Genomic DNA, 227,518 nt, shown 5'->3' with positions numbered 1-227,518 from the left:
CCCGCCTTCCGTCGCTGTGGCCTGATGAGCGCTGACCTGGACAGAATTCATCTTGCAGCCTGCTTCGCACCAACGCCGGCCGCCGGCTCGACGGAGGAAATCTCATGCGTAAGCGTGTTGCGGGCGACCTTGAGCCAGGCCCGGCAGCCGCCGCCATGGTACCAGTATTCGCTCATCGGCCCGGCGATGTTGTCGCGCAGATAGACGTAGTCGAACACCTCGTCTTCGGAGGCGCCGGCTGCCGGGCGCGCCGGCTTGGCGTCGCCGAGATAGGTGAACTCGCCGAGTTCGCGTTCGCCGCAGAAGGGACAGACAATGCGCATGCTTCTTCAGCCAGCCTTCAATGCAGGTTCGGTTGGGCGCCCTGGCCCTTTTCGTCGATCATGGCACCTCGCCGAAAGCGGTCGAGGCGGAAGCGGGCAGCCTCCTTGTGCGGCTCGTCGCGCGCCAGCAGATGGGCAAAAACCAGGCCGGAGCCGGGCGTCGCCTTGAATCCGCCATAGCACCAGCCGGCGTTGAGATAGAGCCCGTCGACCGGTGTCTTGTCGATGATCGGCGAGCCATCCATCGACATGTCCATGATGCCGCCCCACTGACGCAGAAGCCGTATCCGGCCGATCATCGGCATCAGCGCCATGCCGCCTTCGCAGACATCTTCCATGACAGGCAGATTGCCGCGCTGGGCGTAGGAATTGTAGCCGTCTATATCGCCGCCGAAGACCAGCCCGCCCTTGTCGGATTGGCTGACGTAGAAATGGCCGGCGCCGAAGGTCATGACATTGGGGATCAGCGGCTTGATCGCCTCGGAGACGAAGGCCTGCAGCACATGGCTTTCGATCGGCAGCCGCATGCCGGCCATCGCCGCGACGCGCGACGAGGAGCCGGCGACCGCCATGCCGACCTTGGCGGCACCGATCCTGCCGCGCGATGTCTCGACGCCGGTCACCTTGCCGCTGCCGTCGCGAACAAAGCCGATCACCTCGCAATTCTGGATGATGTCGACGCCGAGCGCGCTCGCCGCATGCGCATAGCCCCAGACCACGGCGTCGTGCCGTGCCGTGCCGCCGCGTCGCTGCAAAAGCCCGCCCTGCACCGGAAAGCGCGCATTGTCGAAGTTCAGGAACGGCATCATCTTCCTGACCGCGGCGAGGTCGAGCAGTTCGGCATCGATGCCGTTGATGCGCATGGTGTTGCCGCGCCGCGCATAGGCGTCGCGCTGCGCGTCGGAGTGGTAGAGGTTGATGACGCCGCGCTGGCTGACCATGGTGTTGTAATTGAGGTCCTGCTCCATGCGCTCCCAGAGCTTCATCGAAAGCTCGTAGAAGCCTGTATTGCCGGGCAGCCCGTAGTTGGAGCGGATGATGGTGGTGTTGCGGCCGGCATTGCCGGAGCCGATCCAGCCTTTTTCCAGCACGGCGACATTTCTGATGCCGTATTCGCTGGCGAGGAACCATGCCGTCGCCAGGCCATGGCCGCCGCCGCCGATGACCACCACGTCGTAGTGGCTCTTCGGGGTGGCGTCGCGCCAGGTGCGCTGCCAGTTCTTATGGCCGGAAAATGCCGCCCGGGCGAGGGAGAAGATCGAGTATTTCATGAACCTGTTTCGCGCCGGGCGTGCAACAATCCGGATCAGATGTCGAGCGTGTGGTCGCGCTCCCACTGGGTGAAGTGGGAAGCATAGGAATTCCATTCCTGCTGCTTGAGCTTTAGATAGGCCGACGAGAATTCCTCACCCAGCGCCGCCTTGAGCGATTTGTCGTTGTCGAACTCGCGCAACGCGTCGAGCAGGTTGAGCGGCAGCTTCGGCGCGCCCTCCACCGTATGGCCGAACTGGTACATGTCGATATCGTAGCGCCTGCCGGGGTCGGCCTTCGAGCGGACACCGTCAAGGCCGGCGGCGATGATGACGGCCTGCAGCAGATAGGGGTTTGCCGCGCCGTCCGGCAGGCGCAGCTCGAACCGGCCTGGCCCAGGCACGCGCACCATGTGGGTGCGGTTGTTGCCGGTCCAGGTCACGGTGTTCGGCGCCCAGGTGGCGCCGGAGATGGTGCGCGGTGCGTTGATGCGCTTGTAGGAATTGACCGTCGGGTTGGTGATCGCGGCAAGGGCGGAAGCATGTTTCATGATGCCGCCGAGGAAGTTCCGGCCCTTTGCCGACAGGCCGAGCTCCATCGCATTGTCGGCAAAGACATTGGTCTTGCCGTCCCTGTCCCACACCGAGATATGGGCATGGCAGCCATTGCCGGTCAGGCCCTGGAAGGGTTTAGGCATGAAGGTTGCGCGCAGGCCGTGCTTTTCGGCGACCGATTTCACCATGAATTTGAAGAAGGAATGCTTGTCGGCGGTCGCCAGCGCATCGTCGAAGGCCCAGTTCATCTCGAACTGGCCGTTGGCGTCCTCGTGGTCGTTCTGGTAGGCGCCCCAGCCGAGCGCCAGCATGTGGTCGCAGATCTCGGCGATCACGTCGTAGCGGCGCATCACCGCCTGCTGGTCGTAGCAGGGCTTCGACGCCGTGTCATATTCGTCGGAAATCGTCTTGCCATCCGGCGAGATCAGGAAGAATTCGGCCTCGACGCCGGTCTTGATGTGCATGCCGTCGCCAGCGGCCTCGGCGATCAACCGCTTCAGCGTGTTGCGCGGCGCCTGCTCGACCGATTTGTCGTCCATGATGCAGTTGGCGGCGACCCAGGCGACCTCCGGCTTCCAAGGCAACTGGATCACCGAGGCCGGATCTGGCACCGCCAGCATGTCGGGATGCGCCGGCGTCAGGTCGAGCCAGGTGGCAAAGCCGGCAAAGCCGGCACCGTCCCGCTGCATGTCGGCGATCGCCTGCGCCGGCACCAGCTTGGCGCGTTGCCCACCGAACAGGTCGGTGTAGGATATCATGAAATATTTGACGCCCTTTTCCTTGGCGAAGGCGGCGAGATCGTTCCCCATTATAGTTCCTCGCTTACTGGCATTTGGTTGTTTTAGAAGCCGTTCTTGCCCGGTATCCAATTGGTGCCGGCCAGCGGCACGCCGGCCATGGCTGCGGCTTCGATCGTCAAGGCCACAAGATCCTCGGGCTCGAGATTGTGCAGGCTGTTCTTGCCGCAGGCGCGGGCGATCGTCTGAGCCTCAAGTGTCATCACCTTAAGATAATTCGCCAGCCGTCGTCCGGCCGCAATCGGATCGACCCGTTTCATTAGCTCGGGATCCTGCGTGGTGATGCCGGCCGGGTCGCGTCCCTCATGCCAGTCGTCATAGGCGCCGGCGGTGGTGCCGAGCTCGTTGTATTCCGCCTCCCAGCGCGGATCATTGTCACCGAGCGCGACAAGCGCTGCCGTGCCGATCGACACCGCGTCGACGCCGAGCGCCAGCGCCTTGGCGACGTCGGCGCCGTTGCGTATGCCGCCCGAGACGATCAGCTGCACCTTGCGGTGCATGCCGAGGTCCTGCAGCGCCTGCACCGCCGGCCTGATGCAGGCAAGCGTCGGCTGGCCGACGTTCTCGATGAACACTTCCTGGGTTGCCGCGGTGCCGCCCTGCATGCCGTCGACGACGACGACGTCGGCGCCTGCCTTCACCGCAAGCGCGGTGTCGTAATAGGGCCGGGCGCCGCCGACCTTGACGTAGATCGGCTTTTCCCAGTCGGTGATTTCGCGCAGTTCCAGGATCTTGATCTCGAGATCGTCCGGCCCGGTCCAGTCGGGGTGGCGCGAGGCCGAGCGCTGGTCGATGCCTATCGGCAGCGTGCGCATTTCCGCGACGCGGTCGGAGATCTTCTGGCCGAGCAGCATGCCGCCGCCGCCTGGCTTGGCGCCCTGGCCGACGACAACCTCGATCGCGTCGGCACGGCGCAGATCGCGCGGGTTCATGCCGTAGCGCGACGGCAGATACTGGTAGACCAGCGTCTTCGAATGGCCGCGCTCTTCCTCGGTCATGCCGCCGTCGCCGGTGGTCGTCGAGGTGCCGGACAGCGTCGCGCCACGGCCGAGCGCTTCCTTGGCCGGGCCGGACAGCGAGCCGAAGCTCATGCCGGCAATAGTGATCGGGATTTTCAATTCGATCGGTTTTTTCGCGTAGCGCGAGCCGAGCACGACGCTGGTGTCGCAGCGCTCGCGATAGCCTTCGAGCGGATAGCGCGAGATCGAAGCACCGAGGAACAGAAGGTCGTCGAAATGCGGCAGCTTGCGCTTGGCGCCGGCGCCGCGGATGTCATAGATGCCGGTCGCCGCGGCGCGGCGGATCTCGGAAAGCGTGTAGTCGTCGAAGGTCGCGGATTTGCGCGGCGTCGTCGGCGGGTTGCGATAGGTCATTGAGCCTCAATACGCGTCGGCGTTGTCGATATTGAAATTGTAGAGGGTACGAGCCGAGCCATAACGCTTGAACTCCGCCGCCTTGACGCCGGTCACGCCGGCGCGGTCGAGTAAGCCTTGCAGCAATTCGAGATGCTCGGGCCGCATCTCCTTGGCGATACAGTCGGCGCCGAGGCTTTCGACCTTGCCGCGCACGAAAAGCCGCGCCTCGTAGATGGAATCGCCGAGCGCATCGCCGGCATCGCCCAGCACCACCAGATTGCCGGACTGCGCCATGAAGGCCGACATGTGGCCGATATTGCCATGGACGACGATGTCGATGCCTTTCATCGAAATGCCGCAACGCGATGACGCGTTGCCTTCGATGACCAGCAGCCCGCCGCGGCCGGTGGCGCCGGCATACTGGCTGGCATCGCCTTTGACGACGATCTGGCCGGACATCATGTTTTCGCCGACGCCGGGCCCGGCCGAGCCATGCACGGTGATGGTGCCGCCGTCGTTCATGCCGCCGCAATAATAGCCGACGCTGCCGCGCACATCGATGGCGACCGGCTGGTCGAGGCCGACGGCGACCGAATGGCTGCCTCGCGGGTGGAGCACCTCCCAGGCGGTCTCGTTCGAACCGGGCGCCAGATCGTGCAGCGCCTGGTTGAGCTCGCGCAGCGACATTTCGGCCAGGTCGAAGACCCGCGATGCCTGGCCCGGCTCACGCGCCGCCTTGGAGAGGTTGATTGCCGGCATCAGCTCAATGCTCCCAGAAATAGACGGTTGCGGGCTCGGGTTCCCAGACTTTCGCACTGTCTATGCCGGGCAGTTTGGTGAGCGCACGATATTCCGAGCCGAAGGCGACATACTGGTCGGTTTCGGCCATCACGGCGGGCTTGCAGGCGATGGGGTCGCGCACCACGCCGAAACCGTTCTTGGTGCCGACGACGAAGGTGAAAAAGCCGTCGAGATCGCTCAGCGTGCCTTCCAGCGCCTCGCCGAGGTTCTTGCCATGCGCCATCTGCGAGGAGAGATAGGCGGCGGCGACCTCGGTGTCGTTCTCGGTCTCGAATGTCATGCCTTCACGGATCAGCTCGCGGCGGACATTGTTGTGGTTGGACAGTGAGCCATTATGCACCAGGCACTGGTCGGCGCCGGTCGAGAACGGATGCGCGCCCATCGTCGTCACCGCCGATTCGGTCGCCATGCGGGTATGGCCGATGCCGTGCGTGCCGGTCATCTCGCGGACGCCGAAACGGTCGACGACCGCTTCCGGCAAGCCGACTTCCTTGTAGATCTCGACGACGTCGCCGGCGCCCATGATGCGGATGTCGGGGCGCAGCGTCTGGATCGCCTCGCGGGCTTCTTCGATCTTGGCAGGCATCGTCCGGACCACGGCATGCGTCGACTTCGCAGCAATGCTCACCGGCGCGCCGATTGCCTTGGCGAGTTCGGCGTCGAGGCCGCGGAAATCGCGCTCCGGCTTGGCCGACTGGATGGTGATCTTGGCTTCACTGGAGGGCGCGCCATAGATGGCGATGCCGGCGCTGTCGGGACCGCGATCGCTGAGCGAGATCAGCATCTCCGACAGCATCGCGCCAAGCTGGGGCTCGAGCGACTTGTCCTTCAAAAACAGTCCGACGATTCCGCACATGTCAGGCTCCGCGAGTTTGTTCCTCCGAGATGTATCGAATGAGTCCCGGGAATTCAATTGGTATGAAAAAAATTTTCCTGTCGTTATATATCGGTTGAGGCGCCGTCGGCCGCACTATCGCTACGCTGGCCGCCATTGTGAAGCCATTTGGCATAGCGGATGCGGGCGATCTTGTAGGCATCCAGCATCGACAGGGCATAGATCAGGACGCCGCCGGCATGGCGGCCGATGAAGCTGGCATCGGGCGGCGCGATCTTGGCGGTGACCCAGGCCAGGACCACCATGAAGAACAGGAATTGCAGGCCGCGCACCGGCACGCCGAGCACGACATGCCCGCTCGCCGGCAAGACGATCGCAGCGCCGAGAACCAGATAGGGGCTCGGTGGTGCGGGGGAGGTGCTGATCTGGCTGGTCATGCCGCCTGCCGTTCGCTTTGATTGATGGCATCGCGCAGCGCCGAAGCCGACGACAGCAGCCTCTCGATCAGCCCCGGATCGAGCCTGACCGTGCCGAATTCGGCTTGCCGGAATACGCCGTAGCGCGCCCGCTCGGCCTCGGCCAGCAGCCAGACGATGCGCACGCCGTTTGGTGTGATCAGCAGTTCCTTGGCGCGCTCCTCGGCAAAGATATCGAGGTGGTCGGCGATGACGGCTTCGGGGAAGCGCACGCCCTTGCGGTCGCTCCGCAGCACCGCCTCGGCTGGAAATCCGGCGGCCTTCGGCAGTGTATGGACGAGATGATCGAAATTGGAAAAAGTCGTCGGCGATCCCGGCCGCATCATCATGTCGAAAGTGCCTGGTATCACGACCTTTTCGGTGATCGAAACGCTCAGCCAGCGCGCCGGCAGCTTCCTTATCGCCAGCGTGTCGACGATGGTCCGCACCTGCACCCGCCGGCCGTTCCACGAGCCGGCGAAGGTGACGACGCCGGTGGTGCCGTCCGAGACGTTGGCCGCGTCGGGGATGACGGCGCGGACGTCGGCTTCGTCGGCGGCAAGCCCGGTCGAAGCCTTGGCGCGGCTGGCCCGCGCAAGCCAGGTTATGTGGAGGACGAGAGCCAGGGCAACCGCCCCGGCGAGCAATGCTGAGATCACCTAACGCACCTCGTCACGCAAATGCCTGCCCAGACCGGGCGCGCCGTCAGTACCCCTGTGGTTTCGGCCACGGCATGGTGAACTGGGCACCGCGGCGCACGAATTTGTAGCGGTAGAAGTGGAACCACAGCGAAATCAGGAAGTAGAAGGCGACCATGGCGATCAGCTGCGAGCCGAAGCCGAGGAAGATCGCAAAGAAGGTGACCACGCAAAGGCAGAACAAGACGATCGCCGGCAGCGGATGGAAGGGATGGGTGTAGCCGCGGCGGATCGAGCCGAGCGGCCACTTCTTCCTGAACATGATGATGTTGATGCTCATGAAGGTGTATTGCAGCACGCCCGACAGGATCGAGAAGGTGATCGCCTGGTTGAGGTCGGCGATGAAGGCGAAGGCGAGCGCGATCGGCAGCAGGAACAGGATCGAGCGGTAGGGTGTGCGGTATTTCGGATGCACCGCCGAGAACCAGGTCGGCAGATAGCGGTCGCGGCCGAGCGAAAACCAGGCGCGCGCGGCGTCGTTGATGCAGCCATTGGCGGAAGCAAGTGCAGCAAGCAGCGTCGCGATGAACAACAGGTTCTCCAGCAGCGCACTGCCGGTCAGTTTGCCTGCGTCCCACAGCGGATAATAGGTGATGCCGAGATATTCCCAGGGCATCAGCGAGGCGCAGACATACCAGGTCATGGCGGCCGCGATCAGAAGCGTGATCATGCCGGCCATCGTGCCGTAAGGCAGCGAGCGCGCCGGCGAGCGTACTTCCTCGGCCGCCTGCGTGGTGCCCTCGATGCCGAGATAGTACCAGATGCCGAACTGGAAGGCGGCGATGACGCCGATCCAGCCATAGGGCAGGGCGTTGCCGGGGGTGACCAGCTCGTTCAGCTTCAGCACGGCGCCTTGCGTCCACGGGCTGACCGAGAAGAACAGGATGACGATCGAGACATAGGCGATGGCGGTGATGACGAAGTTTACGTTGAGCGTCATCAGCACGCCGCGATAGTTCAGCCATGCCAGCACCACGATGGTCACGGCGATGAAGGAATTGTGGTTGAGTCCCTCGACGCCGGCCTTGGCGACAATGGTGTCGCCGAGCAGGATCGCGTCCGACACTTCGAGCATGGTATAGGCAAAGACCAGGAAAAGCGCGACGTTGAAGGCCATCAGCGGCCCGACAATGTGCTTGGCCTGCGCATATTGGCCGCCGGCGGCGGCAACCGTCGAGGTGACTTCGGAATCGATCATCGCGACCGATGTGTAGAGCAGTCCGACGATCCAGCAGACGATCAGCGCCGCCAGCGCGCCGCCCTTGTCCGCCGCGAAATTCCAGCCGGTGAATTCGCCGACCAGAACGATGCCGACACCGAGCGCCCAGACATGGGCGGGGCCGAGCACCCTGAGCAGTGAAACCCTGTCGCCTTGCACTTGCACCGCTGGTTCAGCCGCGATCGTCATCGTTCAATCCCCCACTCAGATCCGGTGTTTTTCGGACACGGCTTCAAGTTCGCCTTCCCTGGACGAGGTCAGCATCTCTTCGGAATAGGTCGTGTCGATCTTGAACCAGTCGTAGAGCATCCACAGCGCGAGCACGATCGAGATGCCCCAGCATGCGTAAGAGAGTGCCACCCACATGACGATGCTTCCCTATCTATTTGTCGCCGAACTTTTCGTCGATGACGTCGCGGTATTCGCGGTCCGATGCGCGGAACAGAAAGATGAAATAGCCGATCAGTACCGCGGCCATGATGATCAGCGTCGGCCAGTCGATGATGTAGTGGAACCGGTTCTGGATGATGTCGTGCGCGGTTTCCGGCGTGTAGCCGAGCTTTTCCCAGATCGAGGCCATGGTCGGGTTCTGGCCGAGCGCTTCCCACGTCTTGGCGTCGAGCGCGTCGATGGATTTTGCCGCCCCTGCCAGGCCTAGTTTCAGCGGCAGCCACAGCGCGACGAAAATTGCGACCACGACGACGGCGATATCGAAAACCTGTCCGGCCTTGCTCTGTTCGGGCGGTGTATAGCGGGCCATGCGTCTCCCCCCTCAGGACTTGCGGTTGCGGTAGGCGTCGGCATTCTTGATGTCGAGGCCGTAGATGAAGTCCTTGTCTTCCTTGTAGTGATTGACCATCGCCAGGATGGCGGCCGTGTTGAAGATCAGCACGGCGGCCGCGGCGACCGCGACGACGAGCTTGATGCCGGCATCGGGGATGTATGGCCATGTCATGAACAGGACAAAGAGGATCGTCGCCCACAGGCAGACGATCAGGAGCATCGATCCACGCACGTCGGAACGGTACAACGCTTCCACGCGCTGTTGCAGGTCGGACATCGGCTTTCCCCTTTTTCAACGCCGGTCCGGACTGGCCGGTCATTGCTCTCTTTCAAGAGAGTGAAATTTTTTTCATAAAATCCGGCCGAATTCTGGAATTGTCAAGACGATTTTACGCGACGTTAACTGTTTGTTTGATCCGCCGAATTTTGCCTGACAATGAAATTATTTGCTTGCGGGTATTGCAGGCTCCCGGCGTTTGCGATCAATATTCGGGCAACGCTCCCGCCGCTGTGCAGGGAGCAGGGGAAGCAAACGTTTTTCGAAACGGAGGACAAGCGGATGACGGCATCCTGGAGATTTTCGGCGCTTGCGGACCGCCATCGCGCGCTCGGCTCGAAGCTCGAGGACTGGAGCGGCATGGGCACCGCCTGGACCTACGACAAGGACGCCGACGAAGAGTACATCGCCATCCGCACCAAGGCCGGGCTGATGGACGTGTCCGGCTTGAAGAAAGTCCACATCACCGGGCCGCACGCCTCGCACCTGATCGACCTGGCGACGACGCGCGACGTCGAAAAGATCTATCCCGGCAAGTCGGCCTATGCCTGCATGCTCAACGAGGCCGGCAAGTTCACCGACGACTGCATCCTCTACCGCACCGGCCCGAATTCCTGGATGGTCGTGCATGGCTCGGGCACCGGCCATGAAGAGCTGCAGCGCGCTTCCGTCGGTCGCGACGTGTCGCTGCGCTTCGACGACAATCTGCACGACCTTTCGCTGCAGGGGCCGCTAGCCGTGGATTATCTGGCAAAGCATGTGCCCGGCATTCGCGACCTCAACTATTTCCACCACATGCAGACGCAGTTGTTCGGCTTTCCGGTGATGATCTCGCGCACCGGCTACACCGGCGAGCGCGGCTACGAGATCTTCTGCCGTGGCCAGGACGCCGGAACGATCTGGGACAGGATCCTCGACGAGGGCAAGAGCGCCGGCATCATCCCGTGCCGCTTCACCACGCTCGACATGCTGCGCGTCGAGAGCTACCTGTTGTTTTACCCCTACGACAATTCGCAGAAATATCCGTTCGAGAATGAGGGGCCCGGCGACACGCTGTGGGAGCTTGGTCTCGACTTCACCGTCAGCCCGGGCAAGACGGGCTTTCGCGGTGCCGAGGAGCACTACCGCCTGAAGGGCAAGGAGCGCTTCAAGATATTCGGTGTGCTGCTCGAAGGCAGGGAGCCGGCCGACGAGGGCGCACCGGTCTATCGCGACGGCAAGAAGGTCGGCGTGGTGACCTGCGCCATGTATTCGCCGCTGGTCAGGAAATCGATGGCCATCGCCCGGCTCGACGTTGACTGCGCGGTCCAGGGCACCCGGCTCGAGATCCGCAACAGGAGCGGCGCCATCGGCGCAACCGCCGAGCCGCTTCCGTTCGACGACCCGAAGAAGACCAAGCGCACGGCGAAAGGCTGAGGCATACTGCGGGTATGGCAGCAAAAAGCATCATCAGCCGCCCGGTCTATGGGACCCTGTCTCCACAGCCCGGCAAGCACCATCTTTTCGTAGCGGACGCAGAGGGAGCGCTGGCGATTACCGATCTGGCTGCCAAGGCACCGGCGGATTTCTTCGGCGGCGCCCACATCATCTTCATTCCCGGCCGCGACGGTAAATACGCCGAGGCGGTCGAAGCACTGAAGCCGGCGCAGCTCTACCTCGGCCATTCCTTCGCCAGTGCCCTGCCGCGGCTGAAGCAGACGCTGGCCAACGCCCATATGGGCCTCAGGCTCTACCTTGCCGGCACCGAAGGGCTGATCGGCCAGGCCATGCAGGCGGCGCTCGAAGCCGGCATCGACCACACCTCGATCCAGACCGAGCATCGCGGCTCGCTGGCGCGCCGCGTGCAGTGCGTCCATTGCAAGGGCATCACCGAGAACGTCACGACGCAGCCGGCAACCTGTTCGCATTGCGGCCTGCTGCTTCTGGTGCGCGACCACTATTCGCGGCGCCTCGCCGCCTTCCAGGGCGTCTGCATCAACGCCGAGGACCGCAGCGAAATTCCTCCGATCGAGGAGGTCTTTCGATGAGCACCGGCACCACCAAACTCGATGTCGTCGTCAGCGATGTCGTCCCGGTCAACGAGTTGGTGACGCGCTTTCATTTCCGCAGGCGCGACGGCCAGCTTTTGCCGACCTTTTCCGGCGGCGCCCATGTCGTCGTCGAGATGCGCGATGGCGAACGTACCAGGCTCAATCCCTATTCGCTGATGGGCTCACCGCTCGACACCCGCGAATACACCATCTCGGTGCGCCGCGACGATGCTGGTCGCGGCGGCTCGCTGTTCATGCACAGGCAGGTCAGGCCGGGCACGGAGATGGTGGTGAGCTACCCCGTCAATCTGTTCTCGCTCGATCTTCGGGCCAGGAAGCATCTGATGCTGGCCGGTGGCATCGGCATCACCCCGTTTATGGCGCAGACCGCGCAGCTGGCGGCGCAAGGCGGCAATTTCGAATTGCATTACACCTGCCGCACCGCCTCGCTCGGCACCTATGCGGACCTGCTGAGAGAGCGCTACGATCGCCGGGTCAGGCTCTATCACGACGACCGCGACGAGCGCGTCGATCTCGACCGGCTGTTGTCGTCGCAGCCGCTCGGCACGCATCTCTATGTCTGCGGGCCGTCCGGCATGATCGGCTGGGTGCGCGAACGCGCCGCTGCCCTCGGCTGGCCGCCAGAGACCGTGCATTTCGAGCATTTCGCCGCACCCCAGCCCGGCGCGCCCTTCGACGTGACGCTGGCGCTCAGCGGCAAGACGATCCGTGTCGACGAGCAGCAGAGCCTGCTGGAGGCGATCGAGGCGGCCGGCGTCGATCCGCCCTATCTGTGCCGCGGCGGCGTCTGCGGCCAATGCGAGACCAACGTGATTTCGCATGACGGCAAATTCATCCACAACGACCACTGGCTGAGCGAGGAAGACCACCGTTCGGGTTGCAAGATCATGCCTTGCGTCTCGCGCTTCGAGGGCAGGTCGCTGGTGCTGGAAAGATAGGAGGCGAGCTTGGGCATCACCTTTCGCAAGGAAACGTTCCGCGACGACTTCACCTTCAGGAACAGCCCCGAACACATCAGGCGGTTCCCGTTCCCGTTCCATGAAGACAGCTACATGTATGCGGTCAACATCGAGCCGCATGTCGTCGGGCCGAGGGGCAGCGTGCTGGAGAATTTGATCGACGTCGACGAGCACTATGTCGCCGAGATGCAGGACCGCGCTTTGGTGCTGACCGAGGATCCGCTGCGCTGCCAGTCGCTGCCGCACATGACGCTGGCCGGCTGGGATCTGCTCGAACTCCTGATGGAGCAGCAGGCGCTGGGCTATCCCGAGCATTTCACGCTGATCCGCGACGGCGATCGCTGGCGCTGGATCAACCGGCCGCTCGGCATCGACGACAGCTTCACCTTCGGCGACGTCTCGACGCTGCCCTATGGACCGATGGAATATATCACCCGCCAGAGCCAGGGCGATTTCTGCATTCTCGACCAGCGCGACGGCAATCTGTGGATGGATGCCGGCATGGTCACCACCCAGGCCGACTGGTCGCTCGATTTCGACATCGGCATGAACTTCTTCGAATGGCACGCGCCGGTGCCGCTGGCGCATGAGAAGGGGATCTTCGTCCGGGCGCTGAAATTCCTCACCAACATACAGCAGGGTAAGCCGGCGCGCCGGCTGAACTGGACGATGACCATCAATCCGCGCCTCGACACCAGCCCGGAAAATTACCACAAATGGGGTCCGGACCGCGCCACGGTGACGCCGGAAAACGTTGGCGAAAAAGTGCATCTGCGCGTCGAACTGCAGAGTTTCTGGCGGCTGCCGCGCTCGAATGCGATCGTCTTCCCGATCCGCTGTTACCTCATCAAGATGGACGAACTGGTGACGCAGCCGAAATGGGCACGCCGCCTGCACCGCGTCATCCGCGACCTGCCAGACGAACTCGCCAATTACAAGGGCCTGACGCGCTATCGGCCGACGCTGGTCGAATGGCTGTCGAAATTGGATGATGGCAGCTCGACAAGCCCAGGCTTTGGGCCGGATTAAAGCTGCCCGCGAAGCTGCTAATCTCCCCCACGAGGGGGGAGATTGGCCAACTCACCCCGCGCTCTGCGGGTAGCAGATGATCGACAGATAGCGCATCGGCAGAACGCTCAGCACTTCCGGTCCGTGCGGCGCATCGGCGTCGAAGAACAGGCTGTCGCCGGGCTTCATCGGATAGAGATTGCTGCCGTGCCGGTAAACCACTTCGCCTTCGAGCATATAGAGGAATTCCATGCCCTCGTGCTGGAAGGTCGGGAACACGTCGGAATCCTCGGTCAGCGTGATCAGATAGGGTTCGACGACGACGCCGCTGGTGTTGGAGCCGATATGGCCGAGCAAATTGTACTGGTGGCCGGCGCGCGTGCCGCGGCGTTCGACGTCGAGGCCTTCGCCGGCCTTGACGAAGACGGCACTGCGCTCCTCCTCGAAACGGCGGAAGAAGGCGGTGACCGGAACGCCGAGCGCCCGCGACAGCGCCTGCAACGTGGTCAGCGATGGCGAGGTGATGCCGTTCTCGATCTTCGACAGCATGCCGAGCGAAATGTCGGTGGCGGCAGCCAGATCGGCGACGGTGATGCCGAGCTTTTTGCGGAATGCCCGCACCTCGCGGCCGATCGCGACCTCAAGCACTTTTTCGCGGGTGTCGCGAATGGCGTGAGGGTTCTGGGTGAGCGGCACGCGTATCTTGCGCGGCTCGATCGCGGCGGGTTTGGCTTTGCCCGCCACGGCGCCGGCATCATGCTTCAGACTGGATGCTTTTTTCGCCATTTCGCCACCCCGGACCTTGCCGATTCATTTCACTCACGGTGAACATATTCGGTGCCGATACAGAAGCGCAACTCTCACGACAAGCCGAATTGCGCAATGACCGGATTTCGCCCGAGCTTCCACGTCGTTTAGAAATCCAGCTCGGCGAAGCGCGGTTTCGCGACAAGCCCTGTTGACAGCATCGAAGGGGCAATTACTGTCCTGTCAGTGAAATTTGTTTCGTTAGAGAAATGAGATTGGGAGGCCCGCATGAAAGATCGTGTTGCCGTCATCGGAGCCGGGCCGTCCGGCATGGCCCAGCTCCGGGCCTTCAAGTCGGCCGCCGACAAGGGCGCCGATATTCCCGAGATCGTCTGCTTCGAAAAGCAGTCCGACTGGGGCGGCCTGTGGAATTACACCTGGCGCACCGGCCTCGACGAGCACGGCGACCCGGTGCATGGCTCGATGTACCGTTACCTCTGGTCGAACGGGCCGAAGGAATGCCTCGAATTCGCCGACTACACGTTCGAGGAGCATTTCGGCCGGCCGATCGGCTCCTATCCGCCCCGTGCCGTGCTGTGGGACTACATCAAGGGCCGCGTCGAAAAATCGGGTGTGCGTCAATGGGTGCGCTTCAACAGCCCGGTGCGCATGGTCACCTTCTCCGACACGACGAAAAAATTCACCGTCACCGCGCATGACCGCACCAACGACGTCACCTATTCGGAAGAGTTCGACAATGTCGTCGTCGCTTCGGGGCATTTCTCCGTGCCCAACGTTCCCTATTTCGAGGGCTTCTCGACCTTCAATGGTCGCATCCTGCACAGCCACGATTTCCGCGACGCGATGGAATTCAAGGGCAAGGATATCTTGATCATCGGCCGCTCCTATTCGGCCGAGGACATCGGCTCGCAATGCTACAAATACGGCGCCAAATCGATAACCTCGAGCTACCGCTCGAAGCCGATGGGCTTCAAATGGCCGGAGAACTGGAAGGAAGTGCCGCTGCTGCAGAAGGTCGTCGGCAAGACCGCGCATTTCAAGGATGGCAGCACCAAAGACGTCGACGCCATCATCCTGTGCACCGGCTACCTCCATTCCTTCCCGTTCCTCACCGAGGATTTGAAGCTGAAGACCGCCAACCGTATGTGGCCGGACGGGCTCTACGAGGGCGTCGTCTGGGAGAAAAACCCGAAGCTGTCCTATATCGGCATGCAGGACCAGTTCTACACCTTCAACATGTTCGACGCGCAGGCCTGGTTCGCCCGCGACGTCATCATGGGCCGTATCGAGCTGCCCTCGGCCGAAGCGATGGCGGAGCACGGCCGGAAATGGCGGGCACGCGAGGAGACGCTGGAAGACGCCGAGCAGATGATCTGGTTCCAGGGCGACTACACCAGGGAGCTGATGGAGCAGACCGACTATCCGGGCTTCGACGTCGAGGCCGTCAATCGGACCTTCATGGAGTGGGAGCACCACAAGGCGGAAGACATTATGGGCTTCCGCGACCATGCCTATCGCTCGCTGATGACCGGAACGATGGCGCCTTTGCACCATACGCCGTGGCTGCAGGCGATGGACGATTCGATGGAGAGCTATCTCGAGGTGAAGGGCGTGGCGGCGGAGTAGCAGTCAGAACGGCGATGACTTGCCTCAGACAACCTCCCGCGCCGGATCGGCTGCCAGCGCCAGGGAATTTGCGGCGTGCTCGAGGTACTCCTCGCTCAGGATGCTGGTCGCGACGCGCACGGCGCTGGTCTTTCCGGTCGAAAACTTCGCCCCGGCATGGGCCGCGATGCCGTGGGCGGCCAGCGTGACCATCGCGTAAGGTTCCGAAGCAACCGGAATGAGGACGCTGAGACCGTGTCCGGCGTCGATATCGACATTGCGTTTGGCCAGTTCGCCGGCGAGCCGTTCGCGACGGCCGCGGTATACCTCCTTCGCCTGCTCCACCAGGGCGGCCGTGGCCGGGTCTTGCAGCAGCCAGGCGGTGGCTGCCTGCAGGATGCGGCTGGTCCATCCCGAGCTGAAGCTGCGGTAGGACTGGATCTGCTCGACGATCGTCGCCGATCCGGACAGCACGGCGAGCCGCAGATCCGGGCCATGGGTCTTGGAATAGGACAGGATATGGATGACGCGATCGGGAAAACGCCGGCCAAGCGAAATGCGCGACGCCGAGGCAATATCGCCGACGCCGTCATCTTCGACAATCAGCACGTCGGTGCCGGCGAGCAGGTCGCCGATGACTTCCAGCCGCGCCGACGACATGCAGGCGCCGGTAACCGAATGGACGCGCGGCTGGAACAGGAACGCGACGGGCCGCTGCCGCAGAGCGTTGGCAAGTGCATCCGGCAAGGGACCGTCGCTGTCGCAATCCACGGGGATGATCGGCACGTCGAGATCCTCGAGAATGTCGAGCAGGCGAAGCGCCGTCGGGTTCTCGATGGCCACCGGCGCCCCCGGCGGGACCAGCGCATGCAGCAAGGTGTAGATGGCGTTGTAACCGCCATTGGTGGCCAGGAACGCGCCGGGATCGTACGGCCATGACGGGCGCACTGCGGCCTCCAGCTCGGGCAGGATGCGCACCCGCTCGTAGCTGTTGAGCTTTTCGGCGCGCGCACCATGCGCCAGCGCGATGTCGAGCGGCGGCAAGAGCCTCACATCGGGCTCCGCGATCGCCAGGTTCAGAATATCCTGTCCGTAATTGCCGCCGCTCATGTGGCGCTCGGGCCGGGCGGCAAAGCGGTTGCCCATGATCCAGGTGCCGTTGCGTCCGCGGCCGCCGATGATCTTGTAGCGCCGCAACTCGCTCCACGCCTGCGAGACCGTCGCCGGGCTGACGCCAAGCAAATAGGCCAGATCGCGCACCGGCGGAAGCTTTGCGCCGACAGGCAGCGCGCCGCTTCTGATCAGCGCACTGGTCTCGCGCGCGATGCCGCGCATCGTGCGGTCGCCAAGGCGATCAGCGAACCATCCTGCATCGAAATCCATCGGCACCCGCGACCATTAAAGCTAATGTTCAATAACATAATAACATTTGATCGGCCAAAATTAAACATTTACCAATCGCCGGTCAAACATAGCGTTGAAGTTCATGCCGATGCCCGTTTCCATCACTGTAGCCACCCGCGATTGGGACTATCTCACCCCTTTGGTGCTGGGTGACGTCACTTCGAGCCGCTTGTCGGTGAAGGTTGATCGCGTCGCCACGCTCATTCCGGACCTCGGTACCGATCCGAACTACGATGCGGCGGAGGTCTCATTCAGCCGTTATGTGTCGGCCATGGCTTCGGGCGTCGATACGGTGGTTGGATTACCGTGCTTCATCATGCGCGGCTTTCGCCATCGCTGCATCATAACGGTCGAGACCAGCCCGCTGGAACGGCTTTCCGACCTTGCCGGCAAACGCATCGGCGTGACCGGCTGGCGCGATTCCGGTAACACATGGACGCGCGCGGCGCTTCGCCGGGTAGGCGTCGGCGTCGAGGATGCCTATTGGTTCGCCGGCAGGCTGACATCGGGGCACCCGATCGCCGACCGCCTCGACGGATTCGGCAGGCCGGGGCGCATCGAAGCAGCACCGGGCGAGCGCCCGATGATGGAGTTGCTGGCGCAAGGCGAGCTCGATGCCGTTTTCACGCCCTTCATGCCGGACGGCTTTTTCGGCCCGGCTTCCGGCTTCCGGCAAGTGCTGCGCGATTTTCGCGCGGCCGAACGCGCCTATTTCGCCGACGTCGGTTATATCCCGGGCATGCATCTGGTCGCCGTCAAGGCCGCCCTGGTCAGGGAGCACCCCTGGCTGCCGCAGGAACTCGCCAGGCTGATCGACGAAAGCCAGCGCGTCTGGACGGCAAAGCGCCGAAAATATGCCGATACCTCGCCCTGGATCCTCGAGGAGCTGCTTCATGCGGGGCGCGACCTGCCTGCCTCCTGGAACGCCAGCGGCCTGCCGGCCAACCGGCGCATGATCGAGGATTTCGTCACCGAGCTCCATGCCCAGGGCATTCTGGCGGAACCGATTTCCGCCGAAGCCTTGTTTCCTTTCGAGGCCAGATCGCGGGCCACCGCAGCCTGACAACGCACAACGAAGAACACGAAGGAGAATGCCATGAGGACAATCAGCTTCATATTCGCCTCGCTCGTCACCATGCTGGCGCAGGCCAGCTTTGCCCAGGATATCCAGAAGCAATCGGTGAACGAGGATTTGCAGGCCCGGCTGCCGGAAGAGATCCGCACGGCGGGAAAGATCACAGCCGTCAACAACGGCTCGTTCCCGCCCTATGAGATCGTCACCGGCACCGAACTGTCGGGGGCGACCAGGGACATTTCCGACGCCATCGGCCAGCTGCTCGGTGTCGAGATCGATCATGCCTCGGTCGCCGGCCTGCCGGCTTTGCTGAGCGGCATCAATGCCGGCCGTTATCAGTTCGCGATGGGGCCTGTCGGCGACTATCCCGACCGGCAGAAATCCAACGACTTCATCGATTGGGTGCGCGAATACGTCGTCTTCGCCGTCGAGAAGGGCAACCCGCAAGGCATCACCTCGCTCGACACCGCGTGCGGCAAGCGCATCGCCGTCATGTCGGGTGGCTCGGCCGAAAAGGTCATCAAGCAGCAGGCGCAGAAATGCACCGAGGGGGGCAAGCCGGCCGTCGAGGTGCAATCCTTCACCGACCAGCCGAGCTCGATACTGGCCGTCCGGTCGAAACGCTCCGACGCATTCTTCTCCTCGCAGGCGCCGCTGACCTATTTCGTCGAGCAGGCGAAGGGCCAGCTGGAACTCGCCGGGGTCGGCCAGGCCAACGGCTTCAAGGACATCTACCAAGGCGCCGTCGTCAAGAAGGGTTCGCCGCTGGGCGGCGTGCTGCTCGACGCCTTCAAGATCCTGATGAAGAACGGCACCTACGCCGCGGTGATGAAGAAGTGGGGCCTCGAGAAGAACATGATCGACGCGCCCGGCATCAACCAGGGCCAGTAGAGGCTGCCATGACCGACGCGACCGCTGCCTACGCGGCCGGGCTGCCGCGACGTCCCGACGACGCGCTGCGCGACGTCAAACGAGCCCACCGGCCATTCCCGCTCGTCCGGCTGGCGCTCTGGGCATTCACCGTCGCCGTCGCCGCCGGCTTCGCCTATATCGTCGCGGTCAACCCGAATTTCGGCTGGCCCGTGGTCGCCCAGTATTTCTTCGATCCGACGGTCATGCAGGGGCTTTCCGTAACGCTCGGCCTGACGGTCGTGGCGATGATCCTGGGCATCGTGCTCGGCCTGCTGCTCGCCATCGCGCGCATGTCGAACGACAGGCTGGCATCCTTTCTCTCCGGCCTGTTCATCTGGTTCTTCCGCGGAACGCCGCTGCTGGTGCAATTGATCCTGTGGTACAACCTTTCGACGCTGTTTCCGCGCATTTCCCTCGGCTTCGCCAGCTGGAATACCAACGACCTGATCACGCCTTTGACGGCCGCCGTTCTTGGTCTGGCGCTGAACGAGGCCGCCTACATGGCCGAGATCATTCGTGGCGGGCTGCTGTCGGTGGACAAGGGACAGGCCGAAACGGCTGAAGCCTTCGGCATGACGCGCGCGCGGGCCTTGCGGCGAATCATCATCCCGCAAGCCATGCGGTCGATCGTGCCGCCGACCGGCAATCAGCTAATCAGCATGATCAAGGCGACGTCGCTTGTCAGCGTCATCGCCATGGCCGACCTGCTCTACTCGGTGCAGTCGATCTACAACCGCACCTTCGAAATCATTCCGCTGCTGATGGTTGCAGTGCTGTGGTACCTACTGATCACCTCGGTCCTCAATGTCGCGCAAGGCGCGATCGAACGCCACTACAGCCGCGGCGACCGCGGCGCGCGTGAGAAGACGGCGACCGCCACACTGGAGGCCGCCAATGAGCGCGCATGACACGCCCCTGGTCAGGGCGCGCAACGTTCACAAGGCGTTCGGCCCGCTCGAGGTGCTGAAGGGCATCGACCTGGACGTCGCGCCTGGCGAGGTGGTGGTCATTCTCGGACCGTCCGGCTCCGGCAAATCGACCTTCCTGCGATGCATCAATCATCTGGAGGCGATCGATCAAGGGTCGATTGAGGTGGACGGCGAGCAGATCGGCTACCGGCTGCACAACGGCCGGCTCGACAAACTCTCCGACCGGGCGATCGCCGCGCAGCGGCGCAAGATCGGCATGGTGTTCCAGCAGTTCAATCTCTATCCACACATGACGACCCTGCAGAACGTCATCGAGGCTCCGGTCGGCGTCCACCGGGAGAACCGCAAGGAGGCGATCGGCTACGCCCGCGAACTGCTGACCCGTGTCGGTCTCGCCGACAAGATCGACGCCTATCCGCGCCAGCTTTCAGGCGGCCAGCAGCAGCGCGTCGCCATCGCCCGCGCGCTCGCCATCCGCCCGAAATTGATGCTCTTCGACGAGCCGACGTCGGCGCTCGATCCGGAACTGGTCGGCGAGGTCCTCGCCACCATGCGCGATCTCGCCAGGCAGGGCTTGACCATGATCGTGGTCACGCATGAGATCGGCTTCGCGCGCGAAGCCGCGGATCGGGTGGTGTTCATGGACGACGGCAATGTGATCGAGGCCGGGCCTCCGGACGAGGTTCTGGCTAACCCCAGGCACCCGCGCACGCGGGCCTTTTTAAGCCGTTTCATCTGACAGCAAAGCCGGCACGATTACGTGCTCGGCAAAGGACCTTCGATGCCAAAGACCTCCAACCAGTTCGCCGACATTTCCGACTTCGCCGACAAGGCCGCCGAGCTTGCGGCGGTTCGCCAGCACCTGCACGCGCATCCCGAGCTTTCATTCCAGGAGCACGAAACGGCTGCATACGTTGCCGAACGGCTCGAAGGCTGGGGCTACGAGGTGACGCGCAATGTCGGCGGGCTCGGCGTCGTCGGCCGCTTGCGCCAGGGCAGCGGCCGCAGCATCGCCATCCGCGCCGACATGGACGCCTTGCCGATTACCGAAGCGACCAATCTCCCTTATGCCAGCCAGGCCAGCGGCAAGATGCACGCCTGCGGCCATGACGGCCACACCACGATGCTGCTCGGCGCCGCCGAATACCTGGCGCGCACGCGGCATTTTAACGGCACCGTGAACCTCATCTTCCAGCCGGCCGAGGAAGCCGGCAAGGGAAGCGGGGCGCAGGCGATGATCGCCGACGGCCTGTTCGAGCGCTTTCCCTGCGATGCGATATTCGGGCTGCATAACCATCCGGGCGCGCCGACGGGTTCGTTCCTGATGCGCGCCGGGCCGCTGATGGCGGCGAGCGATACCGTCACGATCAAGATAACCGGGCGTGGCGGCCACGCCTCGCGTCCGCACCTGACGGTCGACCCGATCGTCGCTGCCGCCAACACCGTCATGACCCTGCAGACGGTGGTGTCGCGCAACGTCAACCCCATCGAGACGGCTGTCGTTACCGTCGGCACGATTCACGGCGGCACGGCCTCCAACGTCATCCCGGAACACGCCGAAATCACGCTGAGCGTCCGCTCTTTCTCGGCCGAGATTCGCGACACGCTCGAGCAGCGTATTCGCAATATCGCAGCACTTGTGGCGCAGGCGCATGGCGCAACGGTCGAGATCGATTACGAGCGCGGCTACCCGGTGGTGATCAATTCCGAGGGCGAGACGTCCTTCGCGACAGACGTCGCTGTCGAGCTCGTCGGTCAGGACAAGGTGTCTGTCTGCCCGTTGATCCCCGGCAGCGAAGATTTTTCTTATTTCCTCGAACACAAACCCGGTTGCTTCCTGCGCCTCGGAAACGGCGAGGATTCAGCCATCCTGCACAGCCCGAAATACGATTTCAACGACGGCAATCTGACCGTCGGCGCAGCGCTCTGGGCTCGACTGACCGAGAGATTCCTGGCCGTGTGATCCATACCTGCGGCTTGGATTGTCGATCGGCCGGTCTAGCATAATTGGGCGACCGGCCGCGCGACTATCGTGCACGAACTCTCACCGCATTCCAGCTCCTTCGAAAAGGGTAGGTGTTCATTCTCTCAGACGAACAAAAAGTCACTTGTTGTCAGCGTGTTCGTAAAGTTTGCGAGAGTAACTTGATCGACTCCCGCGGTAATGATGGTGTCGGTTCCAGTTTGCGCAATAGTGAGATCATCGAACGATTGCACGCCCTCCACGCCACTAAACACGATAGTGTCGCCTTGGGTCTGGCTGAAATCGTAGATGGTGTTTTGGGTTCCGACCGTCATGGAACCATCGTCCTTGAATATGAATTGGTCTCTGCCGCCCTGAGCGAACTCGCTCAGTTGCCCGTCGCCCCACATGTCATTGATGACCGTGCAGCCGGGTGCCGCGCTCCCGGCGTACAGGGTATCGTTTCCGCCCTTGGCCGAACCGGACATTTGCACAGCGTCGCCGCACAGGAAGTTACGGACCTGGCCGCTTTCGCTGTTGTGGCCCCCGGTAAGAATGTCGTTGCCCCCCTGGGCGGAACCGGACATAGAGCGCGCGTCGCCGTATAACTCGTTTAGAACATCAGGAAAGGCGCTTTTGTCCCCGCCAGTCAGGGTATCATTGCCGCCCACAGCGCTGCCGAGCATCGTGACCGCATCGCCATACCCCAAATTATGAGTGCCTTGCAGCACGGCCACGTCGTCGCCCCCCAGCGCGTGGTCGAACATACTGCCGCCCGCGTCCCCGTAGAAAGTTATCTCCGAGCCACCCGCGCTCGTGAAAGTGTCGTTGCCGCCCGCGGCGAAACCGGAAAGATCACCGCCCGCATCGCCATAAAGAGTTTTGCTCCCGATCTCCCCACCCAGGTCCGTATAGTGGTCGTCGCCGCCCTGAGCATGGTCAGACATGTTGCCGCCGGCGTCGCCGAAGAAAGTGTTGGTGGAAAAGAAGCCACCCGTGAAGGTATCGTTGCCACCCTTGCTGTAGGCCGACATATCGCCGCCGGCATCGCCGTAGAAAGTGTTGAAGGAGTCGGTCCTGCTCGTGAAATTGTCGTCGCCGCCTTGCGCATTGCCGGACATGTTGCTGCCCGCGTCACCGTAGAAAAATGTTATTGGCTTCTATCGAGCCCTGGAAGGTGTCGTTGCCGCCCTTGCCATGGTCGGACATCTCGCCGCCCGCGTCACCGTAAAAGGTGTGATCGGCTCCTTGTCGAGTGCTGGTCACGAAAATGTCGTCGCCGCCTTGAGCAAAGCCGAACATGTTGCCGCCGGCGTCACCGTAGAACGTGTTGTCTACCCGTCTACCCACTTCACTGCTCAACGTATCGTTGCCGCCCTTGCTGTGGTCCGACATATCGCCGCCGGCATCGCCGTAAAAAGTGTTGAAGGAGTCGCCCTCGGCTCTAAAACTGTCGTCTCCGCCCAGAGCATGAACGAACATGTTGCCGCCGACGTCACCGTAGAAGACGTAGGTGCCCAGCGAGGCGCCTGTGAAACTGTCGTCGCCGCCCTTGCTGTGGTCCGAGCTATCCTCGCCGGCATCTCCGTAAGCAGTGGTGGTGGAGGATGGCGATCCCGTGAAGATGTCGTTGCCGCCCCTCGAGAAATCTAGCAGGCTGCCGCCAGCATCGCCGATTAAGGTGTTTGTATTTAGATCGCCTGCGAGGACGTCATCGGTGCCCCGTTGACGATCTACTAGATCACCGGGAGTAAAGGGAACGCGTATAGCCATTGTTCGCTCTCCTGTTAAGCCTGCCCGTCCGATGACAGCCGTACGATGTGAGGTAACAGCGAGCAATCATCCCGAATGGCTATATCTTTAGGCGTAGGGATCGGTGCCTCGTTAACGGCGCGCTTGGCGGCAGCTTCCTGAGGCCGTCCTATTCCGGACTATCCCAGCCTTGCGCGAGCCTTCGCCGTCCAGGCGTTGAACAGCCGGTCGGCGACGATGCCGATGAAGGCAATGGCCAGGCCGGCGACGATGCCGCGGCCGGAATCGGCCTTGGACAGGGCGATGAACACCTCCTGGCCGAGATCGCGGGTGCCGACCATGGCGCAGATGATGATCATCGCCAGTGCCATCAGGATCGTCTGGTTGACGCCAAGCATGATCTCTGGAAGCGCCAGCGGCAGCTGCACGCGAAAGAAGGTCTGGCGCCTGGTGCAGCCCGAAACCTTCGCCGCCTCGATCAGCGCCGGTGGCACCTGCCGGATGCCGTGATTGGTGTAGCGGATCGCCGGCACCACGGCGAAGGCGACGGTGGCGATCATCGCGGTGACGTCGCCGACCCTGAACAGCATCACCACCGGAATGATGAAGCAGAACGACGGCAGCACCTGCAGTGTGTCGATGACCGGCGTGACGGTCTTTTCGAAGCGGTCGCTGCGCGATGCCATCAGCCCGATCGGAATGCCGATGAGGCAAGCGATAAAGGCCGAGATGCCGCACAAATAGACCGTCGCCATGGTCTTTTCCCAAAGGCCGGTGACGGCGCAGAACGCTGTCAATGCCGCGACCAGGGCGGCGAGGCGGAAGCCGCCGAGCTGGTATCCGGCAAGGCCAAGGAGACAAACCGCGCCCAGCCACGGAAAGCCCTCGCAGAAGGCGCGCACCGGGTTCAGCACGTTGAGGATAAGCGCCACGCGGAACGCTTCGATCGTGTCGAAGAAGTTGATGGTGATCCAGTTCACCGCCGCCTTCCACAAAGGCGCGGTGGTGAAGGTGATCGCTTTCGGCACCGCGGCGAAGGCCGGCACGAACAGGCCGAGCAGCGTGGTGACGGCGAGAATGGCGACGGCCAGCGTCAGGTTGGGATAACGCCGCCAGAAGCTGGTGCCGGCCTGATGGCGGACATTGCCCTTGGCGTGATTGTGCGCGATCGCCTGGCTCAGCCGGTCGAGTGCAATCGCCAGTGCGACGATGGCGAGGCCAGCTTCCAGCGCCTCGCCGACCTTGAGCGCGCGCAACGCCAAAAGCACATCATAGCCGAGCCCACCGGCGCCGATCATCGAAGCGATGATCACCATATTGAGCGCCAGCATGATGACCTGGTTGACGCCGACCATCAATGTCGGCCGCGCCGACGGCAACAGCACCCGCCACAGCTTCTGCCGTGCCGTGCAGCCGGCCATCTCGCTGAAATCGTCGATCTCCGACGGCACCCGCGACAGGCCGAGCATCGTCGCCCGCACCATTGGCGGCGTCGCGAAAATTGCCGTCGCGATCATTGCCGAGACCGGGCTGTTGCCGAACAGAAGCAGCATCGGGATGAGATAGGCGAAGGTCGGGATCGTCTGCATCAGATCGAGGGCAGGGGAGATCAACAGCCTCTCCGCCCAGGGCTTGCGCCATGCCCAGATGCCGGCGAACAGCCCGGTGACAATGCAAAACGGCACAGCGATCGAGATTAAGCCCAGCGTCAGCATGGCGCTGGTCCACTGCCCGAACAGCGCGATGTAGAGAAAACAGCCGCCGGCCAGCGCACCCAGCTTCCAGCCGCCGGCGGCGCGTCCGGCAAGGTAGGCGGCAGCGCAGACGCCGACCCAGGACAGGCGCGGCAACACGACCATATCGGCGCCATGGCCGATCTTGAAATTCTTGGCCAGAAGAGCGAGCGCGAAATCGAGCGGCACGCCGAGCACCGCGGTGATCGAACGGGTCAGCCAGGAGAAATTCGACTTCACCCAGTTCATCAGTGCACCGACCCAGTCTGCGACAGGAACGATCGCGCCGGCCGGGTAATCGACCGCCCAGGGCAGGCTTTCCTGCAGCAGGAAGACGACAAGCACGGCGGCGAGCGCACAGGCCCAGATCGCCAGCCAGGTTTGAACCGGCCGGGGCCTCGCTGCGCTGGCGCTTGCCGTGACGGTCATGCGCCGGCCCCACGACGTTCTATGCCGGCCAGAAGATCGATCACCGCCTGCGGTGTGACTAAGCCGATCGGCTTGCCGGTGCCGTTGACCACCGCGAAGGGCTTGCCGGCAGAGACGATATCAGCCGAAAAACTTGATATCTTGGCATCGGGCGCGACCGTGCCGCCGTACTCGGCGCCGTCGCAGGCGCGCATCAGGCTGCGCGCCGATATCACCTTGGCGCGATCGACATCGCGGGTGAATTCGGCGACATAGTCGGTCGCCGGATTGACCACCAGCTCTTCCGGCGTGCCGATCTGGATGACCTCGCCGTCCTTCATGATGGCGATCCGGTCGGCCAGCCGGATGGCCTCGTCGAAATCATGGGTAATGAAGACGATCGTCTTGTGCAGCATGGTCTGCAGCCGCATCAACTCGTCCTGCATCTCACGGCGGATCAGCGGATCGAGGGCCGAGAACGGCTCGTCCAGGAACCAGATTTCCGGCTTCGTGGCGAGGCTGCGGGCGATACCGACACGCTGCTGCTGTCCGCCGGAAAGCTCGCGCGGATAGAAATGCTCGCGGCCGCGCAAGCCAACCAGCTCGATGACTTCACGGGCTCGCTTCTCGCGCGTCGGCCGGTCCTGCCCCTGGATGCCCAAGGGAAAGGCGATGTTCTCCAGTACGTTGAGATGCGGCAGCAAGGCAAAATTCTGGAACACCATACCCATGCGATGGCGTCGCAGCTCGATCAGCGCGGCATCGGAAATCTTGAGCAGGTCCTTGCCTTCAAACTCGACCTTGCCGTGGGTCGGCTCGATCAGCCGCGACATGCAGCGCACCAGCGTCGACTTGCCTGACCCCGAAAGTCCCATGATGATGAAGATCCCGCCCTGGCGGATTTCGAGATCGACGGCGCGCACCGCCCCAACCAGTCCGGCCGCGGCGATGTCCGTCATGCTGGCCTTGCCGTCGCGCCGGCGGATGAAATTGGCCGCGTCCGCGCCAAACAGCTTCCAGACATTGCGGCAGGCAAGCTTTATCGGGCGTGCATCGTTGCCCGCTTTCGCCGCCTGTTCAATCGTATCGCTCATTCAATCGTCCTTCTGGAATAGGGGACCGAGACCCGGCCCTGAATGGCCGGGTCGTCGCGTTTCCAGTCAGACGGTCACTCGGCCCAGGCTTTCCAGTCGGCTTCGTGGGCGGCGATCCAGGCGGCGGCGACATCTTCCGGCGTCTTGCCTTCGAGATCGATCTCGCCGCTCATCTTGTTGAGCTCGTCGGTATCGACCGTGTAGTTTTTCGCGACCTTGTAGGCGACCGGCCATTTGTCCTTCATGCCGGCCCAGGAATATTTCCAGATCTCGCCATGCGGCTTGCCGCAGTCATATTTGGCGTCGGGGTTCACGCCCCATTTCGGGTCGTTGTAGCATTCCGGCGTATAGTCGGGGAATTCGACCCATTCGCCCTTGTATTTAGCCGGCGCCCAATGCGGCGAATAGATCCACAGCATGATCGGCGCCTTGCGCTGATAGGCCGAGTCCAGTTCGGCGAACATCGCCGCATCGGTACCGGCATGGATGACGGTGAAGGGCAGTTTCAGCGCCTCGACGCGTTCGTCGTCAAAACCTTCCCATGTTACGGGGCCGCCGAGATAACGCCCCTTCGGCGCGGTTTCGGCGGTCGAGAATGCTTCGGCGCATTTCGGGTCTTTCAGCGCTTCCCAGTTCGGCAGGACGGGGCATTTCTCTTTCATATATTCGGGAAACCACCATTCTTCCTTGGCCTTGGGTCCGAGCTTGCCGAGGCGTTCGGTCTGGCCGGTCGCGTCCGAGGCCTTCATCGCCTCGCCGGCCGTCGTGTCCCAGAATTCCAGGCCGACATCGATGTCGCCATTGGTCAGGCCGGTGGTCAGGCTGGAGAGATAGTCGGCGGTCGGATACTCGACGGTGTAGCCGAGCTTTTCGAGGATGCCGCCGAGGATCTTGGCGTTCAGATTGACGCTGGTCCAGTCGAACAGCGCGATCTTGATCGGGTCGTTGGATTCCGGCGCTGCCGCATGGGCCGAAGACGTCAGCGCGCTCGCCGCGGTAAGTATTAAGGCTCCCATTGAGAAACTCGAAATCATGTTCCGAAGTGACATGCTTGTTCTCCTGTCAAGCTCTGGTGAAGTTATCGTTCGTTCCCTTCTTGCGTCTTTTTTTGATTGTGTTGGAAAAGCTGGTCGTTGCGCAAGGGCGTTGGCGCCAGATTGCTGCCGGCGCTGAAGCGGCGCAGAGCGGATGATGCCCAATTTTGTGAAGATGTGCCGGAGGGGACCGTGTCATGGCTGCTGATGGATTGCTGCCAAGGCAGTCCGCGGATCGATCGCCGGTCTGGCGGCGCTCTGAAAGGTGCGAGCCATCAAGGTCCCATGATCTCAGCTGTCGGCCTGGCGAACCCATCTCGCCAGAGCCGTTTCATGGGATGAAATTATATATACCAACATTCATGTCTCGCAACGCGTAATGCCGTCACGGTCATGCAATTCGGACAGGGCACTGGCGCCCGAGTATCCTCACGACATGATCAGGCCGCCATCGACATTGATGGTCTGCCCGGTGATGTAGGCTGCATCGTCGCTGGCGAGAAAGCTGACCAGGCCGGAGACATCCTCGCCGCTGCCGGCGCGGCCCATCGGGATGTTCTTCACCCATTCGGCCATCAGTTCGCCGGGCTTGTAATCGCCCATCAGCTTGCCCCACGCCGCGTCGTTATAGGCCCACATGTCGGTGTCGATGATGCCGGGGCAGATCGCGTTGACGGTGATCTTCTCCTTTGCCACTTCCTTGGCCAGGCTCTGGGTGATGCCGACGACGCCGAATTTCGAGGCCGCATAATGCGGCGTGTAGATAAAGCCCTGCCGCGCCTGGCCGGATGCGGTGTTGATCAGCCGGCCGCCGTCGCCGTGCTTGCGGATGCGCGCGATCGCCTCCTGGCAGCACAGGAACACGCCCTTGGTGTTGACCGCCATCACCTTGTCCCATTCGGCCTCTGTCATCGCCTCGATCCTGGCGATGGTGATGACGCCGGCATTCTGCACGGAGATGTCGACGCGGCCGAACTCTTGCTCGGCCAGGTCATAGAGGGCGACGACCTCGTCCTTCCTGGTCACGTCCATGCGCAGCGATGCGACCCTGGCGCCCGCAGCCTTCAGGTCGGCGGCAACCTCATCGACGCGCGCGTCGATGGCGCTGACGACGACCGCCGCACCTTCCGCGGCGAAGCGCCTGGCCATTGCCGCCCCAATGCCGCCGCTGGCGCCGGTGATGACCGCCGTTTTTCCCTGGAATCGCTTCTGCATCTTTTCTCCTACCAGCAGACGAAGCCGCCATCGACGATCAGGTCGATGCCGGTGACGAAACTCGAGGCGCGGCTGGCCAGGAACACGGTCGGGCCGACCATTTCTTCCGGCGCCGCCATGCGGCCCATCGGCGTGTCGCGCTCGAAGATTTTGACCTGGTCGGCGACCTCAGGTCGCTTGTTCATCGGCGTCAGCGTGTAGCCGGGGCTGACGACATTGACGCGCAGGCCGCGATCGGCCCATTCCATGGCCAGGCTCTTCGACATGTGGATGACCGCGGCCTTCGACGAATTGTAATGCGCCTGGGTCAGGCCGCGATTGACGATCGAGCCCGACATCGAGGCGATGTTGATGATCGAGCCTTTGCGCCGCGTCAGCATGGCGCGGGCCTCGGCCTGGCAGGACAGGAACACGCCGCTGACATTGACGTCGTAGAGCTTCTGCCATTTCTCCAGCGACAGCGTCTCGGCCGGCTCAGCTCCGGCGACGCCGGCATTGTTGACGGCGACCGTCAGCGCGCCGAGTTCCTTCTCCGTACGCTCGATCGCGGCCGCAAGATCGGCCTCTGAAGTCACCGTGCCGTTCAGCACCAGCGCCTTGCGGCCAAGTGCCGTGATCCGGTGCGCGGTCTCCTCCAGCCCGCCTTTGGAGGCGTGGCCGAAGCAGGCTATGTCGGCGCCGGCCCCGGCCAAGCCGATGGCGATTGCTTGGCCGATGCCGCTGCCGGCGCCCGTAACAAGTGCCACGTCACCATGAAGTTCGAATAGTTTCATCGTCGGTCCCTCTGTTCCAACCGCCGTCCTCCGGAAATAAAGGGGCGCCAACTCTGTTGCTGGCGCCCCGCGCGGTCTGGTGCCCGGGAGGATACCACCTGCTGCGCTTTGTTTCGATGGGCCGTCCTAGCTCGTGGCGAGTTCCATCACGGCGACATTGCTCGCTTCGCTGCGGTCGAGAATGCCGCGTTGCCGGCCGCGGCTCAGCACCAGCACGCGATGCGACAGGCCGAGCACTTCCTCGAGATCGGAACTCACCACCACCACCGCCATGCCGGAACGGGCAAGGTCGGCGATGACATCATAGATCGCGGCGCGTGCACCGACGTCTATGCCGCGCGTCGGCTCGTCCAGGATGAACACCTTGGGCGGGCGCGACACCCATTTGGCGATGATCACCTTCTGCTGGTTGCCGCCGGAGAGCTTGCTGACCGCCTGGTTCGGCCGGCCCTTGACGCCGAGCCGGCGAATGCCGGCCTCGGCGAATTTCTGCACCGCCTTCGGGAACACCCAGCCATTCGGCGCGACATGGTCGAAATTGCCGATCGCCAGGTTCTCGCCGATCGTCTGATCGAGCACCACGCCTTGCGCCTTGCGGTCTTCCGGTACGAGAACGACGCCGGCCTTGATCCCCGCCGCCGGGCCATTGAGGTGCACCGGCTTGCCGGCGACGCGCACCGAACCCGATGAGATCGGATCGGCACCGGCGATCGCCCGCACCAGCTCCGTGCGTCCGGCGCCGATCAGCCCGGCAATGCCGAGGATTTCGCCGGCCCGCACTGAAAAGCTGACATTTTGAAAGCTGCGTTCCGGCGAGGACAGGTTCTCGACTTCGAGCAGCGTGTCGTTGCCCGGCGCCGATACCGTAGGGAACATCCGCTCGACGCTGCGGCCGACCATCTGCTCGACCACGGTGCGCACCGGAATGTCGGCGCGCTCGTGCCGGGCGACGATGCGCCCGTCGCGCATCACCACCACGCGGTCGGCGATTTGGGCGATCTCGTCCAGCCGGTGGCTAATATAGATGAAGGACATGCCTTCCGCCTTGAGCTTGCGGATTTGCTGGAACAGGAGCTCCGTTTCGTCGCCGCCAAGGGCGGCCGTCGGTTCGTCGAAGATCAGCAGCTCGGCATTGAGCGTCAGCGCCTTGGCGATTTCGACCTGCTGCTGGGCGGCGATACGCAGCGTGCGCACTTTGCGCTCGGGCGGGACATCGAGGCCGAGGCGCTTCAACTGGGCCGATGCCCGTGCATTCATTGCCGCGCGGTCGATGCGGCCGCCGCGCATCGGCAGGCGCCCCACATAGACGTTTTCGGCGACCGACAGATCGGGCAAGAGCTTCAGCTCCTGGTGGATCATGCCGATGCCGGCGTCGATCGCCGCGGCAGGATTGGCGGGGGAATAAGGGTTCCCCCGCCAGGTGATGGTGCCGGCATCGGGTTTCGTCGACCCGGCGATGATGTTCGAGACGGTCGACTTGCCGGCGCCGTTTTCGCCAAGCAGCGCCACGACCTCGCCCGGCCGCACCTCGAAGCTCGCATCGGCCAGGACCTGCACCGGCCCGTAGCTCTTGCAGAGGCCGCTGACGACGAGCCCGTTATGGGGGCTGTGCGTATGGCGAGGATCGGTGGACATCGTTGCGCTCGTTGACTGCCGGACTGGTCTCAATCAGGGATGCTTGGCGATGAACTGCTCGACATTGTCCTTGGTGGTCAAAGTCGCATCCTGCAGCTGTTCGGCGGGAATGGTCTCGCCGGCCACCAGCTTGATTGCCGCGTCGACGGCAAGCCGGCCCATGCCTTGCGTCTGCTGCGTTGCCGTCACGTCGAAGACGCCGTCCTTCAGTGCCTTGAGCGCCGCCACGTCGCCGTCGAAGCCGGCAACCCAGACCTTGTGGCCAGGATTGGCGACCTTTACCGCCTGCGCCGCACCGAGCGCCAGCGCGTCGGCCTGGCCGATGACGATCGACACATCCGGATGCGACTGCAACAGATCCTGCGTCAGCTTGAAGCCTTCGTCCTGGTGCCAGCCTTCGCTCCACAATTCGCCGACCACCTTGATGTCGGGATAGCCCTTCAACGCTTCGCCGCAGCCCTTCGAGCGATCGACCTCGGGCGTCGTACCCTTCTGGCCGTGGATGATGATCAACTCGCCCTTGCCGCCGGCCTGCTTGGCGATGTAGTCGCAAACCGCCTTGGCCGATGCCACGCTGTTGGTGGCGATGAATGTGTCGCCGGGTGCGCCGTCGGCGTTGCGATCGACATTGATCACTGGGATGCCGGCCGCCTTGGCCGTCTTGGTCGGCACGGTGGCGGCGGTGGCGCCGGCCGGAATGTAGATCAGCGCGTCGATGTTTTGCGTGATCAGGTCCTGCACTTGGCTGACCTGGGTCGCCGAATCGCCCTTGGCATCGACGGTAACGACCTCTATGCCCTTTTCCTTGCCGTAGGCTTCGACGGACTGCTTGATCTGGTTGAAGAAGTCGGCCTGCAGATTGGCGACGGCGAGGCCGAGCTTCTTGGCCTCCTTGGCCGAGGCCATATCGGACAGGCCAAGCAGCGGGATGACGGCCGCGGCGGCAAGCAGCAATGAACGTTTGGTCAGCATGTTTATTCCTCCGTTGATGTTCAATCTGTCCTGCCCGCGCATCGCGGCGCCCCTTGGCCGAACAACTCCCAGTTTCGGATCACCGATCCGTTTTCGCCCGAATATCAGGGCGAATCTCATTGAGCCCAATTCTTCATTGTGCCCATTCTTCATTGTGCCCATTCTTCATTGTGCTCGGCGCCGCCAGGTGTCGGTGGCCACCGCCAGCGCGATCACCACGCCGATAACCACTTGCTGGATGAAGGGCGAGACACCGAGCAGGTTCAGCCCGTTGCGCAGCACGCCGATGATGAGGACGCCGATGGCGGTGCCGCCGATCGAGCCGACGCCGCCCGACAGGCTGGCGCCGCCGATCACTACCGCCGCGATGGTGTCGAGTTCGTAGCCGAGGCCGGAGCTCGGCTGGACGGAATCGAGCCGCGCGGCAAGCACGATGCCGGCGAGGCCGGCCAGCACGGCGCAGATCGCATAGACCCAGTTCGTCAGCGACTTGACCGGTATGCCGGACAGCCGGGCGACTTCGGCACTGCCGCCGATTGCGTACAGGCTACGGCCGGTGGCGCGGTAGTTCAGGAAGATTGCGAAAATGACGGCAAGCACGATCATCAGCCCGACGGTGATCGAGAGGAAGCCAAAATGGCGGATGATCGACAGGCTGGTGAACCAGTCGGGAAAGCCGACGATCTGCGAGCCGTCGGTGATCATGTTGGCGAGACCGCGCGCCACCGACATCATCGCCAACGTGGCGATGAAGGGTGGCAGCTTGGTGATCGTGACCAGCAGGCCCGAAACCAGGCCGCAAAGACCGGCGACGACGAGGGCCGCGGCGATGCCGGCGGGCAGGCCGAGATTGAGATAGTCCGGATGGGCGACGAAGCCCATCACCATGGAAGCCAGTGCCAGCACCGAGCCGACGGACAGGTCGATACCGCCGATCAGAATGACCAGCGTCATGCCGATCGCCATGATGCCGAGCACGGTGACCTGGTCGAGCACGTTGAGGATGTTGCGGATGGTCAGGAACGTGTCGGTAGTCAGCGAGAGCGCCAGGCACAGCAGAACCAGCCCGATCAGCGGACCCATGGTTCCGGCAAAGACAGCTGAAAACCTTGCGCCCGCCGTAGCCTGCGCGCCAGAGCCTGCCTTCAACTCGCCTGCCTTCAAATTGCTTGTGTCGTTGCTCACAGCCACTTTGTCTCCTCCACAGCAATCCGGCGCTGCATCACCGCGCCACTTTGCTCACCAGGCTCCTCCCTGTGAACAATTTATCTTTAACATGCAATTTTGTTCAGCTAAACTGTTCGTGGGAAAATTGTCAAGGCCTGCCGCTTCATTCGAGGACGGGTTTGCGCTGTCCGCCGGTTTGGCTTACGCAAGGTCTCCGAAATCTTGGGCATTTCGAAGTCGCCGCATTGGAATTTCATGAGCAGAGCCGGCGGCTGCGGCAAGGCAAACAGATGACGATCGTAGAGAACGAAAGAGCCTCGCGCTTCCCCGACGCCGAACTCAAGGCCCGCGCCGCTTGGCACTATTACGTCGAGGGTCTTACACAGGAACGGATTTCCGAAATTCTCGGCGTCGGCCGCATCAAGGTGCATCGCATTCTCTCCGCCGCCCGCGAAGAGGGGGTCGTCCAGTTTCGCATCCGTGACAGCGTCGTCGAATGCGTGATTTTGGAGGAAAGCCTGAAGCAGCGGTTCGGGCTCAGCCAGGCCGTGGTCGTGCCGTCGGCAGCCGACCGAAGCAATGCGCCGCTGATGATCGGCCACGCCGCTGCCGCCTACCTGGCCGACCATGTGAATGCCGGCGATGTCATCGCGCTGGGCTGGGGGCGGACACTGAAATTCGCCATCAATGAATTGCCACGGCGGCCCATCGCCAGGACGACGGTGGTTTCGATGCTTGGCGGCCTCACCCATGCCCAGCCGCTCAACCCGACAGAAAGCGCCTGGGATTTCGCCGAAAAGATCGGTGCGGAATGCTTCCTGCTGCCGGTGCCGGTCTATGCCGACAGGCCGGAGCAGCGCGACGCCTTCATGAGCCAGCGCAGCGTTCAGGACGTCGTCTTCCGCGCACGCCGGGCAAACATCGCCGTGCTCAGCGTCGGCTCGTTTTCCAACGACAGCCCGATCGCCAATTATGGCTTCATCAAGCCAAGCGAACTGGAGGAATTGCAGGCGGCCGGTGCCGTCGGCGATATTCTGTGTCATTTCATCGACGCCAAGGGCCGCCCGGTCGACCACGAGGTCAACCGCCGCGTCTGCGCCTATCCGCTGCAGGATCTGTCGGATATCCCGAGCATCATCCTGGTGTCGGGAGGCAGCGAGAAGGTTGCGGTGATGCGGGCTGCGCTCGCCAACACCAAGGTATCGGTTCTGATTACCGACGAAGACGCGGCAAAGGGGCTGCTCAACCGCTAGATTTCGCGGAGAGCGCCGAGGCGGGCGTGGATATCGCGCGTCGCCTGGTAAAGGTCGCGGTAGATTGCCTTGCGGTCGCGATAGGCGGCGACAAGCCCGTCGACAGGATCGACATGCCTGGCGGGAGCGGCAGCCATTGCCTGCGCGGCGGCTTCCGGCGAGGCAAACCAGCCGACAGCCGCTGCCGCCAGCATGGCAGCGCCGAGCGCGGCGGCTTCGTTGACCGGCGAGACCGAGAGCGGCCGCTCGAGCACGCTTGCCATGATCTGCATGAGCAGCGCGCAATTGGTGCCGCCGCCCGCGGCAATCATCGCCGCCGGTCCGCCCGCCCGGGCTTCCATGGCCTCGGTGGCGACGGCCTGCTCGAACGCGATGCCTTCCAGGACAGCGCGGAAGAGATGCTCCGGCCGGTGGTCGAGCGACAGGCCGACAATGGCGCCGCGCGCCGCACCGTCCCAATAGGGGCTCATGACGCCGGCCCAATAGGGCATGATGAGCAGGCCCTCGCTGCCCGCGGCAACATCCAGCGCAGCCTTCTCCAGCGCTGCCACCGACGGCGAACCGGTCGTGCGAACGATCCAGTCGACCAGCTGCATGCCCGAGCGCAGCACGGTCTCGAGCATGAAACCGGAGCCGGTCGGCGAGACCAGCGTTCGAAAAGCGTCCGAGGTTTTCACCTTGCCGGAATAGCAGCCGCTGACCACGCCGGAGCCGAGCGAGAGATAGCTCTTGCCCTCGCCGTAGACGCCCATGCCAAGGCCCATAGCTTGGCCGTCACCGGCGCCGGCAACAACCGGCGTGCCGGCCTTCAGGCCGGTCAGCTGCGCTATGCTTGCGGAAAGATTGCCGCAGACCACGCCCGGCGCGACCAGCTCGGGCAATTGCTCCAGTTGCAGCCCCGCCGCCGCAACGAGCTCTGGACGCCAAGTGCCCTTCTCGACGTCGAGCAGCCCGAGCGGATCCGCACTTGCGGTGCTGGTGACCAATCGCCCGGTCAGCCGCTGGACGAAGAATCCATGCACGTCGACCAGCGCCGCTGCTTGGCGAAGCACTTGAGGCTGGTGCTCGGTAAGCCAGGCGACGGCGTAGAGTGCCGGCGTCGGGTCCGGCGGCTTGCCGCTCCAGTCGCGGATCGCCTCGCGGCCGAGTTCGGCCGAAAGCCTGATAACCTGCGGACGGGCGCGTTCGTCCAGCCACAGGATCGCCGGGATGAGTGCTTTGCCGGCGCTGTCCACCAGCGTGAAGGTCTCGCGCTGATGAGCGATGCAGATCGCCGCCACCCGCGCAGCGCCGACCGCCTCGGTGACCTGCTTCAATGCGCCAAGCAGCGCCGTCCACCAATGTTCGGCGTCCTGCTCGAAATGGCCGGGCTTCGGATTTGAAAGCGGGTACGGCTCGCGCGCCTGGAACAGCTCCTCGCCGTCGCGCGAGAAGGCAATTGCCTTCACGGCCGTGGTCGAGGCGTCGATCCCGATTACGACATCTTCCATCAGGCGGAGATCCGGCGGGGTCAGGCCGCGTTGGTGGCGAACCGTCCGTCTGACTGGTCGAGACGGCGGCGGATCTGGGTTATCACCATCGAATCGTCGGGTACACAATTTTCATAGGTCAGGAAGTCGCCGGTCTTGAGCGGCTTGACCACCTTGGCGCGTTCAGCAAGGCCGAGCGGCAGGGCGCCGCGGGCGCGCGCATCCTCCCAGGTCATGGCGAAGCCACGATAGTCGTTCTCGCCGATCATGCCGAGAGATTGGCCAACGCCGAGATCGCTCTTGGCAACCGCCACCGCCTCGGCGACCGGATGGTCGAGCGGCTCCATGTCGGCACGCTTGTAGACGACCGCGCGCGCCGCCGACAGCGGCACTTCCAGGCTGGTCAGATGATAGGGCCGGAAGATCGTGAAATAGGGGCCTTGGCCGACCTTGAGGTCGATCATGCGCTCCAGCACACGCGGATGCCGGGTCTCGATGATGCAGAACACGCCGGGCGCCACACCCTTGCCGATCGAGTAATCGACAACGCCCTTGCGGTGCAGCACGCCGCCATCCTCGCGCGGGCAAAGCACGCTTGCCAGCTCCTCCAGCGTCGCGGTCGGGCCGTGCATGCCCGGCACATCGGGCACCAGGCCGGTCGCATTGGCGATTGCCACCATTTCGATCGCCGTCTTCGAGCCGTCGACGAATTCGACCAGCATGCGCGCATTCATGTTGCGCTCGGCCGCCTCCTTCTCGTAGTCGGCCGGCATGGCGTCGATCTTCAGCGGATTGTTCTTGCCCTTGCCGGCGGCGATGATGTTGAAGCCGAGGCTTTTAGCAAAGCCGATGATCTCCAGCGTGCAGGCGGGCTCGTCGCCGGCGGCACCGGTATAGACGACGCCGGCCTTGCGTGCCTCCTCCTTCAGGAAGCGGCCGATGGTGATGTCGGCCTCGACATTGAGCATTACGATATGCTTGCCGTTCTTCATTACTTCGAGCGCAAACAGCGTGCCGATATTGGGATTGCCCGTTGCGTCGATGATGACGTCGATCCGGCCGGCCGCCGCCAGCGCATGCAAATCTTCGGTCACCGCGATCTTGCCCGCCTCGATGGCGCGGTCGATCGCCGCGGCATTGCCGGCCTGAACGATGTCGGAATGGTCATGGCCAGCGAGCAGCGCCGCGTCGATCGCTGCCTGCGGCCTGACTTCAGAAATGGCGCCGATCCGCATGCCCGGCATCAGCGCGACCTGGACGACGATGTCGGTGCCCATCTGCCCGGCGCCGGCAAGCCCGATGGTGATCGGCCCCTGCTGTTCAGCGCGCTGCAGAAGTTCCGCTGCAAATTGCGGATGGGACATGTCGCTTCCTCCAGTTCCTGACGCGCCGCAGCGTCCAAATCAACGTTTTGAACATTTCTATTTGCAAATGAAAAATATTTCAACCGGCAATTGGGCATTGCCGCTCTGCAATCGGTCGAAGACGATTGGATGAGCGGTCAATCCACACGGCCGTGCCTCCGCAGTCAGAAGGACGCGGCATATTCAGGTTGATTCGGTGCAGCCTTATTGCAGTTCAGCTGCCGATTTCGAAGAAGGGCGCACCGAGCAGGCCGGGAACGACATCGATGCCGAGGCCCGGCCCATCCGGAATGCCCATACGGCTTCCCGAAACCGGCGGCATGTTGGATGCGGTGCGCACCGTCACCCATTCGTGAAAGGCGATGGCGTGCAGCCGGCGCTCCTCCGGCGTCGACAGCGACAGATGCGCCATGGCCGATGTGTCGATCTCGGCGCCGCCAGTGTCCTCGACCGTGATCATGAAGCCGAGGTCGACGGCAAGGTCGCGGATCTGGCGCGTTTTGGTGACGCCGCCAAGGCGTGAGATCTTCAGCGTCAGCCCGTCGGCGGCCCCCTTGCGATGGATGTCGAGCATATCGTCCAGCGAGGCGACGGATTCATCGAGCACCATCGGCTTGTCGAGCGAGCGGCGCACCGACAGGCATTCGTCGATCGTCGTGCAGGGCTGCTCGAACGTGTAGTCGATGTTGCGCGTCGCATCGGCGAACTGGCGCGCCTGGTAAGGCGTCCAGCCGGCATTGGCGTCGCAGAAGATGACGGTGCCCTTCGGCACGGCGGCGGCGACGGCTGTGACGCGTTCGATGTCGTCATGGACGTTGCCGCCGACCTTGACTTGCAGCCGATGAAAACCGTCGTTGACGATGCGCTTGGCGAGTGCGGCCATCGCGTCGACGGTGCCGTGGGTGACGACCCTGTAGAGTTCGGCCGTCTCGCTCTCGCGTCCGCCAAGCAGCGTGACCAGCGGCACGTCGGCGGCGCGCGCCGCGAGATCCGAGCATGCCATGTCGAGCGCCGACTTGATGTAGGGATGGCCCTTGAACACCGTATCCATCAGCCTGTTGATACTGGCAAGCCCGCGTGGGTCATGGCCGATGAGATGCGGCGCGATCTCGACGACGCCGGCGCGCGTGCCGGCGGCGAAGGCAGGCGAATAGAAGTTGCCGAGCGGCGCCATCTCGCCCCAGCCGGTGAGCCCGCTATCGGTGGTGACGGCGACGATCACCGCGTCGAACGCATCGGCGACGCGCCCCTTGGACATGCGGTAAGGCCCGTCAACGAAGGGCTGGACGACATGGTAGGCCTTGATGGTTTTGATCTGCACGTTTTCTGTCCGTTGCCTATTTTCCGGGATGACCACCAGAATTGTCTGGCTCAACGGCCTTTAGGCGGCCGGTACGATTGGCGTCGGCGCCCTTTGAGCCCCGTTGTTCCAGCCCGCGCGCATAGGCGAGCAATGCCTCGAAATCGAAATCGATGTGCTCCTTGGCGTGGCGCTGGGCAGCGCGCATGTCGCTGCCCTTGAGCAGCCGCACATAGGTCTCGTGAGCATCTTCGGCAGGCACCGGCTCGTTGCGCGCCCGCTGGTGCAGCGCGAAATACATCTGCAGCCGGCTGGTCAGCCGCTGCCAGGTTTCCAGGAGCACCGAATTATCGGCCCATTCATGGATCAGGCCATGCAGTTGCAGCGCCGTTTCGATCTGCCGCGTCGTGTCCAGTTCGCGCGTCGCCTGCTTCACCGCCGCATGGCGCCGGTCCAGCTCGTCGAAGAAGCGCTGGTCGCGAAGCGGCCAGGTCCGCGCGATGGCGAATTCGTCGAGCACCTTGTTGAGCGAATAGACATCGTCGATATCCTTCGCGGTAACGTCGATGACGAAGGTTCCGGCGTAGGGGATGCTGGTCAGGATGCCTTCCTGCACCAATTCGCGCATCGCCTCGCGCAGCGGCGCGCGGCTCACCCGCATCTGCTCGGAAATCCTGAGTTCGTTGAGTTTCTGCCCCGGTTCCAACTGGCCGGTCAGGATCGCCCGCCGGAGCAGCGCCACGATCTCGGCGCGTCTTGTGGTGTCGGCGATCGGACTGAAATCCAGCGTTGCCATTCCGGCTGCTCCAGCAAACCGAAAGGAAAAACAGATTGTCGACAATCTTACAAGAGGCGGGTCGTGGATTTCTTGACTTCCGCTTGGCCGGCGGCTTGCGGCGCAGGCAAGGCCGTCAGGCCGCACGGCCGCAAAAACCGACCCCGCTGAACATCACGCCGGCTTCTCGAAGCCGGCGTATGTAGCGCTTTCCCCAAGGAATTGCGTAAAACGAAACATAGCAAAACGGCGCCCTTGGCGTGGGAGCCGAGGGCGCCGCGGGACCGGACCTGATGGGGGTTATCAGGTGGCCGGTTTCTCGGGCAGCGGCGAGACCGGCATTCCCGGGCCGATCTTCTGCAGATTGCCGGTAATGACCCGGTCGCCTTCGGCCACACCGCTCAAGATGGCGACCTGATCGCCATTGGTCGGTCCGAGCGAAACGATACGCTGGTCGACCGTGTTGTCCTTGCCGACGACATAGAGGTATTTGCCGAGCTGGCCTGAGCCGAGTGCCGTCTGCGGTACCATCAGCGCATCGGGCTGCTCTTTGACGTGCAGCCGGACGCGAACATATTGGCCGGGGAGCAGCGTGAACTTGGCGTTGCCGATCGTCGCACGTGCCGTGATCGTGCCGGTCGAGCGATCGATCGTGTTGTCTACGAAGGTAAGATCGCCCTTCTGACGCGGTTCCGTTTCACCGGGAAGCAGGACGTCGACGCTGATCGGTCCTGCGGCCCGGGCTTCCTCGATCTGTGTCAGGTCCGTTTCGCTCGGATTGAAGGTGACGTAGATCGGATCGAGCTGCACCAGCGAATTGAGCACCGTGCCGGCAACGCTGACCAGCGTTCCAACGGATGCTTGGCTGCGTCCGATGCGTCCCGCGAACGGGGCGCGGATTTCGGTATAGCTCAAATTGAGCTCGGCGGTCCGCAAGGCGGCCTGGTTCACGGCGAGCGAGGCCTGAGCCTCACGCAAGGTGCTGGTGCGCTGGTCGAACACGTCCTTGGCGAGATAGCCGCTTTTGGCGAGCTCGCTGCCGCGCCCGAGATTGGAGCGCGCATAGTCGAGTGTTGCCGTGTCGCGTTGGATAAGCGCCTTCGCCTGCTCAAGGGCAGCCTGGAAATCCTCAGGGGCGATCTTGTAGAGAAGGTCGCCCTTCGCAACGTCACTGCCGTCGATGGCGACCTGCTCCTGCAGGTAGCCCGGCACGCGCGCCTGCAGCGTGATGCTGCGGATCGGCTCCACCCGGGCGGCGTAGTCGAGATAGATCGGGATCGTCTTCTTGACGACGCTCACCACCGGCACCGGCATGACGAAGGCTTCCGGCTTGGGTGTTGCCGCCCCGGCTGTGCCGGCGTTGAGGCTGAGGCTGCCCATGTCGAGCAGGTGAACGCTCGCCACCGAAATCGCCCCAAGGGCGACGGCCGTTCCCAGCGCGATTTTCCATTTACGCATGATCAATTCTCCAGTCCTATTCAGCCGCTTCGGCCAGGGGCTCGAAGGCGGGTTCGGCAGTTGGTTGTTCGGTCGCTTCGGAAACCGGTTCGCTCTCGCTGCGGCGCTCGCGCAGCTGCTCGATCACCGCATAGAAGACCGGCACGAACACCAGCGACAGGATCGTCGCCGCGACCATGCCGCCAAAGACGGTGGTGCCGATCGACTGCCGGCTTGCGGCACCCGCACCTGTGGCGAACATCAGCGGCAGCACGCCGAGGATGAAGGCGAAGGCGGTCATCAGGATCGGTCGCAGCCGAAGCCGCGCCGCTTCCATTGCGGCGTCGACGATGCTGAGGCCTTCTTCGCGCCGGCGCCGGGCAAACTCCACGATCAGAATCGCGTTCTTGGCCGCCAGTCCGATCAGCATGACGAAGCCGATCTGCGAATAGACGTCGATCTGCATGCCGCGCAGCCACAGCACGACGAACGCACCGAACAATGCGAGCGGCACCGCCAGCAGCACCATGAACGGCATCGCCCAGCTCTCATACTGCGCGGCGAGGATCAGGAAGACAAAGACGATTGCAAGGCCGAAGACGACGGATGCGATCGATCCTGCCTTGAGCTCCTGATAGGTGATGCCGGTCCATTCGTAGCCGAAATCTCTCGGCAATGCCGTGGCAGCGGCACGCTCCATTGCCGCCACCGCCTGGCCGGACGAAAAGCCGGGGGCGGCGCCGCCATTGATCAGCGCCGACGCATTGTTGTTGTAATGCGGCACGGTCTCGGGGCCGACGATCGGCACAAGCTTGCCCAACGTGCTCAACGGCACCATGCCACCCGACGCATTGCGGACATAGAGCCGCGATATGTCGGCCGGACCGGCGCGAGAGTCCTTGTCGGCCTGGATCGTCACCCGGAAGGTGCGGCCGAACAGGTTGAAATCGTTCACATAGAGCGAGCCGAGATAGATCTGCAGCGTGTTGAAGACGTCCGGCAGGTTGAGCCCGAGCAGCTTCGCCTTGGCGCGATCGAGATCGTAGTTGAACTGTGGCGTCGAGGTCGAGAACGACGAGAACAATTGCTGCGGGTTGAGCTCCGGCTGCTTGCGCGCCTCGGCAATCACGGCTTGCGTCGCATCGTTGAGCGCCACGCTGCCGCGGCCGGTCAGGTCCTCGACCTGGAACTCAAAGCCACCAGTGGTGCCGATGCCCGGGATCGACGGCGGGTCGAAGCTCAGCGCAAAAGCCTCCGGAATTTGCAGCAGCTTGTTGCGCACCTCGGCGACGAGCTTCGAGGCGCTCTGGTCGGGGCCGCGTTCGTCCCATGGCTTCAGGATCGCGAATTCGACCGCCGAATTCGACTGCGCGGCACTGGTCAGGAAATTCAAGCCGCTGATCGAGCCGACGATGTCGACGCCGGGCGTGTTTTGCAGGATGTCGCGCGCCTTTTTCGCCACTGCATCGGTGCGTTCCAGCGAGGCCCCGTCGGGGAGCTGGATGACGACGAAGAAATAGCCCTGGTCCTCGACCGGAAGGAAGGTCGACGGCAGGCGCTGCCAGACGAAATAGGTCGCGACAAGTCCGGCCGCGAACACGCCGAGCATGATCCAGCGCAGGCGGATGAGAATGCGTACGCCATTCGCATAGGCATGCGCCAGCCGTTCGAAGCCTGTGTTGAACCAGCGGAACAGCACGAACTGGGTTTCCGGCCGGTGGCGCAGGAAGGCGGCGCTGAGCGACGGGGTAAGCGTCAGCGAGACGAAGGCCGAGATGCCGAAGGAGATCGCGACGGTCAGGGCGAACTGGTTGTAGAGTCGGCCGGACACGCCGGGAATGAAGGCGACCGGCACGAACACGGCCATCAGCACGGCGGTCGTGGCGATGATCGGGCCCGTGACCTCGGCCATCGCCGTGCGCGTGGCAGCCAGAGGTTTGAGGCCGGCCTCAAGTTGGCGTTCGACATTCTCGACGACGACGATGGCGTCGTCGACGACGAGGCCGATCGCCAGCACCATGCCGAGCAGGCTGAGCATGTTCAGCGAGAAGCCAAGCATATGCATGACGGCCAGCGTCGTTACCAGCGACACCGGAATTGCGATCGTCGGGATGATCGTGGTGCGCCAGCTTTGCAGGAAGATGAACACCACGGCGACGACCAGGACCAGCGCTTCGCCGAGCGTGATCAGCACGTCGTGCATTGAGGCCGAAACGAAACGTGTCGTATCGTAATGCATGGCGTAGCTGACGCCCTTCGGGAAACGGGCCGACAGCTCCTGCATCTTGTCCTTGACGCGCTGCTGCAGATCGAGCGCGTTGGAGCCCGGCATCTGGTAGACCGCGAGCACCACCGTCGGGTCCTTGCCGAAGAAGGCCGACGACGAATATTGCAGCGCACCGAGTTCGATGCGGGCAACGTCGCGCAGCCTGACCAGCGAGCCGTTGGCGGTATTGGCCCGTACGACGATGTCGCCGAACTCCTTGGGATCGCTCAGCCTGCCGACGGCGTTGACCTGCATCTCGAAGGCAGTGCCGGCCGGAGCCGGTGATTGCCCGATCTTGCCGGCCGCCACCTGGACGTTCTGCTCGGCGACGGCGTTCTGCACGTCGACGGCAGTAATGCCGAGATTGGCGAGCTTGTCGGGGTCGAGCCAAATGCGCATCGAATAGCGCCGCTCGCCGAAGATCTGCACGTCGCCGACGCCGGGCAGGCGCTTCAGCGGATCGACCACCTGCAGATAGGCGAGATTGCTCAGCGCGACCGGATTGACGGAACCGTCCGGCGAGGTGAGGTCGACGATCAGGACGAAGTTCGGGTTCTGCTTCTTGATCGTCACGCCGCCCTGATTGACGATGGCCGGCAACGAGGAAGCCGCCTGCGAAACGCGGTTCTGGACGTCGACGGCCGCCGTGCTCAGATCGTAGCCGACGTCGAAGGTGATGGTGATCGTCGACGAGCCGTCATTGGAGCTCGACGACGACATATAGATCATGCCTTGGACGCCGTTGATCTGCTGTTCGAGCGGTGTCGTCACCGTGTCGGCGACGACCTGCGCGCTGGCGCCCGGGTAGTGAGCGCTGACCACGACCTGGGGCGGCGTGATGTCGGGAAATTGCGAGACCGGCAGAAGAAAATAAGAGATTCCCCCGGCGAGCACCATGATGATGGCGATCGCCGACGCAAAGATCGGACGATGGATGAAGAAGTTTACCATGAGATGCATGCCTCGCCCGATGCTCTGGCCCGGCCGAAGGCCTTGGCCACCCTGGACAGCCGCCGGCTGCGCGTTGAGCCGGAATCTTCGAGAAAGCCGAAATCTTGCAGGGGACGACGCGGCGCATTGCGGCGCTCGGCCTGCTCGTCCGCCAGCGCACGCAGCATCGCCTCGAAAGACCGCGGGTCGACGCGGTCGGCTTTCATCAGCATGCGGATCATCGGATCCCTCACGACTTCATCGATCGTCAGATCATTGCGCTGCGACATCGAAGCGGCTCCTGGTTTTGACGATCCGCGGCAAGCCGCGGATCTGGTGTTCTCTTGCTCGCCGGCCGAGGCCGTGAGGTGCGGTTCGTCCCCTTGCCGATCGGGGCGGGGCTGATGACCGGCACTTGCGAATTTGACATAATGCAATGCGGGTGTTACAGGTAAGTAACATCTCTAACGTTACAGACCGGTAACACCCTAGTCAAGAGGTGCACCGAGGGAATTTCGGAAACGCAATCACGGAGGTTTTGATGACAGACGGTGTTGTGGAGCGTGTTCGCCCCCGGGACAGGATCCTGGAGACGGCACGGGACATGTTTCACAAGCATGGCATTCGCGGCGTCGGCATCGACGCCATCACCGAGGCCGCCGGCACCAACAAGATGACGCTCTACCGGCATTTCGAGTCCAAGGACGACCTGATCATCGAATGTCTGCGGGCGACCGCCTGCAGCGCCAACGCGATGTGGGAGAAGTTCGAGGCGGAGAATCCGGGCGACAAGCTGGCGCAGCTGCACGCCTGGGTCCGGATGGCGGCCGATTGCCTGATGTCGGATCGCCGCGGTTGCGACATGGCCAACGCCGCCATCGAGCTGAGCGAGGCCGATCATCCGGCAAGGCAAGTGATCAAGGAACTCAAGGAAGCGCAGCGCGAGCGTCTGGTCTCGCTGTGTCGCGATGCGGGTATCGGACAGGCCGAGCTTCTCGCCGATACGCTGTCGCTTCTGCTCGAGGGCGCCCGCGTCAGCCTGCAAAGCGTCGGCGCCGAGGGCCCGAGCGCGCAGTTCGTCCGCATGGCGGAAGGCCTGATCACTTCTTTCAGGGCCAGATAATCTCGCAAGCGGCGAAACGATCCGCGGCGTTTCGATTGCGCGCCGTGCCGCCGCGTGATGTCTCGTCCCATCGCGATGTGCCATCTCGCGTCTCCCTTGCCGATCCTCCGCAGCAGCATTGCTGGCGCGGCGTTGTTTGCTGGTCGCGAGGCAGGATAGGGCCGCTGGCGAACCGGTGAGAGTGACAAGTGTGACAGGATTCCGCCCCGATAAGCCGCGGCAGTCGCAGCGAAGCTCATCGATCCGCGGATCAGCAATCGTGTGCGGTGCCAGTCACGATCCCAGCATCGCCCGCTATCCCGGCGCCGGAACAAAAAAAGCCCGCTGCCGGGAGGAGGTGGCAGCGGGCTCGATTTCGAATACGGCACGGGAGGAGGTGTACCGCACTCAGCGTCGGCATCGCATCTGGGAGGAGTAGATGGCCGACACCTGCGAAACTATCAATTGCCCAATGATTCGGCAACCAAAAAAGTTGCATAGGTGATGTGCAGATTTGCGGTATCAACCGAATCTTAACGATCGAGGCCCGAGCGACCATCGCCCCCGCACGACATCACTGCACCGGGACATTTTCCTTGAAGATCAGGCGCGGCTCGATGAATTTCCGCGTCAGATAGGGCGCCGACGAGGCGATCGAGCCGAGCAGGCGAATGACCGACTGTTCGGCGATCAGCCGCGCATTCTGGTCGATGACGACGTCGAGCAGATCGTCGACCAGATAGCCGCGCGTCTCGCGCGTCAGGTCATGGCAGATGAACACCGGCTTCGTCCGCGGCCTGGCTTCGAGCAATGCTTTTGCCACGCCCGAGCGCCCGGCGCCGATACAGTAGATGCCGAGCAGCTCCGGCTCGTTGTGCAGCGCCTTCATGGTCGCGGTATAACTGACCTCCGGCTCGTCGTTGATCTCGACGGCGCTGGTGACGGTCAGATTGGGGAACTCCTCGCCGAGCACTGAGCGAAAGCCCATTTCGCGTTCCTCGTGGCCGCGATAGGAACGTGAGCCGACCACCATCGCCAGATGGCCCTGGCGGCCGCCGAGGAACCGTCCCATCAGCAGCGCCGCGGTGCGGCCGGCCACTCTGTTGTCGATGCCCACATAAGCTGAGCGCGGCGCGCCGGGAACGTCGGACACCAGCGTGACCAGGCGGATGCCGGCCTCGACGATCTCGCGCAAGATGTTGCGCGTTCTCGGATGGTCGATGGCGATGACGCCGACACCGTTCGCCTTGAGAGAGAGGTTTTCGACGGCCGTCTGCAAGGCACTCGGCGAGATGCCGGCGAGCTTGTGGATGCGGCAGGAGGCGACCAGCGGCAGGCGCGCCGCATAATCCTCGATGTGCCTGGCCAGATCGGCCATGAAGGCATTGCTGCCCATCGGCAGGAAGAATTCGAGATGTGCCGGCCGCGAGGGCAACGCGACCTGGTCGACGACCGGCAGATAGCCGAGCTGCTTGGCCGCCTCCATCACGCGCTGCCGGTTGGCGGCACTCGCCCCCGGCCGGTTGTTGAGCACACGGTCGACCGTCGCGGTCGACAGGCCGCAGCTCCTGGCAATATCCGAAACGGTGGCTTTCATGTCGCAACCATGTGGCGATGCGATCCAGTGCCTCGACGATAAGCCCGGCCCGGCTGCTCACCCGGGCCGTTGCGTGCCCTCGGCCAGCGCGTCACGGATCTCCTTGTCCGACATGCCGGTGATGACGCGCTCGACTTCGGCGACGCTGGTCTTCTTCGGGTCGATATCGTCGGCGACCACCTTGCCGCGGCGCATGACGACGATGCGGTCGACCACCTGGAAGACATGATGGATGTTGTGGGCGATGAAGATGCAGGAATGGCCGGAATCGCGGGCACTGCGCACGAAGCTCAGCACCCCTTGCGTTTCGGCGACGCCGAGATTGTTGGTCGGCTCGTCTAGGATGATAAGGTCGCTGTCGAAATGCATGGCGCGCGCAATCGCCACCGCCTGCCGCTCGCCGCCGGAGAGTGAGCCGATCGGCGTCGTCGGCGGGATGTTCTTCGAGATGCCGACCTGCTTGAGCAGGTCACGGGCAACCACGTTCATCGCCTCCTGGTCCATGCGGTTGAGGAAACGCGGCGGCTTGATCGGCTCGCGTCCGAGGAACAGGTTACGGGCGATCGACAGCTGCGTCACCAACGCGGAATCCTGGTAGATCGTCTCGATGCCATGGGCGATGGCGTCGCTGGTACTGCGCAAATTCACCTTCTTGCCGCCGATAAAGATGTCGCCGCTGGTCAGCGGGACCGCGCCCGACAGCACTTTGATCAGCGTCGACTTGCCGGCGCCGTTGTCGCCGAGCAGTCCGACGATCTCTCTTTCGTTGACATGGAAATTGGCATCAACCAGCGCCTGCACGCGCCCATAGGACTTGCGGATATTTTCCATGCGGACAAGCGGTTCGGCCATGGTTCAAGTCCCTGCCTGATGCCGGCGTTCCAGCCATGAGTGGAGCGCCATCATGCCGAGGATGATGGCGCCGATGAAGATGTTGTACGCAAGGCCCGGCACACCGATCAGCACGATGCCGTTGCGCATCACGCGCAGGATCAGGATACCGAGCACCGTGCCGATGATTGTGCCGCGCCCGCCGGTCAGCGCCGTGCCGCCGATCACTACCATGGCGATGACTTCGAGCTCGTAGCCGGTGCCGCTGTTGGGGTTGGCCGCCGAGGTACGCAGCGAGGAGATGACGCCGGCGAGCGAGGCCAGGATCGACGACAGGATGAACAGGCCGATCTTGACGCCGCTGACATTGACGCCGCGCGCCCTTGCGGCACTCGGGTTGCCGCCGGCCGCCTGGATCCAGTTGCCGGTCCGGCTCTGCGTCAGCACGTAGCCGAGCGCGATTGCGGCGGCGATGAACCAGAACAGCGACATATAGATACGGAACGGCCCGATGAAGAAATCGCCGACCAGGGCTTCCGCCAGCCAGCTGCCCTCGGCGCTCCAGGTCCGCTGCGGAAACCCGCTGGTGACGAACAAAGCGGTGCCGCGCACCACCAGCAGCATGCCAAGCGTCACCAGGAAGGACGGGATCTTGAGCTGCGTCACGAACCAGCCATTGACCAGTCCGATGAAGGCAGCGACCACCAGCGCAACGACGAAGGCGGCTTCGAGCGAGGCGACGCCGCTGTTGAACAAGGTCCACATCAGGACCGGCGAGAAGCCGAACACCGAGCCGACCGAGAGGTCGAATTCGCCTGATGTCATCAACAGCGTCATCGCCAGCGCGATCAGCCCGAGTTCGACCGTGAAGGCCAGCGTGTTCGAGATGTTTTGCGGCGACAGGAAGTCGTGGTTGATGCCCCAGAACACGGCGATCTCGATGACGAGCAGCACGAACGGCCCGAACTCAGGCCGCGCGATCGAGCGTTGGATAAGAGAACGATTTTCCACCTTGGACCCGCGATAGGATTGGATTTGGCCGAGACCGCAAGCGGTTCGGCGGAATGATGAGACGGTCACGGCCGCCGAAGCGGCCGTGACCAACTCGATCGCGGACCTATTTGCCGGACAGGATCTTGTCGTATACCGCGGCGGTGTCCTTCTCGTAGAGCGCGCCGGTGATCACGTCGAAGCCTGGCGGGATACCGCTTGCCGCCATGTTGGCGAGCGAGAGCGCGACGTAGCTGGTCGCCTGCGGATCCTGCCACTGCGCGGCATTGACGTAGCCGTTCAGCACTTCCTGAGTGGTGTCGAGCGAGTTGCCCCAGCCGACGACCGGGATTTCGCCCGGCTTGACGCCGACCTGGTCGAACACTCGCTTGATCGAACCGGTGACCAGGTCGCCGAGGCCGATAACCGCCTTGACCTTGGCCCTGTTGGCGGTGAGGTAATCGACCATGCGGTTGATCACTTCGGCCTGGTCGAGCGTCGCTTCGGTGATTTCGTAGGTGATGCCGAGCGGCTCGAACACGCTCTTGATGCCTTCCTCTTCCTGGACGCCATAGGTGGCGCCGGGAATCTCGACCGGCATCCAGACGAAGTCGCCCTTCTTCACCAGGCCCTTGTCGACCAGATACTGCGCCCAGTGCTTGCCGAAGGTGACGTTGTCGCCGCCGACATAGGCGTTGAAGTCCGCCTTCGGGTCGGGCGTGTTGAAGTTGATGATCGGGATGTTCGCCGCCCGCGCTTCCTTGACGATCTCGACAAGGCTGCCCGGATCAGGGCTGGTCGTGGTGATGCCGTCGGCCTTGGCGGAAATCGCGGCGCGAATAGCCTCCTGCTGCGACGCCACGTCGCCATTGTGGAACGATGTGTTGACAGTGTTGCCGGTGTCCGCCGCCCATTGCTTGGCCCCGGCAAGGAAGTAGGTCCAGACCGGATCGGCCGGGCCGCCATGCGAAATCCAGTAGAACGTCTTGGCCTGTGCCGCGGCCGGAATGGCCAGCGCCACTACCAAGCCAAGTACAAGCAGTCTTAGCCTCGTCAGCATGTGATTTCCTCCCATTTGAACCGAACTCCTCCTCCGACGACGATCACCGCGAAAGGCCGTGCGCGGCCAAAACGGTGGTGCGCATTTTGCCAGCGTCGACCTGGGCGCATTAGAGCATTCCCTTTTTCGATCGATGGCAAGCCTCCATCCGCCAATGGACGTTGGCGCAATGCACGACGCCATCAGCAATCCCATCAGATTGCATCAGTTTGGCTGATATTTTCCAGGCGGCCGACGATCGGCCCTGCGACCGTCACGCAATGCCGCGCGGCGGCGCGCCGAGCACGGATTGCTCTAGGTCGATAAGCGTCCCGGTCATCAGCCCGGAGGCGTCGCTGAGCAGGAACAGCGTTAGCTGGGCGACTTCGTCCATGGTCAGCAATCGACCAAGCGGCAGGCCGGCGGCGGCGATCTTTGCCCAGTTTTCGCCCTTGCCCAGCGTGCGCGCCTGCATCTCTTGTTCGGCCGGCGTCGCTACCCAGCCCATGTTGATGCCGTTGACGCGGATGCGATCGGAAAGATGCGCGTTGGCAATGTTTCTGGTCAGCGTCGAAAGCGCGCCCTTGGTGGCGGAATAGATGGCAAGGTCCGGCGCACCGCAATGCGCATTCACCGACAGTATGTTGACGATGGCGCCCGCCGCCTGCCGTGTCTTCATGTCGGCTACGGCCGCTTGCATGAGGAAGAACGGCGCGCGCGCATTGACGGAAAACAACCTGTCCCAGTCGTCGATTGTGCCAGTTTCCAGCGAGGCCCGGTCGGTGAGGGCCGCAGCGTTCACCAGACAATCGATGCGGCCGAGTCTTTTGATCGCTTCCGCCATGACAGCTGCAGGCGCGGCCGGATCTCCAAGCTCGGCCTGGATGAAGACGACGGGCCGGCTTGGTCGTGAAAGCTCTTCGGCGATGCGTGCGCCACGCTCGGCATTGCGGCCGACAATGGCGATCCCTTCGCCGCCGCCGGCTGAGGCCAGCCGGGCGATGGTCTCGCCAAGCCCTTGCGTCCCGCCGGTAACGACAAGGGTCTTGCCCTCAAGAGCGACGATCAATGGACTCTCCCGAATGCCGACGAGCAGGTAATTTCCAATCAGAGAATTCTAGATCTATCGGATGTGAGGCTGGGGGACTAGATGAGGTCGGCCCTTGCGAGGTCACGCATCAGATGGCTGGCGCCGTAGGTCCAGTGTGGGCAGTCGGGTGACAGCCGCACGCGGTTGACCAAGGCACCGAACTTCTCCGACGATATGGTGACGATGTCGCCGACCTTGTGGGTAAAGCCTTTGCCTGTTTCGCCGCGATCCTTCGACGGCACGAACATCGTGCCGAGATAGAGTGCCAGCCCGTCCGGGTATTGATGATGTGGCCCCATGGCGGCGGCGACCAACTCTTCTGGCGAGCGGCTGATCTCGGCCATCGAACTGGCGCCCTCCAGCGAGAACCCATCCTCGCCTTCGACTTTCAACCGTACGATCGCCTGCTTCACGTCGCCGATGGAAAATGTCTCATCGAACAGCCGGATAAAGGGGCCAAGTGCTGCCGAAGCGTTGTTGTCCTTGGCTTTGCCGAGCAGCAGCGCCGAGCGCCCCTCGACGTCGCGCAGGTTGACGTCGTTGCCGATCGTCGCCCCGACGATCCTGCCGCTGCTCGCAGCAATCATGGCGATCTCCGGCTCCGGATTGTTCCATGTCGAAACCGGATGCAGGCCGACATCGGCGCCGAAGCCGACCGAGGCCATCGGCTGGCATTTGGTGAAGATCTCGGCATCGGGGCCTATGCCGACTTCCAGATATTGCGACCAGGCGCCGCGCGCAATCAGCTTGGCCTTGATCTCCATCGCTTCCGGCGAGCCGGGCTTGAGCTTCGACAGGTCGTGGCCGATCAGCCCGGCGATGTCGGCGCGAATGGCGTCGGCCTTTTCCGCCGAACCGCGCGCCTGCTCCTCGATCACCCGTTCGAGCAGGCTGACGACAAAGGTGACGCCAGACGCCTTGATCGCCTGCAGGTCGACGGGGGACAGCAGGTACGGTTTCCCCGGATCGCGCGCTGTCTCGAAACTGTTGGCCGCAATGGCATCGAGCGGGCCGATCGGCCGCCCCTTTGCCGAGCGGACGTGCGCTGCCGGATCCGGCAATTCGCAAACGTCGCGTACGGTCGGTGCCACATTTGACATGATGTCGAAGACCGTGCCGTCACGCACCGTGACCACCAGCGGATGGGAAGCATCGCTCGCCCGGGCGCGGCCCACGAAGAGGCCTTCGGCGGGCAAATGTGTGGCGTTCGTCATGGCTTGTATTTCCTGTTGTCTTGTCCTTCGGCCGCGGCACTTTCAACAAATTCCCGCCAAAGGTCTATCCCGCTTGCAGGGCGAGCTTTGTCAATTCTTTGGGTCTTCGCATCGCTGGACCTTGATCGAGCCTGACGTGCGCCAACGGCGACGGAAAACGCTCTTTCAAAATAATGAAACCGTCGCTAGGGTTTTTCACCTACTGAAGTCTCCAGGTGACGCTTGCTCTTACGGTTTTCCGACCCAATCTGGCAGAAGCCGCGGACAGCCACCGCGTTCCAGTCGCTTTTTCCAGCCGGCCAATGCGTCGATGTCGTCATCGTCGGCGGCGGCATCATGGGGCTGTCAACGGCCTTGCACGCTGCCCGGCTCGGCCTTGCGGTCCAGGTGCTGGAGGCCGGCGAAATTGGCAATGGCGCGTCCGGTCTGAACGGCGGTCAGGTTATTCCTGGCCTGAAATACGATCCGGACTGGCTGCTGGAGCATTTTGCTCTCGAACGCGGTGAGGCGCTCGTCAACTTTGCCGCCTCGACGGCGGACGCCGTCTTCGAATTGATCCGCGACGAAAAACTGGCGGTGCCGTTCGTTCGCAATGGCTGGATTCAGGCCGCGCACACCGAGACCGCGCTGATAGCGGCGGCGAATCGGGATCGGCAGTGGCGGGCGCGGGGCGCCGATGTCCGGTTGCTGAGCGGGACGGAGATCGCGACGATGACCGGCGCGCAAGGCTATCTCGGCGGCTGGCTCGATCGCCGTGCCGGCGTCATCGATCCGCTCGCCTACACGTCGGAACTGGCGCGCGTCGCTGCAGCGGCAAGCGTAAAGATCGCCGAGCGCCAGAACGTGATGCAGATCAGCAAGGATGCTGGTATTTGGCACGTTGCCACGGAAAGCGGCGCCGAACTCAAGGCCAGGGCGGTCGTCCTGGCGACCAACGCCTATACTGGCGGCCTGCTTCCCGGCCTCGCCGAGACGATCGTCCCGCTGCATTCCTTTCAGATCGCGACAGCGCCGCTATCGTCCAATCTCGCGGCGGCGATCCTGCCGGAGGGGCAGGCGGTTTCGGATTCGCGCCGCATCCTCGTCTATTACCGCAAGAGTGCCGATGGTCGGCTGGTGCTTGGCGGACGCGGCCGCATGGCCTTGCCGAACGGCCCGGCCGACTGGGCGCATCTGGAACGCGCGCTGCTGCGACTCTACCCGGCGCTGTCCGACGTGGCCATTGAAAAGCGCTGGTTCGGCCGGGTTGCAATGACGCCGGACCATCTCCCGCATATCCACGAGCCAGAGAAGGGTCTGCTGGCGGTGGTTGGCTGCCAGGGCCGCGGCATCGGCCTGATGACCGCCCTTGGCGAGCGCATCGCCTCCTACCTGTCGAGCGGCGACACCAGGCAATTGCCGTTCCCGATCTCGCCGATCCGGCCGATTCCGTTTCACGCCTTTCGGCAGGTCGGCGTTGCCGCGACCATCGCCTGGTACCGAATGCTGGACGCCTTCGAACGCTGACGTTCATTCCCGAACGTGAAACAGCTTGACAGCTTCACGAATATGAAAAAAGCTTAGTCGATTTCAAATACCATAGGCAGTCGATGTCGACCATCGCCGCAACCCAGCCGCTGCCGGAAACCCGGTCTTCGCCGGGTTTCCGTTTCGCCATGCTGCTGCCGGGCGGGCTCGTCACCTTTGTGCTGATCCTTTTCGCCCTTGGCCTTGTGTTCTTCCTCGCCTTCCGCGGCAATGACGGCTCGCTGCTGGGGGCTGGTTTCACCCTTGCTAATTTCGTCACCGTGGCAACCGATCCGCTGTACTGGACGGTGACGCTGCGCTCGCTGGGTATCGCCGGCGTGGTGACGCTGGCAACGGTCGTCACGGCGTATCCTGTCGCCTACTATCTGGCCTTTCATGCCGGGCGGCGACGCGGGCTGCTGCTGTTCCTGCTGACCCTGCCGTTTTGGACCAGCTATCTGCTGCGCGTCTTCGCTTGGAAGATCGTGCTTGCCTATAATGGCGTGCTCAACTCGGCGCTGATCGAAAGCGGCATCTGGTCGGAGCCGACATTGGCCTTTCTCAACACACCGGCAGCGGTCGTCGTCACGCTTGCCCACGCTTATGCCCCGTTCGCCATCCTGCCCATCTATGTGGCGCTGGACACGATCCCGAAATCGCTGCTCGAAGCCGCTTCCGATCTCGGCGCAAAACCGTTCACCAGCTTCCGCCGCATCGTGCTGCCCAATTCGATGCCGGGCGTGCTGGCGGCGGCCCTCGTCGTCTTCGTGCCGACCGTCGGCGACTATGTCACCCCGGCGTTGGTCGGCGGCCCGGCCAGCACCATGATCGGTACGCTGATCCAGGCCGAGTTCGGCAAGGCAAATGACTGGCCGTTCGGCGCCGCACTCGCCGTCGCCGTCATGCTGGTCATTCTCGCCGTGGTGCTGGTGGTGCGCTTCGCCGACCGCCGATACGGCAGCCGCACATGAACACGGCGCGTATCGATGCAAGGCAGGGCGGCGGCTGGCTGGGAGCCTACGTCCTTGCCTATCTGGTGTTCCTGTATCTGCCGATATTGCTGATCCCGCTGTTTTCCTTCAACGATTCGATCCAGGCGGCGTTTCCGCTGCAAGGCTTCACGCTTGAGTGGTACGGCACGCTTTACGGCAATTCGGCGCTGTCCAGCGCGCTTGCCACCAGCCTCGTCATCGGCGCAACTGCTGCCACTGGCGCAACACTCTGCGGCGTGACCGTGTCCTATATGGACCTCTACGGCCGCTCGCCGCTGGCCGCCACGATCAGTGCTATAGCGCGGCTGCCGATCCTGATCCCAGGCGTCATCGTCGGCATATCGCTGCTCATCCTGGTCAACCTCGCCGGCTTGGGGCCGTCGCGCATTGCCATTGTGCTCGGCCATGTGTTGGTGGCGCTGCCGACGACGGTGGTGGTCATGCGCAGCCGCTTCGCCGCCATCCCGAAGACCATCCGCGAGGCAGCGCTCGACCTCGGCGCTTCCGACTGGACGACCTTCAGACGGGTGATGCTGCCGCTCAGCCTGCCGGCCATTATTTCGGCGTTCATGCTGGCCTTCCTGACCTCCTTCGACGAGTTCATCGTCGCCTTCTTCCTTGCCGGCACCGAGCCGACGCTGCCGCTTTATATCTGGAGCCAGCTGCGCTTCCCGAAATCGCTGCCGACCGTCATGGCGCTCGGCACCGCGATCCTGGCCGTGTCGTTTCTCATCGCCGCACTCGCCGAAATGCTTCGCCATCGCGGGCTTGCTGCCACCCGGCGGTCAGCGCGCGCCAACCTGTCAAAACCAGAAGAAACCGAAGGAGGAGAACTGCAATGGCATTCGACCTGAAATCGATAACGGCAAAGACAGCGAAAACCGGACTGGCTGCCTTCGCGCTGGCGCTTGCGTCGACTGTCGCCTTTGCCGGGGACAAGCTGCAATATTTCACCTGGTCGGGTTATGAACTGCCCGACTTCAACAAGAGCTTCCTCGCCGCGCACCCCGATGGTGTCGAAGCTTCGATGTTTGGCGACGACGATGACGCTTTCACCAAGGTCAAGGCCGGCTTCCGCCCCGATATCGCGCACCCATGCTATGACAAGGTGGCGCGCTGGAACAAGGAAGGCCTGCTGCAGCCGATCGACACCAAGCGCATCAAGAACTGGGATTCGATCTTCCCGGTCTTCAAGAACCTGCCCGACCTGCAGGCCGGCGACGGCAAGGTCTGGATGGTGCCGTGGGACTGGGGCAATACCGCGATCCTCTATCGCACCGATCTGGTGAAGAACCCGGAAGCCAGTTGGAACCTGCTTTGGGACAAGCAATATGCCGGGCGGATGGCGACCATCGATGCCGTCCACGACACACCGGTGGTGGCGGCCCTTCTCGCCGGCGTCAATCCATTCGACATGACACCGGAACAGATGGACAAGGTGGCAGAAAAACTTCGCGAGCAGCGCCCGCTGCTCTCGAACTACACCACCGACATGACCTCGGTCGAGCAAGCATTGGCGAGCGGGCAGCTGGTCGCGGCCATGACCTGGAACGCCTCGGCCACCTCGCTGAAGAAGCAGGGCGTGCCTGTCGAGTTCATGAAGCCGAAAGAAGGCATGCTGACCTGGGCTTGCGGCTTCGTCATGCTCAAGGACGCCAAGAACGTCGACCTAGCCTATGACTTCATCAACAGCCGGCTGGAGACGGATTCCGGAAAGTATCTGATCCAGGCCTACGGCTATGGCAGCTCGATCAGCTCGGCTTTCGCCGCCGTGCCGAAGGAGGAGTTGGAGAAACTGCAGCTGCCTTCCGATCCCGAGGTGATGCTGAAGACCACGATCTTCACCGGGCCGATGAAACAGAATGACGAACTCGCCAAGATGTTCGAGAAGGTCAAGGCGGGCGGCTGAGTTCGTACTTCCTTCTCCCCTTGCGGGAGAAGTGTCGCCGAAGGCGACGGATGAGGGGTGTTCCAGATGGCACCGACGGCACTCCGGCCAACACCCCTCATCCGTCTCGGCGCTTCGCGTCGATCCACCTTCTCCCACAAGGGGAGGGAAAACCTTACCAAATAAGGACGAACGAATGGACATGCTGGACGAAGCGGCTGAGAAGCCGAAGGATGACGCCGACGTCAGGGTCGGCCGGCGCGTGCGGGCGCTCAGGCTGGAGCGCAATCTCTCCCTGGCCGAACTCGCCGCCAAAGCCGGCGTCTCGATCGGTGCGCTGAGCCAGATCGAGCGCGGCATGTCGTCATTGCGGGTGCGAGTGATCTGGCCGCTTGCCGCCGCCCTCGACATCGAGCCGTCGGCGCTGATTGTTGATGGCAACGATGCCGGCAACGATCTGTATTGCGTTCGCGCCAACAGCCGGCGTCAGATCCCGGTCAAGTCGGAAGGCATCGCCAAGGCGCTGCTGTCGCCGCCGGCTGCCACGCTGACCGGGATGCTGGTGACGGTGGAAGCCGGTGGCGGCACCGCCGAAGCCTACGCCCATGCCGGCCATGAATTCGGCTTCGTCCTGTCGGGCGAGGTCGAGCTGGTGGTCGATTCGACCAGATACGGGCTGAAGGCCGGTGACAGCTTCGCCTTCAAGAGCACCTTGCTGCATGCCTTCCGCAATCCGGGCAGCGAGCGCTGCCAGATCCTGTGGGTCAACACCACCAAGCCGTCCGAGGTTCGTGATGGCGCCTGATCCGCTCGTCCGGCTGGACAAGGTCTCCAAGATTTTCCCCGGCGGCATCGTCGGGCTCGACACTGTCGATCTCAATATTTCGCGCGGCGAGTTCCTGACCCTGCTCGGACCGTCCGGCTGCGGCAAGACCACCAGCCTGCGGGTCATCGCTGGTTTCGAAGGCCCGTCGAGCGGCAGGGTCCTGCTCGAAGGGCGCGACATCACGGGGCTCAGGCCCTTCGACCGCCCGGTCAACACCGTATTCCAGGACTACGCGCTGTTTCCGCACATGAACGTCGCCGAAAATGTCGGCTTCGGCTTGTCGCTGCGCAAGCTCGCCGGTGCCGAACAGGCGAAGCGCGTCGGCGCGGCGCTCGACATGGTCGGCCTTGCCGACAAGCTCGGCGCCCGCGTGTCCGAACTGTCGGGTGGCCAGCGCCAGCGCGTCGCGCTTGCCCGCGCCATAGTCTGCGAACCGCGCGTGCTGCTGCTCGACGAGCCGCTGTCGGCGCTCGATGCGCATCTGCGCGAACAGATGCAGGTCGAGTTGAAGCGCCTGCAGTCGCGCCTCGGCACCACTTTCGTCATGGTCACGCACGATCAGACCGAGGCGCTGTCGATCTCTGACCGCATCGTCGTCATGAACAAAGGCCGCATCGAGCAGACCGCGCCGCCGGCGACCCTCTACGACCGGCCCGCAACCAAATTCGTCGCCAGCTTCATCGGCACGATGAACCTTCTGCAGTCGCGCTTTGTCGGCCGCGACGGCGAGCGCTTGCGGTTCGCCGCCGGCGCCCTGCCGCTGGAAGCGGTTTCGGAGACGGGCGAACTGCCTGGCGAGGGCACGGTGCGCACCATCGGCGTGCGTCCGGAGGATCTTTTGGCGACGACCGAGGCCACGGCCGGCACTGTACCGGTGCGGGTGAACAGCATCGTCTTCCACGGCCGCACCTTGCGCCTTCATGCAGAGCTGGGGCAGGGGACACAGGTGGTGATCGACGCGCCACGCCCGACAGAGGGTTCTCAATTCAGCGTCGGCGATGTGGCGCATATCAGCCTGCGCCGCGGCGCCAACTGCCCTATGCTGCCCAGCTAGTCTGATTTTCAACTTCCAGAAAACCGGAGTGTTCCAACACTATCGGCAACGGGGCGCAGAGTTCGAATTCCTGCTCGGCAGGGCTTCCTCGACAGCTGAAATCGCGGGTGTTGGCGCGGAAAGCATTCAGCGCCCGTTGCGTTTCCATTTGACGAGTTCTCTGTTTGTTCTAAATTTCTCGGTCGGATACAATTTGCCGGACGAGAGATCAATTATGAGTGGGCAACCTGCATTCGGAGCCGCGAACAACGGCCAGACCTTTTTCCGATGGGAGCGGTCCAAGCGACGTTTCGACGACCGCATATTCTTCGCCATCTTGGCTGAGAGCGCGGTCGCTGGTCCCTTGGCGCGAAAGGCTATCGCCTTGAATCGAGAGTTAGGGCTGCAAGGCTGGTTTGTTCCGGAAAAGCACATCCATATCTCGCTCGTCGGCCTCGGTGACCATGATGGGTATCCGGAAGAGCTGGTTGAAATCGCTCGGCATATCGGCTCGATGATCGTTGCAAAACCGTTCGATGTTTCTTTCGATCGCCTGACGGCTTTTGGTGGTGGTTCGCTGGTTCTGCGCAACGGTGACAGCAATCCAGCGCTCCAAGAATTCTGGCGCAATCTCACCGCTCTGATTTCCGACAGCCCGCTAAAGCTCTTTCTCACGAAGTCCATTGAACCGCATGTTACGCTGCTTCGTGACGAAGTCCGTGTCCCCAGGATTTCGCGAACGGTCGATTGATCCAATTGGCTGGACAGTCCGGGATTTTGTGCTGATCCACAGTGTAATCGGCAAGGGGATTTACCGCGAGCGCGCACGTTGGCAATTGAACGGCCAAGACGATGCCTTGGCCGGGATGTAGAGCCCCCGCACGATATTCATCATCCTGACATGGCATGTCAGCTGTCTCGGGATTGACGATGGCAGGCCAGCACGCGACCCGCTACTTCCAATGCGTCTTAACAGGAGGAACCCCCATGACGATCACGGAAATTGCCAAGGATTTCACCGAGCTCCTCAAGCAGGGCGATCACCAAGGTGCTGCTGAGAAGTACAATGCCGACGACGTCGCCAGCTACGAAGCCATGGAGGGGCCGATGGCCGTCTCCCGTGGCAAGGAAGCTCTGAAGCAAAAGAACCAGTGGTGGCAAGAGAACAACGAAGTGCATGGCGGTTCGGTCGAGGGCCCATATGTCAACGGCGACCAGTTCGCAGTGCGCTTCAAGTTTGACATAACGCCCAAAGCTACCGGCGAACGTGCCACCATAGATGAGGTTGGTCTGTACACGGTCAAGAACGGCAAGATCACAGAAGAGCGGTTCTACTATTGAGGCCGGAAATACCACCGGCTTCCGGGAGCCGCTGCAAGGTTGAACAATAAGCATGGCGGCCGGGAGGATGACCTGGCCGTCTTCGAGAAGCTCAGATCGTTTTGACGTAACCCGCCAACTGATCCGCCACCGTGCCCCAGCCGTCGTAGAAGCCCATCTCCTCGTGGCTGTTGCGCGTGGCTTCGTCGCGGTGGATGGCGGTCGCGGTGTAGCGCGTCGCCTCGCCCCGCGATTGCAGCGATATGACGGCTGTAATGAACGGGTCGCCTGACGGCCGGTAGCCTGGCAGCAGCGCATCGGTCCACACCAGCCGCTCGTCCTGGACGATCTCGAGGTAGCAGCAACGCCTGTCGTTGACCTCCTTGCCGTCGGGCGACTGCATGCGGGTGCGGAACAGGCCGCCGGGCCGCAGGTCGATCTCGCAATCGGTGATGATCCACGGCTTCGGCGTGAACCATTGGCGGACATGCTCGGGCTTCGTCAAGGCCATCCACAGCAGTTCGCGCGGCGCCTCGATCGACCGTTCGAGCACGAGGTCGAGCTTCGGATCGGGTTGGAACAACGGAGCCATGTTCATCTGTCTTTCTCCTTGAGTTTCAGCACGTAGTCGTCGAACTGGTCGAGACGGCGCTCCCACAGCGCTCGCTGCTCGGCCAGCCAGTTTTCCGCGAGCTTCAGCGGCTCCGGCGCGAGCCGGTAGGTCCTGACGCGGCCTGCCTTCTCCGAATGCACCAGCCCGCAGCCTTCCAAAACCCTGAGATGCTCGATGAACGATGGCAGGGCCATCTCGAACGGCTGGGCAAGCTCGCTGACCGAGGCGGGGCTTCGGTTCAGTCGCTCGACCACGCGTCGCCGGGTCGGATCGGCGAGCGCCCGGAAAATGCCGTCGACGGGCGGGGGGCTTTCGGTCTGCAGGCTCGTCATAGTCGTTTCCTTGCCTCGGCCATTCCGCGTGACCAGAGTTGGCTTAGAAACACTTAGGGAAATTCCTTACTATTGGCAAGGGCGAAAATCATGGATGCCCGGCAAGGCCGCTGGAAAACTGCGAGGTGCGGTTTTAGGGTGCCGTCAGATTCGACCGGTCCGAGGATCCGTTTTTGACGATCACCATGTATGGCATCACCAATTGCGATACGATCAAGAAGGCCCGTTCCTGGCTGGCGAGCCATGATGTTGCCTATCGCTTTCATGACTACAGGGTCGACGGGCTGGATGCGGATCGGCTGAACGGCTGGTCAGGCAAAGTCGGCTGGGAAATTCTGCTCAACAAGGCGAGCACGACGTTTCGCGAACTGTCGGGGGAGGACAGGATGGGCCTGGATGAAAGGAAGGCCAAGGCGCTGATGCTGGCAAAGCCGACGATGATCAAGCGTCCGGTGCTGGAACTTGGCGATCGCATACTGGTTGGCTTCAAGCCTGATGTTTATCAAGAGGCGATCGGTAGGAAGTAGAACCGACCGACCGCGATCCGTCGCGCCCCCCTCTGTCCTGCCGGCATGAATATCGATCGTATCAGACGCTTGTGGTTTTCCCATGCAAATAGCTCGCCAGCGCGACCGCATTATTATGGGCCTCGTCATGCGCGCCGTAGAGCAGCGTCACCTTGCCCTCACGCAGCAAGGCGCGCAGTTCCGCCACCGCCTCGCCGTTCCGGTCGAGCTCATCGCTGTATCGCCGCTGGAACTCCGCCCAGCGCGCCGGCTCATGGCCAAACCATTTGCGCAACGCGTCGCTTGGCGCGATGTCCCTCAGCCATAGCGTCAGCGCCGCGTCCTGCTTGGCGATGCCGCGCGGCCATATGCGGTCCACCAGCACCCGCTGCCCGTCATCGGGCGACGGCGGCTCATAGATGCGCTTGACCGCGAGTTCCATTGCCAACCCCGCATGCGTCACCGGCGCGGCTGCGTGCTGGTGCTCTTAAACCCACTCGCCCTTGCGCATCACCGGCACGCGGCTGCTGTCCTTGTGGACGCCGTCTATATCGATCTTGTCCGAGCCAATCATCCAGTCGATGTGGATGAAACTCTTGTTGCCGCCGCGCGCCGCGATCTCGTCCTGGCTGAGCGAGGCGCCGTCGACAAAGCACTTCGAGTAGCACTGGCCAAGCGCGATGTGGCAGGCGGCGTTCTCGTCGAACAGCGTGTTGAAAAACAGCAGCCCGCTCTTGGCGATCGGCGAGGAATGCGGCACCAGCGCCACCTCGCCGAGACGGCGCGAGCCTTCGTCGGTATCGAGCACCTTCTGCAGCACATCCTCACCTTTCGAGGCCTTGGCCTCGACGATGCGGCCCGCCTCGAAACGCACCGCAATGCCGTCGATCAGCGTGCCCTGGTAGGACAGAGGCTTGGTGCTCGTGACGTGGCCTTCGACGCGCCTTGCATGCGGCGTGGTGAAAACCTCTTCGGTCGGGATGTTCGGGTTGCAGGTGATGCCGTTCTTGGCGGTCGAGGCGCCGCCCATCCACTCGTGGCCGTCGGCCAGCCCGACGGTCAGGTCGGTGCCGGGGCCGGTGAAATGCAGTGCGTGGAAATTGTGGCCGTTCAGCCATTCGGTGCGGCTCTTCAACGCCGCATTGTGCGCCGTCCAGTTGCCGATCGGGTCTTCGACGTCCACCCGCGAGGCGGCAAAGATGGCATCGGCGAGCTTGGCCACGGCGACGTCTTCGGCATCGTCCGCGAAAACCTGCTTGGCCCACGCCTGATCGGGATAGGCCACGATGTTCCAGTTGATCTCGAAGCCGGTGATCTTCTCAAGCGCCGGCTGATAGGCCATCGAATTTGCCTTGTTGGCACGCGCCACCTTTGCCGGGTCCTGAGACGAAAGCAGCGAGGGATCCTCGCCGCGCACGGCAAGCCTCGCCGCATTGTCGGCGAAGGCTTTTGCCATGCCTTCATAGAGCCAGCCGGCGGCGCGGTCAAAACCGGCGTCGGCGCCGTAGCGGAAGCGCGCGAGAGTGATCTCGTCGTCGTTGAAGATCGGCGTCACCAGGCCGGCACCTGCCTTGTAGGCGTGCTCGACGATCCGCCGCGTCAGAGGCAGCGCGGCGATAGACGAGGTCAGCACCAGATCCTGACCCGGCTGCAATTGCAGCCCGACCTTGACGGCGACCTCCGCCAGCCTGTCGAGCTTCACCGGGTCGATGGTTGCGGAAACGCCGCGCGAATGTGTGGTCATGATCCTGCCTGCCGTGATTGGGGACTGCGTCTTACATAGACCGGCGTTACCGACCTTTCCACTCTGATGACGCCGGCAGGTCTAGCTGACGCTCTCGAGCGACCTGAACTGCGCCATCGTCGCCTCGATCTCTTCGCGCACCCAGATCTTGAAATCCCTGACCTTGCGGCTTTCGCCCTTGCTGGCCGAAGTCACCAGCCAATAGCCGAGCCCGCTCTGGGCGCGTATGCCGAACGGCGCAACGAGACGGCCGTCGACCAGCGCGTCGGCGGCCAGCAATTGCCAGCCGAGCATGACGCCGTGACCGGCAATCGCCGATTCCAGGCACAGCATCGGATCTGTGAAGCGCGCGCCTTTCATGAAGGTGACCGGCTCCACCCCGGCCGCTTCGAACCAGCTCTCCCAACTGATCATCGATCTTTCGTCTGTGATCGCACAAGTCAAAGCAAGGTCCTCGATCGATTTCAGCTTGCTGGCGATCACCGGTGCACAGACCGGAAACACCTCTTGCGCCAGCAGCAATTCGGCCCGCCCGCCCGGCCATTTGCCGTCGCCGAGCCGGATGGCGACGTCGATGTCCGAACGATCGAAATCGGCAAGCCGCACCGAGGCATCGATGCGCAGGAGCACGTTCGGATGCCGGGCAAAATGCCGCGATAGCCGCGGCAGCAGCCATTTCGAGGCGAACGCCGGCGCCACCGAAACCACCAGCGTGCACTCCGAGCTTTCATCGGCAAGCGCCACCGCCTGTGCGAGTTCGCGAAACCCGGCGCTGAGCCGCGCGGTAAAGACGGCACCGAATTCCGTCGCCACCAGGCCAGCTGGCGTTCGTTCGAACAGCGCCCGGCCGAGCTGCTTTTCTGTCCGGTTGATCTGCTGGCTGACGGCGCTGACCGAGACGTTGAGCTCGCCGGCCGCCGCCGCAAGCGAGCCCAGGCGGGCAACGGTTTCCACGGCGCGCAAGCCGTTGAGATGGACGCGGTTCAGAGTAGCCATACAGTTTTTCTAAACTCGAGCGGCGGAAATCTCAATTGCCAGACGCTAACGAACGGCGGATTCTAAGTGGGTTACGCAGAGTGAGGAGGCAAATCCGATGAAGATTTTATCATGGCTCGGCGCCTTTTCCTCGATCGGGACGCAGCCACACCGGCACGACAGCGAGGCCATCAGCTGGGTGACCGATCCGCTGTCGCATCCGGTGCTCGACACCATGTCGGAGCGCGAACTCGCCGACATGCCGTTCAGGCTGACCGCGCGTCGCACTCGCTTCGAGACGGCCTCGACAAGAACCTGCTGCGGTTGAGTCTCCTGAAGAAGCACCTCGGGCGAGCCAACCGCCGACGCGGCTGCGCAACCCTTCTGGCCCAACAAAAGGCGGATTGTCTCACCGGCAGGCGCACTTATGGTGCACTGCAATGAACATCGCTTCGCCCTTGCGCCTGGCAATCGCCGGCATGATTGCCCTGGCCGTCGCCATGGGCATCGGCCGCTTCGTCTATACGCCGATCCTGCCCGGCATGATGGAAGAGCTTCGCCTGTCGCCGGCCGATGCAGGCTGGATCGCATCGGCCAATTATCTCGGCTACCTCGTCGGCGCGCTTGCCGCCACCGGCGGCTGGGCGCAGGGCCGGGAGCGCCAGCTGATGCTGGCCGGCCTTGCCGCCACCGCGATCCTCGCCGGGCTGATGGGCCTGACCGGTACCATGACCGGCTTTCTCCTCATCCGCTTTCTTGCCGGCCTCGCCAGCGCCTTCGTGCTGGTCTTCATGACCAGCATCGTTTTCGGTCATCTCGCCGCGGCCGGGCGAAACGACCTGCAGGCGCTGTATTTCGGCGGTGTCGGCCTCGGTATCGCGGCATCCTCGGGGCTGTTGGCGCTCCTTGTCACCGAACACGCCGGCTGGGCGGCGGGCTGGCTGTGGTCCGCGGCGATTTCGGCCTGCGGCTTTGCCGCCGTCGCCTTGCTGGCTGCCGGCACCTCGACCGCGAACAGCGTTGCCGGGCCCGAGCCGGCACTGCCAAAAGACCGGTCGCTGGTGAAGATCATTGTCGCCTACGGCCTGTTCGGCTTCGGCTATATCGTCACGGCAACATTCCTGGTCGCCATCGTCCGCCAGGGCGGCGGCGGCCGGATCTTCGAGGCCGTGGTCTGGATGGTCACCGGCCTTGCCGGTTTCCCCTCGGTCTGGCTGTGGCAGAAGCTTACGGCCAGGATCGGGCTCTATGCCACCTATGCCCTGGGATGCCTCGTCGAAGTGATCGGCGTCAGCGCCAGCGTCGCCATGGGCGGGCGCACCGGGCCGCTGCTCGGCGGCCTTCTTGTCGGCGGCACCTTCATTGCCATCACCGCGCTTGGCCTGCAGGCCGGCAGGCAGCTTGCTCCGCAAGCACCACGCCGGATGCTGGCGGTAATGACGGCCGCCTTCGGCCTTGGCCAGATCATCGGCCCGATCGTCGCCGGGCTGCTCGCGCAGGCCTCAGGTAACTTTTTCCTTGCCTCGATCGTTGCCGCCGCCGTCCTGCTCGCTTCCGGCGCGATCGCCTGGTCGGCTGCGCCAAAATCGCCATGATTATGGTCTTGCTCGGCGCCGGGCGTCGGGCACGGGCATTTTCTTTCCCACTAATGTGTGACTTTATGCCCGCTGACCAACGCCGCTGATTTGCGCCGACCGAGGATTTCGCCACAGTGTTCGTATCGTTTTTTCCGCAGCCGAAGCTGTTTTTCACCTCGGTCGCCGTCTGGAGCCTTCTGCTCGTTGTTCTTTGGTTTTTCGGCGGCGAACACCTCGGCACGATGCTTGGCATGCCGCCAGTCGATCCGCAGGCAGCGCCTGTCATAAGCCCAGTGAGATTCCTGACGGCGTCATTCCTCTGGTTCTACGGATATTTCTTCGCCGGTATCGGCATATTTTACCTTTTTTGGGCGCTGTACGCCCCCCATCCCTGGCAGAATTGGTCGATCCTTGGTTCTGGTTTGGTTGTTTTTGTCACTAATTTCATCGTCCAGATAAGTGTGGCGCTGAACGATTGGCGTGGCATGTTCTACGACATGGTGCAGAGGGCCCTGACCACACCCGGCTCCGTCACGCCTGCCGAGCTTTACTACGGAGTGTGGCAGTTCCTCTCTTTGGCGCTGGTCTATATGACCATCGCGGTTTTGAACGTCTTCTTCGTCAGGCACTATGTCTTCCGCTGGCGGACGGCCATGAACGACTATTTTACCGCCTATTGGCCGAGGCTACGTCATATCGAAGGGGCGTCGCAGCGCGTTCAGGACGACACGATGCGCTTCTCGAGCACAATGCAAGGGCTGGGAGTGAACTTCATCGATTCCGTTATGACCCTCATCGCATTCCTGCCCTTGCTGGCAGCTCTGTCTCGTCATGTCCCAACCCTTCCTATCGTCGGAGCGATTCCCTATCCACTGGTAATCGCCGCAATCGTGTGGTCGTTGTTCGGCACTGGGTTGTTGGCCGTGGTCGGGGTCAAGCTTCCTGGCCTGGAATTTCGAAATCAACGGGTTGAAGCCGCTCTGCGCAAGGAACTTGTCCTTGGTGAGGACGATATGGCAAGAGCGCAACCGCCAACCCTAGCTGAGCTGTTCGCGAATGTTCGGAAGAACTATTTCACCCTCTACGCTCATTATGTCTACTTCGACATGGTCCGGTATCTCTATCTCCAGGTAGACAACGTTTTCGCCACACTTATTCTTGTTCCGACTCTCGCTGTAGGCAAGATAAGCTTCGGCATTTTTCAGCAGGTCGTCTCCGCCTTTTCCCAAGTCGCCAGTTCGTTCCAGTATCTCGTCAATTCCTGGCCTACTATCGTCGAGTTGATTTCTATCTACAAACGTCTGCGCGCGTTCGAAGCGACCCTTGAAGGGGCACCGCTGCCGGTAATCGATCAGCACTATCTGGAACGGGAGCAAGCTGGCCTGCGCCCTGAGGATCAGCCAGCAAGCTAAGAAAATCGGGTGGCGAGCGCTTCCGCTCAGCCGCCCACCGCCGCCTGCCGTTCGCCTCGCTGCGATAGATAATCGCGAAAACTGATGCACTCGACGTCGGCCTTGATGCAGACCTCGCCGGCAAAGCGTTCCAGCGCGTTCCAGTAGGCGCCGTCATTCATCAGCGTGAAGTGGAAGCCGAGCTCAAGCGGAATGCGCTTGCCCCGGTATTGCGCATCGAAGGCGGCGCGGAACGCGTGATAGGTCCGGTCAGCGAACTCTTCCGCCATGCTCGGCCGCTCGAAGCCGCCGGAATGCCTGACATAGAGATTGTAGTCCATGGCGATCACCCGCCTTGAGCTCGGCCCTTCCGGGATCTGCGGCAGCGAAAAGCGCGTGATGCCGCTGACGGTCGGTGGCTCAACCGGCTCACGCGAGACGCCGCTTGCGTCGAGCAGGAAACCGGCCGCGGGCAGCGCCTCGTAGAGCGCCTTGTTTGCCGACAGGTAGGGCGCGCGAAACCCGACCACCGATTTGCGGGCGAAATCGCGCCAGTCCTTCGGTTCAGGAGCAATGCCGTTGATCGAATAGGCGTTTTCGAGAATATGCTTGAACGAGCCGAACTCGCTCAGCCAGTCGGCTTTGCTCCAGTCCTTGCCATCGAAATGACCACAGCCATGGCTGCCGATGTCGTGGCCTTCCCTAGCGGCGAGGTTGATCTGCTCGAGCCGCTCGGCGACTTCCTGTTTGGAGGCAGCGAAGCCGATATTCGATTTGCCTTCTGTCTTGCCGGGCGCGGTGTATTGCTTGCGTGTCTCGGGCGACAGCAGGAACACGCAGGAGACAAAATAGGTGAAATGCGCGCCTGTGCGCCGGGCCAGCGCCCGGCTGCGCTGCCACTGCGAAATGTCGCGGGCGCTGTCGAATGAGATGATGACGATCTGCTTCGGTTTTGTCGGCGGCGGCGGCGGGTCGGCAAATGCCGCGCCGGTAGCAAGCGCGGCAATCGAAAACGCAACAACGCGGGACAAACGGGGCAAAGGCATCTGACCGGATCAAGGAATGTAGAAGCGACGCCTACCGCTGAAATATGGCACGGGTACGATCGACCTGTACGGCCGCCGTTGGCGGCGACTGCCTCGTGAATAGGCGATTTTCCTGCCGAACCCCTTCCATGCCGGCAAAATTTCGCTAAAACGCGGGCTCATCAACCGCCCCGCCCGGGGCATGAATGGTTTTGATCCATGTCGGACGACAGTTTTATCCGCGAAGTCAACGAAGAGATTCGTCGCGACCAGGCGCATGCGCTGTGGGACCGTTTCGGTCCCGCCTTGCTCGTGCTGGCCGTGCTGGTGGTGCTCGGCACTGCTGCTGTCGTCGGCTACCGCTATTGGGACGAAACTCGCGCCAACCGCTCGGGCGATGCTTTTTCGCAGGCGCTCAAGCTTGCCAATGACGGCAAGAACGACGAGGCGCTTGCCGCTCTGGAGGCGTTGGAGAAGGACGGCTACGGCGCCTATCCGCTGCTCGCCCGCATGCGCGCGGCAACCGTCAAGGCGGACAAGGGCGACGTCGACGCCGCCGTCAAGGATTTCGACGAGGTCGCCGCCGACACCAAGATACCCTCCGGCATTCGCGACATGGCTCGGCTCAGGGCAGCGCTGCTTCTGGTCGACCACGGCTCTTTCGCCGATGTCTCCAGTCGCGTCGAGGCGCTCACCGCCGAGACCAACACGCTGCGCCATACGGCGCGCGAGGCGCTTGGCCTTGCCGCCTGGAAGGAAGGCAAGGCGGCGGATGCATTGAAGCTGTTCGACCAGATCGCCGCGGATGATGGCGCCCCGCGCAACACGCGCGAGCGGGCGACTTTGATGTCCGAGCTGATCCGCGGCTCGGGCGGCGTGTCGTGATAGTCCATGACCTTCAAAGTCGCCATCATCGGCCGGCCTAACGTCGGCAAATCGACCCTTTTCAATCGGCTGGTGGGAAGGAAGCTGGCGCTTGTCGACGATACGCCGGGCGTCACCCGCGATCGCCGCGTCCATGCCGCAAAGCTCTACGACCTGCATTTCGACGTCATCGACACCGCCGGCTTCGAGGATGCGGCTGCCTCGACGCTGCCCGGCCGCATGCGCGCCCAGACCGAGATCGCCATCCGCGAGGCCGACCTGATCTTTTTTACGATCGATGCCAAGTCCGGGCTGATGCCCGACGACAAGACCTTCGCCGAGATCGTGCGCAAGTCCGGCAAGCCGGTTGTCGTCGTTGCCAACAAGGCTGAGGCGCGCGGCGCCCAGGGCGGCATGCTGGAGGCCTGGGAGCTCGGCCTTGGCGAACCGATCCCGGTCTCGGCCGAACACGGCCAGGGCCTGCCCGATTTGCGCGACGCGGTGATCGCAGCACTTGGCGAGGCGCGCGCCTTCGGCGAGGACGAAGAGGCCGGCGAGGATGAGGTCGCCGCCAGCGAGGTGCTAATCGGCGAGGACATCACCGACCCGGACGCCGAGCCGAGCTATGACGACACCAAGCCGATGCGCATCGCCGTCGTCGGCCGCCCCAACGCCGGCAAGTCGACGCTGATCAACGCACTAATCGGCGAGGAGCGGCTGTTGACCGGCCCTGAGGCCGGCATCACTCGCGATTCCATCTCGGTCGACTGGGACTGGCATGGCCGCCGCTTAAAATTGTTCGACACCGCCGGCATGCGCCGCAAGGCCAGGATCCACGAAAAGCTCGAAGTGATGTCGGTGCAGGACGGCTTGCGCGCCATCCGCTTTGCCGAAATCGTCATCATCGTGCTCGACGCCACCATTCCCTTCGAGAAGCAGGATCTGCAGATCGCCGACCTGATCATCCGCGAGGGCCGTGCCCCGGTGATCGCCTTCAACAAATGGGACCTTGTCGATCATCCCCAGGAGTTGCTGGCCGAGCTGCGCGAAAAAACCGAGCGGCTGCTGCCGCAGGCGCGCGGCATGCAGGCGGTGCCGGTGTCGGCCGAGACCGGGCGTGGCCTCGACAAGCTGATGGATGCTGTCATCAGGACGCATCGAGTTTGGAACAGCCGTGTGTCGACCGGCAAGCTCAATCGCTGGCTGGAAGGCATCCTGGCGCATCATCCGCCGCCCGCTGTCGCCGGGCGTCGGCTGAAGATCAAATATGTCACGCAGGCCAAGACGCGGCCGCCGGGCTTCGTCGTCTCCTGCTCACGGCCGGATGCGATGCCGCAATCCTACGTCCGCTATCTCTCGAACAGCCTGCGCGAGGCTTTCGACATGCCCGGCGTGCCGATCCGCATCGCCTTGCGCACCTCGGACAATCCTTTCGCCGGCAGGGCGAAGAAGCGCCGCTGAGCTGCGCGTCTTCTGGGCGCCAGCATCAGGCTACGCTCGGCAGGCCGCTCGCGGGCAGCGCCTGCACATTTTCGGGAAGGCGATTCCACCGACACCTGCAGCAGGATGTCGGCAAGTCGCGCCGCCACCGGGTCTGGCTCGGCCTTCCTTGCGATGCGGCAACAGGCCCATCTCAGGCAGTGCGGGCAGCCCGGCGATCTCCGGCGTCATCGCCCTGACGGTGGCCGGCGCGAGTGGGGGCAGCCTCTGCACCTAATGGGCGGTGTAAGCTCCGTCCACCAGATGGTAGCTCCCAGTGATAAAGCTGGCCTGGTCGGACAAGAGGAAGCATACAAGAGCCGCTACCTCTTCTGGTTTCCCGCGCCTGCCCATCGGCTGAAGACCTGCCATGCGCCGGCTGGCTAATGCCTCCATTTGCTCCGACAAAAGAGGCGTTTCGATCCAGCCGGGGCCGACTACATTGATCCGGATGCCCATCCTGGCATATTCGATCGCCGCAACTTTGGTTAGTCCAACGACTCCGTGTTTCGCTGCCGTGTATGCGGACGCAGTTGGCAAGCCGACGGAACCGAGGACGGAGGACATGTTCACGATGGCGCCTCCGCCTCGATCCAGCATCGCGGCGATTTCGTACTTCATGCTGTAGAAAACGCCATTTAGATTGACGTTTATCAGCTTGTGCCAGTTGTCGAGCGGATAGTCTGCCGTGGCTTTTCGAATGCCGTCGATACCTGCATTGTTTACCGCCATATCCAGTCCGCCGCATTTCTGGACAGTGAACTCGATCAGCTTTTCCACGGCTGCCGCATCCGTGACATCTACCGCAAAGTCGTAGGCCCTGCCGCCTTGCGAGCTTATTTCGGCGGCTCTGCAGTGCGCGGCCTCGGCATCAAGGTCGGCGACAACAATCTCGGCTCCTTCTTGCGCGAGTTGCCGTGAAACAGCCGCCCCTATTCCGGAGCCTGCGCCGGTCACAATCGCGACTTTACCATGGAAGTCAGGCTTCATCGTCTCTGTCCTATGCCAATTTTGACATAACCGAACAGAGGCAGACGGTTATCGCAAGAAGTTTCGCTCCAATTCGCTTGTCAATCCTGTGAATTCATTTTGCCACCACACAGCGAGACTTGGCGCGCAGGCCTTGGAATGGTAGAGACGAGGGCGGCGGTAGATGACCAGTTTCCTAGCAGGTACAAATGGAAGAACACCACATTGCGCGCCGGGGGCTCGTGCTGGGTAGTCTGGCTCTGATGGTCTCCGGATGTACGTCGATTTCATCCGCGTTCGGACCAAGGCGTGGCCTGAATCCTCGTTACCGACGACAGCACGTGCGGTACGACGGAAACGAGCCGGCCGGAACGATCGTCGTCGATACTTCGCAACGCTTTCTCTATGCCGTCGAGACGGACGGGTGGGCGACGCGCTACGGCGTTGGCGTCGGCGAGCAGGGACTTTCGTTCAAGGGTACAGCGACCGTCGGCCGCAAGGCGGACTGGCCGTCGTGGACACCCACCGCCAGCATGATGCAGCGCAAGCCGCGCCTGGTGAAGTATGCAGGGGGGGTCCCTGGCGGACCAAACAACCCGCTTGGTGCGCGTGCCCTTTATCTCTATCAAGACGGGCGCGACACCCACTTCCGGATACATGGTACAAACGAGCCATGGACGATAGGCACAGCGGTATCGAACGGGTGCATCCGTATGATAAATGACGACGTCATTGACCTCTACGACCGTACTCCTTTGGGCACGACGGTGGTGGTTGTTTGATGGTGGGCAGGCCTGATCTCCGTTGCATGGTGAACCCTGCCAGCACGTCACCGCAAAGGTGCCGCCGGCAACTGGATGCCAACTGTGTCATTTCTGCACTAGGCGTTGGTGTAGATCGCAGCTAACTTGGTGGGGCTGCATATCGTTTTAGTTGTGGCGATTCTATAGGCTATTCCGCCCCCGGGGAAAGGATTGCTTGATGAACAGGATATTGGTTGCAATGGTTGCTGTGCTCGCCGTTGCCAGCCTGAGCGGCTGCGCGAACGACTGGATCGGCAAAGGAAAGGGTAAGGCTCCGGCACCCGCTCCGGTAGAGGAACCAGTGATTAAGTAAGGACCGGCTTGTATGGGGAAGGGGTGCCAAGCCCTTCCCCATACATACGCAGCCGGGGCTTTGGCCGGCTTCATAGCGTCCGGCGCGGTTGGCGGGCATAGGCCGTTATTAGGTCTGTGCATTGTGAAGTTCGGGAATGGACGCGGCGATGACGCTTGTAAGTAGCCGTCTCTTGCTTGTGGCATTGGTGGCCCTCCCGGCAGCGGCATGTCAGACGAAAGACCTGCCGCCCCAGCCGAATTTCGTATCTTATGCCGATGGCGGAGCTGCGCCTAAAAAAAACGACGAGCGGTACTTCATCGAGTTCCGCTCCCGCTACGCCCTAAGCTACGGCCACACCTACGCAGTTTTTGGGCGCCTGGACCGGGCCGGGAGAATGATCGATCCCCAAGTCGCGGGCCTTCACCCGGCTTCGAACAGTGCGGTTCCCTATGTTCTGGGCCATATCGTGCCGGTGCCAGCCGAAACCGGGTGGAGCGACGGTGATCTGGAAGAACCATACAGATCCGCAAGCTGGCGAATCATATTGACCCGGGCCGAATACGACAAAGTCGTTGCCTACATCCGCAAGCTGCAGGCGAGCTCGCATGTCTGGCAGGCGACGGTCTTGAACTGCAACGGCTTCGTGGCGGACATCGCTCATTCCATGGGATATAAGACTCCCGCCATTCAGCTCCGGCCGCAACAATTCATAACCGAGCTTCGGGAGATGAATACATAACCAAGATTCGAGGGATGAATGGGACCGAATGCGATCGGTACTGCCCCTCCGGCTTTCGCGTGTGCGGACTAACTCGGAGAGGATCGCTGCGCCTGAAGGTAGGCCGGTGACGAAATCGAGGCGATGGGTGAAGTGGCCATACTCAGGGGCAGCTGCTACAGTCGCGATCGCAGAAAGGGCGCTGGTGACCTGAAGTGACCATTGCTTTAGCCTCACTTGGCGAGATCATATGGGTGATCGGCATCGTCGCTTGGTACGTGATCCGGTATCCCTTCGAGCGCCGGGCAAGGCGCGTGCGAATAGTAGCTGGCGGCCGCTCAAGTTCCGACACCGTCGGGCTTGCATCGGCTCTCCTTGGCCTGGCGATCCTGCCTGGCTTCTATGTCGCCACCGGCATCCCCGCAGCGGCTGATCATCCGGCCAGCGTGTGGTCGGTGGCGCTCGGAACCATCATCTTCTGCTCAGCGCTGTGGATTTTTCGCTTATCCCACAAGGAACTTGGCCGTAACTGGTCGATTACGCTCGAGATTCGCGAACGGCATGAACTGGTCAGCGCCGGGCCATACGCCTTGGTCCGTCACCCTATGTACACCTCTTTCCTGCTTATGGGGCTCGGCCAGCTCTTTCTGCTGCCGAACTGGGTTGCGGGCATATCGGGTTTGGTTGGTTTCGCAGTCCTTTTCCTGCTGAGAGTGGATAAGGAAGAGCGTATGATGCTGGAGAATTTAGGCTCGCAATACCGTGTCTATATGGAAAGGACCAAGCGAATATTCCCTTATCTTTATTAGAGGTCGTTTTATGCAAGGCCGAGCCCTCAAGCTTTCCGCGCCCCGGCGCCTTGTTGGCGACCTGATGAGGTTTTCGATCGGCGTGCCACGGGTCGCGGTGCAGCGTCAGATGAATCTCGGCCCACTCGTAAGGGCTAGAATGGCGCAGCAGACCAGGCCCTCGTGGACCGCGATCTTCCTGAAAGGGTATGCGCTTCTTGCCCTAGAGACCCCGGAGTTGCGGCGCGCCTATGTCAAGTTGCCCTGGCCGCAGCTTTACGAGTATCCGGCAAGCGTAGCCTCGATTGCCCACGAGCGCGAATATGATGGCGAGCCGGCCGTTCTGCTGAGCTGCATCAAATGCCCGGAGCGCTACTCCATCACGGAACTTGAGCGATCCATCCACGCGGCTCGATCACGGCCGATCCAGGAGGTCCCGGAGTTTCGGCGTGCCTTGCGGATGGCAGGTGCGCCCGCGCCAGTCAGGTGGCTGCTTATGTGGCTAGGGTTGAACATCGCCCGGCAAAGGGCAAATTACTTCGGTACCTTCCAACTGTCCGTCTATTCTGGTCTCGGTGCGGAATCACTCAACCCGCTGACACCACTGACCACCCTTCTAAACTACGGTCCGATCGGCAAAGACGGATCGGTGAATGTCCGCATCCACTACGATCACCGGGTCATGGATGGAGCGAACGTCGCACGAGCACTGGAGAGATTCGAAAAGATTCTGAACGGCACTGTCGCCAATGAAGTGGTGCTGCTCGGTCAAGGTGTTTCCGCTCCTGCAAGACAGAGGAATGCGAAGTGATTTCGCACTGTGAATTCCGGCCAGCTATCGTCGTGATTGGCGGCTCGGGTGGAATTGGCCGGGCGATTGCGAGCGTCGCTGCAAGGGAGCGCGGTGCGGTTGTGCTGGTTGCCCGCTCACCTGAGGGTTTGGCCGCCGCGGCGTCTGAGGTTAGGGAGGCGGGCGGCGAGGCATTCACGCTCGAGTTGGATCTCGTGGCAGGCGATGCGCCAACGCGCCTGGAGGGCTTTCTGTCCGCACACGGCCTGGTCTGTGATGTCCTGGTCAACAGCGCCGGGTACGGCCTGCGGGGCGCGACGACGGCGCTGCCTATTGATGGTCAACTCGGCATCATCGATCTCAATATACATTCCCTCACAGAACTGACCCTTCATTTTCTGCCGGGAATGGTGGCACGCCGACGGGGCGGGGTGCTCAATCTCAGTTCCGTGGCCGGGTTCGTTCCCGGGCCTTATATGGCTCTGTACTTCGCTAGCAAAGCTTTCGTGCGCTTCTTCTCAGAGGCGCTTCACCAGGAATTGCGCCGAACCGGTGTGACGGTCACATGCGTTGCACCAGGCCCGGTGTCCACGGAGTTTCTCGCAAGATCAGGCGCCAATCAGACGGTGCTCTTCAACATCTTGCCCAAGGTGGATCCGAAGTATGTGGCCGAACAGGCGTGGCGAGCGTTCAAATCCGGTCGTCGCCTCGTCGTACCGGGAATCTCGGGTAAGTTGGCTGCCCTTGTGGCAGCGCTCCTGCCTTCCGCGGCGCTGCTGCCCCTGGTCGGCCGGCTGCAACGCGGCGGCAATGATCAATGTCCTTGCGGTTCAGGTATGAAGTTCAAGAAATGCTGCGGTACCCGCCAGATTCAGCTACGCCGGGGCCCTCGGGGAATTATCCCCTGACCGGACCAGCACGTCACCGAAAAACCTCATTGAAACAAGAGACCGCTCGCCGATGACGGGCGTAAAGTAAGCATGTTGGTAGCATAGAGGCGAGGCTTTCGATATGCCCGGCGCGCCGATCCGCATCGCTTGCGCACCTCGGACACCTGTTCGCCGGCCGGGAGAGATTGGCCGTTCCCTCCGCTTTTAGCCAATCTCCGACGCCGAAAGACGGGTGGGACGGCGAAGCTGCTAATCTCCCCCTCGAGCGGCCCTCGAGGGGGAGATATCCGGCAGGACAGAGGGGCGCGCGAGGGATCGCCAGCATTACTGCTTCTTCGACCGACTAAGTTATGGAGCGCCCTGCGCCCCTTTCGGCTCGTCTGCGCTAAGCCGCTTTCCTCAGACCATCCGCGTCGCCACTTCCCGGCAACGCTTCCAGCGCCGCCTGCAGCAGGATGTCGCCAAGCCGCGCCGCTATCGGATCGGGCTCGGCCTCCTTGCGGTGCAGGAACAGCGCCATCTTGGGCAAGGCGGGCAGCCCGGCGATCTCCGGCGTCATCGCCCTGACGCTGGCCGGCAGGCCGATATCGGTGCGGATCGTCAGTCCGAGCCCGGCGGCGACGGCTGCCCAGATGCCGCCAAGGCTGGGGCTGGAGAAGGCCATCCGCCATGCCAGGCCGGCGCGGTCCAGCGTTTCGGTCGCCACGCTGCGCAGCAGGCACGGCGCTTCGAGCGCCACCAGCGGCAACGGCTCGCCATCGCGCAGGCAGGTCTCGATCTGTTTTGCCGGGCCGATCCAGCGCATCTGGACGTCGGCGAGATTCCGGCTGTAGGGCAGCGTCGCGCCATTGTGCCAGGCAAGCGCGATATCGACGCTGCCCGAAATGATCCTTTCGGCAAGCTCATGGCTGCGCGCGATCCTGGCCTCGATCTTGACCTTGGGATGGGCGCGGGCGAAGCGCCCGAGCACATCCGGCAGCACCGCCTCGCCGAAATCCTCCTGTAGCCCAAGCCGTACCCAACCCTCCAGCTCGACATCGTGGATGGCGGAGGCGGCCTCGTCATTGAGCTCGATCAGCCGGCGCGCGTAGCCGAGCATGGTCTCGCCCGCGTCCGTCAGCGCCAGGCCACGCCCAGATTTGCGGAAGATCGGCGTCGCCGCCTGCTCCTCCAGCTTCTTCAATTGCGCACTGATTGCCGACGTCGAGCGGCCGAGCCGGTCGGCGGCCTTGGCGAAGCTGCCCAGCTCCATGCCGGTAATGAAGCTGCGCAGAACTTCGAGATCGAATGTCACGCGTCGCATAGCGATAATCCTGATATTTAGGACATTATGTGAAAAACTTCCTGATATTCAGTACGAAGTTATGGCGGTAGAGAGAGCGCGTCAAGACCCGAACGCAACCAGCGCATGCAGGAGCTGAACCATGTCCGCTGTCGACACACGAGCAGATTGCAAACCGCTTCGCCCGGCCGCCGTTACCACCCTGTCAGAGGCGGCGGTGCTTCGACCCAATCATCGCTGGAAGGTGCTGGGTATCGGCGTCGCCGCCAACGCCTGCTTCTCCGCGACATTCTCCGGCATTCCGGCCACGGCGGTGTTCCTACGCTCGGGCTATCATCTCTCCAATGGCGAGCTCGGTCTGGCGCTTGGCCTTCTCGGCTTGGGCGTGGCGCTGAGCGAATTGCCGTGGGGGCTGCTGACCGATCGCTGGGGCGACCGCCGCGTGCTGCTGACCGGGCTCGGCGCAACCGCGTTGTGGCTGCTCGTCATGGCCGCGCTGGTCGTGCCGTCACCAGCCCAAATTCCCGGCGTCGCGCTTCTCGCCGCTGCCCTGCTGGTCACCGGATTGCTCGGCGGCAGCGTCAACGGCTCCAGCGGCCGCGCCATCATGGCCTGGTTCGGCGAAGGCGAGCGTGGCTTTGCCATGAGCATCAGGCAGACGGCGGTGCCGCTTGGCGGCGGGCTTGGCGCGCTGGTGCTGCCGTCGCTCGCTTCGGCCCATGGCTTCACGGCGGTCTTCGGACTTCTGGCGGCTGCATCCGCCGTCTCGACCTCACTCGCCTGGCGCTGGCTGCATCAGCCGCCGGCGCACGACCATGCCCATTCGAGCAGCGCGGCAAAGCCGGCCGGCCCCGCGCCGCTGCGCAACCCGGCCGTCTGGCGCATCGCGACAGCCATCGGCCTGCTGTGCTTCCCACAGGTGGCCGTGCTCACCTTTGCTTCCGTCTTCCTGCATGATTTTGCCGGCATGGGAACAGCCGTGATCAGCGCCAGCCTGGGTGCCGTGCAGGTCGGCGCCATGGTCATGCGCGTCTGGAGCGGCCGCTATACCGACCGTCACGGCAACCGCCGGTCGTTCCTGCGTCTGTGCAGCATGCTGAGCGTGGCCGCCTTCGCCGTGCTTGCGGCGCTCGTCTTGTTTTCGGCCCAATTCTTGTCAGGCCAAGCGCCGATGCTGTCGCCGGCGATCGTTGCGATGCTCGTCGTGGCCGGCATCTGCGTCTCCTCCTGGCACGGCGTCGCCTACACCGAGCTTGCGACGCTGGCCGGCGCCAGCCAGGCCGGAACGGCGCTCGGCCTTGCCAACAGTCTGGTCTTCATTGCCTTTTTCCTGGTGCCGATCGCCATTCCGGGGCTTCTCGTGCTCTGCTCGTGGCCAGGCGTCTGGCTGGGTGCGGCTATTTGCGCGCTGATCGCCTGGCCGATCTTTCTTCCGCCAACGGACAGCCGCAAAAGCGCCTGACTTCGACACGAGATGGGAAAACAAGGTTCTAAGCTGTTAACGCCCCATCAAGGTTAATGCATCATTGTAGCTCTCCAGTGGGGTCCGTTGCGTTTCTGGAGAGTTCCGTGCATCGACGTGTTTTGACGCGGCTTGTCGCCGCCGCCGGTGAGAAAAAGCGTTCCTTCCTGTCTCCGTTTATTATTGGCCTTGGCATCTGGATCGGCTTTCCGAGTGTCGTTGCCTATCAGGACATGACAAGCCTGGTCTCCGGTCTTGAGGCGCCGAGCGTCCGCTGGAACGCCTATGTCGAGAAATCCGTCGCCGGCTCCGTTCACGCCGCCGAAATGCCCTTCCTCGATTCCAGCAGCACCGGCTCGCTCTCCGGCTCCGGCGTCCAACTGCCCGGCATCGGCGCCGTCTCGTTTCGCGGCAAGGGCGGCATCGCCGGCACGACGCCGGACGAGAACCGTATCACGCGTGCCGACAAGAAGGGCCGCATCATCGAGGTCTCGCCCGTCTCGCCGCCGAAGAACTTCAACGCCGGCTCGATCTTCGAGCGAACCTCCTCGCTGCTGCGCCCAAGCATGGACAGCGGCCTGAGGATGGCCTTCGCCAAGCCCGAGATCAAAGGCAAGGAAATTCAGATCGCGGCCTCCTTCCACACGCGCGTCGACAAGAAGCCGGATTCCGGCGTGCCGGCGATGCTTGCCGCGCTGGTCAACAACGATCATCCCGACGTGCTGGCGACCGCCTATGCCTCGTCTGCCCCCGATTACGCCAAGGCGTCGCCTTTCGAGGCCTTGCTGCAGGACGAGGACCCGAACGATGGCCGCTTCATTCCGCCCCTGAGCAAGGGCGATCATTCTTGGATGCAGACGCCGCTGCCGGCGAGCGTCTTTTCCAAACCGGAGCAGGCCTGTCTCGCCAACGGCATCTATTTCGAGGCGCGCGGCGAGTCCGTGCGCGGCCAGGCCGCCGTCGCCCAGGTCATCCTCAACCGTGTCCGAAACCCGGCCTATCCGAACTCGATCTGCGGCGTTGTCTACCAGAACGACAACTGGTTCAACCGCTGTCAGTTTTCCTTCGCCTGCGACGGCAGGAAGAAGCGGATCGACAACCCCGCTGCCTACAAGACCGCTCAGGATGTCGCCATGGCCGTCACAGCCGGCAAGATCTTCATTCCGGAAGTCGGCTCGTCGACCCATTATTACGCCAACTACGTCCATCCGGGCTGGGCGCGGACGATGCAGAAAATGACCAGGATCGGCCTGCACATCTTCTACCGCACCTATGGCGGCGGCTGGAGCTAAGCGCTCTGGCGGCCCTTGCATCTTTCCCGCGAGAGCGGCCGATGGAAGACGCATCGCCGTGGGGATTCGGCCGCAGCCCGCCGGAGACCGCGTCGGGCACGATGTCGCACCCAGGCAAGTAGCTGATTCATAACGAAAAAATACTTGAGCTCGAAGGTCCGCCCGTGGCTTGACGGGCGCGGACCCTCTAACTATGTTGCCGGCGACTTTAAGAAGCGGACGGACGGTAACGGTCTGACCGGGCAGGGGGGGTTGCGTGGCCGACAAGAATGGGCCAGACGGAACCGGCAAAACCGGCCGCGGCAAGCAGCATGAAGCCGACATCCGCGACGACGATCTTGAGCGCCGCCGGCGCGACCTTGAAGCATCGCTTGCGACAAGGCGGCCGGATCGGCTCGAGGGGAAAGACGACGCGAAAACGGGCAGTGTGGCCGGGTACGGCCAGGCGCTCAAGCTGTCCAGCGAGTTCATCGCCGGGATAGTGGTCGGTGCGGCTCTCGGCTGGTTTATTGATCGCGTGGCGGGGATATCGCCATGGGGTCTGATAGTCGGGCTGCTGCTGGGTTTTGGCGCCGGCGTGCTCAATGTCCTGCGTTCAGCCGGGCTTGTGTCGGAATTCGGAACGGGCGACAAACCGCGCGATCCGAAAGAATGAATTGAGGCGCCGCATGCCGGCGCATTGAACAGAATGCTGAAGCCGTCTGCGGCTTTGATGGGGATTTAAAGTGGCTGCTGACAAGGTCGATCCGATCCACCAGTTCCAGATCCATCCGATCATTCCGATTCACATCGGCGGCTATGACCTGTCTTTCACCAATTCGGCTCTGTTCATGCTTGCGACGGTTGCCGTCGCGGCGGCGTTTCTCTATCTCAGCACATCGAGCCGCAGCCTGGTTCCGGGCCGCCTTCAGTCGGTCTCGGAAATGGCCTATGAATTTGTCGGCAATATGCTGAGGGACGCCGCGGGCACGCAGGGCATGAAGTTCTTCCCCTTCGTGTTCTCGCTGTTCATGTTCGTGCTTGTCGCCAACCTGCTTGGCCTGTTCCCGTATTTCTTCACCGTCACCAGCCACATCATCGTCACTTTCGGCCTCGCCGCGCTGGTGATCGGAACGGTTGTCGTCTACGGCTTCACCAAGCACGGCGTTGGCTTCCTGAAGCTGTTCGTCCCGCATGGCGTGCCGGTCTACCTGCTGCCGCTGGTGGTGCTTATCGAGGTGATTTCCTTCGTCTCACGTCCGGTCAGCCTGTCGGTTCGTCTGTTCGCCAACATGCTCGCCGGTCACATTACGCTGAAAGTGTTCTCGGGCTTTGTCGTCAGCCTGAGCGCGCTCGGCGCGGTCGGCGTGGCGGGTTCGGTTCTGCCGCTGGCGATGGCCGTGGCGCTGACGGCGCTTGAGTTGCTGGTCGCGTTCCTGCAGGCCTACGTCTTTGCCGTGCTGACCTGCATGTATCTCAACGACGCCCTGCATCCCGGGCACTAACTAGGTTCCGGCATTGCCGCCGGATCGAATTTGCAACGGAATTTTAGATCCAAAGGAGTTGAACAAATGGACGCAGAAGCAGCAAAGTACATCGGCGCCGGCATCGCATGCCTCGGCATGGGCGGCGCGGGCGTTGGCCTCGGCAACATCTTCGGCAGCTATCTGGCGGGCGCGCTGCGCAACCCGTCGGCCGCCGACGGCCAGTTCGGCCGTCTGATTTTCGGCTTCGCCGTGACCGAAGCGCTGGGTATTTTCTCGCTTCTCATCGCGCTTCTCGCCCTGTTCGGCTGAATATTTGTTCGGCTGAACATTGGGAAGAATTGAACAGGCCGGCCGCGATCCTGCGGCGGGACTGAATTTCGGGGATAGTCCATGTTCGTGACATCTGCCTTTGCGCAAGAGTCCGCGCCCGCCGCAACGGAAGCCGACGCGCACGCCGCCACCGGCGTGCCTGCCGAGGCGCACGGCACGTTCCCGCCATTCAATCCGGCAACGTACCCGTCACAGCTGGTGTGGCTGGCAATCACTTTCGGGCTGTTCTACCTCTTCTTGAAACGGGTAGTGATGCCGCGCGTCGGCGGCATCATCGACGTTCGCAACGACCGCATCACGCAGGATCTCGATCATGCTGCCCGGTTGAAAAGCGAGGCCGATGCCGCCGTTGCCGCCTATGAGCAGGAATTGGCGGAAGCCAAGGGCAAGGCCAATGCGATCGGTCAGCAGGCCAACGATGCGGCCAAGGCGGAAGCCGAAGCTGCCCGCAAGACGATCGAGGCAGCGCTTGACCAGAAGCTTGGCGAGGCCGAGGCGCGTATTTCTTCCATCAAGGCCAATGCCATGAAGGAAGTCGGCACGATCGCCGAGGACACCGCTTCGGCCATCGTCGAGGCGCTTGTCGGCGGCAAGGCCAGCAAGGCCGAAATCGCGGCCGCGGTCAAATCCGTGGCCGGGTGAGGAGCGCATCATGGACGCCACATCTCTCGCGACGCTTTGGGCAACGGTTGCCCTCGTAATCTTCCTCGGCATCGCCATCTACATCAAGGTGCCGGGCATGATCGCCAAGGCGCTCGATGCGCGGGCCGACAAGATCAGCTCCGAGCTCGAGGAGGCGCGCCGGTTGCGCGAAGAGGCACAGCAGCTGCTTGGCCAATACCAGCGCAAGCGCAAGGAAGCCGAGCAGGAGGCGGCGGCCATCGTTGCCGCCGCCAAGCGTGAAGCCGACATGCTTGCCGCCGAGGCGCACCAGAAGACCGAGGACTATGTCGCCCGGCGCACCGCCTTGGCCGAGCAGAAGATCGGCCAGGCCGAGCGCGAAGCGATCGGCGAAGTGCGTGCCAGCGCTGTCGACATTGCGGTCGAAGCCGCGCGCGCGCTGCTGGCCGGCAAGATCGACGCCAAGGCCGGCGCCGACCTGTTCAACGCCTCCCTGCAGGATTTGAAGTCGAAACTGAATTAAGCGACTTCGTCGAGAAATTCATCGGAAGCCGCCGGGGAAACCTGGCGGCTTTTTTGTTGGCGAAAGCGGCAGAGCGCATAATCTCCCCCCTTGAGGGGGAGATGTCGCCAAAGGCGACAGAGGGGGGCGGTACGTCCTGGCGCGACGCCACTGGGACGAAAGAGAACGTTGACGCTTCACACGAAGGCGACCCCCTCTGGCCTGCCGGCCATCTCCCCCTCAAGGGGGGAGATTGCGCGCTCAGCCGCTTTCGCCAATCTCAATCCAAACCCGAAAAACCCTCTTCCTCCAGCACCTCGGTGCCGCCGAACCGGAACGGCGCGAAGGAGGCGCGGTGCAGCCGCGCCACCGGCCCGTGCAGATCGATTGCCGTGCGATGGCGCACAGTGGCGTAGCCCATATGCAGTTCGAAGCCGTAACGCGCATGATGGCTGCCGCAGCCGCACATCATTCGGTCGCGCAACACCTTGGCGACGATCGAGGCTGCGGCGATCGACTGCGAGCGCTGGTCGCCCTTGATCAGCGCTTTGCCCTCGCAGGGCAGGCCGGGCGGCACGTCGCGGCCGTCGGCCAGTGCCAGCTTCGGCCGGATTGACAGGCCGGCCACTGCACGGCGCATCGCCTCCAGGCTGGCCCTGAGAATGTTGGAGGCATCGATGCCTTCGGCGCTGACCGAGGCCATCGACACGGCGAGTGAGGAGCCGAGGATTTTCATGAACAGCGCCTCACGCTGCAAATGCGTCAGCCGCTTGGAATCATCGAGGCCGTCGGGGATGTTGGCGGGATCGAGCACCACCGCTGCCGCCACCACCGGCCCGGCGAGTGGGCCGCGGCCGGCCTCGTCCATCCCTGCCACCGGCCAAAGGCCTTCGGCCATCGCTCTCGTTTCGAACGAGAAGTCGGGTTTCTCGACGATTTCGAAGAGAAGCGGAGAATCGGAACGCGGGCGAGCCATGGTGCGGCGAGGTTCGCATCGGCTCCGATTCTCCGCAAGTCCCCTCCGGGTCGGGCGGGGCACCGGACCAGGAGGGGGCTACCGTCTGCAAGCCCGGGGACAGGACAGGCCGGACGGGATTTTTCGCCTTCTGCGGCCGCTTCAAAGCGGCTGGCGCGAGACGCTTTGTCACAGCAGCATCAGCTGCTCGGTTGCCTTGGCAGCGGGGACGAACTGGTCGGTCCTGAGCGAGCGCCGTTCGGCATTGAGGCCGAGCCGTTTGGCGGCGATCTCGAAACGCCGGCCGATCTGCCAGGCATAGGGGCCGGAGCCTTTCATGCGCTTGCCCCATTCCGAATCGTAGTCCTTGCCGTCGCGCATCGAACGGATCAGCGACATGACGTGGCGATAGCGGTCGGGATAGTGGCGCAGCAGCCAGTCCTTGAAGATCGGCGCGACCTCCAGCGGCAGGCGCAGCAGCACATAGCCGGCTTCACGCGCGCCCGCTGCCTGCGCCGAATCGAGGATGCGCTCCATTTCCGGGTCGGTCAGTCCGGGGATGATCGGCGCGACCATCACCGAGGCCGGAATGCCGGCGTCCGAAAGCTGTCTGACCGCCTCCAGCCGCTTGGTCGGCGTCGACGCGCGCGGCTCCATCGTTCTGGCCAGCATCCTGTCCAATGTCGTCACCGACAGCGCCACCTTGGCCAACCCTCGCTCGGCCATGCGCGACAGAATGTCGATATCGCGGATCACCAGTGCCGATTTGGTGACGATGCCGACCGGATGGCCGCGCGCCTCCAGAACTTCGAGGATCTCGCGCATGATCCGGTATTGCTTCTCTATCGGCTGATAGGGATCGGTGTTGGTGCCTATGGCGATGGTGCGCGGCTGGTAATTGTCCCTGGACAATTCCTTGTCGAGCAACCGCGCCGCATCCGGCTTGGCAAACAGCTTCGATTCGAAATCCAGCCCCGGCGACAAGCCCATGAAGCTGTGCGTCGGCCGCGCGAAACAATAGACGCAGCCATGTTCGCAGCCGCGATAGGGATTGATCGAGCGGTCGAAGGAGATATCGGGCGATTCGTTGCGGGTGATGATGGTGCGCGGCTTCTCGACCTGTACCTCGGTCCTGAAGGGCGGCAGCTCCTCCAGCGAATTCCAGCCGTCATCGAACACATGCCGGCTGACCGGCTCGAAACGGCCGGACGGATTGATGCCCGCCGACCTGCCGCGATTGCGGTCCGGACGGACGCGCATGCCGCTCTGCTCGATCATCGCATTCGCCATCTCGGCCCTGCCAGCGCCGAAGGCGGCAATGTCGGCACGCACGATCTGTTCCATTTTGGCCCTTTCCCAGGGACTATCCGCCCGCTGTCGAATCGCTCTGCTCATGAATGTATTCCTATCGCATCGATGAGAACAAAGCAAGAACTTTCTCGCGGCGCGCCGCAAAAACTGGCGCTGCCCACCGCTTTCCGCTATTCGGCTAAACATGCTCAGCGTCCTGATCGAAACCCTGAATGACGAGGAGGGCCTTGCCCGCACGCTCGCCTCGCTGATCGGCGGCGCGGTCGAGGGCGTGGTGCGCGACGTTCTCGTCTGCGACACCGGCTCGACCGATCAGACGCACCGCGTCGCCGAACATGCCGGCTGCCACTATGTCAGCGGCGGCATCGCTGCGGGCATCAGGCAGGCCAAGGGCGACTGGCTGCTCTTGCTGGAACCGGGCGCGCGGCTGGGGGAGGGCTGGATCGACGAGGTCGTCGCCCATACCGCCAGGCAAACCATGGCGGCGCGATTTTCGCGGGCACGCGGCAGCCGCGCGCCCTTCCTGTCACGCGTCTTTGCCGGAAATCGCGCTCTCGCCGAAGGCTTGGTGATCAGCAAGCGTCAGGCCGCCGCGCTATCAAAGAGCGCCCGCAGCGCCGAAGCGATCGCCCGCGGCCTGGCGACCAGGAGGCTCCACGCCGAGATCTGGGTGGCGCCGCGGAAGTGACGGCTTACCATCCCGGCCTAGGGAATGCCGCCCAAGCAAATTTTCTGGCGGGTCGTCGCTTATTGTGCATTGCACAAAATCTGGCCGGGGGTTACCATTCCCTGCGAAACGGGCGAATGGGTTTGGGGTGTGCCGGAGCGGCGGCGACGACTATCGTCGATGCTGTTCCATCGACATTTGAGGACCCCGATGACCCTTTCAAGCCCCGACAAGTCCGGCGCTGCAAGCCTCGAGGCGATCGCACGCAACGGCGGTACGCTGCGCCGCATCGCCGCCCGCATCCCGACCTATCTTTCCGACCTTCGCGAGAATCCGGCATGGCTGCCGATGTTCATGCTGGCCCGCACCATGCCGGCGCGGCGCCTGCACTGGCGCGGTGCAAAGCCCGTTCCGCCGGCGCGCAATGTCGGTGAAACGATGTTCGCCGGCGTCGATCGCGATGCCGTCGTCGGCGGGCTGCGGACGGAGGGGCTCTATTCGGGCCTGATGCTGCCGGCCGCCATCCATGAGGAGATTGCCCGCTTCGCCGAGCGCACGCCATGCTTCGGCAATTTCGACCGCCGGCTGGAATTCCTGCCCGAAAAACACGCCGATGCCGAAAAGCATTTCGGCCGCCCGCTGCTCAGCGGTCACTATTTCGAACGGGTCCTCGACTGCAACGCTGCGGTCGCCGTGCAGCGCGATCCGCTGCTTCTCGATATCGCAGCGCACTATCTCGGCAGCCAGGCCAAGCTGATCACCACCCGCGTCTGGTGGAGCTTTCCGACCGGTGGCGTCTCGGACGCCGACAAGAACATGGCCTCGCTCGGCAAATACCATTTCGACCTCGATGACTGGCGGATGCTGAAGTTCTTTTTCTACCTGGTGCCGGTCGACAACGACACCGGGCCGCATGTCTATGTCCGCGGCTCCCACAACCGCCGCATCCTGAAGCATCAGCTGACGCTGCTTGTCGGCCATTCGGCGGAGGAGGTGCTGGGCGTCTATGGCGAGCAGAGCCCGGTCACGCTGACCGGGCCGGCCGGCCTCGGCTTTGTCGAGGACCCGTTCGGCTTCCATATGGGCACCGTGCCGACGCGCACGCCGCGGCTGATGATGGAGGTCGGCTTCGGCGTGTCGCCGCCCTCGCGCCGCCGTTTTCACGGCGAGCCGGTCATTCGCTAAACCGAGGTCGCTTGGCTGATACCTTGGCTCGCCTCAGCCGCGCCGCAAATGCTCGTCCAGCCGCGGCATGATCTCGACGAAGTTGCAGGGCATGTGCCGGTAGTCGAGCTGCGGCTTCAAGATGCCGTCCCAGGCGTCCTTGCAGGCGCCGGGCGAGCCCGGCAGCACGAAGACGAAGGTGGCGTTGACGACGCCGCCGGTTGCCCGGCTCTGGATCGTCGAGGTGCCGATCTTGTCGTAGGATATGCGGTGGAACACTTCGGAAAAGCCGTCCATGCGCTTTTCGAAGATCGGCTCCAGCGCTTCCGGCGTCACGTCGCGGCCGGTGAAGCCGGTGCCGCCGGTGGTGATGACGACATCGATCGCTTCGTCCCTTGACCAACCTAGGACCGTGTCGCGGATCTTGTCGCGGTCGTCGGTGACGATGTCGCGGGCGGCGAGGATGTGGCCGGCCTCGGCAATACGGTCGGCCAGCGTCTGCCCGGATTTGTCGTCGACGAGGCTGCGCGTATCGGAAACGGTCAGTACCGCGATGCGCACGGGAACAAAGGGGCGGCTCACGTCAATCCTGGCCATGGGCATCAGCCTCCGATCTCACGCTTCGCGTCGCCGCGACAAACCAGTCGGGATGGCGGCCGCGGATATCGACGGCCGCGCGCTTGGCCACGTTGCCGGTCTCGAACAGCCCGAAGCAGGTGGCGCCGGAACCCGACATCCTGGCAAAACCGGCTCCGGCCTTGTTAAGCACGGAAAGCGCCTTGCCGATGGCGGGCTGGATTGCACGCGCCGCAGGTTCGAGATCGTTGCGGGTGATCTCCAGCCAGTTGCGGATGCTGTGGAAGTCGAGGCTGTGCGGCAGCGGCGGCAGCGCCGCATTGTCGCGGCGGCCAAGCGCCTCGAACACGTCGGCCGTCGAGACGGCAGTGCCGGGATTGACGAGCACCAGACCCAGCGCCGGGAAATCCGGCACGAGTGTCAGCTCGTCGCCGACGCCGCGGGCTATCAGTGGCTTAGCAGCGAGGCACATCGGCACGTCGGCGCCGAGCGACAGGCCGATCCGCGCCAGTTCGGCATCGTCAACATCAAGTCCCCAGGTCTGGATCAGGGCGCGCAGCACAGCCGCCGCGTCGCTCGATCCGCCTCCGACACCGGACGCGACCGGCAGGTTCTTTTCGAGCCGGATGGCGACAGCCGGCGCGTGTTGGGAACCGGCCTCGCGACGCAGTGCGTCGCGCGCTCTCACCACCAGATTATTGTCGTCGACCGGCACCGCGGAGGCGTATTTGCCGGACACGGAAAACCCATCGCTGTCGGCAAGTTCTGTCTCGATGCGGTCGCCGAAGCGCGTGAACACAGCCAGGCTTTCGATCATGTGATAACCGTCGGCGCGCCGGCCGGTGACGTGCAGCGCGAGATTTATCTTGGCGTGCGCATGCAATGCCCGGAGGCTGGCCTCGGCGTTGATTGGCTCGGCCGCGAGGGGGACGACGGTCAATCCTTGGCCAGACGGTATTCGCCGGTCTTCGGATCCTTGACCAGTGTTCCCATCGTCCCGTTGGCCGTCTGCTTTTCGGCCCGACGTACCTTGGCGGTCACCCGCTCGGCTTCCCTGACGAAGGAGCGGTAGCCGAAATAGGCGGCAATGCCGACGACGGCGAAGAAAATGATCTGCGGCATGTCAAACTCCTCCCTCGCAAGGCCGGCAAGGCCGCCGGTCGGGTCGGTTGATGATTTATGCTAGACGCTTTCACCGGCTTTTCAAAGCCCGAAGCGCGCCCACAGCGCGCGCTCTTCCGCCGCATCGATGACGCCGCTTGCCGCGGCGGCAGCGATGTCGGGCGCCGACAAGCTCGAGCCGAACAGGCCGAAGCGGCCGAACAGGCCGCGCGGCGCGGTGATCAGCTTGAGCTGGGTTTTCGGCCCGAAACGGCTCTTCAGCACGCTGCGCATGTCGCCGAGCGCATCGACCAGCCCGAGTTCAAGCCCCTTCTTGGCCGTCCAGAACAGGCCTGTGAACAGGTCGGGATCGTCCTTGAGCTTGCTGCCGCGCCTGTCCTTGACGAGGTCGATGAAGGTCTCGTGGACCTCCAGTTGCAGCGCCTTCAGGCGCTCGACGTCCTCCTTCTTTTCCGGTTTGAACGGGTCGAGCACCGCCTTGTTCTGGCCGGCGGTGTGGACGCGGCGCTCGACGCCGATCTTCTTCAACAGCTCCGGAAAGCCGAACGAGGCCGACACCACACCGATCGAGCCGACGATGGAGGACGGGTCGGCAAAGATCTCGTCGCCCGCGACCGCAATCATGTAGCCGCCCGATGCCGCCACGTCCTCGACGAAAACCAGGACTTTCTTGTTCTTCTCGCTCGCCAGGTCGCGGATGCGCCTGAAGATCAGCCGCGACTGCACCGGCGAGCCCCCTGGCGAATTGATCGAGATGGCGACCGCCGGCGCATCGAAGGAAAACAGCTTTTCGAGAAGACCGGCGGTGGAAGCGAGCGACAGGCTCGGCCGGAACTGGCCGCCGCCGGGCATGATCGTGCCGTGCAGCCGGATGACCGGAATGGTGACGACGGTGGAGCGCCAGGATTTCGGCAGCAGGCGGTTGAAAAGGCGTTTCACGAGGGGGCGGTCTCCGGTCGATTTGCTTGAGGCATGTAGGAATTCGCCGGCCAACGGCAATGCCGTCACCCCGGCAATCAGAATGGATCAGTCTCCGAACAGCGACGCCAGCCCGTTATTGATCAGCTCTGCCCGCTCCGAAGGGCCATTGCCTGAGTAGGCATGCAGCATCAGCGGTGGCTGGATCGACAGCTTGCCGCGTGCGCCGAGTGCTGCCCGGACGACGATGCGGATCGCTGCCGCCTCGGGGCGAGGATGGACGGCCAGCATCTCGGCGTCGCCGAAGCGGCCGGCAACGGCATCGAGGATGGCGCCGAGCTGTTCCGGCCGGGCGATGACGGCCAGCCCGCCGCCCGGCCTCACCACCGCGGCCGCGCTGCGGATCCAGCTGTCGAACAATCCATCCTCCGAGACATGCGCGGCCTTTCTCAGCGGATCGGGCGTCGCGCGATCCTCGGCGGCATTGAACGGCGGGTTCATGATGACGAAATCGAAGCTGTTGTCCTCGAGGCCGGCGGCCGTTCGCGCCCGGCCCGACAGCGCGACATCGGCGACGAGCACCGAGGCGCGGTCGCTGAGATGCGCATTGCCGGGATGGGCAAGCGTGGTGGTGGCGAAGGCCGCCATTTCCGGGGAACGCTCGACAAGCACGGCCGCGGCAGCGGGGCAGCGCGACAGCACCGCCAGGCCCGCGGCACCGGCACCCGCGCCAAAGTCGGCCAGCCGCCCGGCGAAGGAGGACGGCACGGCAGCCGCCAGCATCATCGCATCCATGCCGGCGCGGTGGCCGGCCTTTCTCGGCTGCACCAGCCAGAAGCGACCACGATGGAAGGCATCGACCGTGTGAGTCGGCATGTCCGGGACAAGGGCAGCGGGCGACGCGGACATTATTTTTGGCGGATCTCGTTGGCGATGCCGGCATCCGTCAGGATGCGCCGTGCCGCATCGGCCTTGTCGGCGTCCACCATGACACGGCGGGGCAGGATGCCGATCGAGCCGTCGAGCACGCTCATGTTCTGGTCGGCGACGAAACAGCCGATACCGGCATCGCGCATCAGCGATTCGACAAACGAAATGATGACAGCGTCGTTGGTGCGGATGAGCTCTATCATCGGATGAAACTCGCAGTTTGCGGCGTTGATGTAAACGTAGGCGTGATCATGTACCAGAGCCGGCGCGCCAATTCGCCTCTTGCCGCACCGGTGGGTGACACCCTAGAGTCTGTCCAGGGACCATGTTGCCGTCGTGCATATCGAGGTTGGGAGTTTTGCCGTGGGTGTCGTTCTCAACATTGAAAACGGGAAGCGCGAAGCCGCCTCGATAAAGGACCTCATCGACCTGACCGCGGCCGACATGGGGCGCGTCAACAAATTGATCCTGTCGAAGGCCGGCTCCGATGTCGAGATGATCCCGGAGATCGCCAACCATCTGATCTCGTCCGGCGGCAAACGGCTGCGGCCGATGCTGACGCTCGCCGCCGCCCAGATGTTCGGCTATTCCGGCGACGGCCATGTCAAGCTCGCCACATCGGTCGAATTCATGCACACCGCGACACTTCTCCACGACGACGTTGTCGACGAAAGCGGCATGCGGCGCGGCAAGAAAACGGCGCGCATGATCTGGGGCAACCAGGCCAGTGTTCTGGTCGGCGATTTCCTGCTCGGCCAGGCCTTTCGCATGATGGTCGATGTCGCCTCGCTGGAAGCGCTCGACATCCTGTCGAGTGCGGCCTCGGTGATCGCCGAAGGCGAGGTGATGCAGCTTGCCGCCGCCAAGAACCTCGAAACCACCGAGGACGAGCATTTCGCCGTGATCAAGGCCAAGACCGCGGCGCTGTTCTCAGCTGCCGCCGAGGTCGGCCCGGTCATCGCCCAGGCGACGCGCAACGATCGCGCAGCACTCCGCTCCTACGGCATGAATCTCGGCCTTGCTTTCCAGCTGATCGACGACGCGCTGGATTATGGCGGCACCAGCAAGGATCTCGGCAAGAATGTCGGCGACGATTTCCGCGAGGGCAAGGTAACGCTGCCGGTGATCCTCGCCTATCGGCGCGGCACCAAGGCCGAGCGCAGCTTCTGGAAACGCGCCATCGAGGACAATGCCGCCGACGATGCCGGGCTGGAAAAGGCAATCGGCCTGATGCTCCGCCACAGGGCGATTGCCGACACCATCGGGCGCGCCCGCCATTTCGGCGAGATCGCCCGCGACGCCCTGGCGCCGCTCGAAGCGACGCCGCAGAAGTCTGCACTGATCGACGTCATCGATTTCTGCATCAGCCGGGTGAATTGACAGCCATCGGCGCCCGCGCCGTTCTCATCGCGCCTTTGCCGGAAGAACCATTGCTGCGAGCAGGCTGACGACGATGCCCGCCGCCGCGAACCAGAAGGCGACCTGGATGCCGTCGGCGACGGCAATTTTCAACGCATCGCCGGACAATTCGCCGATTTGGCTGTTCGCAATCGCGATCAGCACGGCCATGCCGATGGCGTTGCCGACATTGAGTGTCGTCGAAGCCATGCCCGAGGCGACGCCTTGCTGATCATGGGCAACGCCGGAAGCGGCGGCAATCCACATTGCGGTCCAGACGATGCCTTGTCCGACGCCGGAGACGATCAGGCCGGGTACGAGGGACAGATAGCTGCTCTCCGCGGTTGCGCCTGATACCATCAATGCAGTGCCGACCGCGCCGACGATCATGCCGCCGACCAGCGTGCTGCGCGTGGAAAAGCGCGTCGCCAGACGCTCGCCGGCTTGCGTGCCGGCGGCGATGGCGACCGACGGCACGAGAAAGGCGAGGCCCGTCTGCAAGGCAGTGAAACCGTGCACGTTCTGCAGCAGCACGGTGAGGAAGTAGGGCAGCGCTCCGAAAGTCGCCATGTAGAGGAAGGTTATCGTCATGCCGGCGACGAGGCTGCGGTTGTAAAACAGGCGCAGCGGCATCAGCGGATCGGCGCTCTTCGCCTCGATCATCGTGAAGGCGATCAGGAAGAATGCCGCCAGTGCTGCGCTGACGATAATTGCGGTCGATCCCCAGCCATATTCAGGCCCCTGAACCAGGGTGAAGACAAGCAGCGTCGCCCCGGCGGTGACGGTCAATGCGCCCGGCAGATCGAAGCTACGGTGCTCGTGCCGCTTGCGATCGCGCGGGATGATGGCGAAAGCCGCGATGATGGCGATCCCGGCCAGCAGCACGTTGACGTAGAAGACCGACGGCCAGCCAAAGGCGCTGGTCAGAAACCCGCCGGCAAGCGAACCGAACGTCAGGCCGCTGGCGCCTGCGCCGCCCCAGACGGCGAGCGCCCGGTTGCGTTCCGGTCCTTCGGCGAACAGACGGTTGATCAGCGACAGCGTCGCCGGAAACAGGAATGCGGCGCCGATGCCTTGGACCGCGCGTGCCGCAATGATGATTTCCGGTGACCATGCCAGGCCGCCGACAAGCGAAGAAAGCGCGTAGAGCCAGAGTGCGAAGATGAAGACGCGGCGCTGGCCGATCAGGTCGGCGGCCCGGCCGCCGAACAGCAGGAAGCCGCCGGTAAAGACCGTGTAGGCGCTCACCACCCATTGCAGGGTCTGACCGGAAAATCCGAGGCCGGCGCCGATCTCCGGCAGCGCCACGAAGACGATGTTGAGGTCGAGCGAGATGATGAGCTGCGCGAAGGCGAGCAGCGCCAGCGTTACGCCGCGCTTCACACCGGTCGTCCCTTGCGCTGCGATTGCGCCGAGCGGCGCGCGTTGATCCAGTGAACTCATGTCGGTCTCCTTGTCGACTATTATTTAATGATCGACAAAGAATCGGGATTTGCAATCCGAAGTCAAGAGGATTATTTGTTGATCGACAAAAATTGGAGGTCGCAATGGCGGGAAGGCCAAGGGAGTTCGACCGCGACCAGGCGCTGGAGAAAGCCCGGGACGCTTTCTGGAGACGTGGCTACGAGGGCACCTCGATGGCCGATCTCGTTTCGGCGCTTGGCCTCGCATCGGCGCGCATCTATGCCGCCTTCGGCTCGAAGGAGGATCTGTTTCGCGAAGCGGTGGCACTTTACGAGGCCAATGAGGGCGGCTTTGCCACGCGCGCGCTGCAGGAAGAACCAAACGTCCGGCGCGTCATCGAGCGCATGCTTCGCGACGCCGTCGAAATCTATACGCGGCCGGGGCAGCCGCAGGGCTGCATGGTGGTGACGGCCGCCACCAATTGCGCCGTCGAAAACGACGCCGTGCAGCAATGGCTGGCGGAGCACCGGCTGGCGCGTACCGCATCGATCGTCGAGCGGTTGAAGCAAGCGGTGCGCGATGGCGAATTGAAGCCGGGTACCGACGCCGAGACGTTGGGTGATTATTACGCCACGCTGATGCACGGCCTTTCGGTGCAGGCACGCGACGGCGTGCCGAAAAAGCGGCTGCACGATCTTGTCACCGTCGCCATGCAGGCGCTCGACGCAAGCCTTTCGCAAACGTCCTGAGTTCCAGGCCGTGACGCCGGTTTCCCATTGTCGGATTGTCGCAATGCGGTCGTACGACCTCTTTCGGCATGGTTTATTAGTTGCTTGACCCGATTGTGAATTCGGGCCGGGTTGAAGCGTGACCCCAAAAAGGCCATGCTTTACCTGTAAAGATCGAGTCTACGGCGATCCCGCTGACGCGGAGATGGCGTTTGGCTGAAAGGGATATGATGCGGCAAGGATATGCGCGCTGGCTGACGGGGCTGGCAATCGCGACGGGCATGGCGATCTCGGCTTTGCCGGCGCATGCCAGACAGACCGCCGAGCCGGTCAGGATCACATCCTTCTCGGGAGCCTATCTCGCGGCGCGGATTGCCGAAGGCGACAACGACCTCGACAGCGCCATTTCCTATTACAAGCAGGCGCTTGCGTTCGATCCGAACGATACGGGACTGCAGCAAAGCCTGATGCTGTCGCTGATCGCGCAGGGGCGCTTCGACGAGTCCCTGGTCTATGCCGACAAGCTCAAGGCGATTCCCGACGTCGAGCGCTTCTCGCGCCTGGCGCTGGCCATCGATACCTTCCACAAGAAGGATTTCTCCAAGGCCGAATACTGGCTCAAGCTTTCGCTCGAATCCGATCTCGACCGGCTGATCTCCGGCGTCATGACCGGCTGGGCCAAGCAAGGTGAGGGCGACGCCGGCGAGGCCATGGCTTCCATCGACAAGCTGCAGGGCCCCGACTGGTTCAGCCCGTTCAAGTCGTTCCACCGTGCCTTGATTGCCGACGCCTCAGGCCTGCCCGACAGGGCGGATGCGCTCTACACCGCCACCCTGCAAGACACGGCCGCTGGCGGTGCGGCCCCCGAAACGTGGATGCGCAACGCGCAGGCCTACGCCTCTTTCCTCGCCCGCAGAGGCGACAAGGCCAAGGCGCTGTCGGTGCTCGACAAGGCCGAGGCGTTTGCGCCCGGCAAGGTCGAGATTGCATCGCTTCGCGACAAGATCAACAAGGGCGAAAAGATCGAACCATTCGTTGCCGGTCCCTCGGACGGCGCCTCGGAGATCCTGCTCGATCTCGCCACCGCGCTCAACCGCGGCGGCGGCGAGCCGTTCGTGCGGCTCTATCTGCGATATGCCCTGGCGCTGCGGCCCGGCAACGACGCGGCGCTCGTTCAGCTTGCCGCCGTCGCCGAGCAGTTGAAAGACGGCGAGGGCGCCATCGCGCTCTATCGCCGCATTCCCGCCGGCTCGCCGCTGAAGGAGCTTTCGGACCTGCAGCTTGGCCTCAACCTTGCCGATCTCGACCGCAATGACGAGGCGATCGCTCACCTCAAGGCCATCGTCGATGCGCATCCAGACGACATGCGCGCCTATCTGGCGCTCGGCGGCGTCTATTCCGCGAAGGAGGACTTCCGCTCCGCCGCCAATCTTTACGACAAGGCAGTCGAGGTGCTGAAGACGCCGACCGCCGCCAACTGGAACATCTTCTACCAGCGTGGCATCGCCTATGAGCGACTGAAGGAATGGCCGAAGGCCGAGCCGAATTTCCGCAAGGCGCTGGAGCTCTACCCCGACCAGCCGCAGGTCCTGAACTATCTCGGCTATTCCTGGGTCGACAAGAACATGAACCTCAAGGAAGGCCTCGCGATGATCCAGAAGGCCGTCGACCTGAGGCCGAGCGACGGCTACATCGTCGACTCGCTGGGCTGGGCCTATTACCGCCTTGGCCAGTTCGAGGACGCGGTGCGCGAAATGGAACGCGCCGTTTCGTTGAAGCCGGAGGATCCGGTGCTCAACGATCACCTCGGCGACGCCTACTGGCGCGTCGGCCGCAAGCTGGAAGCCACCTTCCAGTGGAACCAGGCCCGCGACCTGAAGCCGGACCCGGATGTGCTTGCCGCCTTGCAGCAAAAGCTGATGAAGGGCCTGCCGCCGATCGAATCCAACACGGCGCAGGAAACCCCCAAGGTGAAGCCCGAGCCGGCGCCCGCCCCGAAGGGGTGACCCCATCGCCTTGACGGTCGCCGAGCGGCACTCTACGAGGTGCCGCATCCCGCCGGAGGCCGCCGTGACCGTTGATATTCCTGCCGACATGCATCCCAGCCGCTCGTTCCAGGGGCTGATCCTGACCTTGCATAATTATTGGGCGGACTATGGCTGCGTCGTCCTCCAGCCTTACGACATGGAAGTCGGCGCCGGCACATTCCACCCGGCCACGACATTGCGCGCGCTCGGCCCAAAACGCTGGAACGCCGCCTATGTCCAGCCCTCGCGCCGCCCTAAGGACGGCCGCTATGGCGAGAACCCGAACCGGCTGCAGCACTATTACCAATACCAGGTGATCCTGAAGCCCAATCCGCCCAATCTGCAGGAGCTTTACCTCGGCTCGCTGGCCGCGATCGGCATCGATTCGCTGCTGCACGACATCCGCTTCGTCGAGGACGACTGGGAAAGCCCGACGCTGGGCGCCTGGGGGCTGGGCTGGGAGTGCTGGTGCGACGGCATGGAGGTGTCGCAGTTCACCTATTTCCAGCAGGTCTGCGGCATCGAATGCGCACCGGTAGCGGGCGAGCTCACTTACGGGCTGGAGCGGCTGGCCATGTATGTGCAGGGCGTCGACAATGTCTACGACCTCAATTTCAACGGCCGCGAAGGCGCCGATAAGGTGACCTATGGCGACGTCTTCCTGCAGGCCGAGCAGGAATATTCGCGCCACAATTTCGAATTCGCCAACACCGCGATGCTACTGCGCCATTTCGAAGACGCCGAAGCCGAGTGCAAGGCGCTGCTACAAGCCGGCGCCCCTGTCTCCCCCCTTGAGGGGGAGATGCCCGCGAAGCGGGCAGAGGGGGTCATCTCAGAAGGCACCTCAAGTCAAGCGTCGAGCACTGTGCGGGCGACCCCACCCGGCCCTTCGGGCCACCCTCCCCTCAAGGGGGAGGGTTGTCACCGCATGGTATTCCCAGCCTACGACCAGTGCATCAAGGCCAGCCACGTCTTCAACCTGCTCGACGCACGCGGCGTCATTTCGGTCACCGAGCGCCAGAGTTACATCTTGCGGGTGCGCAATCTGGCCAAGGCCTGCGGCGAGGCGTTTCTGCTGACCCAGGCGGGCGGAATGGCGGCTTAAAGCGCGTCGCGTTCGACCGGCCTCATGCGACGCGCTTTAAGTTCTTGTTTTGATGCATGTCGTTATCGCAAAACCGCTGCACACTTTTGCGCGACATGCACATTAGCTCCAGGCGATTTCGACAGGAGCGCTGATTGGCAACGTACCTTGGCCGCTTGCACCGGCTATTGTCCGCAGCGCTTGCCTGACGCCGGGCATCGAGAACGTGCCATGCACCTGTGCTGTAAAACAGGCGCTGAGCGCGAGGATCTGCAGGAATGTCGATGCCGTTTTCATTCGTTTAGCCAATAGTTCTCTGCCTGAGCGTCGGTCGCTTCAGCGCTGCGTTCGGTTGATGGAAATCTTTGACCCAAGGACGGGCGGACCGCTTCGTGTCCGACAGGCGGATGAATTTTTTCGGAAATCGCCGTTGGATGCCGCGATCGTGCAGGCCCGACTTTGCTGGGAAGGGTGACAGCGGCCGGCCGAGTTGCTATGCCCCGCCCGGACCATTTGCCGCGTGAGCACACTCAATGCCCGACCTGCTTTTAGAACTCCGTTCGGAAGAGATTCCTGCTCGTATGCAGAGAAAAGCTGCCGGCGACCTGAAGAAGCTGCTGACCGACGGTCTGGTCGAAGCCGGGCTGACTTATGAGGCGGCGCGCGAATATTGGACGCCGCGCCGGCTGGCGCTCGACATCCGCGGTCTGACCGCCCGCTCGAAGGACATAAACGAGGAGATCAAGGGCCCCTCGACCAAGGCGCCCGAGCAGGCGGTGCAAGGTTTTCTGCGCAAGGCCGGCCTTGCCTCGATTGCCGACGCGCATGTTCATTCCGATCCGAAGAAGGGCGACTTCTATGTCGCCCATATTGCCAGGCCGGGCCGGCCGGCCGAGCAGATCATCGCCGAGCTGGTGCCGGGCATCATCCGCAACTTTCCCTGGCCGAAATCGATGCGCTGGGGGCCGGCTTCGGCCAAGCCCGGCTCGTTGCGCTGGGTGCGGCCGCTGCAATCGATCCTGTGCACCTTCGGCCCCGAAACCGAGGAGCCGGTGGTGGTCGATTTCGAGATCGACGGCATCCGCTCGGGCAATGTCACCTACGGCCACCGTTTTCATGCGCCGGGCGCCATCACGGTGCGCCGCTTCGACGATTATGTCGCCAAGCTTGAGGCGGCCAAGGTCGTGCTCGATGCCGACCGACGCAAGGAGATCATTCTTGCCGATGCCAGGAACCTCGCCTTCGCCAGCGGGCTCGACCTCGTCGAGGACGACGGGCTGCTGGAGGAAGTGTCGGGCCTGGTCGAATGGCCGGTCGTGCTGATGGGCGAATTCGAGCAGGACTTTCTGACCATTCCGGCCGAGGTGATCCGGCTCACCATCCGCGCCAACCAGAAGTGTTTCGTCACGACGCGCCAAATCTCCCCCCTCGAGGGGGAGATGTCGCCGCAGCCGACAGAGGGGGTCGCCTCGCGTGGATCGGCGGCATCCCCTGTCCGCGATAGGGAGTCGCGTCAGGTTGTGCCGACCCCCTCTGGCCTACCGGCCATCTCCCCCTCAAGGGGGGAGATCAGCCAGTCGCCGCTCTCCAACCGCTTTATCCTGACCGCCAACATCGAGGCCAAGGACGGCGGCAAGGAGATCGCCCACGGCAACGGCAAGGTGGTGCGCGCGCGCCTGTCCGACGCGCTCTATTTCTGGAAGACCGACCAGGGCGACCTGCCGGATCTCGACCAGTTGCAGGCATCGGCGCAAAAGTTCGGACTTGATCTCAAAAAGCCGCTCGACCAGCGCATGGCCCGCCTCGACCACCTCAATGTAACGTTTCATGCCAAGCTCGGCACGCAAGGCGAGCGGGTGGAGCGGATTGCCAGGTTGGCCGAAGAACTGGCACCAATCGTGGCGCAGTCGATCTCCCCCCTCGAGGGGGAGATGGCCGGCAGGCCAGAGGGGGTCGCCTCGCGTGAAGCGCCGGCGTCCTCTGTCCAAAATAGGAAGCCGCATCAGGACGTGCCGACCCCCTCTGTCGCCTTCGGCGACATCTCCCCCTCGAGGGGGGAGATTACCGCGCTCGCACGTCGTGCTGCCGTCCTCGCCAAGGCCGACCTCACCACCGAGGTGGTCGGCGAGTTCCCGGAACTGCAAGGCGCCATGGGCCGCAAATACGCGCTGCTGCAAGGCGAGCATCCTTCGGTCGCCGCCGCGATCGAGGAGCACTACAAGCCGCAGGGCCCGTCCGACCGCGTGCCGACCGATCCGGTATCGGTCGCCGTGGCGCTCTCAGACAAGCTCGATACGCTGGTCGGCTTCTGGGCGATTGATGAAAAGCCGACCGGATCGAAGGACCCCTACGCGCTGAGAAGGGCGGCGCTGGGGGTGATCCGGATCTTGGTCGAGAATGAGGTGAGGATAAGCCTTTTGGCGTCGTGGCACGACAACTGGCTTGCAATTGCTAAGCACCTATACGGCAATAAGATTGGCCATGAGTTTGAGGCTTTGAGATCGACCGGATCGTTCCTTGAGCCACGAACACTTCGTCGGACCTTGAACGAGTACATCGCAACAAAGAGATCTGAGATTGCGGACGCCGCGCCCGCGTTGGGCGAATCTTTGACGAACAAAGAAGATAACCTCCTCGCCTTCTTCCACGATCGCCTAAAGGTCTATCTCCGCGACCAGGGCGCGCGGCATGATCTGATCGACGCGGTGTTGGCGGCAGGTTCGCGCCCAATCTCCCCCCTAGAGGGGGAGATGTCGGCGAAGCCGACAGAGGAGGGCGCTGTCCCGCCAGCCTCTCATTCTGTCGCGCCCCCCTCCGCCCTGCCGGGCATCTCCCCCTCTAGGGGGGAGATTGGCCTATCGCAAAACGACGATCTCCTGCAGATCGTCCGCCGTGTCGAGGCCCTTGGCTCCTTCCTCGACACCGAGGACGGCAAAAACCTGCTTGCCGGCACCAAGCGCGCGGCCAACATTGTGGCTGCCGAAGAGAAGAAGGGGACGGCAATCGCAAGCCGCGTTGAGCCGGCTCTGTTCCGGGAGAACGCCGAGAAAACCTTGTTTGCGGCGGTCAATCAGGCCGAGAGGCAAGCCGGCGAAGCAATTCAAAACGAAGACTTTTCCGCCGCCATGCTGGCGCTTAGCGTGTTGCGCGAGCCAGTTGATTCATTCTTTGAGAAAGTCCTGGTAAACGATGAGGACCAGGCGGTGCGCGCCAATCGCCTGGCATTGCTCGCCCGCATCCGCGCGGCGACGGACCGGGTCGCCGATTTCTCGAAAATAGCCGGCTGACATCCGCGAAAAAATCATCGCTTGTGCTTCAGGCCCTATTTGGGCTGGTCGGGAGCTCCTGGCGGCGCAGGCTGCGGCGCGGCCGGCTCAGGGGTTTTGCTGGCGACCTTTGGATCGGCCTTGCTGTTCGCGGCGGGCGCGGTAGCGGTGGCCGGCGCGGCTTTGGGCGCGGGCGTTGCAAAGGCATCGCCGACGATACCGCCGCGAATGATCATCGGGCTTCCGTCGAAGCCATGACTCGGCTGGCTCGGGATTGCCGCGACCTTTTCATCGGTGACGTTTTCATTGACGTCAGGCAACTTCTCGCCGAGCGCGACGATCGACGGTGTTTTCGCCCGTTCGAGCGCGCTGGCACTTACCACCGACGGCGTTGCCGTCGTCTGCCCGACAAAAACGAGCGATGAAGCCTGCGCCGTGCCGGCCATAACCGCCAGGCCAAGCGCACCAACGATACGCATCGAAAGCATGATAGTTCCCCTTGTCCAAGAAGACGGCACCCTAGCCGAGGGCAATTGATGCCGGCTTGCGAGGAAACATAGCATTTTAGCGATTTGCGATTCGCCGACGCCTGGGCTTGCCCGCCCGGCGTCGCCGTATTAGGCACCCGCATCCGTGAGGTGGCGACAGTGGCTGAAATTCGTGCCGTGGGCGAGGCGATGGAAAGGGCGTTGGCGCTGCTCGAGAGCGGCGATGTCGTCGCCATCCCGACCGAAACCGTCTATGGGCTGGCCGGCGACGCGACCAACGGCGTTGCCGTGGCTCGTATCTTCGAAGCCAAGGGCCGACCTCGCTTCAACCCGCTGATCGCCCATATTGCCGATCCGGCGATGGCCGAGCGCATCGCGCTGTTCGATCCGCTGTCGGAAAGATTGGCGCAGGCATTCTGGCCGGGGCCGCTGACGCTCGTCCTGCCGCAACGGCCCGGCAACGGCATTCATCCGCTGGTCACCGCAGGGCTGGACACCATCGCGCTGCGCATGCCGAAAGGCTTTGGCGGCGAGCTGATCGCCAGGTTCGGTCGCGCGCTGGCGGCGCCCAGCGCCAATTCCTCGGGCAGGATCAGCGCCACGACGGCGGAAGCCGTGGCCGCCGACCTCGGCCCCAGGATCAAGCTGGTGGTCGATGGCGGCGCGACGACGGTCGGGCTGGAATCGACCATCCTCAAGGTCGAAGCTGGAAAGCTGCGGCTGTTGCGGCCGGGCGGTATTGCCGCCGAAGAGATCGAAGCAGTCGCCGGGGTGAAGTTGCTGCGCGGCGCTTCGGCCGTCGAGGCGCCCGGCATGCTCGCCTCGCACTATGCACCAGGTGCGGCGGTACGGCTCAATGCTGCGGAGGTCGCACCGGGCGAAGCCTTGCTGGCCTTCGGCCGCAGCCGTGCCGAAGGCTGGCACGATGCAGCCGCACTGCGCAATCTGTCGGAGACCGGCGACCTGCGCGAGGCAGCAAGCAATCTCTTCGCTCATCTGCAGGATCTCGATCGCAGCGGCGCCAAAACCATCGCTGTCGAGCCGATCCCGTTCGACGGCTTGGGCGAGGCGATCAACGACAGGCTTTGGCGCGCCGCCGCCCCGCGTGACAAGATCGCCCCTCGTGACAAGATGGATTGGGCACCATAGTTTCCACACATGAATGACATTTCCCCAGGTCTCGACCCCGCCGTCGTCGCGCGCTTTGCGACAATCGTCGGCGACAAATATGCGCTGCGCGACCAGCAGGACATCGCGCCTTACCTCGCCGAGCGGCGCGGACTTTGGCACGGCAGGACGGCGCTGGTGCTGAGGCCGGGGACCGTCGAGGAGGTCAGCCGCATCATGCGACTGGCGACCGAAACCGGCACGCCCATCGTGCCGCAAAGCGGCAACACCGGGCTAGTCGGTGCCCAGGTGCCCGATGCTTCCGGTCGCGAGATCGTGCTATCGCTGTCGCGGCTGAACCGCATCCGCGAAATCGATACGCTGTCCAACACGGTGACGGTCGAAACCGGCGTCATCCTGCAGACGCTGCAGGAAGCGGCCGATGCCGCCGACCGGCTGTTTCCGCTGTCGCTTGCCGCGCAAGGCTCCTGCCAGATCGGCGGCAATCTCTCCTCCAACGCCGGCGGCACCGGCGTGCTTGCCTACGGCAATGCGCGCGAGCTGTGCCTCGGCGTCGAAGTGGTGCTGCCGACCGGCGAAGTGTTCGACGATCTGCGCAAGCTGAAAAAGGACAATACCGGTTACGATTTGAAGAACCTGTTCGTCGGCGCGGAAGGCACGCTCGGCATCATCACCGCCGCCGTGCTCAAGCTTTTCCCCAAGCCGAAGGGGCGCGAGGTGGCGTTTGCCGGCCTGTCATCGCCGGAGGCGGCACTGTCGCTGTTCAGCCTGGCGATGGATCGTGCCGGGGCAGCGCTCACCGCCTTCGAGCTGATCGGCCAGAGGCCCTACGACTCTACGCTTGCCCACGCGCAAGGCGTGGTGCGGCCGCTGGCCGGCGATTGGCCGTGGTATGTGCTGATGCAGATCTCGTCGGGCCGTTCGGCCGACGATGCCAGGGCCCTGATCGAGGAGGTGCTGGAGGCAGGCCTCGAGCAAGGGATCGTCGGCGATGCGGTGATCGCGGCAAGCATGGCCCAGGGCGACGCGTTCTGGAATTTCCGCGAGGTGCTGCCCGAGGCGCAGAAACCGGAAGGTGCCTCGATCAAGCACGACATCTCGGTGCCGGTAGCATTAATCCCGCCATTCATCGAAAGCGCCGCCGGCGCCGTGCAGTCGGTCAGTCCCGGCGCACGCGTCGTCTGCTTCGGCCACATGGGCGACGGCAACCTGCACTACAATATCTCCCGGCCGGTCGACGGCGATGACGAGGCGTTTCTCGGCCTTTACCACGTCATGAACAAGGCCGTGCACGACGTCGTGCGCTCGTTTCATGGCTCCATCTCGGCCGAGCACGGCATCGGCCAGTTGAAGCGGGACGAATTGATCGCGACGGCGCCGCCGATGGCAATCGAGCTGATGCGCAGGGTGAAGGCCGCGTTCGACCCGGCCGGCATCATGAATCCCGGTAAGGTTATCTGATCCTTTCGCCGGCCTGCGCCGGTTCGCAATCCGATAACCATCCGCCCCGGATCAGCAAAATTTAACCGACTTTCTTAAGCGCGAGGATAAGAAGCTCGCGCTAATGTTTCTCCACAACGAGGCTGGGAAAACCGGCCCGGAGAACCGGAAACACCGGCTCTCAGGAGAAACAGGAAAGGCACAATATGAACACTGGACTGAAGCCAGTCTGGGCCGGGCGCAATATGCGCCTTGATCCATTCCGCCTGCCGCAGGTGGTGAGCTACGCCACGCGCGACGACTATGGCGACGTTACCTTCACCATCGACCAGCGCGGCGCGGTTATCCGCCGCACGCTGGAGATGAGCGGCGTGCCGGCGATCATCGCTCTGCCCGCCAACGCGTTTCGCGGCGTCGCCGCCCGCGCGATGGAGGATCCGGATGGCAATGTCACAGTGACGCTTGAGCTTCTGCACAATGATCCGATGCTGTCGGTGCCGCTGCTGGTCGCCGACGATCTCGACGACGTCGCCGCCGACTGGCGCGCCTGGGCCGACGCCTACCGCCTGCCGATGCTGCTGATCGAGGCCGACGGCATCGCCCGCACGCTGGAAGAATCGCTCGGCGCCGCCATCAAGGCGCTGCCGGCGCAGGACCGCCGCAAGGGTCGCGTCTCGACCATGCGCCGCCCGCGCTTCCTCGCCCGCCGCCGCGCCGGCGACCTCGGCCTCAGGCTGGTCATCGGCGGCGAAGAGCTTATTTCGCGGGAATAGCTAAACCAGCGGCTTCAGCGCCACCCAGACCGCGCCGCCGATCAGGCCGAGGAAGATCAGCCAGCCGACCTGGTTGTTCGATCTGAACAGCCTCAGGCACTGGTCCGGATCGTCGATGTCGAGCACGCCGATCTGCCGCGCCAGATTCGCGCCGGCGGCGATCAGCCCGGCAAGTGCAGGCACCGGTGCCTGTGCCGAGGCAAAGGCGATGGCGAAGCAGACCAGCGCTCCGCCATAAAGCCCGGCCAGCCAGACCTTGGTATTGTCGCCGAACAGGCGCGCCGTCGAGCGCACGCCGACGATGGCGTCGTCTTCCTTGTCCTGATGCGCATAGATCGTGTCATAGCCGATCACCCACAGGATCGAGCCGATATAGAGCATGATTGCTGGCCCATCGAGATCGCCGAACTCGACCGCCCATCCCATCAGCGCTCCCCAGGAAAAGGCAAGGCCGAGAACGAGTTGCGGCCAATTGGTGTACCGCTTCATGAACGGGTAGACGGCGACGATGACCAGCGAGCCGATGCCGAGCAAGATGGCGAAGCTGTTGAACTGCAAAAGCACGGCAAGGCCGACCAGTGCCTGCACGACAACAAACATCCAGGCCTGCCGGCGCGTGACCTTGCCGGCCGGCAACGGCCGCGAGCGCGTGCGTTCCACCTGGTTGTCGATGTCCTCGTCGACCAAATCATTGTAGGTGCAGCCGGCGCCGCGCATGGCGAACGCGCCAAGAAAAAACAGCAGCAGATACCACGGCGACGGCAGCAGAGAGAGAAGCGGGTCCGTCGGACGCGGATAGGCGCTCGCGGCAAGCGCAGCCGACCACCAGCATGGCCACAGCAGCAATTGCCAGCCGATCGGCCGGTCCCACCGGGCAAGCTGCGCATAGGGCCACAACCGCCGCGGCAGCACGCGATAGACCCAGTGGCCGCTCGGCGCATCGGCGACGCGGCCCTGGGCCGCTTTCGACTGGACGGTTTCCATTTTGCTGGAGTGGCAGCAGAGGCGAATGCCGTCAAGCGTCAAGCAGCCCCCGCACGCTCGCCACGCGCAATCGGCGCTTCGGCAGCCAAATGTCTTGACCCGTCGCGCGCGGCGCAATAGCGCAGTCCTGGTCGTGAAATGGCAAGGAATCTGGGCATGCGTGTTTTGCTGATCGGCTCCGGCGGACGAGAGCATGCGCTTGCCTGGAAGATCGCGGCGTCGCCGCTGCTGACCAAACTCTACGCGGCGCCCGGCAATCCGGGGATCGGCCACGAAGCCGAACTGGTGAGGCTCGATACTGCCGATCACGCAGCGGTGGTCCGGTTTTGCCGCGAGAATGAAATAGGCCTCGTCGTGGTCGGGCCGGAAGGGCCGCTGGTCGCCGGCATTGCCGACGACCTGCGCGCCGAGGGCATCCGCGTCTTCGGACCGTCAAAGGCAGCGGCACGGCTGGAAGGCTCGAAAGGTTTCACCAAAGACCTCTGCGCCAAATACGGCATCCCGACCGCCGCCTATGGCCGCTTCGGCGATCTGGCTTCGGCCAGGACCTATGTCGAGAAGACGGGTGCGCCGATCGTCATCAAGGCCGACGGCCTCGCTGCCGGCAAGGGCGTCACCGTCGCCATGACGCTTGACGAGGCGCTGGCCGCGCTCGACGCCTGTTTTGACGGCTCCTTCGGCCAGGCCGGCGCGGAAGTGGTGGTCGAGGAGTTTCTCGTCGGCGAAGAAGCAAGTTTCTTCTGCCTGTGCGACGGCACCACCGCGCTGCCCTTCGGCACCGCGCAGGACCACAAGCGCCTCAGTGACGGCGACACCGGCCCGAACACCGGCGGTATGGGCGCCTATTCGCCGGCCCCGGTGATGACGCCGGAAATGATCGACCGAACCATGCGCGAGATCGTCGAGCCGACCATGCGCGGCATGGCTGAAACAGGCGCGCCGTTTTCCGGCGTGCTGTTCGCCGGGCTGATGATCACTGACAGCGGGCCGAAGCTGATCGAATACAATACCCGTTTCGGCGACCCGGAATGCCAGGTGCTGATGATGCGGCTGAAGGACGATCTGCTCGTCCTGCTCAACGCAGCCGCCGACGGCCAGCTGGCGCATACTTCGGTGCGCTGGCGCGACGAGGCGGCGCTCACCGTGGTGATGGCAGCCAGGGGTTATCCCGGCACGCCGGAAAGGGGCTCGGTCATCCGCGGCGTCGAGGCGGCGGCGGGTGAGGGCGTCGAGATATTTCATGCCGGCACCGCCATCAACGGCGGCGCACTCGTCGCCAATGGCGGTCGCGTGCTCAACATCACGGCGACCGGCCGCACCGTCGGCGAGGCGCAGAAGAAGGCTTACGCCGCGCTCGACCGGATCGACTGGCCGCAAGGCTTTTGCCGCCGCGACATTGGCTGGCTGGCGGTGGCGCGCGAGCAGGCGAACTGATGCTTCGGGCTGCCTTCGGCCTCAGCGCAAGCCGTGGTCGAATTCGGTCGAGACGCTGCTGACCGCATCGGCGGTGGAGACAAATCCTGGCACCGATGCCGCACGCTTTTCGTTTCGCGTCCAGGCGACATATTCGGCAATCCCGCGCAGAAGGCCCGGCGCCGCCTTCGCCGCAGGCATTTGAAAGCCGCTGCTGAACCTGGCCAGGCGCGCCCTGAATACCGCGACCATCTCCTCGACGCTTGCTGGCGTCACGCTGGCGTAAGTGATGGTGCCGCCGGCGAGCCCCGCCTCGCGTGAGAGCGGCACCGGTATCGAGGTGAGATAATCCGGCTGCACGTCGATCAGGCCGCCGAACGGCCACTGCGCGCGCAATTCCGTGGCGTTCATCGGCGCGGCGCTGACGTCGATATCGTTGGGTGTGCCCGCGACCCTGTAAGGGCAGCGGAACCGGCCGCAGTTTGCTCGCGCCGAAAACTGCCAGAGCGCATAACCCTGCCAGTTGCCCATCGGAAAATGCACGCCGATGTCTGGCTTGTAGCGCGCATACCACAGCGGCAGCCGCGACAGCAGCTGGTATTTGTATCTGTTGTCGGCGATGTGCCGGGCGGTCGTTCCATTGGTGTAGAGCACCGGAAAGCGGCCGAGCCGCCGATGCACCTGACGGACGAATTCTTCGGCGTCGTCCAGCGACATCCACTGCGTCGGGTCGTCGTCCTCGATGTCGAGGGCAAGCAGGTCGTCCGGCCCGGGTTCGGCGAACTCGATGAAATGATTGGCCTGGCCGACCGGGTTGCCGGGGCGGGCGAGGTGATAGGCGCCCCATTTCAAGCCAAGCGCCTTGGCCACAACCTTGCGCGTCTGGAACAGCTCACGCGCCACCGCATGGCGCTTCCAAAGCGTCTTGCACAGCCGCACCTCGGTCTCGTCGCCGAAACAGAAATAGGGTGGCGGCATTCCGTCGGATGCCTTGTTGATGAAGCCGACAAGACGCTTGTCGGTGGCAAGCCTGGTCCAGTCGATGGAATTGTATTCGTAGGCGTCGACGACCAGCGCCCGGTCGGCATCCTTCCAAGGTTCGGAGAAATCCGAGGCCTTTGCCGGCGTCAGCGCCAGGGTCATCGCGGCCGCGACAACGAGAAGCGCTGAGCGGACAAGGGGGCGCGCCGGCGTTTTCAAACAGCAGATCCTTGCTGGCCAAAGCCAAATCCTGAACCGCCATGGTTAAGGAAATGCTTCGGGTGCCGAGTGGGCGAGTTGGAGCGCTGGCGAAGCGATCCTTGGTGCTCCTCAAGAGCAAAGCGATGGTTGCGATTGTCAGCCAAATAGCTTCAACGCTGTTGCTATGGGCAGGAACAGTGATAGCGGGCGGCTCTGAAACGAGGTGAAGCCATGCCTGCGATAATACGCGACCGCCTGGTCATCCTTGGCATCGACAATCAACGCGAAGGCTGCTGGGGCAGCGCTAACGCTACGTCGTAGCGCATCCACGATCAGCGCCGACCCGACCCGCCGCCGCTGGTATCGGGCATCGACGGCCAGCCTGCCGACCAATATCGCGGGCAGAACCGGGTAGCGTGGCAGATGTTTTGTCTGTTCGTCAGGCAAGGACGCGATTGGTATGCTCGACGCCGCCAAAGTGTAATATCCGGCGATCGCGCCGCCATCGCGATCCACGGCAACGAAGCAATTGCCGACTCGGCGTTTGACATCCTGGCTGGCTTGCTCCCGAATGTAGCGGTCGAGCGCCGGTACCCCGCAGCTGAACGCCTTGCGATCATGCGATCCGCCGAGCGGTTCGATAATGACGGCGAAAGTCACCGGGTTTCGACGACCAGCCGTTTGTGGGCGTCGGCAGCTTTGCGCAGTGCCTCATTAGGCTCGGGCGGATTGAGAATCGCCTCCATCATGGCGCGCTGATCTTCGATGGAGATACGCATGATGGTGGTGTTCTCGATAGTACGCTGCGCCGCCTCTTGAGCGGCGGCGACCACGAAGTCGCTGACGCTGCGGCCCTGGATTTCGGCGGCACGTTTCACCACGTCCAGCATATCCGGCGAAATACGGGCTTCGAGACGGGCGGTGCGGGTCTGTTGGTTTGGCATTATCGTCACCCCTGATGCTACCTTGTACGGGAAATAGCCGTACAAATCAAGTGCGTCGTCCGGCTCTAAATAATTTTGCAGACGAGCCAGCAACTGCAAAATCCGCGTGACAAAGTTTGACGTTTACGCAAAACGAAGGTGGACGGGGAGCGTCGGCACGGATCTTGAGTTGACCTGCCGGACTGAGGAGAGCCGGACAGAGGAGGAGCGAGCGCCATGTATCGGGCACCGGTCGAGGAGATCGCCTTCACCCTGAAGCATGTCGCCGGCTTGAAGCCGGCGCTCGATATCGGCATCTTTGGCGAACTCGGCGAGGACCTCGTCGACGCCATTCTGGCCGAGGCCGGCCGCTTCGCCAGTGAGGAGGTGGCGCCGCTCTACAAGATCGGCGACCAGCAAGGCGCGGTGCTCGACGGCGCTGCCGTCACCACCCCGCCCGGCTGGAAGGAACTTTATCGCCGCTGGATCGGCGGCGGCTGGAATGCGCTGTCCGCGCCTGAAGCGTATGGCGGCCAGGCGCTGCCGGCCATGCTCGGCGTCGCCGCGCTCGAAATGTGGAACTCCGCCTCGATGGCGTTCGGCATCGCCCCGACGCTGACCATGGGCGCGGTCGAAGCACTCGACAAACATGGCTCGCAGGCACTCAAGGCCAGATATCTGGAAAAGCTGGTCTCCGGCGAATGGATGGGCACCATGAACCTGACCGAGCCGCAGGCAGGGTCGGACCTGAATGCCTTGCGAACCCGCGCCGAACCGGCCGGCGACGGCACCTACCGCATCTTCGGGCAAAAGATCTTCATCACCTATGGCGAGCACGATTTCACCGACAACATCATCCATCTGGTGCTGGCGCGGCTGCCGGACGCGCCAGCCGGCACACGCGGCCTGTCGTTGTTCCTGGTGCCGAAATTCCTGGTCGGAGACGATGGCGCGCTGGGCGCACGCAACGACGTCTTCTGCTCCGGGCTGGAGCACAAACTGGGCATCCACGCTTCGCCGACCTGCACGATGATTTATGGCGATGGCTTCGAAGGCACCGCGCCCGGCGCGATCGGCTGGCTGGTCGGCGGGGAGAACAAGGGCCTCGCCTGCATGTTCACCATGATGAACAATGCGCGCCTTGCCGTCGGCATTCAGGGTGTCGCGGTCGCTGAGGCGGCGACGCAGAAGGCGCTCGCCTATGCAAACGATCGCCGGCAAGGCAAGGCGGCAAGCTATGGCGGTGCCGACATGGCGCCGATCGTGCATCACCCCGACATCCAGCGCAGTCTTCTGACCATGAAGGCGCTGACCCAGATTGCCCGTGCCATCTGCTATTCCTGCGCCCACGCCATCGATCTTGCGTCGCAGAGCGAAGATGCAAAGCACTGGCAGGAGCGCGCCAATCTGTTGACGCCGCTGGCCAAGGCCTTTTCGACCGACGTCGGCGTCGAGGTCGCCTCGCTTGGGCTGCAGGTGCATGGCGGCATGGGGTTCATCGAGGAGACAGGGGCCGCAGCACTTTATCGCGACGCGCGCATCGCGCCCATTTACGAAGGCACCAATGGCATCCAGGCGATCGATCTGGTGACACGCAAGCTGCCGCTCGGCGGCGGCCGGCATGTGCATGGCTACATCGCCGAACTCAAGGCCGTCGCCGATGCGGTGCGAGCGTCGAACCTTGAAGGCTTCGGCCGCACCGCCGATCGCCTCGACCAGGCGCTCGACGAGCTCTCCCAGGCAACCCGTTTCCTGCAAGACCTGCAAGCCGAAGGCCGATCGGACGAGGCGCTGGCCGGCGCCACACCCTATCTCAGGCTGATCTCGCTTGCCGCGGGCGGGGCCTATCTGGCGCGCGGCGCGCTTGCCGACCAAAACCGCATCGCGCTTTGCCGGTTCTTCGCCGAGAACCTGCTTGGCGAAGTGGCCGCGCTCAAAGAGCGCGTCGTCGGCGGCGCCGACAGCCTTGCCGTTGCCGGCAAGGCGCTGATTTCAGCCTGACGTTCGCACGCGCCGAAATTCACAAAGGCCCGAAATTCACAAAGGACCAATCCGTGACAGAGCACATCCTCGTCGAGCGCCAGGGCGCCATCCAGATCATCCGCATGAACCGTCCGGACAAGAAGAACGCCCTGACCCGCGCCATGTACGCGACGATGTCGGCGGCTCTTGCCGGCGGCGACGCCGATCCGGCGATCCGCGTCCATGTCTTTCTCGGCGTCCCCGGTGCCTTCTCGTCCGGCAACGACCTTGCCGATTTCATGGTCGTCGCCTCGGGCGGCGAAGGCGGTTCCGAGGTCTGGGATTTCCTGATGGCGCTGGCCAAGGTGGAAAAGCCGATGGTTTCCGGCGTCGACGGCATTGCCGTCGGTATCGGCACCACGCTCAACCTGCATTGCGACCTGACGTTCGCCACGCCGCGCACAATGTTCCGGACGCCCTTCGTCGATCTCGGCCTTGTGCCGGAGGCAGGATCGAGCCTGCTCGCGCCGCAGATCCTCGGCCGCCAAGGCGCCTTCGCGCTGCTTGGCCTCGGCGAGGGCTTTTCGGCCGAGCGCGCGAAGGCCGCCGGGCTGATCTATGAGGTGGTCGAGGAAGAGGCACTCGAAGCATCGGTATTGGCGGCGGCGGGCCAGATCGCTGCCAAACCGCCGCAAGCGCTGAAGATCGCGCGCGACCTGATGCGCGGCTCGCGCGACGCCCTTGTCGAGCGCATCGGCCAAGAAAGCCAGCATTTCCGCGAGCGGCTCAAATCCGACGAGGCCCGCGCAGCCTTGACGGCCTTCATGACCAGGAAGAAGGCCTAGACCTTCTGGCCTTGTCTCGCATCGTGGACCCGCCGGCAGCAACCGGCGGGTTTTCTTGCCATGATCTCTTTGTCACATCGCCATTTTTTTACATTCGGCCTGGGCCTTTGCCGAAGACGTGTCGATCATGAATGTCTTGCCTTTGGCGTCGGTCATCAACATCATGCAATGCTTGATCGGTTTCGCCATTTTCATCATTTCGGCGCTCATCTTCGCGTCGGGCATCATGGTGCCCATATGCCCATCGGGCATGATCGCCATGACCTCCCCACCCTTCATCACCGTCATTGTCCCCATCGCATCCTCCGCAAAGGCCTGCGAAGCGAAGAGACAGGCAAGACCGGCCATCGTGACCAACCTGAGTGAATGCATTGTTTCCTCCTGAATTTGCGCCAGCGGCGCGTTGAGCCCTTTCCTGGTTCGTTCCGGCAAGCTGGAACGTTTCACGCACACGAGATCGTGATCGTGGGAATTGGAAATCCGCCAGAAGCGGCCCGGCCTTGGCCGCCTTCATGACTAGGAAGAAGGGCTGAAAAAATGGGCGCCGGTGCGGAAGCTGTCGATCTGCCCCACAAGGGCCCACAAGGGGGAGATCGGCGCTCCACCGTCGTGCCCTACGGATAAAGCCTCATTTTGTCCCAGCCGCCCTCGGCGTTGCGCGAAAACACGACACGGTCGTGCAGCCGGAACGGACGGTCGTGCCAGAACTCAATGCTCTGCGGCACGATGCGAAAGCCCGACCAGTGTTTTGGCCGCGGGATCTCGCCGATCGCGTGGCGCGCCGTATATTCGGCAACCGCCTTTTCCAGCGCGAAGCGGCTTTCCAGCGGCCGCGACTGCTTGGAGGCCCAGGCGCCGATGCGGCTGCCGCGCGGACGCGTCGCATAATAGGCATCGGCTTCGGCGTCGGTGACAATCTCCACCGGGCCCCGCGCCCGCACCTGCCGGCGCAGAGATTTCCAGTGGAAGCACATCGCTGCTTTCATGCTGCCAAGGATCTCGCGGCCCTTGGCGCTCTCGAAATTCGTGTAGAAGACAAAGCCACCCTCATCGAACCCCTTGAGCAGCACCATTCGCACATTCGGCATGCCCTCGGCATCGACCGTCGCCAGCGCCACGCTGTTGGGGTCGTTGATCTCGCTCTTCGTAGCGTCGTCGAGCCACGCCGCAAAAAGCCGGAACGGCTCCGCCGCCTCGGTAAAGTCACCGCTTGTTAACCCGGTTTCGCTCATAGTTTTCCCAAATTTGTCGCCGGCTGGGGAGATTGCCGATTGTCGCGTATCGCGCAAGCTTTTGACAGTGGGCAATGGAGCGTTATCGCTTCGGCCAGCGCCAAAGCCATGATCGTGACAATCATCCTGCCGCTTGCCGCCTGTGGCGGGGGCGGCTTCAGCCTGGAGCAGGCGGAGGTGGACCGCTCGATACTGACCTCGAGCACGCCGGCCTCAGTCACGCCGCTCGATCAGGACCGCGCTTCCGACCAGGCTACGATCCGCAACGCCGTGTCCTCCGCCGACGTCGAGCAACTGGCCGGGCAGGCCATTCCCTGGGCGAATGCCGACACCGGCTCGCGCGGCTCCATCACCGAGCTCGCAGAATTCAGGGCTAACGGTGAGACATGCCGTCGCTTCACCGCGTCGCGCGAGAGCTTCGACGGCGTCGCGCTGTTCAAAGGCGAAGTATGCCTGGCCGGCGGCAGCGCCTGGCGAATGCAGGACTTCAAGGCGCTCTGATTTTCCGCCGGCTATATAGCGGTAAGCCACTGGAATTTCTTCCTATGCAAGCGCATATAGGAGGCGATCATGGAACCACTCCTTCTCCAGGGCAGTAAGCATGCGCGACCCCTATGAGGTGCTGGGCGTTGCCAAGAACGCATCGGCCAAGGACATAAAATCGGCGTACCGGAAGCTCGCCAAGAAGTATCATCCGGACCAGAATCCGGATCCCAAGGCAAAGGAGCGTTTTGCCGCCGCCAATCAGGCTTACGAGATCGTCGGCGACGAGAAGAACCGGGCGGCTTTCGATCGCGGTGAGATCGACGCCGAAGGCAAACCGCGGTTTCAGGGTTTCGAGAGTGCGGCCGGCGGCGCCGATCCTTTCGCCGGTTTCCGCCGGCAGCAAGGGCCGGGCGGCGCGCATTTCGAATTCCGCACGGGCCGTCCCGGTGGTGACCCGTTCGACGGCAACAGCGACATCTTCAGCCAGATCTTCGGCGATGCTTTCAGCCAGCAGCGCGGCGCCGGCACGGGCGGCCGCCGTCAGGCGCCGACGGCCGCAGATCTCAACGTGACGCTGGACGTCACCATCGAGGAAGCCGCCACCGCCGAGAAAGTGACGGCGATGTTCCCCGACGGCCGCAAGATGGCGGTCAAGTTGCCGGCCTATGTCGAGGACGGCCAGACCATCCGGTTGAAAGGCCAGGGTGAGCAAGGACCGGGGCAGCCGGGCGATGCGCTGGTCAAGATCCGTTTCCGCCGGCACCCGCGCTACCGCGTCGAGGGCCGCGACCTGCATGTCGACCTGCCGGTAGAACTGGCCGATGCGGTGCATGGCGCCAAGGTGGCAGTCGAAACCCCGACCGGCAGGATTGCGGTCAACGTCCCCCCTTGGTCGAGCTCGGACAAGGTTCTGCGGCTGAAGGGCAGGGGCCTGCCGGAAAAGGCCGGCGGTCACGGCGACCTCTACGCGCACGTGCGGCTGATGCTGCCGGAAGGCGGCGACGCCGAGCTAGAGGCGCTGATGCGCCGGCGAAAGCGCTGACGGTCGAAAAGGCCGGCGCTTGACGTCGTAAGCGGGCGTGAGTGGTTTCATGCCGCGTCGGTTATTGACAGGAAACGAGCAACCAGCGCCACTGGGCTGGCCGACCACAACTCGCGATCGGCCATGCGCGCACTAGATCTAGCGTCTATCAGTCGCCAAGTCTTCCCCCGCGGTGCCCCATCATCATTCGGGACGCGTACATTGTGGGCGAGCTTTTGCCCGGTAGATTCGCGTCAAGAACAATCTGCTCGACGAAACCCTGATTCACTTCAATCTCCACGCATTTGTCGAGCTTATCAACGATCCAGACGGCGTATCCTTCACTCTCCTTGGATTTATAGTTGGAGTCGTCTTCAGGAATATCTGCCTCCGGATTTGCTGGAATTAACATTACCTTGGGCTTCGGGAGATCATAAGTATGACCCTCGTAGGCATATCCAAATATTACACCGCAACTAAGTATTTCTTTATCACCATTTGTCGGGTTTATATCAATCGCCCCAAGCATAAGCATAAACCTATTTACGATAGAATTAACAAACACATAACTGCTATTGTTAGGTGGGGTTTTACTAAGATATTTCTTAAACCGTAAAATTCTTTTGTCATCAGGATCGCCGTCATCAAGTATCTTTGCTATTATTATAGAATGATTCTTGTATTTTCCTGTTATTGGCTCCAATGTCTTTTTCTTTTTGCTGGATATAGGAAGACCAAGACCAGGTATTCCATAGAGGCGCACTTGTGTGGCGTTAAATGCTCCATGGGGATCTTTCGTGGTGTAAGTCGGTCGATGAAAATCGTCGCTCATGTTGTTACCCTCCGTTGCAATCACCAATTCATAAAATTTCCCGCCACCTGAAATTCTCTTCGAAGCTTGCCGCTATGGCCGGGCGGATGCGGTCGGACACTTCGATGATGGTGGAGGCTGCGACTGCGAATGTGAGATGATCGGCATCGAGGCGTGTCCACGCGCGCGCAAGCCCAAGCGCGACATCGTCGCGCGCCTTGATTAGCTCGGTCTTAAAAAGGAACGGACGGGCCCGGAATGCATCGCCCGTGAAGTCGGAGATGTGCCGCATGTCGGCTTCGCCAACCTGCCTGATGTCGAAGCCAAGCAGGCGCTCGTCGGCCAAGCCCTGCCGCACCAGGCCGGCATGGTAGAGATCGACCAGAGTATCGAACACCGCTCCCGTGAATGGGCGAGACCGGTCATGAATCTCTTCGGTCACTTCCGTCATCTTGCGCGAGTTACTGGCAAGGCGGATCTGGCGGTCGCCCGTCAGTTCGGCGATGCGGTTGAGCTCGTTGAGGACAAGCAGGTTTGCCTGGCTGTGCCGTAACAATCGATCCATCCCGCTGTCGAAATGCAGGAACGAAAGCAGCGAAATAAGATCGGCGTTGGCTTCGTGGAACGGCCCGAAGTCGCCGTCCTGCAGGCCTTGCGTGGGCACTCCGAAGAGAGAAAAGAGTATGGCGTGACCCATTTCGTGCGCGATCACGTCGAAGTTGAGGGCGTACGGATGGCCGCGCCCGTCGGCTCCACGCTCGCGGCCAAGCTCCAGATATCCAAACCCCGATTGCGCATTCTCCCAGTCAAGCCAGGGAATGATCTCAAGCCGCTCGTATGTTTCGGCGAAGTACCAGACAATCGGCTTGCCCAGATAGCTTTCCCAGATGTCCAGCACCCGGCTCGCGGCCGCGAACGCATGCGCTGCCAGGAACTGGCGCGACTGAAGAGAGAGGTGGTCGAAATGACCATCAAGGCCGGGTTCGGCTGGTGGGAAATACGCGCCAACAAAGGGCGGCAGGTAAGGATACTCGTACGGCTGCTTGTCCAGCACGGGATCACGCACGTATATGCGATGATCCTCCGGGCCCGGATGGATCAAACCAGGCGATGTTGAAATCCAGACCGCCTCGGGTTTCTCGTACCCAGAAACGTGAGGCGCTTGTGGGTATAGCAGGAAGCGCGTTCCAGCCGACATCCCCGCCCGACCGGCGACATCGAGCGCGTTCAACTGCGCGGCCCCTCTCATAGTCGGCAACACTAGCACGAAGCCTGCACTTCGTAAATTGCACCAGGTATCACCGGCAACTCTGTCGTCAGATTGCTAAGCCGGCGTCCTCCAAATCCTGGACAAACGCGACCGTCATTCTGAAATTCTTCAATTCCGCCGGCACCAATGCCTTTTCTCTCATAAGTTGCAGAGCCGACAGTGCGTCGCGTTTCTTTTGCTGAACGAAAGCTCCTGCGAGAATTTGCCGGCAGGCTTCGATATCATGGTCACCGGCTTCCGGTAATGTCTCGCGGACCATTCGCGACAGCGTACGTTCCCTAAAATTGAGGTTCCGGGCCGTATTCCCAAGCTTTCCTGACAAATCGGTGGAGATCAGGTTCCGCCTCCAAGCGGCGCGGACGGTTATTCGCAAATCAACCAAAGCGTGCGTTAGTGGCGAAAAATTCACCGCCTTCGGACCGTACAGCACTGCCACTGCGTCATCAGGCAGGAAAGCGAAGCGGCGATACCATCGATAGATAAGGCCAACGCCGTGCATGTACGGGTAAAGCTCGGCGGCTCGCAAGGCTCCCATGCTTCCCGCACCAATTACCGGGATGGCCTGGCTGATCGCCCACAGTATCTCCTTGTGCCTCACTGCCGGCTCAGCCTGGAAAGCGCCGTCTATGATGACAATTGCAGCCGGGTCATAACGCTGCACCGCGGCTATGATCGAGCCTTGTACCGCGGGCGCCAGGCAGATCACGTCGGCCACCTGCTGTGCCTCTGGATGCGATAGCGTGGGGCCGGTGAAAACGAGCCGAGGTCGCATCCGGTCACTCCACTAAAGGGTACAATTGCGGGATAACTATCCTGACGGCCGACAGTCGGTTCCAAGGGCTGGTGTTGAGGCGGATCAGATACACCGCGCTGATTCCGCTTTCCTCCAGTCGTGCGAGAAGGCTGCCACGCAAGGTCTGCCCGCTCGCCGCTCGATCGGCAGGCTGGCGGGCGAAACTCACGTCCTTGCGGCCGCCGGTGATCAGCTGGCGGTGCGCCTCGATAAGCTGCCAGTCGGGATATTTCGGATAAGACGCCCGGGTCATGTCGTCGCGCGCACCCGAGATCGCCGCAAGCCGCGCCTGCGCCGCCTCATGGATCGCTTGGACGGCAGCTGCCGCCGGATAGAATGCAGCGGCCGAGCCGTCGGCCGGCAGATGGAGCAATGCCGTCTCTCGAGGATTGCTCTCCATCAGATGGCACCAAATCACAGGCAGGCCAACAGGCGACGGCGCGAGCCAAAGGCCGACGATCATGTCTTTTCGTGCGAGTTCATCCAATAAAGCCAAGACCCTTGCGTCATCGATGGTCGCTGGATCGATTCGCTGGTGTTGCAGAAAACCATGCGTCTTGAGAGCGCGGGCGATCGCATCGCGTTCGACGCATTCCAATATGCCGTGTGTGATGGCGTCTGCTTCATCAAGCGCGGCCGCCAGTCCGGTTGTGGTTGGCGTGAAAATTCCGTCACAGGGGCTGGGCGGTACGAGATAGGCCGTGTGCACCAATTCCAGCGGAACGAAGTCGCGGCCGCCGCCCAGCAGGTTCTCCGCCTCCATCCAAGCGATTTTTCGGCCGCGCCAATCAGCAGGGGCGGGCTCTCGCAGCCACGTCTCAAATCGCCCGTAGGGTATGCCGAGTAAAGTGGCCGAAGCGTAAGCTGCATCAAGATATTCGATGCGCTCGGCGAAAAAGCTCTCAGCGGATTCCAAAATGGCCGATATGGCAGCGCGAGCCAGGCTGGCACCCTTTCCCTGCGCGACCGCGTTTGAAAACGAGAACGGCCTCGTTGCCTGCACGACCGGGATGCCGACACGGTCCAGGCCGGTAATGTCCGCAATACGGGTGATGCCCAACGCTTGTCGCATCGACATCAGATACGTCAGCGCTTCGTCTGCCGGAGGACCAAGGCGCTCATATTGTTCCACTATCGGCTGGCCCGCAGTTCCGGCTCAGGGTTGACGATCAGCGGTTCGCCGGGCTCAACCGACTTCCTTGCCGCTTCGATACGGTCGTTGTAGCTCCGAAGCAGGACGGGCGAGAGATTTGACACGCTGAGCGTCTCGTAGGCCGCGATGAGGATGGGCACGGCATTTTGCTCGGCTGCAGTATTGAGGCTCTTCTCAAGGGCAGCTGCCACCTGGCCAGCTGCCGCGCCGTCAAGGACGAGAAGTTGTGCAATTCGCCGATGTAGTTCCGCCAGCCAATATCGACTGCCACCCGCCTCGGCCTGCGCCACCGCCGAATGAAGCAGGGCAAGCGCGCCACTGATCTCACCCGAGCGCGCGAGAAGTTCCGCCAGCATGCCGCAATAGACGGGCTCGTCCTCAGGTGTCTGCACTTGTCCATGCAGGCCGAGGGCCTCACGCATCTTGTCCTTGCCCCGCTCGAGGTGGCCAGCGTTGCCATCGCACCAGCCCTCGAAGATTTGTGCCGAGACGACTAGCGAAGGCAGGTGATGAAGCGCGGTCAGCTGCCGCAGATCCTCAATCACGTCACGCAACGAAGCGAAGTCGCGGCGATAGCAACTCAGCATCGCGCCGTTGATACAGGCATGCGCGATGCTGCTGACATGGCCAGTCTGCTGAGCCCAGCGGCGGGCCTCCGACATGGAGCGGAGAGCGCTCGTTGCACGTCCCGAGAACCACAGCGACAGTGCACGATGCGCCAAGCCGCACACGCGCGCGTCGTGCCCCCCAAAACGCGTGGCATTCGCGTGCCCCTGGCCCACGTCATAGTGCGGCAATCCAGCATCAACCGCGGCTATGCATCCTCCATGGTCTCCGCGATTGAAATCGACTGCCCACAAGCAGTGCCTAGCCTGAAGCTGAATCTCGGGGTCGTTAACCTCCTTTAGATCACTGACGACGGCCTGCGCCCGCTCGCCATCAACGACCGAACCCGTGAACCACCAACCCCAATAGATCGGGAACCACTTGGCGCGCTCCGCTATCGGCCGACGCCGTGCGATATTTACGCCTTCGTCGTAGAGCCTGCGGGCGTGCTCGGAATTTGGCCCTTCGACAGCGGTCAATATCGGCCCGAGCGCCACCATCGCCGAGAGCCGCAGCGCATCCCGTTTGTCATGATCAGAAACCTGCCCGCAAAGCGCAATGGCATGCTCGAGCAGCTGCCTTGCCTCAGCCATAGCCGAGCGGGACGAGCTTTCCATGCCGGCATTGACGAACTCGCCGATCGCTTCGTCAAGCAGGCCACCTCGCTCAGCATGATCGGCAAGAGCTGCCGTTGTTAGCCAGCCAACGAGGCTGCGGTTGCCACTAGCCACCGCATAAAGACGCTGATGCAGGGTCCGGCGCCGTTTCCGTAGTGTTCCACTATAGATCGTTTCTTGGATAAGCGCATGCCGAAACGCGTACACTGTTGCTGCTGCATGCCTGGCGCGTACGAAGCCAGCCTCGGCCAGGGCATTGAGCGCCGCAGAGATTGTGCCCGGGTCAAATTCCGGCAAGAGCGCCGACAGCAAGTCCAGGCTGAATCTGTTGCCGGCGACGGCGGCCGCGCGCGCCACCTCGCGGGCGCGGCCGAGAGGCTCGAGCCGGGCGTCCAACACTGTTTCCAACACCGCCGCGCGGCCGAGCGAAACACCCTGTGGCAGGTGCTCAGTACCGCTAGCGGCATTCTCCGCCATCCATTGGCAAACCTCCTCGATGAACAGGGGTACACCGCCGGTGACGCGCTCGACCAACTCTATCAGCTCAGGCGCGGGCGCTCGCTTGCCCTGAGGCCACATCGTCGCGATTGCCCGCAAGGTGTCGGCATGCTCAAGGGGAGCGAGCAGGACATGCTTGCTTTTTTCATCCAGCCAGTCGCCAGATCCCGGCCTCGTCGTTGCGATCAAGAGCACGGGGCAACTAGGAACCAGTTTTGCAAGTTCACCCAGCAGTTGCTTCGACGTAAGGTCGATCCAGTGAATATCCTCAGCGATCAAGATCACTGGGCCACTGGCGCACGTTGCTTGTAACGCATGGCGCGCAGCCCAACCGGCTTTCTCTCGGATCACTTCCGGATCCATCTCATGGAAACCGGACCTCGCGCCTTCCACGCCGAGCAGAAAAGAAAAGATGTCGACGACTTCGGCGTCGTGAATGTCATGTGCTGCGAACACCTCTGCTACAAGCGCAGGGGTGAGTGCACGCTCGCCGTCGTCGAAATTGCCCAGCATCGCCTGCCGCAGTGGATACAGCGTCGAACGCGAGTCGCCTGGCATACATTGGAAGAGGAGCAACCTGTTGCGTTGGAAGCGCGTTCGCCGGCGCACCTCGTGTAGGATGCGCGACTTGCCAATGCCGGCCTCGCCCTCGATCACTACGACTTGGCCACGTCCCGAAACGGCCTCATTCCAACATTCGTGGATCAGCTCGGCCTCATCCGTACGGTCGACCAAGGGGCTGGTGAGGCGTCCGAACGCGGAGAAACGGTCTACCCCCCGCTTGTGACTCAGCGCCTGCCAGACCTGCTCGGGTTGCGCGAAGCCTTTGATGACGTGAGAACCGTAGAAGCTAAATACGTGTGAGCGCCGTGCCAGATTACGCGTCTCGTTGCACACGACGACGGTATCCGGCCGGGCAATTGCCTGCAGCCTGGTTGCCAGCGCAAATGCAGGGCCGGTTACCGTGTCCTGCGCTACAGCGGTGTCGCCCTTCAGGATTAGCGTCATCGAGGTCGCCACGCCTACCCTTACATGCAGGTCGCTCCTCCCTTTCTCCGCGGCAAGGAGCTTGCACGCCCTGACGATCCCAAGCCCGGCGCTGATCGTCAGCGACGCCGCATCCTTCGCACCCAGATCGACTGGGAACACAGCGACGCCGCCGTCGCCGACCTCGACCGTCACGGTTCCGGAGCACGATACAATCGCTTCCTTGGCGGCCATTTGAAACGCCAAGATAAGTTCCTCAAAATCTTCGATGCCGAGCAGGCCCAGCAGCTCGGTGGAGCCTACGAGATCGTAGCAAAGAGCGGTTAGTATGCGCCGTTCGTGACGGGTCTCGACACCGTCATCCATCAACCCTTTGCCGATCGGAAGGCGCGAGCCAGTCCCCGCCTTCGGAACATCAACTCGGCTCTTATGCGACATGTCACCCTCGCTGACAGGGCATACTATCAAAAGTATGACAGAGCACAAATTACTGAGCGGCGATCGCCGGAAGGTGCGACGGCTGCTCAGGACCTCTCGCCTGTGGGTTGGCGGACTCAACGTCAAATTTTTTGTCCAAAGGCAGACATTCGACGGCCTAAGCCCAGACGTCCGCTCCCGGCGCACCGCAAAGCGGTCGTCCACGGCCCAAAGTATGGAAGTCGGCTCGGGGTCATGACCGTGGCTTCGGCCGCTGGCCAACGAAACTTCTGCCAAAGGGTCATCTTCCGCCGTGACACCGATACTGGCGTCGGATTTTTCCACTGGCCCGCCACTCCAAGGTCAAAGCGCTACAGCGTCCTTTGCGCGCCCAAAAGGACTCGCGGCTCTGTAGACCAGCGGCTTTGTCCCCCGAACTGTCCGCTTTGAACGCTTGAAGGGGCACTGTGGCTGTGCGATAGGCACTCCACAAAGCAGAGAACCTTGCGGAGAGCGCTGACATGGCGGGTGAACGGGGCCTTATGGCCGGCAAGCGCGGCCTTATCCTTGGCATCGCCAACAATCGCTCGATCGCTTACGGCATCGCCAGGGCCTGTGTCGATCACGGCGCCGAGATCGCGCTGACTTATCAGGGCGAGGCGTTCAAGAAACGTGTCGAGCCGCTCGCGGCGGAACTGGGCGCGCATGTCGCCGGCCACTGCGATGTGACCGACCCGGCCAGCCTCGATGCGGTGTTCGCCGATATCGCCAGCCATTGGGGCAAGCTCGATTTCCTCGTCCACGCTATCGCCTTTTCCGACAAGGACGAGCTGACCGGCCGCTATGTCGAGACGACGCGCGATAATTTCCTGCGCACCATGGATATTTCGGTCTATTCCTTCACGACCATTGCCAAACGTGCCGAGGCGCTGATGACCGACGGCGGCTCGCTGCTGACGCTGACCTATTACGGCGCGGAAAAGGTGATGCCGCACTACAACGTCATGGGTGTCGCCAAGGCGGCACTCGAAGCCAGCGTGCGCTATCTGGCCGTCGATCTCGGCGCCAAGAAGATCCGTGTCAACGCGATCTCCGCCGGCCCGATCAAGACGCTTGCCGCATCCGGCATCGGCGATTTCCGCTATATCCTGAAATGGAACGAATACAATTCGCCGTTGAAGCAGACGGTCACGCAGGAGGAGGTTGGCGATTCCGGCGTCTATTTCCTGTCCGACCTTTCGCGTGGCGTCACCGGCGAGATCCATCATGTCGATTCCGGCTATCATGTTGTCGGCATGAAGGCGGTCGACGCGCCGGATATTTCGACGGTCAAGGACTGACGCCACCGCCTGACCTCCTCCGGAAGACCTGATGTACCCGCTCGTCTATATCGTGCGCCACGGCCAGACGGCGTGGAACGCCGAGGCCCGGCTGCAGGGGCAGGCCGATACCGACCTCGACGAGCTTGGCCGCGAGCAGGCTAGCCGCAACGGGCGCAGGCTGGCCGAACTCATCGACAAGCCCGAAGATTTCGACTTTGTCGCCAGCCCGATGCGGCGCACGCGCGAGACGATGGAGCGCCTGCGCGCGGCGATGAAGCTCGATCCGCACGCCTATCGTACCGAGCCGCTGCTCGTGGAATTGAGCTTTGGCGACTGGCAGGGTTTCACCTTTGCCGAACTCGAGGCGAACAATCCTGGTTCGACCAGGCGCCGCCGGCTCGATAAATGGAATTTCCAGCCGCCCGGCGAAGGCGCCGAAAGCTATCAGATGCTGCTCGAACGGGTGAAGCCGTGGTTCGACGCGCTCGATCGCCAGACGGTCTGCGTGACCCATGGTGGCGTCATGCGCGTAATGTTCCGCTTGGTACTGGGGATGTCCGAACAAGATGCGGTCAGCATGGACGTGCCGCAGGACCGCGTGCTCAGACTGGACGGCCGGCGCCTGGAGTGGCTTTGAGACCGATGACGCAGCGTATGTTGAGATCAGGTCGGGCCGGCATCAGCTGAATGTCGACGCGTCCTACTCGGTCGATCCGGTGTCCGGCAGTTCCATATCGGTGACGACATTCTCGCCATTCGTCACGTCATAGGCGAGGACGATGTCCATGCCTGGCTTCAGCGCATCGAGGTCGGTTTCGGCGTTCAGCTTGTAGGACTTGCCGTCGTCCAGCGTCAGCGTCAGCGCATCCTTGTCGACCTTCTTGATCAGGCCTTCGGTCTGGCCGGCGAAGGCGGCGGTGGAAATCAACAGCGTGGCGGCAACAGCGCCAATCAGGATACGCATCATCGTCCTCTTTAATCATTGCCGGTACAGCGGCTCGGTCCAACGGAACGGAACTGAGCAGAAACCAATCGAATGTGTCAAAACTAAATCCGCCGGATCACAGTTTGACCACTGTGGAAAACGCCAATAGAAGGCAGGCGACAGCGCCGCGCGTCCTCCTGGACGCGCAAAGGACGCTGTAGCACTTTTGATTTTGTGCATGATCCTTTCCGAAAATCGCTCCGATTTTCGGGGTTATGCGCTAGGCCGGCTCCGACGCCGGCAGGGCTGGTTCCATGTCGCACAACACGTTCGGCCATCTTTTCCGCGTCACCACCTGGGGCGAAAGCCACGGGCCGGCGTTGGGCTGCGTCGTCGACGGCTGTCCGCCAGGCATCCGCTTCACTCGCGACGAGATCCAGGCCGAACTCGACAAGCGCCGCCCCGGCCAGTCACGTTTTGTGACGCAACGTCGCGAACCGGATGAGGTGAAGGTCCTGTCCGGCTTCGTCCTCGATGAGGACGGCGAGACGATGATCACGACCGGCACGCCGGTGTCGATGCTGATCGAGAATGTCGACCAGCGCTCGAAGGATTATGGCGACATCGCCCGCCAGTTCCGGCCGGGCCATGCCGATTACACGTACGAGGTCAAATACGGTCTGCGCGACTACCGCGGCGGCGGCCGCTCCTCGGCGCGTGAGACGGCGGCGCGGGTGGCGGCCGGAGCGCTTGCCCGGAAGGTCGTGCCCGGCATGGTGGTGCGCGGCGCGCTGGTGTCCATGGGCGATAAATCGATCGATCGCGCCAATTGGAACTGGAATTTCGTCGGCGACGCCGAAAACCCGTTCTTCACACCTGATCCGGCGTCCGTCGCCGTCTTCACCAAATATCTGGACGGCATCCGCAAGGCGGGCTCCTCGGTCGGTGCGGTCATCGAGATCGTCGCCGACGGCGTTCCGGCCGGGCTTGGCGCGCCGATCTATGCCAAGCTCGACCAGGACATCGCCGCCGGCCTGATGTCGATCAACGCCGTCAAGGGTGTCGAGATCGGCAACGGTTTCGAGGCCGCCCGCATCACCGGCGAGGAGAATGCCGATGAGATGCGCATGGGCAATGACGGCAAGCCGGTCTTCCTGTCCAACAATGCCGGCGGCATTCTCGGCGGCATCTCGACCGGCCAGGCGATCGTCGCGCGTTTCGCCGTCAAGCCGACCTCGTCGATCCTGACGCCGCGAAAGTCGATCGACAAGGACGGTAACGACGTCGAGATCATGACCAAGGGCCGGCACGATCCGTGCGTCGGCATCCGCGCTGTACCGATCGGCGAGGCGATGGTTGCCTGCGCCATTGCCGATCATTATCTGCGTCATCGGGGACAAACGGGAAGGCAGTAGGGAGTAGAGTAGGGGAGTAGGTTACGCAGCTCCCACGACAGCATTTTTTCCTTTTCTCTACTCCCGTACTGCCCTACTCCCCTATTCCCTGCGAGCGAAGCGAGCACTTATGCCTTACGACCAGAAGAAGATCGTCGAAGCCCTGCGCGCCTTCGAGCGCGGCGAGATCGTCGTCGTTATGGACGATGACGGCCGCGAGAACGAGGGCGACCTGATCGTAGCCGCCGTCCATTGCACGCCGGAAAAGATGGCGTTCATCGTTCGCAACACGTCGGGCATCGTCTGCACGCCGATGCCGCGCGAGGAAGCCAAGCGGCTCAACCTGTCGCCGATGGTCGCCGACAATGATTCGGCCCACACCACCGCCTTCACCGTCAGCGTCGATTTCAAGCACGGCACCACGACCGGCATTTCGGCGGACGACCGTACTCTGACTGTCCGCAACCTCGCCAACGGCAATGTCGGCGCCTCCGATTTCGTCCGGCCCGGTCACATCTTTCCGCTGATCGCACGCGAAGGCGGCGTGCTGATGCGTTCGGGCCATACCGAGGCCGCTGTCGACCTCTGCAAGCTCGCCGGCCTGCCGCCGGTCGGCGTGATTTCCGAGCTGGTCAACGATGACGGCACCGTCATGCGTGGCCCGCAGGTGCAGGCCTTCGCCGAAAAGCACGGGTTGAAGCAGATCTCGGTTGCCGACCTCATCGCCTACCGGCAGCGCAAGGAAACGCTGGTCGAGCGTGTCGCCTGTTCCGACATTGAGACGGCAGGCGGCAAGGCACAGGTCTTCACCTACACGCTGCCCTGGGATTCGATGCATCATGTAGCGATCGTCTTCGGCGACATCCGCGACGGCGAGGAGGTGCCGGTGCGCCTTCATTCCGAGGACGTGGTCAGCGACGTGTTCGGCACCAGCCACAGACTGGACGCCATCATGAAGACGATGGGCGAGCGTAAGCGCGGCGTCATCGTCTATCTGCGCGAAGGCTCAGTCGGCGTCGCCCATCAGGAGCGCAAGCGCCCGGCTGCCGGCGACCGCGAGGATCACGAAGAGGCTCGCCGCCGCGAAAACGAATGGCGCGAGATCGGCCTCGGCGCGCAAATCCTCAAGGATCTCGGAATTTCCTCGATAAATCTGATCGCCTCGCGCGAGCGCCATTATGTCGGCCTCGAAGGTTTTGGCATCCACATCGCCAAGACCGAGATTCTTTAGGCCATTCTCACGGTGCTGGTATGCGTCCGGCCCCGGCTCGGGGCCGGACGCACCGGAAACTATTCCGCAGCGACCGCGGCTGCGTCGCATGCCGCCATGTCGCAGTTCGGCGCGGCAAGGCTGCGCTGGCCGGCGAGCACGATGGCCAAAGCGATTGTGCCCGATGCCACCGATACCCAGAACCCGTTCTGCGCGCCGAAAGCGTCCACCACCCAGCCGGCGGCGAAGGAGCCGAGCGCCATGCCGATGCCGATGCCGGTCATCACCCAGGTCACGCCCTCGGTCAGCACCGCCTCCGGCACGCGCCGCTCGATCAGGCCGAATGCCGTGATGAAGGTCGGCGAGATTGCCACGCCGCTGACGAAGACGGCCAGTGCCAGCAGCGGCACGGTGTCGGCGACGAGCAGCGGCAGCGTGGTGAGCGCAATGATGGCGATTGCGATGGCAAGCTGAATCTGCAGCGGCACTTTCAGGTTCAGGGCGCCGATGACGATGCCGACGACGAACGATCCGAGCGCGTAGACGCCGATGACGAAGCTGGCGGCGCCCGGCTGGCCAAGCTCCTTGGTGATCGCCACGGTGCTCACCTCCGTGGTGGCGAAGGTCGCGCCGATGAAGATCAGGGCCAAGGTGATGATCTGGACCGGCCGCAGGCGGATTGCCGAGCCGCCCGAACCGTGTTCCACCGGTCGCGCTCGCGGTTCGGTCGAGCGCTGCAGGATGAAGGCCGTCGAACCGAAGGCCAGGAACAATGTGCTCGCGAGCACTCCCGCTTCCGGGAAAAGCGCGACACTCAGTCCGACCGACAGCGATGCGCCGGCGATGTAGACCAGTTCGTCCGCCGCCGACTCGAAGGCGAACGCCGTGTTCAACTCGGGGCGGTTGCGGAAGATTTCGGTCCAGCGTGCGCGCACCATTGCCGGGATGCTGGGCATGACGGCGGCGAGCAGCGCCGAGACGAATAGCGTCCATATCGGCCAATGCTGATTGGTCGCTGCAATCAGGATCGCGAAGGCGAGCGCGGAAATCATGGTGGTCGGCACCACAATCCGCGTCTGGCCGAGGCGGTCCACCAGTCGCGATACCTGCGGGGCGACGAAAGCGTTGGCCAGCGCATATGTCGCGGAAACGGCACCGGCCAGCCAGTATTGGCCATCGGTCTGCGACAGCATTGCGACGATCCCGATCGGAGCCATGGCCATCGGCAGCCGGGCAACGAACCCGGCGGCAGCAAAGCCCTTGGCGCCCGGCGCGCGAAAGATCTGGGAATAGGGATTTTGCATGGTCTGGCTCCTCGACAACGGCCGGTTCGGCGATTACATACGTAGCGTATGAGTTTAAATAGATCATACGTGGCGTATGTCAATTGGCATGCGAAGCGTATGTTAATAGGGCCAGTGCATGCACAAACCACGCAAGGAGATGATTGCCGAGACCCGCGCCAAACTGATTGCCGCGGCGCGCCAGGCCTTCGGCACGCTCGGCTATGCCGAAGCCTCGATGGATAACTTCACGGCATCGGCCGGGCTGACGCGCGGTGCGCTCTATCATCACTTCGGCGACAAGAAGGGCCTGCTCCAGGCGGTTATCGCCGAGATCGACGCCGAAATGGCAGCCCGGCTGAAGGTCGTTTCGGCCAAGCCGGACAATCTCTGGCAGGGCTTTGTCGACGAATGCACCGCCTATATCGAGATGGCGCTGGAGCCGGAGATCCAGCGTATCGTGCTTCGCGACGGGCCGGCGGTGCTCGGCGATCCATCGCAATGGCCAAGCCAGAGCACATGCATCCGCTCGATGACAGAGAGCCTGCAAAGACTGAGCGACGAGGGGACAATTCTCGCCGTCGATCCCGAAGCCGCGGCAAGGCTGGTCAGCGGCGCCTCGCTGCATGCGGCGCAGTGGATCGCAAATTCGAACGATCCCGAAGCGACGTCGAAGAAGGCAGTGAAGGCGTTCAAGGTTCTTCTGGAGGGGCTGCTCAATCGCACCGGCAGGCTGCATCAACCTGATCGACCGTCAGCGATGCAGCCCGAGGTTGACCGATCACCGGCCTGAGATCATCTTTTCGCCAATCCCAGGCGGCTCGCGGTGGGCTCGGCCGACGCCGGTTGCCTAAACCCTGTTGAACATCGCGTCACCAGCGCGCGAAAACATGGCCAAAGCGGTAAGGCGCGCCTATATCGGGGCATGGTCACGAGACTTTACACGCATCCGATTTTCCTCGAGCACATAACACCGCCCGGTCATCCGGAGCGGCCGGACCGTCTGCGCGCCATAGAGCGTGTGCTTGACGACGAGGCCTTCGCGGCGCTCGATCGCGTCCAGGCGCCTGAAGGCGACGAGGCAACCATTCTCTACGCGCATCCGCCCGAATTCGTCGAACGTGTCCGTGCAGCGATACCGGACACCGGCATCGCCCGTATCGACGCCGATACCACCGCCAGCCCGAAGAGCTGGCAGGCTGCCGTGACCGCGATCGGAGCTGCCAACGCCGCGGTCGATGACGTCTTCACCGGCCGTGCCGAGAACGTCTTCGTCGCCGCACGGCCGCCCGGCCATCATGCCGAAAAGACCACCTCCATGGGTTTTTGCCTGTTCAACACCGCGGCGATCGCGGCACGCTACGCGCAGAAGAACCATGGCGCCGGCCGTGTCGCCGTCGTCGACTGGGATGTGCATCACGGCAACGGCACGCAGGACATCTTCTGGGACGATCCGTCGGTGCTCTATTGCTCGACACACCAGATGCCGCTTTACCCGGGAACCGGCGCCGCGAGCGAAACCGGCGCCGGCAACATCGTCAACGCGCCGCTGGCGCCGCAGAGCGGCAGCGATGTTTTCCGTGACGCCTTTCTGTCACGCATCCTGCCGGCGCTCGACAATTTTGCGCCCGATCTCATCATCATCTCCGCCGGTTTCGACGCCCACCACCGCGATCCGCTGGCCGAGATCAACCTGACCGAGGATGATTTCGACTGGGCGACCGGCCAGTTGCTCGAACGAGCCGGGCGCCATAGCCGCAACCGGCTCGTCAGCGTTCTCGAGGGCGGCTACGATCTGCAGGGATTGGCATTTTCGGTCGCCGCCCATGTCGGGCGGCTGATGAAGGGATAGATGATGGCTGGTGAGACCAACGAGGACGTCAAGGCGATGAGCTTCGAGCAGGCGCTCGAGGCGCTGGAACGGATCGTCGACGATCTGGAGCGCGGCGACGTGCCGCTCGACCAGTCGATCCGCATTTACGAGCGCGGCGAGGCGCTGAAGGCGCATTGCGACCGGCTGCTGAAAGCGGCCGAGGACAAGGTCGAGAAAATCAGGCTGTCGCGTGACGGCAAGCCGGTGGGGACAGAGCCGCTGGATGCGGACTGAGGCGCGGCCTCGAACGACGATTGTGCTTACCGGCTTTGGACATCATCACGATTGAGGGTAAAACTCATCCCGTTTGAAACGGCTCCAGGACGAGAGGAGATTGCGAACGATGTGCAGAAACATCAAAACCCTGTTCAATTTCGATCCGCCGGCAACCAATGACGAGGTCCGCGATGCCGCACTTCAGTTTGTCCGCAAGCTGAGCGGAACGACACGGCCGTCGAAACAGAACCAGCATGCGTTCGACCATGCCGTCGAGGCCATTGCCGCCTCGGCGCGTGAATTGCTCGACAGCCTCGAGACGACGCAGCATCCGCGCAATCGCGAAGAGGTGGCGGCCAAGGCGAAGGCCAAATCTGCACTTCGCTTCGCCTGAGGGGACCGCGTGAGCTTCTTTCCCGGAAACGATCCGCAGATGGGCGATGCCTTCGCCAGCGATCAGATCGAACTGATGGTCATTCCGAATGCCAAGGACATCGGCGGATTTCAGGTTCGCCGCGCCTTGCCGACGGCCAGGCGCCGGCTGGTCGGACCCTTCATCTTCTTCGACCGCATGGGTCCAGCCGTTCTGCGGGCCGGCCAGGCGCTCGACGTGCGCCCGCATCCGCATATCGGCCTGTCGACGGTGACTTACCTGTTCGACGGCAAGATCAGGCACCGCGATTCGCTCGGCACCGAGATGGTGATCCAGCCCGGCGACGTGAATTTGATGACCGCCGGCCGCGGCATCGTCCATTCGGAGCGCACGCCGGAAGAACTGCGCGGCTTGCCGATGTCGGTTTCCGGCCTGCAGACATGGCTGGCGCTGCCGGACGGCAAGGAAGAGGTCGCGCCGGTCTTCGAAAACACCGCGGCCCTGCGCCTGCCCGAAATCGATGCAGAGGGTGTCAGCGGCCGTATCGTCATCGGTGCATTGTCCGGGCTGCGCTCCCCGGTCGCCACCGCTTCGGACACGCTCTATGCCGATCTCAGGTTGGCGCCGGGTGCCAGCGTGAAGATCCCGGCCGACGCCGAGGAGCGCGCCATCTATACGCTGGCAGGCGAGGTTTCGATATCCGGTGACCGCTTCCCGGCCGAGCGGCTGCTGGTTTTCCGGCCCGGCGATGAGATCGTTGTTTCATCGGAGGGCGGCGCCCATTTCATGCTGTTTGGCGGCGCTTCGCTCGGTTCGAAACGTTATATCTGGTGGAATTTCGTATCGTCCTCAAAGGAACGCATCGAGCAGGCGAAAGAAGAATGGAAGACGGGCCGCTTCGATATCGTTCCTGGAGACGAGCAAGAGTTCATCCCGCTGCCCGAAAGCTGATGCGCGTTACCGCCACATTTACATTCGCCGGCCAGCGGCATATTTCACGATGAACAGAAAATCTGACCAGGCTCGCAAACAGTGAACGCAAAGCCCGATACGCCGCTTCTCGACAAGGTCCGCGTCCCAGCCGATTTGCGCACGCTTGCCGAAGCCGACCTGCCGCAGCTGGCGTCAGAGCTTCGCGCCGAACTGATCGACGTCGTTTCCCACACCGGCGGCCATCTCGGCGCCGGCCTCGGCGTGGTCGAACTGACTGTCGCGCTGCACTACGTCTTCAACACGCCGGACGACCGGCTGATCTGGGACGTCGGCCACCAGGCCTATCCGCACAAGATCCTGACCGGCCGCCGCGACCGCATCCGCACGCTGCGGCAGGAGGGCGGCCTGTCCGGCTTCACGCGTCGCGTCGAGAGCGAATACGATCCGTTTGGCGCAGCCCACTCCTCAACCTCGATTTCAGCCGGCCTCGGCATGGCGATGGCGCGCGATCTGTCCGATGGCCGCAACAATGTCATTGCCGTCATCGGCGACGGCGCCATGTCGGCCGGCATGGCCTACGAGGCGATGAACAATGCCGGCGCACTCGATGCCCGGCTGATCGTCATCTTGAACGACAACGACATGTCGATCGCCCCGCCGACCGGTGCGATGAGCGCCTATCTGGCGCGGCTCGCCTCAGGCAAGACCTATCTTGGGTTGCGCGATTTCGGCAAGAAGCTGACGTCCTATCTTGGCGAGCGCGCCGATCGCGCCATCAAGCGCGCGGTCGAGCACGCGCGCGGTTACGTCACCGGCGGCACGCTGTTCGAGGAGATGGGTTTCTACCACATCGGTCCGATCGACGGTCACAACCTCGAGCACCTGATCCCGGTGCTGAAGAACGTCCGCGACAATGCCGACGGCCCGGTGCTGATCCATGTCGTGACCCAGAAGGGCAAGGGCTACGCCCCGGCCGAGGCCGCGGCCGACAAATATCATGGCGTCAACAAATTCGACGTCATCACCGGCGCCCAGGCCAAGGCGCCCGCCAATGCGCCGAGCTATACGAAGGTGTTTGCCGAAAGTCTGATCCAGGAGGCCCGAGAGGACGACCGCATCGTCGCCATCACCGCCGCCATGCCGAACGGCACCGGGCTTGACCTGTTCGGCGAAGCGTTTCCGGCGAGGACCTTCGATGTCGGCATCGCCGAGCAGCATGCGGTTACCTTCGCCGCCGGCCTTGCCACGGAAGGCTTCAAGCCTTTCGCCGCGATCTACTCGACCTTTCTCCAGCGCGCCTACGACCAGGTCGTCCACGACGTGGCGATCCAGAAATTGCCGGTGCGCTTTCCGATCGACCGCGCCGGCTTCGTCGGCGCCGATGGTGCCACCCATTGCGGCGCCTTCGACACGACCTTCCTGGCGACGCTGCCCGGTTTCGTCGTCATGGCCGCGGCCGATGAGGCCGAGCTGCGCCACATGGTACGCACCGCTGCAAGCTTCGATGACGGCCCGATCGCCTTCCGCTACCCGCGCGGCAACGGCGTTGGCGTCGAGATGCCGCAACGAGGCTCGGTATTGGAGATCGGCAAGGGCCGGATCGTCAGGGAAGGCACCAAGGTTGCGCTGCTTTCCTTCGGCACCAGGCTGCAGGATTGCCTTGCCGCGGCCGAGGAGCTTGGCGCGGCCGGGCTTTCGACCACGGTCGCCGATGCCCGTTTTGCCAAGCCGCTCGACGAGGACCTGATCCGGCGGCTGGCCCGTTCGCACGAGATCCTGGTGACGGTGGAAGAGGGCGCGGTCGGCGGCTTCGCCAGCCATGTGCTGCAGTTCCTGGCCCATGAAGGGCTGCTGGAGAGCGGCTTGAAGGTGCGCCCGCTCGTGCTGCCCGACGCCTTCGTCGACCATGCCAAGCCGGAAAAGATGTATGCCGATGCCGGGCTGGACAGCGCCGGCATCGTGCGCACTGTGTTCGTGGCGTTGGGGCATACCGCGCAGGCCCAGCGCGCCTAGTTTTTAGACGCATGTCCCGCGACGCCGAAGCGATTCAACTTGGCTGCAAGATGCCGGTCTGAATCAAAATCTCAACTGCTTGAATCAAATTGCCGGCGAACAGTCGTAACGTGCTGTTTACGCTGCTGGTTTCCGGCCGCGCACGCAGGTGTCCGGCGACAGCAGCGACGGTCTGACGCCGGCCGTCGAACGGCGGGTTTCGCGGAAGATATTCTAAAGCATGATCCCGAAGAGACTCTAGAAACTAGAACCACATATCCCGCACGCAGCGACCATCTCTCGGCAAATCCTCGAATGTATCGAGACCATCGAAATGGTCGATCGGGAGATCGGCGACGGCCTCGGGCGGCGCAAGCCTCACATTGACGGCGATGCGGTAGCGCCCAGCCGCATCGGGACGCAAACCGCGCCAGGCCAGGACGCAAGCGCACGTTGGACAGAAGAGAATCTCAAGTGAAGGATGAGCCTTTCCGACGCGACTATAGGCGCTTACGGGCCCGGCAAGGCGGATGCGTTCGTCGATATAGTCGTAAGCCCAGAGCGTGCCGTAGCGGCGGCAAAGTGTGCAGTTGCAGGCAGTGACCGAACCGGGATCGCCCTCCAGGGTCCAGCGGGCGGCACCGCAGTGGCAGGTTCCCGTCAGCATTTCCTCCTCCGCGTTTCGACCACAAAACGGCATCTCGTTCTTAGCATTGCGTCGCGCCTGGCGCGAGGTTCGACTGGTAGCGGAGCGGCTTGATGCGTTCACCGCTTTTCCAGCCATGCCTTGTCTCATCGCCAATATCCTTGCCATCATCGTTGGCATTCGCCATGAAGGCCGATGACTTCCCTTCCGCCAGCCAGCATACGCCAGAGGCTCGACGAATTGCTCGTCCACCGCGGCCTGTTTGCCAGCCGCTCGCGTGCCCGCGATGCCGTGGCGCGCGGCACCGTGACGGTCGATGGCATCGTCGCCCGCAAGCCAAGCCAGGCCGTTCTGCCTGAGTGCAACATCGTCGTTGACGATCCGGCGCAAGGTTACGTGTCGCGCGCCGCACTGAAGCTGAAGGCTGGTCTCGACCATTTCGGCCTCGACCCCACCGGCAGCGAAGCCCTCGATGTCGGCGCCTCGACCGGCGGCTTCACGCAGGTGCTGCTCGAACGCGGCGCGGCGCATGTCACGGCGATCGATGTCGGGCACGGCCAGATGCACTCCGATGTTGCCGGCGATCCGCGCGTGACGGTAATTGAAGGCCTGAATGCGCGCGAACTGTCGGCAGCCGATCTCGGCGGCCGTGTGCCGGATTTCATCGTCTCGGACGTCAGCTTCATCTCGCTGAAACTGGCGCTGCCGCCGGCGCTTGCCTTGGCCGGGAACGGCGCAAAGGCTGTGTTTCTGGTCAAGCCGCAGTTCGAGGCCGGCCGCGAGGCGATCGGCAAGGGCGGCCTGTTGAAGGACCCCTATGATGCGGCGCGCATTGCCGGCCTGATGCAGGACTGGCTCGATGCCATTCCCGGCTGGCGCTCGCTGGGGCTGCATCTGTCGCCGATAGAAGGCGGCGACGGCAACCGCGAGTTCCTACTCGGCGGCATCAAGGACGTCGAGACCCAGAAGCGATGAGCACCCGTTTCACGATCGCAAGGTTGGGCTCGCAGGGCGACGGCATCGCCGAGACGGAAACCGGCGAGGTTTTCATTCCGTTCGCGCTGCCGGGAGAGGTCGTCACCGCCGCGCGGGAGAAAGATCGCGCCACCTTGATGTCGGTCCTTGAGGCTTCGCCGTTGCGGGTCGATCCGCCGTGCCGGCATTTCGGCGCATGCGGCGGCTGCGCCGTCCAGCATCTCGAGACTGAAGCCTACCACCGGTGGAAGCGCGAAAAGGTCGTGCATGCGCTGAAGAGCAAGGGCATCGCTTGCGATGTCGGCGCGCCGGTGCCGTGCGCGCCGCACACGCGCCGCCGCGTCGTCTTCACCGCCCGGCGGAGCGAGGCGGGAATGCAGTTCGGTTTCGTTCGCGCGCTGTCATCCGAGATCATTTCGATCGAGGAATGCCCCATCTCGCTGCCGCAGATCGTCGCTGCGCTCGACCGTTTGAGGATGCTTGCCGGACTGATCTGCGCCACGACCAAATCGTTCCACATGGCGGTGACGGTGACCGGTTCCGGCCTCGATGTCGCGGTTCACGATTCCGGCAAGCTCGGCGAGAACCAGCGCCGCGTCGCGTCCAACTTCGTCGTGGCCGAGGGGCTAGCCAGGCTGTCGATCGACGGCGAGATCATTATCGAACCAAAGAAACCGGTCGTCCTGTTTGATGGCGTCGCCGTCGCAGTGCCTCCGGGCGCTTTCCTGCAGGCAACCGAGGCTGCCGAACAGGCGATGGCCAACATTGTCGGCCAGCATTTCGCGCGCGCCAAAAAGGTCGCCGATCTCTTCGCCGGCTGCGGCAGCTTCGCGCTGCGCCTGGCCGCAAGATCGGAGGTTCACGCGGTGGAAGGCGATGCGGCAGCACTCGCGGCGCTCGACCGGGCATTCCGTTTCGCCAGCGGCCTGAAGCGGGTGACCGGCGAACGTCGCGACCTGTTCCGGAGGCCGCTCACATTCAAGGAGTTGAATGCCTTTGACGGCGTAGTCTTCGACCCGCCCCGCGCCGGCGCCGAGGACCAGTCGAAGCAGATCGCGCGCTCCGACGTGCCGCTGGTCGCCGCGGTGTCCTGCAATCCGGCAACGCTGGCGCGGGATCTTCGCATCCTCCTCGATGGCGGTTACGCCCTGAAGAGCGTAACCCCGATCGACCAGTTCCTGTGGTCGCCACATGTCGAGGCAGTGGCATTGCTGGAGAAGCCCAAGAGAAGGCGCTAGCAGCATTTATCGGGCGTGAAATGCGCACTAAAAAAGCGCATTTGAGCGTACGCCGGTCAAATATTCTAGGAAATTTATAATGGGCCAAAGCCTTTGATATTTCGGCATCGCGCTGCGGCGAGGAGCGGACGCCGTTTCTCTCGTCGAAGCGGATGGCTGAACTGCTCGGGAACTGGCGGGCCTGAGCGGCATCGCCCGCGACACGTTTGCCGCTAAGACCGGAGCGCGCAAGGTCGACGCCGCATTGAGCCCCATCATTCGTATTCTGGCGACGGCCGGCGAGATGACCGGCGATCAAGTGCGTGCAGCGATCTGGTTCAAACATCAGCCGATCCCGGCTGGGTGGGAAAGACCGCCTATGATCTGGTTCGCGAAGGCAAGACGGATAAGGTTCTCGCTTACCTGCAGGCCGCTCGTTCCGGTATCTATGCCTGAACGGTCGCCTTCATGCCAGGCTGGGTGGCCATAAACTGCTATGCTTCTTGCACGCCGTCATATCCAGCCGCCTGCGCTGCCGTGACGAACTTACGATCAAAAGTCGCGAAGCCAACGCAGTGAGCAGATTTGCCCAGATGCAGCGCATCAGCGAAATCCAATCCCCTTTCCGAGAGGTCGAGCGCGGACGACACGACCGTCCCGTCTTCCACCTCTACCGTAGGGAGCCCGCTAAACGCCCGTAGCGTGCGGGCGATTTCGAGCGGTGCCAAACCGTAGGCGCTGCGCAACACCCACTCGACCTCCAGCATTACCGTGACGGCGACAAAGACTGGCTGGCTATCGATCAACGCGCGGGCGCGGGAAGACTGAGTCGGGTGATCGTCCGTCAGGTAGCGGACGATCAGGTTGGTATCAATCGCGAGCATGGCGCCGCCGCGCTTCGGCGAGCACGCCCGCGTCCATTTCTTCCAACGTCTTCGGTCTGCCGCTATAGCGCAGCGATCCAAACACGTCCTCTGGCCGCGTCTCGGCGAAGACTGGCGCAGGCTTCAGTAGCACTCCCTCCGGGGTATCTTCGACCAGAAGGCGTGTGCCGGCGTCCCATTCTCTCCGTTTCCGGATCGAACTGGGCAGGATGACCTGTCCCTTGGTCGAGACGGTGGTCACGAGCTTTTCCGCGGCAGCCATGATGGCGCTCCTCTGGATGTAAGACGAACGTAAGATAAGTGAAGATCGCGCCCAATTCAAGGCTCGAATAGCTCAATGGGACGACAGGACGGACAGGGTGTTCGAAACAGCGATGCCGGACCGCCGGCCGCATCAAACCCTGGTGCCGCCGACCGTCATCTGGTTCATCCTGAGATGCGGCTGGCCGACGCCGACCGGCACGCCCTGTCCGGCCTTGCCGCACATGCCGATGCCGGTGTCGAGCGTCATGTCGTTACCGATCATCGCCACACGATGCATGGCATCCGGCCCGTTGCCGATCAGCATGGCGCCCTTGATCGGCTGCGTTACCTTGCCGTTCTCGATCATGTAGGCCTCGGTGCAACCGAACACGAACTTGCCCGAAGTGATGTCGACCTGGCCGCCGCCGAACGACACGGCATAGATGCCGTTCTTGACCGAGGCAATGATTTCCTCCGGCTCCATGTCGCCTGCGGTCATGTAGGTGTTGGTCATGCGCGGCATCGGCTCGTGTGCGTAACCTTGGCGCCGCCCGTTGCCGGTGGCTTTCATGCCCATCAGACGCGCGTTCTGGCGGTCCTGCATGTAACCGACCAGCTTGCCATCGTCGATCAACACGTTGTGGGCAGAAGGCGTGCCTTCATCGTCGACGGTCAGCGAACCACGCCGTTCGGGAATGGTGCCGTCGTCGACGACGGTGACGCCTTTCGCCGCCACCTGCTGGCCAAGCAGGCCGGCGAAGGCAGACGTCTTCTTGCGGTTGAAATCGCCTTCCAGCCCGTGGCCGACGGCCTCGTGCAGCATGACGCCCGGCCAGCCGCTCGACAGCACGATGTCGAAAGTGCCGGCAGGCGCGGGAACCGCTTCGAGATTGACCAGTGCTTGCCGCAGCGCCTCCTTGGCCGCATGCTTCCAGCTGTCCTCGATCAGGAACTCGCCAAAATCCTTGCGCCCGCCCATGCCGTAGGAGCCGCTCTCCTGGCGGTCACCGTCGCCGACCACCACCGACACGTTGATCCTGACCAGCGGGCGGATGTCGCGGACCATCTGGCCATCAGCGCGCACGATCTCGACATGCTGCCAAGAGGCGGCGAGCGACGCCGTCACCTGCCGGACGCGCGGGTCCTCCGATCGCAGCCAGGCATCGATTTCCTGAAGCAGCTTGGCCTTGGTCTCGAAGGAAGGCGAGGGGATAGGGTTTCCGTCACCGTAGAGATGGCGGTTGGTGCGGGCGGGAGCCGCAGCAAGCCTGCCGGAATAGCCGCTCTTCACCGTCGAAACCGCGTCGGCGGCGCGCAGCAGCGAGGCTTCGGAGAGATCACTGGAATGGGCGTAGCCGCTGGCCTCGCCGGCGACTGCGCGCAGGCCAAAACCCTGGTCGGTGTTGAAATTGGCGGTCTTCAGCTTGCCATTGTCGAACATCAGCGCTTCGCTTTCGCTGTATTCGAGAAACAGTTCACCGTCGTCGGCGCCGTTTATAGTCTCGGCGACGATCTGCTTGATGCGATCGTCGGAAATGTCGAATTGGCCGATCAGGCTGTTCATGGCGCTGGCCTCTTGAGAAGTGATTTACGGCATGTAGGCGCCTGGGCGCCGTTCGGCAACTTCACGGTGGAACACCACGACCTAAGTCAAGCGGCGTGCCATCATGATTTCGTCGATCTCCCTGCCTTCATGAAGAAAGCCGGCCGGTATGCAGCCTACTTCGTGAAAACCTTCTCGTTGATAGAATCGTATGGCCGCTGGATTTTCAGCACTTACAGCCAGCTCGACCTGCCTTATGCCCAATGCTCGGGCGTGATCGAGCAGCAGATTGAGCATCTTGACGGCGTATCCGCCGCCACGCTCGCTGCCGCGCAAATAGACCATGACGATCGTCGCGCGGTGCGCCATCTTGCTGGCCGGCTGGCGCATCAGGCCCATTATGCCGACAGGTTCCCCGCTCCGAAAGCTGACGACAACCAGGTTGTTCGTCAGGCGCCGCCGCCATTCCTCGTCGGGAAGTTGCTCCCATTCCGCTGCGCTGCTGGCGAAGGCTTCGGGCGCAGCGCGCAAAGCCTCCAGGCGAATTCGCCTGAATATCTCGAAGTCGTCCGCATCGAGCAGTTTCAGCGTCAACGTGCAGCCTCAAGGCAGGGCGGCAAAGCCGTCGGCGAAACCCTTGAGGTCGACGGGAATGCCGATGCCCTCCTCCGGCGTCTGGAAGACGATGAAGGTGGCGGACGTACCGGTCTTCAGCGTGTCGAGCAGCGGCTTTTCCAGGATGACCTCGGCGTAGCAGCCGTCCTGGAAACAGCGCACGAAATAGGCGCGGCCGATATCCTTGCCGTCGACATTGAGGCCGAGCCCGTTGGGCAACAGCACGCCGAGCGGCGCCAGCACGCGAAGGATTTCGGCCTTATTGTCGGCTGTACGCAGCACGACGACGGAAAGACCCATTTCCGGGCGGTCCTCGGCGACGACGTTCTGCATCATCACGCATTGTTCGGACGTAGCACCGGCCGGCGTATCGCAGATGATCGACCACGCCCCATGCGTCGACTTCACCGTGCCGCTTGGCTGCGCGGCATTGGCCAGGCCGGCGCCGGGCAAGGCTATTGCGGCGGCAACAAGGATGACCTTCGCCAAGGTTCTCGAAAGCCAAGGGTTCATGACGGCTCCATTGCGAATCACGGCACTTTAAGCCGCACTAAACCCAAGTAAAGGACGAGACCCCGGCGATCTGCCCCGACACAGGCGACAATGCGCTTTTCAGTGCCAATTTCGCCCTAATTGCGACGGTTCCGCGCGCCGCGCGGCTCATTCTACTCGGATGCCGCTCTGGTGATTCGCGGCGAGCCATCACCGCACGAAGCCAGCGCCGCGCTTGCGCGCAAAAATGCCGCACGGGTTCCGGCGCTCCTTTCTTGCGGAGGCAAATAGAGTATGGTTTGAACCAGCCTTGAATTGTCCGGGATTCCCGTCCCGGCATTGTTCGACATTCTTGCGGTCCGATCGCGAGGAACTGGGAGATAACGAGGGCGATGAGAAAATTCCTGGCAACCGCCAAAATCGTAGCTAGTGCCGCCGCCACGTTGTTTGCCGCTGCATCGGCTCGTGCAGCCCAGCCCCAGCCTTGGGAAACCAGTTTTCAGCCTGCGGCGACCGACATTATGAGGCAGATCGAGTGGTTCGGGAACTACTCGTTCGCGTTCATCATTGTGATCACCGCCTTGGTGCTTTTCCTGATCGCCTACTGCATTTTGCGGTTCCGGGCGAGCGTCAACCCGACCCCGTCGCGCACCAGCCACAACACGCTGATCGAGGTCATCTGGACTGTCGGTCCCGTCGTGATCCTGCTCTGTCTCGCCATTCCCTCGTTCCAGCTGCTGACCGCGCAGTACACGCCGCCGGAAGAAGCCAAGCTGACCGTCAAGGCGACCGGAAATCAGTGGAACTGGGACTACGAATACCAGGTCGACAATACGCTTTCCTTCAATTCCGCGATCCTTCAGGATGCCGACAGGGCTGCTGCCGGCAAGGAAGATCGCGCCGCGTATCCGCGCCTGCTCGCCGTCGACAATGAGATGGTGGTGCCGGTCAACACCATGACCCGGGTGCTGGTGACGGCGACCGACGTCATTCACGCGTTTGCCATGCCGTCCTTCGGCATCAAGACCGATGCGGTGCCGGGCCGCATCAACGAGGTGTGGTTCAAGGCCGACAAGGAAGGCCTCTATTATGGCCAGTGTTCCGAACTCTGCGGCAAGGACCACGCCTTCATGCCGATCGCTATTCGCGTCGTCTCCGATGCGCAATACAAGACCTGGCTGGCGGCAGCCAAGACCGACCTTCCCGGCGCCAACAAGGCGCTGATGGCCGAGGTCGATGGCACGAACAAGGTAGCGGCCGCCGGCAACTGATGCCGCGACCAGAAAAGATTCAGGGAACGGAGCCGATCATGGCAGACGCTGCAGTTCACGACGACCACGACCACAAGCCGTATCATGGCTGGGTCCGGTGGGTGTATTCGACCAACCACAAGGACATTGGCACGCTTTATCTGATCTTCGCGATCATGGCGGGCTGCATCGGTGGCGCCTTGTCGGTCGTCATGCGCATGGAATTGCAGGAGCCGGGCATCCAGATATTCACTGGCCTGGCGCAGATGGTCTACGGCATGAATGGTGACGCCGCTATCGACGGCGGCAAGAGCATGTACAATGCTTTCACCACGGCGCATGCGCTGATCATGATCTTCTTCATGGTGATGCCGGCGCTGATAGGCGGTTTTGCCAACTGGATGGTGCCGATCATGATCGGCGCGCCGGACATGGCCTTCCCGCGCATGAACAACGTCTCGTTCTGGCTGCTGCCGCCGGCTTTCATCCTGCTGATTATCTCCGCCTTCGTCCCGAGTGCGCCCGGCGCCTACGGCGTCGGCGGCGGCTGGACGCTTTATCCGCCGCTATCGACATCGGGCCAGCCCGGACCGGCCATGGACCTGGCGATCCTTTCAATCCACATCGCCGGCGCCTCCTCGATTCTTGGCGCCATCAACTTCATCACCACCATCTTCAACATGCGCGCGCCCGGCATGACCATGCACAAGATGCCGCTGTTCGCCTGGTCGGTGTTGATCACCGCCTTCCTGCTGCTTCTGTCGCTTCCAGTGTTGGCCGGCGGCATCACCATGCTGTTGACCGACCGCAATTTCGGCACCACCTTCTTCGCCCCGGACGGCGGCGGCGATCCGATCCTGTTCCAGCACCTGTTCTGGTTCTTCGGCCATCCGGAGGTCTACATTCTGATCCTCCCGGGTTTCGGCATCATCAGCCACATCATCTCGACCTTTTCGAGGAAGCCAGTGTTCGGTTATCTAGGCATGGCCTATGCGATGGTTGCCATCGGCGCAGTGGGCTTCATCGTCTGGGCCCACCACATGTACACGACGGGCCTGTCACTCGACACACAGCGCTATTTCGTCTTTGCCACCATGGTCATCGCGGTGCCGACGGGTGTGAAGATCTTCTCGTGGATCGCCACTATGTGGGGCGGGTCGATTTCGCTCAAGACGCCGATGCTGTGGGCGATCGGCTTCATCTTCCTGTTCACTGTTGGCGGCGTCACCGGCGTGCAGCTGGCCAATGCCGGCCTCGACCGCCCGCTGCACGACACCTATTTCGTGGTCGCGCACTTCCACTACGTGCTGTCGCTGGGCGCGGTCTTCGCCATCTTCGCCGGCTGGTACTACTGGTTCCCGAAAATGACCGGCTACATGTATTCGCCGGTGATCGCCAACACCCACTTCTGGGTCACTTTCGTCGGCGTCAACCTGGTTTTTTTCCCGCAGCACTTCCTCGGCCTTTCCGGTATGCCGCGTCGCTATATCGACTATCCGGATGCCTTCGCCGGCTGGAATATGGTGTCGTCCTACGGCTCGTACATCTCGGCTGTCGGCGTCGTCATTTTCCTGTTCGGCGTCTTCGAGGCGTTCCAGAAGAAGCGTGTCGCCGGCGCCAATCCTTGGGGCGAGGGTGCGACCACGCTGGAATGGCAGCTGCCTTCGCCGCCGCCGTTCCACCAGTGGGAACAGTTGCCGAAGATCAAGTAGGCGGTTGCCTCCTTTAATACGGAACCGCCGGCCGACCGGCGGTTTTGGCCAACGGAATGATGGACTTTAAGTACGCATGGCCCTTGCCGAAGACAGACTGATTGACGAGCCAGGCTTCCGCATGTCGGAAGCGACGGCGGGCGATTTCTTCGCCCTGCTGAAGCCGCGCGTCATGTCGCTGGTGGTGTTCACCGCGTTTGTCGGCATGGTCGCCGCTCCGGTGACCATCAATCCGCTGCTGGCGGTGATCGCGATCCTGGCTATTGCCATTGGTGCTGGCGCGTCCGGTGCGCTCAACATGTGGTACGACGCAGACATCGATGCGGTGATGACGCGCACCGCCGGCCGTCCCGTGCCGGCCGGCCGCATCCGGCCAGGCGAGGCATTGAGTTTCGGGCTGGTGCTTTCGGTTCTGTCGGTGATGACGCTCGGCGTGCTGGTCAACTGGTTGGCCGCATCGCTTCTGGCCTTCACCATCTTTTTCTATGCTGTCATCTATACGATGTGGCTGAAGCGCCGGACGCCGCAGAACATCGTCATCGGCGGTGCTGCCGGCGCCATTCCGCCGGTCATCGGCTGGGCGGCGGTAACCGGATCGGTCAGCCTCGAAAGCTTGGTGCTGTTCCTGATCATCTTCCTGTGGACGCCACCGCATTTCTGGGCGCTCGCGCTGTTCAAGTCGGAGGACTACGCCAAGGCAGGCATTCCGATGATGCCGAATGTCGCCGGCCATCCCGCGACCAGGCGCCAGACCTTTGCCTATGCGCTGGTCCTCGCGCCAGTTGGCGTGCTGCCATGGGTTCTTGGCTTCACCACGCCGGCCTATGGCATCGTTGCATTGCTGCTCGGCGCCGGCTTCGTCTGGTATGCGTGGAAGGTGCTGCAAATGGCCGATGACGACAGGGCGATGAAGCCGGCCAAGGCCTTGTTCGGCTATTCGCTGCTTTATCTCTTCGCTATCTTCGCCACCTACCTTGGCGATTGCGTCGTCGCGCGCGCGCTGACCATCGGCGGAGCATGAGCATGGCCGAAAAGCAGCTTGAACTGGTCACACTGACCGAACGTCAGCAGAAGGCGCGCCGCAATCGCTCGGCCGCAATCGGTTTGGCGCTGGCGGCGCTGGTCGTCATATTCTACGTCGCGACCATCGTGAAATTTGGCCACAGTTTCCCTGGCTCGATGTGAGCTGACGATGACCAGGCAAACAGTCACCGATCCTACGAAGAAGAATACGAACCGCGTCGTCGCTGCCGTCTGCATCGCGTTCTTCGGCGGCATGATCGGCATGGCCTACGCCGCGGTGCCGCTCTATGCGATGTTCTGCCAGGCGACAGGCTACGGCGGCACCGTCAAACGGGCGACCCAGCAATATGCCGATCGGGTGCTCGACCGCGACATCACCATCCGCTTTGATGCCAACACCGCCGGCGTTCCCTGGCAATTCCAGCCGGTCGACCGCTCGATCACCATCAAGATCGGCGAGACCGCCGAGGCGCATTTCAGCGCGACGAACAAATTCAGCCGGCCCATCACCGGACGCGCCACCTTCAACGTGCAGCCGGAACTGGCCGGACCTTACTTCAACAAGGTCGAGTGTTTCTGCTTCACCGACACGACGTTGAAGCCGGGCGAGACGCTGGACATGCCGGTCGTGTTCTATGTCGATCCCGACATCGTCAACGCGCCGGAATTGAAGGATTTGAGGACGATTACCCTGTCCTACACGATGTTCCCGGTCGACAAGACCAAGCCGGTCGCATCATCGGTGCCGGCCGACGGCCGCCGCAACAAGATTTCAGATACCGAAGCAAGCCTCGGGGGTTGATATGGCAGACGCACACGCAAAACCACAGCATGACTATCATCTCGTCGACCCGAGCCCGTGGCCTTTTCTGGGCTCCGTCGGGGCGCTGGTGACCGCGATCGGCGGCGTCTGTTACATGCAGTATCTCAAGGGCGGCGATTTCCCGATCTTCGGTTTCAACATTGCCAATCCGTGGCTGTTCTTCATCGGCCTTTTGATCGTCATCTACACGATGTTCGCCTGGTGGTCCGACACCATCAAGGAGGCGCATGAGGGTCGCCACACCCGCGTCGTGTCGCTGCATCTGCGCTACGGCATGATCATGTTCATTGCCTCCGAGGTGATGTTCTTCGTCGCCTGGTTTTGGGCCTTCTTCGACGCCAGCCTGTTTCCGGGCGAGGTCCATCAATACGCCCGCACCGCCTTCACCGGCGGCGTCTGGCCGCCCAAGGGCATCGAAGTTCTCGACCCCTTCCACCTGCCGCTCTACAACACCGTCATCCTGCTTCTGTCGGGCACCACGGTGACATGGGCGCATCACTCGCTCATCCACGGCGACCGCAAAGGCCTGATCAATGGCTTGGTGCTGACCGTCGGCCTCGGCATGCTGTTCACCATGGTGCAGGCCTACGAGTACATGCACGCGCCGTTCGGCTTCAGGGATTCGATCTACGGCGCCACCTTCTTCATGGCGACCGGCTTCCACGGCTTCCACGTCATCATCGGCACGATCTTCCTGTTGGTCTGCCTGATCCGCGCCATGAAGGGCGACTTCACGCCCAAGCAGCATTTCGGCTTCGAGGCCGCCGCCTGGTACTGGCACTTCGTCGACGTGGTGTGGCTGTTCCTGTTTGCCTCGATCTACGTCTGGGCATCGAACGGCGCGATGATCGAACCGCATTGAGATCGACCTGAGGAAATCGACAAGGCGGCTGCGGCGACGTGGCCGCCTTATCTTTTGCGGCAAATGCTCCTAGGATGATCCGATGAGCGACGACAAGGCGATCTGGCCACCAATCGATCCGATCCCGGCCGGCCTGCATGGCCGCTGCCCGCGCTGCGGCGAGGGCAAGCTGTTTTCTGGATTCCTCACGGTCGGCAATCGCTGCACCAATTGCGGCCTCGATTATTCCTTCGCCGATGCCGGCGACGGGCCGGCGGTGTTCGTTATCCTGATCATCGGCTTCATCGTCGTCGGCCTGGCGTTGTGGACGGAGGTGACGCTCAATCCGCCGCTCTGGCTGCATCTGCTGCTGTGGATTCCGCTGACGCTGGTGCTTTGCCTGGCGGCGCTCCGGCTGATCAAGGGCGTGCTGCTGACGCTGCAATACCGCAACAAGGCGGCCGAGGGCCGGCTGGACCGCGGCGAATGAGCGAGGCATCAGGTTTGGTGGCCGGCCGGTCGCGGCCCAAGCGCGCATTGGCACTCGGCCTGGGTATCATCGTGTTTTTGATCCTGCTGGCGCTCGGCACCTGGCAGGTTCAGCGCCTGCACTGGAAAGAGGGCCTTCTCCAGACGATAGACCAGCGCACGCATTCGGCGCCTGTGCCATTGGCCGAGGTCGAAAAGCGGTTTGCTGCCACCCGCGACGTGGACTACACGCCGGTAACGGTGACCGGCACTTTCCTGCATCAAGGCGAGCGGCATTTCCTCGCCACCTGGGAAGGCCAGTCCGGTTTCGATGTCTTCACGCCGCTGCAACTCGACGATGGCCGTTTCGTACTGATCAACCGCGGCTTCGTGCCTTACGATTTCAAGGACCCAGCCAAGCGGCCGCAGGGGCAGGTAACGGGCGAAGTGACGGTGACGGGGCTCGCCCGCAACCCGCTGCCGGCCAGGCCCTCGATGATGCTTCCCGACAATGATCCGCAGAAGAACATCTTCTACTGGAAGGATCGTGATGCGATGGCCTCGAGCGCCGGCCTGCCGGCAGGTGCGGCGCTGGTGCCGATCTTCATCGATGCGAACGCCACGCCCAACCCCGGCGGGCTGCCGGTCGGCGGCGTCACCGTCATCGACCTGCCGAACAGCCATCTGCAATATGCGATAACCTGGTACGGCCTTGCCGCCGCCCTTGCCGGTGTCCTTATCTCCTGGCTCCGCCGCCCGGCGAAAGACCAATGATCGCCGCCACTACCCTTGACAGGGCAGGGCCGCGCACCTCATTTCGCGCCTAGAGCTCAGAAGTCACAGTCCGATCAACCGGCCTACAATCAGCGTAAGATGCAATCATGCTTCACACAAAGCCACCGCTGACCATCCGGCTTTGCCAGCCGCGCGGTTTCTGTGCCGGCGTCGACCGTGCCATCCAGATCGTCGTGCTGGCGCTGAAGAAATACGGCGCGCCGGTCTATGTCCGCCACGAGATCGTGCACAACCGCTACGTCGTCGAAGGGCTGCAAAGCCTCGGCGCGGTGTTCATCGAGGAGCTCTCCGAAATCCCGCCCGAGCATCGCCAGAGCCCGGTCGTCTTTTCGGCGCATGGCGTGCCGAAATCGGTGCCGGCCGACGCCCAGTCGCGCAACCTCTTCTATCTCGACGCGACTTGCCCGCTGGTTTCGAAAGTCCACAAGCAGGCAATGCGCCATCAGCGGCTTGGCCGCCACGTGCTTTTGATCGGCCATGCCGGGCATCCCGAGGTGATCGGCACAATGGGCCAGTTGCCGGATGGCGCGGTCACTCTGATCGAGACCGAAGCCGACGCCGCAAGCTTCGTGCCTGCAGACCCGCAGGCGCTCGGCTTCGTGACCCAGACGACGCTGTCGGTCGAGGACACCGCCGGTATCATTCGCGCCCTGCAGCAGCGTTTTCCCGAGCTGCACGCGCCGGCGGCGGAATCGATCTGTTATGCCACCACCAATCGCCAGGAAGCGGTCAAGGAAACAGCGGCCGGCGCCGATCTCTTCCTCGTTGTCGGCGCACCTAACTCCTCCAACTCGCGGCGCCTGGTCGAAGTGGCCGAGCGCGCCGGCGCCTCGATGTCGCTTCTCGTGCAGCGCGCCTCCGAAATTCCGTGGAATGAGATTGCCGGCATTTCGACGCTCGGCCTGTCGGCGGGCGCCTCGGCGCCGGAGATCATCGTCGACGAGATCGTCGATGCGTTCAGGCAGCGCTTCGACGTGACCATCGAGCTGGCCGTAACGGCGACGGAGACGGAGGACTTTCCGGTGATGCGGGTGTTGCGCGATGTCGAACTGACGGCCGCCGACATGGCCTTCGTCAACGGGGCCGCGTAACAACGATGGCGGTCTACACCGACGTCAACGAGGGCGAGCTCGGCGCATTCCTCAGGAACTATCCGGTCGGCGACCTCCTGTCCTACAAGGGCATCGCCGAAGGCACCGAAAACTCGAATTTTCTGCTGCACACCAGCAGCGGCTCCTACATCCTGACGCTTTACGAGAAGCGCGTCGACAAGGCTGACCTGCCGTTCTTTCTCGGCCTCATGGCCCATCTCGCCAGAAAGGGCATTTCTTGTCCGCTCCCGGTCACCGCACATGATGGCAGTGTGATCGGAACACTTGCTGGTCGGCCGGCGGTCATCATCACCTTTCTCGAAGGCCTGTCGCTGCGGCGGCCGACGGCTGCGCATTGCGGCGAGGTCGGCAAGGCACTGGCGGCACTGCATCTGGCCGGCGCGGATTTTCCGATGACCCGCCTCAACGCCCTTGCCATCGATGGCTGGCGCAAGCTGTGGAATGCCGCCCGCGCCCGCGCCGACGAGGTCGAGCCGGGACTGGCGGCCGAGGTCGATGCCGATTTCGCCGATTTCGAGCGGAACTGGCCGAGCGGTCTGCCGCAAGGCATCATCCATGCCGATCTTTTCCCGGACAATGTGTTCTTCCTCGGCGAGAAACTGTCCGGGCTGATCGACTTCTATTTCGCTTGCAACGACCTCTACGCCTATGACGTTGCCACGTGCCTGAACGCCTGGTGCTTCGAGAAGGATTTTTCCTTCAATCTGACCAAGGGCACGGCGCTGCTTGCCGGCTACCAAAGCGTGCGGCCGTTGAGCAGTGACGAGAAAGCTGCGCTGCCGATGCTGGCGCGCGGCTCGGCGCTGCGCTTCATGCTGACCCGGCTCTACGACTGGCTGACGGTTCCGGATGGCGGCATGGTAATGAAACGCGACCCGACCGAGTATATCCGCCGGATGCGCTTCCACCGGGCGATCCACTCTCCTTCCGAATATGGACTGACATGACCAAGCGCGTTGAAATCTTCACCGATGGTGCCTGTTCGGGCAATCCCGGGCCTGGCGGCTGGGGCGCAATCCTGCGCTTCAACCGCGCCATCAAGGAGCTCCATGGTGGCGAGGCTCTGACCACCAACAACCGCATGGAGTTGTTGGCGGCGATCTCGGCGCTCAACGCGCTCAAGGAGCCTTGCGTCGTCGACCTTTATACCGACAGCAACTACGTCAAGGACGGCATTTTCGGTTGGATCGATGGCTGGAAGCGCAACGGCTGGAAGACCGCCGCCCGGCAGCCGGTGAAGAATGCCGAGCTGTGGCAGCAGCTCGACGCGGCGCGCAACCGCCATCAGGTCACCTGGCATTGGGTCAAGGGCCATGCCGGCCATCCTGAGAACGAGCGCGCCGACGAATTGGCGCGGCTCGGCATGGCGCCATTCAAGACGAAGTCGGCGAAACCCGTGCTCGCGTCCGTGCCGCCGAAGGAAGGCACCCGGTCCAGGCAATCGGCGGCCAAGAAGGTTCGGCGCTCGACCCAGAGTTATTGATCCGGTTGAACTGGCGTGTCAGCGGATCAGGAGGGCGGTGCCGAACAGTCCGATGGCAAACACCGTATGCGACACAAGATTGAGGGCGCGGACCTGCATCGGATTGGGCCGCTTCGAAGCGGCCCAGCCAGCACCCATGCCGGGCGCCAGCAGAAACCACCCGGCGCCGACGGTGACGATGCCGAGGATAAAGGCCGGCAGGAAGGTCGGCGCGGTGAGCCAGGCCGTCCCGGCCAGCACGACCAGTATGATGCCGTAGACGATACCGACAGCATAATGAAAGGCCCAGCCAAGTACTGATTCATGTGGGTAGGGCGAGGCCTCGCCAATGTCATCATGGAAGACCTTGCCTTCCCTGAGATGCCAGACCCAGCGGCCGACCAGCCCCCAGTTCGGGCGCGGTTGGGCAAAGGCCTTGTTCAGGAAAATCGCCCAGAAATCCATAAGCGCGGTTGCGCCGATGCCGATCGCGACGCTGCGCCACAAGATGTCAGACATAATCGAGATCCCCAAAAGCAACCAGTCCCGAAAGGCCGACACATGGCCCCGAAACCGGGTCGGCTTTCGGAAGGATCATGCGCCGATGCAAAAGTCAGCGTCCTTTGGACGTTGAGCGCTAGAAGGCGCCCTTTGCCGTGCCTGGCCTAGGCTGTCGCCAGGACGGAAAGCTGTCCGAGAATGTGAGCCGCACCGGACTCGTCGACGCCGGGCTTTGTCTCGACATTGAGTGCGGTGACCTTGCCGTCATCGACGATCATCGAAAAACGCTTCGAGCGCAGCCCCATACCGCCGCTGGAGAGGTCGGCGTCGAGGCCGACCGATTTGGCGAAATCGCCATTGCCGTCGGCAAGATAAAGGATTTTGCCTTCACCGCCGCTGAAGCGGGCCCAAGCCCCCATGACGTGAACATCGTTGACCGAGACAACGGCGATAGTGTCGACGCCGCGCGCCAGGATGGCGTCATAATTGTCCAGGTAGCCGGGCAGATGATTGTTGCTGCAGGTCGGCGTGAAAGCGCCTGGAACACCAAACAGCACGACCGTCTTTCCTGAGAATATCTCGCCCGTCGTGATCGGCTTTGCACCGTCGGCGGTCATTGTCTTGAAGGTCGCATCGGGCAGTTTGTCGCCAACGGAGATCGTCATGATGGTCCTCGTTTGGAATGGAAGGGAGTGTCCTTGCGATAGCGAATTAAGGCGCGCCCGGCAACAGTCCAGACGTTGGCATCACGGGAATGGCAACAGGCCTTCGACCGCGCCTGCGGCACTTGTCAGTGTGTAGTGCAGGCCGCCATCGGTTGGCGTTGTCGACGGCCTGTCGAGGATCGGCACAGTAAAGATCAGCTTGCCATCCTTTTCGCTGCGTGCCGGGGCACCGAACATGTAGTCGCGTTCGCCGGCAACGAAGAAGTCGGCGCCCTCGGGGCTGCCCGGAAAGCTCGCTTCGACAATCAGCGTTTCGTGGTCGCCCGGCAGTACGTTTATGCCGAAATCGGGCGTTGCCGTGGCGGGCAGGGTGGCAAGGCCTGCCTTGACCAGTGCCGCATCCTCGGCGTTGTCCGGATCGGCGCCGGGATCGACGGTCAGCCTTGTTTGCACCGGGATGCAGATGGTTTCGCAGATGCCGAGGAAAATGTCCGCATCGATGACGGCCGGCTGGCCGGGCGTGGCAAGCGTGAACGTCACCGGCAACGAAACCGGGTGGTCGTAGCCGGCCCATTTGCCATAGCCGTCGTCATGGCGCTGCGGCGGCGGAAACAAAAGCGTCGCGTCGGCAATGTTGGTGCTGGCCGAGACGTCGATCTGTGGTGGCACGCCCGCATCGCCCGGATCGCGCCAATAGGTTTTCCAGCCGGGCTTCAGCGCAATGTCGAGGACGCCCTGGAGACGTCCGGCCTCGTCGGCTTTGCCGCTCGTCACCAGCCTCACCCTGCCGCCTTCGCTGTTGTACCAGGCCGACGAGGAGGCTGAGGCTGGGAGGCCGGTCGCCGATCCAATGGCCACACCAAGCAGCAGGATTTTCAAGCTTTGCATGACGGTGATTTGATCGTCCGTTGATGGCCGCACAATGATTTCATGACGCGGCCGGCATCATATTTGCGTGACCTTCGATTTACGAGCCTGATCAAATCGAGCGCCGCCCATCTTTTCGAGGCTTCGGAAACGCGTTACGCTGTGGCCATGGATTTGTTGCGCCATAAAAGGACGGCCACAGGCCCCGGCTTTCTCGACGACCAGTTCCTGATCGCCATGCCCGGCATGAAGGACGACCGCTTCACGCGCTCTGTCATCTACATTTGCGCGCACAGCGACGAAGGTGCGATGGGGCTGATCATCAACCAGACGCAGCAGATGCTGTTTCCGGACCTGCTCGTGCAACTTGGCATCATGAATGAGATGGAGGCGATCCGTCTGCCGGCGCCGGCGCGCGACTTTGTCGTGCGCAATGGCGGACCGGTGGATCGCAGCCGCGGCTTCGTCCTGCATTCGGGCGACTACCGGGTGGAATCCTCGCTCGCCGTGTCCGACGACGTCTGCCTGACCGCGACCGTCGACATTTTGCGCGCCATCTCCTCCGGCCGCGGACCCCGGCGGGCGCTGATGGCTCTCGGCTATGCCGGCTGGGGTGCGGGCCAGCTTGAAAACGAGATCGCCGAGAATGGATGGCTGACTTGCCCGGCAAGTGCCGAGCTTCTGTTCGACGCCGACATCGACCGCAAATACGACCGGATCCTTGCCTCGATCGGCATCGATCTCGCGCATCTCAGCCTGGCTGCCGGTCACGCCTGAGCCCTCATCACGTCCCAGAAACTTGTCACGCTTGAGTGAGCGGATACTGTTCCTTCAGCGTCTTCAGCACCTGGTCGCCGGGCATCGGCGCGCCGAACATGAAGCTCTGCACGTATTCGCAGCCCATCTGCCGTAGCTCCAGCGCATCGCTTTCGTCCGAAATCCCTTCGGCAACGACCGACAGGCCGAGCTCATGCGCCATGTTGACCATCGATTTGAGCAGCACCGCGCGTTTCGGCGTCGCGTCGTCGACGAAGCTCTTGTCGATCTTGATGGTGTCGAAAGGAAAGCGCGTCAGATAGGCCAGCGATGAATAGCCGGTGCCGAAATCGTCCAACGACAGGCCGATGCCAAGCTGCTTCAGCTTGGTCAGCACATGGGCGGTCTGCTCGGGATTGTCCATCACCAGCGATTCGGTGAGTTCGAGCCGGAAGCAGCGCGGTTTCAGGTTGGCTCGCGCGATCACCGAGCGGACGTCGCTGACCAGGTCGCGGCGGATGAGCTGACGGCTGGACAGATTGACCGAGACCGACAGCGGCGCATCGCCGATCTGCTTTTGCCATCCGGCCAGGTCTTCGGCAGCCTGCTGCATGGCGAACAGCCCAAGCTGCACGATCAGGCCGCAGTTTTCGGCAACCGGAATGAAATCCGCGGGCGGGATCATGCCGCGCCGCGGATGGTCCCAGCGCAGCAACGCTTCGAAGCCGGCAACGCTGCCGTCCTCGAGCCGCACGATCGGCTGATAGGCAAGCGTGAATTCACGTCGCTCGATGGCGCGGCGCAGGTCGGACTCGAACTGCAGCCGGTCGGTGCCGACCGTGCGGAAGGCGGGCCGGAACGGCTCGATCCTGTCGCCGCCGAAGCGCTTGGCCTGATGCATGGCAAGCTCGGCATCCTTGACCATGTCCTCGGCCGAGGTCTGCGTGGACGTCCAGGTGATCAGCCCGATCGAGGCGGTCAGCACGATCTCGCGCTTGGCGAAGGTGATCGGGTTGTTGATGGCGTGCTTGATGGCATCGGCGATGGCCGCGATGCGAGCCGGATCCTGCTCCGACAAAAGCATCAGCGCGAACTGGTCGCCGGCAAAGCGCGACAGCGAATCCTTCGGCTTGAGCAGCCGGTGCAGCCGCCGCGCTATGGTCAAAAGGATGGTATCGCCGGCCGAGATGCCGAGCCCGTCATTGACCTGCTTGAAGCGATCGATGTCGATGACGAAGACGGTCGGGCGCACCTTCTCTTCGGTGCGGGCGATCGAAATGATCGCCTCCAGCCGGTTCATGAACAGCTCGCGGTTGGGCAAGCCGGTCAGATTGTCGTGCACGGCGTCGTGCAGCAGCCGTTCCTCGGACTTCTTCTGCTCCGTCACATCGACCATGGTGCCGACGCAGCGGATGACCTCGCCGTCCGAGCCGATCACCGGCCGGGCGCGCAGCGCAAACCAGTGATAGTGCCCATCGGCGCCGCGCAGGCGGAAGTTTTGCGACACCCGGCCACGCCGGTGCTCGAGCACCACGTCGAGCGTCGTGCGAAACGTGTCGCGGTCGTCGGCATGCAGCACCGGCAGCCAGTTGCGGGCGGGACCGCCGAGACTGTTGGGAGCAAGGCCGAGCTGAATGCTGACGTCGGGACGAGTGACGACCCGGTCGCGCAGCACGTCCCAGTCCCACACAGTATCGCCCGATCCGGCAACCGCCAGCGCCTGCCGCTCGAGATCGGAGAACAGGCCCTGATGCAGGGCGCCGCCAGCAAAAGCGTGCTGCATCACCGTGAAGCCGATCAGCAGGATGATGAGGATCAGCCCGCCGCCCAGCGCCGGCTGGGCGATATCGTTGTCCAGCATGCCGGTGATCGCCATCCACGATCCGCATAGCCACAGCAGAACCATCACCCAACTGGGCACGAGCATGATGGCGCGGTCGTAACCGCGGATACCGAGGAAGATGATCAGGCCGAGCCCGGTCAGTGCGGTGGCGGCGAAGGACAGCCTGGCAATGCCGGCGGCAACCGCCGGATCGATGATGGCGACGCCGGCGATCAGCACCAGCCCGAGAATCCAGACCAGCGCGCCGTAGCTGAAATGGCCGTGCCACCGGTTGAGGTTGAGATAGGCAAACAGGAACACCACGAAGGTCGCCGCAAGCGCCACCTCCGTTCCGGCGCGCCACATCTGCTCGTTGCCCGGGGATATTTCTATGATCTTGTTAAGAAAGCCGAAATCGACGCAGATATACGCAAGCACCGCCCAGGCAAGGGCCGCCGTCGCCGGAAACATCGAGGTCCCCTTGACGACGAAAAGAATGGTCAGGAACAGCGCCAGCAGGCCGGCGATGCCGATGACGATGCCACGAAACAGCGTGTAGGAATTGACCGAGTCCTTGTAGGATTCAGGATCCCACAGATAGACCTGCGGCAGCTTGGGCGAGGCGAGCTCGGCGATGAAGGTGATCACCGTTCCGGGGTTCAACGTCACCCGGAACACGTCGGCGTCGGGGCTGGTCTGGCGGTCGAGCGCAAAGCCTTCGCTGGGCGTGATCGCAGCGATACGGGTCGAGCCGAGATCCGGCCAAAACAGGCCGGAATTCACCAGCCGGAAATGCGGTGCTACAATCAGCCTGTCGAGCTGCTGGTCGGTGGTGTTAGCGAGCGCGAACACCGCCCAGTCGCCGGTCGAGCGCGCGTCATTGGCCTCGACCTCGATGCGCCGTACGATGCCGTCCGGGCCGGGTGCCGTCGAGACCTGGAAATTCTCGCCTTGGTTGCGGTAGATTGCGACGGCGCCCGAAAGGTCGAGCGCCACGTCGTCGCGGGCGATCTTGATCGGTTCGACCGCAAACGCCGACGATGCCGCGCAGAGCGTGACGATTGCAGCCAGCATAAAGGCAAGCAGCGACCCGTTGCGCAGAAAATTCGTCAAAAATCAGTCCTTTGTTCCAACGCCCGGCGGATCGTCCGCGATTCGGGCGTATAGGTAATGGTCCTGCCAGATACCGTTGATCCTGAGATAGGATCGTAGCAGTCCTTCGCGCCGGAATCCGGCTTTTTCAAGCACGCGGATCGACCGGGCATTATCGGGGATACAGGCAGCTTCGATCCGGTGCAACCGCAGCGTTTCGAAGGCGAAACGCGTCACCACCTTGACGGCATCGGTCATCAGGCCGCGTCCGCTGAAGCGCTCGCCGATCCAGTAGCCGATATGGCCGCTTTGGGCGACCCCGTGGCGGATATTGCCGAGGGTGATACCGCCGGCCAGCTTGCCGCTGCTTTTCTCGAAGATGAAGAAGGCGATCGCCGTCCCCTGCGCGTAGTCCTCGCGGTAGCGGCCGATACGGTGCCGCCACGCCGTGCGGTCGAGCTCGTCAGGCGTCCATCGCGGCTCCCACGGCTCGAGGAAGGCGCGGCTTTCACTGCGCAGCACCGACCACTCGCGATAGTCGTTGGTCAGCGGCACGCGCAGCGTGACCAGCTCGCCCTTCAGTGCCGGCAGGTCGCGGCGAAAGAAAGGGAGCGCGAACACGATGCTCGAATGGGCTTAGACGGCAAGCTTACGGGCAGTGGTCTGCGTGCCCGAAAGCGAATCGAGGATCGCCTCATAGGGCGCGAGCGTACCCACCGGCCCGACAGCTGTAAGCGTCGGCTTGGTCGAAAAAAGCCGGGACGACAGATCCGTCAGCCGCTCGACAGTCAACGCCGACAGGCGCTCCATCAGCTCTTCCTTGGCGATCGGCCTGCCGAACAGAAGCAACTGCCTGGCGATCTGCGAGGCGCGGCTGGCCGGGCTCTCGGCCGACATGATCAGCCCGGCGCGGTACTGGGCACGCGCCCGGTCAAGCTCCTCCTGCAGGATGTTTTCGCCGGCCTTTTGCAGCTCGTCGATGATCACAGGCACCAGCTCGGCAATATCGCTTTGTCCGGTCGCGGCATGGACCCCGAAGACGCCGGTGTCGGAAAAACCCCAATGGAAGGCATAGACCGAATAGCACAGGCCGCGTTTTTCGCGGACTTCCTGGAAAAGTCGCGACGACATGCCGCCGCCCAGGATCATCGACAGGACCTGGGAGGCATAGAAATCGCGGACGTGATAGGCGCGGCCCTCGAAACCCAGCACGATCTGGGCGTCCATCAGGTCGCGGTCCTCGCGAAAATCGCCGCCGACATACTGCGCATATTGCGGGATGGTGCCGTCGGCCTTGCCGCGGAAGCTGCCGAGCCGCTTTTCGACCTCCCGCACGAAATCGTCGTGCTTGATATCGCCGGCCGCCACCATCACCATGTTCTCGGCACCGTACTGTCGCTCGATGAAGTCGTGCAACTGCTTCGAAGTGAAGGATTTGACGGTTTCCGGCGTGCCGAGAATCGAGCGGCCGATAGTCTGGTGGCGAAAGGCGGTCTCGGTAAAGTGATCGAAAACGACGTCGTCGGGCGTATCGTGCGCGGCGCCGATCTCCTGCAAAATCACATGCTGCTCTCGTTCCAACTCCTGCGGATCGAATTCGGAGTCCTGCAGGATGTCGGAAAGAATATCGACCGCCAGCGGCACGTCGTCGCTAAGAACCCTTGCATAATAGGAGGTCGTCTCGACGCTGGTGGCGGCATTGATCTCACCGCCGACGTCCTCGATCTCCGAGGCAATCTCGAAGGCGCTTCGCCGCCTGGTGCCCTTGAAAGCCATGTGCTCGAGCAAGTGCGCCATTCCGTGCTCTTCGTCACGCTCGTTGCGTGCGCCCGACTTGACCCAGGCGCCAAGGGCAACAGATTCGAGGCTTGGAAGGGTTTCGGTGGCGACTGTCAGGCCGTTCGACAGACGGCTTACCTCAACACCCATATGGCAATTACTCCCTAACGCGCCGCCCGCGTGTGGCGGCCGAGATAATCTTCCACCATTTTCAGGTCGGATGGAAGTACCGTGTATTTTTCCTCGGCGCTCATCAACCCGCCTAGCCATGCAGGCAGGGCAGGCGACACGCCGCTGGCGGCTTCGACGGCGGCGGGAAACTTTGCCGGGTGCGCAGTGCCCAGCACCACCATCGGCACCTCACCCGCAGCCTTGCCGGCGGCCACATGCACGGCCGCGGCCGTATGCGGGTCGAGCAGATAGCCGCTCGCCGCTAGTGTGGTGCGGATACTGGCGGCGACCTCGTCCATGGTGGCGCGGCCGGCGTCGAATTCGGAGCGGATCTTGGCGATTTCGCCAGCCTCGATGGTGAAGGCGCCGGACTGCTTGAGCCCGTTCATGTAGCGCCGCACGGTCGAGGCATCGCGGCCGGACGCTTCGAACAGCAAGCGTTCGAAGTTCGAAGACACCTGGATGTCCATCGAGGGCGACGTGGTCGAAAAAACCCCCTTCATGCGGTATTCGCCGGTCGCCAGCGTGCGCGCCAGAATATCGTTGTCGTTGGTGGCGATGATCAGCCGTTCGATCGGCAGCCCCATCTTCTTGGCGGCATAGCCGGCAAAGATGTCGCCGAAATTGCCGGTCGGCACGGTGAAGGAAACCGGTCTGTCGGGCGCGCCGAGCGACAGCGCGGAGGAGAAATAATAGACGATCTGGGCCATGATGCGGGCCCAGTTGATCGAATTGACGCCCGACAGCGATACCCGGTCGCGAAAACCATGGTCGTTGAACATGTCCTTCACCAGGCCCTGGCAGTCATCGAAATTACCTTCGATCGCCAACGCATGGACGTTTGCGGCGGTCGAGGTCGTCATCTGCCGCTGCTGTACCGGCGAGACGCGGCCATGCGGGAAAAGCACGAAGATGTCGGTGCGGTTGCGCCCGGCAAAGGCATCGATGGCGGCCCCTCCGGTGTCGCCGGAGGTGGCGCCGACAATGGTGGCGCGCTGGTCGCGCTCGGCCAGCACATAGTCCATCAGCCGTGCAAGAAGCTGCATCGCCACGTCCTTGAACGCGAGCGTCGGGCCATGGAAGAGCTCGAGCACGAAGCTGTTCGGCCCGGTCTGCACCAGCGGGCAGACGGCCTCATGGCGGAAGCTCGCATAGGCTTCGCACACCAGCCGTTCGAACACCGGCGCCGCGATCTCGCCGCCGAGGAACGGCGACAGCACCCGGATAGCAAGATCGGGATAGGCAAGGCGGCGCATGGCGCGGATCTCGGCTGCGGAAAAATGCGGCCAGGCGCTCGGCAGGTAGAGCCCGCCGTCGCGCGCCAGTCCGGCCAGCACCGCGTCGGAAAATCCCAGCGCGGGCGCTTCCCCGCGGGTACTCACATATTGCATCGTTACGGTTCCATTGCTGCCGGGAATTTTGGCCCGCCGCGAGGTGGTGGATTTCTGCGCTGGCTCAGTCGCATTTTTGCCGCGCGGTTGATATACGTCACCGGCTTTGCGAGAGGGAAGTGCAGTTCATGGCGTTTCATTCATTCAACGGTCGTTTTGTCGCGGGTCTGGGGCTCGCCGGCTTTATGCTTGCCGCCGCAGGCTGCCAATCGAGCGACAATGGTATTCTCGGCTTCGGCAAGAAGGACACGACGCCGCCACCGCCACCCGATCCCAAGGTGCTTTCCAGCCAGCTGCAGGCCTATTGCCCGAAAGTGACGTTGCGTGACGGCACCGCTTTCTTCAATACCTACGCCAAGAGCGGTCCGAAGCCGAAGAAAAAAACCGATGTTGCCGCCGAGGAAGCCGCGCAGCCGGCAACGGACGCGGCTGGCGTCGATCAGCCGGACGATTCCGCCAAGATCGTCTATCAGGCTTCGATCACCGATGTGACCCGCGACTGCAGCCGCGCCAACGGCTCCTTGTCGATGAAGATAGCCGTCGCCGGCAAGGTCGTGCCTGGCCCGATGTTCACCCCCGGGACCATCACCATGCCGATCCGCATCGCGGTGATGCACGGCACCGAAGTTCTCTATTCGCAGCTTCACTCCTATCAGGTCCAGGTTACCGATCCTTCGAGTGCCACGCAGTTCGTCTTCACCGATTCCAACGTCGTCGTTCCGGAGCCGACGGCGAAGGACTACCAGGCATATGCCGGGTATGACGAGGGCGCTCCGAAAGTAGCGACAGACAAGCCGAGGAAGAAGAAAGCCGCCGCGACCAACTAAGCCGCTGCATTCGCGCCGCGGCGGCTGAGGCGGCCTCTCACGCGTCCGCCGACCATTCCGACAGCGCGGCGATCACGCTTTTCAGTTCCGCCCAGCGGCGGATGACCGTTTCCGCGCCGGCCTCGGTCAGCGCATCGGCGTGGCCGGGATAGCTGTGCGCCGCGCCGGTAAAGCCGATGACGCGCATTCCCGCCGTCTTGGCGCCGGTGACGCCATGCACCGAATCCTCGATGACAAAGGTGTTCGCCGGATCGGCCTTGAGCTTTTCCGCGGCGAACCGAAACACGTCCGGCGCCGGCTTGGTTTTCCCGGTCGGGGTTTCCAGCGAGGAAAAGATCCGGCCGGCAAAGAACGGCAAAAGCTGCACCTTCTCCAGCATGAATTCGATCCGCTCAGAACGCGAATTCGAACAGACGCAGCGCGGCACTGCTACCGTGGCGACAGCTTCGTGCGCTCCGTCGATGGCACGCACGTCGCTGCGCAGCCTGCGATCGACAAGCTGTTCCTCCTTGTCGATCAAGGAGGCCTGGAACGGGATCCGGGACTTTTCCTCGACCCGCATCATGATGTCCTTGAAAATCAGCCCGGCATAGACCTCGGAAATCTCCTCGGCCGATATCTCGTAGCCGGCCGAGGTCAAAAGCTCGGCATCGATACGCGCGGCGATGATTTCGGAATCGACGAGCACGCCGTCGCAATCGAAGATGACAAGATCTGGCTGGGGCATGGTGATCCGGGAAGCGGGATGAGGGGAATGCCGAGAGGGCCTTTGGTCAAAACGGCTCAGGCGGCGCGGCATACACCAACAGGCCGGGCTTCGCAAATTCGGCGTGCTGCTTCACTGAATATTTACGCTGATCGGTAACCATAACGGACAGTAAACAGTAACGCGTGCCTTGGGTGTCACAATGTCTGCCGTGCGTCTTCTCGACGACCTTTCCGATGCTCCCCAGCAATCCGAGTGGCTGGATACGATCCTGAAGGGCGACTGCGTCGCCGCGCTCGAACGGCTGCCGGAAAAGTCGATCGACGTGATCTTTGCCGATCCGCCTTACAATCTGCAGCTCGATGGCGATCTGCACCGGCCCGACCAATCCAAGGTCGATGCCGTCGACGACCATTGGGACCAGTTCGACAGTTTTGAGGCCTACGACGCCTTCACTCGCGCCTGGCTGCTGGCGGCGCGCCGCGTGTTGAAGCCCAACGGCACGATCTGGGTCATCGGCTCCTACCACAATATTTTCAGGGTCGGCGCCAAGATGCAGGACCTGGGCTTCTGGATCCTCAACGACGTCGTCTGGCGCAAGACCAATCCAATGCCCAATTTCCGTGGCCGCCGTTTCCAGAACGCGCATGAGACGATGATCTGGGCATCGCGCGACCAAAAGGGCAAGGGTTACACATTCAACTACGAGGCGCTGAAGGCGTCGAATGACGACATTCAGATGCGTTCCGACTGGCTATTTCCGATCTGCACCGGCGGCGAGCGCCTGAAGAACGACAATGGTGACAAATTACATCCGACGCAGAAGCCGGAAGCGTTGCTTGCCCGCGTCATGACGGCATCGACCAGGCCAGGCGACATCGTGCTCGACCCCTTCTTCGGTTCAGGTACCACCGGGGCTGTGGCCAAGCGGCTTGGCCGCCACTTCGTCGGCATCGAGCGTGAGCAGGCCTATATCGATGCCGCCATGGAACGTATCGATGCGGTCCGGCCGCTGGAAGGCGCCAATTTGACGGTGCTGACCGGCAAGCGGGCTGAGCCGCGCGTCGCATTCGTCACGCTTCTCGACAATGGCTTGGTGGCGCCCGGCGCCACGCTCTACGACGCCAAGAAGCGCTGGGCGGCAAAAGTGCGTGCCGATGGCACGCTGGCGATCGGCGACAGTGCCGGGTCGATCCACAAGATCGGCGCTCACGTCCAGGGGCTGGACGCCTGCAACGGATGGACCTTCTGGCATTATGAGCGCAGCGGCGGTCTGACACCGATCGACGAGCTTCGCCGCATTGCGCGGCTGGGCATGGAGCGGGCAGGGGCCTGAGGCTCCGAGTTGCGATAGATCGGTTATGCCAAGGCTCACCCAACCTCTGGAAGCGATTCAAATCACACTTTGATCCCAAGGCGCTCAAGGTCCGCCCTGAGCGTCTTTGCGTCGGTGAACAGCACAGCCTGCCAACCGGCCGCCTTGGCGCCGTCGACATTCTTCTGGCTGTCGTCGATGAACAGCGTGGCTGCCGGATCGAGGCCGAACGCGGCGACGTGGTGATCGTAGATGGCGCGATCCGGCTTGATCTGGCGGATGTCGCCCGACACGGTCACGCCGCGCGGCCTATTGAGGAAATCGAACCGCTCACGGGCCTCGGCAAGCGTATCGGCCGCGAAATTGGTCAGCATCGTCACGTCGTGGCCGCTCTCGATCAGCCCGATCATGATCGCGACGCTGTCCTCATAGGCATGAGGCACCATCTCGTGCCAGTGCCGGCGGAAATTGCGGATGTTTTCGGCATGGTCGGGATATTGAGCGATTGCCAGCGCTTCGGCCTCTTCCCAGCTGCGGCCGCGGTCCTGCTCGATGTTCCAGTCGTGCGTGCAGACATTTTCGAAGAACCATTTCCGTTCGTCGGGATCGGGGATCAAGCGGCTGAAGGGCAGGTTCGGATCATAGTGGATCAGCACTTTGCCGATGTCGAAAACGATGTGGCGGATTTCGGACATTCTTCTCTCTTTCAATGCGGCCGCTGCTTTTTCGTCGCGCCCGGTATCGCCGCTTCGATTACCTTTTTCATGACGCTCGGCAGCGCCTCCCCGGAAATTTCATGGGCCAGCGACCAGAAATGCCCGGCCGGGCCGACGCTGTCGGTCTCCGCCTTGAACACGTCGAGTTCAAGCGCAAAATGGGTAAAGATATGGCCGATGCGTCCGGCCTGCCGCCAGTCGCCGGGGAACGGGGCTGCCGCCACCGTGGTGGCGCCATCGATCCGCGCGGTCCAGCCGGTCGTCGGCACTTCGGTCATGCCGCCCAGCAGGCCTTTATTCGCGCGCTTGCGCAAAAGGATGGCGCCGTCGCTCCTGACGGCGACGAAGGCGGCGCCGCGGCGCAAGGGTTTCTCGGCCTTGGGCAGGCGGACCGGAAAGCGCTCGGGATCGCCCGAGATTGTGGCGCTGCAATCCTGCCTGACCGGGCAGAGCATGCAGCGGGGCCGGCGCGGCGTGCAGATCGTCGCGCCCAGGTCCATCATCGCCTGCGCGAAGTCGCCGGGCCTTGTCGGGGGAACCATGCGTTCGACCTGGCCGCGTATCTCGCCCTTGGCGTCGCCCAGAGGCGTGGCGATCGAATACAGCCGTGAGACGACCCGTTCGACATTGCCGTCGACGACCGCGGCTGGTCGGTCGAAGGCGATCGCCGCGATCGCCGCCGCCGTGTAGGCGCCGATGCCGGGCAGTTCCCTCAAGCCGGACTCGCTGTCCGGAAAGCGGCCGCCTTGCCGCGCGACGAGATCGGCGCAGGCTTTGAGGTTACGGGCGCGGGAATAATAGCCGAGCCCGGCCCAGGCCTTCATGACGTCTTCGGTCGGTGCCGCCGCCAGTGCCTCGACAGTTGGCCATTTCTGCACGAAAGCCCGGAAATAGGATTTTACCGCCTCGACCGTGGTTTGCTGCAGCATCACCTCGGAAAGCCAGACCAGATAGGGATCTGGCTGGGCGCCGCCTGCCACCGCACGCGGCGGAACGCGCCACGGCAGCTCGCGGTGATGCGCGTCGTACCAGCCAAGCAGCCGGAACGCGATCTCGCCATTGTCTCCGGATACGGCCTTGCGGGTCTGGTCGTGCAGTGCCATTGATCGAGGGTCGGCCCTAATCCACTGATGCTGAAGCTGGAGAACGCACATGGCAGGGAAAAGGCCCTTCGGCAATCCCGTTCCGGTGAGCGATCTCGCAACCGAGATCCTCGACCCGGTGCTGCGCAAGCGGGCCGGCATGTCGATCGGGCTGGTCCAGTCGTGGGAAGAGATTGCCGGACCGCGGCTTGCCGGCCGCTCGCGCCCGGAAAAGATCCAGTGGCCGCGCCGCATGCACGAGGACGATCCGTTCGAGCCGGCCGTGCTGGTAATTGCCTGCGAGGGTGTGGCGGCACTGCATCTGCAGCACGAGACCGGCGAGATCATCAACCGGGTCAATGCGTTTCTCGGTTTCAATGCGATCGGCCGGATCAGGATCGTGCAGAAGCCGGTAATGGCGGGCAAGGAAAGGCCGGCACCCAGTTTGCGGCCGCTGACCGTGGCGGAGAAGGCGAAGCTGTCGGGCACTGTCGGTTTGATCGAGGACGACGGGCTGCGCGCCTCGTTGGAGCGCCTTGGCGCCACCATTCTTGGTCAAAAGAAGCCGTGATCTCGCGCTATCGTGATGGTATGCCCGGATTTGGCGATTGGAATAGGGGCGGTAATGCCTTAATTCGCGCCAACTCTCGCTTTTTGTAGCCTTTGCATTGCAAAATCCAACTATTGCCAGGTGACTCGTATGCTTCGTTCCTTGTCCCGCAGACACCTTTTGACTTCACTGGCCGCAATACCAGCGGCAGCCCTGCTTGCCGCCTGCAGCGACTCGGGCGAGAAAGCCGAGGCGCAGGATGTGAAACCTGCGGCTCCGGCGGAACCTGCGAAGCCGGCCGCCCCGGCCGCCGCCAAAGCGCCTGAAGCTCAGGGCACGGTGGATATGGCAGCCTTGTTGAAGCCCGGCGCGCTGCCCGACATGCAGCTCGGCAAGGACGATGCAAAGGTCACCATCGTCGAATATGCATCGATGACCTGCCCGCATTGCGCGCATTTCGCCGAGACCACGTTTCCGGAGCTGAAGACGAAATATATCGACACCGGCAAGGCCCGTTACATCCTGCGCGAGTTTCCGTTCGATCCCAGTGCCGAGGCCGGTTTCATGCTGGCGCGCTGCTCCAAGGACAACTATTTCCCGATGGTCGACGTGCTGTTCAGGCAGCAGGCGAACTGGGTTGGTGTGAACAATACCAAGGACGCACTGCTGCAAATCGCCAAGCTTGCCGGTTTTACACAGGAGTCCTTCGAGGCCTGCTTGACGGACCAGAAACTTCTGGACGATGTGAGATCCGTCCAGAAGCGCGGCGCCGACGAATTCAAGGTCGATTCCACACCGACCTTTTTCATCAACGGAAAGACCTACAAAGGGGCGATGTCGATTGCGGAAATGTCGGCCATCATCGACCCTCTGCTCTGACGTTTCGGCAGTGCCGAAGCGGCGTCGCTTCGGCGTGCGCACTTCTTTGGCTTGCCGCGGGTTCTCCTTGCAAAACCCCGGAACAGTGTTGCGAAACTTGGCTATGGGCCGGCGCGAATGAAGTTCTCGCGCCTTCGCCTGCTCGGCTTCAAATCCTTCGTAGAACCCGGCGAGTTCGTCATCGAACGCGGCCTGACCGGCATCGTCGGGCCGAATGGCTGCGGCAAGTCGAACCTGGTCGAGGCGCTGCGCTGGGTTATGGGCGAAAGCTCCTACAAGAACATGCGTGCGTCCGGCATGGACGACGTCATCTTTTCCGGTTCCGGAACACGACCGGCCCGCAACACCGCTGAAGTCACGCTTTTTCTCGACAACAGCGACCGTAGCGCGCCCTCGGCCTTCAATGATTCAGACGAGTTGCAGGTTTCGCGCCGCATCGAACGCGAGGCGGGTTCGCTCTACCGCATCAACGGCAAGGAAGCCCGCGCCAAGGATGTGCAGCTGCTGTTCGCCGACCAGTCGACCGGCGCGCGTTCGCCATCGATGGTCGGGCAGGGCCGCATCGGCGAGCTGATCCAGGCAAAGCCGCAGGCGCGCCGCGCGCTGCTGGAAGAGGCAGCCGGAATTTCCGGCCTGCACACACGGCGCCACGAAGCCGAGCTGCGGCTGAAGGCGGCGGAACAGAACCTCGAAAGGCTGGACGACGTTGTCGGCGAACTGGAAAGCCAGATCGAAAGCCTGAAACGCCAAGCCCGCCAAGCCTCGCGCTTCAAGAACCTGTCGGCCGACATCCGCAAAGCCGAAGCGACGCTGCTGCATCTTCGCTGGACGCTGGCCAAGACGCAGGAAGGCGAAGCGCGTTCGGCGCTGGCGATTGCCACCGCGCTGGTCGGCGACCGTGCTGCTGCCCAGATGGCTGCCGCCAGGGAACAAGGCATCAACGCCCACCGGCTGCCGGACCTGCGCGATGCGGAAGCAGCAGCCGCCGCAGCCTTCCAGCGTCTGTCGATCGCCAAGGCGCAGATCGAGGAAGAGGCAGGCCGCATCCGCGCCCGCCAGGCAGAGCTCGACCGCCGACTGCAACAGCTTGATGACGACCTTGCCCGCGAGCAGCGCATGGTCCGCGACAATGCGGATATCCTCGAACGTCTCGCTGCCGAAGAAGCCGCGCTCAACACCGAAAACGCCGGCGCCGCCGAGCGTGAGGCCAGCACCCGCGCGGCTTTCGAGCAGGCGGCATCGACGCTTGCCTCTAGCGAGGCCAGGCTCGCCGCGCTGACCGCCGAACGGGCGGAGGCTGCCGCCTCCCGCAACCAGATCGAACGGACGCTGCGCGATACCGCCGAGCGCCGCGACCGCTTTGGCCGCCAGCTTGCAGATGTCGACCGCGAATTGTCGGAGATCGTCTCCAGGGTCGCCGGCCTGCCCGATCCCGCCGAGAAGCGGCTGCTGGTCGAACAGGCGCTGGCACTGCTCGAAGGGGCCGAGGCAGCAGCGATTGCAGCCGAACGGGCGGTCGCCGAGGCGCGTGCGGGCGAAGGTGCTGCCCGCCCACCGGTTCAGGACGCAAAGGCCGAGCTGGCGCGGATCGAAACCGAGGCCCGCACGCTTGCCAAGATCCTCAATGCTGCGAGCGGCGACTTGTTTCCCTCGGTGCTGGAGCAGATCAGCGTCGAGCGCGGCTACGAGACGGCGCTGGGTGCCGCACTTGGCGAAGATCTCGACGTGCCGCTCGACCGCAGCGCGCCGGTGCATTGGGGCCAGAGCGAAATCCAGCCCGGCGACGCCGCGTTGCCCGAAGGTATAAAGAGCCTCGCCAGCGTGGTGCGCGCGCCGGCGCAGCTGGCCCGCCGGCTGGCCCAGATCGGCATTGTCGAAGCCGCCGACGGAAGAAGGCTGCAGACGCTGCTTGCCCCCGGTCAACGGCTGGTCAGCCGCGAAGGCGCGCTGTGGCGCTGGGACGGCTTTACCGCCAGCTCCGATGCGCCGACCGCCGCCGCGCAGCGGCTGGCGCAGAAAAACCGGCTGGCCGAACTCGACGCCGAAGCGATCCATGCCACCCGCATACTGCGCGACGCCGAACAGGCTCTTGCCCGGGCCGAACAGGCGCTTGCCCAGGCGAGCGAAGCCGAACGCTCCGCTCGACAGGCCGGGCGCGACGCCCAGCACGGGCTGGACGCTGCTCGCAATGCGCTGGCCGAGGCCGAAAAGGCCGGCGGCGAACTGTCGAGCCGGCGTGCAGCACTTGACGAGGCGCGCGCCCGCATTGTCGACAGCCATGAGGAAACGGCGACAGCATTCGTCGAGGCGGAAATGCTGCTGCAGGACGCGCCCGATCTCGGCGATCTGCAGTCGCAACTCGACCAGTCGGCCGCCAACGTCGCCCGCGACCGCGCCGCCCTTGCCGATGCGCGCGCCGTTCACGAGGGCCTGAAGCGGGAAGCCGAGGCACGTGCGCGCCGGCTCGACGCCATCGGCGCGGAACGGCGCAACTGGGTGGAGCGCGCCGAAAACGCGTCGACGCAGATCGCAGCGCTCGGCGAACGCAAGGCCGAGGCCGAGGCCGAGCGCGAGCGGCTGGCCGACGCACCCGACGAGATCGACGCCAAGCGGCGCGCCTTGCTGTCGCAGCTCGCCGAGGCCGAAAGCCTGCGCAAGGCTGCCGGCGACCGCTTGCAGGAAGCGGAGAACCGGCAGTCCGAGCTGGACAAGGCTGCGACCGCTGCCATCCAATCGCTCGCCGAAGCGCGCGAAACGCGTGTTCGCGCCGAAGAGCGGCTGACCGCCGCCGACGAGCGTCGGCTGGAAGTCGAAGCGCGCATCCAGGAAACGCTGAACACGCCGCCGCATCTGGTGATCCGCCACACCGGCCTCGAACCCGACAGCCCGATGCCCGAAATGGCCGAGATCGAGCGTCAGCTCGACCGGCTGAAGGTCGAGCGCGAACGGTTGGGCGCCGTCAATTTGCGCGCCGAAGAAGAGCAGAAGGAACTGTCGGACCGGCTGGAGACCATCGTTTCCGAGCGCGACGACATCATCGAGGCGATCCGTAAGCTGCGGCAGGCGATCCACAGCCTGAACCGTGAAGGCCGCGAGCGGCTGCTCGCTGCCTTCGAGGTGGTCAACGGCCATTTTCAACGGCTGTTTTCGCATCTGTTCGGCGGCGGCACCGCCGAGCTGCAACTGATCGAGTCCGACGATCCGCTCGAAGCCGGGCTCGAGATCCTGGCGCGACCGCCCGGCAAGAAGCCGCAGACGATGACGCTGCTGTCGGGCGGCGAGCAGGCGTTGACGGCGATGTCGCTGATCTTCGCCGTGTTCCTGACCAATCCGGCGCCGATCTGCGTGCTCGACGAAGTCGACGCGCCGCTCGACGACCACAATGTCGAACGCTTCTGCAATCTGATGGACGAAATGGCCGCAACCACCGAAACGCGCTTCGTCATCATCACACACAACCCGATCACCATGGCGCGCATGGACCGGCTGTTCGGGGTAACCATGGCCGAGCAAGGCGTCAGCCAACTGGTGTCGGTTGACCTGCAGGCGGCCGAAGCCATGCGCGAGGCAAGCTGACGCATCAGCTTAATGGTGGTCTCCACCTCGGCTTTCGACTATAGCACGACGAAATGGGCCGGATCTGCCGCTCCAGATACCGGCCCGGCTATGCGCGTGGAGAAGCTTGTTGCCTATACTTGTCACCGGTGCCGCGGGGTTCATTGGCAGTCACGTTTGCCACTATCTGCTCGACCGGGGACAAGCGGTCGTCGGCGTCGACAACATGAACGACTATTACGACCTGGCGCTCAAAAAGGGGCGGCTTGCCCGCCTTCTGCCCCGCAAGGATTTTTCGTTCCACCAGCTCGATATTGCCGAACAGGGCGCGCTTGCGGCTGCTCTGGCCGGGCAAGGCATCGTCAGGATCGTGCATCTCGCCGCGCAGGCCGGTGTGCGTCACTCACTCGACAATCCGCGGCTCTATGTCCGCTCCAATGTCATGGGCCACCTCGAAGTGCTCGAATTCTGTCGCGCCGAGCCGGCATTCGAGCATCTGGTCTATGCCTCGTCGAGCTCGGTGTATGGCGGCAACCGCAGCGTGCCGTTCAGCGAAGCCGATCAGGTCGACAAGCCCGTTTCGCTCTACGCCGCCACCAAGAAAACCGATGAGTTGATGAGCCACACCTACGCCCATCTGTTCGGCATACCGCAGACCGGCCTGCGGTTTTTCACGGTCTATGGTCCTTGGGGCCGCCCCGACATGGCCTATTGGATGTTCACCCGGGCGATGCTCGAGGGCAAGCCGATCCGGGTTTTCAACAATGGCGAAATGTGGCGCGATTTCACCTACATAGACGATGTGGTTAAGGTGGTCGTCGCCGTGCTCGACAAGCCGCCGGCAGCCGACGTTCCGCCGAACAGGCTCTACAATGTCGGCAACAACCGGCCGGTGCGTCTGGGCGACTTCATCGACATTCTGGAAAGGCTGCTCAAGGTCAAGGCAATCCGCCACAACGAGCCGATGCAGGCGAGCGACGTCGAGAAGACTTACGCCGACATGAGCGCGCTGGAGCGGGATTTCGGCTTCAGGCCTAGCGTTTCGATAGAGGACGGGCTGAAGAAGTTTGTCGACTGGTACCGGCCATACTCGAAGCAGTGATTTGCACCACTCGCCGTGACGCCTTCAAGCGGGACACCTGGAGTGGGCACAAGCCGGTCCGCAAAAGCATCGTTTTGTCCTAACATCCTGTTAACCACATGCTCGCTGAAAGGTATCCGATTAACCTTTGAGGCGCTTATGACGGCTATGTTTCGTGGCTTGCTGTTCAATATGAGCTGTGTGGATGTGCGGATTCGGGGGCTATTTCGGTTCAGTCCGGGATGCGGAAGCTTTGCTTGCGCGCATGACGTCCGCGATCGCCCATCGCGGACCGGATGAACAAGGCAAATTCGTAGCGCCCGAGGCTGGACTCGGGCATGCGCGGCTGTCGGTGATCGGAATTGGTGATGGCCAGCAGCCGATGTCCGACGAAACCGGCAATTTGACGATTGCGTTCAACGGCGAGATTTTCAATTACGTGGAATTGCGCGAAGGGCTGCTGGCCAAAGGCCGACGCTTCCGCACGTCGAGCGACACCGAGGTTCTCCTGCAGCTGTATGAGGAGATGGGCGAAGACTGCCTCCCGCTCCTGAACGGTGATTTCGCCTTCGCGATTTGGGATAGCCGGCGGCGGCGGATGGTGCTTGCAAGAGACCGCATGGGTGTTAGGCCGCTGTTCTACACCAGCAAGGACGGGGTGGTCTACTTTGCGTCCGAGATAAAAGCCCTGCTGAAGGTACCCGGCATCTCTGCCGAAATCGATCCGATTGCACTCGACCAGATCTTTACGCTTTGGGCGCCGATCGCGCCACGCACGGCTTTCCGGGATATCCACGAGCTGGAGCCGGCAAGCGTAATGATCGCGACCGAGGGGCAAGTGACGGTCAAACCATACTGGCATCTGGACTATCCTCATCGAGATGCGCCATCGAAGATCACCAATGAGGACGACGCGGCCGAGGCACTGCGGACCTTGTTGACCGACGCGGTGAGGCTTCGCATGCGCGCCGACGTGCCGGTCGGTTCTTACCTTTCGGGCGGGCTCGATTCATCCCTCGTTTCGGCACTCGCGGCCGGCATGACTCCTCTTAAGCTGCAGACATTTTCCGTAACGTTCGACAGCGGCGAGCATGACGAAAGCGCCTTCCAGACCGAAATGGCGTCAGCACTTGGCACGCGCCATCGAACCATAGCCTGTCGTGCCGGTGATATCGCCGGCGTGTTTCCCGAAGTCATCCGCTTTACCGAGCGGCCGATCATCCGCACCGCCCCGGCCCCCCTCTATCAACTGTCCGGCCTCGTTCGCCAGGCCGGTTTGAAAGTGGTGCTGACAGGCGAAGGCGCCGACGAAGTCTTTGCCGGCTATGATGTCTTCAAGGAAGCGCGGGTTCGCCGTTTCTGCGGACGACAGCCGGCATCGCGCATAAGACCACAGCTGTTCCGGAAGCTTTATCCCTATCTGCCAGGTCTGCAGCAGCAGTCCGTAGAGTACCTGGCCGCGTTCTTCGGCACCGGCAGCGCAGCCCTGGACGATCCGCTGTTCTCGCATCGGCCGCGTTTCAAGACCACATCAGCGGCCAAGATGTTTTTCTCCGGTGACCTGCGTGCGACATTGAAGGGCTACGACGCAGCCGAGGAACTGGCCGGCCGGTTGCCTGAGGCGTTTTCCCGGTGGCATCCGCTGCATCAAGCGCAATATCTCGAAACCCGCTTTCTCCTGCCGGGCTACATCCTCTCCAGCCAGGGCGATCGCATGGCCATGGCGCATGGTATCGAAGGGCGTTTCCCCTTCCTTGACCATCGCTTGGTGGAGTTTGCGGCAAGACTTCCGCCGGAGATGAAGCTCAAGGGACTGGTGGAAAAACACATACTGCGCAAAGTTGCCAAGCACCTGCTTCCGACGGCCATCAGCGAGCGCACCAAACAGCCTTACCGGGCGCCGGAAGCCCGCTCCTTCGTTGGACCCGGAGAACTGGACTACATACGCGACTCGTTGAGCGAGGCAAGCATCGCCGCCGGAGGACTATTTAACGCCAAGGCGGTGGCGAACCTGCACGAGAAATGCCGCTTGCAGCCCGCGTCCGGATTCCGCGACAATGCGGCTTTCGTCGGCATTTTGTCGACGCAGCTGTGGCAGAAGATTTTCACCGGCGAAAAGGTCGGTGCAGCACGAGCGGCCTGAGAAATCGAGGGAATGAAAAATCATGGTAGCAATCAAGGACAAGGTCAAAACCTTTATCGTCGACAACTTCTTGTTCGGCGACACGTCCTACGAGCTTGCGGACTCCGCGTCACTGATCGAAAACGGCATCATCGATTCGACGGCCGTGTTGGAGCTCGTGGCATTTATAGAGGATGATTTCGGCATAGCGATGGTCGATGCCGACATCGTACCGGCCAATCTGGATTCGATTGACCGCATCTCAGCCTTCATCAAGGCAAAAGCAGAAGCGCTGGCAGCGTAGGCGCCATCGGCGAGGAGCGTCCGTGCGAATCGAACATTTTCTGACGGCGAAAGCCGCTGCCCATCCAGCCAAAACGGCATTGATCACCGAGCACAAAAGGCTGTGCTACGAAGAGCTGGACGATCTCTCGAGCCGCCTGGCCGCCGCCCTTTTCATGAATGGCGTCAGGCGCGACGACCGGGTCCTGATCTTCATGGACAATTGCTGGGAGGCTGCGGTTTCGATTTTCGCGGTTCTTAAAGCAGGCGCGACTTTCAGTCCGATCAACGCATCCACTAAGGCCGAAAAGCTGGCCTACATTATCACCGATTGCGATGCGGCCGCGATTCTCACTCAAGCAAAACTGATGCCCGTGGTCGCGGAGGCGTCAAGATACTCCGGCAAGACCGGTATCTTCGTGGCTTCCACCGTTGCTGCCGATAACCAATGCCCGGCAGGAGCCACATCCCTGGCGGATTGCTTGACGTTTCAAGCCAGGGAGATTGACCATCGCGGCATTGACGTCGATCTTGCGATGTTGATCTACACCTCGGGCTCGACCGGCCGGCCCAAGGGTGTGATGATGACGCACCGCAATTGCGACGCGGCGGCCGACTCCATCACCACCTATCTGCGCAACTCGCCCGACGACATCATCTTGAATGTTCTGCCGCTCGCCTTCGACTACGGCCTCTATCAGCTGCTGATGGCCGTCAGGCTCGGCGCCACGCTCGTGCTCGAGAAGTCCTTCGCCTTTCCCCAGGCCGTCTTTGAACGCATCCGCCAGGAACGAGTGACCGGGCTTCCGCTCGTGCCCACGATGGCAGCGATGATCCTGCAGATGCGTGATCTGGCGCCGGGCTTCCTGCCCAGCCTTCGCTATATTTCCAACACGGCGGCTGCCTTGCCGCCCTCTCACATAGAACGCCTTCGGTTCCTTTTCCCCGGTGTCAGGCTCTATTCGATGTATGGCCTGACGGAATGCAAGCGCTGCACCTATCTGCCGCCCGAGGAGCTCGACCGCCGGCCGGGCTCGGTCGGAATAGCCATTCCGAACACCGAAGCCTTTGTCGTCGACGACCACGGGCAACGGGTGCCGCCGGGCGTAGCAGGCGAGCTGATCATTCGCGGGCCGCACGTCATGCAGGGTTATTGGCGAAACGAAGCTGCGACGGCACGAGCCCTGCGCCCGGGTCCGAACCCTTGGGAGAAGGTTCTCTACACCGGCGATCTGTTCAGGGTCGATGAGGAAGGTTTTCTTTATTTCGTCGGCCGCAAGGACGACATCATAAAGTCGCGGGGAGAGAAGGTGGCGCCCAAGGAGGTGGAAGCCGTGCTTCACGCTCATCCGGGCATCGCGGAAGCGGTGGTTGTCGGTGTGCCGGATCCCGTGCTCGGGCATGCGATCGGCGCAGTTATCGTACGGTCCGACCCGGCGCTCAGCGAAAAGGATATCATCCGTCACTGTGCACGCCACCTTGAGGACTTCATGGTCCCCAAGGTCATCGAGTTCCGCCGGGAACTGGCGAAGACCGATACCGGCAAGGTCAGCCGTCGGCTTGCGGCAGAAACCATGGAGGCCGCGCAATGAATGTTCGCCCGACCGAGGATGCGCGGACCTTTCTGGCGCAGGCTCTGGCAATCGACCTGATCACCGAAACGGACCGTATCGTAACGGCCTTACGCCAGCAGTTGCGCGGGCTTCGCAAGCGAGGCCTTGTGCTCGGTCTTTCGGGCGGGATCGATTCGAGCGTATCGGTCGCGTTGGCAGCACGAGCCGTCGGGCCCAAGAATGTGCTTTGCCTGTTCATGCCGGAGAGCGATTCCGATCCTGAAAGCCTGCGGCTCGGCCGCCTCGTCGCCGAAACTTTCGGTGTCGAGGCTGTGACGGAGGATATAGGGCCGATCCTGCGCGCAATGGGCTGCTACAAGCGTCGCGACGCCTTCATCCGCGAAGTGGTCCCGGAATACGGCGAAGGCTGGGCCTCGAAGATCGTCATCGCGAACGCGCTCGAGGGCGGGGGTTACAACATCTCATCTCTGGTGGTGCAGGATCCGGACGGCAAGCAGACGAAACTGAGAATGCCGCTGCCTGTCTATCTCGGCGTCGTCGCCGCTACCAATATGAAACAACGCACCCGCAAGCAGATTGAATACTATCACGCCGACCGCCTGAATTTCGCCGTTCTTGGAACACCGAACCGGCTGGAATACGATCAGGGTTTCTTCGTGAAGAACGGTGACGGCGCCGCGGACGTCAAGCCGATCGCCCATCTCTATAAAACGCAGGTCTATGCGCTTGCGGCCCATCTCGGTGTTCCGGAGGAAATCCTTAACCGGCCTCCGACCACCGATACCTACTCGCTGGCGCAGACCCAGGAGGAGTTTTACTTCTCGCTTCCTTATGACCGCATGGATCTGTGCCTTTACGGTCTCAACAACGGCGTGGCGGCTGAGGTAGTGGGGCAGGCGGCGGGGTTGGCCGCCACACAAGTGGAAAGCGTCTGGGCCGATATCATCGCCAAACGCAGGGCGACGCGTTATCTGCACCAGCGTCCGCAACTCGTTGATGTCGTCGAGGAAATCGGCACCTGACAAACAGGTAGAGCGGTGTGCACGGTTCGATTTGCATGCATCCCGCTCTAGCTGAAACGGGTGCCGATCAGCCGGCTCCATTGCTCGCCCGCAAGCCCGTTCAGGAAAACTTGCGAGTTCTTCATGGCGTCCAACAGCTCTGGATCACGTGAATGCACCACCGTTGAAGCAACGGTCAGGAAAGCGATCCGTCGTCCAAGCATCGCCTCTAGAAGTGCAGGTTGAACACGTCCGCGCAGGCCGCTGACGCCGCGCGCGGCGGCATGATCGATCAGGCAGTCTATCACGGAGCCCGCCTGGCCGGGCAGGGCGAGGATCTGCAGCACGCGGCCAATTTCATACTTCCGTGCGTAATAGGCGAAAGCGCCGACATTGGTGCCGACTGGCGACGTCACGCAAACGTAGACAAGCTCGCCCAGATCCGGCTTTTGTGCGGCATCGGTCAGGATGTGGTTGAGTTGGTCTTCCGTCCATTCCGGGCGTAGCGCGAAACGCGCGATAAACGGCTCGATTAGCTTGGCAAATGTGTGGCTGTCGATTTCGGACATGCGAAATCCCCCGTGACCTGCCCCGTCCGCCGCCACACCCGACCAGCGTCGTTCGCTGGACGTCATCCTCCTGCAATAGAATCGGTCGACGGCACGCGCCAACGGATTGAGCACTCGGGCAAGCTCCATGCGATTGGCGGAAAGGCTGAGCATGAAGGTCGCTGGCCGCATCACACGCACCCAGTCGAGGCTGTATTGCGGCAGGACCACGCCGCGCAGCCGGGTCCACAATTTCACCGAGATATCGTTGGCCGTCTCGCTGAAGGAGATGTCCTGCGGACCATCCAGGTAAGCTTTCAGCAAGCGGGCGCCGGCCAGCGGGTCGTGCTCATGGTCCTCGACCATGAGCGAGCTACAGATGGCGGCGCGTACTTGACGGCCGTTGAACGTCATCGGCAACACATGAACACCGACAAACCCGGAGACACGACCGGCGTCGTTGACGTGGACAAGCGACCGGAGGCTATCTCCGCAACCGGGCGCATCCAGATAAAACCGTTTCATGTATTCCACGAGAGAGGCCGGCGCTTCGGTCCTTTCCTTCAGCAGCACGCGTTGAAACATGTTCGCGACTGCTGGGAGATCGGCGCCTTGCAAGGCGCGAATGACGCTCAAGCCCGGCTCCCGCCACCAAAGTTCCACCCACCGAGCTTCCGGGCCAAGGCGACACGAGGCACGAGAACATCGGGCGCGCGTTCCAATTCGACGCCCATGAAGCCGTGGAACCTCGGCCAGTTGCGATCGCCCGGGTGACCGAACGGAATGCTGAATTGCTGCGGCAAGGTGAACCCTTTGCTTGACCGACGAAAAACCGGCGTCATTGCTGCTAGCAGATTCAGGTAAACCGATATTAAAGTCGTTGCTTTGAATGGTAGCGAACCTGGTTGTCCGGGCTCATACCTGGGCATCAGCAATTTTGGTTCCTGGCGGACTCCATACGACCGGCGTGAGTTGCGTGCTCCACGTCGAACCGTTGCGGCTAGCCAAAGTTTCGTGCGGCGGCTCTTGACTGGGAGCGCGGGCGGAATACGGTGAGGACAAATACCGGCTCTGGCCGCCGGGCGGCAAGAATGCCTCGTATGCCTCGCCTTGCGGCGGTGGCTGCGGGGCATTGTCATTTTGAGGCTTTGCTTGAAACGGCATATCGAGATCGGCATTCTCTATTCGCGGTCCGGCAACTACCGGCTGGTGTCCGACTCCTGCCGCGCGGGCGCGGTGAACGCCATCGCGGACGTCAATGCCGATCCCGCTGTCCCCTTCGAATTCGTCCCGGTTGAGCGCGACCCGCAGGGCAACATCGATCGGTATGCAAGCGGCTGCGCGGACATTCTCGCCAACAGTGGCGCGCGTCACATCATTGGCTGCGTCACCTCGTGGAGCCGCAAGGAGGTCATTCCAATCCTGGAAAGGGCAGGCGGCACGCTGTGGTACGCCTGCCCGTACGAAGGCTTCGAAGCCAACGAGCACGTCGTCTATACGCACGCCTGCCCCAATCAGCATCTCGTACCGCTGCTTGCCTATGTCGTGCCTCGTTTCGGCGCCGACGGCTTCCTGCTCGGTTCCAACTACATCTGGGGTTGGGAGACCAACCGTGTGGCGCGCGACCTGATTGCGGACGCCGGCGGCAAGGTGCTGGGCGAACGCTATCTGCCACTCGGCGAGGTCGACGTTGCGCGGCTGATCGCGGAGGTACAGGCGACGAGACCTGATTTCATTCTGAACAATCTCATCGGCCCTTCGTCCTATGCCTTTATCGCCGCCTATGCCGAGCTTGGCCGGCGCGACCCGCATTTCAGGCCGGAGCGTTGCCCGATCCTGTCCTGCAATCTCACGGAATGCGAATTGCCGGCGCTCAACGGGGCAGGCGATGGCCATCTTTCGGTTGGGCCCTATTTTCACGACATCTCGGGCGCGGATCGCGGAGCGGCTTCAGTGTCTTCCGTTATGCCTGCCTCATCCTTCGAGGCGGCGGCTTATGCCTCGGTGCGTACGCTCGCAGAGATACTCACCCGCAACCCCGGTGCACAATGGATGGACCTTCCCAAGGTCTTTGCCGGAACATCATTTCGAACGCCGCTGGGCGACATCGCCATCGACCCGCAAACCCAGCATGCTACGTTGCCGGTGCAGATCGGACGTATCGATGGAACATCGTTCAAAACGGTCACGCTGACGAAGGGCGTGGCACCCGATCCCTACCTTTCCCGCTATGACCGGACGGAGACGTTCGGGCGGCCACGCCTGCGGGTGGTGTCGTGAGCAAGATGGCGCGTATCCCGAACCTTGGAGGTGCCAGGGCTTTTGTCCTGCATCGTCCACATCCGACCGTGCAGGCGATCACAAGGCAATTGTCGGCCATCGGCCTTGAGGCGATTGGCTTCTGGCCGGAACTGCCGGCCGAAGCCTTGGCGGCGGACTTCGTCTTCTTCGACGTCGACCTCGGCTTTGACGAGCAATTTCCGTGGAAGCCGGGCGAGGCCCCGATGCCGCTGATAGCGCTGATCGGCTCCGAGGCGCCGGGGCGTGTCGAATGGGCACTGTCGCACAAGGCCGATGCCCAATTGCTGAAACCGGTCGGCAATGCCGGCGTCTATAGCGCGCTTTTGATCGCAAGGCAGAGTTTCGAGGCGCGCAAGCTTCTGGCCGGCGAGATCGCCTCGCTTCGTCAGCGGGTCGCGGAGCGCCAGACCATCGTACGCGCGGTGGAGGCCTTGTCGAAGGGCGCCGAGGACGGCCGTGCCTATGCGCAGCTCCGCTCGCTGGCGATGAGCTGGCAAATCAGCGTCGAGGAAGCCGCGCGCAGGATCGTGGCGATGACACAAGAAGAAGGCGACGATGACCAATCCGATCGCGCCTGAGCTTTCAGCTGCCGGGCGTATGCCAGCCAAGCCTCGCGCCGGCGTTTGGCGACGTCTGCTAAAACGGCCTCTCGCTTTGCTCGGCCTCGGGATTATTGCCCTTGTCTTGGCCGGCGCCATTCTTGCACCGTGGCTGACAGGCTACGATCCGAACGAGCAGATGTTCGACGGGCTCACGCTTGAAGGCGCGCCACTGCCGCCGGGAGCCCAGTTCTGGCTAGGCACCGACCTGCTTGGCCGCGACCTGCTGACGCGTCTCCTATTCGGCGCGCGCACGTCGCTGATCATCGGCATCGTCGCCAATGGCGTGGCGCTTCTGATCGGCACGCTGGTCGGCATCACCGCCGGCTATTTCCGCGGCTGGATCGGCAGCGCGCTTATGCGCTTCACCGATTTGATGATGGCTTTCCCGGCGCTGCTGCTCGCCATCTGCCTGGCGGCGGTGCTCCAGCCGAGCCTGTGGATCGTCGCCATGGTGATCGCATTGGTGAACTGGGTGCAGACCGCCCGCGTCATCTATACCGAGACAAGTTCGCTCTCCGAGCGCGAGTTCATCGATGCCGAGCGCACCATCGGCGCAAGCGCTCCACGTATCCTGTTTCGCCATATCCTGCCCCACCTTTTGCCGACAATCATCGTCTGGGGCACGCTCGGCATCTCGACGACGGTACTTCTGGAAGCGACGCTCAGCTATCTCGGCATCGGCGTGCAACCGCCGACTGCTTCCTGGGGCAACATCATCTTCGAAAATCAAACCTATTTTCAGGCAGCGCCCTGGCTTGTTTTCTTTCCGGGTGCGGCGATCCTGGCGCTGGCGCTAGCCTTTAACCTGGTCGGCGACGCGCTGCGCGACATCCTCGATCCGACGCAAAGGGGGCGGGCATGATCGCCTATCTCGGCCGCCGCGTTGTCCAGTCGGTTCTCATCTTGCTCGGCGTCTCCCTGATCACCTTTGCGCTGCTCTATCTGCTGCCCGCCGATCCTGTCCGCCAGATCGCCGGCCGCAGCGCAACGCCCGAGACGGTCGAGAGCATCCGCCGGCAGCTCGGTCTCGACCAGCCCTTTGTCGTCCAGTACTGGCACTACCTGACCAGCCTTCTCAGCGGTGATCTGGGGCGCTCCTACATTCAGCGTTCGGAGGTCACGGAGCTTATCGTCTCGCGGCTGCCGGCAAGCCTGCTGCTGATGGTCGGCGCCATTGCTTGCGAAGTCATGATCGGGCTGACGATGGGCCTCATCGCCGCCATCAAGCGTGGCACCGCCACCGACCAGTCGCTGATGGTCGCCTCCTTCGTCGGCGTCTCGGCACCGCAGTTCGTCGTCGGCCTGCTGCTGCTTTATGTATTCGCGGTGCAGCTCGGCTGGTTCCCGATCGGCGGTTACGGCACCTGGCGTCATCTGGTGCTGCCGTCGCTGACCATGGGAATTCTTGGCGCCGGCTGGTACGCCCGCATGATGCGCTCGTCGATGATCGACGTGCTGCGCCAGGATTACGTGCGTACCGCGCGTGCCAAGGGTCTTGCACGCAGCGCCATTATCTTCCGGCACGCGCTGCCCAACGCCATCCTGCCGGTCATCGCCATGATCGGCATCGATATCGGCATCTTCATGGGCGGCATCGTGGCTGTCGAAAGCGTGTTCGGCTGGCCAGGCATCGGCCAGCTAGCCTGGCAGGCCATTCAGCGCATCGACATTCCGATCATCATGGGGGTCACCCTGGTTTCGGCCTTTGCCATCGTGCTCGGCAATCTCCTGGCCGACACTGTCGCACCGTTCATCGACCCACGCATCAAGCTCAGATGAAAACCAAGAACACCAGAGAAAGGGAACATGACATGAGAAGATATCTGATATCCACCGTGGCAGCATCGGCGCTTGCGCTGGTGCTTGGCATGACGAGCGTACGCGCCGAAGACATTGTCGATCCGAATGCCAAGCAGGGCGGCGCGATCACCATCACCTACAAGGACGACGTCGCCACGCTCGATCCGGCCATCGGCTATGACTGGCAGAACTGGTCGATGATCAAGAGCCTGTTCGACGGGCTGATGGACTACGAGCCGGGCACCACCAACCTGCGGCCCGACCTTGCCGAGAGCTACGAGATTGCGCCTGATGGCAAGACCTTCACCTTCAAGCTGCGCCATGGAGTGAAATTCCACAACGGCCGCGAGATGACCGCCGACGACGTGAAATATTCGCTCGACCGGGTCACCAATCCAAAAACACAGAGCCCGGGTGCCGGCTTCTTCGGCTCGATCAAAGGCTATGACGATGTCGCTGCCGGCAAGGCGGAAAGCCTGGCCGGCATAACCGTCGTCGATCCCTACACGATCAAGTTCGAGCTGACCCGGCCCGACGCCACCTTCCTGCATGTCATGGCGATCAACTTCTCGCACGTCGTGCCGAAGGAAGAGGTCGAAAAATACGGCGCGGATTTCGGCAAGCATCCGGTCGGAACCGGCGCTTTCAAGCTCGCCGAATGGACGCTCGGCCAGCGCGTGGTCTTCGAGCGCAACCCGGATTACTGGCACAAAGGTCTGCCGCATCTCGACAAGATCACCTTTGAGATCGGCCAGGAGCCGATCGTGGCGCTGCTGCGGCTGCAGAAAGGCGAGATCGACGTTCCCGGCGACGGCATTCCCCCGGCGAAATTCCAGGAGGTGATGGCCGATCCCGAGCAGAAGGCCCGTGTCGTCGAGGGCGGCCAGTTGCACACCGGCTATATCACCATGAATACCACCATGGCGCCCTTCGACAATGTGAAGGTACGGGAGGCGGTCAACATGGCGATCAACAAGGACCGCATCGTCCAGCTGATCAACAACCGTGCGGTGCCGGCCAATCAGCCGTTGCCGCCGTCGATGCCTGGCTACGACAAGGAATTCAAGGGCTATCCCTATGACGTGAGCAAGGCCAAGGCTTTGCTTGCCGAGGCCGGGCATCCCGACGGATTTGACACGCAGTTGTTTGCCATGAACACCGATCCCAACCCGCGCATCGCGCAGGCCATTCAGCAGGATCTGGCGGCGGTCGGCATCAAGGCCAGTATCCAGTCGCTAGCGCAGGCCAACGTCATCGCCGCCGGCGGCGACAAGGCCGGTGCGCCGATGATCTGGTCCGGCGGCATGGCCTGGATCGCCGACTTTCCCGATCCGTCGAACTTCTACGGCCCGATCCTCGGCTGCGCTGGTGCCGTCCCGGGCGGCTGGAACTGGTCGTGGTATTGCAACAAGGACCTCGACGCCAAGGCAGCCGAAGCCGACTCCATCGTCGACCCGGCCAAGGCTGGCGAGCGCGCCAAGATGTGGAGTGAGATCTACGGCAAGATCATGGAAGACGCGCCCTGGGCACCGGTTTTCAACGAGCAGCGTTTCACCATGAAATCAGCCCGCATGGGTGGCGCCGACAACCTCTATGTCGACCCGGTCCACATCCCGATCAACTACGACAATGTGTATGTGACCGATGTGCAATAGCTGCGACTACACCATCCATGGGCGCCACCATCATTTCGGCTGGGACAATTCCTTTGTCCCGGCCGAACGAGTGGCGCCAGGGTCGACGATCGAGTTCCAGTGCCTGGACTCGTCCGGCGGGCAGCTGACGATGGAGAGCACCGTCGACGACGTTGCTGTGCTCGATTTTGCCAAGGTGAACCCGGTCACTGGGCCGATCTATGTCGACGGGGCGGAGCCGGGCGACGCCCTGAAAATCACTATCGAGGCGTTCAAGCCGTCCGGCTTCGGGTGGACGGCAAATATCCCGGGATTCGGTTTGTTGGCGGATGACTTCACTCAACCGGCACTGAATATCTGGAAGTACGACGCCGCCTCGCTCGAGCCGGCGCTGTTCGGCAAGAGCGGCCGGGTGCCGCTCAAGCCCTTCGCCGGCACCATCGGCAATGCCCCGGCTGAGCCGGGTCTGCATTCGGTGGTCCCGCCGCGGCGCGTGGGCGGCAATCTGGACATACGCGATCTCGCTGCCGGCACGGTGCTCTACCTGCCCGTAGAGGTCGCGGGAGCGTTGTTCTCGGTCGGCGACACGCACGCCGCGCAAGGCGACGGCGAGGTCTGCGGCACGGCAATCGAGAGCCCCATGAATGCCGTGCTGACGCTCGATCTGGTCAAGGATGCCCGGCTGCGGACGCCGCGTTTCACAACGCCCGGTCCGGTGTCGCGGCATCTCGACGCCAAGGGCTATGAGGTGACAACCGGTATCGGGCCGGATCTGATGGATGGCGCCAGGAGCGCCGTCTCCCACATGATCGACCTGCTCTCCGGCCGCTACGGCATGGATCCGGTAGATGCCTATATGCTCGTCTCGGTTTGCGGTGACCTGCGCATCAGCGAGATCGTCGACATGCCCAACTGGGTGGTTTCGTTCTACTTCCCCCGCTGCGTCTTTGAATGAACGTGGAGGACATCAAACGATCCGGGCAGGCCGCCGCAAAGAGTGGCTCCATTAGGCCGGTACTCAGCGTCTCAGGTCTGAGCGTCGCCGTGCGTGGCGAGGAGGGCGAGCGCGACGTCGTTTCCGACCTGACATTCGGCCTGATGCGCGGCGAAACGCTTTGCATCGCCGGCGAGTCCGGTTCCGGCAAGTCGATGACGGCGCTGGCCATCATGGGCTTGCTGCCGCAGCCGGCGGCACGCATCAGATCAGGCTCCATCCGGCTCGGCGATCAGGATCTCGCGGCTCTCAGCGAGAGCGGCATGCGCCGCATCCGCGGCAACCGTATTGCAATGATCTTTCAGGAACCGATGACATCGCTCAATCCGGTTCTGTCCATCGGCCGTCAGCTCACGGAGGCGATCGAGGCACACACCTCGCTGCCGCGCTCCGACTCGCGGCTGAGGGCGCTCGAGGCGCTGAAGGCAGTCCGAATTCCGGATGCCGGACGGCGGCTCGAGCACTATCCGCACGAACTCTCAGGCGGCATGCGTCAGCGCGTGATGATTGCCATGGCTCTGGCCCTGAACCCGGATGTGCTGATCGCCGATGAGCCGACGACCGCCCTCGACGTCACGGTTCAGGGCGAGGTGCTGGAGCTGCTGCGCGACCTGCAGCGCGAGCACGGCACCAGTGTTATCCTGATCACGCACGACATGGGCGTCGTCGCCGAGATGGCGGACCGCGTCATTGTCATGCGCGACGGCCGGATGGTCGAGCAGGGCAGGGCGGCTGACATCTTCAATCGCCCGCAGGCCGACTATACGCGCGAGCTTCTGGCCGCCGTGCCGCGTATCGGCGGCGGACGGATGGCCGAAGACCGACAAGATGCCGCCAACATGCCGGCCGAGCTTGTACATGTCGGCGATCTTCACGTCCGCTTCGACCTGCGTGGCGGCTTCTTCGGCCGCGTTGACCGCAGGGTGCACGCGGTCGAAGGCGTCAGTTTCTCGATCGCGCCGCACGAAACCCTGTCGCTGGTCGGCGAATCGGGCTGCGGCAAGTCGACGACGGCCAAGGCGATCGCCGGGCTGGTGCCCTACATCGGCAGCATTTCAATCGGCGGCCAGGACTTGTCGGCACTCAGCCGAAAGGAGCGCAAGGCTGTCCGCCGCAATGTGCAGATGATCTTTCAGGATCCCTTCGCGTCCCTCGACCCGCGTATGCGAGTAGGCGATCTCGTCGCCGAGCCTCTGCTGATCCACGGCCTTGGCGACAGAGAGCAACGGCGTGCCCAGATCGCCGCCCTATTCGAACGCGTCGGCCTCTCCGCTGACCAGATGGAGCGCTATCCCCACGAATTCTCCGGCGGGCAGCGCCAGCGAATCTGTATTGCAAGGGCGCTGGCGCTGCGACCGAAGCTGATCATTGCCGACGAGAGCGTCTCTGCTCTCGACGTGTCGGTGCAAGCGCGCGTGTTAAGATTGCTGAAGGAACTGCAGCGCGAATTTGGCGTCGCATATCTCTTCATCTCGCACGACATGGCGGTGGTAGAAAACATCTCGGATCGCGTGGCGGTAATGTATCTGGGGCAGATCGTCGAGATGGGCACCCGCGACCAGATCTTCTCCAACCCGTGCCATCCTTACACAAAGCGGCTGATCGAAGCCGTTCCGGTTCCCGATCCAGGCCGCCGGCGCGCCCGGTTCGCCCGCTTGGACAGCGAAATTCCAAGCGCTGTGCGGCGCATCGGTGACGAGCCCCGGAAGCTCAAGCTTGAAGATGTTGGCGACGGCCACCTCGTCGCCACTTGAGCGAGCTTAGGCTACCTCGTCCAGCCAATCCGCAGAGGCTCGGGGACAGCAGCCTATGTGATGCTCAGACGCGGGAAATGATCGGCGATGGCGTTGCCGCGGCAGCGCCAGTCGGCGATGCCGATCGCCAGTTTACATCTGACATGTTAGTGTGCTAACACTACGTGCACATTGATTTCAACGGAGTTCGTATTGGCTTTCCACTTTGGTCTTTCGGTTGCCCTAACCACACCCTTCGACCCGTCGGGGCAGATAGCGCTCGCGCCGATGATCGCGCATGCCCGAGCCTGCCTTGGCGCCGGCTGCAGCAGTGTGACGCTGTTCGGCACCACCGGCGAAGGTGCCTCGGTCGGCACCGACGAGCGGCGGATCGTGATCGAGGCCATGCTGGCGGCCGGTATTCCGGCACATCAGCTCGTTACCGGCGTGCTGGTCGATGCAGCCGAAGATGCCGCCGATCAGGCCCGGCACGCTTTGCAGCGCGGCGTTCGCAACATTCTGCTGGCTCCGCCGAGCTACTTCAAGAATGTCGGCGAGGACGGGCTGTTCGGATGGTTTTCCGCCGTCTTCGCCGCACTCGGTCCGCTGGCGCGCGACGTGCTCCTCTATAACATCCCCTCAGTCACCATGGTGCCGCTCCCGCTTGGGCTGATCGGCCGGCTGCGCACCGCTTTTCCCGCCGCGGTGGCCGGGGTGAAGGATTCCGGTGGGGACTGGAGCTACAGTGAGGCGCTGCTTGAAGCGCACGGCGATCTGGTGATCCTCATCGGCGACGAACGGCATCTGGCGAGAAGCGTGCGCCGCGGCGGACAGGGTGCGATTTCCGGCATGGCTAATTTTGTTACCGGCGAAATCCGCGCAATGGTCGAAGAGGGCCGCGACGACTCACGCGTCGAGGACTTCGTGCTCGAATTGCTCAAATACCCAGTCACGCCGGCGGTGAAGGTTATGGTCGCGCGCAAGATCGGCGACGAGCGCTGGCTGGCGGTTCGCCCGCCCCTGGAGGCGATCGGCCCGCAAGGACAGCGGCAGCTTGCTGCTGCATACGACAGGCTGTTTGCGACAGAGGCGGCCTGACCGACAAGGCCGGGCTGACCGACAAGGAAGCGAGCTGAAGTGGAAGACGGCAGCGAACCGATTACTCTCCGGGAGAAAGCCTATGCCAGCTTCACGCGGCATTTGCTGGCCCGTGATCTGCGGCCGGGGCAGTTCGTGTCACAGCGCGAACTGGTCGCTTTCACCGGACTGCCGCTGGGTGCCATTCGCGAGATCGTCCCGCGTCTCGAGGCTGAGGGACTGCTGACCACCATCCCGCAGCGCGGCATGCAGATCGCGCATATCGACATCAATCTGATCCGCGAGGCGTTTCAGTTTCGGTTGTTCATGGAACGCGAGGCAGTGGCGCTATTCACGGCCAGCGCTTCTGATGCCGAACTTGCCCGCATGCGGCGCGAACATGAGGAGATGCTGGCTCAAGCTCTGGGACAGGCGCCGACGCCGGAAATGGAAGCCAAGGCCCAGAACATCGACTGGGCCATGCACGACACCTTCATCAATGCGCTCGGCAACGAGATTATCGCCAAGGCCTACCTGGTCAACTCGGTGAAAATCCGGCTGATCCACCAGGAGCGTTTCCGCATCGACGGACGTGTGGTGCCGGTGATGCGCGAACATTTGGCGGTCATCGAAGCCATGGAGAGCCGCAATCCGCAAAAGGCGGTTGAAGCGATCAGTCTGCATATCGACAATGCGCGCCGGCTGGCGCTCCAGATCTGAGGAAATATAGCCGCGCTGCGGGTTCGCGGCGCATCCACAACGACAGCAACCGGGAGGAAGAAATGTCGTCCAATCTGTTCAACCCAACCAGGAGGCAACTCCTTGCCGGAACCGCAGCGCTAACCGCTGCCGGCCTTGTGGGGCTTCGCCCCGGCTTTGCCGCAGGCGTCGACTGGAAACGCTTTGCCGGGACGACGCTTGACGTCAATCTGGTGAAAAGCCCGCGCAGCGACACCATCCTGAAATATCTTGCCGAGTTCGAGGAACTGACCGGCATCAAGGTCAATGCCGAGGCAACGCCCGAGCAGCAGCAGCGCCAGAAGACGGTGATCGAGTTGAGCTCGGGCAAGCCGAGCTTCGATGTCGTGCATCTGAGCTACCACGTGCAGAAGCGCCAGTTCGAGAAGGGCGGCTGGCTGGCCGACATCGCCGGCTATCTCGCCGACCCGTCGCTCACCGATCCGGCGCTGGTCGAAAGCGACTTCGCCGAAGCCGGCATGCTGTTTGCCAAGGACGGCCAGGGCGTGCTGCGCTCGCTACCCTTCTCGGTGGACTACTGGATCCTCTACTGGAACAAGGAGCTGTTCGAGGCCAAGGGCCTCAAATACCCCGAGACCTTCGAGCAACTGGTGGCCGCCGCCGAAGCGCTGACCGACCCCTCGACCAATACATACGGCTTCGTCGCCCGCGGGCTCAAGAACGCAAACACGCCGGTGTGGACGTCGCTGATGCTCGGCTACGACATGACGCCGCTCGATGACAAGGGCAAGCTGCGCACCGAGGCTCCCGAGGCGGTCGAGGCTGCCAAGCTCTATCAAAGATTGATGACCAAGTCCGCCCCTCCGGGCGTCACGGGGTTCAATTGGGCCGAAGCACAGTCTGCCTTCCTGCAGGGAAAGATCGGCATGTGGTTCGACGGTGTGGGTTTTGCCCCGCCGATGGAAAACCCGGAAAAGTCGAGGGTAGTCGGTAAGGTCGGTTATGGCGTCATGCCCAAGGGTCCCAAGGCGCATGCCTCGGGCACCTTCGGCGACGGGATTGGCGTTACCGCCGCCAGCGAGAAGAAGGAAGCTGCCTATCTGTTCTGCCAGTGGGCGGTATCGCCAGCCATGGGCGCGCGGCTGTTGCAGGCCGGCGCTGGCGTTCCGTTCCGCAAATCAGTGCTGGAGGATCCCAAGGTGCGCGAAGGCGTAACCATGCCGGCAAGCTGGCTCGATGCCGTGGTCGGCTCGGGCAATATCAGCCGGCTGGCGCTGCCGGTCATCATCCCCGTCACCGAATTCCGCGACATCTATGGCGTGGCGCTGACCAACATGATTGCCGGCGCCGATCCCGCCGCGGAGCTGAAGAAGGCCACCGAGCAGTTCCAGCCGGTTCTCGACAGGAGCGAGCAGGGCTGATGTCGGCCACCACCCCAGAACAGACCGGGGTGACGATGCCGGTTATCGACGGGAGCCAGACCATCCGGCTGGCTCCCAACTACTGGCCTTTCGTTGTCCCCGCACTCGTCGTCGTCGGCGCCGTCATCGTCTTCCCCTGGGCTTTCACCCTGTGGATGAGCGTCAACCGCTGGACGCTCGGCCAATCGCGGAGCTTTGCCGGGATGGAAAACTATCTCCGCCTGGCAAGCGACCCACGTTTCTGGGAATCCCTTGTTCATACGTTGACCTACACCTTCCTCTCGGTTGCAGCGCCGATGCTGCTGGGCACTCTGGCCGCCCTGATTTTCGACGCCAGGTTTCCGCTGCGCGGCTTGCTGCGCGGCGTCTTCGTCATGCCGATGATGGCGACACCCGTTGCCGTGGCACTGGTTTGGACAATGATGTTCCATCCTCAGCTTGGCGTGCTCAACTACCTGCTGTCGCTGGTCGGCATCCCGGCTCAGGAATGGATATTCAACGCCAACACGGTCATCCCGTCGCTGGTTGCGGTCGAGACCTGGCAGTGGACGCCGCTGGTCATGCTGATCGTGCTTGGCGGGCTGGCCTCGGTGCCGCGCGAGCCCTTCGAAAGCGCCGAGATCGACGGCGCGAATGCCTGGCAGCAATTCCGCTATCTCACTCTGCCGATGATCGCGCCGTTCCTGATGATCGCGGTCATCATCCGCACCATCGATGCGTTGAAGAGCTTCGATATCATCTACGCGATGACTCAGGGCGGGCCGGGCACGGCGTCGGAGACCATCAACATCTATCTCTACAACACCGCCTTCTCCTACTACGATATCGGCTACGGCTCGGCCATGGCCGTGGTGTTCTTCGTTGTCATCGTGGCCCTGTCTTTTGCCCTGCTGATGCTGCGCCAACGCTCGCAGTGGATCGACACGGAGGGCAAATAGATGAGTTCACGGCTGCTCAACCAGATCGGTCTGTTTTTCGCTGCCCTGGTTTTCGTCTCGCCGGCGATCCTGTTCTTCCTCTGGATGATCTCGTTGTCGCTGAAATTCGAAATCGATAACGGTGCCTATCCGCCGATCCTGATCCCCGAACGTTTCGCCTGGTCGAACTATGTGAAAGTGTTCGAGGAGAACAATTTCCTGCTGTATCTCTGGAATTCGGTTCTGGTCACCGGCACGGCGACCTTGCTGGCGCTGTTGATCGGCGTACCGGCCGGCTATGGCATCGCACGGCTCAAGGCTGAACGATCGGCGGTCCTCATCATGATAGCCCGCATGACGCCCGGACTATCCTATCTTATCCCGCTGTTTCTGCTGTTCCAATGGATCGGGATCCTCGGCACGCTCTGGCCGCAGATCATCATCCATCTGGTGGTGACGGTGCCGATTGTGGTCTGGGTGATGATCGGCTATTTCGAGACCACGCCGATGGAACTGGAGGAGGCGGCCAACATCGACGGCGCCAGCTCCTGGCAGGTTTTCCGGCTGGTTGCCCTTCCCATCGCCAAGCCGGGCATCGTCGTCGCCTTCATCCTGTCCGTTATCTTCTCGTGGAACAATTTCGTCTTCGGCGTAGTGCTCGCCAGCCGTGAGACGCGCACACTCCCGGTCGCCGTCTACAACATGCTGTCCTACGAGCAGGTCAGCTGGGGGCCGCTCGCCGCGGCGGCGCTGGTGGTGACGCTGCCGGTGCTGATCCTGACCATGTTCGCGCAAAGGCAGATCGTCGCGGGGCTGACCGCCGGCGCCGTCAAGGGCGGCTGAGGGCGCGTCCCGACATCACTCTTTTCCAGGAAAGATCCAATGGCATCGGTAACAATCAACAACGTGCAGAAGGCCTTCGGGGCCACCAAGATCATTCACGACGTCAGCGTCGACATCGCCGACGGCGAATTCGTCATCCTGGTCGGTCCGTCGGGATGCGGAAAATCGACGCTGCTGCGCATGATCGCAGGCCTTGAAACGATCTCCGGCGGAAAGATCGCCATCGGCGAACGTATGGTCAACAATCTGCGCGCGCGGGACCGGAACATAGCCATGGTGTTCCAGAATTATGCGCTCTATCCGCATATGACTGTTGCCGACAATATGGGCTTTGCCCTCAAGATCAAGAAAGCCGATCCGGCCGACACCGCTGGCCGGGTCCGGAAAGCAGCCGGCATTCTTGGCCTGGAAAAGTTGCTTGACCGCTATCCGCGCCAGCTTTCTGGCGGCCAGCGCCAGCGCGTCGCCATGGGCCGCGCGATCGTACGCGACCCACAGGTCTTCCTGTTCGACGAGCCGCTCTCCAACCTCGATGCCAAATTGCGCGTCCAGATGCGCGGCGAGATCAAGGCCCTGCACCAGCGGCTGGGTACCACGACGATCTATGTCACGCACGACCAGATCGAGGCCATGACCATGGCCGACAAGATCGTCGTGCTGCATGACGGCCTGGTCGAGCAGATCGGCGCGCCGCTGGACCTCTACGACCATCCGGCCAACCTCTTCGTTGCCGGTTTCATAGGCTCGCCCGCCATGAACTTCATTGCCGGCCGCATCGAGGAGGGTGTGTTCCGCAGCGCCGGCGGGTTGATCCTGCCGTTGCCGGAAGGCGCCCAGCCGGCGGATGCCGCAGGACGCGAACTCGTCTACGGCATTCGACCGGAACATATCCGGGCGACCGGGCAGGGCGTGCCGGGCACGATCACGCTTCTCGAGGCGACCGGCTCGGAAATCTTCGCCAGGGTCGACTGCTCCGGTGAAGAAATCTCCTGCCTCTTCCGAGAAAGGCTTGCGCTCAAGCAAGGCGAAGGGGTGCGGATCGAAATCGACCGCGCATGTGCGCATCTGTTCGACGCAGCAACCGGTCGGCGCATCTGACCCGATGGTTTGGTGAATGCGTGGTTGGCCTTAGGTCGGCAATGCGAATTCACCGGCGAGTTCGATGGCGCGGCCTTCGCGGGCCGATCTCTCGGCGGCGAGGCCCATGACGACGGCCCACCAGCCGTCTTGCAAGGTCACTTCCACTTTGCCTTGTCCGCGCACGGCAGCGGTGAAGCAAGCGTGCTCGAAAAAGGTCGAACCGTTATGGTCGCCTGCCTCGAGCAGCCAGGGGTCGACGGGAATCTCCAGCAGTCGTGGTCCAGGCGGATTGCGCGGGCTGACGATCAACTGGGGCACTGGCGCAGGGCCAAGGTGGGTCGGCCAGAAACGGCCTGGTCCGGGCACCAGACATTCGATCTTTCCCCCGCCGCCGACAGCGCAGAGTTCCTCCTGGTAGCGGCTGCCCTCGGCAAACATGCACAGTTCCAGCATGGCGCGCGCGCCGCTCGCGAAATCAACCAGCACATACCCATGGTCAAGGATATCCGGCCTCTCACCGCCATAGCGTTCGTCGAGATGGTTTACGGCCTGTCCAGCGCTCGCCATCACGCGGACGGGGTCGGACCCGAGGATCAGCCGCATCAGGTCGAAGAAGTGGCAGCACTTCTCGACGAACGTGCCGCCGGTGTTGCGGTTGAAGCGGTTCCAGTCGCCGACTTTGGCCAGAAACGGGAAGCGGTGCTCGCGGACCGTCAGCATGCGGATGCCGCCGGTGGCATGGCGCGCCTGCTCGACGAATGCGGCGACGGGCGGCATATAGCGGTATTCCATGGCCACCCAGACGAGCGGAAGCCGTGCTTTCAACACCGCGATTCGCCCCTCGTCGGCGGCCGCGGTGAAGAGCGGCTTTTCCACCAGCACCGGCAGTGGTCGAAGTGCGGCGATCTCCTCCATCTGACTGAGGTGATGGTGGTTGGGGCTGGCAATCAAGATGCAGTCCACCTCGTCCATCGCCAGCAGCTCGGCGATCGATGCCGCCGATCGCGCGCCCGACGCCGTCGTCAGCGACGCCGCCAACATGCCGGGGTCCGGCTCGAAGATCGCGGCCACATGCGCGTCGGGCAACAGAGCGATGTTGCGGATATGCTCGCGGCCCATCATGCCGCAGCCGATGATGCCGTAGCCGATCGATGATCTGGTCACGCTGCGTCTTGCTCCGGCCTATCTGAAACGTGTGACGTACCGCGCCGCGCCCGGATCGAACCAGCTGCGGGAATATTCTGCGCTGGCGCCATCGCCAGCCCAGGCGATACGTTCTATGAAACCCACGACCGTCCCCGGCGGTGGCCTGAACTCGAGCGGGGCCCAGTCCGGCACAGGCGCGACGGCGACATGGTCTTCGGCGCGAACGATCGAAAAGCCGAGCGCGAGCCGGTAGTGGAGATAGAGGGATTCGGACAGGTCCTCGCGCTTGAGCCTCTCGGCGCGGCTGACATCGAGCCAGATCTCTTCGACCGCGGCCGGCTCGCCGTCGAGCCGCCGCAGCCGGCGTATACGATGGGCTTCGCCGGCGCTGCCGAATTGCGGCAGGTCGGCTGGTTTGGGCAGTCGCTCGACGGATAGCACGTCGGCGCTCGGCAGGCCGCCGCCACCGATACGCTCCAGGCGAAAGAAAGCATAGATCCCGAGCAAGTCGCCGCGCGCCCGCACATAGTTACCCGAGCCCTGGATGCGGTCGAGAAGGCCCTTTTCGGTCAAATCTGCCAGCGCCCGCCTGAGCGTGCCGACGGCAATCCCGAGGCTCGCGGCCATCGCGCGCTCGGGCGGCAGCCGCGCCCCGTCGGCCAGCCGTCCGGCCGCGATTTCGCGGATCAGCATTTCGCTGGTCTGCAAGTGCACAGGCAGGGGGCCGCGCATCTGGCTGGATCGGTGGCCGGGGTCCGCCCTTGTCAAATGCATCCGGTGTTCCAATCGCATCCTGGTTTAGGGCTTGGCTCCAAAATTGATACAGTATTGATCTACACCAAAACGAATGCTACGCAAGCCCTATTCGCAGCTCCGGAGGTCATTGAAGAGTGGCCCGGACGTCTTTTTCTGAAGAGTGGCAATGAGCATCGTCCCAATCACCTCGCCGGATCTCGATGCAGCCGAAGTCTCGTGGTTCGCCGCACTCTGCTCGGACGACTATTACTATCTCGGCGTTCCGGACGACGCGCTGCGCTCGAGCTGGGCGCATTGCTCCGAGATCGTGAAGACGTCCGAGGAACTCGGTTTCCGCAACATCTTGTGTCCGTCGTCCTATCAGGTCGGCCAGGACACGCTGAGCTTCGTTGCCGGCTGTGCGCCGGTCACCTCGACGATCAATCTGCTTGCCGCTGTACGTTGCGGCGAGATGCAGCCGATCATGCTGGCGCGCACGATTGCGACGCTGGATCACATGCTGGAAGGCCGGCTGACGGTAAACATCATTTCGTCGGACTTTCCGGGCGAGGCGGCCGACAGCGCCTACCGCTATCAGCGTTCCCGCGAGGTGGTGCAGATACTGCGCCAGGCCTGGACCAGGGACAGCATCGATTTCGAGGGCGAGGTCTATCGTTTCAAGGGGCTCTCGACGGCACCGGCGAAGCCCTATCAGCAAAATGGCGGTCCGCTGCTCTATTTCGGCGGTTATTCGCCCGACGCACTCGAGCTTTGCGCCGAACAGTGCGACGTCTACCTGATGTGGCCTGAAACCAGGGTGGAACTTGCCGGCCGCATGAAAGCCGTCCACGAACGCGCCGAGCGCCATGGGCGGACGCTCGACTACGGGCTGCGCGTCCACATGATCGTGCGCGACACCGAGGCCGAGGCAAAGGAATATGCCCGGGAGCTGGTTTCGAAGCTGGACGACGAGCAGGGCAGGGCGATCCGCGAGCGCGCGCTCGACGCCCGATCGCTCGGCGTATCGCACCAGGCCAGGAACCGCCAGATCGCCGACGCCGAAGGCTATGTCGAGCCGCATCTGTGGACGGGCGTCGGGCGAGCGCGCTCTGGCTGCGGCGCGGCGCTGGTGGGCTCGACCGATCAGGTTCTGTCGGAAATCGAGGCGTATATGAAGATGGGGATCCGCGCCTTCATCTTTTCCGGCTACCCGCATCTCGACGAGGCGCGCCATTTCGGCACCAAGGTGCTGCCCCAGCTCAAGACATGCTCGCTCCCCCACGCCTATGGCCGGGTGCCGGACCGGATTCCAGCGACACCACTGGGAACGGGGGAGCGCCGCTGATGGAGCATGTCGTGTGCGATCGACGCCTTTTGCGCAATGCCTTCGGGCGTTTCGCCACCGGCGTCACGGTCGTCACCACCGGCACGGCCGACGGCCCGGTCGCAATCACTGCCAACAGCTTCTCATCCGTGTCGCTCGACCCGCCGATGGTGCTCTGGTCAATCGGCCGCCACTCGCGCCGGTTCGAAGCCTTCGCCAATTCCGCGCACTACGCCATTCACGTGCTGGCGGAAGATCAAATCGATCTGTGCTGGCGTTTTTCGAAGTCGGGCACGGACTTTGCCGATCTTGACCTGTCGTGGAGCGAGCACGGCGTGCCATTGCTGCCGCGCGCACTGGCGCGGTTCGAATGCAGCATCGCCGACCGCTTTCCGGCTGGCGACCATATGATCCTGCTTGGACGTGTCCTTGAACTGGAGACGCAAGAGGGTTTGCCGCTGCTCTTTGCTGGCGGCAAGTCGCGCGCTCAAGAGACCAGTTGATGACCGCCGGCGACGCTCCGGGCTGGTGCCGTCGACTGGCGCACCACGAGATTGCAGGCAAGCTCGACGCGGCGCGGCGGCGACCCCGAATGGGCCATGTCGTCGAGCAGCAGGCTAAGTGCTGCCGATCCGATCTCGCGCATGGGAATGTGCATCGCCGTCAGCGGCGGGTTGCAGAAGGCAGCGAGCGGCAAGTCGTCCATACCGACCACGGACACATCGCCAGGCACCGAATATCCGGCCTCCTGGACGCCGGCGATGGCACCAAACGCCAGGCTGTCGCCGGCCGTCAGCACGGCGCTGAAATCGAGGCCGCGGGCCGCGATGCGCTCGGTCACGGCTCTGCTCGCAAGTTCCGGCAGCCAGTCCTGCACCTCGACCACGAAGTCGTCGAACCCGGCAATGCCGGCCGTGATCAGCGCGTCGCGCCAACCTTCATAGCGCCGCTCGATTGTGCGCCGGCCACGCCGCATCAGGAACAGGATGCGGCGGTGGCCGAGGCCGATCAGATGCTGCGCGGCAAGCATGGCGGCAGAGCGATTGCAGGGCGTCACGCTCGAATGGCGCATCGAGGGATCGTCGCCGTTGACGAGCACGATCGGCTTGGCGAAGCCGGCTGTCAGCGTCAGCACATCGTCATCGTCCAGCGTCAGAAACAGGCAACCGGCGACGCTGTCGTCGCGCTCGGATTCACGCAGCAGCGCGATTTCGTCCTCGGGCGCCGAAACTGGCCGGGTCACCAGTTCGACGCCCAGCAACCGGGCGCGCTCGTTGAGTCCATCAAGGACATGGTAGGTGAACTGATTGCGGGCACTGTCCACCATTGCCACGCTGCTTGCGGCCAGGATGACCTTGCGGCCGGCAACCGAGGCGGGAATGGCGTAGTTCATCGACTTCGCTATTTCGATGATCCTGGTGCGAAGCTCATCCCTCACGCCGCCGACGCCGCTCAGCGCACGGGAGGCGGTGCTGACCGACACGCCGCAACGCGCCGCGATCTCCTCAAGTCGAATGCGGCGGCTGGGGCGGCCGCGCTTGCCCTGGATATTCATCCGCTTCGTCATCTCCGGCAAAGTCATCCGATTAATGCAAAAAATTTTCAGATTGCGCAAGAAAAATAGCTGTGAAACAGTTCTGATGAAGCGGGAGAAACGGGAGGAGTGATGCCGCTATCGGCCGAACGCCTGAATTCCGCGCTTGCCAGCCTCGTGGCGGGCATGACCGGCTTGCGTCATGACGGGCGCTTCCATGAGCCGAATCTCGACGGCACGCCGGGCGACTATGTCAGCTTCGATAGCTGGGAATGGCCGCAAGGCGTCGGGCTCTACGGGCTGGTTCGGCTGTGGACGCAGACCGGCGACGATCGGCTGCTGCAGACGATCGAGGCCTGGTATGACCGACGCATCGCTGCCGGTCTCCCGGCGATGAACGTCAACACCACCGCGCCCCTTTTGGCGCTAAGCGAATTGTGGCGGCGCCGGCGCCAGCCGCGCTTCGAGCCGGTGCTGCGCGAATGGGCCGAGCAGATAGTCACCGCCTTGCCGCGGACACCCGAAGGCGGTTTCCAGCATGATGTTTCGGACCGGGTCAACGACGACGAATTGTGGGACGACACGCTGTTCATGGTGGCGCTGTTCCTCGCATCGTATGGCCAGGCTGCCGGCGAGCGTCGCTTCGTCGAGGAAGCAGAAAGGCAATTCCTGGTTCACGCCCGTTATCTCGCTGACCCGGCATCAGGGCTGTGGTTTCACGGCTGGACGTTCGCGGGACGGCACAATTTCGCCCGTGCGCGTTGGGCGAGAGGCAATGCCTGGATTACCGTCGGTATCCTCGACCTGGTGGAGTTCGCCGAAATTGCGCCTTCGGTTCGGGCCTATCTGCTCGGCGTGCTGGAGACGCAGATCAACGCCCTGCTCGAGGTGCAGGCGGGTTCGGGCGCCTGGCACACTCTGCTCGACGACCCGACGTCTTACGAGGAGATTTCCGCCACGGCCGGCTTCGGCTACGGCTTGATGAAAGCCGCGCGGCTCGGAATCGGCTCGACAGAGTGCCGTGCCGCCGGGCTCCGCGCCTTGGAAGCCGTGGTGGCGAACATCGATGACAAAGGTGTGGTTGCGAACGTGTCCTATGGCACACGCATGGGCGCCGACCTGCAGTTCTATCGCGATATACCCATCCATCCGACGGGCTACGGGCAGGCGCTGGCCATTCTGTGCCTGACCGAAGGCGCGCGGCATCTGCAGTCGAAGGTGGAGGCGGCGTGATGCGGACGCTCTATGGCGCGTCGCCGGCCGATATTGCCGGCATGGACACGGACCGGCTGAGGGCCGAGTTCCTCGTCGACGGCTTGTTCCGGCCTGGCGCGATCGAATTCGTCTACACCCATGTCGACCGCATGATCGTCGGTGGCGCGGTGCCGCTGGCCAACCGGCTGGCATTCGGCAACCGGGCCGAAGTCGGCACCCCGCTCTTCTTTGACGCGCGCGAGATGGGCATCGCCAATCTCGGCGGCAATGGCGCGGTCGCGGTGGACGGCCGGCGCTTTCACGTGGCTAACCGCGACATCGTCTATGTCGGACGCGGAGCGCGTGAGGTGACGCTGGAGAGCGACGATCCGGAGAGGCCGGCACGCTTCTACATGAACTCGGTTCCGGCCGGCGCTGATATTGCGCATCGGCTTATCGTCAGCAGCGAAGCCAAGCCGCTTGTGCTCGGCGAGGAGGCCCGTGCGAACAGGCGCACGCTGCGTATGTACATCCATCCCGAAGTGGCCCCGTCCTGCCTCTTGCTGATGGGGATCACCGACCTCGCGCCGGGCAGTGTGTGGAACACCATGCCGCCGCATCTGCATGAGCGGCGCATGGAAGCTTATTGCTATTTCGACCTCGCCGAGGCCGACCGTGTCATCCATCTGATGGGCCGGCCAGACAAGACGCGCCACCTGATGGTCGCTGACGGCGACGTCGTCCTGTCGCCTGCCTGGTCTATCCATATGGGTGCCGGCACCGGCCCCTATGCTTTCGTCTGGGGCATGACCGGCGAGAACCAGGCCTATACCGATGTCGATCCAGTTGCCGTGAAGGATTTGCGATGAGCGAGGCCGCGCAAGGCGTTCGGACGGACTTTACGCTGCGCCGGCCGCTCACGGCGGGGCAGCCTATCGTCTATTGGCGGCTCGGGTCCATCGCCGGGCAGCGCTACGACGTGGCCGACCAGCCCATGCAAGGCGAGATGGATCCCTTCTTCTTCCTGACCAAGCACAAGAATTTCATTCCGCATGAATATCCGTGCCGTACGCAGTTCGCAGCGGAACGCCGCGGCAAGCGACCACAGGTCAGCGCCGAATTCGGCGCCGAGCGCACCTGGCTGCCCTTCGCCTCACCACGCATCGACCTGTCGGGCTTCTGGTTTCGGCCCACGGTGCTTGGAACCTGGGCCGAGACCACCATCGAGGCGGCCTCGACTGGCGAGGCGCTGGTGCGGCTGCGCACATGCGGCGGCGCCATACTCTTTGCCAACGGTGGGGAAGCCGGCTGGATGGCGCCCTACGGCCGCAATCTGGAAAGTGCCGCGCATTTCAAGATCGCGCTGAAGGCCGGCCGTAACGACATTCGCGTGTGGTTCGACGATCTCGCCGAGCGCGACGCCCGCTACTATTTCCAGCTCGACTATCTATCCGGTCCGGCTGCTTCGGTGGCACTGCCGATCGAAGTCGAGAGCGGCGTTGCCGATGCGATGGAAGCAGCCCTCGACGACATGCATTTCGAGCGTCCCGCCTATGACGGCGGCGAGGTGGCGCTCGTCACCGGCGTGGCCCTGTCGCGCGAGGCGCAAGTCGAGGTCGAGATCGAAGGCGATTTCATGTCGATCGAGGCGCCGGTGCGCTTCGCCTTCGATCTGCCGGCGGGCCAGGCGCGGCTGCCGATCGCCGATACCGAGCAGCTGCCGGCCGACTTTCGCCATTTCAAGGTGACGCTGAAGGTCGCCGACCATGCCGTATCGCGTGTCTTCGGCGTCGAGATATGCCACGCGCGCCGTCAGGGCGATGCGCCAGAAACGCTTGCCGCGCGTATAGATGAAGCCCTGCGCGAGGTCGCCGGTCACGCCGAGGCCGACACCGTGCGCGCTCTGGCGCGCCTGGCGATCGGACAGCAGGGCGCCGAGACCGACGCCATGATCGCCGGCACGCTGCCGGCGATCGAGGATTGTCACGATTGCGCCGACTTCATCCTGGTGCCGCTGCTGTGGTGCCGCACGGCCTATGGCGATCGGCTGGAAGCGAGCCTGCGTGCGCGCGTCGACAACGCCATCCTCGGCTATCGCTACTGGATGGACGAGCCCGGCAATGATGTACAGTGGTACTTCTCCGAGAACCACGCGCTGCTCTTCCACACCGCCGCCTATATTGCTGGGGGTCTGTTGCCTGATATGCGGTTCGTGCGGTCGGGCCGCCTTGGCCGCGAACAGTCCGCGGTTGGAGCCGCGCGTGTACGCGCCTGGCTCGACCATTTCGAGGCATGGGAGATGGCCGAGTTCAACTCGGCGCCTTATTTCCCGATCGACCTCAAGGGCCTGTGCGCGCTCTACGCGCTGGCCCCGGACAAGGACATCGCCGAACGTGCCGGCAAGGCAATCATACGCCTGCTTGAAATCGTCGCGCGCTCGGCGCATCGCGGCATCCTCACCGGGGCGCAGGGCCGCTCCTATGAGCACACGCTGCGCGCCGCGCGTTCCCTGGAATTATCCGGCATCTGCCGCATGCTATGGGGCAAGGGCAATTACGGCATGCGCTTTCACGCGCTGCCGCAGCTGGCACTCTGCCTGCGGGATCACGATTTGAGCGTTCCCGATGGGTTGGCTGCAATTGCTTCCCTCACCGACGATACGGCGTGGGAATGGACTTTCGCGCAGGGACAAGACCGCTTCGCGCGGCTCTACCACTACAAGACGCGCAACCATGCGATGGGCAGCGCCGCTGGCTACCGCTGGAACCAATGGGGTTATCAGGAGACCGTCATTCACGCCCGGCTGGGCAAGAACCCGGATGCGCAGATCTGGATCAACCACCCCGGCGAAGTGCTGCAGTCGGGATATGGCAGACCATCATATTGGGGCGGCTCAGGCACTTTGCCCCGGCTTCACCAATACCGCGACCTCGCAATAGTCAGCTTCTCCTGCTCGGATGAACAGCCCGACTTTACACACGCCTGGTTCCCCGCAAAAGCCTTCGATGCCGTGCAAGTGGGTGGCGATCGGGCGTTCGCGCAATCTGGCGACGCCTTCGTTATGCTGAAGACGGATGTTCCGCTCACGCAGGTCGTGGCCGGCCCGACCGCCGGCAACGAGTTGCGGGCGCCGGGACGCAGGACGACATGGATCGTCCGCCTCGGTGATCGGAATGCCAATCTGCCGGCGCTCGACGCCTGGGCGGGCGCCTTTGCCGGCCTGTCTGTGCGGTCGGGTCCCGACGGCGAGTTGACCGTCGAGGATCCGGAGTACGGCACGGTGCATTTCCTGGCCGACGCAAGGATCGTGGCTGAGGGACGCACACTCGATCCGGCCAATTGGATCGTGCGCGGTGAGGCGATGCGCATGAAGCAAGGAGGATAGGGAGGAAATCGGCTGCGACGCTCAAGAGGAGAGGGCGTGGCCGCTTGAACCATCGGGGCGCCGCCCCGCTAAAGGAGGAGACGAAGCATGAATAAGACCCGCACTTTGCTGGCCGCGCTATCGGTCAGTCTGCTCGCATCGACCAGCGCGTTTGCCGGCGACGTGCGCATCATGTGGTATTCGGACGGCGTCGAGGGCGATGTCATCCAGGACATTCTGAACCGCTTCTTGAAGGACAATCCCGACATCCACGTCACGCTCGACAACGTCGCCTACAAGGTGATCCAGGAGCAGCTGCCCATCCAGCTCGAAGCCGGCCAGGGGCCGGACATCGCCCGCGTCACGAACATCAAGGAGCTTGCCCAGCACTGGCTCGATCTCAGGCCACTGGTGGCCGATCCGAAATATTGGGAGGCCAATTTCGCTGACACGCTGGACTGGATGCGCCCCGATGGCTCCAACGCCATCCCGGGTTTCATGACCCAGCTCACGCTCACTGGCGGCTTCGCCAACAAGACGCTGTTCGAACAGGCCGGCGTGCCGCTGCCCGGTGACAAAGCGACCTGGGACGACTGGATCGCCGCCGCCGCCGAGGTGGCGAAGAGCCAGCAGCTTCCGGCTGCCTTCGCCATCGACCGTTCCGGTCACCGCATTTCGGGTCCGAATGTCTCCTTCGGAGCGAACTATATCGGCCCCGATGGCATGCCGGCGAAAGTGGACGACGGCACCAAGGCGTTCGTCGGCAAGCTCGTCGACTGGACCGCCAAGGGCCTGATGCTGAAGGATACCTGGGTGTCGGCGGCAGGCTCGACCTATCGCGCGGCCGCCGACGACTTCATCAACGCCCAGATCCCGTTCTACTATTCGGGCAGCTGGCAGGTCGCCAATCTGTCGACCAAGATCGGCGATAGTTTCGACTGGGTGGCAACCGGCTCGCCCTGCGGTACCGCAGGATGTTCGGGCGTGAAGGGCGGCGCGGCGCTGGTTGCCATCAAATACACCAAGAATCCCAAGGACGTCGCCAAGGTCATGGATTATCTGGCCCGTGAAGACGTGGTGAAAGAATTCAGCGAGCGCACGCTGTTTCTGCCCGCGCACAAGGGCGTCGTAGACAAGGGCGGGCTGAAATGGGTCTCGGCCGACAAGAACGTCGGTCCGGCGCTCGACAAGTTCGTCAAGGCGGCGGGTGAAACCCTGCCGGCGGCCGATGCGCTGCCGCCGTGGAAGTGGGCCAACGCTTACTTCGCCGCGCTGGTGACGCGCGTCAGCCAAGTGATGGCCGGCGAACTCAGCCTCGACGATGCCTGGGGCAGAATCGACCAGGATATCGCCGACAAGGTTGCCGAGGCGAAGTGACCGCCGCCGCGACACTAAAGGCATGGACTGGCGCCGCGCTCGCGGCGCCAGTCGTCTGGCTGGCATCGATCGTCAACGTGCCGCTGAAGTTCTGGCAGCGCGCGACGGGCACCGGTGGCATGGCCGCGTTCTTCCTCGCGCCAAACATGGCGATCTTCGGCATTTTCGTCCTGGTGCCGATGATCATCAACTTCTTCTATTCGGCCACGTCGGGAACGGCCTACTTCCTGCAGGACCGAACCTATGTGGGGCTCGAGCAATACCGCCGCCTGCTCGATTGCGGCAACTACCTGGACACTGCCACTTGCCACGAGGATCTCTTCTGGAAGGCCGTGCACAATACGGGCCTGTTCGTCGTCGTGCAGGTGGCGCTGATGACGGCCGTGTCGATGGCGACAGCGCTGATCCTCAACCGCGAGATCGTCGGGCGCAGCTTCTGGCGCGCGGTGTTCTTCTTTCCGGTGCTGCTGTCGCCTGTCGTCACCGGCCTGATCTGGCGTTGGATCCTGCAGCGCCAAGGCCTGCTCAACCTGATCGTCCATGATCTGGGCGGCGAGCCGCACAACTGGCTGACGGACCGTTTCTGGGCTTTCACCGCCGCCGTCAGCGTTTCGGTCTGGGCACATATGGGCTTTTACACGCTCATCCTGCTTGCCGGATTGCAGGCGATCCCGCGCGACCTTTACGAAGCGGCCGAGATGGACGGCACGAAGCCGGCGCGGGTGTTCTGGCGCATCACGCTGCCGCTGCTGATGCCGAATCTGCTTGTCGTCATCGTACTGACGCTGATCCGCGCCGTGCAGATCTTCGACGAAGTCTATGTGCTGACGGGTGGAGGGCCGGGAACCTCGACCCTCTATATCACGCAGTACATCTATGAGATCGGCTTCGCCTCCCTGTTGCGCAATCCGGGGCTGGCTTCGGCGGCTTCGATCCTGATGGGGTTGGTGCTGGTCGTGCTCACCTTGGTTCAGCTGCAGGTCGGACGCCGGGGTGAGCGGAAAGGAGCCCGCGAATGAGCCGGGTCGTGACATTCCTGACCCGCCGGCGCGGCGGTCGCGGCTGGCACTGGACGGATATCGTGAGCTGGCTGTGGCTGCTCGGCGGTGTTGTCATCATGTTCGGCCCGGCCGTCTGGCTGGTGGGTTCGTCATTCAAGACGCCGGCACAGCTCGCCGAGTTCCCGCCGACCATAATGCCTTATGTCAGCCAACAGGCGACGGTCGAAGGCTACGACAAGCCGCTGGCCCTATACAGGGTGAAGTTGCCGGATGGTTCGACCAAGGTGCTGGCCGAGGTGCGGCGCATCGGCATCATGGCGCAGATGGTGGACCCGCAGGCGCCGAACGATGTCGTCAAGATCAACATCGCCGACCGGCAGCCGGTGCGCGAAATCGGCTTCGCGACGGAGAACTACACCGAGCCCTTCGTCCATTTCGACTTCCTGCGCTATCTGCGCAATTCGATTTTTGTGACGGCAATGGCGACGCTGATCACGCTGCTCACCAATTCGATGGCCGCCTTCGCCTTGTCGAAATACAAGTTCCGCGGTCGCGATCTGACGATGCTTGTTATCGTCGGTACGCTGATGGTGCCGCTGTCGGTCATCCTGGTGCCGCTCTATTCGGTGGTGGGCGCCGTTGGGCTGCTCGATTCGCTGTGGGGCGTGATCTTGCCGACCGTGGCGACGCCAACCGGCGTCTTCCTGCTGCGCCAATACATGCTGACCATCCCCGACGAGCTGCTCGATGCGGCGCGCATGGACAACGCTTCCGAATGGCAGATCTACTGGCGCATCGTGTTGCCGCTTGCAGCACCGGCGCTCGCCGTGCTGGCGATCTTCTCGGTCGTCTGGCGCTGGAACGACTTTCTGTGGCCGCTGGTGGTGCTGTCGCGCAAGGAACTCTACACACTCCAGGTCGGCCTCAATACCTATGCCGGCCAGCTAAACGTGCAGTGGCACTACATCCTGGCGATGACCGTGGTGACGATGATCCCCGTCGTCCTCGTCTTCGTCTTCCTGCAGCGTTACATCACTTCCGGCATTGCCGGCACCGGGCTGAAGTGAGGATGTCATGGGACGGATAACGCTGACCAACATCGATCGCGCTTACGGCAAGATGAAGATCTTGCACGGCATCAACCTCGACGTCGGTGACGGCGAGATGCTGGTCCTCGTCGGCCCGTCGGGTTGCGGCAAGTCCACGTTGCTGCGGCTGATTGCCGGGCTCGATCGACCGACCGACGGCAAGATCGAGATCGACGGGGTCGACGTCACCAACGTTTCGGCCGCACAGCGCGGTCTGGCAATGGTGTTTCAGTCTTACGCGCTCTACCCGCACATGAGCGTGCGCCAGAACCTCGCCTTCGGCCTCGAAAACATCCGTATGCCCAAAGCCGAGATCGACGCGCGGATCACGGAAGCGACGCGCATGCTGGAAATCGCTCCCTATCTCGACCGCCGGCCCGGTCAACTGTCGGGCGGCCAGAAGCAGCGCGTGGCGATCGGCCGTGCGGTGGTGCGCAATCCGACCGCCTTTCTACTCGATGAACCGCTGTCCAACCTCGATGCCGAACTGCGCATCACCATGCGCGCTGAACTGGCGGGCCTGCACCGGCGGCTGGCAACCACGATGATCTACGTCACCCATGACCAGATCGAGGCGATGACGCTGGCGGACCGCATCGTGGTCATGCGCTCGGGGCGGATCGAACAGGTCGGCCGGCCGCTCGATCTCTACAACGCGCCGGCCAACCTGTTCGTCGCCGGCTTCATCGGCGCGCCGCGGATGAACCTGCTGCCGGTGAAGGTGCGTTCGGCAAGCGGCGCCGAGGTGCGTGTCGAAGGTCCAGGCGGGCTCTCAGCCTCGATCCCGGCCGATGGGGTCGCGCTGAAACCGGGAGACGACGCGACGCTTGGCATCCGGCCACACGACATCCAACTTTCGAATGGCAGCAAGGGATCGGTGGAAGCGCGGGTAACGCTGGCCGAGGCGTTGGGACCGGAAACCGTTGTCCACGCCACCATTGCCGGCGACAGCAAACTGATCGCCGTTCTCAAGCAGCAGGGCGTTGAAACGCAAGGGCCGCCGATCAACCTCGCTCTGCCGCCGGAGCGCATGCATCTCTTCGATGCCGCCGGGCTGCGCGTTCCACCGCGTTAGCCTCACGCAAGGCCATCGTTAGGGGCCTCGTAGCGGCGATATCTCCGCGCAATACATGGATTTCCATGAGATGCAGCCGAGGCATGGCGGAACTAGATTTAGGCGGTGAGTTCGCCTGTCCAGATATTGAAAACAAGTGCTATATCAAGCGCTGACCCTCCCCAGGCTTTTTTGTCCGACAGGAGAAGCCAATGACAGCAGCATCCGACTCACTTGGCGAAATCGACCCCGAAGCAACGCTCGCGCTGCAAATCATCGAGAGCATGCCCGGCAACGCGTGGGCAGCCGATGCCATCGGAAGGTTCACCTATGTCAGCCCAAATACCCTGGCGTTCATGGGCAACACGCATGAAGGTCTCAACACCTCCGAAGACAACGATGAGTTCAGCTGGTGTCGAGCTGTCCATCCCGACGATTATGATCCTGTAGCCGCCAGATGGCGGCATTGCCTCGAAACCGGCGATCCCTACGATACCGAGCATCGCCTGCGGCGCGCCGATGGCGTCTATCGCTGGTTTCGAAGCTCAGGACGACCTTTTCGCGACAGCCAGGGGCGCATCATTCAATGGTACGGCACGACAATAGACATTGAGGACCAGAAGCGGGCCGAGTCAGCATTGCGCGACCGGGAGCGGGAACTCTCGCAGCTCGTGGATATGGTCCCGAGTCACATCTGGCGGCTCGATCCCGACGGCGAGCCGATCTTCTTCAATGGGCGCATGGTTGACTTTCTTGGCCTCGACGTAGCGGATCTGGACCGACCGGGCATGAGCCGGCTGGCGGCGATGATACAGGCCGCCGTTCATCTGGACGACGCGGCAGCATTCGGCGATGCACTCCGCGGTTGCTTCACTACCGGTGCGAGCTTCGCCATGCGCTATCGCCTGCGCCGTGCCGATGGCGTCTATCGCTGGATGTCGAGCCGGGCGGAGCCGATGCGCGATGACGCCGGCCGCATCGTCCAGTGGTACGGCCTCTGTCACGATATAGACGATCAGATGCACGCCGAAGCGGCGTTGCGGCAGAGCGAGCAACAACTTCGGCACATGATCGACGCCGTGCCGGTCCGTATCTGGAGCGTGATGCCGACCGGCGGGCCGGTCTACTTCAACAAGCGATACCAGGACCATTTCCGCTCCGTTATCGCCAACTTTGACGCGCTCGGCGAGCCGGGAATCGAAACGTTGCTGTACGAGGTGATTCATCCCGAAGATGCTCCCGAGGTGCAGCGCACGTTGCTGAGTTGTTTCGAAACTGGCGGCGGCTCCGCGATGCGGTTTCGCTGGCGCGAAAAAGACGGCACCTATCGCTGGGCTGAGTGCAGGGTCGAGCCGCGGCGCGATGACGACGGAACGGTTGTGCAGTGGTACGGGGTTTCTCTCGACATCGACGATGAGGTGCGTGCGCAGGCGGCGTTGCGCAAAAGTGAGCGGCGCCTTCAGCAGCTTATCGACACCGTGCCCGCTTTGATCTGGAGTACGACACCGGAAGGGACGCCATCCTACGTCAACAAGCGGTTCACCGATGTAACCGGGGCCACGCTCCATGACATCACGGCCCCGGACGGCTCGCCGTCGCTGAGCGTCATCCATCCAGACGATATCGACACCGCACGGCAGGCGATCCGCCATTCATTCGCAACGGGCGTGCCTTACTTTCAGAGATATCGCCAACGGCGGGCCGACGGCGGCTATCGCTGGACCGAGACTCGCGCCGAGCCGCTGCGCGACGAAGATGGCAGCATTCTCCAATGGTACGGTGTGAGCGTCGACATCCATGACCTGGTGACCACGCAAGCGGCTTTGCACGACCGGGAACGAGAGCTCTCGCAACTCGTCAACATGGTTCCGAGCTACCTCTGGCGGCTGTCCCCCAACGGTGAGCCGACCTTCTTCAACAAGCGCCTGATAGATTTTCTCGGCCTGGACATAGCGGACGCGGAAAAGCCGGACACGAGCCTGCTGGCGGCCTTCATTGCCACCGTCGTCCATCCCGACGATGCAGCCAGCCTGAAGGAAGCACTCGACAGCTGCTTTGCCACCGGCGAGCGCTTCTTCATGAGGTATCGCCTGCGCCGTGCCGATGGCGTTTATCGTTGGATGGAGGGCCGCGCGGAGCCGCTGCGGGATCACGGCGGACGCATTGTCCAGTGGTACGGTCTTACGCACGACATCGACGATCAGCTGCGCGTCGAAGCGGCGCTGCGCGAGAGAGAACGCGCTCTCTGGCAGCTCGTTGAAACGCTGCCGGCAATGATCGATTGCGCCGCGCCGGATGGCGAACCGATATACCGCAGCCAGCAGCTCCGCGAATTCCTCGGATACAATCTTGAGGAATTGGACGAAGCGGGAAAGTCGCGGCTGGCTGGCACACTCGACGCCGGTGTTCATCCCGACGACCTGACAGGTATCAAGGAAAGATATGCCCATTGTCTGTCCACAGGCGAGCCGTATGCGCGACGGCACCGTCTGCGGCGCTTCGATGGTGAATATCGCTGGGTCGAGACGCGTGCCGCGCCGATGCGCAATGCTGAAGGCGCCATAGTGCAGTGGAACGTTATCTGCCTCGACATCGAAAATGAGGTGCGGACACAAGAGGAGCTTCGACTGGCACAAGAGAGACTGGCGCGTGCGAGTCAGGCGGCGAGCCTTGCCGAACTCTCCGCATCCATCGCTCATGAGGTGAACCAGCCGCTGGCCGCCATCGTCGCCAACTCGAACGCATGCCACCGTTGGCTGTCCGCCGAGCCCCCGAACGTCGAGCGCGCGAAGATCACGGCCGAGCGCATCATCCGCGACGCCAACTCGGCGGCGGATGTCGTCAGCCGCATCCGTGCCTTGTTCAGACCTTCGCTTGAAATGAGAACCAGTACGCCGATCCCCAGCGTCGTTGCGGAAGCCCGTGACCTTATGGCCGAGGAAGCCATGCGGCGTCGCGTTCGCATGGACATCGACGTCGAAAGCAACCTTCCGCTGGTTGCGTTCGATCGCGTCCAGATCCAGCAGGTCCTGGTCAACCTCATTCGCAACGGCATGGAGGCGATGGACACCACCGCGGGCGACAAGGTTCTTGGGATGCGCGTGCACCGGATAGAGGACACGATCCAGACCGAGGTCAGCGACCGAGGCCCGGGTATCGAACGTCCTAACAAGATATTCGAGCCGTTCTTTACAACGAAAGGAAACGGGATGGGCATGGGGCTCGCGATCTCCCGTTCGATCATTGAGTCTCACGGCGGACGCCTTTGGGTGGAAAATAGCGTGCCGCGTGGGGCGACATTCATCTTCACTCTCCCGGTTGAAGCGAAAGCTGCGCAATAAGTCGGGCGACACCTCGGCCACCGGCGGCGCTCAGTAAGCGCTTGGTTTTTCGGCTCTCGGTGAAGGGGCGCCGCCGCGTGCAATGCATGGATTTCCATGAGGTGCGGTTGGGGCATGGCGGGATTAGGGTGGCGACGTGAGTCCGTCCGCCCAGTCCAGCTATCAAGAACAAGTGCTACACGAAGCGCCGACAATCTCCAGATTTTGTTTGTCCGTCAGGGGCACCCGATGACGATAGCGCCCAACTCACTTGGCGAGACCGATTCCAACGCAACGCTCGCGTTAACGCATGAGTTGGACCGATCCGGACCGGGAAGTGGCCGACCTTTCGCGACGAATGAACCGGGCCTGATTCGCGGCAACATGATCAGCGATCTTGAAAGAGGCAGGTTGTCGCGCGTCTGGTCGCACCGTCCTCAATTCTTGCATCTGGGGCTTTTTATTACGGCCTATGTCCTGGGCTGCGGCTTCGCCCAGTCGCTCGCAATCATACCTGGAACAGGGATTTCCATTTGGCCTCCGAGCGGGCTTTTCATCGCTACGCTTGTCTTCGCCTCCAGGTATAGCTGGCCGTGGTGGGTGCTGGGGGCCTGTGTGGCAGAACTGTTCAGCAACTTCTTGTGGTTCCACACTCCGCTGCCCGCGGCCTTCCTGATCTTTGCCGGCAACGCTCTTGAAGCGGTGACCGGCGCATGGCTTGTGAACCAGACCTGCAAGCGCCCAGTTCGGCTGGAAACGTTGCGGGACGTCCTCGCATTCGTCGTACTGGCCGCTGGAGTTGCGCCGGTTGCAAGCGCCACGGTCGGAAGTGCGGCGCTTGCGTGGTTTGGCATACAATCGCAAAGCTTTGCGACGGCTTGGCCGCTGTGGTGGATCGGAGACGCGACAGGAGTCCTGATCGTAGCGCCACTGGCGCTGGTCGTGTTCCAGAACTGGCGCGGCAAGGCGCAGCTCTCGGCAGCGCGGTGGATGGAAGCTTGCGTCCTAGGGCTGATCTTTCTTGGGATCGCCGCCCTTTCCTTGAGCGGCTATCTGCCGTTCGCCTACATCATCATGCCGCCTCTTCTTTGGGCCGCGGTGCGCTTTGAGTTCCGAGGCGCCGCCGTAGCATTGACCGTTCTCGCTCTGATCACGGCAGTATTCACGATATCCGGCGCCAGCCAATTTGCCGGCGATCCCGAGTCCCAGAAGCACAACCAGATCATGCTGCAGCTTTTTCTGGGCATCTCTGCATTTTCGGCGCTCGTCGTGGCCGCCATTTCCAGGCAGCATCAGGCGGCGGTGCTCACTTTGCGCCAAAGTGTGGAGACCTTGCGGGAGCGGGAGCGAGAACTCTCGTTGCTGGTCGAAATGATCCCCGCTCACATTGCCCGCATGGCGCCCAACGGCGAACCAACCTTCTTCAGCAAGCGCACGACAGACTATATCGGCCTCAACGACATCGCGGGCTGGGACAAGCCGGGCACGAGCCGCCTGGCGACCGTAGTCGCGGCAGCCGTCCATCCCGACGATGGACCCAGGATGAGAGAATGGCTCAGCCGCTCACTCGCCACCGGCGAACCCTATCCCATACGGTATCGCCTGCGTCGCGCTGACGGTGTCTACCGCTGGAGGGAGGGCCGCGCCGAGCCGCTGCGGAACCAGAGTGGAGCGATCGTCCAATGGTACACGGCCAGCATCGACATCGACGATGAGGTGCGCGCGCAGGAGGCATTGCGCGACCGGGAGCGGGAGCTCTCGCAGCTTGTCGACATGGTTCCGAGCCACGTTTGGCGCCTGACGCCGGACGGCGAGCCGACCTTTTTCAACAAGCGAATGGTCGACTTTCTCGGCCTTGACGTAACGGATTTGGACAAACAGGGCATCGGCCGGCTGGCGGCGATGATAGCGGCCACCGTCCATCCGGACGACGCAGCAGCATTCGGCGACACGCTCAGTCACTGCCTTGCTACCGGCGAGCGCTTCTCCATGAGGTATCGCCTGCGCCGCGCCGATGGCGTCTATCACTGGATGTCGAGCCGGGCAGAGCCGATGCGCGATCACGCTGGCCTGATCGTGCAGTGGTACGGCCTCTGTCACGACATAGACGATCAGATGCAAGCCGAAGAGGCGCTGCGGCGGAGCGAATTGCAGCTTCAGCAGATGATCGACGCTGTGCCGGTCCGCATTTGGAGCGCGGTGCCGACCGGCGGGCCGGTCTACTTCAACAAGCGATACCAAGACCATTTCCGCGCCGTCATCGCCAATGTCGAAACACTCGGAGAGCCGCGCATCGAGGAATTGCTGCAAGAACTGGTTCATCCCGAAGATGCTCCCGAGGTGCTGCGCACGTTGCTGACTTGTTTCGAAACAGGCGGCGGTTCCGCGATGCGGTTTCGTTGGCGCGAAACAGACGGCTATCGCTGGGCGGAGTGCAGGGTCGAGCCGCGGCGTGATGAAGACGGGGCGGTTGTGCAATGGTACGGGGTTTCCCTCGACATCGACGAAGAGGTGCGCGCGCGGGAAGCGCTGCGACAAGCCTCCGACAAACTCGCGCAAGCCACTCAGGCTGCAAGTCTCGCCGAGCTTTCCGCTTCGATCGCGCACGAGGTGAATCAGCCGCTGGCCGCGATCGTCGCCAATTCCCATGCATGCCACCGTTGGCTGGGCGCCGTCCCGCCGAACGTCGAACGCGCGAAGATTACGGCCGAGCGCATTATCCGGGACGCCAATTCGGCGGCGGACGTCGTCGGCCGCATCCGCGCGCTGTTCAAGCAATCCACCGAGACGAGGACCAATGCCGCGCTCAGCAGTGTCATCGCAGAGGCACGCGACCTCGTGACCGAGGAAGCGATGCGGCGGGGCGTTCGCATCAGCGTTGATGTCGAAAGCGACGTTCCGCTAGTCGCGCTCGATCGCGTCCAGATCCAGCAGGTTCTGGTCAATCTCATTCGCAACGGCATCGAGGCGATGGACTCTGGTGCGGATGACGGAGTTATCAGCATCCGCGTGCGCCATATCGGGGATGTTGTCCAGGCCGAAGTCAGAGATCGCGGCCGGGGCGTCGAGTTTCCCGACCGGATATTCGAACCGTTCTTTACCACGAAAGAGCAAGGGATGGGCATGGGACTGGCGATCTGCCGTTCGATCATCGAGTCGCACAGCGGGCGTCTATGGGTCGAGAAGAACGAACCACGTGGAGCGACGTTTATCTTCACGTTGCCGGTTGAAATGGAAGCGGCGTCATGACGACGGACGGCCAAATTGTCTTTATCGTAGATGACGATGAACGCATCCGGGAGGCGCTTAGTGAACTGCTGGCCGCACATGGCCTGCGTGCCACAGCGTTCGGATCGGCGGGCGATTATATCCGCGCTGACAAGCCGGACGTCCCTGCCTGCCTCATCCTCGATATCGAGTTGCCGGATATTAACGGCCTCGATCTGCAGCGACAGATTGCCGAGGGCGATCATCCGCCGATCGTTTTCCTGACAGGACATGGCGATATCCCGTCCTCGGTGCGTGCGATCAAGCACGGCGCCGTGGATTTCCTGACCAAGCCCTTCAGCGATGCAGACCTCATGGCCGCAATCCATGCGGCGATTGCCCAGGATCGGGTACAGCGATCGGAGCGCGCCGAGCTGGGCGTGTTGAAGCAACGTTATCTTGAGTTGACGCCGCGCGAACGTGAGGTGCTGCCGCTGGTGGTCAGCGGCCTGCTCAACAAGCAGGCCGCCGCTGAACTAGGGATCAGCGAAGTTACGCTGGAAATTCATAGAAGGAACGTCATGCAGAAGATGATCGCGGCGTCGCTCGCCGACCTAGTGCGCATCGCCGAGCGATTGGGAATACCGATCACGCACTCGCGCCGGGCAGGGGGGAGCTGAGGGTGAGCAAGCGGAGGCCTGTCGTTGCGATTGTCGACGATGACCCAAGACTGCTCGAGTCGCTGGAGGACCTCTTGGAGTCCGCCGGCTATGTGGCCCGCAGCTTCTCGTCGCCGGGGGCATTGCTGGTCAGCGGCCTGTCTGGATTGGACATGCTCATCACCGACATCGGGATGCCCGGCATGGACGGCTTTGAACTTCGTGACCTGGTCAAGAAGGCGCGTCCGGACCTGCCTGTGTTCCTGATCACCGGTCGCCACGAGATAGTGGATCAGCACCGCGCCAAGGGCATTGGCGGGCTTTTCTGCAAGCCCTTCGATGGCCAGGCCCTGCTTGCGGCGATCGGCGATGCTTTACGCAACCCAAAAACGGAGCCTAAACATGACAGTTGACCAATTGCCATTACGGAGATCGACGCCGTCATCACAGCAGCGGAGGGCTGAAGCCGAGCAGCCGCTGGTCATTATTGTTGATGATGATGCCTCTGTTCGGGAGGCGCTGTCGGAATTGATCCTGTCGGCGGGTTTCCTGCCGGTCAGCTTTACCTCGACCCGCGAATTGCTTGACGCCGATGTGTTGGAAGGTCCCGGCTGCTTGATCCTCGACGTGCGCATGCCAGGGACGAGCGGTCTCGATCTGCAGCATCATCTTGCGAAAAACGGCAACCCCAAACCCATCATCTTCCTGACCGGACATGGCGATATCCCGATGACTGTCCAAGCGATGAAGGCCGGCGCCGTGGACTTTCTCACCAAGCCGGTGCGGGATCAGACCCTGCTTGACGCGGTGATCACGGGCATTGCGGTGGACGCCAAGCGGCGGGCGGATGCGGTGATCGTCAAGCGCAATGTAGAGCGGGTCGAGACGCTGACGCCGCGCGAGCGCGAGGTTCTGCGAGAAGTGGCGCGCGGACGCCTCAACAAGCAGATCGCCTTCGACCTCGGCATCAGTGAAGTGACGGTCAAGCTGCATCGCGGCAATGTCATGCGCAAGATGGAGGCCGCTTCCATCGGTGAGCTGATCAGGACATGGGAAACGCTGCCCGCGCCGATGCGCCAGGCCTAGAATTTGGCACAAGCCCATCCATGCCCCATCCAATAGGATCGCCCGGCGCGCCCGGCTGCTTCAGGCTGCGGGAAATTGCTACCTCTGCGCGCCCAGGCCTTCCTGCTGTCGGTACGCTCGTGCTGGTGCGGGTGATCCTGATGTACATCGGTGGTCCTGTTGGGTGTTTCGCGGCAAGGCCCGCGCCAACATCGGTTACCATTGAGCGGCGCTCCTTGGCGGCCCAGCCTGACCGACAAACTCGCAACATTCCATGCAACAACAACTGACGCCGGCCATGCCGCGGCGGTCCCCGCGCCGCTACCCAAGCCTAAATTGACGTGTGTCTATAAGAGCTTGCCTTGGCCCGCCCCTATCCTCGGCGTGCCTGCCCTGCACCTTGGCATCGTATGACAGATGCTTCGGTAGAATAGGTTCGCGGCCCGGATCGGTGCATCCTGTTCCTCGCAAGCCATCACGACCGTCGCGTTTCTACCGCTCCTCGCTCGCTCCTCCCCGAACGCGACCGCACAGGCCGACTCGACGGTCGTGATGGTGAGCATGATGTTCAAAGCACATGGATGGACATGATGAACAAAGACGGACTTTTCTCCGTCGGCGGATCTCGCCGCGATGTCTTGTTGGCAGGCCTGATCTCTACGGTAGCCGCCGGACTGCCCCGCGCTGCTTCGGCAACGAGCCGAAAACAAAAGCTTTCCTCTTCCCCCTCCATCAAAGGAACCAAGACGATGAGCACCATCACGACCAAGGACGGCACCGAAATCTACTACAAGGATTGGGGCAAGGGTCCTGTCGTCACATTTTCGCACGGCTGGCCGCTGAATTCCGACGCCTGGGACGGCCAGATGCTGTTTCTTGCCCATAACGGCTTTCGCGTCGTTGCGCATGACCGGCGCGGCCATGGCCGATCGAGCCAGGCGACTTCCGGCAACGATATGAACGGCTATGCGGACGATCTTGCAGCCGTGATCGAGGCGCTGGATCTCCGGGACGCCACGCTGGTCGGCCATTCCACCGGAGGAGGCGAGGTTGCTCGCTATATCGGACGGCACGGGACGAAACGGGTGGCCAAGGCAGTTCTTATCGCCGCTGTTCCGCCGATCATGGTGAAGACGCCGGCCAATCCGGAAGGCCTGCCGATCGAGGTATTCGACGGCATAAGAGCTGGCCTCGTCAAGGATCGTTCGCAGTACTACCGGGACCTCGCACCGTTGTTTTATGGCGCGAACAGGCCGGGCGCTAAGGTTTCCCAGGGGACTCTGGATCAGTTCTGGCTCTGGAGCATGCAGGCGGGTCTCGTCAACGCGTACGAAAGCGTCAAGGCGTTCTCCGAGACCGATTTTACCGAGGACCTCAAAAAGTTCGACGTACCAACCCTGGTCCTGCATGGCGAGGACGACCAGATCGTCCCCGTCAAGGACTCGGCAGTCAAGTCGGCCCGACTGATCAAAGGCGCAAAGGATATCTACTACCCCGGCGCGCCCCACGGGATCACGGCCACGCACCAGGATCAGGTCAATGCTGACCTGCTCGCCTTCATCAAAGGATAGTACGCCCTCAGACACGACCGCATGTTGTCCGCACTTCCTTGGAGCCGCCGATGACCACCTTTGGCAATATTTCGCGCGCCCTGAACAGCATTTCAGGTGGCGCGCCAGGTCAACCTTGTGCGCTCGCATAGCCGAGCGGTGCCTGAATGCCGGTTCTGTCGGCTCATGTCCCGGATTGTGGAACCGAACCACTGCGCCATCGAGTTGGAGCGCTGGCAAAGGCGGCAAACATATGCTGCGACAGGGCTGCCATTCGGGCAACTGCGCCTGTGCAGCGCGGAGGCGATCGCCGGGGTTTGACACTACGTCGCACTGTCGGGGGTCGCCGCCGCGCCTTGAAGGCCAAAGCGCTCTCGAGGTCGTCAAACTGGCTAATCGCCGGGAGTTTATCAATCGGTAGCCGTTTGCGATTGCCGCTCATTTTGGCGGTCTCAATTCGGCGTGAAATTTTCTTGGCCAGCAGTTGCGACCATCGCAGCAGCACCGGCACAATTTTTCGAAGGCAGGAACGACATGGGCGCACTCTCAGGCAAGATCGCGGTGGTCACCGGCGGAAACAGCGGGATCGGACTATCGGCTGCAAAAATCTTTGCGGCCGAGGGCGCGCAAGTCGTCATTACCGGCCGCCGGCGGCAGGCGGTCGAGGAAGCGGTCGCACAGATCGGGGCAGGCGCGCTGGGCATTCAGGGAAATGTGGCCGACGTGTCGCACCATGACGAGGTAGCGCAGCAGATCCGCCAGAGGTTCGGGGCGCTCGACATCTATATGGCGAACGCCGGCATAAACACCATCACGCACTCGGCCGATGTCTCCGAGGCAGAATATGATGCGCAATTTGCCGTTAACACGCGAGGCGTCTTCTTCGGCGTCCAGAAGCTGATTCCGATCATGCGGAACGGCGGCGCAATCATCCTCACAGGCTCGCTCGCCAGCGAGAAGGTCCTGGACGGTCATGCTGTATACGCGGGCTCGAAGGCGGCCATAAATGCCTTTGCGCGCGCTTGGGCGATCGAACTGAAGTCTCGCGGCATCCGGGTCAACGTGCTCAGCCCAGGTCCGGTGGATACGGCTATTCTCGATAAGCTAGGCATACCGTTTGAGCAGCGCGGGCTGTTTGAAAAGGCGATGGCGGAGGCAATACCCCTGGGCCGGATGGGGCAGCCGGAAGAGCTGGCAAAAGCTGCTCTGTTCCTTGCCTCGGACGCGAGCAGTTTCGTCACGGGCATCAATCTGCGGGTGGATGGCGGGATGGCAGTGCTCTGAGCCATGACTGCGAGATCGCGCCAATAGAACTGCCGGTTATCGGCTGAGCAATCGGTCTTCCTCACGAAAATTTTTTGGGAAGCTGCCGCACGAGTCGCGCCAAATAGGTCGGAGGCGACACGTTTTGTCGACGTGGCGCAAATTGAGCCACGTAAATAGCAAGTCGCATTGCAGGGATCGACGCGCAAGAGAAGTCGGATCGCCAGGTCTCGCCACGGCGGCAGCGGCGTCTTGCAAACACAGCTCTCCGGCCGCGCGCCCTCAGTGTCTGTTCCGGCGTCCGCCGACAATGCACACCCGGCATAGATACCTCAATTATGCTGCAGGGCACCTGATCTCCCCGGTGACCTACCCTGCACCTTGGCATTGTATGACAGACCCTTCCGCACAATAGGTTGGCGGGCAGCGTCGGCGCATTCTCTTGAGCATTGGTCACCACAGGCCACACGGGAGAAAGCAAATGCGAAACATAACTCGAGCCCTGGCGCTCACCGCAGCGCTGGCCGCGTCGGGCGGCGGGATGGCGCAGGCCGCCAATTCTCAGCCCAAGCCGACGATCGTACTGGTGCACGGCGCCTTCGCGGAATCGTCGAGCTGGGACGCAGTCATCACCAAGCTCAGCAAAGACGGTTATGTAGCGATAGCCGCAGCTAATCCGCTCCGCGGCGTTGCCAGCGATGCGAAAGCAGTCTCAGCCATCGTCCGGTCGGTTTCCGGGCCGGTCGTGCTGGTGGGGCATTCCTACGGCGGGCCTGTCATCACCGAGGCCGCCAATGGCAATCCCAATGTAAAGGCGTTGGTCTACGTGGCGGGCTTCGCGCCGGATACCGGCGAATCGAGCCTTACGTTGTCCAGCATGTTTCCCGGCAGCACCTTGGGGAGCGCGCTTGCTCCGGTAGCGTTGCCGGACGGCGGGCAAGACCTCTTCATCGAGCCGGCCAAGTTCCGCGCCCAGTTCGCCGCCGACGTTCCGCAAGAGCAGACTTTGCTGATGGCTGCCACTCAACGTCCTGTTGCTCAGGCGGCTCTGACTGAAACCTCGGGCGTCGCCTCATGGAAGACGCTGCCGTCCTACATGATCTACGGCTCGGATGACCGCAACATCCCGGCAGCCGTCATGAGCTTCATGGCCAAGCGTGCGCACGCGGTAAAGACCGTCGTCATCGAGGGTGCGTCCCACGCGCTCATGGTTTCGCACCCCGACGAGGTCACGTCACTCATCGAGGATGCTGCTGCATCGGTCAGTCAATAGCAGGCTGGAAGCGCCTGCATCCGATCGAGCAACGAAAATAGACACGCAACACCAGGAGACCAGACATGAAGATCGTCGTCATCGGCGGAACCGGGCTGATCGGTTCAAAGACCGTGGAGAGGCTGCGAAACAAAGGACACGACGTGCTGGCGGCGTCGCCGAATTCGGGCGTCAACACCGTTACGGGAGAGGGTCTGGCGTCCGCGCTTGCCGGTGCGCAGGTCGTCGTCGACCTGGCGAACTCGCCGTCGTTCGAGGAAAAGGCTGCCCTGGAGTTCTTCGGGGCATCCGGGCGTAATCTTTTTGCCGCCGAAACGGCCGCCGGCGTCCGTCATCACGTGGCGCTGTCCGTCGTCGGTACCGACCGGCTGCAGGGCATGGGCTATTTCCGCGGCAAGTTGCTTCAGGAAAAGCTGATCAGGGAGTCCGGAATTCCCTACACCATCGTTCACGCCACTCAGTTCTTCGAATTCACAGCCGCCATCGCAAACACGGGTGCCGTCGGAGATACCATTCATATGTCGCCGGCCTACTTCCAACCCATGGCGGCTGATAATGTTGCCGATGCGATGGCGGACGTCGCGCTTGCCGCGCCGTTGAACGGCATGATCGAAATTGCCGGCCCGGAGCGTGTTCGCATGAGCGAACTTGTCGAGCGCTTCCTGAAGGCCACCAACGACCCGCGCAAAGTCGTCCCGGATCCCGGCGCGCTCTACTACGGCCAAGTGGCAATCGACGACCGAACGCTGGTGCCCGGCGAGAATGCGCGCATCGGCCCCGTGCGTTTCGATGATTGGCTCAGCCGATACACGGCACCGAAATAAGCAATCATCGGATAGGCCATTCTCACAACAAGGAGACCAGACATGATCAGAACACTTCTCTGCGCCGCGCTCACCGCCGCTTCCGTCACCGCAGCAATGGCCAATGACGCCGCCAGCGTGAAGCTTGTCTACGACCAGGCCCTTCCAAACGTGCCCGGCAAGAGCATGAAGGCCGTGCTCGTCGAGTACGCGCCGGGGGGTACGTCGCCGGCCCATACCCATCCCAAATCCGCGTTCATCTATGCCACGGTTCTGGAGGGGGCGATCCGAAGCCAGGTCAACGATGGGCCGGTGAAGACTTATCGCGCCGGCGAGAGTTTCTCCGAATTCCCGGGCGACCGTCATGCCGTCAGCGAAAACGCCAGCAAGACGGAAGGCGCTCGTCTGCTTGCTATTTTCGTCGTTGAGACCAGCGAGACGGAACTGACGACGAACGCGAAATGAAATCGCGGCCCCCGGACCATCGTATGCGAAAGGACGGTCAGTGACATGAATTCGATCGCCAGCCGCACACTTGCAGGGATTTCGGTCCCCGATACACCGCTTGTTGGCCGAGCGATCGAACATGCCCGCCAGCGATGTGAACCCTACTTGTTCAACCACGTTGTCCGATCCTGGCTTTTCGCGGCCCGGATCGGACAGATGCAGAATATCCAGCACGACGCGGAGGTTGTTGCCGTTGCAACCCTGTTGCATGACATCACGCTCAATGAGGACTTCGCCGGGCCGCGCCGTTTCGAAGTGGAAGGCGCCGATCTTGCCCGCACCTTCGTTCGGGAAGGTGGCTTCGACGAGCGGCGCGCCCAATTGATCTGGGACAGCGTCGCCCTCAATTCGACGCCGTCGATCGGCCTCTACAAGGAGGCTGAGGTGGCGCTTTGCACAGCCGGCATCTGTCTCGATGTCGTCGGCTTGCAATACAGCCTCATTTCGTCAGCCGAGATTGCAAAGATCATCGGTGAGTTTCCGCGCCTCGGGATGAAGCGGCGGATGACGCGATGCTTTTGCCATATCGCCGAGATCAGGCCCGAAACCACCTACGACAACTTTGCCCGGGACTTCGGCGAGCGCTTTGTTTCAGGCTACAAGGCGACTTCAGCAGTTGATCTTGTGATGAACGCTCCCTTCGAAGAGTGAACGCAGTTTCGATCCAGGTCTCTCGATCGACGCCGGCCAGCTCAGCCGAGCCCTTCATATGACCCAAAACGCTGTGCGCCTGTCGCATGCCTGCGGCAAAGCGAATTGCCGAGGGCAGCGTTCAGGTGTCAATTCCACCGCTTCCTATACTTCGGTTTAGGCGCGCCGACCTATTGAATGGCAATACATATCATCGGGCACGATAGCAACAATTTGGCTCACAGGTCATCCTTACGCGGCAATGGATTGCAAACACCTCAAGGAGATAAAGTAATGAATATTGCAGCGTCACCGGTCGCTCCGAAAGGAAAAGCCGCCGCCCAACGCGCGAGTTATGCTGAGCAGTCGCCCGAACTTCTGAAGAAATTTATTGAATTTCTTGGTGCGACGCGAGAGGGGTCGATCGAAGAGCCAATCCGGGATCTTGTTGCCGTCCGAGCCGCGCAGATGAACGGGTGCACCTTCTGCCTCGATATGCACGTCAAACAGGCGAAGATTCATGGCGAGCGCGAACTGCGCCTTTACCACCTGGCAGCCTGGCGGGATTCAACCTTGTTCGTTCCTCGCGAGCGTGCCGCCTTGGCATGGACGGAAGTCTTGACGAAGTTGCCCGAGCAGGGTGTCCCGGACGAGATCTACGATCGCGTCAGGTCGCAGCTTTCCGAGAAGGAAATCTCCGATCTGACCTTCGTTGTCATGGCGGTCAACTCTTGGAACCGTCTGAACATCGGCTTCAAACCCGTCCCGGGCTCGGGCGATGCGAAGTTTGGCCTGAGCAAAGCAGCACTGAGCTAATCTTTGGAATGGGTCAGAATGGCGCTTGTTTGTGAGCCATTCTGAGCGGCCGGGCAAAGTCGCCGAGCTCGGCGACCAACACTGGAACCGATCTCAGCCTCCCGGCCGCGGCCGCGAGGCGCTCTCAGGAGGGCGTCATGCGCATTGACAGTCTGCATCCAGTAATATCGGCCCGTCTTATGGTGGTCGATGTCGACGCTCCACTCCGCAGTGCGGCACTCTCACTTTCCAGGCCCGCAATAGGCCTGGTCGTGGTGTGCCACGGCAGTGGGGAGGCGGCAGGCGTGCTGAGCAAGTCCGACCTTGTCCGCCATCTGGCCAATTCAGGGCCAACAGAAGCGCCGATTGCGGCATTGATGAGCCGGTCCATCGTGTCCTGTGGTCCCGATGATGATCTTCATTCAGTCTGGCAGACGATGGCCGCGCAAGGCCTGCAGAATGTGCCGGTGCTCGGGGCTGACTCGAAACCGCTAGGCGTCCTAGATATCCGTGATGCGATGAAGGCGCTCTTTAAACAAGAGGAACTGCAGGAACGGCTGCTTGCCAACTACATCAGCGGGATCGGCTACCAATAGAGCATGGTCTCGCGATTGAATATATACGGAAGTATGAATCGGCGTCTTCTTAGACATAATATAAAATAAAGGTCGTAAATTATAGCGTATTGAAGCAAATAGGTGACGACTTAGCCAGCGGGGAATGAAATGTTTCGTCCGGACATAAAAGAAGATGTCTTCGACGGCCCGCCCGATGGCCCTGGAAGTGGTATGTCCGTGCAAATGTCGACGGCCGGCATCGTCCATGACCTGGGCAATCTCATTCAGGTCGCCTCGTCGGCGTTGAACCACCTGGCCCGCGATCCGAGCATCCAAGCGGCTCCGGCGCTTGGGCCTGTAATTGCCGGCGCCAAAACGGCTTTGGAGCGGGCCGGGGGCCTTGTCCGGCAAACCATCAGCCTGGCCCGAGAGAGCCACGCTGAAATCGAATACACAAACGTAGGTGCTTGCCTGGCTGAGATCGAAACCCTCGTACGGAGCGCCTTGGATGCCAATATCGGTCTTGAGCTTCGGGTCGGGTCCGACCTGCCTTTGGTGCGATGCGATCGCTTTGGATTGCAAAATGCGGTTCTGAATCTTCTGTTCAACGCGCGCGATGCAATGCCTGACGGCGGTTTCATCTCGATCGATGCCGGCTTGGCCTCTGCAAACTCCGCCGCCAGTCAGGTAGATATCCGTGTCGCGGACAACGGTATCGGGATGACCAGCGAGACGATGGTCTGCGCCTTCGATCCGTTCTTCACCACCAGAAGCGAAGGCCTCGGCGGCGTCGGTTTGCCGATGGTGAAGCACTTTGCCGAGCAATCAGGCGGAAGCATCGATATTCAGAGCACACTTGGGGCAGGCACGACCGTCACTCTGCGGTTGCCTGCGATGCGATAGCGGCCCGCCAATCTGCCTCCGGTGATAAACGTGACATACAATCGAGAGATAAAGATGGATGCACAACTCGTCGAAAACGTCCAACAGCACCGTTTCGAGCTGCCGATCGCCGGCGATATGTTTGCGGCGGCCTATTATCGGCTCGAAGGCGGGAAGGTTGCGCTGATACACACCGAAGTCCCGTCGGAATTTTCCGGACAGGGGATCGCGTCGCAATTGGCCCAAGGGACCTTCGAACTGCTCCGCAAAACCGGCCGTAAAGCGATCTTGAAATGTCCCTTCATGAGCCGCTTTTTCGCCAAGCACCCGGACTATGCAGATGTCGTCGGCGGCTAGTCATTGGCACGAATGTTGAGGGTTTCCCAAGGATCTATCCAAATGCCTGACGAGTATGATTTGCAGAGGTTCGTCAGCGCACAGGATCCGGTCTACGACGACGCGCTGGCCATTCTACGTCGAGGGATGATGTGCACTCCCTACATGGAGTTCATCTTCCCAAGGTTGGCCACAAGGCGAAGTGGTGCAGCGCCTGAGCCATATGCAATCACATCGCTCGACGAAGCCAGCGCCTATCTCTCATTTCCGATCCTCGGAGGCCGTTATCGGGAATGCGTTGGCACCATGCAACGGCTCTCCGGCCTGAGCGCTCGCGCTGTCTTCGGTGAGGTTGATGCGAAGAAGTTGCACGCGTCCCTCACGCTGTTTTCCGAAGCAAGCAACGAGGAGTTCCTGCTCGAGACAATCTTCGACGTCTGGTTCGACGGTTTGCTCGACGAGGAAACGATGAACGATCTCTACTTGATGTCGTAGTGGTCTGCTCGTGCCAGCGGCGTAAAGCCGTCGCGGCGCAGAGGTCACCATCCGCTGCCTTCTCATGCGGTGCCATTTCGAAACCGTGACCTGTGTCGAATATAGCGGGGCCGAAATGGTCGAACAGGACGAAGGGCCCGATCATGAGGCGATTCGAGGAGGGCAATACGCGCCCTACCTTCAGTCCGTCCGCAAAATCAAGGATAGCCGGCTGGATCGATGCCTGTGATATCGCTTTGGCGGATGGTCATGGATCTCTGTCCTTCTGCATGCCTTGTCAGCCAGGTGCTCGAACGCGCTTGAACGGAGCGGCGCGAAAGACCGTCTGAATGGCTTTGAGGAGCGCGAATTTGGAGCTCGCGTGGTGCTGTCCGGCGATGCCGCTTTCATTAAATGCCGACACCCTCATCGACAGGATCGCGGCAAGATCTTCGGCCATTTCGGGCCTGTCGTGCAGCAGCCGCGCAAAGCTTTCCTGGTCTATCTCGTAAACCGTGGCGGGGGTCATTGCCCGCAAACTCGACATCTCGCCAATGCCGGCGAGCAATCCGGTCTCGCCGAAGAAATCGCCAGGTGCAAGCCGGCCGATCTCCTTCAGTTGATCATCGTCCTCGCCAATTTGCCGCACGATGACTCCCGTCCGTACGATCATGAGCGACGGCAGCATCTCTCCCTGTCGTGCGATGATCTCGCCCTTATGGTAGGTGCGAACCGAGGCCGCTTTGGCGAGCGACTCCTGCTCGGTACCCGTCAGAGCCGAGAATACCGGTATGGAATTGATGAGGTCGATCGGGGTGAAGCCTTGCGAGGCTGCCGTCTCGTGGCTCGGCCGGTTGGTCATGGCAATCGAAGCCGAAAGTGGCTGCGCCAGCAGCATGCCGGTCGACCTTGAATGGCGATAAATGAGATCGAAGATGTCGTTCCGAGCGGTACTTCGCTGGTCAATACTTGCGACGCGAAACGACAACTCGATCTCGATAGCTGCAGCATCCAGGCTTCTGATGGTAACCGAAGGCGAAGGGTCCTGGAGGATTGAATTGCAGCTCAGCAAGACAGTGCGCATGAGATCTACGATGATCGCCGGCGTCTTCGTTGGCGCCACCTTGACGGTGACGGCAAGTCCATGGCTCTCGTCCGGACCGCTTAAATTTGTTACCCCGATCTTGGCGAGAAGGCTGTTTGGCAGCGCGACGACATTGTGGGTCGGGGTAAGGAGTTGAGTCGACCGCCAGTTGGTCTCGACAACGCGGCCTTCGGTTCCGTCGCCCAGAATGATCCAGTTTCCAAGCACGTAAGGGCGGCCGAGGTTAAGCGCGATCCCAGAAAATACGTCACCAAGCGTATTCTGGAGCGCCAGTCCCAGCATAACGGCAAACACGCCCGACGTGGCAATGAGCGTTCCGACCGGCACTGCAAAGACGAACGCCAGGATCGACAGGAACATTCCAGCATAGACGATTCCGACCACGACGTCCTGCAGGAGACGTGCCTCGCGCGGCTTTCGCTCAAAGACGAGATAGATGCGGACAAATCCGATCAGCGCCCAGGCAAGGTGAACCCACCAGAGCAGCTTGACCGAGCCGATGAGGATCGCTCCCCCGGTTGTTTCGTTGTTCCCTGCGGCCTCGTACGGCACGACGCGCAGGTGGAGAACCATGGCCGACATCGCGAGGAAAAAGCCAAGTTGGACGACCAGCTTCGCATTGGCGAAGCGTCTGGGGATGAGAGACCAAACGACGATCCCGGCGAGGCCGAGCAACACGATGTAGACCAGAGGAGAGTTCCACCAGTTCATGAACGATCACCGCAATGCCCAGTTCAATGTTTGGTCTCCGGCCCGGCGATCGGGCCTCTGCCGCTGGCCTTGTCTTTTTCGAGCACTGCTTCGGTGATCGAATTCGGCAGCCGTCGCGGCTTTTCGATCAGCCCGAGCACCGGCATGGCGATGATGAAGAACGCGAAATAGTAAAGCGTCGCCAGTTGGGACATGACGACGTATGCGCCTTCCGCCGGCCGGGAGCCGAGCCAGCCGAGAAAGAGGGCATTGGCAACGAACAGCCAGAAGAGCACCCTGTACCAGGGGCGATAGACCGCCGAGCGCACTTTCGAGGTGTCGAGCCACGGCACAAGGAACAGCACCGCGATCGAGCCGAACATCGCGAGCACGCCCCCGAGCTTGGAATCGATCGGCCCGATATTGAACGTGATGGCCCGCAGGATCGCGTAAAACGGCAGGAAGTACCATTCCGGCACGATGTGGGCCGGCGTCTTCAGCGGATTGGCGATGCTGTTGTTGTCGGGATGGCCGAGATAATTCGGCAAGTAGAAGACGAAGTAGGCGAAGAAGAACAGGAACACGAGGATGCCGAAGGCATCTTTGACGGTCGCATAGGGCGTGAAGTCCACGACATCGGTTTTCGATTTGACCTCGATGCCGGTCGGATTGTTCTGGCCGACGACGTGAAGCGCCCAGATATGCAAGGTCACCACGCCCGCAAGCACAAATGGCAGCAGGTAATGCAGCGCAAAGAAGCGGTTCAGCGTCGGATTATCGACCGCGAAGCCGCCGAGCAAAAGCTGCTGGAGCCAGTCGCCGATCAGTGGGACGGCCGTGAAGAAGTTGGTGATGACAGTAGCGCCCCAGAACGACATCTGTCCCCAAGGCAGCACGTAGCCCATGAAGGCCGTCGCCATCATCAGCAGGAGGTTGGTGCAACCGAGCACCCACAGCAGCTCACGCGGCGCCTTGTACGAACCATAGTAGAGCCCGCGGCAGATATGGATGTAGACGGCAATGAAGAAGAACGACGCGCCGTTGGAATGGAGATAGCGCAGCAGCCAGCCCGAATTCACGTCGCGCATGATCTTCTCGACCGAATTGAAGGCCAGCCCCGTATCAGGAGCGTAATGCATCGTCAGCACGATGCCGGTCAGGATCTGTGAAACCAGCATGATCGTGAGAATGCCGCCGAACGTATAGGCGTAGTTCAGGTTGCGCGGGACGGGATAGACGATGAAGCTGTCATAGACCAGCCGCGGCAGCGGCAGGCGGGCGTCGAGCCAACGTTCGATTCTGGTTTTGGGCGTATAGGTCGAGTATTTGTCGCCGCTCATCGAAAGCCCCCTGCCTCAGCCGATACGGATCTTGGTGTCGGAGACGAATTGGAACACCGGTACCGCCATGTTCTCCGGCGCCGGCCCCTTCCGGATGCGGCCGGCGGTGTCGTATTGCGAACCATGGCATGGGCAGAACCAGCCGTCGAAATCGCCTTCCTGATCATGCGGGATGCATCCGAGATGGGTGCAGACCTGGACCATCACCAGCCAGGCCTCCTTGCCCGCAATAGTCCGGTTGGCGTCGGTTGCCGGCGCGTCGGCCGGCAGGTTGGCGTTGCGGGCAATTGGATCCTTGAGCTCGGGGAGACTGACCGCCTCGGCGTCCTTCATCTCTTTTTTGGTGCGGTTGCGTACGACCACCGGCTTGCCATGCCAGTCGACGATCAGCGACGTTCCCGGCGTCAGCGATGAGACGTCGACCTCGATCGCGGCGGGCGCTTCGACGCGCAATGTGTGCTCGGCTGTGGAGGTTTCGGAAAGGTCGGCCATGGTGGCGACTCCTATTGTTGGAAGCTGCGTCATCGCGTTGGTGGCAATCGAGCAAAAGCAGGCCACGGCTTTCGCCTTTCCAGTCTGCTCATATCGCCCGAAATATGCCGGCCGTGGCCGGGCGTGAGCCATCGTGCCAACGGCGCGCGCGTCCAATACTTTCGTTTAGGATTTCCTGAGCGAAGGACTGGCCGGGCTGGCGATGATGCCATCATGGAAGGTTCTGGATTCCTCCCAATAACCGTTGGCCACTGAGCTGGGATATGCCCCGGCATTGCGCACGGCGATCCCAAACTCCAGCCCGACCACCTCGGCATAGGCATGTCTAGCTGTCGGTGTCGTAGTCGTCGTCCCCGCCAAGTGCGAGTTCTTGGAGCGGTTGTCTCGCGTGGCAGGTTTTCCGCCCGGCGACGACCAGCGCGATTCAACCGGGTTCAGAAAAGGGAAAAGCGGTGAAACTCTACTACAGCCCTCTCGCCTGCAGCCTGGCCGACCACATCGCGCTGGAGGAGGCTGGTGCATCCTTCGAGCGCGAAACCGTCAATCTCAAAACCAAGCGGGCGGCCTCCGGGGATGATTTCACCACCGTGACGCGTAAGGGGTATGTTCCAGCCCTCGTGCTGGATAGCGGCGAAACGCTGACGGAAAACATCGCCGTCCTCGATTGGCTCGCGTCGCGATACCCGGCACTGGGAGTGGAAGGGCCTTTGGGCCGTACGCGCGTTCTCGAAGCGCTGACCTATGTCTCGACTGAAATACATCGAAGCTTCAAGCCGATGTGGCACCAAAGCAGCGATGCTGAAAAGGCCAAGGCGAGCGCGACGATTACGAGCCAACTCGAGTTCTTCGCAGACGGGCTCAAGACCGACTATCTGTTCGGCGACAAACCCAGCGTCGCGGATTTTTATCTTTTCGTGATGCTGCTCTGGGCGGCCCGCTTCCACGTCCCTGTTCCCGCGCCTTTGCAAGCCCTTCGCGCCCGAATGGCTGCCCGACCGGCTGTGCGCATCGCAATGGATCGTGAGGGCCTCGCCTAAAGCCGAGGGTGGCCCCGAGCATAAGATCAGACGCAACATATCCCTCTCTCCCCGCCAGAAGATCAGGAGTCATTCTCGTGCTGCCGTTTCTGCGGATGCTACATCCAGCCGCTTCCAAGCGGGACGGCCTACATCTCGAATTTCTCCGAAGGGAAATCGAGGAAACGCTGGACCTTACTGACATTCCGTCAGAGCTCGCCGCACTGCCCCTGGCCGAGTGGTTGCGAATACTGGATTCGCGGCAGTCACGATCGAAATAAGCGCAATATTTCCTGTCGGCCGATGAGGCGGGCGGGTCTGGTCGTTCCCGCTCGTTGTTGGTCGTCATAGAGGCTTCATCATAAATGCGAGTAAGGCCCCCGACACGGTTGGCCATCGCCGCCGGCGCATTGTCGGTGCGACTGCAATGACGTTCGCCGCCACCGAACTCGGCCTGAGCGCGCCGGCGGCCTGGACAACCCGGATCACGTCAGCATCGTCATACACAATTACCGCTGGAGGCTCGGCCTGGCAAATGGCGAGCCGTAATATGACGTTTTGGAAAACCGGCTGGCCGAAGCTCCCGTGATCACAGTGCCGACCATTACCCTTGAGGGCGATGCCAATGGCGCACCCCATCCCGACAGCAGTTCCTACGCCAAGAAATTCTCGGGCAGATACACGCACCGGATCATCACCGGCGGTATCGGCCACAACTAGCCTCAAGAAGCCCCGCAAGCCTTTCCCCAGGCTGTCATCGACGTTGGCGAATACTGATCAGGCAAGCTGAGCGAGCTGCTGATGCCTGCGCTGGATGGGCGGCGAGGACATGATGGTTGCGCGTTGAACATCGAGGTGCGCCCTTGGTCCACAGCGACGTTGCGCTTGACTCGTCCATATTATCGGTAATAAATCATACATATTGCCTTCAAAAAGACGGCAGGTCTGGGAGGACCGATGAAAATCACGGCCATCAAGGCGCGCGTCTGCAATGCGGAAATGCGCAACTGGGTCTTTGTTCGCGTCGAAACCGACGAGCCCGGGCTGTTTGGCTGGGGTGAGGCAACACTGGAATGGAAGACCAGAGCCGTCGTTGGAGCGCTTCAGGATCTTGAGGCCCTGCTCGTCGGGCAAGATCCGCGCAATGTGGAGCAGTGCTACCAGATACTTACGCGCCACGGATTTTGGCGTCTTGGCGTCGAGGGAATGTCTGCCGTCAGCGGCATCGAGATCGCGCTCTGGGACATCCTGGGCAAGTCATTGGGCGTCCCCGTTTGGCGCCTTCTGGGCGGCCAGGTCCGCGACTATCTGCGCACCTACACGCATCTCGGCCTCGGGGACATGAAGGCGGTCTATGAGACCGGATCCGCGGATGCCATCGTGGAACGCGGACGCATCGTGACGCAAGCAGGCTACGATGCGGTCAAGGTCGTCTGCGTTCCCTACACCCACTACGTATCGCCCGCCAAGGCAGTCGATTCCGTTGCCAATATGGTTGGCTCGCTTCGCGAGGCGGTGGGCCCGGATATCGACATCATGGTCGATTTCCACGGACGCCCTGCATCGGTTAACGCGGCGATGGATTATCTCAAGGCAATCGAGCCGGCCCGCATCATGTTCGCGGAAGAGCCCGTTCCACCCGAAGATGTTGCCGGACTGGCGCATATCACCGCGCGATCAGCCGTGCCGATCGCCTCCGGCGAGCGGCTGATCGGACGTCGCGAATTTACGCACTCGATCGCAGCCCGCGCCTTCAACATTGCCCAGCCTGATATTTGCCACACTGGCGGTCTGCTCGAGACGAAGAAGATCGCGGCCATGGCGGAAACCGCAGGCATCGGCCTTGCGCCGCACAACCCGCTTGGTCCGATCGCCGGCGTGGCTGCTCTTCATTTCGGCATATCGACGCCGAACGTTGTCATTCAGGAGGAGATGTCCGGTGCCGTCGCCTGGTACGACGACGTCGTCACCTGGCCAATTCAGCGTAAACCCGGCCGCTGGGATCTGCCCGAACTGCCGGGCCTTGGCGTCACCGTCAATGAGGACGTGATCGCGCGCCACCCCTTCAAGCAGGAAGTGCTGCATGCCCGTAACGCCGTCATGCCGGACGGCACCGTGGTCGACTGGTGAATGCGATGGCAGGCCGGCTGCAAGGAAAGATCGCAATCGTCACGGGATAGTGTGCTGAAGGTTCTGCAAAAAGTTTTGGAGAGAGAACGGGGCTTGCTCTGAGGGGCGAGCGGCCATGGCACGGTGGTGACGTTGCGATCACCGATTCCCGTGGAAGGGGAAGTGCCATGACCAATCGAGACGTTAGACTGAGCAGAGGCGAGTTGAAAGCGTTGCTGTTGTCGGATGAGGACGGCTTTCGCCAGGCATTGCAGAGTGTCGTGCAGGAGGTTCTTGAAGCCG

At 62.7% G+C, this 227,518-nt stretch carries 222 protein-coding genes and 2 pseudogenes; 130 read left to right on the top strand and 94 right to left on the bottom strand.

Annotation, left to right across the window (positions count from 1 at the left end; all coding sequences use genetic code 11):
- Positions 1-47 precede the first annotated feature (47 nt).
- The 12 genes from NKJ84_RS03340 to NKJ84_RS03285 form a co-directional block, all read right to left on the bottom strand.
- Positions 48-323: a sarcosine oxidase subunit delta gene (locus tag NKJ84_RS03340; protein ID WP_352505310.1), complete on the bottom strand. Its 276-nt coding sequence runs from the start codon at positions 321-323 to the stop codon at positions 48-50.
- 17 nt (positions 324-340) lie between these two features.
- Positions 341-1,594, bottom strand: coding sequence for a sarcosine oxidase subunit beta family protein (locus NKJ84_RS03335; RefSeq protein ID WP_352505309.1), 1,254 nt, complete (start codon positions 1,592-1,594; stop codon positions 341-343).
- A 35-nt stretch (positions 1,595-1,629) separates the two neighbouring features.
- Positions 1,630-2,937, bottom strand: a complete 1,308-nt coding sequence (glnT, locus tag NKJ84_RS03330) for a type III glutamate--ammonia ligase (protein ID WP_352476570.1) — start codon at positions 2,935-2,937, stop codon at positions 1,630-1,632.
- Between the two features lie 32 nt (positions 2,938-2,969).
- Complete coding sequence (locus NKJ84_RS03325) at positions 2,970-4,298, bottom strand: FMN-binding glutamate synthase family protein (protein WP_352505308.1); 1,329 nt, start codon at positions 4,296-4,298, stop codon at positions 2,970-2,972.
- Positions 4,299-4,304: 6 nt separating this feature from the next.
- Positions 4,305-5,039 carry a GltB/FmdC/FwdC-like GXGXG domain-containing protein gene (locus tag NKJ84_RS03320; RefSeq protein ID WP_352505307.1) on the bottom strand — a complete coding sequence of 245 codons (735 nt, stop codon included), beginning with the start codon at positions 5,037-5,039 and terminating at the stop codon, positions 4,305-4,307.
- Positions 5,040-5,043: 4 nt separating this feature from the next.
- A complete protein-coding gene (locus NKJ84_RS03315) occupies positions 5,044-5,937 on the bottom strand; it encodes a class II glutamine amidotransferase (protein ID WP_352505306.1) in 894 nt (297 codons plus the stop codon).
- 83 nt (positions 5,938-6,020) lie between these two features.
- Positions 6,021-6,353, bottom strand: coding sequence for a hypothetical protein (locus tag NKJ84_RS03310; RefSeq protein WP_352505304.1), 333 nt, complete (start codon positions 6,351-6,353; stop codon positions 6,021-6,023).
- Positions 6,350-7,030: a hypothetical protein gene (locus NKJ84_RS03305; protein ID WP_352505303.1), complete on the bottom strand. Its 681-nt coding sequence runs from the start codon at positions 7,028-7,030 to the stop codon at positions 6,350-6,352. The genes NKJ84_RS03310 and NKJ84_RS03305 overlap by 4 nt, the downstream gene beginning before the upstream one ends.
- A gap of 46 nt (positions 7,031-7,076) precedes the next feature.
- A complete protein-coding gene (locus NKJ84_RS03300; RefSeq protein ID WP_352505302.1) occupies positions 7,077-8,477 on the bottom strand; it encodes an APC family permease in 1,401 nt (466 codons plus the stop codon).
- A gap of 15 nt (positions 8,478-8,492) precedes the next feature.
- On the bottom strand, positions 8,493-8,654 hold the full coding sequence (locus NKJ84_RS03295; protein WP_023673991.1) for a hypothetical protein: 162 nt from the start codon (positions 8,652-8,654) through the stop codon (positions 8,493-8,495).
- A 16-nt stretch (positions 8,655-8,670) separates the two neighbouring features.
- The gene (locus tag NKJ84_RS03290; RefSeq protein ID WP_023673992.1) at positions 8,671-9,048 is read right to left on the bottom strand and encodes a hypothetical protein; all 378 of its coding nucleotides are present in this window, start codon (positions 9,046-9,048) and stop codon (positions 8,671-8,673) included.
- A gap of 12 nt (positions 9,049-9,060) precedes the next feature.
- Positions 9,061-9,348 carry a hypothetical protein gene (locus NKJ84_RS03285; RefSeq protein WP_352476575.1) on the bottom strand — a complete coding sequence of 96 codons (288 nt, stop codon included), beginning with the start codon at positions 9,346-9,348 and terminating at the stop codon, positions 9,061-9,063.
- 282 nt (positions 9,349-9,630) lie between these two features.
- On the opposite strand from NKJ84_RS03285, the gene NKJ84_RS03280 reads away from it, so the two are divergent.
- From NKJ84_RS03280 to NKJ84_RS03265, 4 genes are read left to right on the top strand one after another with little or no spacing between them, the layout of a single operon-like run.
- Entirely contained in the window at positions 9,631-10,764 is a 1,134-nt protein-coding gene (locus tag NKJ84_RS03280; protein ID WP_352505301.1) for an aminomethyl transferase family protein, read from the top strand.
- Positions 10,765-10,778: 14 nt separating this feature from the next.
- Complete coding sequence (locus tag NKJ84_RS03275; RefSeq protein WP_352505300.1) at positions 10,779-11,375, top strand: dimethylamine monooxygenase subunit DmmA family protein; 597 nt, start codon at positions 10,779-10,781, stop codon at positions 11,373-11,375.
- Positions 11,372-12,337, top strand: coding sequence for a PDR/VanB family oxidoreductase (locus NKJ84_RS03270; RefSeq protein ID WP_352505299.1), 966 nt, complete (start codon positions 11,372-11,374; stop codon positions 12,335-12,337). Before NKJ84_RS03275 ends, NKJ84_RS03270 begins: the two co-directional genes overlap by 4 nt.
- 9 nt (positions 12,338-12,346) lie before the next feature.
- A complete protein-coding gene (locus NKJ84_RS03265) occupies positions 12,347-13,387 on the top strand; it encodes a heme-dependent oxidative N-demethylase family protein (protein WP_352505298.1) in 1,041 nt (346 codons plus the stop codon).
- Positions 13,388-13,438: 51 nt separating this feature from the next.
- Here NKJ84_RS03265 and NKJ84_RS03260 read toward each other — a convergent pair whose 3' ends face one another.
- Positions 13,439-14,152 carry a helix-turn-helix domain-containing protein gene (locus NKJ84_RS03260; protein WP_254820747.1) on the bottom strand — a complete coding sequence of 238 codons (714 nt, stop codon included), beginning with the start codon at positions 14,150-14,152 and terminating at the stop codon, positions 13,439-13,441.
- Positions 14,153-14,401: 249 nt separating this feature from the next.
- Between NKJ84_RS03260 and NKJ84_RS03255 the strand changes: the two genes are divergently transcribed.
- Complete coding sequence (locus NKJ84_RS03255) at positions 14,402-15,760, top strand: trimethylamine monooxygenase (RefSeq protein ID WP_352505297.1); 1,359 nt, start codon at positions 14,402-14,404, stop codon at positions 15,758-15,760.
- Between the two features lie 24 nt (positions 15,761-15,784).
- On the opposite strand, the gene NKJ84_RS03250 is transcribed toward NKJ84_RS03255, so the two are convergent.
- Positions 15,785-17,122 (bottom strand): aminotransferase class I/II-fold pyridoxal phosphate-dependent enzyme, encoded by a 1,338-nt coding sequence (locus NKJ84_RS03250; protein ID WP_352505296.1) that lies wholly within the window; start codon positions 17,120-17,122, stop codon positions 15,785-15,787.
- 109 nt (positions 17,123-17,231) lie between these two features.
- On the opposite strand from NKJ84_RS03250, the gene NKJ84_RS03245 reads away from it, so the two are divergent.
- The 5 genes from NKJ84_RS03245 to NKJ84_RS03225 all read left to right on the top strand — a co-directional run bounded on the left by NKJ84_RS03245 (position 17,232) and on the right by NKJ84_RS03225 (position 22,022).
- Positions 17,232-18,206, top strand: a complete 975-nt coding sequence (locus tag NKJ84_RS03245; RefSeq protein WP_352505295.1) for a substrate-binding domain-containing protein — start codon at positions 17,232-17,234, stop codon at positions 18,204-18,206.
- 72 nt (positions 18,207-18,278) lie between these two features.
- Positions 18,279-19,109 carry an ABC transporter substrate-binding protein gene (locus NKJ84_RS03240; RefSeq protein WP_502900459.1) on the top strand — a complete coding sequence of 277 codons (831 nt, stop codon included), beginning with the start codon at positions 18,279-18,281 and terminating at the stop codon, positions 19,107-19,109.
- 8 nt (positions 19,110-19,117) lie between these two features.
- Positions 19,118-20,038 carry an amino acid ABC transporter permease gene (locus NKJ84_RS03235; protein ID WP_352505293.1) on the top strand — a complete coding sequence of 307 codons (921 nt, stop codon included), beginning with the start codon at positions 19,118-19,120 and terminating at the stop codon, positions 20,036-20,038.
- On the top strand, positions 20,025-20,798 hold the full coding sequence (locus tag NKJ84_RS03230; RefSeq protein ID WP_352505292.1) for an amino acid ABC transporter ATP-binding protein: 774 nt from the start codon (positions 20,025-20,027) through the stop codon (positions 20,796-20,798). Before NKJ84_RS03235 ends, NKJ84_RS03230 begins: the two co-directional genes overlap by 14 nt.
- A gap of 42 nt (positions 20,799-20,840) precedes the next feature.
- Positions 20,841-22,022, top strand: coding sequence for a M20 aminoacylase family protein (locus NKJ84_RS03225; protein WP_352505291.1), 1,182 nt, complete (start codon positions 20,841-20,843; stop codon positions 22,020-22,022).
- Between the two features lie 125 nt (positions 22,023-22,147).
- Here NKJ84_RS03225 and NKJ84_RS03220 read toward each other — a convergent pair whose 3' ends face one another.
- From NKJ84_RS03220 to NKJ84_RS03175, 10 genes are all read right to left on the bottom strand, one after another.
- A complete protein-coding gene (locus tag NKJ84_RS03220) occupies positions 22,148-23,143 on the bottom strand; it encodes a calcium-binding protein (RefSeq protein WP_352505290.1) in 996 nt (331 codons plus the stop codon).
- 13 nt (positions 23,144-23,156) lie between these two features.
- Complete coding sequence (locus NKJ84_RS03215) at positions 23,157-23,795, bottom strand: hypothetical protein (protein ID WP_352505289.1); 639 nt, start codon at positions 23,793-23,795, stop codon at positions 23,157-23,159.
- Between the two features lie 158 nt (positions 23,796-23,953).
- A complete protein-coding gene (locus NKJ84_RS03210; protein ID WP_352505288.1) occupies positions 23,954-25,936 on the bottom strand; it encodes an ABC transporter permease in 1,983 nt (660 codons plus the stop codon).
- On the bottom strand, positions 25,933-27,009 hold the full coding sequence (locus NKJ84_RS03205; protein WP_352505287.1) for a quaternary amine ABC transporter ATP-binding protein: 1,077 nt from the start codon (positions 27,007-27,009) through the stop codon (positions 25,933-25,935). The genes NKJ84_RS03210 and NKJ84_RS03205 overlap by 4 nt, the downstream gene beginning before the upstream one ends.
- A 74-nt stretch (positions 27,010-27,083) precedes the next feature.
- Positions 27,084-28,058 carry an ABC transporter substrate-binding protein gene (locus NKJ84_RS03200; RefSeq protein WP_352505286.1) on the bottom strand — a complete coding sequence of 325 codons (975 nt, stop codon included), beginning with the start codon at positions 28,056-28,058 and terminating at the stop codon, positions 27,084-27,086.
- 414 nt (positions 28,059-28,472) lie between these two features.
- The gene (locus NKJ84_RS03195) at positions 28,473-29,258 is read right to left on the bottom strand and encodes an SDR family oxidoreductase (protein WP_352505285.1); all 786 of its coding nucleotides are present in this window, start codon (positions 29,256-29,258) and stop codon (positions 28,473-28,475) included.
- An 8-nt stretch (positions 29,259-29,266) separates the two neighbouring features.
- Positions 29,267-30,031 carry an SDR family oxidoreductase gene (locus NKJ84_RS03190; RefSeq protein WP_352505284.1) on the bottom strand — a complete coding sequence of 255 codons (765 nt, stop codon included), beginning with the start codon at positions 30,029-30,031 and terminating at the stop codon, positions 29,267-29,269.
- Positions 30,032-30,157: 126 nt separating this feature from the next.
- Complete coding sequence (locus NKJ84_RS03185) at positions 30,158-31,666, bottom strand: sugar ABC transporter ATP-binding protein (protein ID WP_352505283.1); 1,509 nt, start codon at positions 31,664-31,666, stop codon at positions 30,158-30,160.
- 33 nt (positions 31,667-31,699) lie between these two features.
- Positions 31,700-32,638 carry a sugar ABC transporter substrate-binding protein gene (locus NKJ84_RS03180; protein WP_254820381.1) on the bottom strand — a complete coding sequence of 313 codons (939 nt, stop codon included), beginning with the start codon at positions 32,636-32,638 and terminating at the stop codon, positions 31,700-31,702.
- Positions 32,639-32,803: 165 nt separating this feature from the next.
- A complete protein-coding gene (locus tag NKJ84_RS03175) occupies positions 32,804-33,787 on the bottom strand; it encodes an ABC transporter permease (protein WP_502896032.1) in 984 nt (327 codons plus the stop codon).
- A gap of 308 nt (positions 33,788-34,095) precedes the next feature.
- Between NKJ84_RS03175 and NKJ84_RS03170 the strand changes: the two genes are divergently transcribed.
- A complete protein-coding gene (locus NKJ84_RS03170; RefSeq protein ID WP_352505281.1) occupies positions 34,096-35,058 on the top strand; it encodes a sugar-binding transcriptional regulator in 963 nt (320 codons plus the stop codon).
- Here NKJ84_RS03170 and NKJ84_RS03165 read toward each other — a convergent pair.
- The 7 genes from NKJ84_RS03165 to NKJ84_RS03135 form a co-directional block, all read right to left on the bottom strand.
- Positions 35,055-36,548 carry a xylulokinase gene (locus NKJ84_RS03165; protein WP_352505280.1) on the bottom strand — a complete coding sequence of 498 codons (1,494 nt, stop codon included), beginning with the start codon at positions 36,546-36,548 and terminating at the stop codon, positions 35,055-35,057. The two genes, NKJ84_RS03170 and NKJ84_RS03165, sit on opposite strands and share 4 nt — an antisense overlap.
- A gap of 20 nt (positions 36,549-36,568) precedes the next feature.
- Positions 36,569-37,891: an NAD(P)H-dependent oxidoreductase gene (locus NKJ84_RS03160; RefSeq protein ID WP_254820384.1), complete on the bottom strand. Its 1,323-nt coding sequence runs from the start codon at positions 37,889-37,891 to the stop codon at positions 36,569-36,571.
- Between the two features lie 214 nt (positions 37,892-38,105).
- Entirely contained in the window at positions 38,106-39,212 is a 1,107-nt protein-coding gene (locus NKJ84_RS03155) for a mandelate racemase/muconate lactonizing enzyme family protein (protein ID WP_352505279.1), read from the bottom strand.
- Between the two features lie 16 nt (positions 39,213-39,228).
- Complete coding sequence (locus tag NKJ84_RS03150) at positions 39,229-39,987, bottom strand: GntR family transcriptional regulator (protein ID WP_352505278.1); 759 nt, start codon at positions 39,985-39,987, stop codon at positions 39,229-39,231.
- A gap of 282 nt (positions 39,988-40,269) precedes the next feature.
- Positions 40,270-41,424 carry an efflux RND transporter periplasmic adaptor subunit gene (locus NKJ84_RS03145; RefSeq protein WP_352505277.1) on the bottom strand — a complete coding sequence of 385 codons (1,155 nt, stop codon included), beginning with the start codon at positions 41,422-41,424 and terminating at the stop codon, positions 40,270-40,272.
- A gap of 16 nt (positions 41,425-41,440) precedes the next feature.
- Positions 41,441-44,620: an efflux RND transporter permease subunit gene (locus NKJ84_RS03140; protein ID WP_352505458.1), complete on the bottom strand. Its 3,180-nt coding sequence runs from the start codon at positions 44,618-44,620 to the stop codon at positions 41,441-41,443.
- Positions 44,614-44,889, bottom strand: a complete 276-nt coding sequence (locus tag NKJ84_RS03135; protein WP_352476600.1) for a hypothetical protein — start codon at positions 44,887-44,889, stop codon at positions 44,614-44,616. Before NKJ84_RS03135 ends, NKJ84_RS03140 begins: the two co-directional genes overlap by 7 nt.
- A gap of 251 nt (positions 44,890-45,140) precedes the next feature.
- On the opposite strand from NKJ84_RS03135, the gene NKJ84_RS03130 reads away from it, so the two are divergent.
- A complete protein-coding gene (locus NKJ84_RS03130; protein ID WP_031211029.1) occupies positions 45,141-45,722 on the top strand; it encodes a TetR/AcrR family transcriptional regulator in 582 nt (193 codons plus the stop codon).
- Between the two features lie 553 nt (positions 45,723-46,275).
- Here the strand turns inward: NKJ84_RS03130 and NKJ84_RS03125 are convergent.
- From NKJ84_RS03125 to NKJ84_RS03100, 6 genes are all read right to left on the bottom strand, one after another.
- Positions 46,276-47,298, bottom strand: coding sequence for a LacI family DNA-binding transcriptional regulator (locus tag NKJ84_RS03125; protein WP_352505276.1), 1,023 nt, complete (start codon positions 47,296-47,298; stop codon positions 46,276-46,278).
- A gap of 57 nt (positions 47,299-47,355) precedes the next feature.
- Complete coding sequence (locus NKJ84_RS03120; protein WP_352505275.1) at positions 47,356-48,150, bottom strand: ATP-binding cassette domain-containing protein; 795 nt, start codon at positions 48,148-48,150, stop codon at positions 47,356-47,358.
- Between the two features lie 3 nt (positions 48,151-48,153).
- Positions 48,154-49,140, bottom strand: a complete 987-nt coding sequence (locus NKJ84_RS03115) for an ABC transporter permease (protein ID WP_254820392.1) — start codon at positions 49,138-49,140, stop codon at positions 48,154-48,156.
- Between the two features lie 106 nt (positions 49,141-49,246).
- Positions 49,247-50,179, bottom strand: a complete 933-nt coding sequence (locus NKJ84_RS03110; RefSeq protein WP_352505274.1) for a sugar ABC transporter substrate-binding protein — start codon at positions 50,177-50,179, stop codon at positions 49,247-49,249.
- 253 nt (positions 50,180-50,432) lie between these two features.
- Complete coding sequence (locus NKJ84_RS03105; protein WP_254820394.1) at positions 50,433-51,227, bottom strand: SDR family oxidoreductase; 795 nt, start codon at positions 51,225-51,227, stop codon at positions 50,433-50,435.
- A gap of 77 nt (positions 51,228-51,304) precedes the next feature.
- Positions 51,305-52,462: a fumarylacetoacetate hydrolase family protein gene (locus NKJ84_RS03100; RefSeq protein ID WP_352505273.1), complete on the bottom strand. Its 1,158-nt coding sequence runs from the start codon at positions 52,460-52,462 to the stop codon at positions 51,305-51,307.
- Between the two features lie 222 nt (positions 52,463-52,684).
- On the opposite strand from NKJ84_RS03100, the gene NKJ84_RS03095 reads away from it, so the two are divergent.
- The 8 genes from NKJ84_RS03095 (at position 52,685) to NKJ84_RS03060 (ending at position 60,048) form a co-directional block, all read left to right on the top strand.
- Positions 52,685-53,968 carry an NAD(P)/FAD-dependent oxidoreductase gene (locus NKJ84_RS03095; protein ID WP_352505272.1) on the top strand — a complete coding sequence of 428 codons (1,284 nt, stop codon included), beginning with the start codon at positions 52,685-52,687 and terminating at the stop codon, positions 53,966-53,968.
- 83 nt (positions 53,969-54,051) lie between these two features.
- The gene (locus tag NKJ84_RS03090) at positions 54,052-54,939 is read left to right on the top strand and encodes an ABC transporter permease (protein WP_352505271.1); all 888 of its coding nucleotides are present in this window, start codon (positions 54,052-54,054) and stop codon (positions 54,937-54,939) included.
- Positions 54,936-55,814, top strand: a complete 879-nt coding sequence (locus NKJ84_RS03085) for an ABC transporter permease (protein ID WP_352505270.1) — start codon at positions 54,936-54,938, stop codon at positions 55,812-55,814. Before NKJ84_RS03090 ends, NKJ84_RS03085 begins: the two co-directional genes overlap by 4 nt.
- The gene (locus NKJ84_RS03080) at positions 55,799-56,869 is read left to right on the top strand and encodes an ABC transporter substrate-binding protein (protein WP_352505269.1); all 1,071 of its coding nucleotides are present in this window, start codon (positions 55,799-55,801) and stop codon (positions 56,867-56,869) included. Before NKJ84_RS03085 ends, NKJ84_RS03080 begins: the two co-directional genes overlap by 16 nt.
- A gap of 175 nt (positions 56,870-57,044) precedes the next feature.
- Positions 57,045-57,653, top strand: coding sequence for a cupin domain-containing protein (locus NKJ84_RS03075; protein WP_254820400.1), 609 nt, complete (start codon positions 57,045-57,047; stop codon positions 57,651-57,653).
- Positions 57,643-58,728 (top strand): ABC transporter ATP-binding protein, encoded by a 1,086-nt coding sequence (locus NKJ84_RS03070; protein WP_352505268.1) that lies wholly within the window; start codon positions 57,643-57,645, stop codon positions 58,726-58,728. The genes NKJ84_RS03075 and NKJ84_RS03070 overlap by 11 nt, the downstream gene beginning before the upstream one ends.
- Before the next feature lie 28 nt (positions 58,729-58,756).
- On the top strand, positions 58,757-59,458 hold the full coding sequence (locus tag NKJ84_RS03065) for a 2'-5' RNA ligase family protein (protein ID WP_352505267.1): 702 nt from the start codon (positions 58,757-58,759) through the stop codon (positions 59,456-59,458).
- Between the two features lie 236 nt (positions 59,459-59,694).
- Positions 59,695-60,048, top strand: coding sequence for a SnoaL-like domain-containing protein (locus NKJ84_RS03060; RefSeq protein ID WP_352505266.1), 354 nt, complete (start codon positions 59,695-59,697; stop codon positions 60,046-60,048).
- 91 nt (positions 60,049-60,139) lie between these two features.
- On the opposite strand, the gene NKJ84_RS03055 is transcribed toward NKJ84_RS03060, so the two are convergent.
- Together NKJ84_RS03055 and NKJ84_RS03050 are read right to left on the bottom strand one after the other, a co-directional pair.
- Complete coding sequence (locus NKJ84_RS03055; RefSeq protein ID WP_352505457.1) at positions 60,140-60,619, bottom strand: SRPBCC family protein; 480 nt, start codon at positions 60,617-60,619, stop codon at positions 60,140-60,142.
- A gap of 2 nt (positions 60,620-60,621) precedes the next feature.
- Positions 60,622-60,972, bottom strand: coding sequence for an ArsR/SmtB family transcription factor (locus NKJ84_RS03050; RefSeq protein ID WP_254820403.1), 351 nt, complete (start codon positions 60,970-60,972; stop codon positions 60,622-60,624).
- A gap of 173 nt (positions 60,973-61,145) precedes the next feature.
- Between NKJ84_RS03050 and NKJ84_RS03045 the strand changes: the two genes are divergently transcribed.
- On the top strand, positions 61,146-61,499 hold the full coding sequence (locus NKJ84_RS03045; RefSeq protein ID WP_352505265.1) for an ArsC family reductase: 354 nt from the start codon (positions 61,146-61,148) through the stop codon (positions 61,497-61,499).
- 61 nt (positions 61,500-61,560) lie between these two features.
- On the opposite strand, the gene NKJ84_RS03040 is transcribed toward NKJ84_RS03045, so the two are convergent.
- The 3 genes from NKJ84_RS03040 to NKJ84_RS03030 form a co-directional block, all read right to left on the bottom strand.
- On the bottom strand, positions 61,561-61,926 hold the full coding sequence (locus NKJ84_RS03040; protein WP_352505264.1) for a DUF488 domain-containing protein: 366 nt from the start codon (positions 61,924-61,926) through the stop codon (positions 61,561-61,563).
- A gap of 39 nt (positions 61,927-61,965) precedes the next feature.
- Positions 61,966-63,222 (bottom strand): aminopeptidase, encoded by a 1,257-nt coding sequence (locus NKJ84_RS03035; RefSeq protein WP_352505263.1) that lies wholly within the window; start codon positions 63,220-63,222, stop codon positions 61,966-61,968.
- Positions 63,223-63,303: 81 nt separating this feature from the next.
- Positions 63,304-64,218 carry a LysR substrate-binding domain-containing protein gene (locus tag NKJ84_RS03030; RefSeq protein WP_502900455.1) on the bottom strand — a complete coding sequence of 305 codons (915 nt, stop codon included), beginning with the start codon at positions 64,216-64,218 and terminating at the stop codon, positions 63,304-63,306.
- Positions 64,219-64,315: 97 nt separating this feature from the next.
- On the opposite strand from NKJ84_RS03030, the gene NKJ84_RS03025 reads away from it, so the two are divergent.
- The 3 genes from NKJ84_RS03025 to sbmA all read left to right on the top strand — a co-directional run bounded on the left by NKJ84_RS03025 (position 64,316) and on the right by sbmA (position 67,186).
- Entirely contained in the window at positions 64,316-64,525 is a 210-nt protein-coding gene (locus NKJ84_RS03025; RefSeq protein WP_352505262.1) for a hypothetical protein, read from the top strand.
- 112 nt (positions 64,526-64,637) lie between these two features.
- Positions 64,638-65,792 carry a YbfB/YjiJ family MFS transporter gene (locus NKJ84_RS03020; protein ID WP_352505261.1) on the top strand — a complete coding sequence of 385 codons (1,155 nt, stop codon included), beginning with the start codon at positions 64,638-64,640 and terminating at the stop codon, positions 65,790-65,792.
- 116 nt (positions 65,793-65,908) lie between these two features.
- Complete coding sequence (gene sbmA / locus NKJ84_RS03015; protein WP_352505260.1) at positions 65,909-67,186, top strand: peptide antibiotic transporter SbmA; 1,278 nt, start codon at positions 65,909-65,911, stop codon at positions 67,184-67,186.
- 26 nt (positions 67,187-67,212) lie between these two features.
- Here sbmA and NKJ84_RS03010 read toward each other — a convergent pair whose 3' ends face one another.
- Positions 67,213-68,205, bottom strand: coding sequence for a polysaccharide deacetylase family protein (locus NKJ84_RS03010; RefSeq protein ID WP_352505456.1), 993 nt, complete (start codon positions 68,203-68,205; stop codon positions 67,213-67,215).
- 204 nt (positions 68,206-68,409) lie between these two features.
- Here NKJ84_RS03010 and NKJ84_RS03005 point away from each other — a divergent pair, with 204 nt between their 5' ends.
- Positions 68,410-69,075, top strand: a complete 666-nt coding sequence (locus NKJ84_RS03005) for a tetratricopeptide repeat protein (protein WP_352505259.1) — start codon at positions 68,410-68,412, stop codon at positions 69,073-69,075.
- A 6-nt stretch (positions 69,076-69,081) separates the two neighbouring features.
- A complete protein-coding gene (gene der / locus NKJ84_RS03000; RefSeq protein ID WP_352505258.1) occupies positions 69,082-70,515 on the top strand; it encodes a ribosome biogenesis GTPase Der in 1,434 nt (477 codons plus the stop codon).
- 252 nt (positions 70,516-70,767) lie between these two features.
- Here the strand turns inward: der and NKJ84_RS02995 are convergent, their stop codons facing one another.
- On the bottom strand, positions 70,768-71,523 hold the full coding sequence (locus NKJ84_RS02995; protein ID WP_352476622.1) for an SDR family NAD(P)-dependent oxidoreductase: 756 nt from the start codon (positions 71,521-71,523) through the stop codon (positions 70,768-70,770).
- 188 nt (positions 71,524-71,711) lie between these two features.
- Between NKJ84_RS02995 and NKJ84_RS02990 the strand changes: the two genes are divergently transcribed.
- The 6 genes from NKJ84_RS02990 (at position 71,712) to NKJ84_RS02965 (ending at position 75,804) form a co-directional block, all read left to right on the top strand.
- Positions 71,712-72,284, top strand: coding sequence for a L,D-transpeptidase (locus NKJ84_RS02990; protein ID WP_352505257.1), 573 nt, complete (start codon positions 71,712-71,714; stop codon positions 72,282-72,284).
- 199 nt (positions 72,285-72,483) lie between these two features.
- Positions 72,484-72,618: an ABC transporter gene (locus NKJ84_RS02985; RefSeq protein ID WP_254820414.1), complete on the top strand. Its 135-nt coding sequence runs from the start codon at positions 72,484-72,486 to the stop codon at positions 72,616-72,618.
- Positions 72,619-72,766: 148 nt separating this feature from the next.
- The gene (locus NKJ84_RS02980; protein WP_254820425.1) at positions 72,767-73,339 is read left to right on the top strand and encodes a hypothetical protein; all 573 of its coding nucleotides are present in this window, start codon (positions 72,767-72,769) and stop codon (positions 73,337-73,339) included.
- Between the two features lie 200 nt (positions 73,340-73,539).
- The gene (locus NKJ84_RS02975) at positions 73,540-74,127 is read left to right on the top strand and encodes a protein-S-isoprenylcysteine O-methyltransferase (RefSeq protein WP_254820426.1); all 588 of its coding nucleotides are present in this window, start codon (positions 73,540-73,542) and stop codon (positions 74,125-74,127) included.
- A gap of 10 nt (positions 74,128-74,137) precedes the next feature.
- The gene (locus NKJ84_RS02970) at positions 74,138-74,917 is read left to right on the top strand and encodes a hypothetical protein (protein WP_352505455.1); all 780 of its coding nucleotides are present in this window, start codon (positions 74,138-74,140) and stop codon (positions 74,915-74,917) included.
- Positions 74,914-75,804, top strand: coding sequence for an SDR family NAD(P)-dependent oxidoreductase (locus NKJ84_RS02965; RefSeq protein WP_352505256.1), 891 nt, complete (start codon positions 74,914-74,916; stop codon positions 75,802-75,804). Before NKJ84_RS02970 ends, NKJ84_RS02965 begins: the two co-directional genes overlap by 4 nt.
- Before the next feature lie 367 nt (positions 75,805-76,171).
- Here the strand turns inward: NKJ84_RS02965 and NKJ84_RS02960 are convergent, their stop codons facing one another.
- Positions 76,172-77,089: a LysR substrate-binding domain-containing protein gene (locus tag NKJ84_RS02960; RefSeq protein WP_352505255.1), complete on the bottom strand. Its 918-nt coding sequence runs from the start codon at positions 77,087-77,089 to the stop codon at positions 76,172-76,174.
- A gap of 121 nt (positions 77,090-77,210) precedes the next feature.
- On the opposite strand from NKJ84_RS02960, the gene NKJ84_RS02955 reads away from it, so the two are divergent.
- From NKJ84_RS02955 to NKJ84_RS02925, 7 genes are all read left to right on the top strand, one after another.
- Entirely contained in the window at positions 77,211-78,530 is a 1,320-nt protein-coding gene (locus NKJ84_RS02955; protein WP_352505254.1) for an MFS transporter, read from the top strand.
- A 107-nt stretch (positions 78,531-78,637) separates the two neighbouring features.
- Positions 78,638-79,822, top strand: a complete 1,185-nt coding sequence (locus NKJ84_RS02950; RefSeq protein WP_352505253.1) for a cell wall hydrolase — start codon at positions 78,638-78,640, stop codon at positions 79,820-79,822.
- A gap of 256 nt (positions 79,823-80,078) precedes the next feature.
- On the top strand, positions 80,079-80,477 hold the full coding sequence (locus NKJ84_RS02945; RefSeq protein ID WP_352505252.1) for an AtpZ/AtpI family protein: 399 nt from the start codon (positions 80,079-80,081) through the stop codon (positions 80,475-80,477).
- 70 nt (positions 80,478-80,547) lie between these two features.
- Complete coding sequence (locus tag NKJ84_RS02940; protein ID WP_352505251.1) at positions 80,548-81,306, top strand: F0F1 ATP synthase subunit A; 759 nt, start codon at positions 80,548-80,550, stop codon at positions 81,304-81,306.
- Between the two features lie 66 nt (positions 81,307-81,372).
- A complete protein-coding gene (locus NKJ84_RS02935; RefSeq protein ID WP_254820421.1) occupies positions 81,373-81,597 on the top strand; it encodes a F0F1 ATP synthase subunit C in 225 nt (74 codons plus the stop codon).
- A gap of 81 nt (positions 81,598-81,678) precedes the next feature.
- Positions 81,679-82,260: a F0F1 ATP synthase subunit B gene (locus tag NKJ84_RS02930; RefSeq protein WP_352505250.1), complete on the top strand. Its 582-nt coding sequence runs from the start codon at positions 81,679-81,681 to the stop codon at positions 82,258-82,260.
- A 10-nt stretch (positions 82,261-82,270) separates the two neighbouring features.
- Positions 82,271-82,762, top strand: coding sequence for a F0F1 ATP synthase subunit B (locus NKJ84_RS02925; RefSeq protein ID WP_352505249.1), 492 nt, complete (start codon positions 82,271-82,273; stop codon positions 82,760-82,762).
- A 259-nt stretch (positions 82,763-83,021) separates the two neighbouring features.
- Here NKJ84_RS02925 and rnhB read toward each other — a convergent pair whose 3' ends face one another.
- Positions 83,022-83,717: a ribonuclease HII gene (gene rnhB / locus NKJ84_RS02920; RefSeq protein ID WP_352505248.1), complete on the bottom strand. Its 696-nt coding sequence runs from the start codon at positions 83,715-83,717 to the stop codon at positions 83,022-83,024.
- A gap of 168 nt (positions 83,718-83,885) precedes the next feature.
- Entirely contained in the window at positions 83,886-85,040 is a 1,155-nt protein-coding gene (locus NKJ84_RS02915; RefSeq protein ID WP_352505247.1) for a PA0069 family radical SAM protein, read from the bottom strand.
- Positions 85,041-85,191: 151 nt separating this feature from the next.
- Here NKJ84_RS02915 and NKJ84_RS02910 point away from each other — a divergent pair, with 151 nt between their 5' ends.
- Complete coding sequence (locus tag NKJ84_RS02910) at positions 85,192-85,695, top strand: glycosyltransferase (RefSeq protein ID WP_023716858.1); 504 nt, start codon at positions 85,192-85,194, stop codon at positions 85,693-85,695.
- 189 nt (positions 85,696-85,884) lie between these two features.
- Positions 85,885-86,859: a phytanoyl-CoA dioxygenase family protein gene (locus NKJ84_RS02905; RefSeq protein ID WP_352505246.1), complete on the top strand. Its 975-nt coding sequence runs from the start codon at positions 85,885-85,887 to the stop codon at positions 86,857-86,859.
- A 33-nt stretch (positions 86,860-86,892) separates the two neighbouring features.
- Here the strand turns inward: NKJ84_RS02905 and moaB are convergent, their stop codons facing one another.
- From moaB to NKJ84_RS02875, 6 genes are all read right to left on the bottom strand, one after another.
- On the bottom strand, positions 86,893-87,435 hold the full coding sequence (gene moaB, locus NKJ84_RS02900) for a molybdenum cofactor biosynthesis protein B (protein ID WP_352505245.1): 543 nt from the start codon (positions 87,433-87,435) through the stop codon (positions 86,893-86,895).
- Positions 87,422-88,324, bottom strand: coding sequence for a 4-(cytidine 5'-diphospho)-2-C-methyl-D-erythritol kinase (locus tag NKJ84_RS02895; RefSeq protein WP_352505454.1), 903 nt, complete (start codon positions 88,322-88,324; stop codon positions 87,422-87,424). Before NKJ84_RS02895 ends, moaB begins: the two co-directional genes overlap by 14 nt.
- A 26-nt stretch (positions 88,325-88,350) precedes the next feature.
- Entirely contained in the window at positions 88,351-88,536 is a 186-nt protein-coding gene (locus tag NKJ84_RS02890; protein WP_292665400.1) for a hypothetical protein, read from the bottom strand.
- 81 nt (positions 88,537-88,617) lie between these two features.
- Positions 88,618-89,475 carry a S49 family peptidase gene (locus NKJ84_RS02885; protein WP_352505244.1) on the bottom strand — a complete coding sequence of 286 codons (858 nt, stop codon included), beginning with the start codon at positions 89,473-89,475 and terminating at the stop codon, positions 88,618-88,620.
- Between the two features lie 87 nt (positions 89,476-89,562).
- Positions 89,563-90,363, bottom strand: coding sequence for a tRNA1(Val) (adenine(37)-N6)-methyltransferase (locus tag NKJ84_RS02880; RefSeq protein WP_352505243.1), 801 nt, complete (start codon positions 90,361-90,363; stop codon positions 89,563-89,565).
- A complete protein-coding gene (locus NKJ84_RS02875) occupies positions 90,363-90,587 on the bottom strand; it encodes a putative signal transducing protein (RefSeq protein WP_023674082.1) in 225 nt (74 codons plus the stop codon). Before NKJ84_RS02875 ends, NKJ84_RS02880 begins: the two co-directional genes overlap by 1 nt.
- Positions 90,588-90,747: 160 nt before the next feature.
- Here NKJ84_RS02875 and NKJ84_RS02870 point away from each other — a divergent pair, with 160 nt between their 5' ends.
- Positions 90,748-91,764 carry a polyprenyl synthetase family protein gene (locus NKJ84_RS02870; RefSeq protein WP_352505242.1) on the top strand — a complete coding sequence of 339 codons (1,017 nt, stop codon included), beginning with the start codon at positions 90,748-90,750 and terminating at the stop codon, positions 91,762-91,764.
- Positions 91,765-91,788: 24 nt separating this feature from the next.
- Here the strand turns inward: NKJ84_RS02870 and NKJ84_RS02865 are convergent, their stop codons facing one another.
- A complete protein-coding gene (locus NKJ84_RS02865) occupies positions 91,789-93,225 on the bottom strand; it encodes an MFS transporter (protein WP_352505241.1) in 1,437 nt (478 codons plus the stop codon).
- A gap of 104 nt (positions 93,226-93,329) precedes the next feature.
- Between NKJ84_RS02865 and NKJ84_RS02860 the strand changes: the two genes are divergently transcribed.
- The 3 genes from NKJ84_RS02860 (at position 93,330) to NKJ84_RS02850 (ending at position 97,046) form a co-directional block, all read left to right on the top strand.
- Positions 93,330-93,935, top strand: a complete 606-nt coding sequence (locus NKJ84_RS02860; protein ID WP_352505240.1) for a TetR/AcrR family transcriptional regulator — start codon at positions 93,330-93,332, stop codon at positions 93,933-93,935.
- A 209-nt stretch (positions 93,936-94,144) separates the two neighbouring features.
- Positions 94,145-95,920 (top strand): tetratricopeptide repeat protein, encoded by a 1,776-nt coding sequence (locus NKJ84_RS02855; protein WP_352505453.1) that lies wholly within the window; start codon positions 94,145-94,147, stop codon positions 95,918-95,920.
- 64 nt (positions 95,921-95,984) lie between these two features.
- Entirely contained in the window at positions 95,985-97,046 is a 1,062-nt protein-coding gene (locus NKJ84_RS02850) for a glycine--tRNA ligase subunit alpha (RefSeq protein WP_352505239.1), read from the top strand.
- 102 nt (positions 97,047-97,148) lie between these two features.
- On the opposite strand, the gene NKJ84_RS02845 is transcribed toward NKJ84_RS02850, so the two are convergent.
- A complete protein-coding gene (locus NKJ84_RS02845; RefSeq protein WP_023674088.1) occupies positions 97,149-97,322 on the bottom strand; it encodes a hypothetical protein in 174 nt (57 codons plus the stop codon).
- 236 nt (positions 97,323-97,558) lie between these two features.
- On the opposite strand from NKJ84_RS02845, the gene NKJ84_RS02840 reads away from it, so the two are divergent.
- A complete protein-coding gene (locus NKJ84_RS02840; protein ID WP_352505238.1) occupies positions 97,559-100,312 on the top strand; it encodes a glycine--tRNA ligase subunit beta in 2,754 nt (917 codons plus the stop codon).
- A gap of 35 nt (positions 100,313-100,347) precedes the next feature.
- On the opposite strand, the gene NKJ84_RS02835 is transcribed toward NKJ84_RS02840, so the two are convergent.
- Entirely contained in the window at positions 100,348-100,737 is a 390-nt protein-coding gene (locus tag NKJ84_RS02835; RefSeq protein WP_352505237.1) for a hypothetical protein, read from the bottom strand.
- A 201-nt stretch (positions 100,738-100,938) separates the two neighbouring features.
- Here NKJ84_RS02835 and NKJ84_RS02830 point away from each other — a divergent pair, with 201 nt between their 5' ends.
- The 3 genes from NKJ84_RS02830 (at position 100,939) to NKJ84_RS02820 (ending at position 104,120) form a co-directional block, all read left to right on the top strand.
- The gene (locus NKJ84_RS02830) at positions 100,939-101,928 is read left to right on the top strand and encodes an L-threonylcarbamoyladenylate synthase (protein WP_352505236.1); all 990 of its coding nucleotides are present in this window, start codon (positions 100,939-100,941) and stop codon (positions 101,926-101,928) included.
- 9 nt (positions 101,929-101,937) lie between these two features.
- Complete coding sequence (locus NKJ84_RS02825; RefSeq protein ID WP_352505235.1) at positions 101,938-103,368, top strand: FAD-binding oxidoreductase; 1,431 nt, start codon at positions 101,938-101,940, stop codon at positions 103,366-103,368.
- A gap of 185 nt (positions 103,369-103,553) precedes the next feature.
- Entirely contained in the window at positions 103,554-104,120 is a 567-nt protein-coding gene (locus tag NKJ84_RS02820) for a DUF6101 family protein (RefSeq protein ID WP_023674094.1), read from the top strand.
- Here the strand turns inward: NKJ84_RS02820 and ubiA are convergent, their stop codons facing one another.
- On the bottom strand, positions 104,121-105,104 hold the full coding sequence (gene ubiA, locus NKJ84_RS02815; RefSeq protein ID WP_352470707.1) for a 4-hydroxybenzoate octaprenyltransferase: 984 nt from the start codon (positions 105,102-105,104) through the stop codon (positions 104,121-104,123).
- A 156-nt stretch (positions 105,105-105,260) separates the two neighbouring features.
- Here ubiA and purD point away from each other — a divergent pair, with 156 nt between their 5' ends.
- Positions 105,261-106,538: a phosphoribosylamine--glycine ligase gene (purD, locus tag NKJ84_RS02810; RefSeq protein ID WP_352505234.1), complete on the top strand. Its 1,278-nt coding sequence runs from the start codon at positions 105,261-105,263 to the stop codon at positions 106,536-106,538.
- A gap of 21 nt (positions 106,539-106,559) precedes the next feature.
- Here the strand turns inward: purD and NKJ84_RS02805 are convergent, their stop codons facing one another.
- The 3 genes from NKJ84_RS02805 to NKJ84_RS02795 all read right to left on the bottom strand — a co-directional run bounded on the left by NKJ84_RS02805 (position 106,560) and on the right by NKJ84_RS02795 (position 108,736).
- Complete coding sequence (locus NKJ84_RS02805) at positions 106,560-107,660, bottom strand: glycoside hydrolase family 25 protein (protein ID WP_352505452.1); 1,101 nt, start codon at positions 107,658-107,660, stop codon at positions 106,560-106,562.
- Between the two features lie 195 nt (positions 107,661-107,855).
- Positions 107,856-108,359, bottom strand: coding sequence for a GNAT family N-acetyltransferase (locus NKJ84_RS02800; RefSeq protein ID WP_352501976.1), 504 nt, complete (start codon positions 108,357-108,359; stop codon positions 107,856-107,858).
- Positions 108,356-108,736: a type II toxin-antitoxin system TacA family antitoxin gene (locus NKJ84_RS02795; RefSeq protein ID WP_352505233.1), complete on the bottom strand. Its 381-nt coding sequence runs from the start codon at positions 108,734-108,736 to the stop codon at positions 108,356-108,358. The genes NKJ84_RS02800 and NKJ84_RS02795 overlap by 4 nt, the downstream gene beginning before the upstream one ends.
- A gap of 123 nt (positions 108,737-108,859) precedes the next feature.
- Between NKJ84_RS02795 and NKJ84_RS02790 the strand changes: the two genes are divergently transcribed.
- Complete coding sequence (locus NKJ84_RS02790) at positions 108,860-110,623, top strand: acyl-CoA dehydrogenase family protein (protein ID WP_352505232.1); 1,764 nt, start codon at positions 108,860-108,862, stop codon at positions 110,621-110,623.
- Positions 110,624-110,676: 53 nt separating this feature from the next.
- A complete protein-coding gene (locus tag NKJ84_RS02785; RefSeq protein WP_352505231.1) occupies positions 110,677-111,429 on the top strand; it encodes a crotonase/enoyl-CoA hydratase family protein in 753 nt (250 codons plus the stop codon).
- 72 nt (positions 111,430-111,501) lie between these two features.
- Here the strand turns inward: NKJ84_RS02785 and NKJ84_RS02780 are convergent, their stop codons facing one another.
- Together NKJ84_RS02780 and pdxH are read right to left on the bottom strand one after the other, a co-directional pair.
- Positions 111,502-111,777 (bottom strand): hypothetical protein, encoded by a 276-nt coding sequence (locus tag NKJ84_RS02780; protein ID WP_023674100.1) that lies wholly within the window; start codon positions 111,775-111,777, stop codon positions 111,502-111,504.
- A 266-nt stretch (positions 111,778-112,043) separates the two neighbouring features.
- Positions 112,044-112,661, bottom strand: coding sequence for a pyridoxamine 5'-phosphate oxidase (gene pdxH, locus NKJ84_RS02775; protein WP_352470672.1), 618 nt, complete (start codon positions 112,659-112,661; stop codon positions 112,044-112,046).
- Between the two features lie 39 nt (positions 112,662-112,700).
- On the opposite strand from pdxH, the gene NKJ84_RS02770 reads away from it, so the two are divergent.
- Positions 112,701-113,162, top strand: a complete 462-nt coding sequence (locus tag NKJ84_RS02770) for an RT0821/Lpp0805 family surface protein (RefSeq protein WP_352470671.1) — start codon at positions 112,701-112,703, stop codon at positions 113,160-113,162.
- A 100-nt stretch (positions 113,163-113,262) separates the two neighbouring features.
- Positions 113,263-114,189: a DnaJ C-terminal domain-containing protein gene (locus NKJ84_RS02765; protein ID WP_352501969.1), complete on the top strand. Its 927-nt coding sequence runs from the start codon at positions 113,263-113,265 to the stop codon at positions 114,187-114,189.
- Between the two features lie 148 nt (positions 114,190-114,337).
- Here NKJ84_RS02765 and NKJ84_RS02760 read toward each other — a convergent pair whose 3' ends face one another.
- From NKJ84_RS02760 to NKJ84_RS02740, 5 genes are all read right to left on the bottom strand, one after another.
- A complete protein-coding gene (locus tag NKJ84_RS02760) occupies positions 114,338-115,000 on the bottom strand; it encodes a hypothetical protein (protein WP_352505230.1) in 663 nt (220 codons plus the stop codon).
- 28 nt (positions 115,001-115,028) lie between these two features.
- On the bottom strand, positions 115,029-116,210 hold the full coding sequence (locus NKJ84_RS02755) for a gluzincin family metallopeptidase (protein ID WP_352505229.1): 1,182 nt from the start codon (positions 116,208-116,210) through the stop codon (positions 115,029-115,031).
- Between the two features lie 85 nt (positions 116,211-116,295).
- On the bottom strand, positions 116,296-116,964 hold the full coding sequence (locus NKJ84_RS02750) for a TfuA-like protein (RefSeq protein WP_352505228.1): 669 nt from the start codon (positions 116,962-116,964) through the stop codon (positions 116,296-116,298).
- A gap of 61 nt (positions 116,965-117,025) precedes the next feature.
- A complete protein-coding gene (locus NKJ84_RS02745) occupies positions 117,026-118,174 on the bottom strand; it encodes a YcaO-like family protein (RefSeq protein ID WP_352505227.1) in 1,149 nt (382 codons plus the stop codon).
- Positions 118,174-121,341: an ATP-binding protein gene (locus NKJ84_RS02740; RefSeq protein ID WP_352505226.1), complete on the bottom strand. Its 3,168-nt coding sequence runs from the start codon at positions 121,339-121,341 to the stop codon at positions 118,174-118,176. The genes NKJ84_RS02745 and NKJ84_RS02740 overlap by 1 nt, the downstream gene beginning before the upstream one ends.
- A gap of 500 nt (positions 121,342-121,841) precedes the next feature.
- Here NKJ84_RS02740 and fabI point away from each other — a divergent pair, with 500 nt between their 5' ends.
- Together fabI and NKJ84_RS02730 are read left to right on the top strand one after the other, a co-directional pair.
- The gene (gene fabI / locus NKJ84_RS02735; RefSeq protein ID WP_352476656.1) at positions 121,842-122,660 is read left to right on the top strand and encodes an enoyl-ACP reductase FabI; all 819 of its coding nucleotides are present in this window, start codon (positions 121,842-121,844) and stop codon (positions 122,658-122,660) included.
- Positions 122,661-122,691: 31 nt separating this feature from the next.
- Positions 122,692-123,279 carry a histidine phosphatase family protein gene (locus NKJ84_RS02730; RefSeq protein WP_352476657.1) on the top strand — a complete coding sequence of 196 codons (588 nt, stop codon included), beginning with the start codon at positions 122,692-122,694 and terminating at the stop codon, positions 123,277-123,279.
- A gap of 63 nt (positions 123,280-123,342) precedes the next feature.
- Here NKJ84_RS02730 and NKJ84_RS02725 read toward each other — a convergent pair whose 3' ends face one another.
- Positions 123,343-123,606, bottom strand: coding sequence for a DUF1344 domain-containing protein (locus NKJ84_RS02725; protein WP_023716902.1), 264 nt, complete (start codon positions 123,604-123,606; stop codon positions 123,343-123,345).
- Between the two features lie 275 nt (positions 123,607-123,881).
- Here NKJ84_RS02725 and aroC point away from each other — a divergent pair, with 275 nt between their 5' ends.
- Positions 123,882-124,982, top strand: coding sequence for a chorismate synthase (gene aroC, locus NKJ84_RS02720; protein ID WP_352505225.1), 1,101 nt, complete (start codon positions 123,882-123,884; stop codon positions 124,980-124,982).
- 109 nt (positions 124,983-125,091) lie between these two features.
- Positions 125,092-126,192, top strand: a complete 1,101-nt coding sequence (gene ribB / locus NKJ84_RS02715) for a 3,4-dihydroxy-2-butanone-4-phosphate synthase (protein WP_254818438.1) — start codon at positions 125,092-125,094, stop codon at positions 126,190-126,192.
- A 59-nt stretch (positions 126,193-126,251) separates the two neighbouring features.
- On the opposite strand, the gene NKJ84_RS02710 is transcribed toward ribB, so the two are convergent.
- Positions 126,252-127,475, bottom strand: a complete 1,224-nt coding sequence (locus NKJ84_RS02710) for an MFS transporter (RefSeq protein ID WP_352505224.1) — start codon at positions 127,473-127,475, stop codon at positions 126,252-126,254.
- 118 nt (positions 127,476-127,593) lie between these two features.
- Between NKJ84_RS02710 and NKJ84_RS02705 the strand changes: the two genes are divergently transcribed.
- From NKJ84_RS02705 to dxs, 6 genes are all read left to right on the top strand, one after another.
- On the top strand, positions 127,594-128,247 hold the full coding sequence (locus NKJ84_RS02705; protein WP_352505223.1) for a TetR/AcrR family transcriptional regulator: 654 nt from the start codon (positions 127,594-127,596) through the stop codon (positions 128,245-128,247).
- A 132-nt stretch (positions 128,248-128,379) separates the two neighbouring features.
- The gene (locus NKJ84_RS02700; protein ID WP_352476662.1) at positions 128,380-129,306 is read left to right on the top strand and encodes a histone deacetylase family protein; all 927 of its coding nucleotides are present in this window, start codon (positions 128,380-128,382) and stop codon (positions 129,304-129,306) included.
- Between the two features lie 3 nt (positions 129,307-129,309).
- Positions 129,310-129,561, top strand: a complete 252-nt coding sequence (locus tag NKJ84_RS02695) for an exodeoxyribonuclease VII small subunit (protein WP_031211056.1) — start codon at positions 129,310-129,312, stop codon at positions 129,559-129,561.
- A 109-nt stretch (positions 129,562-129,670) separates the two neighbouring features.
- The gene (locus NKJ84_RS02690; protein ID WP_023716908.1) at positions 129,671-129,937 is read left to right on the top strand and encodes a DUF2277 domain-containing protein; all 267 of its coding nucleotides are present in this window, start codon (positions 129,671-129,673) and stop codon (positions 129,935-129,937) included.
- A gap of 9 nt (positions 129,938-129,946) precedes the next feature.
- The gene (locus tag NKJ84_RS02685; protein ID WP_352505222.1) at positions 129,947-130,867 is read left to right on the top strand and encodes a pirin family protein; all 921 of its coding nucleotides are present in this window, start codon (positions 129,947-129,949) and stop codon (positions 130,865-130,867) included.
- An 81-nt stretch (positions 130,868-130,948) separates the two neighbouring features.
- Positions 130,949-132,862, top strand: a complete 1,914-nt coding sequence (dxs, locus tag NKJ84_RS02680) for a 1-deoxy-D-xylulose-5-phosphate synthase (RefSeq protein ID WP_352476664.1) — start codon at positions 130,949-130,951, stop codon at positions 132,860-132,862.
- A 244-nt stretch (positions 132,863-133,106) separates the two neighbouring features.
- On the opposite strand, the gene NKJ84_RS02675 is transcribed toward dxs, so the two are convergent.
- Together NKJ84_RS02675 and NKJ84_RS02670 are read right to left on the bottom strand one after the other, a co-directional pair.
- Positions 133,107-133,508: a GFA family protein gene (locus NKJ84_RS02675; RefSeq protein WP_352505221.1), complete on the bottom strand. Its 402-nt coding sequence runs from the start codon at positions 133,506-133,508 to the stop codon at positions 133,107-133,109.
- A gap of 40 nt (positions 133,509-133,548) precedes the next feature.
- Positions 133,549-133,674 (bottom strand): hypothetical protein, encoded by a 126-nt coding sequence (locus NKJ84_RS02670; protein ID WP_352505220.1) that lies wholly within the window; start codon positions 133,672-133,674, stop codon positions 133,549-133,551.
- Positions 133,675-133,682: 8 nt separating this feature from the next.
- On the opposite strand from NKJ84_RS02670, the gene NKJ84_RS02665 reads away from it, so the two are divergent.
- The 3 genes and pseudogenes from NKJ84_RS02665 (at position 133,683) to NKJ84_RS02655 (ending at position 136,135) form a co-directional block, all read left to right on the top strand.
- The gene (locus NKJ84_RS02665) at positions 133,683-134,462 is read left to right on the top strand and encodes a TlyA family RNA methyltransferase (protein WP_352505219.1); all 780 of its coding nucleotides are present in this window, start codon (positions 133,683-133,685) and stop codon (positions 134,460-134,462) included.
- Positions 134,459-135,700, top strand: coding sequence for a class I SAM-dependent RNA methyltransferase (locus tag NKJ84_RS02660; protein WP_352505218.1), 1,242 nt, complete (start codon positions 134,459-134,461; stop codon positions 135,698-135,700). Before NKJ84_RS02665 ends, NKJ84_RS02660 begins: the two co-directional genes overlap by 4 nt.
- Before the next feature lie 98 nt (positions 135,701-135,798).
- A pseudogene (locus NKJ84_RS02655) lies at positions 135,799-136,135 on the top strand (antitoxin Xre/MbcA/ParS toxin-binding domain-containing protein).
- Between the two features lie 38 nt (positions 136,136-136,173).
- Here NKJ84_RS02655 and NKJ84_RS02650 read toward each other — a convergent pair.
- The 5 genes from NKJ84_RS02650 to NKJ84_RS02630 all read right to left on the bottom strand — a co-directional run bounded on the left by NKJ84_RS02650 (position 136,174) and on the right by NKJ84_RS02630 (position 139,477).
- Positions 136,174-136,563 carry a type II toxin-antitoxin system VapC family toxin gene (locus NKJ84_RS02650; RefSeq protein ID WP_352505217.1) on the bottom strand — a complete coding sequence of 130 codons (390 nt, stop codon included), beginning with the start codon at positions 136,561-136,563 and terminating at the stop codon, positions 136,174-136,176.
- Positions 136,550-136,825, bottom strand: coding sequence for an AbrB/MazE/SpoVT family DNA-binding domain-containing protein (locus NKJ84_RS02645; RefSeq protein WP_254818449.1), 276 nt, complete (start codon positions 136,823-136,825; stop codon positions 136,550-136,552). The genes NKJ84_RS02650 and NKJ84_RS02645 overlap by 14 nt, the downstream gene beginning before the upstream one ends.
- Before the next feature lie 132 nt (positions 136,826-136,957).
- Positions 136,958-138,370: a metalloprotease TldD gene (gene tldD / locus NKJ84_RS02640; RefSeq protein ID WP_352505216.1), complete on the bottom strand. Its 1,413-nt coding sequence runs from the start codon at positions 138,368-138,370 to the stop codon at positions 136,958-136,960.
- An 81-nt stretch (positions 138,371-138,451) separates the two neighbouring features.
- Complete coding sequence (locus NKJ84_RS02635; protein ID WP_352505215.1) at positions 138,452-138,943, bottom strand: GNAT family N-acetyltransferase; 492 nt, start codon at positions 138,941-138,943, stop codon at positions 138,452-138,454.
- A 9-nt stretch (positions 138,944-138,952) separates the two neighbouring features.
- Complete coding sequence (locus NKJ84_RS02630; RefSeq protein WP_254818452.1) at positions 138,953-139,477, bottom strand: invasion associated locus B family protein; 525 nt, start codon at positions 139,475-139,477, stop codon at positions 138,953-138,955.
- A gap of 371 nt (positions 139,478-139,848) precedes the next feature.
- Between NKJ84_RS02630 and coxB the strand changes: the two genes are divergently transcribed.
- The 11 genes from coxB (at position 139,849) to rnhA (ending at position 148,963) form a co-directional block, all read left to right on the top strand.
- Positions 139,849-140,727: a cytochrome c oxidase subunit II gene (coxB, locus tag NKJ84_RS02625; protein ID WP_254818655.1), complete on the top strand. Its 879-nt coding sequence runs from the start codon at positions 139,849-139,851 to the stop codon at positions 140,725-140,727.
- A gap of 38 nt (positions 140,728-140,765) precedes the next feature.
- Entirely contained in the window at positions 140,766-142,418 is a 1,653-nt protein-coding gene (ctaD, locus tag NKJ84_RS02620) for a cytochrome c oxidase subunit I (RefSeq protein ID WP_352476671.1), read from the top strand.
- A 76-nt stretch (positions 142,419-142,494) separates the two neighbouring features.
- Positions 142,495-143,439: a heme o synthase gene (locus NKJ84_RS02615; protein WP_352505214.1), complete on the top strand. Its 945-nt coding sequence runs from the start codon at positions 142,495-142,497 to the stop codon at positions 143,437-143,439.
- Positions 143,436-143,603, top strand: a complete 168-nt coding sequence (locus NKJ84_RS02610; RefSeq protein WP_502900450.1) for a cytochrome c oxidase system small membrane protein — start codon at positions 143,436-143,438, stop codon at positions 143,601-143,603. The genes NKJ84_RS02615 and NKJ84_RS02610 overlap by 4 nt, the downstream gene beginning before the upstream one ends.
- A gap of 7 nt (positions 143,604-143,610) precedes the next feature.
- Entirely contained in the window at positions 143,611-144,243 is a 633-nt protein-coding gene (locus NKJ84_RS02605; protein ID WP_352476673.1) for a cytochrome c oxidase assembly protein, read from the top strand.
- A gap of 1 nt (position 144,244) precedes the next feature.
- Positions 144,245-145,126 carry a cytochrome c oxidase subunit 3 gene (locus NKJ84_RS02600; protein WP_254818455.1) on the top strand — a complete coding sequence of 294 codons (882 nt, stop codon included), beginning with the start codon at positions 144,245-144,247 and terminating at the stop codon, positions 145,124-145,126.
- An 82-nt stretch (positions 145,127-145,208) separates the two neighbouring features.
- Positions 145,209-145,595 carry a DUF983 domain-containing protein gene (locus NKJ84_RS02595; RefSeq protein WP_352505213.1) on the top strand — a complete coding sequence of 129 codons (387 nt, stop codon included), beginning with the start codon at positions 145,209-145,211 and terminating at the stop codon, positions 145,593-145,595.
- A complete protein-coding gene (locus NKJ84_RS02590) occupies positions 145,592-146,347 on the top strand; it encodes an SURF1 family protein (protein WP_352505212.1) in 756 nt (251 codons plus the stop codon). The genes NKJ84_RS02595 and NKJ84_RS02590 overlap by 4 nt, the downstream gene beginning before the upstream one ends.
- Before the next feature lie 107 nt (positions 146,348-146,454).
- Positions 146,455-147,459, top strand: coding sequence for a 4-hydroxy-3-methylbut-2-enyl diphosphate reductase (gene ispH, locus NKJ84_RS02585; protein WP_254818458.1), 1,005 nt, complete (start codon positions 146,455-146,457; stop codon positions 147,457-147,459).
- A gap of 5 nt (positions 147,460-147,464) precedes the next feature.
- Complete coding sequence (locus tag NKJ84_RS02580; RefSeq protein ID WP_352505211.1) at positions 147,465-148,427, top strand: homoserine kinase; 963 nt, start codon at positions 147,465-147,467, stop codon at positions 148,425-148,427.
- The gene (gene rnhA / locus NKJ84_RS02575) at positions 148,424-148,963 is read left to right on the top strand and encodes a ribonuclease HI (protein WP_352505210.1); all 540 of its coding nucleotides are present in this window, start codon (positions 148,424-148,426) and stop codon (positions 148,961-148,963) included. Before NKJ84_RS02580 ends, rnhA begins: the two co-directional genes overlap by 4 nt.
- A gap of 18 nt (positions 148,964-148,981) precedes the next feature.
- Here the strand turns inward: rnhA and NKJ84_RS02570 are convergent, their stop codons facing one another.
- From NKJ84_RS02570 to NKJ84_RS02560, 3 genes are all read right to left on the bottom strand, one after another.
- Complete coding sequence (locus NKJ84_RS02570) at positions 148,982-149,461, bottom strand: DUF2938 domain-containing protein (protein ID WP_352505209.1); 480 nt, start codon at positions 149,459-149,461, stop codon at positions 148,982-148,984.
- 146 nt (positions 149,462-149,607) lie between these two features.
- Positions 149,608-150,108, bottom strand: a complete 501-nt coding sequence (locus tag NKJ84_RS02565) for a peroxiredoxin (protein ID WP_292657494.1) — start codon at positions 150,106-150,108, stop codon at positions 149,608-149,610.
- 81 nt (positions 150,109-150,189) lie between these two features.
- Positions 150,190-150,996, bottom strand: coding sequence for a protein-disulfide reductase DsbD domain-containing protein (locus NKJ84_RS02560; RefSeq protein ID WP_352505208.1), 807 nt, complete (start codon positions 150,994-150,996; stop codon positions 150,190-150,192).
- Between the two features lie 147 nt (positions 150,997-151,143).
- Here NKJ84_RS02560 and NKJ84_RS02555 point away from each other — a divergent pair, with 147 nt between their 5' ends.
- Positions 151,144-151,752, top strand: a complete 609-nt coding sequence (locus NKJ84_RS02555; protein ID WP_254818656.1) for a YqgE/AlgH family protein — start codon at positions 151,144-151,146, stop codon at positions 151,750-151,752.
- Positions 151,753-151,777: 25 nt separating this feature from the next.
- On the opposite strand, the gene NKJ84_RS02550 is transcribed toward NKJ84_RS02555, so the two are convergent.
- From NKJ84_RS02550 to thrC, 4 genes are read right to left on the bottom strand one after another with little or no spacing between them, the layout of a single operon-like run.
- Positions 151,778-154,666 carry an EAL domain-containing protein gene (locus tag NKJ84_RS02550; RefSeq protein WP_302895658.1) on the bottom strand — a complete coding sequence of 963 codons (2,889 nt, stop codon included), beginning with the start codon at positions 154,664-154,666 and terminating at the stop codon, positions 151,778-151,780.
- Positions 154,667-154,669: 3 nt separating this feature from the next.
- Positions 154,670-155,266 (bottom strand): GNAT family N-acetyltransferase, encoded by a 597-nt coding sequence (locus NKJ84_RS02545; RefSeq protein WP_254818464.1) that lies wholly within the window; start codon positions 155,264-155,266, stop codon positions 154,670-154,672.
- A gap of 15 nt (positions 155,267-155,281) precedes the next feature.
- Complete coding sequence (locus NKJ84_RS02540; RefSeq protein WP_352476680.1) at positions 155,282-156,574, bottom strand: M16 family metallopeptidase; 1,293 nt, start codon at positions 156,572-156,574, stop codon at positions 155,282-155,284.
- 14 nt (positions 156,575-156,588) lie between these two features.
- Positions 156,589-157,986, bottom strand: coding sequence for a threonine synthase (gene thrC / locus NKJ84_RS02535; RefSeq protein WP_352505207.1), 1,398 nt, complete (start codon positions 157,984-157,986; stop codon positions 156,589-156,591).
- A 128-nt stretch (positions 157,987-158,114) separates the two neighbouring features.
- Here thrC and NKJ84_RS02530 point away from each other — a divergent pair, with 128 nt between their 5' ends.
- A complete protein-coding gene (locus tag NKJ84_RS02530; protein WP_352505206.1) occupies positions 158,115-158,813 on the top strand; it encodes a hypothetical protein in 699 nt (232 codons plus the stop codon).
- 37 nt (positions 158,814-158,850) lie between these two features.
- Here NKJ84_RS02530 and NKJ84_RS02525 read toward each other — a convergent pair whose 3' ends face one another.
- Positions 158,851-159,540 (bottom strand): HAD family hydrolase, encoded by a 690-nt coding sequence (locus NKJ84_RS02525; protein ID WP_352505205.1) that lies wholly within the window; start codon positions 159,538-159,540, stop codon positions 158,851-158,853.
- A gap of 181 nt (positions 159,541-159,721) precedes the next feature.
- Between NKJ84_RS02525 and NKJ84_RS02520 the strand changes: the two genes are divergently transcribed.
- A complete protein-coding gene (locus tag NKJ84_RS02520) occupies positions 159,722-160,855 on the top strand; it encodes a site-specific DNA-methyltransferase (protein ID WP_352476683.1) in 1,134 nt (377 codons plus the stop codon).
- A gap of 62 nt (positions 160,856-160,917) precedes the next feature.
- Here the strand turns inward: NKJ84_RS02520 and NKJ84_RS02515 are convergent, their stop codons facing one another.
- Positions 160,918-161,529, bottom strand: a complete 612-nt coding sequence (locus NKJ84_RS02515) for an HAD family hydrolase (RefSeq protein ID WP_254818470.1) — start codon at positions 161,527-161,529, stop codon at positions 160,918-160,920.
- Positions 161,530-161,540: 11 nt separating this feature from the next.
- The gene (gene mutY, locus NKJ84_RS02510) at positions 161,541-162,653 is read right to left on the bottom strand and encodes an A/G-specific adenine glycosylase (RefSeq protein WP_352505204.1); all 1,113 of its coding nucleotides are present in this window, start codon (positions 162,651-162,653) and stop codon (positions 161,541-161,543) included.
- Positions 162,654-162,702: 49 nt separating this feature from the next.
- On the opposite strand from mutY, the gene NKJ84_RS02505 reads away from it, so the two are divergent.
- From NKJ84_RS02505 to nadE, 8 genes are all read left to right on the top strand, one after another.
- Complete coding sequence (locus NKJ84_RS02505) at positions 162,703-163,203, top strand: DUF721 domain-containing protein (protein WP_352505203.1); 501 nt, start codon at positions 162,703-162,705, stop codon at positions 163,201-163,203.
- Positions 163,204-163,332: 129 nt separating this feature from the next.
- Positions 163,333-164,061, top strand: a complete 729-nt coding sequence (locus NKJ84_RS02500; RefSeq protein ID WP_254818473.1) for a DsbA family protein — start codon at positions 163,333-163,335, stop codon at positions 164,059-164,061.
- A gap of 117 nt (positions 164,062-164,178) precedes the next feature.
- On the top strand, positions 164,179-167,637 hold the full coding sequence (gene smc, locus NKJ84_RS02495; RefSeq protein WP_352505202.1) for a chromosome segregation protein SMC: 3,459 nt from the start codon (positions 164,179-164,181) through the stop codon (positions 167,635-167,637).
- 109 nt (positions 167,638-167,746) lie between these two features.
- Positions 167,747-168,718, top strand: coding sequence for an NAD-dependent epimerase/dehydratase family protein (locus tag NKJ84_RS02490; RefSeq protein WP_352505201.1), 972 nt, complete (start codon positions 167,747-167,749; stop codon positions 168,716-168,718).
- 184 nt (positions 168,719-168,902) lie between these two features.
- Positions 168,903-170,840 (top strand): asparagine synthase (glutamine-hydrolyzing), encoded by a 1,938-nt coding sequence (asnB, locus tag NKJ84_RS02485; protein WP_352505200.1) that lies wholly within the window; start codon positions 168,903-168,905, stop codon positions 170,838-170,840.
- Positions 170,841-170,859: 19 nt separating this feature from the next.
- Positions 170,860-171,123 carry an acyl carrier protein gene (locus NKJ84_RS02480; protein WP_254818658.1) on the top strand — a complete coding sequence of 88 codons (264 nt, stop codon included), beginning with the start codon at positions 170,860-170,862 and terminating at the stop codon, positions 171,121-171,123.
- A gap of 22 nt (positions 171,124-171,145) precedes the next feature.
- Positions 171,146-172,693 carry a class I adenylate-forming enzyme family protein gene (locus NKJ84_RS02475; RefSeq protein ID WP_352505199.1) on the top strand — a complete coding sequence of 516 codons (1,548 nt, stop codon included), beginning with the start codon at positions 171,146-171,148 and terminating at the stop codon, positions 172,691-172,693.
- Positions 172,690-173,697 (top strand): NAD(+) synthase, encoded by a 1,008-nt coding sequence (nadE, locus tag NKJ84_RS02470; RefSeq protein WP_352505198.1) that lies wholly within the window; start codon positions 172,690-172,692, stop codon positions 173,695-173,697. The genes NKJ84_RS02475 and nadE overlap by 4 nt, the downstream gene beginning before the upstream one ends.
- Positions 173,698-173,744: 47 nt before the next feature.
- Here nadE and NKJ84_RS02465 read toward each other — a convergent pair whose 3' ends face one another.
- Positions 173,745-174,860, bottom strand: coding sequence for a hypothetical protein (locus tag NKJ84_RS02465; RefSeq protein WP_352505197.1), 1,116 nt, complete (start codon positions 174,858-174,860; stop codon positions 173,745-173,747).
- A gap of 516 nt (positions 174,861-175,376) precedes the next feature.
- Between NKJ84_RS02465 and NKJ84_RS02460 the strand changes: the two genes are divergently transcribed.
- The 13 genes from NKJ84_RS02460 to NKJ84_RS02400 all read left to right on the top strand — a co-directional run bounded on the left by NKJ84_RS02460 (position 175,377) and on the right by NKJ84_RS02400 (position 189,343).
- A complete protein-coding gene (locus NKJ84_RS02460; RefSeq protein ID WP_352505196.1) occupies positions 175,377-176,504 on the top strand; it encodes a transporter substrate-binding protein in 1,128 nt (375 codons plus the stop codon).
- Positions 176,501-177,103 carry an ANTAR domain-containing response regulator gene (locus NKJ84_RS02455; protein ID WP_352476692.1) on the top strand — a complete coding sequence of 201 codons (603 nt, stop codon included), beginning with the start codon at positions 176,501-176,503 and terminating at the stop codon, positions 177,101-177,103. The genes NKJ84_RS02460 and NKJ84_RS02455 overlap by 4 nt, the downstream gene beginning before the upstream one ends.
- Before the next feature lie 19 nt (positions 177,104-177,122).
- Complete coding sequence (locus NKJ84_RS02450; protein WP_254818659.1) at positions 177,123-177,989, top strand: ABC transporter permease; 867 nt, start codon at positions 177,123-177,125, stop codon at positions 177,987-177,989.
- A complete protein-coding gene (locus NKJ84_RS02445) occupies positions 177,986-178,906 on the top strand; it encodes an ABC transporter permease (RefSeq protein WP_352505195.1) in 921 nt (306 codons plus the stop codon). Before NKJ84_RS02450 ends, NKJ84_RS02445 begins: the two co-directional genes overlap by 4 nt.
- A 32-nt stretch (positions 178,907-178,938) precedes the next feature.
- On the top strand, positions 178,939-180,582 hold the full coding sequence (locus NKJ84_RS02440; RefSeq protein ID WP_352505194.1) for an ABC transporter substrate-binding protein: 1,644 nt from the start codon (positions 178,939-178,941) through the stop codon (positions 180,580-180,582).
- Positions 180,572-181,516 carry an acetamidase/formamidase family protein gene (locus NKJ84_RS02435; protein ID WP_352505193.1) on the top strand — a complete coding sequence of 315 codons (945 nt, stop codon included), beginning with the start codon at positions 180,572-180,574 and terminating at the stop codon, positions 181,514-181,516. Before NKJ84_RS02440 ends, NKJ84_RS02435 begins: the two co-directional genes overlap by 11 nt.
- Entirely contained in the window at positions 181,513-183,309 is a 1,797-nt protein-coding gene (locus NKJ84_RS02430; RefSeq protein WP_352505192.1) for an ABC transporter ATP-binding protein, read from the top strand. Before NKJ84_RS02435 ends, NKJ84_RS02430 begins: the two co-directional genes overlap by 4 nt.
- Before the next feature lie 192 nt (positions 183,310-183,501).
- A complete protein-coding gene (locus NKJ84_RS02425) occupies positions 183,502-184,386 on the top strand; it encodes a dihydrodipicolinate synthase family protein (RefSeq protein ID WP_352505191.1) in 885 nt (294 codons plus the stop codon).
- A 39-nt stretch (positions 184,387-184,425) separates the two neighbouring features.
- Entirely contained in the window at positions 184,426-185,085 is a 660-nt protein-coding gene (locus tag NKJ84_RS02420; protein WP_352505190.1) for a GntR family transcriptional regulator, read from the top strand.
- A 62-nt stretch (positions 185,086-185,147) separates the two neighbouring features.
- The gene (locus NKJ84_RS02415) at positions 185,148-186,485 is read left to right on the top strand and encodes an ABC transporter substrate-binding protein (protein WP_352476697.1); all 1,338 of its coding nucleotides are present in this window, start codon (positions 185,148-185,150) and stop codon (positions 186,483-186,485) included.
- A 35-nt stretch (positions 186,486-186,520) separates the two neighbouring features.
- Positions 186,521-187,423 (top strand): carbohydrate ABC transporter permease, encoded by a 903-nt coding sequence (locus tag NKJ84_RS02410; protein WP_352505451.1) that lies wholly within the window; start codon positions 186,521-186,523, stop codon positions 187,421-187,423.
- Entirely contained in the window at positions 187,424-188,245 is an 822-nt protein-coding gene (locus NKJ84_RS02405; protein WP_352505189.1) for a carbohydrate ABC transporter permease, read from the top strand.
- A 39-nt stretch (positions 188,246-188,284) separates the two neighbouring features.
- Positions 188,285-189,343 (top strand): ABC transporter ATP-binding protein, encoded by a 1,059-nt coding sequence (locus NKJ84_RS02400; RefSeq protein WP_352505188.1) that lies wholly within the window; start codon positions 188,285-188,287, stop codon positions 189,341-189,343.
- A gap of 30 nt (positions 189,344-189,373) precedes the next feature.
- Here NKJ84_RS02400 and NKJ84_RS02395 read toward each other — a convergent pair whose 3' ends face one another.
- Both NKJ84_RS02395 and NKJ84_RS02390 read right to left on the bottom strand, forming a co-directional pair.
- Positions 189,374-190,447, bottom strand: coding sequence for a Gfo/Idh/MocA family protein (locus NKJ84_RS02395; RefSeq protein WP_502896024.1), 1,074 nt, complete (start codon positions 190,445-190,447; stop codon positions 189,374-189,376).
- A gap of 60 nt (positions 190,448-190,507) precedes the next feature.
- Positions 190,508-191,203, bottom strand: coding sequence for a GntR family transcriptional regulator (locus NKJ84_RS02390; RefSeq protein ID WP_352505186.1), 696 nt, complete (start codon positions 191,201-191,203; stop codon positions 190,508-190,510).
- Between the two features lie 190 nt (positions 191,204-191,393).
- Here NKJ84_RS02390 and NKJ84_RS02385 point away from each other — a divergent pair, with 190 nt between their 5' ends.
- Both NKJ84_RS02385 and NKJ84_RS02380 read left to right on the top strand, forming a co-directional pair.
- Entirely contained in the window at positions 191,394-192,551 is a 1,158-nt protein-coding gene (locus tag NKJ84_RS02385; RefSeq protein ID WP_352505185.1) for an LLM class flavin-dependent oxidoreductase, read from the top strand.
- Positions 192,552-192,562: 11 nt separating this feature from the next.
- On the top strand, positions 192,563-193,033 hold the full coding sequence (locus NKJ84_RS02380; RefSeq protein ID WP_352505184.1) for a flavin reductase family protein: 471 nt from the start codon (positions 192,563-192,565) through the stop codon (positions 193,031-193,033).
- On the opposite strand, the gene NKJ84_RS02375 is transcribed toward NKJ84_RS02380, so the two are convergent.
- A complete protein-coding gene (locus tag NKJ84_RS02375; RefSeq protein WP_352505183.1) occupies positions 193,018-194,097 on the bottom strand; it encodes a LacI family DNA-binding transcriptional regulator in 1,080 nt (359 codons plus the stop codon). The two genes, NKJ84_RS02380 and NKJ84_RS02375, sit on opposite strands and share 16 nt — an antisense overlap.
- A 99-nt stretch (positions 194,098-194,196) precedes the next feature.
- On the opposite strand from NKJ84_RS02375, the gene bglB reads away from it, so the two are divergent.
- The 23 genes from bglB to NKJ84_RS02260 all read left to right on the top strand — a co-directional run bounded on the left by bglB (position 194,197) and on the right by NKJ84_RS02260 (position 220,484).
- Entirely contained in the window at positions 194,197-195,297 is a 1,101-nt protein-coding gene (gene bglB, locus NKJ84_RS02370; protein WP_352505182.1) for a beta-galactosidase BglB, read from the top strand.
- Complete coding sequence (kduI, locus tag NKJ84_RS02365) at positions 195,297-196,127, top strand: 5-dehydro-4-deoxy-D-glucuronate isomerase (protein WP_352505181.1); 831 nt, start codon at positions 195,297-195,299, stop codon at positions 196,125-196,127. The genes bglB and kduI overlap by 1 nt, the downstream gene beginning before the upstream one ends.
- Positions 196,124-198,643 carry a hypothetical protein gene (locus NKJ84_RS02360; RefSeq protein WP_352505180.1) on the top strand — a complete coding sequence of 840 codons (2,520 nt, stop codon included), beginning with the start codon at positions 196,124-196,126 and terminating at the stop codon, positions 198,641-198,643. The genes kduI and NKJ84_RS02360 overlap by 4 nt, the downstream gene beginning before the upstream one ends.
- Positions 198,644-198,730: 87 nt before the next feature.
- The gene (locus NKJ84_RS02355; RefSeq protein WP_352505179.1) at positions 198,731-199,999 is read left to right on the top strand and encodes an ABC transporter substrate-binding protein; all 1,269 of its coding nucleotides are present in this window, start codon (positions 198,731-198,733) and stop codon (positions 199,997-199,999) included.
- On the top strand, positions 199,996-201,018 hold the full coding sequence (locus NKJ84_RS02350) for a carbohydrate ABC transporter permease (RefSeq protein ID WP_502896023.1): 1,023 nt from the start codon (positions 199,996-199,998) through the stop codon (positions 201,016-201,018). The genes NKJ84_RS02355 and NKJ84_RS02350 overlap by 4 nt, the downstream gene beginning before the upstream one ends.
- A complete protein-coding gene (locus NKJ84_RS02345; protein WP_352505178.1) occupies positions 201,015-202,067 on the top strand; it encodes a carbohydrate ABC transporter permease in 1,053 nt (350 codons plus the stop codon). The genes NKJ84_RS02350 and NKJ84_RS02345 overlap by 4 nt, the downstream gene beginning before the upstream one ends.
- Before the next feature lie 7 nt (positions 202,068-202,074).
- Positions 202,075-203,163 carry an ABC transporter ATP-binding protein gene (locus NKJ84_RS02340; protein WP_352505177.1) on the top strand — a complete coding sequence of 363 codons (1,089 nt, stop codon included), beginning with the start codon at positions 202,075-202,077 and terminating at the stop codon, positions 203,161-203,163.
- A gap of 191 nt (positions 203,164-203,354) precedes the next feature.
- A complete protein-coding gene (locus NKJ84_RS02335) occupies positions 203,355-206,483 on the top strand; it encodes a PAS domain-containing protein (RefSeq protein WP_352505176.1) in 3,129 nt (1,042 codons plus the stop codon).
- A 363-nt stretch (positions 206,484-206,846) separates the two neighbouring features.
- Positions 206,847-209,711 (top strand): sensor histidine kinase, encoded by a 2,865-nt coding sequence (locus NKJ84_RS02330; protein WP_502899796.1) that lies wholly within the window; start codon positions 206,847-206,849, stop codon positions 209,709-209,711.
- Positions 209,708-210,349 (top strand): response regulator transcription factor, encoded by a 642-nt coding sequence (locus NKJ84_RS02325; RefSeq protein ID WP_352505175.1) that lies wholly within the window; start codon positions 209,708-209,710, stop codon positions 210,347-210,349. The genes NKJ84_RS02330 and NKJ84_RS02325 overlap by 4 nt, the downstream gene beginning before the upstream one ends.
- Before the next feature lie 2 nt (positions 210,350-210,351).
- Positions 210,352-210,741 (top strand): response regulator, encoded by a 390-nt coding sequence (locus tag NKJ84_RS02320; RefSeq protein WP_254818501.1) that lies wholly within the window; start codon positions 210,352-210,354, stop codon positions 210,739-210,741.
- Positions 210,731-211,414 (top strand): response regulator transcription factor, encoded by a 684-nt coding sequence (locus tag NKJ84_RS02315; RefSeq protein ID WP_352505448.1) that lies wholly within the window; start codon positions 210,731-210,733, stop codon positions 211,412-211,414. Before NKJ84_RS02320 ends, NKJ84_RS02315 begins: the two co-directional genes overlap by 11 nt.
- Positions 211,415-211,983: 569 nt before the next feature.
- The gene (locus NKJ84_RS02310) at positions 211,984-212,964 is read left to right on the top strand and encodes an alpha/beta fold hydrolase (RefSeq protein ID WP_502904009.1); all 981 of its coding nucleotides are present in this window, start codon (positions 211,984-211,986) and stop codon (positions 212,962-212,964) included.
- 513 nt (positions 212,965-213,477) lie between these two features.
- Positions 213,478-214,227: a glucose 1-dehydrogenase gene (locus NKJ84_RS02305; protein WP_352505173.1), complete on the top strand. Its 750-nt coding sequence runs from the start codon at positions 213,478-213,480 to the stop codon at positions 214,225-214,227.
- Positions 214,228-214,687: 460 nt separating this feature from the next.
- Positions 214,688-215,479 carry an alpha/beta fold hydrolase gene (locus tag NKJ84_RS02300; protein ID WP_352505172.1) on the top strand — a complete coding sequence of 264 codons (792 nt, stop codon included), beginning with the start codon at positions 214,688-214,690 and terminating at the stop codon, positions 215,477-215,479.
- Positions 215,480-215,544: 65 nt separating this feature from the next.
- On the top strand, positions 215,545-216,303 hold the full coding sequence (locus NKJ84_RS02295) for an SDR family oxidoreductase (RefSeq protein ID WP_352505171.1): 759 nt from the start codon (positions 215,545-215,547) through the stop codon (positions 216,301-216,303).
- Between the two features lie 42 nt (positions 216,304-216,345).
- Positions 216,346-216,747: a cupin domain-containing protein gene (locus tag NKJ84_RS02290; protein ID WP_352505170.1), complete on the top strand. Its 402-nt coding sequence runs from the start codon at positions 216,346-216,348 to the stop codon at positions 216,745-216,747.
- A 198-nt stretch (positions 216,748-216,945) separates the two neighbouring features.
- On the top strand, positions 216,946-217,440 hold the full coding sequence (locus NKJ84_RS02285) for a hypothetical protein (RefSeq protein ID WP_254818506.1): 495 nt from the start codon (positions 216,946-216,948) through the stop codon (positions 217,438-217,440).
- A gap of 273 nt (positions 217,441-217,713) precedes the next feature.
- Positions 217,714-218,235: a carboxymuconolactone decarboxylase family protein gene (locus tag NKJ84_RS02280; RefSeq protein ID WP_352505169.1), complete on the top strand. Its 522-nt coding sequence runs from the start codon at positions 217,714-217,716 to the stop codon at positions 218,233-218,235.
- Between the two features lie 137 nt (positions 218,236-218,372).
- A complete protein-coding gene (locus NKJ84_RS02275; RefSeq protein WP_352455793.1) occupies positions 218,373-218,810 on the top strand; it encodes a CBS domain-containing protein in 438 nt (145 codons plus the stop codon).
- A gap of 129 nt (positions 218,811-218,939) precedes the next feature.
- Positions 218,940-219,674, top strand: coding sequence for a sensor histidine kinase (locus NKJ84_RS02270; protein ID WP_352505168.1), 735 nt, complete (start codon positions 218,940-218,942; stop codon positions 219,672-219,674).
- Between the two features lie 54 nt (positions 219,675-219,728).
- Complete coding sequence (locus NKJ84_RS02265; protein WP_352505167.1) at positions 219,729-220,010, top strand: GNAT family N-acetyltransferase; 282 nt, start codon at positions 219,729-219,731, stop codon at positions 220,008-220,010.
- 42 nt (positions 220,011-220,052) lie between these two features.
- Entirely contained in the window at positions 220,053-220,484 is a 432-nt protein-coding gene (locus NKJ84_RS02260; RefSeq protein ID WP_352505166.1) for a DUF1810 domain-containing protein, read from the top strand.
- 277 nt (positions 220,485-220,761) lie between these two features.
- On the opposite strand, the gene NKJ84_RS02255 is transcribed toward NKJ84_RS02260, so the two are convergent.
- From NKJ84_RS02255 to NKJ84_RS02240, 4 genes are all read right to left on the bottom strand, one after another.
- Positions 220,762-222,279, bottom strand: a complete 1,518-nt coding sequence (locus NKJ84_RS02255) for a mechanosensitive ion channel family protein (RefSeq protein WP_352505165.1) — start codon at positions 222,277-222,279, stop codon at positions 220,762-220,764.
- 23 nt (positions 222,280-222,302) lie between these two features.
- A complete protein-coding gene (locus tag NKJ84_RS02250) occupies positions 222,303-223,598 on the bottom strand; it encodes a cytochrome b (RefSeq protein WP_352505164.1) in 1,296 nt (431 codons plus the stop codon).
- A 15-nt stretch (positions 223,599-223,613) separates the two neighbouring features.
- Complete coding sequence (petA, locus tag NKJ84_RS02245) at positions 223,614-224,123, bottom strand: ubiquinol-cytochrome c reductase iron-sulfur subunit (RefSeq protein WP_352505447.1); 510 nt, start codon at positions 224,121-224,123, stop codon at positions 223,614-223,616.
- A 132-nt stretch (positions 224,124-224,255) separates the two neighbouring features.
- Positions 224,256-224,450: a hypothetical protein gene (locus NKJ84_RS02240; protein WP_352505163.1), complete on the bottom strand. Its 195-nt coding sequence runs from the start codon at positions 224,448-224,450 to the stop codon at positions 224,256-224,258.
- 92 nt (positions 224,451-224,542) lie between these two features.
- On the opposite strand from NKJ84_RS02240, the gene NKJ84_RS02235 reads away from it, so the two are divergent.
- The 3 genes and pseudogenes from NKJ84_RS02235 (at position 224,543) to dgoD (ending at position 227,236) form a co-directional block, all read left to right on the top strand.
- Positions 224,543-225,127 carry a glutathione binding-like protein gene (locus NKJ84_RS02235; RefSeq protein WP_352505162.1) on the top strand — a complete coding sequence of 195 codons (585 nt, stop codon included), beginning with the start codon at positions 224,543-224,545 and terminating at the stop codon, positions 225,125-225,127.
- A gap of 441 nt (positions 225,128-225,568) precedes the next feature.
- Positions 225,569-225,826, top strand: a pseudogene (locus tag NKJ84_RS02230) (alpha/beta hydrolase); the annotation flags it as partial.
- Positions 225,827-226,063: 237 nt separating this feature from the next.
- Positions 226,064-227,236, top strand: coding sequence for a galactonate dehydratase (gene dgoD, locus NKJ84_RS02225; RefSeq protein ID WP_352505161.1), 1,173 nt, complete (start codon positions 226,064-226,066; stop codon positions 227,234-227,236).
- The last annotated feature ends 282 nt before the right edge of the window (positions 227,237-227,518 follow it).

Origin of the sequence: Mesorhizobium sp. M0048 (assembly GCF_040323405.1) — a bacterium.
In the GTDB taxonomy this organism is placed as follows: Bacteria; Pseudomonadota; Alphaproteobacteria; order Rhizobiales; family Rhizobiaceae; genus Mesorhizobium.
The sequence above is the reverse complement of the archived record's forward strand: the minus strand, read 5'-3'. Positions and strand labels throughout refer to the sequence as shown.

Excerpts from the sequence above, each read along its gene's own strand:
- NKJ84_RS02605 (WP_352476673.1), top strand. The coding sequence starts at position 143,611 with ATGACCAGGCAAACAGTCACCGATCCTACGAAGAAGAATACGAACCGC.
- NKJ84_RS02565 (WP_292657494.1), bottom strand. The coding sequence starts at position 150,108 with ATGACGATCTCCGTTGGCGACAAACTGCCCGATGCGACCTTCAAGACA.
- NKJ84_RS02275 (WP_352455793.1), top strand. The coding sequence starts at position 218,373 with ATGCGCATTGACAGTCTGCATCCAGTAATATCGGCCCGTCTTATGGTG.
- NKJ84_RS02295 (WP_352505171.1), top strand. The coding sequence starts at position 215,545 with ATGAAGATCGTCGTCATCGGCGGAACCGGGCTGATCGGTTCAAAGACC.
- NKJ84_RS03215 (WP_352505289.1), bottom strand. The coding sequence starts at position 23,795 with ATGGCTATACGCGTTCCCTTTACTCCCGGTGATCTAGTAGATCGTCAA.
- NKJ84_RS02590 (WP_352505212.1), top strand. The coding sequence starts at position 145,592 with ATGAGCGAGGCATCAGGTTTGGTGGCCGGCCGGTCGCGGCCCAAGCGC.
- NKJ84_RS03240 (WP_502900459.1), top strand. The coding sequence starts at position 18,279 with ATGCTGGCGCAGGCCAGCTTTGCCCAGGATATCCAGAAGCAATCGGTG.
- NKJ84_RS03055 (WP_352505457.1), bottom strand. The coding sequence starts at position 60,619 with ATGGCTCCGTTGTTCCAACCCGATCCGAAGCTCGACCTCGTGCTCGAA.
- NKJ84_RS03340 (WP_352505310.1), bottom strand. The coding sequence starts at position 323 with ATGCGCATTGTCTGTCCCTTCTGCGGCGAACGCGAACTCGGCGAGTTC.
- NKJ84_RS03135 (WP_352476600.1), bottom strand. The coding sequence starts at position 44,889 with ATGTCGCAGCGCAATGATCTGACGATCGATGAAGTCGTGAGGGATCCG.
- glnT (WP_352476570.1), bottom strand. The coding sequence starts at position 2,937 with ATGGGGAACGATCTCGCCGCCTTCGCCAAGGAAAAGGGCGTCAAATAT.
- NKJ84_RS03290 (WP_023673992.1), bottom strand. The coding sequence starts at position 9,048 with ATGGCCCGCTATACACCGCCCGAACAGAGCAAGGCCGGACAGGTTTTC.
- NKJ84_RS02405 (WP_352505189.1), top strand. The coding sequence starts at position 187,424 with ATGAGTTCACGGCTGCTCAACCAGATCGGTCTGTTTTTCGCTGCCCTG.
- NKJ84_RS03315 (WP_352505306.1), bottom strand. The coding sequence starts at position 5,937 with ATGTGCGGAATCGTCGGACTGTTTTTGAAGGACAAGTCGCTCGAGCCC.
- NKJ84_RS02595 (WP_352505213.1), top strand. The coding sequence starts at position 145,209 with ATGAGCGACGACAAGGCGATCTGGCCACCAATCGATCCGATCCCGGCC.
- NKJ84_RS02500 (WP_254818473.1), top strand. The coding sequence starts at position 163,333 with ATGCTTCGTTCCTTGTCCCGCAGACACCTTTTGACTTCACTGGCCGCA.
- NKJ84_RS02315 (WP_352505448.1), top strand. The coding sequence starts at position 210,731 with ATGACAGTTGACCAATTGCCATTACGGAGATCGACGCCGTCATCACAG.
- NKJ84_RS03200 (WP_352505286.1), bottom strand. The coding sequence starts at position 28,058 with ATGTCACTTCGGAACATGATTTCGAGTTTCTCAATGGGAGCCTTAATA.
- aroC (WP_352505225.1), top strand. The coding sequence starts at position 123,882 with ATGTCGCACAACACGTTCGGCCATCTTTTCCGCGTCACCACCTGGGGC.
- NKJ84_RS02875 (WP_023674082.1), bottom strand. The coding sequence starts at position 90,587 with ATGATAGAGCTCATCCGCACCAACGACGCTGTCATCATTTCGTTTGTC.
- NKJ84_RS02990 (WP_352505257.1), top strand. The coding sequence starts at position 71,712 with ATGGAAGAACACCACATTGCGCGCCGGGGGCTCGTGCTGGGTAGTCTG.
- NKJ84_RS02840 (WP_352505238.1), top strand. The coding sequence starts at position 97,559 with ATGCCCGACCTGCTTTTAGAACTCCGTTCGGAAGAGATTCCTGCTCGT.
- NKJ84_RS03190 (WP_352505284.1), bottom strand. The coding sequence starts at position 30,031 with ATGAAACTATTCGAACTTCATGGTGACGTGGCACTTGTTACGGGCGCC.
- NKJ84_RS02250 (WP_352505164.1), bottom strand. The coding sequence starts at position 223,598 with ATGAGCGGCGACAAATACTCGACCTATACGCCCAAAACCAGAATCGAA.
- NKJ84_RS02445 (WP_352505195.1), top strand. The coding sequence starts at position 177,986 with ATGATCGCCTATCTCGGCCGCCGCGTTGTCCAGTCGGTTCTCATCTTG.
- NKJ84_RS02690 (WP_023716908.1), top strand. The coding sequence starts at position 129,671 with ATGTGCAGAAACATCAAAACCCTGTTCAATTTCGATCCGCCGGCAACC.
- NKJ84_RS03150 (WP_352505278.1), bottom strand. The coding sequence starts at position 39,987 with ATGGCAACGCTGGATTTCAGTCCGATCGCCGACACCACAAGACGCGCC.
- NKJ84_RS03035 (WP_352505263.1), bottom strand. The coding sequence starts at position 63,222 with ATGACCACACATTCGCGCGGCGTTTCCGCAACCATCGACCCGGTGAAG.
- NKJ84_RS03285 (WP_352476575.1), bottom strand. The coding sequence starts at position 9,348 with ATGTCCGACCTGCAACAGCGCGTGGAAGCGTTGTACCGTTCCGACGTG.
- NKJ84_RS03295 (WP_023673991.1), bottom strand. The coding sequence starts at position 8,654 with ATGTGGGTGGCACTCTCTTACGCATGCTGGGGCATCTCGATCGTGCTC.
- NKJ84_RS02400 (WP_352505188.1), top strand. The coding sequence starts at position 188,285 with ATGGCATCGGTAACAATCAACAACGTGCAGAAGGCCTTCGGGGCCACC.
- NKJ84_RS03125 (WP_352505276.1), bottom strand. The coding sequence starts at position 47,298 with ATGAAAGCCACCGTTTCGGATATTGCCAGGAGCTGCGGCCTGTCGACC.
- fabI (WP_352476656.1), top strand. The coding sequence starts at position 121,842 with ATGGCGGGTGAACGGGGCCTTATGGCCGGCAAGCGCGGCCTTATCCTT.
- NKJ84_RS02915 (WP_352505247.1), bottom strand. The coding sequence starts at position 85,040 with ATGGAACAGATCGTGCGTGCCGACATTGCCGCCTTCGGCGCTGGCAGG.
- NKJ84_RS02760 (WP_352505230.1), bottom strand. The coding sequence starts at position 115,000 with ATGAGCGACGATTTTCATCGACCGACTTACACCACGAAAGATCCCCAT.
- smc (WP_352505202.1), top strand. The coding sequence starts at position 164,179 with ATGAAGTTCTCGCGCCTTCGCCTGCTCGGCTTCAAATCCTTCGTAGAA.
- NKJ84_RS02845 (WP_023674088.1), bottom strand. The coding sequence starts at position 97,322 with ATGAAAACGGCATCGACATTCCTGCAGATCCTCGCGCTCAGCGCCTGT.
- NKJ84_RS02280 (WP_352505169.1), top strand. The coding sequence starts at position 217,714 with ATGAATATTGCAGCGTCACCGGTCGCTCCGAAAGGAAAAGCCGCCGCC.
- mutY (WP_352505204.1), bottom strand. The coding sequence starts at position 162,653 with ATGGCACTGCACGACCAGACCCGCAAGGCCGTATCCGGAGACAATGGC.
- NKJ84_RS02925 (WP_352505249.1), top strand. The coding sequence starts at position 82,271 with ATGGACGCCACATCTCTCGCGACGCTTTGGGCAACGGTTGCCCTCGTA.
- NKJ84_RS02540 (WP_352476680.1), bottom strand. The coding sequence starts at position 156,574 with ATGGGTGTTGAGGTAAGCCGTCTGTCGAACGGCCTGACAGTCGCCACC.
- NKJ84_RS02960 (WP_352505255.1), bottom strand. The coding sequence starts at position 77,089 with ATGCGACGCGTGACATTCGATCTCGAAGTTCTGCGCAGCTTCATTACC.
- NKJ84_RS03205 (WP_352505287.1), bottom strand. The coding sequence starts at position 27,009 with ATGAGCGATACGATTGAACAGGCGGCGAAAGCGGGCAACGATGCACGC.
- nadE (WP_352505198.1), top strand. The coding sequence starts at position 172,690 with ATGAATGTTCGCCCGACCGAGGATGCGCGGACCTTTCTGGCGCAGGCT.
- NKJ84_RS02730 (WP_352476657.1), top strand. The coding sequence starts at position 122,692 with ATGTACCCGCTCGTCTATATCGTGCGCCACGGCCAGACGGCGTGGAAC.
- NKJ84_RS02740 (WP_352505226.1), bottom strand. The coding sequence starts at position 121,341 with ATGTCGCATAAGAGCCGAGTTGATGTTCCGAAGGCGGGGACTGGCTCG.
- NKJ84_RS02660 (WP_352505218.1), top strand. The coding sequence starts at position 134,459 with ATGAGCACCCGTTTCACGATCGCAAGGTTGGGCTCGCAGGGCGACGGC.
- NKJ84_RS02675 (WP_352505221.1), bottom strand. The coding sequence starts at position 133,508 with ATGCTGACGGGAACCTGCCACTGCGGTGCCGCCCGCTGGACCCTGGAG.
- NKJ84_RS02710 (WP_352505224.1), bottom strand. The coding sequence starts at position 127,475 with ATGCAAAATCCCTATTCCCAGATCTTTCGCGCGCCGGGCGCCAAGGGC.
- rnhA (WP_352505210.1), top strand. The coding sequence starts at position 148,424 with ATGACCAAGCGCGTTGAAATCTTCACCGATGGTGCCTGTTCGGGCAAT.
- NKJ84_RS03255 (WP_352505297.1), top strand. The coding sequence starts at position 14,402 with ATGAAAGATCGTGTTGCCGTCATCGGAGCCGGGCCGTCCGGCATGGCC.
- thrC (WP_352505207.1), bottom strand. The coding sequence starts at position 157,986 with ATGCAATATGTGAGTACCCGCGGGGAAGCGCCCGCGCTGGGATTTTCC.
- pdxH (WP_352470672.1), bottom strand. The coding sequence starts at position 112,661 with ATGAGCGAAACCGGGTTAACAAGCGGTGACTTTACCGAGGCGGCGGAG.
- NKJ84_RS03320 (WP_352505307.1), bottom strand. The coding sequence starts at position 5,039 with ATGCCGGCAATCAACCTCTCCAAGGCGGCGCGTGAGCCGGGCCAGGCA.
- NKJ84_RS02430 (WP_352505192.1), top strand. The coding sequence starts at position 181,513 with ATGAACGTGGAGGACATCAAACGATCCGGGCAGGCCGCCGCAAAGAGT.
- NKJ84_RS02615 (WP_352505214.1), top strand. The coding sequence starts at position 142,495 with ATGGCCCTTGCCGAAGACAGACTGATTGACGAGCCAGGCTTCCGCATG.
- NKJ84_RS03160 (WP_254820384.1), bottom strand. The coding sequence starts at position 37,891 with ATGTCCCATCCGCAATTTGCAGCGGAACTTCTGCAGCGCGCTGAACAG.
- NKJ84_RS03225 (WP_352505291.1), top strand. The coding sequence starts at position 20,841 with ATGCCAAAGACCTCCAACCAGTTCGCCGACATTTCCGACTTCGCCGAC.
- NKJ84_RS02505 (WP_352505203.1), top strand. The coding sequence starts at position 162,703 with ATGGCAGGGAAAAGGCCCTTCGGCAATCCCGTTCCGGTGAGCGATCTC.
- NKJ84_RS03310 (WP_352505304.1), bottom strand. The coding sequence starts at position 6,353 with ATGACCAGCCAGATCAGCACCTCCCCCGCACCACCGAGCCCCTATCTG.
- NKJ84_RS02355 (WP_352505179.1), top strand. The coding sequence starts at position 198,731 with ATGAATAAGACCCGCACTTTGCTGGCCGCGCTATCGGTCAGTCTGCTC.
- NKJ84_RS03275 (WP_352505300.1), top strand. The coding sequence starts at position 10,779 with ATGGCAGCAAAAAGCATCATCAGCCGCCCGGTCTATGGGACCCTGTCT.
- NKJ84_RS03020 (WP_352505261.1), top strand. The coding sequence starts at position 64,638 with ATGAACATCGCTTCGCCCTTGCGCCTGGCAATCGCCGGCATGATTGCC.
- NKJ84_RS02385 (WP_352505185.1), top strand. The coding sequence starts at position 191,394 with ATGAGCATCGTCCCAATCACCTCGCCGGATCTCGATGCAGCCGAAGTC.
- NKJ84_RS02865 (WP_352505241.1), bottom strand. The coding sequence starts at position 93,225 with ATGAGTTCACTGGATCAACGCGCGCCGCTCGGCGCAATCGCAGCGCAA.
- NKJ84_RS02985 (WP_254820414.1), top strand. The coding sequence starts at position 72,484 with ATGAACAGGATATTGGTTGCAATGGTTGCTGTGCTCGCCGTTGCCAGC.
- NKJ84_RS02610 (WP_502900450.1), top strand. The coding sequence starts at position 143,436 with ATGAGCATGGCCGAAAAGCAGCTTGAACTGGTCACACTGACCGAACGT.
- NKJ84_RS02570 (WP_352505209.1), bottom strand. The coding sequence starts at position 149,461 with ATGTCTGACATCTTGTGGCGCAGCGTCGCGATCGGCATCGGCGCAACC.
- NKJ84_RS03070 (WP_352505268.1), top strand. The coding sequence starts at position 57,643 with ATGGCGCCTGATCCGCTCGTCCGGCTGGACAAGGTCTCCAAGATTTTC.
- NKJ84_RS02825 (WP_352505235.1), top strand. The coding sequence starts at position 101,938 with ATGAATGACATTTCCCCAGGTCTCGACCCCGCCGTCGTCGCGCGCTTT.
- NKJ84_RS03085 (WP_352505270.1), top strand. The coding sequence starts at position 54,936 with ATGAACACGGCGCGTATCGATGCAAGGCAGGGCGGCGGCTGGCTGGGA.
- NKJ84_RS02390 (WP_352505186.1), bottom strand. The coding sequence starts at position 191,203 with ATGCGCGGCCCCCTGCCTGTGCACTTGCAGACCAGCGAAATGCTGATC.
- ispH (WP_254818458.1), top strand. The coding sequence starts at position 146,455 with ATGCTTCACACAAAGCCACCGCTGACCATCCGGCTTTGCCAGCCGCGC.
- NKJ84_RS03025 (WP_352505262.1), top strand. The coding sequence starts at position 64,316 with ATGAAGATTTTATCATGGCTCGGCGCCTTTTCCTCGATCGGGACGCAG.
- NKJ84_RS02270 (WP_352505168.1), top strand. The coding sequence starts at position 218,940 with ATGTTTCGTCCGGACATAAAAGAAGATGTCTTCGACGGCCCGCCCGAT.
- NKJ84_RS03220 (WP_352505290.1), bottom strand. The coding sequence starts at position 23,143 with ATGTCCGGCAATGCGCAAGGCGGCGACGACAATTTCACGAGCAGGACC.
- NKJ84_RS03235 (WP_352505293.1), top strand. The coding sequence starts at position 19,118 with ATGACCGACGCGACCGCTGCCTACGCGGCCGGGCTGCCGCGACGTCCC.
- NKJ84_RS02995 (WP_352476622.1), bottom strand. The coding sequence starts at position 71,523 with ATGAAGCCTGACTTCCATGGTAAAGTCGCGATTGTGACCGGCGCAGGC.
- NKJ84_RS03080 (WP_352505269.1), top strand. The coding sequence starts at position 55,799 with ATGGCATTCGACCTGAAATCGATAACGGCAAAGACAGCGAAAACCGGA.
- NKJ84_RS02260 (WP_352505166.1), top strand. The coding sequence starts at position 220,053 with ATGCCTGACGAGTATGATTTGCAGAGGTTCGTCAGCGCACAGGATCCG.
- NKJ84_RS03300 (WP_352505302.1), bottom strand. The coding sequence starts at position 8,477 with ATGACGATCGCGGCTGAACCAGCGGTGCAAGTGCAAGGCGACAGGGTT.
- NKJ84_RS02255 (WP_352505165.1), bottom strand. The coding sequence starts at position 222,279 with ATGAACTGGTGGAACTCTCCTCTGGTCTACATCGTGTTGCTCGGCCTC.
- NKJ84_RS02665 (WP_352505219.1), top strand. The coding sequence starts at position 133,683 with ATGACTTCCCTTCCGCCAGCCAGCATACGCCAGAGGCTCGACGAATTG.
- NKJ84_RS02415 (WP_352476697.1), top strand. The coding sequence starts at position 185,148 with ATGTCGTCCAATCTGTTCAACCCAACCAGGAGGCAACTCCTTGCCGGA.
- NKJ84_RS02300 (WP_352505172.1), top strand. The coding sequence starts at position 214,688 with ATGCGAAACATAACTCGAGCCCTGGCGCTCACCGCAGCGCTGGCCGCG.
- NKJ84_RS03090 (WP_352505271.1), top strand. The coding sequence starts at position 54,052 with ATGTCGACCATCGCCGCAACCCAGCCGCTGCCGGAAACCCGGTCTTCG.
- NKJ84_RS02780 (WP_023674100.1), bottom strand. The coding sequence starts at position 111,777 with ATGGCCGGTCTTGCCTGTCTCTTCGCTTCGCAGGCCTTTGCGGAGGAT.
- NKJ84_RS02670 (WP_352505220.1), bottom strand. The coding sequence starts at position 133,674 with ATGGCGAATGCCAACGATGATGGCAAGGATATTGGCGATGAGACAAGG.
- NKJ84_RS02525 (WP_352505205.1), bottom strand. The coding sequence starts at position 159,540 with ATGCCCCAGCCAGATCTTGTCATCTTCGATTGCGACGGCGTGCTCGTC.
- bglB (WP_352505182.1), top strand. The coding sequence starts at position 194,197 with ATGCCGCTATCGGCCGAACGCCTGAATTCCGCGCTTGCCAGCCTCGTG.
- NKJ84_RS03130 (WP_031211029.1), top strand. The coding sequence starts at position 45,141 with ATGACAGACGGTGTTGTGGAGCGTGTTCGCCCCCGGGACAGGATCCTG.
- NKJ84_RS03250 (WP_352505296.1), bottom strand. The coding sequence starts at position 17,122 with ATGGATTTCGATGCAGGATGGTTCGCTGATCGCCTTGGCGACCGCACG.
- NKJ84_RS02820 (WP_023674094.1), top strand. The coding sequence starts at position 103,554 with ATGAACACTGGACTGAAGCCAGTCTGGGCCGGGCGCAATATGCGCCTT.
- asnB (WP_352505200.1), top strand. The coding sequence starts at position 168,903 with ATGTGCGGATTCGGGGGCTATTTCGGTTCAGTCCGGGATGCGGAAGCT.
- NKJ84_RS03335 (WP_352505309.1), bottom strand. The coding sequence starts at position 1,594 with ATGAAATACTCGATCTTCTCCCTCGCCCGGGCGGCATTTTCCGGCCAT.
- NKJ84_RS02930 (WP_352505250.1), top strand. The coding sequence starts at position 81,679 with ATGTTCGTGACATCTGCCTTTGCGCAAGAGTCCGCGCCCGCCGCAACG.
- NKJ84_RS02695 (WP_031211056.1), top strand. The coding sequence starts at position 129,310 with ATGGCTGGTGAGACCAACGAGGACGTCAAGGCGATGAGCTTCGAGCAG.
- NKJ84_RS03100 (WP_352505273.1), bottom strand. The coding sequence starts at position 52,462 with ATGACGAACGCCACACATTTGCCCGCCGAAGGCCTCTTCGTGGGCCGC.
- petA (WP_352505447.1), bottom strand. The coding sequence starts at position 224,123 with ATGACGCAGCTTCCAACAATAGGAGTCGCCACCATGGCCGACCTTTCC.
- der (WP_352505258.1), top strand. The coding sequence starts at position 69,082 with ATGACCTTCAAAGTCGCCATCATCGGCCGGCCTAACGTCGGCAAATCG.
- NKJ84_RS02935 (WP_254820421.1), top strand. The coding sequence starts at position 81,373 with ATGGACGCAGAAGCAGCAAAGTACATCGGCGCCGGCATCGCATGCCTC.
- NKJ84_RS03245 (WP_352505295.1), top strand. The coding sequence starts at position 17,232 with ATGCCCGTTTCCATCACTGTAGCCACCCGCGATTGGGACTATCTCACC.
- NKJ84_RS02880 (WP_352505243.1), bottom strand. The coding sequence starts at position 90,363 with ATGTCCGCGTCGCCCGCTGCCCTTGTCCCGGACATGCCGACTCACACG.
- NKJ84_RS02330 (WP_502899796.1), top strand. The coding sequence starts at position 206,847 with ATGATCAGCGATCTTGAAAGAGGCAGGTTGTCGCGCGTCTGGTCGCAC.
- NKJ84_RS03140 (WP_352505458.1), bottom strand. The coding sequence starts at position 44,620 with ATGGTAAACTTCTTCATCCATCGTCCGATCTTTGCGTCGGCGATCGCC.
- NKJ84_RS02860 (WP_352505240.1), top strand. The coding sequence starts at position 93,330 with ATGGCGGGAAGGCCAAGGGAGTTCGACCGCGACCAGGCGCTGGAGAAA.
- NKJ84_RS03060 (WP_352505266.1), top strand. The coding sequence starts at position 59,695 with ATGACGATCACGGAAATTGCCAAGGATTTCACCGAGCTCCTCAAGCAG.
- NKJ84_RS03325 (WP_352505308.1), bottom strand. The coding sequence starts at position 4,298 with ATGACCTATCGCAACCCGCCGACGACGCCGCGCAAATCCGCGACCTTC.
- NKJ84_RS03030 (WP_502900455.1), bottom strand. The coding sequence starts at position 64,218 with ATGGCTACTCTGAACCGCGTCCATCTCAACGGCTTGCGCGCCGTGGAA.
- NKJ84_RS02450 (WP_254818659.1), top strand. The coding sequence starts at position 177,123 with ATGCCAGCCAAGCCTCGCGCCGGCGTTTGGCGACGTCTGCTAAAACGG.
- NKJ84_RS02340 (WP_352505177.1), top strand. The coding sequence starts at position 202,075 with ATGGGACGGATAACGCTGACCAACATCGATCGCGCTTACGGCAAGATG.
- NKJ84_RS02290 (WP_352505170.1), top strand. The coding sequence starts at position 216,346 with ATGATCAGAACACTTCTCTGCGCCGCGCTCACCGCCGCTTCCGTCACC.
- NKJ84_RS03210 (WP_352505288.1), bottom strand. The coding sequence starts at position 25,936 with ATGACCGTCACGGCAAGCGCCAGCGCAGCGAGGCCCCGGCCGGTTCAA.
- kduI (WP_352505181.1), top strand. The coding sequence starts at position 195,297 with ATGCGGACGCTCTATGGCGCGTCGCCGGCCGATATTGCCGGCATGGAC.
- NKJ84_RS02910 (WP_023716858.1), top strand. The coding sequence starts at position 85,192 with ATGCTCAGCGTCCTGATCGAAACCCTGAATGACGAGGAGGGCCTTGCC.
- ctaD (WP_352476671.1), top strand. The coding sequence starts at position 140,766 with ATGGCAGACGCTGCAGTTCACGACGACCACGACCACAAGCCGTATCAT.
- NKJ84_RS02335 (WP_352505176.1), top strand. The coding sequence starts at position 203,355 with ATGACAGCAGCATCCGACTCACTTGGCGAAATCGACCCCGAAGCAACG.
- NKJ84_RS02700 (WP_352476662.1), top strand. The coding sequence starts at position 128,380 with ATGGTCACGAGACTTTACACGCATCCGATTTTCCTCGAGCACATAACA.
- NKJ84_RS03005 (WP_352505259.1), top strand. The coding sequence starts at position 68,410 with ATGTCGGACGACAGTTTTATCCGCGAAGTCAACGAAGAGATTCGTCGC.
- NKJ84_RS02905 (WP_352505246.1), top strand. The coding sequence starts at position 85,885 with ATGACCCTTTCAAGCCCCGACAAGTCCGGCGCTGCAAGCCTCGAGGCG.
- NKJ84_RS02790 (WP_352505232.1), top strand. The coding sequence starts at position 108,860 with ATGTATCGGGCACCGGTCGAGGAGATCGCCTTCACCCTGAAGCATGTC.
- NKJ84_RS03195 (WP_352505285.1), bottom strand. The coding sequence starts at position 29,258 with ATGCAGAAGCGATTCCAGGGAAAAACGGCGGTCATCACCGGCGCCAGC.
- NKJ84_RS02955 (WP_352505254.1), top strand. The coding sequence starts at position 77,211 with ATGTCCGCTGTCGACACACGAGCAGATTGCAAACCGCTTCGCCCGGCC.
- NKJ84_RS02410 (WP_352505451.1), top strand. The coding sequence starts at position 186,521 with ATGCCGGTTATCGACGGGAGCCAGACCATCCGGCTGGCTCCCAACTAC.
- NKJ84_RS03110 (WP_352505274.1), bottom strand. The coding sequence starts at position 50,179 with ATGCTGACGAGGCTAAGACTGCTTGTACTTGGCTTGGTAGTGGCGCTG.
- NKJ84_RS02630 (WP_254818452.1), bottom strand. The coding sequence starts at position 139,477 with ATGAACCCTTGGCTTTCGAGAACCTTGGCGAAGGTCATCCTTGTTGCC.
- NKJ84_RS03260 (WP_254820747.1), bottom strand. The coding sequence starts at position 14,152 with ATGGCGAAAAAAGCATCCAGTCTGAAGCATGATGCCGGCGCCGTGGCG.
- NKJ84_RS02650 (WP_352505217.1), bottom strand. The coding sequence starts at position 136,563 with ATGCTCGCGATTGATACCAACCTGATCGTCCGCTACCTGACGGACGAT.
- NKJ84_RS02310 (WP_502904009.1), top strand. The coding sequence starts at position 211,984 with ATGAACAAAGACGGACTTTTCTCCGTCGGCGGATCTCGCCGCGATGTC.
- NKJ84_RS02645 (WP_254818449.1), bottom strand. The coding sequence starts at position 136,825 with ATGGCTGCCGCGGAAAAGCTCGTGACCACCGTCTCGACCAAGGGACAG.
- NKJ84_RS02980 (WP_254820425.1), top strand. The coding sequence starts at position 72,767 with ATGACGCTTGTAAGTAGCCGTCTCTTGCTTGTGGCATTGGTGGCCCTC.
- NKJ84_RS03170 (WP_352505281.1), top strand. The coding sequence starts at position 34,096 with ATGACGATCGTAGAGAACGAAAGAGCCTCGCGCTTCCCCGACGCCGAA.
- NKJ84_RS02855 (WP_352505453.1), top strand. The coding sequence starts at position 94,145 with ATGCGGCAAGGATATGCGCGCTGGCTGACGGGGCTGGCAATCGCGACG.
- NKJ84_RS02520 (WP_352476683.1), top strand. The coding sequence starts at position 159,722 with ATGTCTGCCGTGCGTCTTCTCGACGACCTTTCCGATGCTCCCCAGCAA.
- moaB (WP_352505245.1), bottom strand. The coding sequence starts at position 87,435 with ATGGCCAGGATTGACGTGAGCCGCCCCTTTGTTCCCGTGCGCATCGCG.
- rnhB (WP_352505248.1), bottom strand. The coding sequence starts at position 83,717 with ATGGCTCGCCCGCGTTCCGATTCTCCGCTTCTCTTCGAAATCGTCGAG.
- NKJ84_RS03280 (WP_352505301.1), top strand. The coding sequence starts at position 9,631 with ATGACGGCATCCTGGAGATTTTCGGCGCTTGCGGACCGCCATCGCGCG.
- NKJ84_RS02970 (WP_352505455.1), top strand. The coding sequence starts at position 74,138 with ATGCAAGGCCGAGCCCTCAAGCTTTCCGCGCCCCGGCGCCTTGTTGGC.
- NKJ84_RS02835 (WP_352505237.1), bottom strand. The coding sequence starts at position 100,737 with ATGGCCGGCACGGCGCAGGCTTCATCGCTCGTTTTTGTCGGGCAGACG.
- NKJ84_RS02580 (WP_352505211.1), top strand. The coding sequence starts at position 147,465 with ATGGCGGTCTACACCGACGTCAACGAGGGCGAGCTCGGCGCATTCCTC.
- NKJ84_RS03075 (WP_254820400.1), top strand. The coding sequence starts at position 57,045 with ATGGACATGCTGGACGAAGCGGCTGAGAAGCCGAAGGATGACGCCGAC.
- ubiA (WP_352470707.1), bottom strand. The coding sequence starts at position 105,104 with ATGGAAACCGTCCAGTCGAAAGCGGCCCAGGGCCGCGTCGCCGATGCG.
- NKJ84_RS03165 (WP_352505280.1), bottom strand. The coding sequence starts at position 36,548 with ATGGAAGATGTCGTAATCGGGATCGACGCCTCGACCACGGCCGTGAAG.
- NKJ84_RS02440 (WP_352505194.1), top strand. The coding sequence starts at position 178,939 with ATGAGAAGATATCTGATATCCACCGTGGCAGCATCGGCGCTTGCGCTG.
- NKJ84_RS03230 (WP_352505292.1), top strand. The coding sequence starts at position 20,025 with ATGAGCGCGCATGACACGCCCCTGGTCAGGGCGCGCAACGTTCACAAG.
- NKJ84_RS02560 (WP_352505208.1), bottom strand. The coding sequence starts at position 150,996 with ATGCAAAGCTTGAAAATCCTGCTGCTTGGTGTGGCCATTGGATCGGCG.
- NKJ84_RS02325 (WP_352505175.1), top strand. The coding sequence starts at position 209,708 with ATGACGACGGACGGCCAAATTGTCTTTATCGTAGATGACGATGAACGC.
- purD (WP_352505234.1), top strand. The coding sequence starts at position 105,261 with ATGCGTGTTTTGCTGATCGGCTCCGGCGGACGAGAGCATGCGCTTGCC.
- NKJ84_RS02725 (WP_023716902.1), bottom strand. The coding sequence starts at position 123,606 with ATGCGTATCCTGATTGGCGCTGTTGCCGCCACGCTGTTGATTTCCACC.
- NKJ84_RS02285 (WP_254818506.1), top strand. The coding sequence starts at position 216,946 with ATGCAGAATATCCAGCACGACGCGGAGGTTGTTGCCGTTGCAACCCTG.
- coxB (WP_254818655.1), top strand. The coding sequence starts at position 139,849 with ATGAGAAAATTCCTGGCAACCGCCAAAATCGTAGCTAGTGCCGCCGCC.
- dgoD (WP_352505161.1), top strand. The coding sequence starts at position 226,064 with ATGAAAATCACGGCCATCAAGGCGCGCGTCTGCAATGCGGAAATGCGC.
- NKJ84_RS02705 (WP_352505223.1), top strand. The coding sequence starts at position 127,594 with ATGCACAAACCACGCAAGGAGATGATTGCCGAGACCCGCGCCAAACTG.
- NKJ84_RS02555 (WP_254818656.1), top strand. The coding sequence starts at position 151,144 with ATGGATTTGTTGCGCCATAAAAGGACGGCCACAGGCCCCGGCTTTCTC.
- NKJ84_RS02435 (WP_352505193.1), top strand. The coding sequence starts at position 180,572 with ATGTGCAATAGCTGCGACTACACCATCCATGGGCGCCACCATCATTTC.
- NKJ84_RS02375 (WP_352505183.1), bottom strand. The coding sequence starts at position 194,097 with ATGACGAAGCGGATGAATATCCAGGGCAAGCGCGGCCGCCCCAGCCGC.
- NKJ84_RS02890 (WP_292665400.1), bottom strand. The coding sequence starts at position 88,536 with ATGCCGCAGATCATTTTCTTCGCCGTCGTCGGCATTGCCGCCTATTTC.
- NKJ84_RS03270 (WP_352505299.1), top strand. The coding sequence starts at position 11,372 with ATGAGCACCGGCACCACCAAACTCGATGTCGTCGTCAGCGATGTCGTC.
- ribB (WP_254818438.1), top strand. The coding sequence starts at position 125,092 with ATGCCTTACGACCAGAAGAAGATCGTCGAAGCCCTGCGCGCCTTCGAG.
- NKJ84_RS03050 (WP_254820403.1), bottom strand. The coding sequence starts at position 60,972 with ATGACGAGCCTGCAGACCGAAAGCCCCCCGCCCGTCGACGGCATTTTC.
- NKJ84_RS03185 (WP_352505283.1), bottom strand. The coding sequence starts at position 31,666 with ATGTCCACCGATCCTCGCCATACGCACAGCCCCCATAACGGGCTCGTC.
- NKJ84_RS02345 (WP_352505178.1), top strand. The coding sequence starts at position 201,015 with ATGAGCCGGGTCGTGACATTCCTGACCCGCCGGCGCGGCGGTCGCGGC.
- NKJ84_RS02360 (WP_352505180.1), top strand. The coding sequence starts at position 196,124 with ATGAGCGAGGCCGCGCAAGGCGTTCGGACGGACTTTACGCTGCGCCGG.
- NKJ84_RS03180 (WP_254820381.1), bottom strand. The coding sequence starts at position 32,638 with ATGCTGACCAAACGTTCATTGCTGCTTGCCGCCGCGGCCGTCATCCCG.
- NKJ84_RS03145 (WP_352505277.1), bottom strand. The coding sequence starts at position 41,424 with ATGCGTAAATGGAAAATCGCGCTGGGAACGGCCGTCGCCCTTGGGGCG.
- NKJ84_RS02805 (WP_352505452.1), bottom strand. The coding sequence starts at position 107,660 with ATGACCCTGGCGCTGACGCCGGCAAAGGCCTCGGATTTCTCCGAACCT.
- NKJ84_RS02765 (WP_352501969.1), top strand. The coding sequence starts at position 113,263 with ATGCGCGACCCCTATGAGGTGCTGGGCGTTGCCAAGAACGCATCGGCC.
- NKJ84_RS02265 (WP_352505167.1), top strand. The coding sequence starts at position 219,729 with ATGGATGCACAACTCGTCGAAAACGTCCAACAGCACCGTTTCGAGCTG.
- NKJ84_RS02515 (WP_254818470.1), bottom strand. The coding sequence starts at position 161,529 with ATGTCCGAAATCCGCCACATCGTTTTCGACATCGGCAAAGTGCTGATC.
- tldD (WP_352505216.1), bottom strand. The coding sequence starts at position 138,370 with ATGAACAGCCTGATCGGCCAATTCGACATTTCCGACGATCGCATCAAG.
- NKJ84_RS02600 (WP_254818455.1), top strand. The coding sequence starts at position 144,245 with ATGGCAGACGCACACGCAAAACCACAGCATGACTATCATCTCGTCGAC.
- NKJ84_RS02395 (WP_502896024.1), bottom strand. The coding sequence starts at position 190,447 with ATGATGGGCCGCGAGCATATCCGCAACATCGCTCTGTTGCCCGACGCG.
- NKJ84_RS03120 (WP_352505275.1), bottom strand. The coding sequence starts at position 48,150 with ATGGCCGAACCGCTTGTCCGCATGGAAAATATCCGCAAGTCCTATGGG.
- NKJ84_RS02530 (WP_352505206.1), top strand. The coding sequence starts at position 158,115 with ATGGCGTTTCATTCATTCAACGGTCGTTTTGTCGCGGGTCTGGGGCTC.
- NKJ84_RS02305 (WP_352505173.1), top strand. The coding sequence starts at position 213,478 with ATGGGCGCACTCTCAGGCAAGATCGCGGTGGTCACCGGCGGAAACAGC.